Annotated in this window: 166 protein-coding genes, 3 tRNA genes and 1 pseudogene (2 of these 170 only partly in view); 78 read left to right on the top strand and 92 right to left on the bottom strand. The window is 33.5% G+C overall.

From position 1 onward, the window contains the following. The 4 genes from IPK88_10410 to IPK88_10395 all read right to left on the bottom strand — a co-directional run. Nucleotides 1-1,232: the 5' portion of a caspase family protein gene (locus IPK88_10410; GenBank protein ID MBK8243827.1), read on the bottom strand. The gene continues 955 nt to the left of window position 1, outside the view; the window shows 1,232 of its 2,187 coding nt (coding positions 1-1,232); the start codon lies at nt 1,230-1,232; the stop codon falls past the left edge of the window. A gap of 162 nt (nt 1,233-1,394) precedes the next feature. Continuing rightward, a complete protein-coding gene (locus tag IPK88_10405) occupies nt 1,395-4,151 on the bottom strand; it encodes a tetratricopeptide repeat protein (protein ID MBK8243826.1) in 2,757 nt (918 codons plus the stop codon). A 13-nt stretch (nt 4,152-4,164) separates the two neighbouring features. Next, nucleotides 4,165-6,609 carry a tetratricopeptide repeat protein gene (locus tag IPK88_10400; protein ID MBK8243825.1) on the bottom strand — a complete coding sequence of 815 codons (2,445 nt, stop codon included), beginning with the start codon at nt 6,607-6,609 and terminating at the stop codon, nt 4,165-4,167. 581 nt (nt 6,610-7,190) lie between these two features. Then, nucleotides 7,191-7,739 carry an inorganic diphosphatase gene (locus IPK88_10395; protein MBK8243824.1) on the bottom strand — a complete coding sequence of 183 codons (549 nt, stop codon included), beginning with the start codon at nt 7,737-7,739 and terminating at the stop codon, nt 7,191-7,193. A 76-nt stretch (nt 7,740-7,815) separates the two neighbouring features. Between IPK88_10395 and IPK88_10390 the strand changes: the two genes are divergently transcribed. The 13 genes from IPK88_10390 (at nt 7,816) to IPK88_10330 (ending at nt 18,820) form a co-directional block, all read left to right on the top strand. Next, a complete protein-coding gene (locus tag IPK88_10390; GenBank protein ID MBK8243823.1) occupies nt 7,816-9,189 on the top strand; it encodes a DUF4403 family protein in 1,374 nt (457 codons plus the stop codon). A gap of 282 nt (nt 9,190-9,471) precedes the next feature. Beyond that, entirely contained in the window at nt 9,472-10,536 is a 1,065-nt protein-coding gene (locus tag IPK88_10385; GenBank protein MBK8243822.1) for a 3-dehydroquinate synthase, read from the top strand. A gap of 27 nt (nt 10,537-10,563) precedes the next feature. Continuing rightward, nucleotides 10,564-13,209: a transglycosylase domain-containing protein gene (locus IPK88_10380; protein MBK8243821.1), complete on the top strand. Its 2,646-nt coding sequence runs from the start codon at nt 10,564-10,566 to the stop codon at nt 13,207-13,209. Between the two features lie 44 nt (nt 13,210-13,253). After that, nucleotides 13,254-13,613: a hypothetical protein gene (locus IPK88_10375; protein ID MBK8243820.1), complete on the top strand. Its 360-nt coding sequence runs from the start codon at nt 13,254-13,256 to the stop codon at nt 13,611-13,613. A gap of 63 nt (nt 13,614-13,676) precedes the next feature. Next, entirely contained in the window at nt 13,677-14,453 is a 777-nt protein-coding gene (locus IPK88_10370) for a (Fe-S)-binding protein (GenBank protein ID MBK8243819.1), read from the top strand. After that, on the top strand, nt 14,453-14,932 hold the full coding sequence (locus IPK88_10365; GenBank protein MBK8243818.1) for a hypothetical protein: 480 nt from the start codon (nt 14,453-14,455) through the stop codon (nt 14,930-14,932). Before IPK88_10370 ends, IPK88_10365 begins: the two co-directional genes overlap by 1 nt. Nucleotides 14,933-14,946: 14 nt before the next feature. After that, nucleotides 14,947-15,300 carry a hypothetical protein gene (locus IPK88_10360; GenBank protein MBK8243817.1) on the top strand — a complete coding sequence of 118 codons (354 nt, stop codon included), beginning with the start codon at nt 14,947-14,949 and terminating at the stop codon, nt 15,298-15,300. A 19-nt stretch (nt 15,301-15,319) separates the two neighbouring features. Continuing rightward, nucleotides 15,320-15,580, top strand: coding sequence for a hypothetical protein (locus tag IPK88_10355; GenBank protein MBK8243816.1), 261 nt, complete (start codon nt 15,320-15,322; stop codon nt 15,578-15,580). Nucleotides 15,581-15,777: 197 nt separating this feature from the next. Further along, complete coding sequence (locus IPK88_10350; GenBank protein ID MBK8243815.1) at nt 15,778-16,521, top strand: hypothetical protein; 744 nt, start codon at nt 15,778-15,780, stop codon at nt 16,519-16,521. After that, nucleotides 16,518-16,820, top strand: a complete 303-nt coding sequence (locus IPK88_10345) for a hypothetical protein (GenBank protein MBK8243814.1) — start codon at nt 16,518-16,520, stop codon at nt 16,818-16,820. The genes IPK88_10350 and IPK88_10345 overlap by 4 nt, the downstream gene beginning before the upstream one ends. A gap of 219 nt (nt 16,821-17,039) precedes the next feature. Further along, on the top strand, nt 17,040-17,300 hold the full coding sequence (locus IPK88_10340) for a hypothetical protein (GenBank protein MBK8243813.1): 261 nt from the start codon (nt 17,040-17,042) through the stop codon (nt 17,298-17,300). 12 nt (nt 17,301-17,312) lie between these two features. Further along, nucleotides 17,313-18,056 (top strand): hypothetical protein, encoded by a 744-nt coding sequence (locus tag IPK88_10335; protein ID MBK8243812.1) that lies wholly within the window; start codon nt 17,313-17,315, stop codon nt 18,054-18,056. Further along, a complete protein-coding gene (locus IPK88_10330; GenBank protein ID MBK8243811.1) occupies nt 18,053-18,820 on the top strand; it encodes an outer membrane beta-barrel protein in 768 nt (255 codons plus the stop codon). Before IPK88_10335 ends, IPK88_10330 begins: the two co-directional genes overlap by 4 nt. A 65-nt stretch (nt 18,821-18,885) precedes the next feature. Here the strand turns inward: IPK88_10330 and IPK88_10325 are convergent, their stop codons facing one another. After that, entirely contained in the window at nt 18,886-20,757 is a 1,872-nt protein-coding gene (locus tag IPK88_10325) for an Nramp family divalent metal transporter (GenBank protein MBK8243810.1), read from the bottom strand. Between the two features lie 149 nt (nt 20,758-20,906). Between IPK88_10325 and IPK88_10320 the strand changes: the two genes are divergently transcribed. Together IPK88_10320 and IPK88_10315 are read left to right on the top strand one after the other, a co-directional pair. Further along, nucleotides 20,907-21,566 (top strand): metal-dependent transcriptional regulator, encoded by a 660-nt coding sequence (locus IPK88_10320; protein ID MBK8243809.1) that lies wholly within the window; start codon nt 20,907-20,909, stop codon nt 21,564-21,566. 322 nt (nt 21,567-21,888) lie between these two features. Further along, on the top strand, nt 21,889-22,980 hold the full coding sequence (locus IPK88_10315) for a hypothetical protein (GenBank protein MBK8243808.1): 1,092 nt from the start codon (nt 21,889-21,891) through the stop codon (nt 22,978-22,980). A gap of 85 nt (nt 22,981-23,065) precedes the next feature. Here the strand turns inward: IPK88_10315 and IPK88_10310 are convergent, their stop codons facing one another. Genes IPK88_10310 through gcvP form a run of 3 tightly spaced genes read right to left on the bottom strand, consistent with a single transcriptional unit; the run spans nt 23,066 to nt 27,658 of the window. Continuing rightward, a complete protein-coding gene (locus tag IPK88_10310) occupies nt 23,066-24,139 on the bottom strand; it encodes a glycosyltransferase family 9 protein (GenBank protein MBK8243807.1) in 1,074 nt (357 codons plus the stop codon). 2 nt (nt 24,140-24,141) lie between these two features. After that, on the bottom strand, nt 24,142-24,747 hold the full coding sequence (locus IPK88_10305) for a DUF4254 domain-containing protein (GenBank protein MBK8243806.1): 606 nt from the start codon (nt 24,745-24,747) through the stop codon (nt 24,142-24,144). Nucleotides 24,748-24,763: 16 nt separating this feature from the next. Beyond that, entirely contained in the window at nt 24,764-27,658 is a 2,895-nt protein-coding gene (gene gcvP, locus IPK88_10300) for an aminomethyl-transferring glycine dehydrogenase (GenBank protein ID MBK8243805.1), read from the bottom strand. 213 nt (nt 27,659-27,871) lie between these two features. On the opposite strand from gcvP, the gene IPK88_10295 reads away from it, so the two are divergent. The 5 genes from IPK88_10295 to IPK88_10275 are packed head-to-tail and all read left to right on the top strand — an operon-like array spanning nt 27,872 to nt 32,200. Beyond that, a complete protein-coding gene (locus IPK88_10295; GenBank protein MBK8243804.1) occupies nt 27,872-29,134 on the top strand; it encodes a hypothetical protein in 1,263 nt (420 codons plus the stop codon). A 33-nt stretch (nt 29,135-29,167) separates the two neighbouring features. Beyond that, nucleotides 29,168-29,602: a hypothetical protein gene (locus tag IPK88_10290; protein MBK8243803.1), complete on the top strand. Its 435-nt coding sequence runs from the start codon at nt 29,168-29,170 to the stop codon at nt 29,600-29,602. 1 nt (nt 29,603) lies between these two features. Continuing rightward, nucleotides 29,604-30,353, top strand: a complete 750-nt coding sequence (locus IPK88_10285) for a hypothetical protein (GenBank protein MBK8243802.1) — start codon at nt 29,604-29,606, stop codon at nt 30,351-30,353. Between the two features lie 16 nt (nt 30,354-30,369). Further along, nucleotides 30,370-30,909 (top strand): sigma-70 family RNA polymerase sigma factor, encoded by a 540-nt coding sequence (locus tag IPK88_10280; protein MBK8243801.1) that lies wholly within the window; start codon nt 30,370-30,372, stop codon nt 30,907-30,909. Further along, complete coding sequence (locus IPK88_10275) at nt 30,902-32,200, top strand: outer membrane beta-barrel protein (GenBank protein ID MBK8243800.1); 1,299 nt, start codon at nt 30,902-30,904, stop codon at nt 32,198-32,200. The genes IPK88_10280 and IPK88_10275 overlap by 8 nt, the downstream gene beginning before the upstream one ends. A 221-nt stretch (nt 32,201-32,421) precedes the next feature. Here IPK88_10275 and lon read toward each other — a convergent pair whose 3' ends face one another. The 10 genes from lon to IPK88_10225 all read right to left on the bottom strand — a co-directional run bounded on the left by lon (nt 32,422) and on the right by IPK88_10225 (nt 43,921). Next, nucleotides 32,422-34,839 (bottom strand): endopeptidase La, encoded by a 2,418-nt coding sequence (gene lon / locus IPK88_10270; protein ID MBK8243799.1) that lies wholly within the window; start codon nt 34,837-34,839, stop codon nt 32,422-32,424. A gap of 1,441 nt (nt 34,840-36,280) precedes the next feature. Further along, nucleotides 36,281-37,081: a hypothetical protein gene (locus IPK88_10265; GenBank protein MBK8243798.1), complete on the bottom strand. Its 801-nt coding sequence runs from the start codon at nt 37,079-37,081 to the stop codon at nt 36,281-36,283. Nucleotides 37,082-37,202: 121 nt separating this feature from the next. After that, entirely contained in the window at nt 37,203-37,754 is a 552-nt protein-coding gene (locus tag IPK88_10260; protein MBK8243797.1) for a hypothetical protein, read from the bottom strand. A gap of 244 nt (nt 37,755-37,998) precedes the next feature. Next, nucleotides 37,999-38,589 carry a hypothetical protein gene (locus tag IPK88_10255; protein MBK8243796.1) on the bottom strand — a complete coding sequence of 197 codons (591 nt, stop codon included), beginning with the start codon at nt 38,587-38,589 and terminating at the stop codon, nt 37,999-38,001. Nucleotides 38,590-38,620: 31 nt separating this feature from the next. Next, nucleotides 38,621-39,634: a hypothetical protein gene (locus IPK88_10250; GenBank protein MBK8243795.1), complete on the bottom strand. Its 1,014-nt coding sequence runs from the start codon at nt 39,632-39,634 to the stop codon at nt 38,621-38,623. 27 nt (nt 39,635-39,661) lie between these two features. Continuing rightward, nucleotides 39,662-40,150: a hypothetical protein gene (locus tag IPK88_10245; GenBank protein MBK8243794.1), complete on the bottom strand. Its 489-nt coding sequence runs from the start codon at nt 40,148-40,150 to the stop codon at nt 39,662-39,664. A 144-nt stretch (nt 40,151-40,294) separates the two neighbouring features. Further along, nucleotides 40,295-40,660, bottom strand: coding sequence for a hypothetical protein (locus IPK88_10240; protein ID MBK8243793.1), 366 nt, complete (start codon nt 40,658-40,660; stop codon nt 40,295-40,297). Between the two features lie 223 nt (nt 40,661-40,883). Next, a complete protein-coding gene (locus IPK88_10235) occupies nt 40,884-42,080 on the bottom strand; it encodes a hypothetical protein (GenBank protein MBK8243792.1) in 1,197 nt (398 codons plus the stop codon). 77 nt (nt 42,081-42,157) lie between these two features. Then, nucleotides 42,158-43,564, bottom strand: a complete 1,407-nt coding sequence (locus IPK88_10230; GenBank protein MBK8243791.1) for a hypothetical protein — start codon at nt 43,562-43,564, stop codon at nt 42,158-42,160. A gap of 24 nt (nt 43,565-43,588) precedes the next feature. Further along, entirely contained in the window at nt 43,589-43,921 is a 333-nt protein-coding gene (locus tag IPK88_10225) for a hypothetical protein (protein MBK8243790.1), read from the bottom strand. Nucleotides 43,922-44,228: 307 nt separating this feature from the next. Here IPK88_10225 and recQ point away from each other — a divergent pair, with 307 nt between their 5' ends. Continuing rightward, entirely contained in the window at nt 44,229-46,082 is a 1,854-nt protein-coding gene (gene recQ / locus IPK88_10220; protein MBK8243789.1) for a DNA helicase RecQ, read from the top strand. A gap of 20 nt (nt 46,083-46,102) precedes the next feature. Here the strand turns inward: recQ and IPK88_10215 are convergent, their stop codons facing one another. Further along, complete coding sequence (locus tag IPK88_10215; protein ID MBK8243788.1) at nt 46,103-47,638, bottom strand: T9SS type A sorting domain-containing protein; 1,536 nt, start codon at nt 47,636-47,638, stop codon at nt 46,103-46,105. Nucleotides 47,639-47,993: 355 nt separating this feature from the next. Between IPK88_10215 and IPK88_10210 the strand changes: the two genes are divergently transcribed. Together IPK88_10210 and IPK88_10205 are read left to right on the top strand one after the other, a co-directional pair. Then, complete coding sequence (locus tag IPK88_10210) at nt 47,994-48,566, top strand: transposase (protein MBK8243787.1); 573 nt, start codon at nt 47,994-47,996, stop codon at nt 48,564-48,566. Beyond that, the gene (locus IPK88_10205; GenBank protein MBK8243786.1) at nt 48,563-49,426 is read left to right on the top strand and encodes an IS3 family transposase; all 864 of its coding nucleotides are present in this window, start codon (nt 48,563-48,565) and stop codon (nt 49,424-49,426) included. The genes IPK88_10210 and IPK88_10205 overlap by 4 nt, the downstream gene beginning before the upstream one ends. 729 nt (nt 49,427-50,155) lie before the next feature. Here IPK88_10205 and IPK88_10200 read toward each other — a convergent pair. The 6 genes from IPK88_10200 to IPK88_10175 form a co-directional block, all read right to left on the bottom strand. After that, nucleotides 50,156-52,246: a carboxy terminal-processing peptidase gene (locus IPK88_10200; protein MBK8243785.1), complete on the bottom strand. Its 2,091-nt coding sequence runs from the start codon at nt 52,244-52,246 to the stop codon at nt 50,156-50,158. A 790-nt stretch (nt 52,247-53,036) separates the two neighbouring features. Continuing rightward, nucleotides 53,037-54,137, bottom strand: a complete 1,101-nt coding sequence (locus tag IPK88_10195) for a cytochrome C peroxidase (GenBank protein ID MBK8243784.1) — start codon at nt 54,135-54,137, stop codon at nt 53,037-53,039. 5 nt (nt 54,138-54,142) lie between these two features. Further along, entirely contained in the window at nt 54,143-54,886 is a 744-nt protein-coding gene (locus tag IPK88_10190; GenBank protein ID MBK8243783.1) for a hypothetical protein, read from the bottom strand. A gap of 74 nt (nt 54,887-54,960) precedes the next feature. Further along, entirely contained in the window at nt 54,961-55,782 is an 822-nt protein-coding gene (locus IPK88_10185; protein MBK8243782.1) for a 3'-5' exonuclease, read from the bottom strand. Next, entirely contained in the window at nt 55,779-56,210 is a 432-nt protein-coding gene (locus IPK88_10180; GenBank protein MBK8243781.1) for a DoxX family protein, read from the bottom strand. The genes IPK88_10185 and IPK88_10180 overlap by 4 nt, the downstream gene beginning before the upstream one ends. A gap of 79 nt (nt 56,211-56,289) precedes the next feature. Beyond that, complete coding sequence (locus IPK88_10175; GenBank protein MBK8243780.1) at nt 56,290-57,471, bottom strand: ABC transporter permease; 1,182 nt, start codon at nt 57,469-57,471, stop codon at nt 56,290-56,292. Between the two features lie 83 nt (nt 57,472-57,554). Between IPK88_10175 and IPK88_10170 the strand changes: the two genes are divergently transcribed. Continuing rightward, nucleotides 57,555-58,316, top strand: coding sequence for a helix-turn-helix domain-containing protein (locus tag IPK88_10170; GenBank protein ID MBK8243779.1), 762 nt, complete (start codon nt 57,555-57,557; stop codon nt 58,314-58,316). 60 nt (nt 58,317-58,376) lie between these two features. Here the strand turns inward: IPK88_10170 and IPK88_10165 are convergent, their stop codons facing one another. From IPK88_10165 to IPK88_10145, 5 genes are all read right to left on the bottom strand, one after another. Then, complete coding sequence (locus IPK88_10165; GenBank protein MBK8243778.1) at nt 58,377-59,489, bottom strand: PDZ domain-containing protein; 1,113 nt, start codon at nt 59,487-59,489, stop codon at nt 58,377-58,379. A gap of 18 nt (nt 59,490-59,507) precedes the next feature. Beyond that, a complete protein-coding gene (locus tag IPK88_10160; GenBank protein ID MBK8243777.1) occupies nt 59,508-61,034 on the bottom strand; it encodes a M56 family metallopeptidase in 1,527 nt (508 codons plus the stop codon). A gap of 26 nt (nt 61,035-61,060) precedes the next feature. Next, nucleotides 61,061-61,456, bottom strand: a complete 396-nt coding sequence (locus IPK88_10155) for a BlaI/MecI/CopY family transcriptional regulator (protein MBK8243776.1) — start codon at nt 61,454-61,456, stop codon at nt 61,061-61,063. A gap of 84 nt (nt 61,457-61,540) precedes the next feature. Further along, nucleotides 61,541-63,730, bottom strand: a complete 2,190-nt coding sequence (locus IPK88_10150; GenBank protein MBK8243775.1) for a hypothetical protein — start codon at nt 63,728-63,730, stop codon at nt 61,541-61,543. Between the two features lie 69 nt (nt 63,731-63,799). Then, on the bottom strand, nt 63,800-64,390 hold the full coding sequence (locus IPK88_10145) for a DUF3109 family protein (protein MBK8243774.1): 591 nt from the start codon (nt 64,388-64,390) through the stop codon (nt 63,800-63,802). A 615-nt stretch (nt 64,391-65,005) separates the two neighbouring features. Between IPK88_10145 and IPK88_10140 the strand changes: the two genes are divergently transcribed. Further along, the gene (locus tag IPK88_10140; GenBank protein ID MBK8243773.1) at nt 65,006-65,848 is read left to right on the top strand and encodes a universal stress protein; all 843 of its coding nucleotides are present in this window, start codon (nt 65,006-65,008) and stop codon (nt 65,846-65,848) included. A gap of 11 nt (nt 65,849-65,859) precedes the next feature. Then, on the top strand, nt 65,860-66,264 hold the full coding sequence (locus IPK88_10135; protein MBK8243772.1) for a hypothetical protein: 405 nt from the start codon (nt 65,860-65,862) through the stop codon (nt 66,262-66,264). Nucleotides 66,265-66,543: 279 nt separating this feature from the next. On the opposite strand, the gene IPK88_10130 is transcribed toward IPK88_10135, so the two are convergent. The 3 genes from IPK88_10130 to IPK88_10120 all read right to left on the bottom strand — a co-directional run bounded on the left by IPK88_10130 (nt 66,544) and on the right by IPK88_10120 (nt 67,993). Then, nucleotides 66,544-66,984 (bottom strand): Hsp20/alpha crystallin family protein, encoded by a 441-nt coding sequence (locus tag IPK88_10130; GenBank protein MBK8243771.1) that lies wholly within the window; start codon nt 66,982-66,984, stop codon nt 66,544-66,546. A gap of 28 nt (nt 66,985-67,012) precedes the next feature. After that, nucleotides 67,013-67,468 (bottom strand): universal stress protein, encoded by a 456-nt coding sequence (locus IPK88_10125; protein MBK8243770.1) that lies wholly within the window; start codon nt 67,466-67,468, stop codon nt 67,013-67,015. A gap of 117 nt (nt 67,469-67,585) precedes the next feature. Continuing rightward, nucleotides 67,586-67,993 (bottom strand): CBS domain-containing protein, encoded by a 408-nt coding sequence (locus IPK88_10120; GenBank protein MBK8243769.1) that lies wholly within the window; start codon nt 67,991-67,993, stop codon nt 67,586-67,588. A 44-nt stretch (nt 67,994-68,037) separates the two neighbouring features. Here IPK88_10120 and IPK88_10115 point away from each other — a divergent pair, with 44 nt between their 5' ends. Then, a complete protein-coding gene (locus IPK88_10115) occupies nt 68,038-69,366 on the top strand; it encodes a PAS domain-containing sensor histidine kinase (protein MBK8243768.1) in 1,329 nt (442 codons plus the stop codon). Then, the gene (locus tag IPK88_10110; protein MBK8243767.1) at nt 69,356-70,534 is read left to right on the top strand and encodes a response regulator; all 1,179 of its coding nucleotides are present in this window, start codon (nt 69,356-69,358) and stop codon (nt 70,532-70,534) included. The genes IPK88_10115 and IPK88_10110 overlap by 11 nt, the downstream gene beginning before the upstream one ends. A gap of 29 nt (nt 70,535-70,563) precedes the next feature. On the opposite strand, the gene IPK88_10105 is transcribed toward IPK88_10110, so the two are convergent. The 18 genes from IPK88_10105 to recG form a co-directional block, all read right to left on the bottom strand. Further along, nucleotides 70,564-71,493, bottom strand: coding sequence for a transposase (locus IPK88_10105; GenBank protein ID MBK8243766.1), 930 nt, complete (start codon nt 71,491-71,493; stop codon nt 70,564-70,566). Between the two features lie 474 nt (nt 71,494-71,967). Then, the gene (locus tag IPK88_10100) at nt 71,968-72,606 is read right to left on the bottom strand and encodes a CoA pyrophosphatase (protein MBK8243765.1); all 639 of its coding nucleotides are present in this window, start codon (nt 72,604-72,606) and stop codon (nt 71,968-71,970) included. A 20-nt stretch (nt 72,607-72,626) separates the two neighbouring features. Beyond that, nucleotides 72,627-73,415 carry a uroporphyrinogen-III synthase gene (locus tag IPK88_10095; GenBank protein MBK8243764.1) on the bottom strand — a complete coding sequence of 263 codons (789 nt, stop codon included), beginning with the start codon at nt 73,413-73,415 and terminating at the stop codon, nt 72,627-72,629. Between the two features lie 26 nt (nt 73,416-73,441). Next, nucleotides 73,442-74,353, bottom strand: a complete 912-nt coding sequence (locus tag IPK88_10090; GenBank protein ID MBK8243763.1) for a DUF4271 domain-containing protein — start codon at nt 74,351-74,353, stop codon at nt 73,442-73,444. A 57-nt stretch (nt 74,354-74,410) separates the two neighbouring features. Continuing rightward, entirely contained in the window at nt 74,411-75,100 is a 690-nt protein-coding gene (locus IPK88_10085; GenBank protein MBK8243762.1) for a response regulator transcription factor, read from the bottom strand. After that, nucleotides 75,100-76,368: a HAMP domain-containing histidine kinase gene (locus tag IPK88_10080; protein ID MBK8243761.1), complete on the bottom strand. Its 1,269-nt coding sequence runs from the start codon at nt 76,366-76,368 to the stop codon at nt 75,100-75,102. The genes IPK88_10085 and IPK88_10080 overlap by 1 nt, the downstream gene beginning before the upstream one ends. 404 nt (nt 76,369-76,772) lie before the next feature. Then, nucleotides 76,773-77,183: a hypothetical protein gene (locus IPK88_10075; GenBank protein ID MBK8243760.1), complete on the bottom strand. Its 411-nt coding sequence runs from the start codon at nt 77,181-77,183 to the stop codon at nt 76,773-76,775. A 407-nt stretch (nt 77,184-77,590) separates the two neighbouring features. Further along, the gene (locus tag IPK88_10070) at nt 77,591-78,400 is read right to left on the bottom strand and encodes an inositol monophosphatase (GenBank protein MBK8243759.1); all 810 of its coding nucleotides are present in this window, start codon (nt 78,398-78,400) and stop codon (nt 77,591-77,593) included. Nucleotides 78,401-78,469: 69 nt separating this feature from the next. After that, nucleotides 78,470-79,225, bottom strand: coding sequence for a response regulator transcription factor (locus IPK88_10065; GenBank protein ID MBK8243758.1), 756 nt, complete (start codon nt 79,223-79,225; stop codon nt 78,470-78,472). A gap of 69 nt (nt 79,226-79,294) precedes the next feature. Continuing rightward, on the bottom strand, nt 79,295-80,770 hold the full coding sequence (locus IPK88_10060) for a HAMP domain-containing histidine kinase (GenBank protein MBK8243757.1): 1,476 nt from the start codon (nt 80,768-80,770) through the stop codon (nt 79,295-79,297). A 102-nt stretch (nt 80,771-80,872) separates the two neighbouring features. Further along, nucleotides 80,873-81,931 (bottom strand): hypothetical protein, encoded by a 1,059-nt coding sequence (locus IPK88_10055; protein ID MBK8243756.1) that lies wholly within the window; start codon nt 81,929-81,931, stop codon nt 80,873-80,875. Nucleotides 81,932-81,989: 58 nt separating this feature from the next. Continuing rightward, nucleotides 81,990-83,201 carry a glucose-1-phosphate thymidylyltransferase gene (locus IPK88_10050; GenBank protein ID MBK8243755.1) on the bottom strand — a complete coding sequence of 404 codons (1,212 nt, stop codon included), beginning with the start codon at nt 83,199-83,201 and terminating at the stop codon, nt 81,990-81,992. Between the two features lie 50 nt (nt 83,202-83,251). Then, the gene (locus tag IPK88_10045; GenBank protein ID MBK8243754.1) at nt 83,252-83,509 is read right to left on the bottom strand and encodes a type B 50S ribosomal protein L31; all 258 of its coding nucleotides are present in this window, start codon (nt 83,507-83,509) and stop codon (nt 83,252-83,254) included. Nucleotides 83,510-83,595: 86 nt separating this feature from the next. Continuing rightward, nucleotides 83,596-84,558, bottom strand: coding sequence for an AAA family ATPase (locus IPK88_10040; GenBank protein MBK8243753.1), 963 nt, complete (start codon nt 84,556-84,558; stop codon nt 83,596-83,598). Between the two features lie 98 nt (nt 84,559-84,656). After that, complete coding sequence (gene ligA / locus IPK88_10035; protein ID MBK8243752.1) at nt 84,657-86,762, bottom strand: NAD-dependent DNA ligase LigA; 2,106 nt, start codon at nt 86,760-86,762, stop codon at nt 84,657-84,659. A gap of 238 nt (nt 86,763-87,000) precedes the next feature. Further along, on the bottom strand, nt 87,001-87,945 hold the full coding sequence (locus tag IPK88_10030) for a D-2-hydroxyacid dehydrogenase (protein ID MBK8243751.1): 945 nt from the start codon (nt 87,943-87,945) through the stop codon (nt 87,001-87,003). Nucleotides 87,946-88,011: 66 nt separating this feature from the next. Further along, a complete protein-coding gene (locus IPK88_10025; protein ID MBK8243750.1) occupies nt 88,012-88,485 on the bottom strand; it encodes an ankyrin repeat domain-containing protein in 474 nt (157 codons plus the stop codon). Nucleotides 88,486-88,754: 269 nt separating this feature from the next. Further along, on the bottom strand, nt 88,755-90,863 hold the full coding sequence (gene recG / locus IPK88_10020) for an ATP-dependent DNA helicase RecG (protein ID MBK8243749.1): 2,109 nt from the start codon (nt 90,861-90,863) through the stop codon (nt 88,755-88,757). 157 nt (nt 90,864-91,020) lie between these two features. Between recG and rbfA the strand changes: the two genes are divergently transcribed. Further along, the gene (gene rbfA, locus IPK88_10015) at nt 91,021-91,389 is read left to right on the top strand and encodes a 30S ribosome-binding factor RbfA (protein MBK8243748.1); all 369 of its coding nucleotides are present in this window, start codon (nt 91,021-91,023) and stop codon (nt 91,387-91,389) included. A gap of 22 nt (nt 91,390-91,411) precedes the next feature. Here rbfA and IPK88_10010 read toward each other — a convergent pair whose 3' ends face one another. Together IPK88_10010 and IPK88_10005 are read right to left on the bottom strand one after the other, a co-directional pair. Next, complete coding sequence (locus IPK88_10010; protein ID MBK8243747.1) at nt 91,412-92,845, bottom strand: hypothetical protein; 1,434 nt, start codon at nt 92,843-92,845, stop codon at nt 91,412-91,414. After that, nucleotides 92,835-93,389: an RNA polymerase sigma factor gene (locus IPK88_10005; protein MBK8243746.1), complete on the bottom strand. Its 555-nt coding sequence runs from the start codon at nt 93,387-93,389 to the stop codon at nt 92,835-92,837. Before IPK88_10005 ends, IPK88_10010 begins: the two co-directional genes overlap by 11 nt. Before the next feature lie 227 nt (nt 93,390-93,616). On the opposite strand from IPK88_10005, the gene IPK88_10000 reads away from it, so the two are divergent. Then, entirely contained in the window at nt 93,617-93,829 is a 213-nt protein-coding gene (locus IPK88_10000) for a ferrous iron transport protein A (protein ID MBK8243745.1), read from the top strand. A gap of 15 nt (nt 93,830-93,844) precedes the next feature. Further along, nucleotides 93,845-95,941, top strand: coding sequence for a ferrous iron transport protein B (feoB, locus tag IPK88_09995; protein MBK8243744.1), 2,097 nt, complete (start codon nt 93,845-93,847; stop codon nt 95,939-95,941). Nucleotides 95,942-96,017: 76 nt separating this feature from the next. Here the strand turns inward: feoB and IPK88_09990 are convergent, their stop codons facing one another. After that, nucleotides 96,018-96,452: a hypothetical protein gene (locus IPK88_09990; protein MBK8243743.1), complete on the bottom strand. Its 435-nt coding sequence runs from the start codon at nt 96,450-96,452 to the stop codon at nt 96,018-96,020. A 119-nt stretch (nt 96,453-96,571) separates the two neighbouring features. On the opposite strand from IPK88_09990, the gene mnmE reads away from it, so the two are divergent. Continuing rightward, nucleotides 96,572-97,951, top strand: a complete 1,380-nt coding sequence (gene mnmE / locus IPK88_09985; GenBank protein ID MBK8243742.1) for a tRNA uridine-5-carboxymethylaminomethyl(34) synthesis GTPase MnmE — start codon at nt 96,572-96,574, stop codon at nt 97,949-97,951. A gap of 533 nt (nt 97,952-98,484) precedes the next feature. Here mnmE and IPK88_09980 read toward each other — a convergent pair. Next, nucleotides 98,485-99,051, bottom strand: coding sequence for a hypothetical protein (locus tag IPK88_09980; GenBank protein ID MBK8243741.1), 567 nt, complete (start codon nt 99,049-99,051; stop codon nt 98,485-98,487). A gap of 305 nt (nt 99,052-99,356) precedes the next feature. Next, a complete protein-coding gene (locus IPK88_09975) occupies nt 99,357-101,135 on the bottom strand; it encodes a hypothetical protein (protein MBK8243740.1) in 1,779 nt (592 codons plus the stop codon). A 434-nt stretch (nt 101,136-101,569) separates the two neighbouring features. Here IPK88_09975 and IPK88_09970 point away from each other — a divergent pair, with 434 nt between their 5' ends. The 6 genes from IPK88_09970 to IPK88_09945 all read left to right on the top strand — a co-directional run bounded on the left by IPK88_09970 (nt 101,570) and on the right by IPK88_09945 (nt 109,074). Beyond that, entirely contained in the window at nt 101,570-102,946 is a 1,377-nt protein-coding gene (locus IPK88_09970; protein MBK8243739.1) for a T9SS type A sorting domain-containing protein, read from the top strand. A 128-nt stretch (nt 102,947-103,074) separates the two neighbouring features. Beyond that, the gene (locus IPK88_09965) at nt 103,075-103,479 is read left to right on the top strand and encodes a hypothetical protein (GenBank protein ID MBK8243738.1); all 405 of its coding nucleotides are present in this window, start codon (nt 103,075-103,077) and stop codon (nt 103,477-103,479) included. Continuing rightward, entirely contained in the window at nt 103,480-104,754 is a 1,275-nt protein-coding gene (locus IPK88_09960) for a hypothetical protein (protein MBK8243737.1), read from the top strand. Nucleotides 104,755-105,530: 776 nt separating this feature from the next. Further along, entirely contained in the window at nt 105,531-107,321 is a 1,791-nt protein-coding gene (locus IPK88_09955; GenBank protein ID MBK8243736.1) for a right-handed parallel beta-helix repeat-containing protein, read from the top strand. Between the two features lie 29 nt (nt 107,322-107,350). Continuing rightward, nucleotides 107,351-107,968 carry a hypothetical protein gene (locus IPK88_09950; protein ID MBK8243735.1) on the top strand — a complete coding sequence of 206 codons (618 nt, stop codon included), beginning with the start codon at nt 107,351-107,353 and terminating at the stop codon, nt 107,966-107,968. 176 nt (nt 107,969-108,144) lie between these two features. Then, a complete protein-coding gene (locus IPK88_09945; protein MBK8243734.1) occupies nt 108,145-109,074 on the top strand; it encodes a transposase in 930 nt (309 codons plus the stop codon). A 208-nt stretch (nt 109,075-109,282) separates the two neighbouring features. On the opposite strand, the gene IPK88_09940 is transcribed toward IPK88_09945, so the two are convergent. Continuing rightward, entirely contained in the window at nt 109,283-112,009 is a 2,727-nt protein-coding gene (locus IPK88_09940; GenBank protein MBK8243733.1) for a 2-oxoglutarate dehydrogenase E1 component, read from the bottom strand. 902 nt (nt 112,010-112,911) lie between these two features. Between IPK88_09940 and IPK88_09935 the strand changes: the two genes are divergently transcribed. Further along, nucleotides 112,912-116,991, top strand: a complete 4,080-nt coding sequence (locus IPK88_09935; GenBank protein ID MBK8243732.1) for a gliding motility-associated C-terminal domain-containing protein — start codon at nt 112,912-112,914, stop codon at nt 116,989-116,991. Nucleotides 116,992-117,052: 61 nt separating this feature from the next. Further along, nucleotides 117,053-119,890, top strand: a complete 2,838-nt coding sequence (locus IPK88_09930) for a CRTAC1 family protein (GenBank protein ID MBK8243731.1) — start codon at nt 117,053-117,055, stop codon at nt 119,888-119,890. A gap of 116 nt (nt 119,891-120,006) precedes the next feature. Here the strand turns inward: IPK88_09930 and IPK88_09925 are convergent. The 18 genes from IPK88_09925 to pckA all read right to left on the bottom strand — a co-directional run bounded on the left by IPK88_09925 (nt 120,007) and on the right by pckA (nt 161,048). Then, nucleotides 120,007-120,094: transfer RNA gene (locus IPK88_09925), tRNA-Ser, on the bottom strand. Nucleotides 120,095-120,291: 197 nt separating this feature from the next. Continuing rightward, the gene (locus IPK88_09920) at nt 120,292-121,059 is read right to left on the bottom strand and encodes a TatD family hydrolase (protein ID MBK8243730.1); all 768 of its coding nucleotides are present in this window, start codon (nt 121,057-121,059) and stop codon (nt 120,292-120,294) included. Nucleotides 121,060-121,075: 16 nt separating this feature from the next. After that, nucleotides 121,076-121,492 carry a Holliday junction resolvase RuvX gene (ruvX, locus tag IPK88_09915; protein MBK8243729.1) on the bottom strand — a complete coding sequence of 139 codons (417 nt, stop codon included), beginning with the start codon at nt 121,490-121,492 and terminating at the stop codon, nt 121,076-121,078. A gap of 198 nt (nt 121,493-121,690) precedes the next feature. Next, nucleotides 121,691-125,788, bottom strand: coding sequence for a hypothetical protein (locus IPK88_09910; protein MBK8243728.1), 4,098 nt, complete (start codon nt 125,786-125,788; stop codon nt 121,691-121,693). Nucleotides 125,789-126,843: 1,055 nt separating this feature from the next. Then, the gene (locus tag IPK88_09905; GenBank protein ID MBK8243727.1) at nt 126,844-127,581 is read right to left on the bottom strand and encodes a hypothetical protein; all 738 of its coding nucleotides are present in this window, start codon (nt 127,579-127,581) and stop codon (nt 126,844-126,846) included. After that, the gene (locus tag IPK88_09900) at nt 127,568-128,113 is read right to left on the bottom strand and encodes an archaeosortase/exosortase family protein (GenBank protein MBK8243726.1); all 546 of its coding nucleotides are present in this window, start codon (nt 128,111-128,113) and stop codon (nt 127,568-127,570) included. The genes IPK88_09905 and IPK88_09900 overlap by 14 nt, the downstream gene beginning before the upstream one ends. 83 nt (nt 128,114-128,196) lie before the next feature. Beyond that, nucleotides 128,197-129,063, bottom strand: a complete 867-nt coding sequence (locus tag IPK88_09895) for an IPTL-CTERM sorting domain-containing protein (GenBank protein MBK8243725.1) — start codon at nt 129,061-129,063, stop codon at nt 128,197-128,199. A gap of 411 nt (nt 129,064-129,474) precedes the next feature. Beyond that, nucleotides 129,475-133,299 carry a hypothetical protein gene (locus tag IPK88_09890; protein ID MBK8243724.1) on the bottom strand — a complete coding sequence of 1,275 codons (3,825 nt, stop codon included), beginning with the start codon at nt 133,297-133,299 and terminating at the stop codon, nt 129,475-129,477. A gap of 47 nt (nt 133,300-133,346) precedes the next feature. After that, the gene (locus tag IPK88_09885) at nt 133,347-136,478 is read right to left on the bottom strand and encodes a T9SS type A sorting domain-containing protein (protein ID MBK8243723.1); all 3,132 of its coding nucleotides are present in this window, start codon (nt 136,476-136,478) and stop codon (nt 133,347-133,349) included. A gap of 475 nt (nt 136,479-136,953) precedes the next feature. After that, nucleotides 136,954-143,595, bottom strand: coding sequence for a T9SS type A sorting domain-containing protein (locus IPK88_09880; protein MBK8243722.1), 6,642 nt, complete (start codon nt 143,593-143,595; stop codon nt 136,954-136,956). Nucleotides 143,596-143,624: 29 nt separating this feature from the next. Continuing rightward, nucleotides 143,625-144,092 carry a hypothetical protein gene (locus tag IPK88_09875; GenBank protein MBK8243721.1) on the bottom strand — a complete coding sequence of 156 codons (468 nt, stop codon included), beginning with the start codon at nt 144,090-144,092 and terminating at the stop codon, nt 143,625-143,627. Nucleotides 144,093-144,917: 825 nt separating this feature from the next. Then, nucleotides 144,918-148,259, bottom strand: a complete 3,342-nt coding sequence (locus IPK88_09870; protein ID MBK8243720.1) for a VCBS repeat-containing protein — start codon at nt 148,257-148,259, stop codon at nt 144,918-144,920. Between the two features lie 53 nt (nt 148,260-148,312). Beyond that, nucleotides 148,313-148,759 carry a hypothetical protein gene (locus IPK88_09865; GenBank protein ID MBK8243719.1) on the bottom strand — a complete coding sequence of 149 codons (447 nt, stop codon included), beginning with the start codon at nt 148,757-148,759 and terminating at the stop codon, nt 148,313-148,315. Between the two features lie 14 nt (nt 148,760-148,773). Next, nucleotides 148,774-152,094, bottom strand: a complete 3,321-nt coding sequence (locus tag IPK88_09860) for a VCBS repeat-containing protein (GenBank protein ID MBK8243718.1) — start codon at nt 152,092-152,094, stop codon at nt 148,774-148,776. 197 nt (nt 152,095-152,291) lie between these two features. After that, nucleotides 152,292-154,526: a CRTAC1 family protein gene (locus tag IPK88_09855; GenBank protein MBK8243717.1), complete on the bottom strand. Its 2,235-nt coding sequence runs from the start codon at nt 154,524-154,526 to the stop codon at nt 152,292-152,294. A 234-nt stretch (nt 154,527-154,760) separates the two neighbouring features. Continuing rightward, entirely contained in the window at nt 154,761-156,059 is a 1,299-nt protein-coding gene (locus IPK88_09850) for a vanadium-dependent haloperoxidase (GenBank protein MBK8243716.1), read from the bottom strand. Nucleotides 156,060-156,079: 20 nt separating this feature from the next. Continuing rightward, nucleotides 156,080-159,421, bottom strand: coding sequence for a VCBS repeat-containing protein (locus tag IPK88_09845; GenBank protein MBK8243715.1), 3,342 nt, complete (start codon nt 159,419-159,421; stop codon nt 156,080-156,082). Nucleotides 159,422-159,431: 10 nt separating this feature from the next. Next, on the bottom strand, nt 159,432-161,048 hold the full coding sequence (gene pckA, locus IPK88_09840; protein MBK8243714.1) for a phosphoenolpyruvate carboxykinase (ATP): 1,617 nt from the start codon (nt 161,046-161,048) through the stop codon (nt 159,432-159,434). A gap of 621 nt (nt 161,049-161,669) precedes the next feature. On the opposite strand from pckA, the gene IPK88_09835 reads away from it, so the two are divergent. The 6 genes from IPK88_09835 to IPK88_09810 all read left to right on the top strand — a co-directional run bounded on the left by IPK88_09835 (nt 161,670) and on the right by IPK88_09810 (nt 167,413). Then, entirely contained in the window at nt 161,670-162,983 is a 1,314-nt protein-coding gene (locus tag IPK88_09835; GenBank protein MBK8243713.1) for a citrate (Si)-synthase, eukaryotic, read from the top strand. An 11-nt stretch (nt 162,984-162,994) separates the two neighbouring features. Beyond that, nucleotides 162,995-163,387, top strand: coding sequence for a glycine cleavage system protein GcvH (gcvH, locus tag IPK88_09830; GenBank protein ID MBK8243712.1), 393 nt, complete (start codon nt 162,995-162,997; stop codon nt 163,385-163,387). Between the two features lie 43 nt (nt 163,388-163,430). After that, nucleotides 163,431-163,799 (top strand): VanZ family protein, encoded by a 369-nt coding sequence (gene vanZ / locus IPK88_09825; protein ID MBK8243711.1) that lies wholly within the window; start codon nt 163,431-163,433, stop codon nt 163,797-163,799. A gap of 64 nt (nt 163,800-163,863) precedes the next feature. Further along, on the top strand, nt 163,864-164,700 hold the full coding sequence (locus IPK88_09820) for an energy transducer TonB (protein ID MBK8243710.1): 837 nt from the start codon (nt 163,864-163,866) through the stop codon (nt 164,698-164,700). Between the two features lie 115 nt (nt 164,701-164,815). Continuing rightward, nucleotides 164,816-166,612 (top strand): tetratricopeptide repeat protein, encoded by a 1,797-nt coding sequence (locus IPK88_09815; protein MBK8243709.1) that lies wholly within the window; start codon nt 164,816-164,818, stop codon nt 166,610-166,612. Between the two features lie 30 nt (nt 166,613-166,642). Beyond that, complete coding sequence (locus IPK88_09810) at nt 166,643-167,413, top strand: AMP nucleosidase (GenBank protein MBK8243708.1); 771 nt, start codon at nt 166,643-166,645, stop codon at nt 167,411-167,413. A 23-nt stretch (nt 167,414-167,436) separates the two neighbouring features. Here IPK88_09810 and IPK88_09805 read toward each other — a convergent pair whose 3' ends face one another. Continuing rightward, nucleotides 167,437-169,383, bottom strand: a complete 1,947-nt coding sequence (locus IPK88_09805; protein ID MBK8243707.1) for a KUP/HAK/KT family potassium transporter — start codon at nt 169,381-169,383, stop codon at nt 167,437-167,439. Between the two features lie 312 nt (nt 169,384-169,695). Here IPK88_09805 and IPK88_09800 point away from each other — a divergent pair, with 312 nt between their 5' ends. Both IPK88_09800 and IPK88_09795 read left to right on the top strand, forming a co-directional pair. Then, nucleotides 169,696-170,316, top strand: coding sequence for a DUF937 domain-containing protein (locus tag IPK88_09800; GenBank protein MBK8243706.1), 621 nt, complete (start codon nt 169,696-169,698; stop codon nt 170,314-170,316). A gap of 280 nt (nt 170,317-170,596) precedes the next feature. After that, nucleotides 170,597-172,039 carry a cation:proton antiporter gene (locus tag IPK88_09795; GenBank protein ID MBK8243705.1) on the top strand — a complete coding sequence of 481 codons (1,443 nt, stop codon included), beginning with the start codon at nt 170,597-170,599 and terminating at the stop codon, nt 172,037-172,039. Between the two features lie 189 nt (nt 172,040-172,228). Here IPK88_09795 and IPK88_09790 read toward each other — a convergent pair whose 3' ends face one another. Further along, nucleotides 172,229-172,963, bottom strand: a complete 735-nt coding sequence (locus tag IPK88_09790; GenBank protein MBK8243704.1) for a Bax inhibitor-1/YccA family protein — start codon at nt 172,961-172,963, stop codon at nt 172,229-172,231. An 85-nt stretch (nt 172,964-173,048) separates the two neighbouring features. Next, nucleotides 173,049-173,999, bottom strand: a complete 951-nt coding sequence (locus IPK88_09785) for a tyrosine recombinase XerD (GenBank protein MBK8243703.1) — start codon at nt 173,997-173,999, stop codon at nt 173,049-173,051. 97 nt (nt 174,000-174,096) lie between these two features. On the opposite strand from IPK88_09785, the gene kynU reads away from it, so the two are divergent. The 6 genes from kynU (at nt 174,097) to IPK88_09755 (ending at nt 180,047) form a co-directional block, all read left to right on the top strand. Next, nucleotides 174,097-175,380 (top strand): kynureninase, encoded by a 1,284-nt coding sequence (gene kynU / locus IPK88_09780; GenBank protein ID MBK8243702.1) that lies wholly within the window; start codon nt 174,097-174,099, stop codon nt 175,378-175,380. Next, nucleotides 175,370-176,722 carry an FAD-dependent monooxygenase gene (locus IPK88_09775; protein ID MBK8243701.1) on the top strand — a complete coding sequence of 451 codons (1,353 nt, stop codon included), beginning with the start codon at nt 175,370-175,372 and terminating at the stop codon, nt 176,720-176,722. The genes kynU and IPK88_09775 overlap by 11 nt, the downstream gene beginning before the upstream one ends. A gap of 390 nt (nt 176,723-177,112) precedes the next feature. Further along, the gene (locus IPK88_09770; protein ID MBK8243700.1) at nt 177,113-177,931 is read left to right on the top strand and encodes a MotA/TolQ/ExbB proton channel family protein; all 819 of its coding nucleotides are present in this window, start codon (nt 177,113-177,115) and stop codon (nt 177,929-177,931) included. Nucleotides 177,932-177,962: 31 nt separating this feature from the next. After that, nucleotides 177,963-178,565: a biopolymer transporter ExbD gene (locus IPK88_09765; GenBank protein MBK8243699.1), complete on the top strand. Its 603-nt coding sequence runs from the start codon at nt 177,963-177,965 to the stop codon at nt 178,563-178,565. Between the two features lie 42 nt (nt 178,566-178,607). After that, nucleotides 178,608-179,177, top strand: a complete 570-nt coding sequence (locus IPK88_09760; GenBank protein ID MBK8243698.1) for a biopolymer transporter ExbD — start codon at nt 178,608-178,610, stop codon at nt 179,175-179,177. 78 nt (nt 179,178-179,255) lie between these two features. After that, nucleotides 179,256-180,047, top strand: coding sequence for an energy transducer TonB (locus IPK88_09755; GenBank protein ID MBK8243697.1), 792 nt, complete (start codon nt 179,256-179,258; stop codon nt 180,045-180,047). 752 nt (nt 180,048-180,799) lie between these two features. On the opposite strand, the gene IPK88_09750 is transcribed toward IPK88_09755, so the two are convergent. Continuing rightward, entirely contained in the window at nt 180,800-181,117 is a 318-nt protein-coding gene (locus IPK88_09750) for a hypothetical protein (protein MBK8243696.1), read from the bottom strand. Between the two features lie 153 nt (nt 181,118-181,270). Here IPK88_09750 and IPK88_09745 point away from each other — a divergent pair, with 153 nt between their 5' ends. Both IPK88_09745 and murA read left to right on the top strand, forming a co-directional pair. Further along, nucleotides 181,271-183,862, top strand: coding sequence for a DNA gyrase/topoisomerase IV subunit A (locus IPK88_09745; protein ID MBK8243695.1), 2,592 nt, complete (start codon nt 181,271-181,273; stop codon nt 183,860-183,862). Between the two features lie 189 nt (nt 183,863-184,051). After that, nucleotides 184,052-185,365: a UDP-N-acetylglucosamine 1-carboxyvinyltransferase gene (murA, locus tag IPK88_09740; GenBank protein ID MBK8243694.1), complete on the top strand. Its 1,314-nt coding sequence runs from the start codon at nt 184,052-184,054 to the stop codon at nt 185,363-185,365. Here the strand turns inward: murA and IPK88_09735 are convergent, their stop codons facing one another. The 9 genes from IPK88_09735 to IPK88_09695 all read right to left on the bottom strand — a co-directional run bounded on the left by IPK88_09735 (nt 185,366) and on the right by IPK88_09695 (nt 195,152). Further along, a complete protein-coding gene (locus IPK88_09735) occupies nt 185,366-187,060 on the bottom strand; it encodes a hypothetical protein (protein ID MBK8243693.1) in 1,695 nt (564 codons plus the stop codon). Nucleotides 187,061-187,063: 3 nt separating this feature from the next. Further along, complete coding sequence (gene lpxK / locus IPK88_09730) at nt 187,064-188,119, bottom strand: tetraacyldisaccharide 4'-kinase (protein ID MBK8243692.1); 1,056 nt, start codon at nt 188,117-188,119, stop codon at nt 187,064-187,066. Between the two features lie 22 nt (nt 188,120-188,141). Next, nucleotides 188,142-188,822, bottom strand: a complete 681-nt coding sequence (locus tag IPK88_09725; GenBank protein ID MBK8243691.1) for an outer membrane beta-barrel protein — start codon at nt 188,820-188,822, stop codon at nt 188,142-188,144. 245 nt (nt 188,823-189,067) lie between these two features. Next, nucleotides 189,068-190,348: a DUF2851 family protein gene (locus IPK88_09720; protein MBK8243690.1), complete on the bottom strand. Its 1,281-nt coding sequence runs from the start codon at nt 190,346-190,348 to the stop codon at nt 189,068-189,070. Further along, a complete protein-coding gene (locus tag IPK88_09715; protein MBK8243689.1) occupies nt 190,348-190,839 on the bottom strand; it encodes a dihydrofolate reductase in 492 nt (163 codons plus the stop codon). The genes IPK88_09720 and IPK88_09715 overlap by 1 nt, the downstream gene beginning before the upstream one ends. Continuing rightward, nucleotides 190,836-192,683: a penicillin-binding protein 2 gene (locus IPK88_09710; protein ID MBK8243688.1), complete on the bottom strand. Its 1,848-nt coding sequence runs from the start codon at nt 192,681-192,683 to the stop codon at nt 190,836-190,838. The genes IPK88_09715 and IPK88_09710 overlap by 4 nt, the downstream gene beginning before the upstream one ends. 3 nt (nt 192,684-192,686) lie before the next feature. Continuing rightward, entirely contained in the window at nt 192,687-193,208 is a 522-nt protein-coding gene (locus IPK88_09705) for a hypothetical protein (GenBank protein ID MBK8243687.1), read from the bottom strand. Continuing rightward, nucleotides 193,201-194,043 (bottom strand): rod shape-determining protein MreC, encoded by an 843-nt coding sequence (mreC, locus tag IPK88_09700; protein ID MBK8243686.1) that lies wholly within the window; start codon nt 194,041-194,043, stop codon nt 193,201-193,203. The genes IPK88_09705 and mreC overlap by 8 nt, the downstream gene beginning before the upstream one ends. Nucleotides 194,044-194,120: 77 nt before the next feature. Beyond that, complete coding sequence (locus IPK88_09695) at nt 194,121-195,152, bottom strand: rod shape-determining protein (GenBank protein ID MBK8243685.1); 1,032 nt, start codon at nt 195,150-195,152, stop codon at nt 194,121-194,123. A gap of 765 nt (nt 195,153-195,917) precedes the next feature. Between IPK88_09695 and IPK88_09690 the strand changes: the two genes are divergently transcribed. From IPK88_09690 to rnr, 3 genes are all read left to right on the top strand, one after another. After that, nucleotides 195,918-197,153, top strand: a complete 1,236-nt coding sequence (locus tag IPK88_09690; GenBank protein MBK8243684.1) for an HlyC/CorC family transporter — start codon at nt 195,918-195,920, stop codon at nt 197,151-197,153. A gap of 357 nt (nt 197,154-197,510) precedes the next feature. Then, a complete protein-coding gene (ettA, locus tag IPK88_09685) occupies nt 197,511-199,187 on the top strand; it encodes an energy-dependent translational throttle protein EttA (GenBank protein ID MBK8243683.1) in 1,677 nt (558 codons plus the stop codon). A 317-nt stretch (nt 199,188-199,504) separates the two neighbouring features. Continuing rightward, the gene (gene rnr, locus IPK88_09680; GenBank protein MBK8243682.1) at nt 199,505-201,652 is read left to right on the top strand and encodes a ribonuclease R; all 2,148 of its coding nucleotides are present in this window, start codon (nt 199,505-199,507) and stop codon (nt 201,650-201,652) included. Between the two features lie 80 nt (nt 201,653-201,732). On the opposite strand, the gene IPK88_09675 is transcribed toward rnr, so the two are convergent. Next, nucleotides 201,733-203,274 (bottom strand): right-handed parallel beta-helix repeat-containing protein, encoded by a 1,542-nt coding sequence (locus tag IPK88_09675; protein ID MBK8243681.1) that lies wholly within the window; start codon nt 203,272-203,274, stop codon nt 201,733-201,735. Between the two features lie 650 nt (nt 203,275-203,924). On the opposite strand from IPK88_09675, the gene IPK88_09670 reads away from it, so the two are divergent. Next, nucleotides 203,925-203,995 (top strand) — tRNA-Gln (locus IPK88_09670). 64 nt (nt 203,996-204,059) lie between these two features. After that, a complete protein-coding gene (locus IPK88_09665; GenBank protein ID MBK8243680.1) occupies nt 204,060-205,019 on the top strand; it encodes a M28 family peptidase in 960 nt (319 codons plus the stop codon). Here IPK88_09665 and IPK88_09660 read toward each other — a convergent pair. Further along, complete coding sequence (locus IPK88_09660; GenBank protein MBK8243679.1) at nt 205,016-206,983, bottom strand: hypothetical protein; 1,968 nt, start codon at nt 206,981-206,983, stop codon at nt 205,016-205,018. The genes IPK88_09665 and IPK88_09660 overlap by 4 nt on opposite strands. A 308-nt stretch (nt 206,984-207,291) precedes the next feature. Here IPK88_09660 and IPK88_09655 point away from each other — a divergent pair. From IPK88_09655 to IPK88_09620, 8 genes are all read left to right on the top strand, one after another. Next, nucleotides 207,292-207,365, top strand: a tRNA-Ile gene (locus IPK88_09655). Nucleotides 207,366-207,540: 175 nt separating this feature from the next. Further along, nucleotides 207,541-208,905: a tyrosine-type recombinase/integrase gene (locus tag IPK88_09650; protein ID MBK8243678.1), complete on the top strand. Its 1,365-nt coding sequence runs from the start codon at nt 207,541-207,543 to the stop codon at nt 208,903-208,905. A 207-nt stretch (nt 208,906-209,112) separates the two neighbouring features. Further along, a complete protein-coding gene (locus IPK88_09645) occupies nt 209,113-209,949 on the top strand; it encodes a DUF4747 family protein (protein ID MBK8243677.1) in 837 nt (278 codons plus the stop codon). Nucleotides 209,950-210,520: 571 nt separating this feature from the next. Then, the gene (locus IPK88_09640) at nt 210,521-211,423 is read left to right on the top strand and encodes a hypothetical protein (GenBank protein MBK8243676.1); all 903 of its coding nucleotides are present in this window, start codon (nt 210,521-210,523) and stop codon (nt 211,421-211,423) included. Between the two features lie 71 nt (nt 211,424-211,494). Next, nucleotides 211,495-211,785 (top strand): helix-turn-helix domain-containing protein, encoded by a 291-nt coding sequence (locus tag IPK88_09635; protein MBK8243675.1) that lies wholly within the window; start codon nt 211,495-211,497, stop codon nt 211,783-211,785. Between the two features lie 88 nt (nt 211,786-211,873). Continuing rightward, complete coding sequence (locus tag IPK88_09630; protein MBK8243674.1) at nt 211,874-213,223, top strand: hypothetical protein; 1,350 nt, start codon at nt 211,874-211,876, stop codon at nt 213,221-213,223. 761 nt (nt 213,224-213,984) lie between these two features. Continuing rightward, nucleotides 213,985-214,764: a type I restriction enzyme HsdR N-terminal domain-containing protein gene (locus tag IPK88_09625; GenBank protein ID MBK8243673.1), complete on the top strand. Its 780-nt coding sequence runs from the start codon at nt 213,985-213,987 to the stop codon at nt 214,762-214,764. 495 nt (nt 214,765-215,259) lie between these two features. Continuing rightward, nucleotides 215,260-216,024, top strand: a complete 765-nt coding sequence (locus IPK88_09620; GenBank protein ID MBK8243672.1) for a hypothetical protein — start codon at nt 215,260-215,262, stop codon at nt 216,022-216,024. A gap of 285 nt (nt 216,025-216,309) precedes the next feature. Here the strand turns inward: IPK88_09620 and IPK88_09615 are convergent, their stop codons facing one another. Together IPK88_09615 and IPK88_09610 are read right to left on the bottom strand one after the other, a co-directional pair. Beyond that, nucleotides 216,310-218,304: a T9SS type A sorting domain-containing protein gene (locus IPK88_09615; protein MBK8243671.1), complete on the bottom strand. Its 1,995-nt coding sequence runs from the start codon at nt 218,302-218,304 to the stop codon at nt 216,310-216,312. Between the two features lie 981 nt (nt 218,305-219,285). Further along, complete coding sequence (locus tag IPK88_09610) at nt 219,286-219,636, bottom strand: hypothetical protein (GenBank protein MBK8243670.1); 351 nt, start codon at nt 219,634-219,636, stop codon at nt 219,286-219,288. Between the two features lie 133 nt (nt 219,637-219,769). Between IPK88_09610 and IPK88_09605 the strand changes: the two genes are divergently transcribed. From IPK88_09605 to IPK88_09565, 9 genes and pseudogenes are all read left to right on the top strand, one after another. Then, nucleotides 219,770-220,936, top strand: a complete 1,167-nt coding sequence (locus IPK88_09605; GenBank protein MBK8243669.1) for a site-specific integrase — start codon at nt 219,770-219,772, stop codon at nt 220,934-220,936. Nucleotides 220,937-221,510: 574 nt separating this feature from the next. Beyond that, the gene (locus IPK88_09600; protein MBK8243668.1) at nt 221,511-222,122 is read left to right on the top strand and encodes a TetR/AcrR family transcriptional regulator; all 612 of its coding nucleotides are present in this window, start codon (nt 221,511-221,513) and stop codon (nt 222,120-222,122) included. A 1-nt stretch (nt 222,123) separates the two neighbouring features. Further along, on the top strand, nt 222,124-223,485 hold the full coding sequence (locus IPK88_09595; GenBank protein ID MBK8243667.1) for a TolC family protein: 1,362 nt from the start codon (nt 222,124-222,126) through the stop codon (nt 223,483-223,485). Between the two features lie 25 nt (nt 223,486-223,510). Continuing rightward, on the top strand, nt 223,511-224,587 hold the full coding sequence (locus IPK88_09590) for an efflux RND transporter periplasmic adaptor subunit (GenBank protein ID MBK8243666.1): 1,077 nt from the start codon (nt 223,511-223,513) through the stop codon (nt 224,585-224,587). Nucleotides 224,588-224,615: 28 nt separating this feature from the next. Continuing rightward, nucleotides 224,616-227,798, top strand: a pseudogene (locus tag IPK88_09585) (efflux RND transporter permease subunit). Between the two features lie 22 nt (nt 227,799-227,820). Further along, nucleotides 227,821-228,264, top strand: a complete 444-nt coding sequence (locus tag IPK88_09580; protein MBK8243665.1) for a hypothetical protein — start codon at nt 227,821-227,823, stop codon at nt 228,262-228,264. Nucleotides 228,265-228,288: 24 nt separating this feature from the next. Continuing rightward, a complete protein-coding gene (locus tag IPK88_09575; protein ID MBK8243664.1) occupies nt 228,289-228,672 on the top strand; it encodes a DoxX family protein in 384 nt (127 codons plus the stop codon). 555 nt (nt 228,673-229,227) lie between these two features. Then, nucleotides 229,228-230,286, top strand: coding sequence for a DNA methyltransferase (locus tag IPK88_09570; GenBank protein MBK8243663.1), 1,059 nt, complete (start codon nt 229,228-229,230; stop codon nt 230,284-230,286). Then, nucleotides 230,286-230,686: the beginning of a DUF262 domain-containing protein gene (locus IPK88_09565; GenBank protein MBK8243662.1), read on the top strand. It continues 763 nt past the right edge of the window; 401 of the gene's 1,164 nt are visible here — the first part of the coding sequence; it begins with the start codon at nt 230,286-230,288; the stop codon falls past the right edge of the window. The genes IPK88_09570 and IPK88_09565 overlap by 1 nt, the downstream gene beginning before the upstream one ends.

Raw genomic sequence — 230,686 nt, 5'->3', positions numbered from 1 at the left:
TTTGGTGAAAGGCTAACTTCATGCACTTCAGCTTTCATGTATTTATTAATAGTTTGTTGGGCATCATCCTGTAAAGCTGCGGCATAGTTTCTTTTCATGATTCCTCTAAGTGGTGCAAGTTCCGCCACTTGTTCTAACTGAATATAGTACTTTTCCGCACAATCACTTTCAGGATATAAAAACCGCTTTTGAGCTACAGCCTGTTTGAAAGCTTTATACATAACTTGAATAGTTGTATCAGCCTTGGACAAAATTTCTTCTTCAAAACCGCGACTCTCTATAGAAGCAAACACAGCCATATCTAAGCTTTTATTTTTTCTTAAATCAACAAGGACATTTGAATTTACTGTGGCCAAGCGATCCATTTTGTTGCCTAACAAAATGGGTACTTGACTTTGAGGTGCAGCCTCAGCTGTGACATGATCCTCGAGATACCGATCTATTTCCCCAAGAGTTACTTGTCCATCATTATTGCGGTCCGCAAGTCCATACAACCCATCTACCAAGTGATAACTAAAAACACCACGTCCGCCACCCCATTGTGGTCCTTCCAGACTGAATTCATTGGGTTGGCAAGACAGGATCTTCACTTCATTGGCATATTGTTTTGCAAGATTGGAAGTAGTGAGTTGCGCTCCCCCAATCTGGCTTCCTGCTAGTTTTCCTGCATGGCAAGCATCGGTTATGACCACTACTTTTGCCTGATTTTGTATTGAAAGTGTGGATACTACTTCTTGCAAAAAAGACAAGGAATAAGTACCACCACCCATATAAACACGTGATGGAGCATCCCAACAAAGCAAAAAACCTGGCTGAGTTAATTTTTTTCCTTCCACATCGCCATGACCTGAGAAATAAATGATGACCAAATCATCTTTTTTTGCTTTTTCAATAATGGCATCCAAAGCTTCTGCTATACGCCCTGCTGTAGCCTGAGCGTTAGTCAATAATTGGAGATTATCGCCATGAACTGAACCTCCAGCCTTGGATCTAAGAAAGTTTGCAAAAGCTTCTGCGTCCTTATCCGCAAAACGCAAATCAGGAATACCTGGGTCTTGATAGTCGGAGATGCCAACAACGACAGCATAGGTATTACTGACAACTGTCGACTGATCACTGACGACTTTTATCGGAGCTATCCCTTTTTCCGCATTAATGTTAGCATTAGATTGTTGTGCTTCAATTGCAGAAACAAATAGAGCAAATACTAATATTAAAATCTGGTTTTTCATTTATTGCATTTGAGTTTAAAATAGTCAGTTGTTTTTAATCAGGTATTACATAAAAAATTCGTAATTTATTCTCGTAATTCTTTCACCTATTTCGTAATTTTTCTTTCAGTAGTTCGTAATATCTTTTCGTAATTCGTAATTGCATTCCCTGTAATTCACAATTTACATTTTCTCAGGGAAGTTCTTCTTCATCAATGTATTCCATTTTATACCTTTCATCCTTAGAGGAGCTAGGTCTTCATCTTTTTCCAATTGTTCTTTAGTGATCCCATTCTTAATGGCCAATTCAACTTCAGCAAACGCTTCGTCAACCTTCCCTTCCGATATAAAAAAATAAGCTATACCTAACATCATTGCCCCATCCTTAGGACTGAGTTCAATGGCTTTCTGAAAGGATTCCCTAGCCTCTTTTGCGTTATTGGTTTTTAGGTATACGATACCAAGTTGAAGATAAATATCACTTAAATCCGGATTGAAAGATATTGCCTTATTGAATTCTTGTATGGCTTCTGTAAATTGACTTTGTTGTAGGTAGCATTTTCCCAACCCCAAGTGTGAATAAGGATGTGTAAAAGATCGTTCAACTTTAAGCGCTTGTTGGAAATAGTAAATAGCATGTTTATAATCTTTAGCTTCAAGATAAATTCCACCAAGATTGACCCAAGCTGTTCCGTTACTCTTATCAATTTCTATGGTTTTCAAAAAGTAGGTTTTCGCTTCTTCTAACCTATTCATATTAATAAATAATGAGCCTAACACAGAATAAGGAAAAGGGTTGTTAGGATTAATACTTATAGATTTTAGCAAATACTTCTCAGCTTTATTATAATTGTTAAGTTGATAGTAAATGTTTCCCAGTGTAGAGTAAGCCATACTAGAAGTGGAATCAATTTCAAGACACCTTAATGCATAGGCTTCTCCTTCCACAAAACGTCCAGTTTCTGTACAAATACCTGCTAAGTTCAAAAAAGTATTCGCTGAAGGATTACCGAGTTCAATATTCTTTTTTAAGGCACTTTCTGCCTCGACATAGCGTCCTAGTTGGGCATAAACTGCCCCAAGTCCGACATAAGCTATTTTGAAATTGGAGTCAAGTTGGATGGCGTTTTTAAAATATTTTTCTGCTTGTTGAAATTGATTTTGATGAAGATAAATTCTTGCCAACGCATTAGATGCACAAGGAAAGCAAATGTCTTCTCCTGTACTTTCAATGGTTTTAAGAAGCCATTGTTCAGACTGTTTGTCTTGTTTTGTTTTATAATAGAACATGCCTTTTGAATACCAAACAAATATTGAATTAGAATCCAACGCGCCAGCCATATTTAACATTTCTTCTGCTTTGACATTATTGTGATTTACACTTTGATAAAAAACAGATAGATTGCAATAAGGTACGATCCAATTCGGCACTAATTCATTTGCTTTTTTTCTAAAAAACTCTGCCGAATCTACCTCTATAGAATCACAAATTGTGATCATCTCCATAAACACATGAGGCATATCGGGTTGCCATTCTAATGCTTTTAAATAGGCACTTTTTATGACTTTTTTATTTCCCCTTATTTTTCCTTCAAAAAAATACTTACGTGCTTGTAGCGGAGCATACATGTAATGTTTTTCTCCAAGTAATTCTGCCGCACGCTGTAAATATGCTGGATAATTTCTATATTGCTCGGATTCGGTAATATTGGAAAGTACATAGGACGTTAATCCGGTTTTTAACAGTGTGTTCATCACTTGTTGTGCATCATCTTGCAAAGCTGCTGCATAATTTCTTTTCATTGTGGAATGTAATCGCTCTAATTTTGATTCCTGAATCAACTGATTAAACAATGAATCTGCACCGAAGACGATGGTTGAACTATTTTTATCGCCAATTGAATTTGAAAAAAAGATTTTATCTTCCAGAGCTTTTTTAAAAAGTTGATAGCTTAGCTGTACGCTTGAGTCTACATTTGATAAAACATCTTCTTCCATTCCTCGGGAATCTACTGAAGATAAAAAAGTTACTTGACTTGACTTTCCTGATTTTAAAGAAGCTAATATTTTAGAATCTACCTTTGATAAAACATCTACCCTATTGCCTAATATTACAGGTACCTGACTCACCGGCGCGACTTCCTCACTGACATGATCCTCAATATATCGTCCTGCTTCTTGTAAATTTACGATCAGATCATTGTTATGGTCTGCCATTCCGTACAATGCATCAAGGAGGTGATAACTGAATGCACCGCGTCCACCTCCCCACTGCTCTCCTTCAATAGAATATTCATTGGGTTGACAGGATAGAATTTTAATTTCATTGGAATATTGTTTCGCAAGATTGGCACCAGTTATTTGTGATCCCCCTACACTGCTGCCTGCAAGTTTTCCGGATCGGCATGCATCGGTAATTACTACCACTTTCGCTTTATTTTGTGCAGAAAGCGTTGTAATAATATCTTGAAACATCGGAAGGGCTAATGCGCCTCCTGCTAAATAAACTCTCGATGGTGCATCCCAACATAAAAGATAACCTGGCTGTGTAATCGTCTTTTTTTCTACATCTCCATGACCAGAAAAATATATGATAACTTGATCATTCTCTTTCACCACTTCCATCAACCAATCTAACGCAATGGCAAATTGAGCAACAGTCGCTTTTTCATTCAGTAGCACCTTGAGATGATCCGCATCCAATGCTCCCCCAGCTGGCGAGCGCAAGAAGTTCGCAAATGCCTCCGCATCCTTATCCGCAAATCGAAGATCCGGGATGTCCTTATCTTGGTAGTCTGAGATACCAATCACAACCGCATAAGTAATTCGGTCCCCTGACGACTGACCGCTTAGGTTTGTAATTGGCGTGGCACCTTTTATTTGTGCGAATGAATCAAATCCAATGGGTAGTAATAGTATAAATAAAATTATTTTCTTCATTTTTACTTATTGACTATTTGACTTTTTCTGGAAAATATTTTTTCATCATTGCATTCCATCTTTGTGTCTGTTTTCTCAAATTACTCAGGTCTTCATCTTGCTGTATCCAATCGTAATCGTTAAAGCCTGCCTGAAATGCTTGTTCCAAAGCATCGAAAGCCTGATCCGTTTCACCTTTTAGGTTGTGTACACAGGCAAGATTGTATCGCAGATCTATATCTTTTGGATCCGCAACAATACCTTTTTTGAAAGCTTTTTCTGCTTCATCTAATTTGTTGGTACTGAGAAACACAATTCCAAGTCCGGAATATGCTTTACCATAATTCGCATCCAGTTCAATAGCGTTACGAAACATTTGTTCGGATTCAGAATACTTTTTAGTCTCAGTATATAACCTTCCCAATACCTCATATATAAATGGATTTTGCCTGTTGTTGAGAAGTGCTTTTTTCAAATGTTTTTCACTTAGATCAAATCGTCCGGTGATGAGATATAAATCACCAAGATTATAATGTGTAGGTCCATCTTCCGGATCTAATTCAAGTGCTTTCATATAGTATTTTTCAGCTTCTTCAGGTCTTTGTGTTCTCATATAAACCAAGCCCATCCCACTATACGCATGCCCAAAATTCGAATCGAGTTGCAAGGCCTTTTTAAACTGCTCTTCCGCATCTTTTAAACGATTCATATCGGTATACAATACCCCCAACTCATTATGTGCACATGGAAAACAAACATCATTTGCTGTTGCATCAATGGTTTTTAAAAACCATTTCTCAGATTCGGCATATCTTCCATGATTGGCATAAAACCCAGCGATAACATACCATAAATAGACTGAGTTGGAATCTACTTTAATGGCATCATCTAAAACTTTTTCCACCTTCTCTGGATTCCCCATTCTAAATTCATAAAATTCAGATAACAGGATGTATGGCAACACCCATGTAGGTATCAATGCAGATGCTTTTGCAGCATAATAAACGGCAGAATCTTCCTGATTTGCATTGAAAACGGTGATCATATCACACAACACATGCGGTAAGTCAGGTTGCCAACTCAAAGCTTGATGGTAGAAGGATTGGCGTAATTCCGGAGTGGGTTGGATTTTTCCTTCAAAGAAAAATTTACGTGCCATTAAGGTCTTAAACATATAATGTTGTTCGCCTAACAACGCTGCAGCACGTTGCAAATAAATAGGATAATTACGATAGATGGAGCGTGACCTAGATTTGCGAAGTACTTCTTTAGTTAATCCCGTTTTGAGCAAGGTGTTCAAAACCTGTTGTGCATCGTCTTGTAAAGCTGTTGCGTAATTGCGCTTCATAGTAGAATGCAATCGCTCTAGTTTTGGTTCTAAAATTAATTGTTGGTAGTATGCTTCTGCACAAGCGTTTGCAGGTTCCAAAAATACTTTCTCCTTCAATGTACTTTTAAAAAGTGCATAAATTCTTTTTGTGTTCGTATCCACTTTAGCCAAAACATCTTCTTCAATACCTCGAGACTCAATGGCTGATAACATCATGGTCTGATTTACTTTTCCCGATTTAATGGATGATAATACATGCTCATCCACGTTAGTTAATCTTTCATTGCGATTACCAACAGTCATCGGAACCTGACTCACAGGTGCCACTTCATTGGAAACATGATCTTCTAGATATCTTCCTACTTCCTGCAATGTGACAAACTGATCCTTATTGTTATCTGCCATTCCATAAAGCGCATCAAGAAGATGATATGAAAATGCACCTCGTCCTCCGCCCCATTGCTCACCTTCAATACTGTATTCATTGGGTTGACAAGACATGATCTTAATTTCATTGCCAAATTGTTTGGAAAGGTTCGCAGCAGTTGCCTGTGCTCCTCCTACAGAACTTCCAGCAAGTGTACCGGATCGGCAAGCATCTGTAATCACAATAACTTTAGCTTTATTCTGAATTGAAAGCGTAGAAATGACTTCCTGCAACATAGGCAATGCAAAGGCTCCACCAGCCATATAAACCCTCGCGGGTGCATCCCAACACAACAAAAATCCAGGCTGCGTCAAACTCTTTTTCTCTACATCTCCATGCCCTGAAAAATAAATAATAGCTTCATCTCCTTCCTTACATACCTCCCACAACCAATCCAATGTATTTGCAAATTGCGCCATTGTAGCTTGCTGGTTAATTAAAACTTTCATGTGATCTCCATCCAGTTTACCACCAGCACTTGATCTAAGGTAATTTGCAAATGCCTCAGCATCTTTATCTGCGAATCGAAGATCAGGGATTCCAGGATCCTGATAATCAGAGATGCCGACAACGACCGCATAGGTATTTTTTATTTCTAACGGCTTTTCGTTTGCGTTTATCGGTGTTGCCCCTTTTGGAGTATTAGTTTGTGGGTAAGCCTGATGCGCTGTAAGGGCAGCAATAAAATAAATAAATACGAAGACTAAAAACTGGTTTTTCATTGGTTATCCTTAAAGTGAACAATATCTAATAATTTGATAGCTGTTGTGTGATGGGACATATCTACTTCGGGCTTCTTCAAGCAATTAAACAGGTATATTAAGTACACTTTCTACGCAAATTGTTATCACAATATAGAGCATAAAAATATACTTTTTAACTGAAATTTTAATACTACCATACATTGTGGGCCATAGGTCAATATTAACCATCCCCCAAGAATAATTAATGATAAACCAATTCATCTAAATATTAATGGTCCTAATTGGTTAGCGTAGCATAGCGAACAAGGTATATTAAAAAAAAAATGATCCAATACGGTGGTGCAATTAATTACAATGGATCAACGTCTATAAGGCATTTAATTACAAAGGACTTGTGTCTGTTTGAATCAACAGTATAAAAATGATTTTTAATATTACTTTTCTATATATTCAAGAGTCATTTCTGTAGATTCAATTTAATAAGCTTTGCAAGATGATTTGATTTTAATAAAAGGTGCAGCCTATTAACCAATTAATTTCTATTAATAAACAGGTAAATAGAATGAATGAAATTTGTTGGAGAAATTATTTCAATTTAGTTATAGCTCACTTCCATCAAATCCTGAGGTCTGATACCTATCTACAGCTTCATTGATAATCCTTCGGGCATCATCAATTCCCTTAAAGTCATTTACAGTAACTTGCTTATTTTCTAATACGGTATACTGCTGAAAAAAATGTCGCAACTCTGCTTCCAAATATTTGGGTAATTGATCCAAAGTTTTAATTTCATTAACACTAGGATCTGATGCGGCAACAGCAATAATCTTATCATCACCTTTACCACGATCAATCATATGCATTACACCTATGACATAACAACGAACCAAACATAATGGCACAATGTTAATTTGTGACAGCACCAATATATCTAAAGGGTCGCCATCCTCACCCAATGTCTGCGGTATAAATCCATAATTAATAGGATATTCAAATGACGTATGCAATACCCGATCCAATTTGAGTAATCCACTCAATTTATCAATTTCATACTTCGACTTAAGTCCCTTTGAAATTTCAATTAAACCTAATAAATGATGTTGATCCCATTCAGGATCTACACCGTGCCATGGATGCTTGATATACATATTTTAATTTTGAAGCATGTTTAAACAATTTAGTGATATTTACCTTTATACAAAAGAAATTCACAAATAATAATTAATGAAATTAATTGGAATACTAACTGTAATATTAGGGATTTTGTTGTTAACACAATGCAATAAAAAAATGAGTCCAATCGAAATTGAAAACCAACTGAGCACGGAATATACCAGAATACCTATTTCTTATTTAATGATTCCAATATCTATCGGATCCATTGAATTAAATAGGGTTGTCAACGAAATTGTCAAATATTCCATTGGTGAAGGCATAACTCTGGAAGGAGGTTACAAATGCAAAGCCTTTATGTCAAATGATTTAAACCTACAAGCAATCGGCAATGAATTGAAATTGACCTTGCCCATTGATCTCGAAATAAGTCCGACTGGTAATTTTAGCAACATAAAAGCCATAGGTGAACTTGAACTCCAAATCAGCAGTAAATTTGATATTTTCCAAAATCAGTTTCTGAGCAAATCCGAAATAACTAATTATAAATGGAATAAAAAACCTGTGCTAAAAGTGCTGGGGGTACCCATTCCTATTGAGGGGATTGCCAATCAAATTGTAAAAAAATATAAATTAGAATTGCAAAAAAGTATTGACGACTATATCCATTCCAGCGTAGATTTGAATAAAATAAAATCTAAATTATTTACTTATTTCATTGATCCGTTTTATTCCACTGAGGATAATATTATTCATCTATATTCTAGTCCAAGCGAAATTGCATTAGGTCCTTTTAAAATTCAAAATGATTCTTTAATCATTCCGATTCTATTCTATCTTGAAAACGTTATTGCAGAGCAAAGACCCCTTGAATTAGAAAACAACTTAGGCTTTTCAATTCGTCCTTATGTGGAAGATGGATCTAGTTTCACTATACAAAGTAGAGTACCTATGAATTACTTGAGCTTGCTGATCAAAGAAGGAATTGAAAATCAGGAATACGGAAGCGGGATTAGTAAAATTAAAATTAATAAAATTGACCTTAGTGGCCAGGGTGAACAAGTCATTGTAAATCTTAAAACATCTGGAGCTTTTAATGGCCTTTTGGAAATGCGATTTATTCCGCAATATGATCAAGCCACAAAGATGATTTCATTATCTGAATTTACATTGAAAAGCATTGAAGGAAAACGATTTGAAAAAACAATTCTTGCACTTCTAAAAAATATTGCAGAATCAAAAATAAAAAAAATGCTGCAAACTCAACTCAATGATTTACTTCAAGAGAATGTTAGAAGCATTACAGATATGCTCAATCAACATGAGATTATGCCTGGTATGATTATTAATGGTCAATTATTGGATTATTCCATTAATCATTTTCAAATTGCTAACGAACGCATGTTTTTTAATATAAAGTATGCATTAAACGCAGGTTTAAAAATTTATTCAATAGATACCAAAAATATTTTACAAAAAAGATAGACCGGCAAATTAGATAATTTTATAAATAGGTGAATTGAATGAATTCCAAACCAACTAAGATATTCGAATAGGATTTTGGATAAATCAGTTTTCTTTGAAAACCCAAAAAAATACATGGGTATAAAATAATTTGCAAGCAAGTCATCGTATATTTGGTTTTACAGATGGTTAACAACCACAAATACATTAATAATATTTTAAATATATAAACATATTTAAAATTAAATTAATATATCATTTCAATTGTTTGAATTTTTGTTCAAAGAGTTCCTACCTTGCATCATGATCCAAAAAACACAACCGGATAATCCACAACTCTTTTTTCAAAATCCCTGGGATCGCTGGACTTCCTACCTTCAAATGTGCGATTATTCGAAGATTTTTATTATCTCTGATAGCAATACCAATCAACATTGTGTTCCCTATTTTTATCAAAAAACAGGACTTTCCGATTGTCCCCAGTATAGTATCCAGGCCGGTGAATCTTCTAAAAATTTATCAACCTGCGAACATATTTGGGAGTTTTGTCTAAATAACCAAATAGATAGAAACAGTTTAATCATTGCACTGGGTGGGGGAGTCGTATGCGACATTACCGGATTTTGCGCCTCTTCACTACTCAGAGGTATTGATTTTATTTATATCCCTACAAGTTTAATGGCAATGTCGGATGCTGCTCATGGCGGTAAGAATGGGATTAACTTTAAAGGCTTCAAAAACCAAATTGGACTATTTAATGCTCCCAAAGCAGTGTTAATTGATACTACTTTTCTGGAAACATTACCTGATAGGCATCTCAAAAACGGCTATGTTGAAATGATTAAACACGCATTTATTGATAACCCACCATATTGGGAGGAATTATGTGATTATACCTGGCCTCTGGACACCGAAACCCTTAAGTCCTACCTCAAAAAATCAATTCGAACCAAAATGGATATCGTAGACCTAGATTTTTATGAAAAAGGCCCGAGAAAAATGCTTAATTTTGGACATACTTACGGTCATGCCATTGAAAGTATGGCTTTAGCTGATGGTACAGACATTCTTCATGGTGAGGCTATTGCATTGGGAATGTTGTATGAAGCATGGCTTTCTGATCAACTTTTCAATTGGAAATCTCACTGGTTAGCTAAATTTACTACACTTTTAAAACCTTTTTTACCTACTTTTACTGTCCCTTTAGATCGAGTGGATGACCTGATCTATTGGATGAATGGTGACAAAAAAAAATCGAATCATAAAATTGGTTTTAGTTTGTTGGAAGTTCCCGGTAAGGGTCGTGTGGATATAGATGTTAAACCAGAGCTTATCATTAAATCTTTGGAGTATTATAATATTATTTAAACCTTGATTTATATTTTTTAACATAGCATGTGGAATCAATTTTTAGAACGCTGGTCAATATTTAGAAAGGAATTCAAATTAACCAATATTCATTCAGGGGAACAACCATCTGATCGTCCCTGGTTTAATACAGCTATAAATGGAATTTGGAAACTCATAATGGTGGGACTTCTATTGGCTTATCTGTTGTTATTTCTCATTTCATTCGACAACCTTCCGACCTTTGAAGAATTGGAGAATCCGAATTACAGTCAAGCAAGTTTGGTCTTTGCTAATGATAATTCAGTACTTGGAAAATATTATAATGAAAATCGTGAATTCCTCCAATTCGATAGCCTAAATCCACATTTGATTCACTGCTTACTTTCTACAGAAGATTTAAGATTTTACAGTCATTCCGGGATAGATTTTTTAGCATTAATCAGAGTATTCTTCAAAACCGTGTTATTAAATCAAGATGAGTCCGGTGGTGGCAGTACGATTACTCAACAGTTGGCAAAACTCCTATTTGAACGACCTAATCTTAAAGGCAAAAATAAATTGGTCAAATCCGTAATGATGGTCAGAGTTAAAATGAAAGAATGGTTGACCGCAATAAAATTGGAAAAATCCTACACCAAAGAAGAAATCATAGCCATGTATCTCAATAAATTTGATTTTATTTATGAGGCACAAGGTGTTCAAACTGCCGCTAAAACATACTTTGGAAAAGATCAACGCTCCTTGCGATTAGATGAATGTGCAATGCTTATTGGAATGCTCAAAAATCCAACTTTATTCAATCCAAAAAAATTTCCGGATTTAGCTTTAGACCGACGAAATACTGTTCTTGCATTGGTCCAACAAAATGGTCATATTTCAAAAAAAGAATTTGAAGCTTATAAAAAATTACCCCTCGACATTTCTCAATTTAGAAGAGAAAATCATCTCGAAGGTCTTGCACCACATTTCAGAACAGAATTGGGTAAGAAATTAAAAGAAATGTTTGAAGAAGAAAAATTTAAAAAACCGGATGGTTCAAAATTTAATATATATGAAGATGGTTTAAAAATTTATACCACCATAGATCCTATTTATCAAAAACTTGCTGAAGACGCAGGTAAAGAACATATGATGAGTATTCAAAAAGCTTATTTTAATGTCTGGTCTTCGCAAGATCCCTGGACCTATGAAGCTGATGATAATATGAAGCGAATCCGAAAAGATGCTTTGAATAATTTAATTCGGGAAACAGACAGATTTTACCTGGTATGGAATAAATATTTTGGCAAAATCATGTCAAAACTCGAAGATGAAATTGGTCATGTCGATATTAATGATCGAACCATCCAAAGAATCGTAAATGAAATGGAAAAAAAAGGATTCCTAAAAGATGAATTAAAAAAGAAACAAATTAATCAAACTCAATATGATGTTTCAATGAAAATTTATAATAGTAAACAATGGCCTTCCATTGCAAAATTATGGACTTCATTTGAAAAAGAAATGCGTTTGCAAATGACAACACCTATTAAAATGTCTGTTTATGATTACACAACTCAAGGTAGTAAGATCGTAGAAATGTCTCCCCTCGATTCCATTAAATATCATCGCAAACATATGCAAATCGGATCAATGGCAGTCGACCCTCATACTGGTGAAATCAAAGCCTGGCTTGGCGGAACTAATTTTAAATATTTTAAATATGATCACGTGAATTCCAGACGTCAGGTCGGATCTACTTTTAAACCTTTTGTATATGCTACCGCCATTGCAAAAATGGGCATAAGTCCATGTAATGAATTTCAAGACGTGCAATATACCATCCCTGCAGGCGATCCTAATTTTGGATTACCTGAAGCCTGGTCCCCTGCTAATGCCGGAGAAAGTTTTACAGGAAAAATGTTTAATTTATACAATGCCTTAGCTTATTCAAAAAATTCCATTACCGTTAAATTAGTCATCCTTCTTGGTACCGTTGAACCCATTAGGGAATTGCTGAATTCTATGGGAATTGATAGCCTGGCCCGACGCAAAGATGGCGGCCTGGTGATTCCAAGGTTCCCTTCAATAGTCTTAGGTTCAGCTGATCTTTCAGTAATGGATATGACAGGTGCATATACTACATTCTCAAATAATGGAGAATATGTTAAACCTTATTATATTTCAAGAATTGAAGATAAAAATGGTAAAGTTATTTATCGCAACACACCCGTTAAAAACGTAGCACTTCCTGCTAATTATAATTATGTGATGGTCGACCTCTTGCGCAAATCAGGTCAAGTTTATGGACTTAAAACCCCGGTTGGAGGAAAGTCAGGAACAACCAATGATTATGTTGATGGATGGTTCATGGGCATTACACCCAATTTAGTTGTAGGTACTTGGGTAGGTGGTGAAGATCCATGGATTAGATTTCTTTCTTTAACCAATGGACAAGGTAGTGTGATGGCAAAACCTTTCTTCACTAAATTCATTTCAAAACTTGAAGCAACACCAGAATCAGGATTTCAAACCGACGTAGATTTTTACAGACCTCCAGGGGATTTAGGTGTAGAATTGAATTGTGCAACTTTCAAAGCCACTATGGAAAATCAAAACATGGATAATTCTGTATTACCTAAGAACTCAGGCACTGATGAAGATGAAATATTTGAAGAACCAGCCCCAAAAAATGATACAAAACCAAATTAATCATAAAATTATTTATTTAATTAAAGACTAAAGTCAATTCAAAAATGAAACCATACCAAGCTAATCTATTTAATGCAACCTTATTGGTAATTTTGGGATTATGGAGTTACAGTGCTTCAGGCAGAGATACACATACCTTGATCGTTCCAGCTTTAGGTATCCTATTGTCCTTCTTTCATAAACCATTTAAAGCAGAGAATAAAACGGTGGCACACGTTGTAGTTGTACTCACTTTTCTAATATTAATTGTCTTGTTTTTACCATTGCGAAATAGTATTAATGCAGGAAACAATATGGCTATTTTACGTGTCGTTTTAATGATCGTAAGTTGTGCAGCTGCCATGATCGTTTATATTAGAAGTTTTATTGATGCCAGAAAAAATCGATTGTCTGGAGACATGTAAACTTAACCAAGTATTTATATCTCAACATATTTCTAAAGTTATCCAAATTTACAATAGATAAATATGAATCATATACCCATACTAAGCGAAGAAGTTAGCGCAGGTCGTGACATAGACGTTCTTTTTTGGACTGGATGCGCAGGATCTTATGACGCAAGAGCACAAAAAGTATCCAGAGCTTTCGCTGAAATATTATCCAAAGTCGGAATCAAATATGCCATACTGGGCAATGAAGAAAAATGTACCGGAGATCCGGCGCGTAGAGCAGGTAATGAATTTTTGTTTCAAATGTTGGCGCTTCAGAATATCGAAACACTGAATGGATATCAAATTAAAAAAATAGTGTGTACCTGCCCGCATTGTTTTAACACGATCAAAAATGAATATCCTGAACTAGGCGGAACTTATGAAGTAATGCATCATTCACAGTTTTTAGATGAGCTTTTGAAAACAGGTAAAATAAAAATGAATCCATCAGACATGAATTCTGTCACCTATCACGATTCATGTTATTTAGGTAGAATCAATGACGTCTATGAAGCGCCACGTTCTGTGATTGAACAACTTCATTTCGAAATTAAAGAAATGAAACGTTCACGCAAAAATGGTTTGTGCTGTGGTGCTGGTGGTGCACAAATGTTTAAAGAAGATGAACCTGGAAACAAACGTATCAATGAAGAACGAATTGAAGAAGCTTTAGGTTTAGGTGTAAATACTATTGTAGCCAATTGCCCTTTTTGTTTAACCATGCTTCAGGATGGTGTAAAATCAAAAGACAAACAAGATGAAGTTATGGTTTATGATTTATCCGAATTGATATTATCTCAAATGCAAGATTAATGTTAGACCTTATAGCGTATCCCGACACTTCAAAAGTATGGATTTATCCATCCGATCAATGTATTGAAGATACCTTGATTCCGGAAATTTATCAGTCGATTCAACAATTTACAAGACAATGGACCAGCCATCAATCAGCCCTTTTTGCAACTGGAGGTATATTGCATAATTATTTTATAGTATTCGTTGTTGATGATCAATTAAATTCCCCTGGCGGATGCTCCATAGATAAATCTGTTCATTTCCTACAAGATCTGGGCAGAACCTATCATAAAGATTTTTTCAATAGAATGATATTTCATTATTTGAAGGATAATAACATTTTTCAGGTTCATGCCAATGATTTAAAATCACTGTACGCAGATCAAAAAATTAATGACGATACGTTGTTTTTTAATCCCCTGGTAAAAAATAAAAAAGAATTTTTGGAACAATGGTTGGTTCCCTTAAAATCTTCCTGGCAATATCAGTTTTTATAAACGTTCCCAAGGTTATGATTTGGGTATGTCCATTCTTCTTGAGAATATTTACTAATAATTTTGCAACTGCAATTTCAATTTGGCCCTTTATTTTTTTAAAACACAAGTATCAAAAGAATGATGCAATACTTATTAATCATGAAAAAATTCATCTCCAACAACAAGCTGAATTATTAATCATTCCATTTTATATCTGGTATCTTTTAGAATATTTATTTTATCGTTTAAAAGGATACAAAAAACATGCAGCTTATCATTCCATTTCCTTTGAACAGGAAGCTTATGAGCATGAACATGATTTAAATTATTTAGAACATCGGCCTTGGTTTGGTTTTAAAAAATATTTGAATTCAACAAATCAAAAGTAGCATTAAAATTTGCTTCCAATTGAATTTTAGACCCATTTTATCTGGATCTCATGATAATGTTCTTACTGCTTGTGCAAAAATAAAATTTGAAGTTGATATACGAGGTTGTTTTAGAGAAATACAACTAGTTCTAGCACCAAATGTAGTAGGTCCAAATGCCACAGATCCAAGAAAGAAAGTATTTTGTATTACAGCATTATCTAGAACGGAATCTTGCACATTTAATTCAAAACATCTTAAACTATCAATTTTTAGAAGATTGGGAACTGCATTCGAGTAGACGTATAATATCCTGAATGTGCTAATATTGTACTCGCAGAAGAATTTGTATGTTGAGATTTAAAATTAGAAGTTCTTTTTGGAAAGAAATAATGGGCCACTATAAGTGTTAATACTTGGACTTTCGAATTGGAGAATTGTTCTTATTCCAAAATATATATCGAAGTATTTACGTTAGTTTATTAAATATAGGTTAATTTGAGAATCCATTTACTTTTCAATACTATTCTATCTTCATTTCTCATCACAACAACTAATGCTCAGAAAATCCAATTTTCAGTTGAGCTAATAGCTAATCCTGCTTTTACAAAAACAAATATTAAAGACTTTTATGGTCCGTTCAGTTCAACTACTAATACTTTAATTTTTAACAAGTATCCACCAGTAAAGGGAATTCTTGGATATAATAATGGAATCAATTTTGGGTTGAATCTGAAAAATAAATATAGCTTCCAATTGGGATATACCAGATCATTAAAAGGTCAAAGGAATAGCAAGATAAAATCGAACCAAGACGGAACATATCATTTTGGGAAATACAGTGAGTATTCTAATGAATTTTATTTTCAATTATCAAGGATTAATTTTAAAATGCTAAAAATGAAATATTTTGATTTTAATATAGGTTTTATTATTAGTAAACAAATTGAAATAATAGCTGGTCAATATGAACAATACACACCATGGAAAGGCAGGCCTTTATTAGGTTCATACTCAATATCATATTCACAAAAATTAAATATTATAAGGCCTGGTATAATTACAGAAGTGGATTACCAGTTACTTAAGAATAAATTGTTTAAGTTTAAAGTAGGCATTAAATGGAACCACTATTTCAAAGCTTATGATTATCCTTATTTTTCAAATAATCCTGCCCATAAACCAACATGTTATGCCATGAGTATTGGTCCATCATTTAAATTAAATTATCATACCAAATGAAATCTTTATCGGCTGTTTTATTAATAAACTTTGTATGTATTATGAATGACTTGCAAGGGCAAGTTCAGAGAATAGAAAATTGTTTACAATTAGGCTATGCAAAAACTAAATACGAAATAATTAAAGATGGAAGATACACCAGTAATATCATTGACAATAGGATTACCTATTCAATATCTAATCATTTTAATTTGAATGCAGGTTATGGTATAAAATATAATGTCAATAATTTTATAAACATGAGATCCGGATTGTTTTTTGATTACTATCAAAACAAACAATCTAAAATAGTATATTAAGGAAATACAAAAATTTCAATAAATGATTTTGGCTCATTTATGTTGGCAGCCAGATTATCTGGGTCCAATTAAAAAGTTCTTTTTTCAAGTATAAAGCAATTTGAAGTTGATAAAAAATGTTATACAGGGGATATTCCACAAGTTGCTGCACCGAATGTAGTAAGTCCAAATGCAATAGAACCAAAAAATAGAGTATTTTGCATCACAGCATTATCTGGTATGAATCCTTGTACATTTAATTCAAAGCAAATTAAACTTCGTATCTATGCAAGATGGGGAAGTGCATTTGAGTGGACTTATAATGTTCCTGAATGTGATTATATTATACCCGCAGAAGAATTTGTATGTTGGGATCTGAAATTGGAAGGCCTATTTGGAATTAAGTATTGGGCCCCTAGTGGCGAGTATACCTGGGTTCTCGAATTGGATAATTGCTCTACTTCCAAAAGATTTAGCGGCGAATTTATAATAGTATATTAAACATAATTTTATATGAGAATCCAAATATATATCTTTATTATTTTGACTCCATTGCTTAACCCAACAATTATTGCACAGAAAATCCAATTTTCAGTTGAACTAATAGCTAATCCTGCTTTTACAAAAACAAATATTAAGGACTTTTATGGAAACAAATACTCGGTTACGAATGTATTAATTTTTGGAGATGAAGCACCTGAAAAAGGAATTTTTGGTTATAATCATGGTTTATATCTGGGCTGTAATTTTAAAAATAAATATAGTGTTCATGTAGGTTTTACACGCTCATTAAAAGGGCAAAGAAATAGTAAAACAAGATCTTTGAAGGATGGTAAATATCATTATGGGGCTTTCAGTGAATATTCCAATGAATACAATATTCAGTTTTCAAGAATAAATGTCAGATTAGTACAAAATAATTATTTTGATTTTAATTTAGGTTTTATTATAAGTAAACAACTTGAAATTATTGCTGGCAAATATCAGCAATATTCAATATGGAAAGGAAGATCTTTAATTGGTTCCTATGATATATCTTATTCTCAAGAATTAAATATATTAAGGCCTGGTATAATTACAGAAGTGGATTACCAATTACTTAAGAATAAATGGTTTAAGTTTAAAGTAGGCATTAAATGGAACCACTATTTCAAAGCTTATGATTATCCTTATTTTTCAAATAATCCTGCCCATAAACCAAAAGGCTATGCCATGAGTATCGGTCCATCATTTAAATTAAATTATCATACCAAATGAAATCTTTATCAGCTGTTTTATTAATAAACTTTGTATGTATTATGAATGACTTGCAAGGGCAAGTTCAGAGGATAGAAAATTGTTTGCAATTAGGCTATGCAAAAACTAAATACGAAATAATTAAAGATGGAAGATACACCAGAAATATTATTGACAATAGGATTACCTATTCAATATCTAATCATTTTAATTTGAATGCAGGTTATGGTATAAAATATAATGTCAATAATTTTATAAACATGAGATCCGGATTGTTTTTCGATTACTATCAAAACAAACAACAAGCTTATGGAGCAATGTTTACTACAGACATGCGAGACAGTTGTTGGTTAAGAGATTCTTGTACCACTGTTCGGTATAAATTGAATGATGTGCTCATAAAAATTCCATTAGAATTTAATTTGTCCTTTTTTAAAAATGCAGTAAGCCTTGGTATTGGCTTAAATTATCTGTACTATATTACAGGAAGATATCAATATTTGATCAATGAAAGTAAGATAAGGGATTTCGAAGGCAGTGGAATTGGAAGGAATTTTTCTGAATTTTGGGAACGGAGTCAATTTTCTTGGCAGTACAAATTGGGAATCCGATTATTCAAGAAATATGAAATGACAATATATTATGAGAAATTTTTTAATCCACATATAATGGTTGGACCCTTATTGGATGCCAAAGTGGATATGTATGGATTAAAATTCGCTTATTATTTTGAACCACCTTGGAAAAACAAAATGCAAAATAACAAGGAAGAGAGCAAGCTGTAAACTTATCTTCTGAAATTTCTTTCGCAATGTAAATGAGTGCAGAAGATATACTTATAAATATTTTATCACACAATTAAAATTGGAATATTCAGTTTATGCCTTAACGCATCTATAGTAGTTCCAAACAAAATATCCTTAAATCCCTTGTGCCCGTGTGAACCTACGATCAAAAAATCAATCTTTGTTTCAAGCACAATTTTAGCTATTGCACTAGCTGGATTTCCAAAACCAATTTGGTAATCAGCGACATAATTGAGTTCCGCTAAAGCTTGTACATACTGATTCAGATTTTCTTCATCTAACAAGGATTCCTTATCTCTTACATTCAATCCATGATAGCTGGCACCTGCTGTTTCAACGACATGTATAAAGGTAAAATGGGCATCGCGTCCTCCTTGATGTAGTGCACTAGAAATTAACTTTTGATCATTGCCCGAAAAATCAATAGCAATGCCAATGTTTTTGTATTGAATTAAATCCTCATTTAACAACCGAATAGCATGCCCATGTGGTAATAGTTTTTTATCCTGCTTGTCCTTTTTAAAGAAGGGCTGAACGAATATGTAAACCAATAGAGAAAAACAAGCAAGAGTAAGTGGGATCACGAGTAAGTAAATCAATAATTGATGTCCCCCTGCATCAGCAATCCACCCTGATATCGTTTTGATGACCAAATTAATATTTAAAGAAATGATTATAATAGCACTTGCCCAAGCTAGAATTTTTACCCATGGCTTTATCGCAAATCCTTGCATCGTTTTTTTATCTGAATTCAAATGAATCAGTGGAATAATGGCAAATCCCAATTGTAAACTTAATACCACCTGACTCAGTACCAACAGTCCTCCTAATGCATCTTCTCCAAAAAATAATATGGTTGAAAATGCAGGAATGATAGCCAAAAGTCTAGTAATGATTCTTCTGAGCCAGGGTTGAATCCTAAGATTAAGGTGACCTTCCATTACGATCTGACCTGCCAATGTTCCGGTGATTGTAGAACTTTGACCAGCTGCAATTAAAGCTATGGCAAATAATGTCGGTGCCGCTTGACCAAATAACTGGTCTAACAAATGTGATGCATCCTGAATTTCAGCTACTTTAAAATAACCATTCACATAAAATGCAGTTGCAGCTAAAATTAAAATGGAAGCATTTACCAAAAAAGCAATATTTAATGCAATAACCGTATCAAAAAAATTAAATTTTATCGCCTTACGCATACCTTCTGGATTGGCTTCAAATTTTCTGGTCTGGACCAGCGAAGAATGCAAATACAAATTATGTGGCATCACCGTTGCACCAATTATTCCGATCGCGATGTATAGCGCACTGCCATCCAAACTCGAAGGAATAAACCCACCCATGACATCTATAAAACCAGGCTTGACAATAAACATCTCAATTAGAAAAGACAGACCGATAATGAAGACTAATGAAATAATAAATATTTCCATATATCGCATTCCCCGTTTCATCAAAAACAACAACACTATAGTATCAAAAACGGTAATAAGTATTCCCCAAATCAATGGTAATCCAAACAATAAATTCAAGCCAATGGCCATACCTACTATTTCAGCAAGATCACACGCTATAATAGCTATTTCTGCAAGTATCCATAATGGAATATTCGCCCACCGCGGATAAGCATTCTTTGAAGCTTGAGCCAAATCCAAACCCCGCACTATTCCAAGTCTGGCGCTTAAGGATTGTAGCAGCAACGCAATTAGATTTGACATTAATAATACCCAGATGAGCTTATAACCGAATTGGGAACCCCCGGCAATGTCCGTCGCCCAATTTCCGGGATCCATATATCCTACACTAACTAAATAAGCCGGGCCCATAAATGCAAAAAACCTGCGCCATCCCTTGCGTTTGTTGGTCTCAACCGTTGCATTTACCTCACTAAGTGATTTTCCTGAAATGTGATCCATAACTTTTCCTATGATTAAAGACATTTATATAAGTCAAATAAATTATCTGATTTTAAATGACATTATTAGACGCACAAATATAAAATGTTAGATCAATCTAACAAAATAATTTCAATATTGTTTTTATCTTTGTTTCATAATTCATCATTATGTCCTCTCCTACTGAAGAGAATTACCTCAAATCCCTATTCTTACTTGGTAATGATCAAGGTGAAATCAACCTTTCAGATTTAAGTAAATCCTTGCAGGTTAGCACCCCTACAGCCAATAGTATGGTTAAAAAACTGCATGACAAAGGCCTCTTATTGTATGAGAAGTATAAACCTTTGCAACTTACTTCTAAGGGAAAGAAAGAAGCTGCACTCATCATTAGAAAACACCGTTTGACTGAGATGTTTCTCGTCGAAATCATGAATTTTGGTTGGGAAGAAGTTCATGATATCGCAGAACAAATAGAACATATCAATTCTCCAGCATTTTTTGAACGGATGGATGAATTCTTAAACAATCCTACCATAGACCCTCATGGATCTCCAATCCCGGATAAAAATGGAAAAATGATTTGGAAATCTTATGTCAAATTAAGTGAATGTCAGGTAGGAAATAAATTAAAATTAGTTGCTCTCACCCATTCCTCCACAGATTTTCTTAAATTTTTAAATAGCAAGGAACTTTCATTAGGTACCACATTAAAATTACATACCATCGAACCATTCGACCACAGTATAACCGTCAGTTATAAAAATCACCCCACTGAAATATTCAGTTCTATGGTATCAGAACGACTTTTGGTCGAATTGATTAAATAATATCTCTCTGATCGTCGCCGTTTTCATTCCAATGTCGATCGTCGCAGTTTTCAACTGCGATGCCATCAACTCAATCATTTACTCCGACACGATTACAACCTAACCTCGACAGTCACAGTTTTCAACTGCAATGTAATCAACTAAACCATTTACCACTACAGCTTTACATCAAATGTCTTAGTTCCTATAATCCTTCGATTTTGTACTTTTTGAATTGCTATCATATTATAGAAAAAAATATATGTCATTCTACAAATTAGGTAAAATACCCCCTCCTCGGCCTAATACCTTTGCTTCATTGTTAATCAAAAAAATTTTAAAAATGAAAACACTACATTATGTATTAATTACACTTTTAGCAACATTTATTCTAAATCCAAAATTAATGGCCGTTTCACTTCCATCCATTACTGTAGGCGGTGTCGAAGCAAAAGGAATCAGGACAGATCCCTCTAACCTCGCAACCATCTGTATGTATGAACTTAAAAAAATTAACCTTTTTGATGTACAAAGCAGACATGATATTGAATTTGCTTGTACTGAAAAAAACATCGTACTCAATACCTGTCTAAGTAAACAATGTCTTACACAAGTTGGCGTATTAGTTGGACTTGATAAAATCATGTCCGGAAGTGTAGAAATGTTCGGAAACAAAATCTATACTTCTTTCCGAGTACTTGACATTAAATCAAATGTCATCGAGAAAAATTTTAGTATGGAATTCTTACCTGTAGAAGATCAAATTGCTCTGATGGTTGAACTTACCATTAAAAAAATGTATGATCTCCCTTATAATGAATTTCAATTCAAGCAACTGACTACAGAACAAACCATTGAAAACAATCTGAATAATCCACAAATAAAAAAGTTGAATTTAAGCGGTCCCAGATTTGGATTTAGTATGACACTTGGTCCTGATGGAAAATCCATTAGAAGACCAGAAAACCAAGGTGGAATGGCAGCTATACCCATATTATCCCAATTTGGATACCAATTTGAAATTGCTTATATGAACAAAGGAAATATTCAAGGCTTGTTTGAAGTTATACCCAATATTTCAGGTATTGAACATGGTTTGTTTATTCCAAGTGTTACCTTTCTCCATGGTGTTCGATCCAATAAAACCGGTTTTGAATTTTCCATTGGTCCAAGTTTAGTCGTAACCAAACGAAGTCTAGGTTACTATGATGAAAACGGTAAATGGGTACTTGCCAAAAATGATCTTGACAATAATGGCAATGTCTCTAAAGAAATAGATCGACGTGGTGAGTTTGGGATCGAAGGTGGATTATTAATTGCTTTAGGAAAATCTTTCAGAAGTGGCAATGTAAATTTCCCTGTTAACGCTTATGCCATGTTGAAAAAAGATAGTCCACGAATCGGAATATCATTGGGATTCAATTCAAAAAAATAGTAGACCCCTAATAGAATAAAAAACCACTTGTTCATTTCAAGTGGTTTTTTTTATTATTGTTATATTTTATGTTTCGATATATCATTTATTTTTCATTGGATATGGACAATACAGATTTTACTTTTTCCAAAACACTATCAACCGAAATCCATTCCATACAAGCGTGATCTCCTCGCGAACAAGGAATATTTCCATAAACCGAACAAGGACGACAAATTAATTTCGAAGTAGAAATTTCAATAATGACATTCTTATAAGGTACCAATGGACCAAATCCCAAATAGGTATGTGTTGGACCCCATAAAGAAATAACATTTTTACATTGAGTAAGATTTGCCAAGTGCAAATTCGCAGAATCCATAGTGATCATCAAATCCAAATGATTCATAAACTCAATTTGTTCTGCCAAATTAAACAAATCTCCTGCAATATGAATGGATTCTGAATTCAAATTCCGTAGCGTCGATAAAATCTTCATTTCAGAATGCCCTCCACCAAATAAAAATATTTGGATTCGTTGTTGGTATTCTTGAACCAAGCAATCAATTAATTTTTGAATACGTTCAATTGGCCAGGATTTGAGTTGGTGTTGTGAGAAAGGAGCTATACCAATTTTAATAGATGACTCCCAAAAATTTTCGTTAATAGTTTTCTCTATTTGATTTTTTTCAACTTGTGAAGATTTAAAACCAGATTGATTTAAATGCTCTATGTCAACTGGAATATTACATTTTCGAAATACATCTGCATATCGTTCTATGGTATGTTTCAGGGGTAATGTTCTGGACCCTATATTTCCCAATAATTTTTTTTTATCAGTACGCCCCTTATCAATGGTTGCATATGCTACACCCGATAATTGAAACAAAAAACACAATATCCTTGATCTCAAACTTCCATGTAGATCAATTACTAAATCATACTTTTCACTTCTTAATTTAAAAAATAATTTAAACAGACCTACAAACGATTGATATTCTACATCAATATTTTCTTCTCTGATGTTCAGTCGTTCAATGTGCTTAAAAAAAACTTGAAACGATCTTCTCGTTAATATATCTATTTGATACTTTGGATGAGCTTGTAGAACGGCTTTCAATACGGGCATGGTTAATATAACATCACCCATAGCTGAAAATCGTATCGCAAGAATTTTCATATTTATGGCTTCGCGTACAGCTGTGGATTCAACTTTGGATCATTATACATTTTCATCTGTTGATAGGTCTTCATTAATGTTTTTCCTTGTGAAATTTCTTCGATCAGAGCATTTAAACTTTGTACCAAATCTTCTTGCTGCATCATCAATATATCAAGTTTGGTTTTGCATTGATCCACCTGTTCCATTGTTGAATCAATTCGTTCCACTTGTTCGCGCATATGGTATATTTTTAAGCACAATATGGATAAACGATCTATTGCCCATGCTGGTGTTTCAGTATTCATTCGGGCATTTGGTAGCACTTTAACCGAAAGGTATTGATCTACAAACCATTGATCAATACGTTCTACCATATCTGTTCTCCATTGATTAGAGACATCAATTCTACGCTTTGTTTCAATAAATTTATCAGCAGATAATGAAGGTATTCGAATGATATCTTCTAAGTGCCATTGGACCGTGTCAATCCAACATTTTTTATAGAGTTCTTGGTCCTGTATTGAATTAAATTCTGGTAAAACCAATATTGCATCAACATCATCAAACCGATGGTAATCTTCTATAGCTTGATTGAAAATGTTGATACAATGTTCGGCTTTAAACATATAATGATAGGCTCGATTAAAGATCATTAGAATCCGACATATAGGATTCCATAGGCGGACAAGTACAAACCAAATTACGATCTCCAAAAGCATTGTTTACCCTACCTATTGCTGGCCAGAATTTCATTCCATGTTTCAAATATGGCAATGGATAAGCTGCTTTTTGTCTTGAATAAGGTTTTGTCCATTCATCAGCCGTAATTACATTAGCTGTATGAGGCGCATTATGCAATACACTGTTTTCAACAGGATATTCTCCACGAGCCACTTCATCTATTTCTTCATGGATGGAAAGCAAGGCATCGCAAAATCGATCCAGTTCATCCAGATTTTCAGACTCGGTAGGCTCAATCATTATGGTACCTGCAACAGGAAAAGACAATGTCGGTGCATGAAATCCATAATCCATCAATCGCTTAGCTACATCCTCAGCAATGACTCCGGCCGTTTTATAAGGGCGCAAATCAATAATCAATTCATGGGCAACTCGACCGTTTTCGCCGGTATAAAGTACTTTATATTTAGGCGACAGTTTAGCAGCTATATAATTGGCATTCAAAATGGCGTGCTTAGTTGATTTAGTCATACCTTCTGCACCCAACATCCTGATATAAGCATAAGAGATAATCAAAATACTCGCTGAACCATATGGGGCCGCAGAAACAGCAGCAACAGCTGTTTTCGAATCATTAACGGTCAAATAAGGATGGTTTGGTAAGAAAGGTTTAAGTTTATCATTTACACAGATTGGTCCCATACCAGGTCCTCCGCCACCATGTGGAATGGCAAATGTTTTATGCAGATTAAGATGACAAACATCTGCCCCAATAGTTGCAGGACTAGTTAAACCTACTTGAGCATTCATATTGGCACCGTCCATATAAACCAATCCCCCGTGTTCATGTATGATTTGACAAATTTCCTGGATAGTGGTTTCAAAAACACCATGTGTTGATGGATAAGTAACCATTAAACAGGCCAATTGGTCCTTGTATTCATTGGCTTTATCCAGTATATCCTGAACGATGATATTACCATTGTCATCACATGCCGTAACGACAACATGCATTCCTGCTACCACTGCAGACGCAGGATTGGTTCCATGTGCTGATGCTGGTATCAAAGCAATGTTTCGCTTAGGATTCCCATGATGCTCATGGTATGCCTTTATCGTCAATAATCCAGCAAATTCACCCTGTGCACCTGAATTGGGTTGTAATGAGCAAGCCGTAAAACCAGTCACTGAACATAAATAAGCTTCTAATTCATGGATCATTTTTAAATACCCTTTGACTTGTTCCGCCGGTACGAATGGATGTACATTGCTGAAACCCGGCCAACTCACAGGTATTAATTCTGATGCCGCATTCAGCTTCATAGTACATGAGCCTAAAGAAATCATGGAGTGTACTAATGATAAATCTTTATTTTCCAATCGTTTAATATAACGCATCATAGCTGATTCCGTATGATGGGTATTGAATACGGGGTGTGTTAGATATTCTGAAGTACGAATCAAACTGCTAGGAAATCCCAACTTTGTAGGGGGCATAATCATAGCAGATTGTTGTTTATTCGAAGTTTTAGAGAACAAATGAAGAATGCTCGTTAATTCTTCTTCAGTGACCGTTTCATCTAAACTGATTCCAATACAATCTTTTGAATACCAGAAATTAAGTTTTTCTGCCTTTGCTAATTTTTTAACTTCTTGGATTAAATCATGATCCGCCTTTATGGATATCGCGTCGTAGAAATGTTCCGTTTTTAACTTATAATCCATAGATACTAAAGCATTGGCAAGACTACAGGTCATGTCATGTATGCGCCTCGAAATAGCGTAAATTCCTGCAGGTCCGTGATAAACTCCATACATGGATGCCATGATTGCCAATAAGGCTTGAGCGGTACAGATATTTGAAGTGGCTTTTTCTCTGCGAATATGTTGCTCTCTGGTTTGTAAAGCCATTCTAAGGGCTCGATCGCCTTGTTCATCTATTGACACTCCAATGATACGACCTGGAATGATCCTTTTAAATTCATCTCTTGTTGCAAAAAATGCCGCATGAGGACCTCCAAATCCCATTGGAACACCAAATCGCTGACTATTTCCTAGGGCAATGTCCACTCCCAATTCTCCTGGTGATTTGAGTAAACATAAGGCCATTAAATCCGTTGCCATGGCTACCAATACACCTGCTGATTTAGCTTTTTCAATGAATTGGCTATAATCTGATACTTCACCTAATTTATCCGGATACTGAATTAAAGCTCCAAAACAATTAGCTGGTAATTCATCAGTTCTCCAATTTCCAATTTTAAGTACTATTCCTTGTGGCCATGCTCTTGATTTTAAGACATCAATGGTTTGGTCATAGACTTGTTCATCTACAAAAAATAAATTGGGCGATTCTTCTTTATTTCGTTTTTCTTTAGAATGGTAAAACATAAGCATCGCTTCTGCTGCAGCCGTGCCCTCATCCAAAAGGGAAGCATTCGCAATAGGCAGTCCTGTTAGATCTGAGATCATGGTCTGAAAGTTTAATAAAGCCTCAAGTCTGCCTTGAGCTATTTCAGCCTGATAGGGTGTGTATTGTGTATACCAACCCGGATTCTGGAATACATTCCTCAAAATGACATTAGGTGTTATAGAACCGTAATATCCTTGACCCAAAAAGCTTCGATACAGCTCGTTTTCGTCAGCTAATTTTTGTAAATCATTCAAAAAATCAAACTCGGATTGAGCAGGTGGAATGGCCATTTTGTCTTTACGTCGTATCGATGCAGGGACCGTTTGCTCTATCAATTGGTCTAAACTTGCAACCCCTATTGTACGCAACATGATGCCCAAATCGGAGCCCAAACTTCCTATATGTCTATGTTCAAATTGATCAAATCGAGGAAAAATATTCATAATTTTATATTTAGGTCGCAAAAATAACTCAGTATACTGGTAATTCAAAACTTAAAATGAGATCTAAAGTCACATATTATAAACCTCAATAACTATGGTTGGTTTTAGCCCATTAGCTTAAATTATGAATTTTTTAGGAATTTTTATAATCTATACCCAACCATTTATATGAACTGATCAGTCTATACAAGTATTATAAATAAAATATTAATTATGAAACATACAACTCGCCTTCTTTTATCGCTAACATTTTGTGTAACCCTAACATTCAGTTCTTGCTTCAAAGACGATTGCAACCTCAAAAGAACTTACTTTAGATACGATCCGGTCTATATGACGACTTCTGACATCCGTTTGAGTGTAAAATTAAATGCAACTCATGAATTAAATCACCCAGGAAAAATTTATGTTTATGGGTCACTTCTATTGGTCAATGAAATAAAAGTCGGAATTCACATTTTTGATAACACAGATCCAGCGCATCCCATTAAAATAAACTTTATCGAAATTCCCGGAAATGTGGATATGTCCGTTCATAATAATATCCTGTATGCGGACAACTATATAGACTTATTAAGCATTGATATATCAGATCCAACAAATCCTAAAATAATTTGTAGAAATGAAAATGTTTTTTCACCAATATTAGTCGATCCCCTAAATGGTATTTTGGTGGATTATATTCAGAATAAAACAACGGTCGAAATTCCATGCAATTCAGAATATTATGGTAGAGAAATTTATTGGGAAGGAGATGTGATCTTTTCTTCAAGTGACAGTAAAAGGTCAGGTCCTAATAGTAATTCACCTAGCTTCACGGGTATCTCAGGAATTGGCGGTTCATTTGCAAAATTCACAGCTACAGAAAACTTTTTATATACTATAGATTTAAGCCATTTGTATAGCTTTAATGTAGAACAACAATGCCCTGTTTTAAATTCTAAAATTCAAATTGGCTGGAATATTGAAACCATTTTTCCGTATAATAATAATCTATTTATAGGTTCCACTTCAGGTATGTACATCTATACTTTAATAAATCCAGCCACACCAACCCTTGCCGGCAAAATGGAACATTTTAGATCATGTGATCCGGTTATCGTTCAGGATGATATAGCATATGTAACCTTACACGGTGGTACCGCCTGTGGAGGTTATACCAATCAATTAGATGTTGTAGATGTCAAGGACATTTTTAATCCCAAACTTTTAAAAACGTACCCCTTGGAAAATCCATATGGTCTAACCATGTTGAATCAAACATTGTACATCTGTGATAAAAATCTAAAAGCATTTAATGCAAAAAATATTGACGACATTCATTTGATTGAACAAGTCACGCATCTCAACCCTTACGATCTCATTGCACTGGAAAATAGTTCAGTCATTATATTAGTGACCGAAGCTGGAATATTTCAATATGATGCTACTGTACCAGGACATTTAAAACAATTGTCAAGCCTATTAAAACAATAGTTTCAAATGTATCCATTAAAAATATTTGGTTCAATGTTTTTCACAATCATTATATTTTGTGCATGCCAAAAAGAAGCTGATAAAGACAACTCTTTTATTTTTGGTTTCCTTGCCGGAGAATGTAATACAAATTGTTCCACAATTTATAAAATTGAGAATAACAAACTCTATCCGGATCAAGAAAATTATTTTCCATATGATCGTGAAATAAATTTTTCCAAAACACCTTTAAGCATTGAAGAATACAATATCGCTTTTGAGCTCGAAAAAAATTTCCCGGAGTTTCTTCTCAAGAATAGTAAGTCCACGTATGGTTGTCCTGATTGCGTTGATCAAGGAGCCTTTTATTTGCAAATAAATAATGGTAACCAGAATAGAAAGTGGTTTGTAGATCCCTTTGAAATTCCTCATGAAATAAATGATTACTTTGATTTATTGAAAAAATCATTACCTGAATTAATAAAATAATATGAAATACATATTGCTTATACTATGGATGTCTTTAGGTTCACTAATGGCTCAAGAAAGTAAACAAGAACCATTTTTAAGTAAAGTCTATATTAAGGAAGGTTCAATATATGTCGGACAGATTCTTCAATATTCAGATTCGAGTTTAAACATTCTACTTAGAGAAGGAATACTACTTAGTATTCCCATATCCACAATAAAAAAAATCATCCAATTAGAAGACTATCCTAAAATACGACAAGTCGCACCTTATCTATTTAAAGAAAAAGGTTGGTACCAAATTAATTATCTAAGTGCTTTTGGTGGAAGTAATGAATACAATGAAGTTGCTGTGGGTGCTGGATTCAACACACTCTTTGGATATATGTACTCAAGATATTTTGGATTAGGAATAGGCCTAGGCATGAATCATTACGCACAGGATATTCCCATTAATTTTTTTCCGATTTATTCAGAAATAAGATCTTATTTCTATGGAAAACAAACAGCATATTATGGGACTGTGGCTGCAGGCTATGGGTTTGCTTCAACTTCAAATAAGAATAACTTATATGATTTAAATGGAGGTTTAATGTTACATCCTGCCTTAGGGATTCGATTTGGGGGTAAAAAACACTTTAATGTATGTCTGGATGTGGGTTTGCAAATGCAAAAAACAAACTATAAAGTAACTTATCCATGGAGTGAAATAAAAGATCAGTATTTTTACAACTATAAACGATTTATATTTAGAATTGGGATACAAATTTAACCCATAGGTATTATTCATGAATAAACCCATTCGTTCAGAGGAAGATGTCATCAAAGGTTGTATAGCCAATGATCGTATTGCCCAGGAACAATTGTATAAACAACACTTTAGTCCAATGTTTCAAATGGTACACTTTTATTGCTCCAATGAAGAAGATGCTATGGAAATTCTCAATTCTGGATTTCTGAGGGTTTTTCAAAAAATTCAATTATTCAGACATGAAGGTAGTTTAGCAGGTTGGATTCGAACCGTCATCTACCATGTTATGATTTCAGAAATAAAAACAAAACAAAGGACTAAACCAAATATTGAACTTGAACACAACGATGCTGAACATCATGATTTTACTTTAGAAAAACTTTTTAAAGAAGATCTGGATTCACTCATTCATCAATTACCTCCTGCTACTGCCCGGGCATTTTCATTATTTGCTAACGAAGGATATTCGCATCATGAAATCGCAGAAAAACTAAATATAAGTATTGGCACATCCAAATGGCATATTTCGCAGGCGCGCGAATTATTACAACACAAAATTAAAATGAACCATGAATAATCATATCACCGATTTGGAACATGAAGGCTGGACAAAAATGCATGCTTTGCTCGATCAGAAAATGCCTGTTAAAAAATCTAAAAGATTGGTTTGGCTTTGGTTATGGATACCCTTAGTTATTGGTTCAAGCATTACTTACAAATACTTGTCCACTTCAAATGTAATTAACGATAATAAAAACATTGAAACCATTAATAAAAATACAAATCTCAATTCAAAAGCAATCATAGCCTATCATTCAAACGAAAATGCAAAACCATCTGGTCACTCAAATCTCAAGAACCATTCAGGGACGACAGATAATATTTATTCCGAAAAAAATAATTCAAGACAAGCGGGTCAAATATCAAAAACAGGTCTGAACAAAGATCGCCAGAGTGCAAGCCAAAATAATGCTTTGTTAAATTCCTATAATGAAACGCATAACACATTTACCAAATCCTTGACCTATGATAGCATTGTAACTGTGGCCATCCAACCATTAGAAAACAGATCAAATTTTGAATGGCATATTTTACCCATGAAGACTGTTGAATTAACTTCATCGAACAACAATTCTCGCTTTTTACCTTCTGCTAAAATCGCTCTTGATATTTTACCGAGCACAATAAATAAATCAAAACCAAAAATTCAATTCGGAATTCAATTGGGTTTTAATACATACACACAACTACATCAATTAAGCTTCAATTCGGGTCTTTTTATAAACATACCTCTTCATAATAATCATAGCATTGTTGTAAATCCTGGTTTAAATGTCCAAAAAAATAATTTCTTGGTTTTTGACGGAGCACAAAATGAACCATTAAATTATATCATCAATAACTTTGCTCAAAACGAATTGAAAGTTTTTGAAGATGCATTTAAAAATTCAAAACAAACTTCAGATTCTTTTCAAGTGATTTACAAAAAATATCTATTCCAATTCCAAATTCCAATTTATTATTCTTATACCTTCAATCGTCATTGGAAAGGACACATAGGCACTAAATTAAATATTTCATTAAACCAATTATCTTCAAACCAAGGCAATGATTTTATTCAATACAATTCCAAAACAATTCAACATTGGAGAGCCCAACCTATCGATTATTTTCTATTGATAGGTGCTGATTATTACATCAATAATTCTTGGGGAATCGGACTGGATTATGCTTATGGATTTCAAAATACAAAAGCTCAGCAACAGGCCGTTCCCAATACATCTTCGCCAAGTCCTAATTCATCTGCTTTCGGTATTGCATATAAAAAATTGGATCACTTGAACGTCTCCTTGAAGTATCGATTTTAAAATTTCGTTCAGAATTAGAATGGATACATATCTAAATAAAACTATAGGAATTATTCAAATCAATAACCAGTTTGGGTAATCTATTTGCAGACGGATACTATCCGTTAAATATAGAAAATGTTAATTGTCTTTGGTGAAATTTATGGATGATTTTTTTTGCAAAAAATAGGACATAAACAACCCTTATTGTTGTTACTTGATTAGTTACAAATTATCGAATATCAAAAAGCAGAAATACCTAACGCATGATGCAATACTTCCTGCATATCTTTTACATAAATAAATTCCATTCCCTTTAAATGATCAGCTGGAATCTCATCGATGTGATCTTTATTTTCAATACACAGCATAATCGTTTTCAATCCTGCTCTTTTAGCAGCTAAAACTTTTTCCTTAATACCACCGACAGGTAATACTTTTCCGCGCAATGTAATTTCACCGGTCATGGCCAAAAATGGTCTGATGGGTTTCTTCTTAATAGATGAGGCTATTGCACTTAACATAGTAATCCCCGCGGATGGTCCGTCTTTAGGAATGGCACCTTCAGGTACATGTACATGAAGATCATTATTTTCAAAAAAATCAGGATCGATGTCAAGTTCCGCCGTATGAGATTTGATAAAACTCAATGCAGTTGATGCTGACTCTTTCATCACATCACCTAAATTACCAGTTAAAGTTAATTTTCCTTTGCCTTTTGATAATGTAGTTTCTATATATAATATATCTCCACCTACTCGGGTCCATGCTAAACCAATCGCAACACCAGCAGGTAAATTTTCTTGATATTGGTCATTGTTGTATCGCTGTACGCCAAGGATATCTTTGAGATCAGAAGATTTAAAAGAAACGGTTTTGGCTTTTTCCATAGCAACCTTGCGTGCAGCACGACGCATCACCGATGCCAATTGCCGATTCAGTGATCTGACACCTGATTCTCGGGTATAATCTTCTATGATGCGCTCAATAAAGTCCTCACTTAGTTTAACCTGCTTAGACTTTAATCCGTGTTCTTCTAATTGTTGGGGAACTAGATGTTTTATTGCAATATCTTTTTTCTCCTCAGTAGAATAGCCTTGCAATTCAATAATTTCCATTCTATCCAATAAAGCAGGTTGGATGGTGCTCAATGAATTGGCAGTGGCGATAAACAAAACTTTGGATAAGTCATATTCTAATTCCAAATAATTATCATGAAATGTAGAATTTTGTTCCGGATCTAATACTTCCAACAATGCGGATGAAGGATCCCCTCTAAAATCTTTTCCGATTTTATCAATCTCATCTAATATAAATACTGGATTATCAGATTTAACTTTTTTAATAGACTGAACGATTCTTCCAGGCATCGCTCCGATATAAGTCTTGCGATGTCCTCGTATTTCTGACTCATCATGCAATCCACCAAGTGACATTCTGATGAAATTTCGATTCAGCGCTTTGGCAATAGATTTTCCAAGTGATGTTTTACCTACTCCAGGAGGACCTACCAAACAAAGTATGGGTGCTTTCATATCACCTTTGAGCTTGAGTACAGCCAGGTGCTCTATAATTCTATCCTTCACTTTATCAAGACCGTGATGGTCCTTATCAAGGATCTTTTTTATTTTATCCAGATCATATTGATCTTCAGTATATTCTTGCCATGGTAAATCGACCATCAAGTTCAGGTAATTCATTTGAACAGAATATTCTGCAACTTGCGGATTCATTCTAGTCAATTTTCCAAGTTCCTTTTCGAAATGTTCCTTGACTGATGGAATCCATTTTTTCTTTTCGGCTTTTAATTTAAGTTCCTCGACATCTTGTTCCTGTGGATCCTGACCTAACTCTTCCTGAATTGTTTTTAACTGTTGGTTGAGAAAATAATCGCGTTGTTGTTTTTCTAAATTTCCTCTTACTCTGGATTCAATTTGATCTTTGACTTCTAATAATTTTAATTCTCCACTCATATGAACCATGAGTGTTTCAGCTTTATTGAATAATTTATCCGTCTCTAATAATTCTTGTTTTTGATCGATTGGAATATTCAAATTAGATGAAATAAAATTCAATAGAAATCGATCATTATTAATGTTTTTCAACATCAATTGTGCTTCATTTGGAATCTGAGGTGACAATTCAATGATTCTTCTTGATTGCTCCTGAATGGATTTAATCATAGCGTCATATTCCAACTTTCTATCCGGCACAACATAAGATCTCAAAGTAACTTTAGCTTCCAAGAAGGGATCTTCCTTAAGCTGTTCATTGATGGTAAAACGTTTTCTCCCTTGAAGAATGACCGTTTGTGTGCCATCAGGCATGGTTAATAATTTCACGATTCTGGCTATTGTTCCAGTCTCGTACAGATCTTTAAATGTTGGATCTTCCGTTCTGCTATCCCGTTGTGTCAATACCGCAATGAATTTGTTTTTTTCATAAGCCTTGGAAACCGCCTTCATAGATTTATTTCGGCCCACAGTGATTGGAATAATCACTCCAGGAAACAAAATGGTATTCTTAAGAGGCATTACGGGTAGTATGTCTTCGAAGTTTTCATCTTTTGATGGTTCTTCGTCTTCAGCTACCGCTACGAAAGGAATCATTTCCGGATCCTCATTAAGCCCTTCATTAAAATATATTGGATTTATCGTCATTTTTCTGTTATTTATAACTGTTTAAGGAATATGCCTCCTTGACAGCCTTATTAGTTAATTTATAAAAGATTACCTGTAAAGGTCCTTAGTTCAAGACCTGTGCCATCTAATTAATTGAATTCCAATTCTTATGAGGCTATTGTACAATATTTACACTCATTGAATTGATTATAAATATTTTAAACATTATTTAAAATAATATACATGATATAAGTCTTAACAGAATATTTTTCCTCTATGACAAAACGTCTAAACCAACTAGACATATTGCCATGCTTTTCAAAGTTTTAGAATTTACAAATTCATGATAGTTATATTCAAACGATAGTTTCATAAATTGCTTAATGTTATTTTTTAAAAATAGCAATCTCACTTCTCCTACGATCGTCGAAGTCTTTGACTTCGATGCTATTTAGGCTTCAAAAATGGTATTCGTAGCATCGCAATTGAAAACTGCGACGATCGAGTGTTTTTAAATGTTTTTAGAGCTTTAACTCAACAAAATAAATTAATTTAAATATTTCAAAAAAAATGAAATACTTTGTTAGTCTGTCAAATTAAATCAATTTTCAGCTAAGTGTTTCAAAAACAAATTTTGAAAATAATAGTAATGTAACTTTATTTCGTTCAAATCCAGCGAATGTTTTGAGCCTATTTCAATATTTATTTTCATGTTATTAGACAAATTAACTGAAGTAAATCTATATTTTAAAGAACAATTCATTGTATCTTCTAAAATATGTGAATTAATATATTTATTTTGAGTTTTTAATATACCTGTGGAAAATAACAGACGGCAATATATCTCCCGGTTTACCATGTAATTGGGGGAAGAATCAAGAATCAATTGACATAAATCAGAGATCACTCTCTCGCAATCAAACAAATGTGCTTTGAAATAACTATCTCGATCTCCTATTAATGATATTCTTTTAATTGATGAATTAAAAGATGAGGGTGGAAAAAGATCTTCTTGTCCAGTATTTTTAAGACTATCAGTATTAATTAAATTGTGATTAAAATTATCAGGAATTATCAAGATGTATGTTAGAGAATTATTAAATATTTTGAATCTAAATTCCGAATACAAATTAATTAATTTATGTGTAGGGAATGGATAATTTATAACATCTTCCTTTTGTAAAATTTCCATCTTTTGGTTAATAATATCTGCATCAGATATTGATTTGTTACAATTAATGTGAATGAGTAACATATTAAAGTAAATAAACGAAAGTAATCCTTTCATGTAGATAGCGATCTGATTTTTATTCTAATGAATTTAATAAATTGCATAAATTATATCATATTGTTTTTATTTTAACGGAATAGTATTCATAATATTAGGTCCTTTATCGTTTGAATTATAATTTTGACTCAATTTTGACATTTGGTAACAATAGTACATTTTATATAATAAGGTTAAACTCCAAAGTTTTAACTATAAATAAGGTAGATAATTATTAGGTAAATATTTATTAAATAATGTCTGATAGTATTCATAATATTTTGTTTTGTTATAAATTTTTATCGAGTCATTTGTACGAATTTCAATTTCTAATCTTTGATTATTGGACATATTGAACGATTTATAAATAAATACCATAAAATTGTCTATTGTATCATTTAAAACGGATGAACTTATATAAGTATCTCCAATTTTAATCAGGCCAGTTGTAAACAATATTTCTTTGTCACCTTTACGCATGTAATTTCTCCCTGGCAAAAAATCATTCATTTTACATAATTCATCCAAATAGTTCACGCAAGTGGAAAGTTTTGCGTTGTAATAAATATTTTCGCTATTTTGTATTTCAAATTTTGTAATTGATGTATTTAAAGAGTAGGTTGAAAGTTCACCCTCGTATTTATCTACTATTCTTTTACTAATTATGCGATTTTTTAAATTAAAATATTCAGGAATTACCAGATTGATTCTTGATTTTTCATTTCTTAATAAAAAATGATATTCATTAATGGTATCAAATCTAAAATTTATAGCAAAAGGATAATTTTTTCTAAAATACCCCTTCAATATTTCAACTTTTTCAATTCTAATATTATTTACAGGGTTATCTACTGAATTGCAACAAAATAACTGCATAATACAGGACAAAATCACTAAGACATTATAACGTTGTTTGTTTTTAGAAAAAAACTGTATGAGGGCCATTAAAAACCCTAAAAAATACACAACTTTAAAATCAACTTTACCTGTATGAACCTTACCAGTTAATGTCATATGACAAAGTTAGCCTTTTAATTTATTTTAAAACTATTTTTTTAATTTATTTTTGGATGCTATCTAAGCTTCAAAAATAGTTCTAGCGGCATCGCAGTTGAAAACTGCGATGATCGACTGTTTACTTTTCCTTTCTCCTATAAATATTATTTGGTCCATATAAATAGTTCAAATATTCTCTTTCGGTTTTAAACATTGGTCTACAATCGGGAGGCGAAATACCGTATTTAGTAATATTAAAACTATTGATGAAACAATAAAAATCTTGAAGTTTGTTAACTGAAAAAGTTTCACTAGAATGTGTAAACACATAAATTATTAGTTGGAAGTCTTTGAAATATATTGCACCTGAAATTAGTTTTAGAGAATCTTGATTTACATATATATAGCTTAATGTAATGTCTCGATTATTTGAAGTATCAATATAATTAACAACCAATCCATGATTGCCAAATTCTGAATAGGCTGCTTGAGAAGTTAAATCTTTTGAAGGATATTGGGCATTTATATCTTTTATTAAATGAGTGCAATAAAGAAATCTAATTTCAGTATTTATTGAATCGCTGGATTTTGGTATATAAAATTTTGCAAGTGCTGAATCCTCAAACTGAATTATATATAATGGATTTTTTTCATAATACAGTAACCATTCTGCGCCAAATATAGTTTTCAAATCAGTACAAATTGGAATTGAATTAATTAACTCACAATTGTTGATAATTTGAGAATTAGTTATTTTATTTTGCTTATTACAACATATACCTAATAATGCAATTAATACCAATTTAAAACAAGGCATACAATGCAAATTTTTCAAACTCAGGACAAAAGAGGAAACTATATTTTTATTTATTTTTAGCTGGCTCATAATTTAAGCTGCATTGGGGGACATTAATTTACTTTTCCTATGTTTCAAACTAATATATTATTTTAATTTTGTTGAACAATTTTTTGATTTTATTTATTTCAGAATGCTTAAAACTAATGAATATACTTGCAATATAATTGTCTCGGTGCATCCATATTACTGCCCTGGAACGATTAACATTTCTCTGCCATATTTTAATACCTTTAGAGCAATTTGAATTGTCTATATATTTTTCATATTCCAAATTATAGTTTTCGTCACAATAATCATACATTGGATTATAGAATTCATAATTTTCTTCATTTAATTCGGTTAAACTCTCATCCATATTATTTTTGGAACAAACCAAATTTCCCATATAAAATGATAATTTTATTTCAATGAAAAGGTCATTGCAAGAATCTACATGATAATTGCAATATTCTCCCTCAAAATCATCACAGGAACTTATTTTAACACGACAATTTGAAATATAGGGAATACAAAGTTTTGCATCCATTAATCGCACTGGATACTTTATTATTAAACAATCTTCATTACACTGTATTAAAAGTATACATACAAATATGAATAATCCAACAATAAATTTATGACCAACATTCTTTTTTACCATTAATTTCAAAAAGCAAATACCTTTCATTTTAAGCCATATATCTTTTTTTACGTTTACCCTATTTCATAATCATCCTGTATAAAGTCTTTTCATACACCACCCAAATCGATCCATCTGCCGTAGTCAACATCAAGTTATCCGAATATTGCAATGTCAAATAATGCCGATCTCTATCTGTAGTTGAGAAATGTACTTTTTGGTCATTCATCATCAATTCATCCTGCAATATCCTACGTGATTTATAATTTGGATAATCGAATTGTGTTCCGGCAGAAATATATTCCACTTCACGGAGTTTCACTGAATCATCTGTTATTTCAATGGTGTTGTTTTCTGGATTTAAGTTATGCAGATTTAGATCTACATCGAAAGTTTCGAGTCGTTGTTTTAAATCAACTAATAGTTCGTCTTCAATTGAGATTGGGGACCAAGCTGAACGTTTGCCAATAGCTGCTTGTTCAAAAACCAAATATTCTCGACCGGGCGCCCAATACAAGAATTTACATGACTTACTGCTATTTAACAATGCGTCGAATTTTTTCTGGTAATCGGCTTGGTGCTCATCTCGCGTCATTTCAGTTTCCTTCCAAGAGATATATTCCGAATTATGTACTGGAATTTTTTCTATAATATTAAATGTCTTAGGATCCAAAACCAAGAACCAATCTCCAATACGCAACATCAATTCTCCTTTTAACATACCAAAAGTCCCACCATACATCCAATCTGTATGCAACAAATCTTTGTGGAATTTTGTGTTTCCTTTTGCATCCAAACATAGTAATCGATGGTCCATATACTGCGGATCACCGGGCTGTCTTTCTTCCATTTCTTGTTGGCTTTCTTGCTTTGGGGTTCGACTCCCGAGAACCAAAACACTTTCTTTGTCAGGCATGATATAAAATGACCTAATCGAAAAACCATCAGCCAAAGGAATTTCCTTTACAACCAAATTGGGATTATCAGTTGTAGGAAATAAAGGCCATGAATCTACCTTGGAAGTTTTCTTTTTAGTATTACACCCAAATAATATAGAGAATAGCGACATAATAAGTAAGAATATTTGTTTCATAATGGCAGTATTGCGAATACAAGATATTTATTTACTCTTTAATTTTTCAATGGCTTTCAGAATGGCTTCACGATTATGCGCAGAAGTCATCCATCTAGGCAGTCTGGCTCCTATACTCTTAACATTAAATTTCAGTACATTTCGTTCCCTAAGTTTTGCCCCAATATGTGCAGCCAAAAAATCAAGATGTTCCAAATTATATGCCCATAATTGCTCTCCATCAAATTCAGTACACAACCACACAGGCAAGTGAAAAAACGGATCTATGGGCGCTCCAAATATCAGAACATTTCCTCGCTTCTGCTTGTCATCTTTTCGGGGAGAAACCCGTTCCATCAATTTATTGAAACCACAATGTGAACAAACAACTTTAACATCAGTATGTGCGAATTTCAAGGTGTGAAAATCACCACTATGTACCACTGCCTGTCCTTCACACTTTGGACAAACCACAAGAATATCCTTCACAAATTCGTAAATCTGAACACCATAAGTATTCTTAGTTCGCTGTTCCATCCTATTTAATATATATTAAACCAAATCAATTTGACACTAATATTTATGATCAAATCATTTTTAAAATTTCTTAGTCAACACATAAAATCATTAATCAATATTTCAGTTCTCAAAAAAAATGCCACCAAATTATTTTACTATTTTTTAAAATTTAATACTCACAATGATACTTCCCAAGATGAGAAATATAAAAATCAAAATCAGCCCTGCAAGATAACCCATCCCAATTCCAGGACCTTGATTACTATAAGCACTCAATGCTTTCTCAAGAACCAAATGTCCACCGATCAAACCAAAAATCCAAACCCGCAGCAATAGTCCATTTTTCTCTGGAGCCGGTAGCCACCATAGACCAAATACTAACAGTGAAATTACTGGAATCCAAAACCACAAGTATTCAATGATATTGTCAATGTCTTTTGAAGGTGGTGTATTGGCTTTTCCAAGTAAAATAGCACCTATGTAAAGCAGGAGCCAAAAGAGTTCAGGACCAAGTAAGTATCGCATCATACGTTTTGGGTTTTTAGAAACTATTCAGATTTGAGCCCAGTATTGGCGGTCAATTTTTTACGACGGATAAAATCCGTCATAAAAGGTAAATTTAAAATGTTTTTATTGGCATTTTTGCATGATTTTTGCAAAAATGATGACAAAAACTTACGTTCATATTGTGATCTGAAAAGTTGCAAGTTTTTAAAGAAATAGATTGTGCTTTAAATATTTTTTTATCTTATTATTTTACACCTCGGATTTTTTTTGTCTCACTAAAAATTCGCCCAAATAGCTCTTGATGTTTTCCTTCATTAAGTTCTGCATTAAAGGCTAGAGCTATTTTTTTCACTACAGCATCGCTTTCAGTATTTTTATCGTCATAAAGATACTTACTGAAAGTTAGTTTTTGCTCATCTTCTTTAAATCCGATGTCTAATTTTAAATCTCCGGAACCAATGGTATAACTATGTCCTGTATATTCACCGGTCTCATCTTTAATAATATTACTCTTGGTCCAAGCCATTTGCTCAAAAACAAAATTCAAAAAAACAGCTAACATCTCTGGCTTTACTGGATAAAGGGTGTAATAATGATCCTTGGGATCAAATTTGCCGGACCAATAGGGTAATTGTTTAAATGATCTCAATTCCAATCGATCTCCTTCAGGAAATTTTTTCCATTCAAAATAAGTATTAAACCATTCATAATTGATGTCATTTACATTCGTCATTCGTGTGTCTGTATCATCATATTTAACTGCATAGCCACTATCTTTCTCAAAATGATAAACGACAAGTGCGTGTTCCGAGTCTGGCAAATTTTCATCTTGAGTATTCCAACTTTGAAATTCAGCATGAAAAACAATACTTTTTTGATCAGGTGAAAAAGCTAACGCCCCGTGTGGTGAAGGATATGAATAATTTTCTACTGGATTATTGTCTTTGTTCATAGGCCATATTTTGCGGGTCTGAACATCTAGAATTGCATGTTCACTAACCATGAGAAATCGTCCTCCTTCAAGACGATCCAATTCTTCCAATTGAGTTGTCTCACTTTTCATAAAAACCTCAGAATAATCACCTGGTTGACCATTCTTACGATCTAAAAATTGTAGCGATGCGAAATCTGTACTTTGAATAAGTAATGGTTCAACTTTGGGTACTCCGTCTTTAATATAGATCATATAAAGACTTTGGCTGCCCGCAATGAGGGTGGGATCCGGTGCATCTTTTAGCGCATAAACTGCCCACAAAAATGGCAATCCGGTATTGTTTTGCAAACCACTTGAATACGTAATAGGTTTGCCATTAAACAAAACATGATATGCTACATTGGTATTATTCGTCATACGGCCATAGTTCATATTAAAACTTTTGGTTTTTGAAACTTTTGCCTGAATAGTAAATGGACCATATTGGATTTCTTTTGAAAGTTTCACTTCTTCATATTTGTTTTTGGCAAATGAGTAAAGTAAAAAGATTATGATAATACATGCGATTAAAAGTAGAATGATTTTCATTTTTTTTGAATGATTTTGATTGTTTTATCGAGAGCAGAACGAAAATTCGGATCATGAGCTGTGGCATCTTCCCAATTCAATTCGTTTAGTAAATTCCTATCTAATTGGTCTTCATCGCCGCGGTAATTCCAAGCACGAAGTACGTTAACTGATTTTTCAAAATGAATTTTATGGTCACCTTTTAGTTTCTCAATGATAAAATGTTGAACGGTTATATTATCTCGCAATTTGAACAACGAATTAAAAACATAATTACGCCAATAATCAGTAAAACGCTCGTATTCGAGTAATGAAATCAACGCTACTGCGCCAAGTTCAGCATCATATTGGTCAATGAGAATTTTTGTGAGCGCCTGCCTACCTTTTGGATTAGCACTTTTGGTAGCTGTAAAAATCAACTCCCCAACATTTTTAACACCATTCAATTCCAAACCTTTGGCAATATGAATCAATGTAAATTCATTTTCTTCTTCAGAAAGTCTTTTGATGTATTGTTCGATCAATTCTGCCCGCCAAGCAGCTTCTTCACTATAAGTAGCCTTGTAGTCATCACCAAAACCATGAAGATGGATGTAATGAATTTGACCACCATTGTCCATGAAAAGACGTTTTGATTCGGCATTTTTTTCTGGATTAGTAATGTCTTCCAATCTTTTTTGTGTTGATTTACGTCCGAGCAATAGTTCGATTTCTGCTCTGATTTCAGGAGTCAATACAGTGTCTTCTTGATATGGTTTTGTTAAAAAATATTCAAAAGAGAGAAACCATTGATATGCCAAACCATCACGCCAATTGGTAGCTCCAATCTCAATTCCGTAATACCGAACACAGACAAAATCACTTGCCTCGTAATCTCCATTTTGCCAATAATGGTTCGAATCATTCACCTCAGGATATTCGAATAATTCAAAATGTTTATACGATGCCGGGCTTCCTGCTTGTATAAATGCGTTGCGAATAGTGGCGACCAATAGCTTACGCAAGAATAAATCTGGAATGGGCAACAACGGACCATAAAACCAAAAATCACTAAACAATTGGTCAGTTACAGCTCCTAATTGTGGTGTGTAATCCCCGGAAATATCTTTATAATGTAATCCTTTGGAATCAATCGTTAATTCCCATTGATAAGTATGGGTGACTTTTGTAGTATACTGAAATTTTTGCTCAACGATCCTGTCAGGTTTGAATTGTTTCCAAAAATCATAACGCAATAGAGCAGTTTTTGAAAGTTCATTATATAGTACCTCAGCCATTTCAACTACTTTAAACATAGCAGCATTTCGAGGTTCTAATGGCTCACCTGAAAGTGGGTCGGGAATTTCAAGTAATTCTTGAATGGACCACTCTTTCTTTTGATCGCCGATAGTCTGAATGATCTTAATTTCTTTTATTTCTAACATGTTTAGTCCAAAGCTTTTGGAATGCTATTTACCAAATAAAATAAACAACAAAGCTAAACCGCCCCATAAGATAAACATTACAAGCATAGGTAAGCCTGTTATCCATAACAATATATGAGCACCCATCATTTTCCCTATGGACTTTAACCAAAATGCTGTGATGATCAATAAAATCAATGCTATTGGAATCACCCAAATCATGTATTGACTCCATAATGGCATGCCTTCAATCGGACTTATACTTTTCCCATCTATTCCATCAAAATTCTTGTGCATCATCAAACCATTTGAAATGGCGAACAATAGTACACCTGCATTAATGATGACTCCGAGATAAAATATCCAATTCGATTTCATAGGATAAAATACTTATAATAGGAATGTAAATTTAATAGGTATGTTTGAATTGGATCATTTTAAAATTGATGGGGTAAGATAGAAATGAATAGAATGGGATAATAAATGGCGTAGAAATTTTCCTTATTTAGCTTACGATTGTTAAAATGAATATCCCATTTATTCAAGCCGCGATAGCTTACTTTACACAAAACAAATCTTAATACGTAAAACAAATTGGACTAAATGTTGTGTATTTGTTTTTTAGGTTCAAGATTGTATCTTTGTTTGTTGGCTAAAGCCAAGTTACCAACATATCTTTACCGCTATGACACCCACCCTACTCTTAAAAAAACACTTCGGTTTTGATCAATTCCGTCATAATCAGGAAGATATTATTCAGGCAGCTTTAAGTAAAAAAGATTGCTTGGTTATCATGCCAACAGGTGGTGGAAAATCATTGTGTTATCAAATTCCTGCATTGGCTAATCAAGGATTAACCCTAGTCATTTCACCTTTGATTGCACTTATGAAAGATCAGGTAGATGCCTTGAATCAAAATAAAATTCCGGCAGCTTTTATCAATTCAACACAAGAAGTATCTGAACACGAACGGATATTTAATCAACTTAAATCCAATCAACTCAGATTACTCTATTTAGCCCCTGAACGCTTGCTCAATGATGCTGTTATTCTACAATTTTTGAAGTCACTTTCTATTTCTCTGATTGCCATTGATGAAGCGCACTGTATTAGCCAATGGGGTCATGATTTTAGACCAGAATATCTCATGTTAGGTGATTTAAAAGTTCATTTTCCTAATGTCCCCATCATGGCCTTAACTGCTACAGCGGATCGAATTACACAACAAGATATTGTCGCCAAATTAAATTTTGTTAATCACCTTACTTTTGAAAATTCTTTCAATCGTCCGAATATAAAATATACCATAAAGTCGAAAACAAATTATTACACCCAACTCATTAGTTTTTTAAAAAATCATCCGGATGATAGCGGCATTATCTACTGTCTTTCCAGAAACAGCACAGAAGAATTAGCCCAACAATTATCCAAGGATCAATTCCCAACTCAGGCCTATCATGCAGGATTGCCCAGAGACATTCGTGAACAGAGACAAGATGATTTTCTGACAGATCGGGTTAAATTAATCACGGCTACTATTGCATTCGGAATGGGTATCGACAAAAGTAATGTACGCTTTGTCATTCACGTAGACTTACCCAAAAATATAGAAGGATATTACCAAGAGACGGGTCGAGCAGGACGTGATGGATTACCCAGTGAGGCTATACTTTTCTACAGCAAAAGTGATGTATTTAAGTTACAACATTTCGCACGTATAGAAGGCAATCCGGAACAAAGTAAAATCATGCTTCAGAAATTAGATCTGATGTCTCGGTTTTGTGAAATACATGCATGCCGAAGAAAATTTTTGCTTAATTATTTTGATGAGTCCGCTCCTGATGATTGTGGTAATTGTGATTATTGTTTGACTTCATTTACCGAAAAAGATATTACGATTGATGCCCAAAAAGTACTCAGTGCGGTGAGTAGATTAAATGAACGATTTGGTATCAACTATGTGATTGATTTTCTCCGAGGTAGTAAAACGACACGAGAAGAACACAAAGAAATAAAAACCTATGGCATTGGCAAACATCTTTCCAAGGATATTTGGAAACAATACATTGCCGCTTTAAATCAGCAATCCATACTTCAAATGAATGAAGGTGAATATCCGGTTTTACATTTAGGTCCACTTAGCCATAATGTTTTATTTGACCATAAAAAAGTCATCATCAAAATTCGCGAGATTGAAGTTCCACCAAAACCCGTTGTAAAAAAACAATTCCCTCAATCTACTCATGAACAAAATCCTACCTTATTTACGATTTTAAAAAAAGTAAGATTTGAATTAGCCGTTACTGAAAAAGTTCCACCATACATTATATTCTCTGATGCTACATTACAAGAACTCATCACCTACTTGCCATTAACCATGGATGATCTTCTAAAAATTTCCGGATTTGGTGAATTCAAAATCAAAAAATATGGCCCAGCCTTCCTTCAAGCAATAGTTGACTTTTGCAAAGTAAATAAATTATCAAGTCAGATTGATTATAAATCAGCAAAAAGGGTTAAAAAAAATAAATTCGCGTAATATAAATCGTTTGTATCGAATTAAATTTTTATAAATTTACCAAAACCTAAATCAGCTTCATTAGAAATAATCTTATAAACATACATTCCTTGAGTTAAATGCGATACAGGAATTTTAATCATTTGATCTTGATTCGTAAATGAGAATTCCAATACCTCCTTTCCAGATAAATCAAAAACCTGGATATTTAATGATAGTTTAAACAGCTGTGAAATATTGGTAGTTATATACAAATAATCAACAACAGGATTAGGAAATACATTAAACTTGGCATTGGAATTAATATCATAAATACTATCACACGAACTTCCAATTAAAGGCCCCAGCCGATAATTAGGCATGACTGGTAATGACCCACCCATTTCTGCTGGCATCCTCACAGCATGTTGTATTACTTCACAAGCCAATCCTTTACGATCTGGAAAATTAATCCGATGTAGATAGGCATTGTTATTACTGAAAGGGCAGATATATATCATTCCATCAGGAGCAAGACGCATATTAAAAAAAGTAGTCGGAAAATATTTTTCATATAAGAAGCTATCATATTTAGCAACTTGTATCACACTTTGCGCTACATCTTTTGCATGTAAGTCATACTGCCATATCTTAGTAATATTACAGAAATATAAATACCGACCTGATGGTGAGATGGCTATACTAACAGATGGTTGACTATCGAGTTTAGCTACTGGATTAATAATTTGTAAGGGATTAGACAATTCACCATTGCACCGATCGAAGTCCATAATTATAAGGTGATCTACATGATTCACTTGAATATACTTGTCACCCTGTTCACTAAAGCAGTCCCTACCATTCCAATCAAATTTTGCTCCATTAGGGCCAATAAATTGTTTATGATGTAACCGTACTCCTGAAGGATCTAAAAGATAAAAGAAATACTCATTATGTCCTGAAGTCTTTTGAATAAGCCACCAATCCCTACCATTGGCATGTTTACATGCAGACATATTGGCTGTGTTGATTTCACCCTCCAGAAGCATAACGTTCTTCTTTATTGCTTCTCCCATTCCATTATCCCCATTTAGATCAAGTAATGTATAATATAATTTATCACAGCCAGCAGCCACCTCACGTTCTGGATCATCTTTTAGAACACCAAAGGATTTATGAAAATGAAAAAAAAATTCCAGATGATTTGGCCATGGCAAAAAAAGTGCACCATTTTGCATGGGATAAGTTGCTCCAATATATGCATCCCAATATGGTCCAGGATTAATGTGATCGCCACCTTTAACAATATCATGATTTCTATTATATATATGAAATGCATCTGAATAAAATAATAATTCACCTTTTGCATTTGATACAGCAGATGGACAAAATCCAGTATTACAGATTGGATTATCTTTAAGTGGGTAACTAATCTTTAATCCCTTATTAAAATTTATTTGCATCAATCCTACAAAAACAATACTGTCTGTACTATTCCCTCCCCATCCTATTATCCAATTGGCATCATAGAATTGCGCAAATAATGTATGAATTCCTATAAATACATTAATAGCGATTATTCTTGCAATAGTATACATTTTATATTTTATAGATTCAAAATAACAATCCATCTATTTAATAAACCAATTTCTTCAAATATACAAGAATTCTATTCATTTTGTCCTATTTAATTTAATTGAGTATAATTTTTTCAATTATGTATAGACCAATTAAAATTTGATTTTGGATTGGCGATGATTTAATTAGGTTTATTAAAATCTAAGCCCAAAAGAACATTTGTCATATCCAACTGAAAGATATCTTTTCCATTCTCTTTTCCATTTGTCAAGGTATAGGCTTGTCAACTTAATCATTCATTGTGAGATGCTCTTGATCTGCCTGGCTGCATTATAGTGACCCGTCCTAAAAAAACTATACACAAAAAAACTGTTTATGGTACAAAAGGATCAGGAATTTAATGCCCAAACCAGGAAAAAGCAAGGTCGATATGACAAGCGTTTAATCTTAAAGATCGTTAGCGATATTGAATCCGGACACCCACGGAAGGAAATGCAAGACCTATATGGATTAGGAAAAAGATCTATTGATAGATGGATGAAAGATTACGGATCAATTCACTACAAGGACAATATCAAGCGGAAAAGCTATTCGAAGCTCCAAAAACGTACTATTGTAAGCGCCATTGAGCAAGGCAGAATGAGCATCCAAGAAGTTCAAGATGCATATGGGATTAAAAACAGTAAATTAATTAGAGATTGGATTATTCAATTTAAAAATGAAAATGACCAACTTTGTGAGTTAAATGGACAAGTGATGTCTAAAAATCTAACTAAAAATATAGGCTCAAACGAACTAGCTTTGGAAAAGGCTCTAGAAGAAGCTGAGCTTAAAATCAAGGCTCTTAATACACTTATTGATCTTGCAGAAGAACAACTCAACATTGATATTAGAAAAAAGTCTGGTGCCAAGCAGTCCTTAAAACAAAACAAGACAATCCTAAAATAGGGATCGGAAGGCTTTGCAAACTGTTTGGCAAAACTAGACATGCTTTTTATGACCATTTGTGGACTAAGCAAAAAATTAGTATTCGTGATGATATAATTCTTCAAGAAGTTATTTCCATTAGGAAACAACTTCCTAGGCTAGGTACAAGAAAATTATTTCATTTATTAAAACCAACTCTTCAATCTCACAATATAAAAATTGGTAGAGATTATCTATTTGATTTACTTTCAGAATGCAAATTAATGATAAGACAACGAAAAAGAAAAGCCATTACTACGGATTCAAAACACTGGATGAAAAAATACTGCAATCTCATTAAAGACATTACTATAACTAAACCCGAACAAGTTTGGGTAAGTGATATTACCTATATTAGATTAACTAACTATTGGGGCTATCTCAGTTTGATTACAGATGCTTTTTCCAGAAAAATTATTGGTTACTGTTTTCGTAATGATTTACAGGCAGAAGGGTGTGTTGAGGCCTTACGAATGGCATTAAATAATAGAATTTATGACCATCCCATTATTCATCATTCGGATAGAGGTTCTCAATATTGTTCACATCAATATGTCCATTTACTTAATCAACATAATATTAAAATTAGTATGACTGACAATGGAGATCCTTATGAAAATGCATTAGCGGAAAGAGTAAATGGTATTATCAAAACTGAATTTAATCTTCATCAAACTCATTTGGGATTTGATCAAACTTATAATCTTGTTAAACATTCCATTAAAGCCTACAATGAATTAAGGCCTCATGGAAGTTGTGATTATTTGACTCCTGATCAAGCTCATCTGCAATTTGAAACATTACCCAAAAGGTGGAAAAACTATAATAAATACTATTTTTAAACCTTGTATACCTTACTTAGGATTAAAAATTATATTTGCATAGTCATTTTAGGATTTATTTATTAACCTGTATAGCTATTTTAGGACAAGACATAGCTATTTTAGGACAAGACAACAAACGTGGATAAGTCGTGGATAAGCCGTGGATAAGTCGTGGTTAAGCCCTGGAACATGTTTCGTCCATGACGAGTTAAGCTGTGGGAACTTACTTATGAATTTTAGTATATGGATTATCTAACTAATCATTAATAATACACTAACTAAAATAAGCTTTAAACTGATGGAAATAAACTACATCAAGTCATAGTACCTTGAAATATCTTAGATACTACATGAACCACTATCCCGACTGCTTGTAAACCATCCGGAATGACGTAGTATGGAATATCAGCCCAATAGTCAAGATAGGCCAAGGTTTTTATCAAAAAAATGGTTAGTGAGAGGAACTACCCCTAATAAATGACTGGTCGTTTATAACTTTGAAAATAATTTGAAGTTGTTCATTCATCCTTCATTTTGAAATCCTAATAATAAAAATGAAAAATTATAATCAATAATACAGAACTAAATTGTTATCATAAATGAGCCTTAAATAACTCTTTTCTAAAGTATAACCAAACTCAATCATTTCTTTTTAAAAAAAACGAAGGCCGTATATTTTACAACATACGACCTTCTCTTTACTGATTTTGGAATTGATTTGTAATCCAATATTTTATTAAAGGAATATTATTTTTTCTGAACGTCTTTTAAGATTCTAACAGATTCATAGATCTGCAAGTCTTTACGAATGTTTTTTAAGAAATCTTCATTTCTTCCGATTCTGGACGAATCTACATTAATATAAGCCATGTCTTCTTTGATATTACTTGATTTCAAATCAGGTAATTCTCCGGTTCCTATTTTATCGAATTTCTTTGCCTCTTCTTTGCGCTTATCCATAGTAGATTTATAGGTATTGAAGTTTAAGGAATACACCGTCTGGTCACGCATTTCTTTTAGTTTTTTAGCTTGTTCTGTGATCAGTGTAAACGTAGAATCTGACTTGATTCTCTGTTTACTTTTAGCCTTAATTTCTTCAATATTTGAGATAACATAGGTATTCTGATTGACCTCTTTCTTGTCTATAACATCATAAGGCATTGGATGCTCATATTCCTTCTCACCATTATCAATTTCAGAATAAATATCAGGTAGTATAACATCTGGTTCTACACCTTTCAATTGTACTGACCCACCATTGACCCGATAATATTTTTGAATGGTGATTTTCATATCTCCCAATGGTTTAAATTGATCATTACCAGGAATCCGATCGAAATTAATGAATCGTTGTACAGATCCTTTTCCAAATGTTGGTTCACCACCAACGATAACGGCACGTTTGTAATCTTGAAGACAAGCTGCTATTATTTCTGATGCAGATGCACTATTGCTATTGACCAGGACCACTACCGGACCATCAAAATCAACCGAGCTATCATTATCTGAATATGGATTTGTATTTGTCCTATCGCGTACCTGAACCACAGGACCTTGCTCAAAAAACAAACCGGACATTTCTACAACTTCCTGAAGTGAACCTCCCCCATTATATCGAAGATCAAGAATCACACTTGTTGCTCCTTCCGCTTTTAATTTCTTCAATTCTTTAGCGACATCTCTGGAACAGCTGGTGCCATTAGGATTATCAAAGTCAGCATAGAATTTTGGTAATTTAATATATCCTACATTGGATAATACACTATCTACATCTATAAATGCAGAACGTGCGAATCCTTCATCCATGATGACTTCATCTCGTACTATCGTGATTTCTTTAATATTACCGTCTGATTTTTTAACCTTCAGCGTAACTTTAGTTCCTTTTTTTCCACGAATTTGTTTTACCACATCATCGATTACCATCCCTTTAATATCGACCATTTCCATTTTATCTTGTTGTACGCCCATGATGATATCATTAGCTTCCAATTCCTTTTGCTTCCAGGCAGGACCACCAGGGACGATAGAACTCACCTTGGTATATTCTTTTTCAGTTTGAAGGCGTGCTCCAATGCCTTCTAATTTCCCGGACATATTTATATTGAAATCTTCTTTTTGTTTTGGTGTTAAATAGTCAGTATGCGGGTCATATAAATGTATAAGGGTATTTGCAAAAATTTCAAAACGATCTAACCGCTGTAAACTTGCCATTCTCTTATACCATGCATCCATCATTTCTTTCACGTCCTTGCGGGCATCGTACAGAATCGAATCTACAGATCTGGTTTTTTTATCCTTTTCTAAAGTCTTCAGATCGTCATAATACCGACTCAATAATTCATATTTAATGGATTTCCTCCAATAATCTTTTAATTCACTTTCATTCTCAGGCCATTTGCGTTTTTCAGGATCGATCTCAAGGGATTCTTCTTTGTCAAAACTTACTGGTTGATCTATAAATTCCTTATAATAACTTTCTGATCGGGCAGTAGCATCAAGTATCAATGTTAATGATTTTTCAAAAAATTCAATGTTGCCTTCTTTAAAATGATCATCTATTAATTCTCGATAGGGTTCAAGGGTTTTGATATCCTTTTTAGTAAGAAAACGTTTTCCCGGATCCAAATTTTCCATATATTCATCAAATGCTTTTGAAGAAAACTTATCATCAACAATAGGCGGATTGTAATGATAATTCTGAGATTGCTTATAAATCAATTGCAATATGGCAGCTTCTTTTGTAGTAGGTTCGCCTATTTGCTTGCAGTGGCCAGAGAAATACGCAACGAATACAATGAGGGGTATTAACAAAAACCAACTTTTTTTAGAATTCATTTTTTTTTCCATTTTTATTGAATAAGACATATAACATTCATTTAAAGAAATCGATTACACCGAATCTTAACATTTTTGAATTATTTAACCAAAATGCATCGTTTATCTTTATAAACCCTGAATGTTGGTGCAAAAGTATGATTTTATTTTATTGTTACGAAGTATTTCGTAGATTATTTATTCATTGTTGTAAGCTTATGTATTTACATAGATGAAAAAAGGTCTTTAAATACCTCCCAAAAAAAAAGTCCCGCCGTTTAAGGCAGGACTTCTGTTTTTCGTTTTGAAATAGGTTTATCCGAAAAAATTAACTCTTTTTAAAGGAAATAGCCAGTTGAAGGCAACAACTGGCTATTATAATCCCATGAACATATCCAAACTAGCTTAACTTTTATAAATCTCATGAATCTTTAATCAATCTAGATGCTCTGTGAAAATTTGTTAATAGAAGTTGCACAATCTTGGCGCAACTTCCTATTAACAAATTATAATCCCATGAACATATCCGAATTTACGGTCGCTGATACTTTTACCAGCATTTTGATTGTATTTCTTCCCTTTGTCTACAATCACAGTACAATGATCCGACATTATTTTTCCGCCCACAAGTACAAAAAAAGGCTTGTATCATATATAATTTATTTTAATATTACTAAATAATAATATATAAAATACTGTATTTCAATATTATAAAATAATACAATTTAAAAATACCTACTTGAATGTTCCCAAAAAACTATTTTTTAGGTCCATTTATTTTGAAAAAAATTGAAAAAAAGATGAAAAAAAATCAAAAAGGGCTCAAAACATCCGGATTTTGTAAATAAGTAGTGTCAACCAAGGTCTTGATGAAAGCCATCACCTGTTTTCGCTGACGCGTATTTATCCTGAGATTGGCAACATTAGGGTCAATATTGGCAACCCGCTTAACTTGTCCTGTATAATGATCCATGACTTCATCTAAAGTCTTGAATCTTCCATCATGCATATATGGAGCCGATAATTCTATATTAAATAATGTTGGCGCTTTGAATCTGCCATTATCCAATAATATTCCGGTAACCGCACCCCTTCCCTTATCTTTAAAATCTGCTAGATTGTTTACCGTATCCAACCCGTTGTTGAAATAATCATTAGCAGAGAAGGTTGGTGCTGAATGACAATGACCACACTGAGCATCAGGTAATGAAGGATCACTGTTAAAAAACATATCCATACCTTGTTGTTGATCTAAATCAAAAAATATCTCGCCCCTAAGTTGCTTGGCATAAAGACTATTTCCTCCGGTCAATAATATTCGTTCAAATTGGGCTATGGCCTTAGCAGCCAATTCTTGGGTGATTTCTGTTTTAGAGCTAATCCCGAAAGCTTCACGAAACATCCTAGGATAATCAGGATGTCGCTTAAATTTATGAATCACATTTGGCCATTCTTCATGCAATTCAATTGGATTCTTAACCGGTTCTAAAGCCTGAGTTTCAAGTGTCTTTGATCTGCCATCCCAAAATAATCCTTTGGTAAAATAGGCGACGTTCAATAAAGACATCGAACTTCTTGTACCAATCTGACCATTAACCCCTTTACTAAAAGCCTGACCATCAGTAAAGGCTAATCTTGGATTGTGACAACTAGAACATGATAACGTAGAATCTGATGATAAGATAGGATCATAAAACAAATGTCTACCCAACTGAACACCTGCATAGGTCATTGGATTATCTAATATCTTTGGCAATTCTTGTAATCCATATGGAATCTGGACAACATATTCCTTAGGATCATATGTTATTTGGGTCAAATCATCATGATCTAAGGGTTTATCTTCATGGCAATTGTAAAATACAATCCCCATAACCAGCAACAACACTAAATGATAATTCCTAAATAACATATAAACTATAAATGAATACTAGACTGATAGTTATTCATAAACGTAATCATAAACGGCCCCCCATCGTGAAAAATCGGATCCTGAGCAATATTTACAAACTGTGTCGAAGTCCCGAATTGTCTTTGATGATCCATTTCTACAACTATTTGAGTGGTCTCATTTGCTTTAACGGTTATATTTTTTTGGAATTCAAAAGAGCGATAAGCTGAATCAAATCCGGAATGGTAGGCAAAATTGGTGGCATCTGTACCATTAGTCATAACACCTTCAGTTTTTGAAAAAATATAACTCTTCCATCCAGACCAATAATGACTTCCCTCACCCAATGGATGATTTATATCAAATTGTGAAGGGTTTTTTGAATTTAAATTGGATGGCACGCCAATACCAAAACTCAATACACTATATTGATCTACCGGAATATGACTAAATTTAAGTTTATATCCAGCTTCAGATAGCTCAATTGTCGCATGACTTTCTGTTAAAGAAATAAAGGCAATATCAGTAAGAAGGTGTTCATGGCTTGCACTCTTAAGTTTTAATTGGCTGATGAAAAATTCAGATTTTGTAAAATTGATGAGTGATTGATCGAAGTAAGAATAATTTTTACCCATGACCAAAGGTTCATTAACATACCTTCCTTTAAAAACAAACTCAACATCTCCAAAAAACTCATCCTGATGATGCGGCATACTGCATCTCAAAAATGAACCACCAACCACCATAAATAATAATAAAATCAATCTCATATCGACAATTTAATTTAATAAGTTAACGAACTAAATACTTTAAAAGTTCTCCATTAGTATGAATCTTCTAACATCTATTTTTTAGCTAATTTCTGCTCGTAATCTTTGAGTAACTGTTTAACTATTTTCTTTAATTGAAATGAAAATTCTTTCTCCTGGATCCAATGGTAGTAATTCCTATCCTCATAGAGTACTTTGTCAGCCACCTGTCCTATATATTTTCCAAAATTAAATACGATTTCTCCTTTTTCGTTGAATTTCAAACGCTGTGTCGCATCTAGCGTTTTCATATCATTGGTGAAGTCATGCAAGGATTGTACATCATTTTTAATGGCTTGTTCAATGACCGTTCCATCTTCATTCTCAAAGGGTGTAGATTCATACTTTTCTAATTGGCCTTCCAATACTTTAATCGTTGCACGAACATCTTCCAAAGCGTCATGCGCCCCTTCTAATGGTGCTCCACAATAAAATTGATAGGCGGCTTTCAAAGTTCTGGGTTCCATTTTATAGAATATCCGCTGCACATCAATTTGTCGGCGCTTTTCAATTTCCAGATCAAATCCACATCTGGCAAGCTCCTCCATGAGTATCGGAATATCAAATCGATTAGAGTTATAACCAGCCAAATCGGCATCTCCAATAAAATCAAAGATTTTTTGAGCCACTTGTGCAAAAACAGGTTTATTAACTAAATCTGCAGGAGTTATCCCATGTATCCTCATGGCTTCCTCTGAAATGGGTATCCCCGGATTAATTAACATCATCATTTCTTCTACTGGGCCATTCTTCTTGGAATATTTGATCATAGCCAATTGTAGAATTCGATCCCGAATAACGTGTAATCCCGTAGTTTCTACATCAAAAAACACTAAATCCTTTTCTAAATTTATCATTCGTTTGTTTTGGTTTTAAATAATTTGGCATCCATTGAAAGCCCTCCGGGTCCAGCTAAATAGATAGCATAAAATCCTATCAAATACAATATGGCAATTTCTTTTTCTCCCAATGGATCATGTTGATGAACGATAAAAAGTGCTACCAGCATCGTTATCATCAATGGGATAAGCGCAAGACGTGTCATCAATCCTACAATCAACAAAATGGAACAAAAAAATTCTGCAAATACAGTCAAATATAAAGATAGACTTTCCCCAATCCCAATTGGATCAGCAAATTCCACTTGACCAGAAATTATATTTAATAACTTATGATATCCATGCATCATCATCAAAGCACCGAATACGACCCTCAAAAGCATCAATACAAAATCAATTCTAATTCCAAATGTACCCGTGTAAATCCATTTTTTAAATGCTTCCATTTTTCTCCATTTAATTTATTAAAATAATCAAAATCATTTCATTTTTCAAAGCTTTACGAATAAACGCAAGGTGAATATCTCATTCATTAAATTTTGATGTATATCCAGTACCTAAAGTCTGAAAACAATAAACGATCCAAAAAACACATGCTCCGGGAAAAATAACCACCCACCATGCCGAGGGATAGGACCGCGCACTATGCATCATTTGACCTAAACTTATGGATTCAACGGGTAAGCCTAAACCCAAAAAAGATATACTGGCTTCCAATAATACCACACTCCCCATACCTAATGCAATGTATGGCAATAAAGTTTGAAAAGCAGCAGGTAATAAATGCTTGAGCATAATTCTTACATCTGAATAACCCAACGATTTACACACAGAGATATAAGTCATCTCCTTTTCTGACCTTACAATATATCTGGTGTATTTTGCAATACTAAAAGCATAAAATAATCCTATAAACAAACTTAAAAAAAGAAGATTAGGTTTGTTTATCCATTGTAATAAAATTAACATGATCATAAGCAATGGTAAGGATTTAATAAACTCAATACTTTTTACAACATAAAAATCCGGATAAATGATTAAGTCCGGTTTTCGGTTCCATACATTGAAACTAAAACCAATCAAGGCGATCAAAATGAGAATAAATAGAATTCCAATAAATCCATTTAGTATTTTAAAACTTATAAGTAACAGTATCAGATACCAACTTATTCCTAAAATAAGAAGGAAGCCCATAGCACTCCACATGGATAATCTGATTCCGGTTTTTTGATAGTATGCTCCTACTAATCCTAAAGGTAATCCCAGAATTAATGCTATGCAGATACTTAAAAAACTAAGAAACAAAGCTTGCTGTAATCCAACCAAACATGAAGTTAAAACATCTCTTCCCAATTCATAACTGCCCAAAATAAACTTGGCTTCTGAGTTAAAAGTCCCTGGTGGCAACCAAGACAATTCCTGATGAGTCTTATAGGGATCTATATGAAAAATTGGCCAACATGCTAAATCAAAATCAATTTCCTCCCATTTGAATTGATGTTCAAGCAATGCTTCCTGAAGATTTGAACCAATAGGAGCTTCTTTAGACCAAACTAGAAAATAACTTTCACCTTTGAATTTACAATAAAAAGGATGAGACCCAATGATAAAAGATAATAAAAAAGCAATGATCATGAATATAAAAAACGAACAGGTCACCCAAGGATGACGATGCCAAAACTGCATATAAGTTCGTTTCCAATTCATGAATTCAAAATATTATTTTAAATAATACCCAATTATTGATGCCGAATAATTCGACTGACTTAACTTTGCAACCAAATCTTAATATGAATTTTGCTGATAATATTAAATTTTTACGTTTAAAAGCTGGTTTGTCACAACTGCAAATATCGGAAAAATTAGGCATCCCACGCACAACACTGGGGGATTATGAACGAGGACACACAGAACCGAATTTGGACACACTGATTCAAATTGCCAATCTCTATGATATTTCTATTGAACATTTAGTCAAGAAAAAATTAAATGATGATTTGATTCAATCTTATTTAAATCGCGAAGATCAGGATCATACATTGTCAGAACCATTTACTCCCAATGTAGAATTGGTCCCTGTTCTTGCTGAAGCAGGTTACATTGAAAGTCTGCAGGACCCTGAATACATCAAAGAGTTGCCCAGATTTTCGATTCCAAAACTTAAAAAAGGTCCATTTAGAGGATTTGAAATCAGAGGCGACAGCATGCTACCCATTGAGTCCGGTACTATAGTCATTTGTGTATCTATTCCTAAATTTGAAGATATTATTGCAGGGAATACTTATGTATTGATAACCAAAGAAAATGGTATCGTATACAAAAGAATTGTTCCCAATCATAAAACTAAGAAATTAGCGCTTCATTCAGATAATACCATATTTCCAATGGTAGAAATAAGTTATGATGAAGTATTTGAAATATGGCAATACCAAGCTCATATTGCATATCATGATCCCAAATTAAATTATGATCAATGGCAGGATGATAAATTATCAGATATTCAGAAAAGTTTGTTGCAGATAGAAAAGAAATTAAATAAACATACTGATTAAATAAAAAAGCCTCATTATTTAATAATGAAGCTTTTCTTTTTTGTTTTAAAAATATTGGCTTTATTTAACTATAATTTTTTCTGATATAATTTTTTTCCCTTGAGTAATATATAAGATCAATGTACCTTTTGCATCTGTAACCGTTATGTCTTTATTATATGTTCCATCAAAATTTTCAATCTTCTCTTCAAAAAGTTCCTTGCCATTCATGTCTACTAATCTAATGGTTGTAGGTCCCTTTTTACCTTGAAAATTAACTTTCATTTGACCTTGATTCGGATTAGGAGTACTGGATAAATATTCTATGGCAAGTGAAGATTGGTTATCTCGATCCAGGATATCACTGTCATTGGAATCATTTGGATCAGGACTTTGAATCACTTCCAAGTTTTCTAGATCTCTTAATTGATCTAATTGGATTTCTTTAACTATTGTTTCATTACTATTATCGGAATCCTTATTCATATTTGAATTTATGGTATAGCATTTACTTTTAGATTGACAGCATGATTTACTTTTAGAAAATCCCGAATTAGTTGTTCTTTTGCCAAGCTTCACTTTTGTTGATTCTATTTCTCCGTTATGTAAATATTTAATTTTGACGACATCACCTACTTCCTTATCAGAAAGATATTCGATAACATCTGAATAATTCTTCATTTTTTTGCCATCAATTTTTAAAAGGATATCGCCAACTTCTAGATTTGATTGAGCTGCTCCACTTCCTTCGATGATTTCAGATATTGAAGCACCATTATTACCTCCAACTTCATTTAACATTAAACCCAAAACTGCTTTATTTTCAGGTTCATGGTTCAATTGTTCTTCTTCAATCATATGGTATCGCATCGGTTGACCACCAAGCTCTTTGATTTCAATTTCCTTTTCGAGGTCATCAACTTTGACATCTACCTGCTGACTACCATCCTTTTTATTGATAATAACTTTTATTTTTTTATTTCCTTTATCTTCGATACCTTGAGTTAGTAGTATTGAATCAACCATTTTTTGAATAGCAATTTCATCCACTTTTTCATCTCCTTCTGTTACAATTTTCTTAATGATAATTTTACGTTCAGTGCGTTCTGATTTGGATTGGGTATTATTAGTTTGACTAAAAGACAAACTTTGAAATGAAATTAATAAAATGAAAGTCAATAATAAATTTTTCATAAATTTAAATTTTAAGAATTAATTAATTTGAGCATCTTCGATGATATGCAATTTTGGCGTGCTTGATTTCGTACTACCGAAAGGTATATTTTGACTTAATATAACTTTATAATAATATTCTTGATTTTGAAGGAATAGAATATGTTTTAATTGCTTATATCTATTGGCATTGTGGAATTTCTCATTCCATAAACCTACTCCAATAGAATCAATATATTGTTGTACTGACATGGATTGCCAGTCATTAGTATTCCTTGAATCAACGATAAACATGGTATCATAATTATAGGTATAGTTCAATGCAAACTCACCAGTCTGCATAGTATTAACCTGATCCAATTGATCATTAGTAGTCTTAATTTCATCTGTTGGCAATTGATGAATAGTAGTTTGCTGACTATTATGATCTTCCTTAAAATTTGAAATGGACTGTAACCGATCCAAATTTGTTTTACGTATACTAACTAAACTCGTCTTGCCATTAATCTTTAAAGTGTGACGCTCAATGCTAGTTGTCATACCTGGTTGTTTTTGAAGATCCTTGCTGACGAGATGGTCTGTTGTAATGTTTTGAGTAGGATGGATATTAAATAATGTTATTAATCCAATACAAAAAATGATTACATATGAATAATTAATACTGTGCGTATAAGTGTTTGTCTCATGAATATTCAATATCTGCTTAATTCTATGACTCAATTGATGTCTGATCGCACTGAATCCAATCAAAACAAATGGATTTTTTACACTTGATTTAGATTCCAATTTTAAAATCAAGGAAGCATATTCCAATGATCGCTTGATTAATTGTATAGCTCTTGCATCTGCACACAATTCTCTCTGAAATCGAATTCTATGATTAATAAAATAAACTGCAGGGTTGAAGAAAAAAATGATTTCTGCTATATTACAAACTAAATTCATCCAATGATCAAATTGTAAAATATGAGCTAATTCATGTGCTATTATACATTCTGCTTCATCCACATTTAATTGATTAATCCAAGAAGTGGGAATAATGATCATTGGTTTTATAACCCCTGTGACAAATGCTGAACTAACATGATCTGAGTGAGCTAAAAGTACATTCGCATTCAATGAATAAGCCTCTTTAATCCTGGAAAAAGTTTGGATCCATTCCTGTGGAAATTCAAAATCTACTTGTCTTCTGATATTACTCAAATAATTCAATGAAAATACATATTTTACTGATGTAATCAACAATCCTACGATCCATAACCCGTTGACCCATTTCAAAATTACTTGATACTCAGGAATACCTGGTAAACTCAAAATATGTAAATTGATTTTTTGATTTGGGTGATCCAACATCAATCCAAAGGTTATAAATACACAAAACAAAAAACTAAGTAAAGCTAATTTTGAAATTAAATGGATTACTTCTTTATTTCTAAATCTAAGTATTTTTTCTAATAATAAAATAATAAAAACAAGTACAGTTCCTTGCCATATAGAGTGCAATAATGTCCATGCTATGGACTCTTGAACTATTGACACAAACTGTACTTGACCACATTCCATCATTAAAACTTACTTTTAAATCGCTTGATTTATTTTTGATTTTTTGATTCTTCTTCCATTGATTTGATCAATGACTTTAATTCAGATAATTCCTTGTCTGTTGCTTTATAATTTCCAAGTGTTTGAATCACTAATTCCATTGCTGAACCTTCAAAAACTTTGTCAATTATTGCCGAAACTGCGGATCTTTTTACTTGGTTTTCCTTAATATTAGCTTTGTAAATATGTAATTTGCCTTCTGCTTCGCGAGTACACAAATCCTTTTCAGTCATAATCTGCATGAACTTCAAAGTTGTGGTATAGCCTGTTTCTTTCTTCTTATTCAGAATTTCATTGACTTGTTTAACAGTCTGAGGTCCAAATCGCCACAATATCTGTAGTATGTCTAATTCCGCTTCAGTGGGTTTTATTACTATTTTTTGCATAAGGTACGAATTCTTTCGTAAAGCAAATATATAACAATAAACTAATCCCTACGAATTTATTCGTAATTTAAGAAAATTTTAACATTAAAGCTTGATAAACGGGATTTCAAAATGTTTATTTCCATTAGTCCCTTTAATCATATACCATCCTGGTTTCAATTTTTGGACTAATATCCTACCTAAGTTTTGAGAAGTTCGCTCAACTTTTACATTAGATTCAGTACCTATTGGATTGATTAATCTCACTTCATTTAATTCCCATTTAGAATTTGTATTGATGTACAAAAAATCATCCGCTGGTTGAGGGTATATGATTACATGATCAATGTTGATTTCATGATTTGAAGTATTCAATCTGATAATAAACTCTTTTTCGGTTTTACACCCATTAGCATCTTCTACTATTAATGTATAAGTTCCCGCGCTCAGTTTATTAGGGTCCAAATTACCTTTAATTGTATAGGTAAATGGCGCCGTTCCTCCACTTACTTGGGCTCCTAGAAATTTACCCTGGTTAAATCCTGCATTTTCATCCTTAGTCATAATCGAATCTATGGCTAGATCTGGACGAGTTATTTTAATGCTGCTTATAAGCCCAGCCGAAACATTATAAAAACTACCACTGGCATTGTTTTCCAACTTCGTGGCACAAACTCTATATTCATAGGTCGTGTCCTTATTTAAACATTTATCTAAATATTTTAAACCCACAAAATTTCTTGCAATGGTTTGAAAGTTAGATTCACTGGATTTTTTTCTTTGAATCAAATAACCCTCTGAGGCATCAGTAGAAGCACCCCAATTCAATTCAACCAGACCTGCAACTTCCTTAATAGTAAGATTACTTACAGGCAACATAGGATACATGACTAAAGTAGGATCACCCATTAAAGCAGCATGAACCCCACGTTTTCCATTAGGACTATTTATATATAAGGTGTTATTATTTTGACTTAACAAAGAACTAAACCCAATATGTTCTCCCATAGCCATATGTTGCATTTGCCATCCTGGTCTTCCAGCCCAAGCACATGTTAGAATGGTACCACTACCTAAAGCTGAACGCATGAAATTATTAGGACTATCCCAATCTCCAAAATAACTGCCGAATAAAAAAGTAAAAATACCTTGTAGTGAATCTACTGCCATGTTTTGGGTAGTTGAAATCCCACCAGCTCCTTCATACCAACCTCCACCAGCACCATAAGACCATAAATAAGAACCATTTAACAGTGATGTTCTATAGTCTGCAGTTGATGTACTATCTGGTCCAAAAAAAGCCGAACAAGCTCGATAACCACTTTGAGCAAATCCTTCATTTTGAAAATTAAAGTTATCCAAGACAACACCCCTGCGTCTTGCTTTGATTTGACCAGTTCTAAACTTATGGTCTTTCTCAAAATATTGTCTTAATAATTGAATTTCATTTTTTGAAAAAGCAGGCATATTAAAAAAATCAACTCTTCCTACTTCCAATTCAAGATCAGAAGGAATATAAGCCTGATCAAACTTTCCATCTCCAATTGAATTTTTATTTTCTGTTCTTCCGGCATCTGTATTGTCTACAGAATCATCAGTCCATGTTCCATCCAAATCTGCATAATAGGAATCAGCTGGCCATGCACCAATATGATCCGGATGTCCATCGTAGGCATCATTTCCAGCGTATGGAACGATCACATGACCGATAATGAACAAGGTTTTAAGTTTAGGATTTAAAGCTTTTTGATTTAAAATTAAATCCTTCACTTGAGGAACTGTTGCATTTTTATCAACAACTACTTGCATTACATCCCATCCTTCATTGTATAAATCATTTTTTAGCCTATTGATTGAAGTTTTCAGACTATCTTGAATTCGGCTATCAATTAATAAAAGAACAGCATTTTTTGATTCAATTGCTGGACCTTTAATAGCAGCATACAAGTAACCATTTGCAGGGATATCTGATGCAGCCCTAGTAATTCTATATTCGTAAGTTTGACCAATTTGAACGGTCGTATCTAAATAAGATACTTCTGTACCAGCTAATGTAGCTTTAAGAGAACCCCAGGCTTTGGCATCTTTCAATTTTCTATAAATGGTGTATTTTGTTGCTGTGCTTTCCGGTGACCATTTTAAAAGTATGGAGGGTTTTGCTTCGTTAATCTCAACAGAAGCCATAACAGAACCTTTTAATGACCAGTTTTGGGCACTCATTTCGTTGTTCCTTAAAGAAGCCACAACAATAATGACCCATAAACCAAACTTAAAACCTCGTGTAATGAATTGCATACTTATAAATTTAGAGCGCTAAAATAATACAATTAGTTGATAGATGTATCTGTTATCTTAATTGAAGAGTCAGGAATTAGGATTAGCTTTAACATAATCAGCTGCAGAAGATAATTCTTCATAAAAAGCTTCACCGAATTTTCTGATGATAGCTTCCTTTAAAAATTGATACAACGGTAATTGTTTATCTTTTCCTTCCTGGCACGCAGGATTACAAATATCCCATCGGTCATAGTTAACTGCTGTAAATCCTTGTTCCGGTCTTTCAATAACACGAATTGGATATAAATGACAAGATATCGGTTTTTTAAAATCCGTTTTGCCATCCCGAAAGGCTTGTTCAAAAGCACATCCTGCTATTCCATTATCATCAGTAGTCATGAATACACATGGACCATGAGATAATAATTGGGTGCTAAAAGAATCCTGACCTTCATAGTTTTCATACGCACCATGCGTTTCAATCCTATGTATAGATTCCTCAGAAAGATAAGTTTTAACAATAGGTAAAACTTGATCAATGATCTTCAATTCACTCAAATCTAAAGGAGCACCCAAATCACCTTCCCAGCAACATGCGCCCTTACAGGCATCAAGTTTGCATAAAAAATAATGATCCAATATGTCTTCACTAACCAATTTATCTTGTATTGCAATCATATCACAAATGTAAATGAATTCATTTACTCAACTTGTACAATAAATAGAATAAAGCTATTTATTTTATTCAAATAACCATATTATGCTCTCATCAATTTTTTACAAACAACAAGTCACCCCATTAACAATATCCAGTGATAAATAATTAAATCAACTCAACATGATCGATTAATTAATAATACCTATTCATTATACTTACTGTCAAAGAAATAAGTACAATAGTCTCAACTCTGAATATCATTCAAATCTTTCATTCCATTAGATGCAAAAAACAATTCAACTATGGTAGTTCAATTCCATTGAACTTTTGGATGCATTTTTACCAAATCCAGATAATCTCATGATTATTCTGTTATAAATCTAGCTATTTTTATTTGAAAAATAAATTCAAATTAACCTTCTAATTCAACTTAATGGTCAATGCAAATAAAATTGTATATTTTAAGGATACCATAATATCTTAAGGCCTAATCAATGATCTGGAACCATTTAGATCTCCTTCTTGTTTTAATTTTGATATCTGTCATTATGAATCATGATCAATATCATCACTTCCTAAGTAGGCACTTTTTAACTTTGTGTTCTACCTATTATTTCATATAAAAAGGTATGTTAATGAAAAAAATACTTATTCCTACCGACTTTTCGGAAACTTCCAAAAATGCCTTGAAATATGGTGCGGATTTAGCCGTAGCACTTGGTGCCCAAATCGATATTCTTCATGTTTTTCAAATACCCGTATCCGTTTCTGATTCTTACGTATATATCCCCGATCAGGAAGAAATAGATGGAATTACTAAAGCCCATCTTGCAGAGTTAGAACTTATTATTAAAGAAATTCAGCAATATAATCCTCAGGTCAAAAACATCCAAGCCGCTTGCGTTTCCGGAATTCCGTTCGAAGAAATCAAAGAGTATTCCAAAAAACAATCTTATGACTTAATCATCATGGGACTTCAAGGATTAGGATTTGTAGCTCGCCATATTTTGGGAAGTACAACGGCAAAACTATTTACTAAATCAGAAATACCTGTACTTGGTATACACAAACATAATGAATTTAAGGGATTCAAACATATATTATTTAGTTATGATATGATACCATTTGAAAACGATCACGCTTTAAAACCCTTGGTTGATTTGAGCCACTTTTTCCATTCCCATATTCATGTTTTGAATATTACAGATAAAGCAGAGGAATTAACTCAAATGAATGAAATGCTTGAAGCTAAATATTTAAAACCTTCTTTAGTAAATTCGAATACATCGTATCATACGATTACAAATTCTGATTTGATTTCAGGCATTGAAAAGTTTATTAAAACACAAACCCATGAGATTGATTTATTAACTATATTTCCAAGAAAACACAATATATTCTCTCAACTTTTTATTAATAGTGCGAGCAAAGATTTAGCTTTCCATTTTGACCTTCCTTTATTGGTCAATCACGACTAAAATTAAGAATTATGAAATTAATCATCAATGACACGATCTCTATCTTTGAAATTCAAGACCAGTTTTCAAAAAAATATCCCTTTCTAAAAATAGAATTCTTTAGTCAACCCCATGATATTCATGTTGGTTCAAGGAAAGAGAATTTAATTCCAGCGAACCTACAATTAAAAGATTGTCGAAAGAAGCATAACGAAGGAACCATAGAGCTTGAACCTGAAACAACTGTAGCACAACTTGAAAGACAATTTCAGGAAATATTTGGATTATACATTCAGGTATTTCGTAAATCTGGAAATGTATGGATCGAAACAACAGTAACTGATGATTGGACTTTTGCCAAACAAAATGATGAAGCAGAATCATTTTATCAAGAAATGGAAAGCATAAAAAGAAATGATCCCAACCCACCTATATAAGATCAAAAAACAGATACCCATCCCGACACACTCAACATCTAATTCAATAGGGACTTAATGTATATACCCACTCAATAGTGATTTATCGTTATACCCATATTACATCATTATCTAAGATTTGTGAAACTTAAATTATAAAAAAGAAAAAGTCTTAAATGTTGCCTTCATTTAAAACTTCTTCTAAATCAAATTCCAATTTACGCTAGGTTAATATGACTTATTTCCTAAACATTTAACCCCAATGGTGCAATCATAATGACTTGACCAACGGTGTTAAAATTAAGAAATATTGATTTTAACTGAATTTGTCTTAGCACTTTCTTCTAATTTTGGTAGGTTTATTGTTAATATCCCATTTTCATAAGCACCTGTGATGTGCGCCTTGTCAATCATGGAAGGCAATGAAAAACTTCTAGAAAAAGATGAATAATTAAATTCCATTCTTTTCATCTCTTTTGATTCTTCTTCTTTTTTTTCATGCTTACTTTCCAAAGAAATGGTCATTACATTATTGTCGTCGACTTCAATTTTAAAATCACCTTTAGCTTTTCCCGGAACTGCCATCTCCAATGTATAATGTCTAATGGACTCTAGAATATTTACGGGTGGAAATGATAATTCTTTGGAAGAAAATAAATCCTTTTCAAAAAAGTCATCATTCCAAACCGGAAAATTGCTAAAATACGGAAACCTGTTTCTAAATCTGATTAAGTTACTCATAATTAATAAATTTAAATGAATTAAAAAATTATTTTACAATTAATACTGGACAAGCTGCATTTCTAAGTACACCTTCGGCTACACTTCCAAGAAGTACACGTTTTATTCCTTTTCGGCCATGAGAACCCATAACTATAAGATCAGCTTTTGTCTTAGCCTGAGCTGCAAGAATACAAGCCTCAACATCATTGTCCTCTTCTAAGATATATTCAACTTCCAACGTCGGGTGATCTTGTTGCAATTTTAATTTAAGTTCATTTAATTTAGCATTCTCTTCATCTTTAATCTGTTGTAATAAATCAAGTGCCAATAAATTATTATTAAGTACCGGACTTCCCCCTTCAAATAAAAATGGATTAACAATTACATTCACTAAAGCCAATCTCTGTCCACTAGACAGCGTGAGCCTTACAGCATAGTCCAAAGCTTTATCAGCAAAATTGGAAAAATCATAGGGACACAATATTACATTAAACGGTTTCATTTGTATTTATTTTAAACGAAGTTAACACATATTACTTAACACTCCAATGACGCTCATCATTAGGAAACATGATATTGATCAAAAACATTTAAGAGTTATACATTTCAATGATCTGCTTTATAACTGTCTCAAAATATCAAATGGTGTTACCAATCCCATTAATTCCCCATCCTTCACAACAGGAAGACAATGAAAATAATTTTTCAAAAAAACATCGATAGCTACCTCAATCCGATCATCTGGCTCAAGTTTACCAAGTCTGGTTACCATAATTTGCTTAACTTTTGTAAACTCAAGCTTCTGATCCACTTGAATTTCTATGTTTGAAGAATCAGATAGAGAGTTCGCATATAACAAAAAATCAGACTTACTAACCAATCCGACCAAATCCCTAAAATGGACCACAGGAATGTGATGTATTGCGTTGTTTTGAAATATATTTTTAACTTCCATAAGGCTATCCTCAGGAGTTAAGGTGACTAAATTTTTAGTCATAATAGTACTAATAGGTTCTTTTACATTCATATTAATAATTTTTGTAAAATTGAATAATAATTAACGGTTATTTAATGATCTTTGTCATCTATTTAATTGATTGTACTCAAAATCAATACATGCCTTATCAATCTAAACAAACGGATCACGATAAAAGTTTTTTTAAATCTATCTTGGACACTGCCATTGATGGAATTATCATTATTGATACAAATGGATTAATAGTACTTGCGAATGAAAGTGCTTGTAATCTCTTTGGATATGATGAGATTGATTTAATACATCAAAAAATCAATATGTTGATGCCTGAACATGATAAAAGGGTACACGATCATTATCTTTTAAATCATGTAGGACCTCACCCAAAAAAAATAATGGGCAAAGGTCGTGAAATTAATGGACTGACTAAACAAGGACTAACTATTCCACTGAGAATAGCCGTTAGTAAGTTTATTATTCATGAAGAAACATTCTTTACCGGAGTCATTCATGATCTGACAGAACAAAAACAAATTGAAGAAAAATTACAAGTACTCAATAAATCACTTGAAAATCTAGTAAACTCCAGAACAAAACAGCTGCAAGACAGTATCAACCAATTAAGTAATGCGAATAACATTCTTGAAATTGAAATTGGCCAACGGAAAATAGTTGAAAATAAACTTAAAGAAAATGAGATTAATTTAATTAATGCATTGGAAAAAGAACGAGACATCAATCAATTAAAATCAAGATTTGTTTCTATCGCATCGCACGAATTCAGAACACCACTTGCCAATATTTTAAGTTCAATAAATCTAATAGATAAATATGAAGATTTAGAAACTTTAGAGAAAAGAAAAAAACATATCGGCAAAATCAAAAACAATATTCACTATCTCAATGGAATCTTAAACGAATTCTTAAATTTAACTCGAATTGAAGAAGGCCGATATGAGATAAAACTAGAATATTTTTCTTTGTCTGAATTGTTACAAGATATTATTGATGATTTTGAATTTATTAAAAAAAACAATCAAATATTAAATTTGAATTTCGACAAATTATTGAAATTTAATATGAATTCTGATAAAACCTGTATACGACACATTCTCAATAATCTTATTACGAATGCTATAAAGTACTCATCAGAAGGTGCTATAATTGATATTAATTTAGATGAAGAAAAAGATCATTACATTATAGATGTTGTAGACCATGGTATTGGAATTCCCGAAAAAGAACAAAAATTTATTTATGATATTTTCTATAGAGGTTCCAATGTACTTAATATTCAAGGAACCGGTCTCGGTTTAAATATTGTTAAAAAATATCTTGAAGCCATTCATGGAAATTTATCATTCCATTCTAAAGAAAATATAGGTACAAGCTTTCATGTTAAAATACCAATAAATGCAAAATAAATCAAAAATTCTACTCATTGAAGACAATGCAGAAATGAGAGAAAATCTAACTGAGATTCTCGAATTAGCAGAATATGATGTCAAATCAGCTGAAGATGGACTAATTGGTATTCAATATGCCCGCCAATTTCGGCCAGACATCATTCTTTGTGATATTATGATGCCTAATCTAGATGGTTTTGGCGTGCTAAAAATCATTCAACAGGACGAATCCCTAAAACATTTACCTTTTATTTTTCTAACTGCTAAATCTGAAAAAGAAGATTTTCGAAAAGGCATGAATCTTGGTGCAGAAGATTATTTGGTTAAGCCGTTTGAAGATTCTGATTTATTGCAAATCGTAGAAAATAAATTAAAAAAATATAAAGAACTAGATGCTTCTCGAACTTCAAAACAAATATTGAATACTTTATCTATTAAAGAATTTGAAAAACACCCTAAAATCGCTAACTTAATTCAAGAATCTCAAACCAAAAGTTACGGAAAAAAAACAAGGTTATGGAATGATAGTGATCGTGTTAACCATATATACTTCATTCAATCTGGCATTATCAAAGAGGCACTAGAAACCATTGGAGGAAAAGAATTGGTACTTGAACTCTATCAATCTTCAGGATTTGTTGGGATGCATTATTTATTTCAAAACAATCATAATGGATATGCCGAAGTGATCGAACCCGTTGTCATAAAAATGATATCTAAAAAAACACTTGAAGACATAATACTTAAAGATAATTTATTAATGTCTTTTCAGCAATTTACTTTTTCATTAACCAAAGAATTTACATTTAGATTAGCAATCAATTCTTATGGTAATGTCAGAGAAAAAATAGCTTATCACATTGTAGAACTTTCTAAACAATTTAACCCGCCTATCATTAACATTGGGCGAGAAGACCTTGCTTCATATTGTGGTGTTGCCAAAGAAACATTAATTAGAACCTTGACCGAATTTAAAGATGAGAAATTAATTCACTTGGATTCAGATGGCATTAAAATTGGTAATGTCGTCAAATATAGTTGGTGGTTTTTTCTATGTGATTTATTAAATTTCCGCCATCAACTTGAAGAGGAATTAGGCTCTGCTGAGGAGCAACCTACTAGCAATAAAGTTGATGCATATACTGTAATATTAAGTGGTTCGAATATGGACCACTTAATATATTAATACAGGTTTGCCTTATGGCTTAAAAAAACCTAATTTCGTGATGCATTTTTAAAATGTAAGTACCATTTAATAAATGATTTCCGGTTACTTTTGGACAATCCTCTATGTATACTTAATGTGTCTTTTAAATGTCCGAAAAACGATTCAATGGAGTTCGTATTATTTGGTATTTGCGCATTGTTTAAATAATGAAACATATTAGGTATTGCTCTTCGAATCATAATTGCTGTTCTTCTTAAGTCCTTGTGTCGATACCATTTTCTTCCAGTATCTGGACTTATTTGTTGTTCATTTATGAATATTTTGTTTTGGTCAAACCAATTATTGAATAGGTTGATCCAATAAATTCGATCGTTATTATTCTTTACTAAATGAAGCGTGCTTACTATTCTTTTAAGCTCAATACTACACTCAATTACAGGTTTTCGTCTAAGCCAAATGTTTGTCTCTCTTTGAATATGCACCAAGCACCTTTGAATGATTATATCTGGACAAGCTTTATGTATTGCCTTAATAATTGCAGGATGGCCATCACATGTAATTGATTTTATTTGGATTCCCAACAATAATACATTTTCAATATCCTCTTTGATTTCAGAATAAGATTCTTTAGTGGTGAATCGGTAAAATTGGCAATATTTAATATCAAAATCATAATACAAAACCAAACACAGCTCTCCCTTAAAATATGTGCCATCAATCACTAAATGAGCATTATCATGAGCTTTTATTTGAAAAGCAGGAGCATTTGATAAATAGCTCTTAAACTTGCGTTCAAGTGTTGATTTACTGTATCCACTATCATCAAGAAGATATCGATATGTTAACCTTTCTAGTACCCATTTTCGAAACCAAACTAATTCATTATTTGACTTTACAGGGCTATTAGAACCAGTTGATAAAACACCACAATTCTTACATTTATATCTCTGCTTTCCAGCCTGTTTTCCCCATTTAATAGTGTCTAAAAATCCACATGCCCAACATCTTTTTTTTTGAGTTTTTCATATACAAAAAGAGTTAATTGAAACCACTTTCAATTAACTCTTTATAATTTATTGATTTTCAATATACTTATGAAGGTTTTACCAACTATTTTTGAGTATTATACCTTAAAATTTTACAACTCGAAAAATTAAGATCTATTTATCATTGAGTCAAAGATAGATTATAAGAACAATGATCTATTACATCTGATTTTTTTTCATTCTATTTATCTCCACAACCATGACATTTATTATTTTATTATACAAAAAAAGTATTTAAATAAAAATAAATGATGCTAACATTATCATGTTTAACAAAATATATTTATTATTATTTAATACTACTAAATGCTGCAGGGTTAGAAAAATGATGCTATATTTTCCACCTAGGTTAGGACCTAAAATGCAACTTATCGTATGATTACTGTAATATAAAATTACTAAAAATTATTTTCTGGAAATAACTTGTTCCAGTACTTCATTGAATTCTTCCAAAATCATGGCTGTTGCACCCCAAATCCAATGTTCATTCAAGTTAAATCCTGGAACTTTAAGATCTGTTGCATAACTTGTGTTGATCACTTGATGCGCACGTAAATTTCCAATAGATAATTGAGCCAAGGAGCATTTAATAATATCAAACACTTCAGATACTTGCGGTACAAACGTACCATGCCCCTCGAACCATCCTATAAAAGGATGAACTAAATTATTACTAACTGGAATAAATAAAGGAGATAATGCTCCAACTATTTTGATTTGATCGGCTGGTATTCCAATTTCTTCCTGAGTTTCACGCAATGCCGTAAAAAGTAGATTATAATCAGATACCTCTTGCCGTCCACCAGGTAAGCTAACCTGGCCCTTATGTGGATCTCGGACACTGATTGGGTTTCTTTTTATCAGTGGAAAATACAGATTATCAGAGTCCCCCATAATCAAAATCATAACTGCAGCATTCTTAGTTTCTTGAGTCGGCAATTCATCAAACCTTCCGGGAAAAGGAGCCATACGAATATGAGCTTTTCTGCCAGGCAAGCCATTCGTCAATTGAGTGGCTAACTGATCAATAAATGGAATTTCCATTTGAATGAGATGGGTATATATTACTTATTGGCTTTCTTCAAATACATTTCTAGAGCCATTGTCATAGAAGGCGTTTCAACCGTTGGTGCCTGAATATCTATTAATAATTGTGCATCTGAAACTGCTTTTGCAGTAGTATTTCCAAAAGCTGCAATTCGCGTATTCCCTTGCTCAAAATCTGGAAAATTGTCAAATAATGATTTAATATCCAGCTGGCTAAAAAATACCAAAATATCATACTTAATATCCTTCAAATCGGATAAATCCGCACTTACGGTTCGATACATTATGGCTTCTTGAAATTTCACCTTAGTAGATTTAAGGAATTCAGCTACATCGTGATTCCCTGTATCTGAACAAGGAACTAAGAAGGTCCCTACATCTTTGTGCTTATTAAAGTAATTGGCAAGGTCAGATATCGACTTGGTCCCATGAAACACCTTTCTTTTTCTGAAGATAATAAATTTTTGAAGGTAGTTGGCTATTGTCTCAGTAGTACAAAAGTATTTGGTCATTTCTGAGACCTTACCCCTCATTTCTTCTGTTAACCTAAAAAAATGATCTATGGCGTTTTTACTTGTAAAAACTACACAAGGGAATTCATCGGGCCGAATCCTCTGCTTACGGAATTCCTTTTCAGTAAGACCATCCACTTGGATAAATGACCTCCAATCAACTTGAATATTGTACTTCGTCTCAATCTCAAAATATGGAGATCGCTCAGGTTTTGGTTGAGAAATTAAAATTGACTTAACTTTTCTCAACCGAGAGTCTTTAATTAGCGCAATGCTAGTCGTTTTTGTCGGCATTAACTGCGGCTTTTTTGATATTGCACTTAGCTTAAACGCTCGAGAAAAGTCCAGAGCAATATAAACGGTGCTATTTCGAAGGTGCAAAGATACAATAAAAAATGAAAAATTGATTCTCTCCAAAGATTTGAACTAATTAATATTTCTTTAAGTTGGCGGAAAACGTACGCTACGACTAAGAAAATGCCCAAAGTATATATTATTTTTTTAGCCCATTCGTGGTCCGTAAATGCAATTAAAAAGTCAGCAGGTATTAAAATAATGCTCATCAAACAGCCAAATGCGATAATACTAAACAAATAGCGGTCTATTTCCCGATCTATTTTGAAAACAAATCCAAATATTTTTAAACTGATATGGCGAATTAAATAAATGATACTGGTACACATAGATAAATATAATAAATTTATAATATGTATTGGTTTGTAAAAATTGACCAGGGTTAGATAAACAAACAAGCTGAGACCTATGAAATACAGACCGTATAATAGTGGAAAGATAATTCGATTCTCCTCCTTACTTTCTCTATATAAAAGTGATAAGTGATTTAAGTTAAAACTACTCTTGTAGAGTTTAAGTATTATGGCCCGGTTCAAATTTAAGGCTATGGCTAGTAAAAAAGTCAAAAGTAGCATTAGCCAAAATAATGCACTCTTGATTTCTAACATACTGGTAGGATGACCAGACCACTCCTTTGTTTTTTGTTTTAGTAAGTCGGCTGCTAGGGATTCTGACTGTATTCCTATTGTTTGGACTGCTGGTTTCAATTCAAAAGGATTGACAATTACCCTCTTAAAAGTATCGGTTGGGCTTGCATTTACTTTTGATGTATCCACTTTTGTCCTTCTTATTTCAAAAGGGTTTTGAGCTTGTATTTCAGAACAATACAAAGCAAATAATACAAAAGTCGAAAAAAATTGATATTTTAATTTATTCACACGCGATGGTTGCGATACAAAGTAAATAAACACATATAAAGCTATCCCAGCCCTTGACTAGGGACACATAAATTTAAATCCTATTCCATGAATGTTATCTATCTTTATAGCAGGATCATCCCCTAAATATTTTCTCAATCTAGATATAAATACATCCAAACTTCTACCCATAAAATAATCATCTTCGCCCCATAAACTTTCAAGAATTACAGATCTTTTAATGACTCTGTTTTTGTTTTTAAGCAAAAAATCCAATAATTCACTTTCTCTCTGTGTTAGAATTCTTACATTGGTTTCATTAACTAATTGATATTCCAATGGCAGATAAGTGTAAATACCTACCTTTAATTCAACCTCTAAACTTGGGGATTCAAATACTCGGCTCCGCCTTAAAAATATTTCAATTTTAAGTATCAACTCTTCTATACTAAACGGCTTGGTCAAATAATCATCCCCTCCGAGTTTTAATCCATGTATACGGTCTTCTTTTAAAGACTTTGCAGTTAAAAACAAAATGGGGATTTGTTGATCTTTTTTTCTAACATTTTCCGCTAATGTAAATCCATCCATCTCAGGAAGCATGACATCAAATATACAAAGATCAAATTTTTCATTTTTAAATGCTTCATAGGCTAAGGCCCCATTAACACAGTGAACCACTTCGTAACCTTGAAGTTCCAAGTGATCCTTAGTAATAAAACTTAATGTTTCATCATCTTCTGCATATAAAAGTCTAGCTCGTTTCATTATACTGTTTTTACTTGAATAAATATACTTGTTCCTTTACCATAAACACTCTGCAAATTTACATCAAAACCATGTGCATCGCAGATTCTTTTGACATAATACAAGCCAATCCCAAATCCTTTTACATTATGAACATCGCCTGTAGAAACCCGAAAGAATTTCTGAAATATTTTTGAAATGTCCTCCTCCTGTATCCCAATACCTTTGTCCCTTACTTCCAAAATTAGCTTATCTTTTAGATTATGTGTAAAAATACCAATTTCTGGATCGTTTTTACTATATTTTATGGCATTATCTATCAGGTTAGAGATGATATTCATAAAATGAAACCGATCTGCCATACAATTATGGGATTTGGCTTCTAATGATAAGGTCAAACTGCCTCCGGAATCATCCAGTCTGATTGCATATTGACTACTTACTTGTCGAATGATCTCGTGTAGATCAATGGGCTCTTTCTTAATATTGAATGAAGAAGATTCCATTTTTGCAATTTGTAGCACCTTCTCAACTTGATCATTAAGTCTTTGATTCTGGTCTCTGATAATTTGAGCATATTGAAATAGACGTTTATCTTCTTCAACTGTCGGATGGTGCAAAAGCACATCAGCAGATATTTTTATAGACGATATCGGTGTTTTAAATTCGTGAGTCATATTATTCACAAAATCGCGCATTAATTCTGAATATCGCTTTTGCCTTAAAGTCATAAACATAGCCATAGTAAAAATACCACAGGCTAATAACAACAAAGTTGAGGATATAATTAATGATTTCATTTCAACAAACATATAGGATGCCTTACTTGGAAATCGAACTATAAAATAAGAGTTCTCCTCCGTTTTTTTAGATTTGGCTTTCCTGTTTGATTTGCTTTTAACTTTAGTGGTATCTTTTAATATTTCATTGTATACCAGTTCATTTGTGCCGCAATCATAAATTCCATACTCAAAAGGTATGACCAATTCTTGTTTCGCAAATTCATTCTTTAGTGTAAGGAGGAGACTAGATTGATCTATATGTGCATTTACATTAACTTTATAGAAATTGGAAGCTTCACGGATTAAAAGTCCTTTTTCAGGTAATGTGCCCTTGTCATAATTAGCTATGATTTTGGCCGTATTTCTTAATGCAATACTCACGGATTGGTGAAATTCTGATTCCTCTTTATTGTAATTTTTAAATAAATAATAGGCTTGCATAACAAAAATACCGATGATTGTTAATGCTCCAAGTATTACTATAAATCGAATTTGAATCGAAGACATATTCAATGATAAAGAACACAATATTACTCAATTTTTGTAAATTCCTTTACTTAATCTTTCCATTCACTTAGCCATCATTCAACTTGCTGTCCCCATTATTTTGACAAAAAACAAGATGGTTTTAGAACACTAAACAGTACATTAATTATAATTTTAGAGGCGTTTTAAAGATCGTATCTACCGTATCAATTAAAAAAAATTAAATAGTATAAAAGCTCATTTTTAATCCAAAAAATTGAATTGATTTATCTAAATTCTCACGCAAAAAATGTGAACATTTATTAAGCCCAAATATAGCTTTAAAATTATAACTATTGTAATAATTACAGCAACCCAATATGTAAAAACTAAGCCTTTGAAATTAGAATTATTAAATATATAAATGGATTGCTATCAAAAAAAGATTATTTTATTTCAACACATCGACTTAAAACGATATCCATTAATTTTCCCGTACATATTCCTTTCATTTGAACAATTTCACCAGCAGTAAAAGACAATCGTTTATGCGTAGTTTTTGTATCTAATTCACAGATTATTCCACTCATACCTCCACCATCAAGAGTTACACTAGTTACTCCCGCATCATTTGTTTCTGTTGCAGATACTGTTCCAGAAATTTCAACAATTTGATTCAAATACTTTTTTGTAGCTAATTCCTCATTATCATCAAACTCCTTAACTAATTCTACTGCAGAGAGCCTGGCGAAAGAATTACTTAATGAGATATCCTTAAATGGTTTATTCCATAAAAACCAAATCACGCTAAATACTATGATCAGTAATAGAAATACGATAACACCTAATTTTTTCATGATATAATTTTTTATTATTAACAAGTAAAGGTTCCGACTTTACAATAAAAGATATAATATATTTTAAACATTTATTAAACTAGACGGATAACAATTTATTACAGACAAATATCCAACAATTGTTGTAAAATACAAATCATTTATTCAGTATATTCCAAAACAAGCCGTCACTTTGCAACTAACATGGCTATATCGTTAATAACATTTACAATAAGATCTCAAATTTATAATTGTTATACTCCATATCAGTCACATAACTTCTATTCAATTGGGTATAAAGTCAGGTAATCAAAAATATGACTTAAAAAAGAATACTAATGACAAAATCCTAATCAACACATGCACTTTTACTACATCATAAATCATTGTGGTCCACAAGTATTCCAAACGACTTATTTTCAAAAATCTCAGTTTAAATCGACCTGTTTGATTAAATTCATTATTTGAGGATATAATTGCGGATTTGTAGCTAATATGTGAGTAGAAAAAACCGGATACCCAGAACCTTTAAAATCACTAACTTGACCACCTGCCTCCCTAACTATCAAAATTCCTGCTGCAACATCCCAGGCATTGATTTGTGTTTCGTAATATCCATCAAATCTTCCACATGCAGTAAATGCTAAGTCAATGGCGGCAGAACCCAATCTCCTGACTCCCCGCGCTTCTTTTAATATTAATAATAGTAAATCGGCAATGGCTTCCATTTTCTTTCGGGCATATGGAAATCCTGTAGCTATAATAGCTTGATTTAAATGAGCCACCTGACTTACATGAATCGAATGACCATTTTGATAAGCACCTCCTCCTGCCCATGCATAATAAGATACATCACTCATAATGTCATAAACAACACCCACGAGTAATTCCTCTTCACACATTAAAGCAATACTCACAGAAAATATGGGTATGCCTTTCAAAAAATTAGTAGTACCATCTAAGGGATCAATAATCCATGTATACCTTGCATTGGAATTGACATCACCAGTTGTTGTATGCTCTTCAGTAATAAAATTGGATTCAGGGATTACATTCCTTAAAAATGCTACAATCATTTTTTCAGCATTCAGGTCAACATAGGATACAAGACTATGCAACTCCTTTTCCTGTATATCGTCATCTTTAACTTGCCCAATAGCATCCCTAATAAATGCTCCAGCTTGTTTAGCGCTGATTACAACTTGTGCACAAATTTGTTCTAATTGCTGCTTATTCATGCACAATAATAATTCCTTTTGGGGAATATCAATTCTACAAATTTAAATTCAACAGTTTAAGGTGAAGATTTATAGCTCTGAACCCTGTTCACCATGAATAACCATCCTGAAGCCATTCCCGTGGATATTGGTTATTTCAATGGTTTCGTCATTTGCTAAATACTTGCGAAGCTTAGTAACAAAGACATCCATACTTCGTGCAGTAAAATAATTATCCTCACCCCATATTTTGGATAAAGCTTCTGACCTCAGTAAAATATCATTCCTGTGTTCACAAAATAGTTTAAGTAACAAAGACTCTTTTGGGCTTAATTTGACTTTTTCATGAATTTCATCTCCATCTTTTAGGTATAAAACTCTCAACGGAACGTTGAAATAATATTTTCCAATGGTAAATTCCTTAACTTCATCACTTTGGACCTCCTTAATTCGGTTGGATCTTTTTAATATAGCTTGAACTCTATAAAGCAATTCCTCAGAATTGAACGGCTTGGTTACGTAATCGTCAGCCCCAATTCTAAAACCTTCAACGATATCTTCCTTGAGTGTCTTGGCTGTTAAAAAGATAATAGGCACATCGGCATTTTTGGAACGAATGTCTTTAGCTAATGCGAATCCATCTTTACGAGGCATCATTACATCAAGTATACACAAATCATACTCTTTTCTACGAAAATGCTCAAAACCATCTATCCCGTCTACTGCCAAATCGACATTATAACCATGCATTTCTAAATAGGACCTCAATACGTCTCCAAAATTACGGTCATCCTCTACCAGGAGTATTTTGGAATTATTCTTCAAATCTGGACTTGTAGCTAACATTGGCGTATAATTATTATATGATAACGTTAGAAAAAGCAATTTATAGATGCTTTGTTCATAAAAAATGATCTAAATGGGCAAATTAATGATAAAAGTGCTTCCCTTACCTATTTCACTGGAAACCTCAATGCTCCCATCATGAGCTTGGACCATCGCTTTAACATAGCTTAACCCGAGTCCAAATCCTTTTACATTATGAAGATTTCCAGTGGGAACGCGATAAAATTTCTCAAATATCATCTTCTGATCTTCACGCTTCATTCCTATCCCTTTATCTGATACTGTAATTTCTATTCCCCTGGGGACATTTCTTGTAGAAATAATAATTTCTGGATGACTTTCCGAGTACTTGTTGGCATTATCCAACAAATTATAAATAATGTTGGTCATATGCGTTTGATCAGCTTTCAATATAAAATGGGTGGCTTTTAATTCCTGCAGAATATGACCTTCTCGTTGTTGGACCTGCAGATTGATATTCTTGACAGCTTGTTCAATAATCTCATGAATATTGATTTGTTTGAAATTCAACTGGAAATCATGTTTATCCAATAATGCCATTTGTAACACCTTCTCAACTTGACTTAGCATCCTTCTGTTTTCCTGCTTTATAATATCTGTAAATCTTCTAATTTTATCAGGTTCATGAATCACCATTGGACTTAGAATCGAATCAGAGGCTAATGAAATGGTTGCAATGGGAGTTTTAAACTCATGCGTCATATTATTGACGAAATCATTTTTAATTTCAGACAATTTTTTCTGTCTAAAAACCACATAAATAACATAAGAAAAACAAGCCAAAATAATTACTGTAAATAGCAATGACAATAATAAAATGGGCAATACAGATCTCCACAAAAAACTTTTCTTACTCGGAAAAAAAACCTTTAAAACACCAGGAGATCCATTTGAATTAGGAAAAACAGCAACCTGATAACTGGATTCTATCAGATACTTCGTAAAATCAAAATTTGGATTCGACACTTTTGGATTCTCGCCGAAATTAACAACGTAATTATCATTTAGAATTACAAAACTCTTCGCAGTGTTATCATAAATCCCAAAGGAATATTCTAAGTCTATTAATAAATCTTTGAATTCTTGTTTAATTAAAGCAGCTAACTTCTGAGGACTAATTCGCTGTTCTAAACTAGCTGGATGCATCCTCATTTGACGATCGATGTACTCCAGGAATTGAATTTCTTTGTCTCTTGAATGTCCTATGGTCAACAGCGAACTGGTATCCCAAACAACGGTTTTTTTATTGTTCATAATCCGTGTGGCATACTCAATTATTTTCTTTTGATTAGCAGATGAATTGCCCATCTCTTGAAAAAATCGGTTGATTTCGTTGATTTCCCAATTCTCATTTTCATTTTCAAGTCGATCACTAACGCGTTTTAGGGCAGCAATAATCGTATCATCAAATTGCTTTTCTTTCAATTTTAAAGACCAATTGATCCAATAAAATTGCAATATGACAGTACCCATCAATGCGACACCCATGATCCCGGTAGTGATCCAAATAGCCTTTTTATTCATTATCCAATGATCTGAAGTTTAAACATTTTAATCACCCTTATAGCCTTTTTTTCTCCAAATTTAACCTTCATTTAACCTTCTGAATTTTCGATAGTGATCCATTTAATGATTAGAAATTGCATACCATTTTTTAAGAATTTGTTCTGCTTGTTTATGCTGTGGTGAATAATCCTTTTCTATATATCCTTCGTGCCCTTCATCATTTGGAAACCATTTCCAAACAAATCCACCAGCCCAAAATCTTTGATCCCATAAACTCTGAAATAAAGCCTCATAACAATTTGCTTGTGCTTGTTGGTTGATCGGCAATTGATCTACCTTCTTTTCCAATTCCCATGTTTTGCCCCCGCATCCAGGAACCGTCAAATATCCAAATTCGGTAAATAGAATCGGTTTATTTAATGATTTGGAAAACGTATCCATTTCCAAAATGTATTTTGTCCATGCTGATTTTAATTCTACCGGTGAAGGTTCGTGAGTTTCAACTAATGGGAAGTAGGCACTGATGCCAATAAAATCTAATTCATTCCAAAAAGGAACCTGATGATAATTATCCCAATTTGCTGAATAGGTCAATAGTCCTTGATATTTTGTTCTTATCTTTTGAATTAACTGCTTCCAGAAAATAGGCCTCTTAGCAGTAGCCTGATTCCATTCAGTCCCAATGCAAAAAAGATCTACATTGTAATCCCTCGCAATGTCCACCATAGACATGATATACTTTTCATAGTCGAGCTCCCATTTAATCCAATCAGATTCTAATTCAAAATTCAAACTCCCGGTCCAACCATTATGCATATAAACCTGAGGCTTTAGCATTATTTTTAGATTGGATTTCTGTGCTAATTCAATACTTTTAATGATGCCGTCTTTAGTTTCTCCCCACCATTGCCAAGAATTGGCACCGTATCTTACTTCAGGAATTCCCAATGGGCTATAAGCATAAGGAATTAATGCCACCCAATTCGCATGGACCATTTTTATATCTTGAGTGGGATTGATAGGGAAAGGTTTAGGTGGAGCTACTAAGGTGACCCCACAAATTTTATAGTTAGTCTTACCTATTTGGTTTTGAATACCATTTTGAGAAAAAATCTTGAACATTAAAAATAAAACCGCAAAACTCCCAAATGCAATATAAAGACTTGAAATTTTATTCATTTTCGAATCAATCAGCCATAAAATTAAGTGAATTTATTCAAAAAATCAGGTAAAACTCCTATTCCCAACTCCTAAATGGTGCCGTGATTTGGAATATGTGTTGATAAATTGAAATATCCAGATCACTTAGTATGGCGTTGCGACGAGAAAACACTGCCTTGGCGGTGTCTAAAAATTTATTAAAAGGAAAGGTTTCAAATCCACTTGCCCCACCCCAGGCAAAATCAGGAATAAATTGTCGTGGAAACGATGATCCAAATACATTGGCACCGAATCCAACAACTGTACCCGTATTAAACATAGTATTTATTCCACATTTAACATGATCACCTAATATCAACCCACAAAAAATAGTCCCTGTCTTTCTAAATCCCTCCTTACTGTAATCCCATAATTTGACTTCTTGATAAGTGTTTTTCAAATTAGAATTATTGGTATCAGCTCCTATATTACACCATTCACCAACCACTGCATTCCCAAGAAAACCATCGTGCGCTTTATTTGAATTTCCTAAAATAACACTATTGTTCACTTCTCCACCAACTTTGGAATGAGGACCAATGGTAGTTGCACCATAAATTTTGGCCCCCATTTTTATTGTGGAACCTTCACATAATGCAAAAGGTCCACGTATCATACTGCCTTCCATGATTTCAGCATTTTTGGCAATATAAACAGGACCTGTTTCTGAATTAATCATACAACCTCGGACTTTGGCTCCCGCCTCAATAAATACTTGAGTTCCAAATATTCTATTACTTGGATCAATAGGCTCTGAAATGCGATCTTTTGTTAATAACTGATAATCCTTAATCAATTCTTCTTCATTCCATTGAAAAACCTCCCAAGTATTGCTTAGGTTTTTAATTATGCTATTTTTGTAAACCAAAATCTGGTTTGAGTAAGTGGTCAGGTCTAAATGTTGGTTTAAGTTTTTGGAATGAATTAAATCCACCATTGTTTTTAGATTCAAAAACGCTCCAAGAAACTTTCCTTCGGTATTTACAAGGCATTGCCCAAGGTCTAAATTGAGGATAGATTCAACTAATGGTAAATCTGGAATTAATGATCCATCAATTAAGTAATTCTGGTTAGAACAATTACTAGGGTATTTGTGACTAAGATATGGTTGCGTCAAATGCGATCCAGTACAATTTAACATACGCTTCCACTTTTCGAAAAGGGTCATAATACCCAATCTTAATTCACCTACAGGCCTGGTCTGAGTTAAAGGCCATAAGGGTCTAGTGTCCAATGGATCAATTAATATAAAAGTTGTCTGTTCCAAAATAAAAAAGCCCCAATTTAGGGGCTATATGTTTAACTCTTTGCGAATTTTCCAAACTTTTTATTGAACTTATCAATTCTTCCAGCAGTATCGATAAATTTCATTTTACCGGTGAAGAACGGATGAGACTTATTTGAAATCTCAAGGCGTACTAAGGGATATTCATTGCCATCTTCCCATTGGATAGTCTCCTTTGATGCAGTACATGACTTGGTCAAAAAAGCTTCATTGCAAGAAAAATCCTTGAATACAACGAAACGGTAATTTGCTGGATGAATATCTTTTTTCATTTCAATGCTTTTAAAATTGGAGTGCAAAGATAATATTTTTCTATACTAAATAGCTAAAATATTGATTTTTTATTGAAAATTTTGCTTTACATCAGTGTTTTAATCAGTTTATCGACGTTTAATCCATCGGCTTCTGCTTTGTAATTTACTACAATCCGATGTCTTAAAACCAAACCAGCAATAGCCTGAACATCTTCAATATCAGGTGAATACTTACCCCTTAATGCTCCATAGCATTTTGCTCCTAACACTAGGTTCTGTGAAGCACGAGGTCCAGCACCCCAGCTGACATATTGATTAACTTCTTTTGTTGCTCTTTCTGTATTTGGTCTGGTTCTAGATACAAGGCCAACAGCATACTCCAGGACATTATCAGCTACTGGTATTTTTCGAATGACCTTCTGGAAAGTAAGAATTTGTTCAGCATTAAGGATATTTCTCAATACGACATCTTGATGCGTTGTGGTTTGTCTAACTACATCCAATTCTTCCGAGTAACTCGGGTAATCTAAAGGGATATTAAACATAAATCGATCCAGTTGGGCTTCAGGCAATGGATAGGTACCCTCCTGCTCAATAGGATTCTGAGTGGCTAGAACAAAAAATGGACTAGGTAATATATGGCGTTGGCCTCCCACTGTTACAATACGTTCCTGCATGGCTTCAAGCAAGGCAGCTTGGGTCTTGGGAGGGGTCCTGTTAATCTCATCAGCCAATACAATATTGGCAAATAATGGACCTCTGTTAAATTTAAAATGTCGGTCCTCATCAAGGATTTCCGTCCCTGTGATATCTGAAGGCATCAGATCCGGAGTGAATTGAATACGCTTAAAACTTAAATCCAAAACCTGAGCCAGGGTGTTAATAAGTAATGTCTTAGCCAATCCCGGCACTCCAACCAACAAACTATGGCCATTACTGAATAATGAAATAATTGCCGCTCTTACAACATCATTTTGACCTACTATGACTTTTGCTACTTCAGCACTAAGATCTTTATAGGATTGGGCTAATGCATCGACTGCTTCAACATCAGATTTATATTGCATGAATATCTTAAATTTAATATGATCGCAAAATTATAAAATAAGCTAGTATAACGAGGATATACCTTAAATAGTTGTAGATTTTTTACTAGAAATCCAATTCAAAGACCAATTCTGTCTATAAATTCTTCCTCGGTTAGAATTTCAACAGTTCCGATTTTTTGAGCTTTAGCTAATTTGGATCCAGCGTCTGCTCCAACTACTAATATATTCAATTGGTTGCTAACTGCGGAAATCAGTCTGGCACCGGCCTTTTCTGCCAAGTCTTGTGCCTCTTTGCGACCCATCTTGCTTAAAGTACCTGTGAATAATATACTCTTACCTGAGAATACACCATCCTCATTTAATTTTTTCGGTGCGTCCTCATCCGTTTGATTCATATTAACACCAAGAGATTCCATGCGTTTCAGAATGGCAATATGTTCAGGATTTGAAAAATAATCGATAACATTTTGTCCAACTACAGGCCCAACATCTTTGATTTCTTTAAAGCGCTCAAGAGACCATTCTGACAAATCGAATACATTTTTTAAATGCTCAGCTATGAGCTTGCTTATTTTTTTTCCAAGATGATGTATACATAAACTATGTAGCAAACGGTGAATTGGATTTCGCTTAGCTTTCTCAATGGCTTTTCTTAAGTTGTCGGCAGACTTCGTTCCAAGGCCTTCTAATTTTGAAATAGTGGAATAATCCAATTCATAAATATCTGCCATAGTACGAATCATACCTAATTCATAAAAGCGTTCTACTAAAGATGCCCCCATACCATCAATATCCATTGCGTCTTTACCCACATGGTGAATCAATTTTTGAACTAATTGTGCTGGACAATGCTCATTAGTACATCGCCAAGCTGACTCCGTTTCTTCACGTATTAAAGTTGTATTACAAGATGGACATGTTTTTGGAAAAACGATCGCTTGGGCTCCTACTTCCCTGTATTCCGGCAATGATTTAACTATATAAGGGATTACATCTCCTGCACGTTCCACAAGTACGGTATCTCCATAAAAAATATCTCTGGACCGGATAAAATCTTCATTGTGTAATGAAACAGAAGATACAATAACTCCAGCCAATGGTACTGGTTCTATTTTTGCAACCGGCGTAATGGATCCAATTTTTCCTACCTGGAATTCTACCGTTATTAATTTTGAAGTAGCTTGTTTGGCTTGAAATTTATAGGCGACTGCCCATCTTGGGTGATGAGATGTAAATCCACATTGTTCTTGTAATGCAAGACTATTTAATTTAACAACCATACCATCTAATTCAAAATGGTAAGAATCTCTCTTGGTCGACCATGATTCAATGAATGAATGTACTTCTCGTATGTTTTTACAAATTTTCTTTTCAATCGTAGCTGTCTTAAAACCCAAATCATGCAACATACTGATTAATTCATCCTGCGTTTTATATTGGGATAAAATCATCTCACCTTGTTCATTTTCAGCATGTGCAAATTGAAAAATAAACATATCTAATTGTCTGGTTGCCGTTTCGGCAGGGTCTTTAACTCTGAGGACTCCAGTAGCTGCATTTCTTGGATTAGCAAGTAATGGAAGTCCATCTAATTCTCGTTGTTGATTTAATTTTTGAAAAATATCTTTTCTAATTAAAGCTTCTCCTCGCAATTCAACTTTTTTAATTCCTAGTCTTGAAAAAGGCGCAATTAATGGCAATGATTTTATGGTTCTGGCATTAGCAGTCATTTCCTCTCCTTTCTCGCCATCGCCCCGGGTAGCAGCCCTAACCAAGTGATCATTTTCATAAATAACGGCCAGGCTTCCACCATCAAATTTTGGTTCCACCATATATTCCAAATCTTGATCTGGATTCAATTCACAAAGTTTTTTAATCCGTTGATCAAAATCTACTAAATCTTCCAAATTATAGGTATTATCCAAGGATAACATGGGTGCTAAATGAAACACGGGTTCAGATTTACTAGCTAGATCAGGAGATACTCTTTGTGTTGGAGAATCAGAGGTCAACCATGCAGGATGTTCCTCTTCTGTCTGAACCAATAACTTATACAAATGATCATATTCAGCATCTGCAATTAAAGGATTATCATTGATATAATAATTCCATTCATGATATCGAATAACATCCCGAAGATTGGCTACCTCTTCTTGATTTGTCAGCCGATTCATGTGAATAAATTTTCTTGTTAATTCTATAAGTCTTGGATCATTATTCATATCAAAATGGGCTTCTTTATATTGTAAAGGTAGAATTACATTTTGAAAAATTATAGATGATTTGAATCAATTAGCTAAGGAACAATCATTTTCTAATTTTATATTAATACATAATTCCAACTTATATCAAAATAGTATGAACCAATTTGAGGTCATTTTTCCAACCTTGGTAATTCGAAATTAATTATCGCAATTTATAATTGAAAATCGTAATTCGTAATTGATTTTTCGTAATTGATTATTTTCCTTTTAATGTAATAATTTTTTCAACCAATTCTACTGCAATTCGTTCCTGCGCTTCTTGAGTGGATGCACCAATATGTGGACTTACTGATATTTTAGGATTGGATAAAATCAAAGGATTAATATTGGGTTCGTCATTAAATACATCCAGTCCTGCGCCGGCAATTTTTCCAGAATGGATGGCCGATAACAGTTGATCCTCATCTATATTTTCTCCTCTTGAAGTATTGATGATATAGGCCCCTTTTTTTACACATTCGAAAGCTTCCTTATCTAATATTGGTTTTCCAATGAAGGGAGAATGTAAACTTACATAATCAGCATCACTTAATCCATGTTCTAAGCTAACTAATGGTAATTCAAGAATAATATTTTGTTGACCTAAATGAATACTAAGTTGTGCTTCTTTAAGAAAAGGATCATGAACAATTACATTCATATTCATAGCAATTGCCATCTTAGCTAATTCCTTTCCTATCCGTCCAAAACCCACAATAAATAATGTTTTGCCAGCTACTTCAGTACACGAAGCCATTGATTTTTTTAAAATTCCAAATTGCTCTGAACCTTTGAGTTCACGATTTGAAAGTTGGAGCCTTCGCGTTAAAGTTAATACATGAGCCATGGCCAATTCTGCAACCGACCGGGAGGATGCAGCCGGCGTATTAATAACCTGAATTCCCTTTCTTATAGCATATTCTACATCAATATTGTCTAAACCCACTCCTCCCCGAGCTATAAACATTAATCCGGGACAAGCGTCGATGAGGTCTTTCCTTACTTTGGTAGCGCTTCTGACTATAATCCCATCATAATTACATATCTTATGAATTAATTCATCCTGGGGTATTTTTTGTGTATCAACTTCGAATCCTGCATCTATTAGTGCTGAAATCCCACTAGATTCCATTCCATCATTTACTAAAATCTTCCAACTCATGGCGTAAAAATAAAAAAGGGAATCCAATTATATTGGATTCCCCTATGAGATAATATTATTTAAAAATTACTTTTTAGCTTTTTTTGCTTTAGCATTGTCGGTAATAACCTTCATTGCATTTTCTAAAATCAATGCAACATCCGTATGTCCTGCATTAACTGCAATGTCTCTTGCCGTTCTGCCTTCTTTGTTTTCATTTAATACATTGCCACCAGAATTCAATAATAAATTAACACATTCTTTATTACCACCTTTAGCAGCAAACATTAATGCATCTTGACCATTTACTAATTTCTTAACATCTGCACCGCTTTTGATTAATAAACTCACCATGTCTGCATCAGCGCGAACAGCTGCAAAAGCAAGTGGAGTTATAGTCATACCTTCTGATACAAAAGGTGCATTCAGATCCTGTCCACTTTTGACTAATTGCTTTACAGTATGTGCATCATTAGCTACTATAGCTGATTGAAATCCATTTTGGCTATAAACTGTACAAACAACAGCCATTAATATAACAGAAAGTATCGATTTTAACATGATTTGATTAATTTTAAAAATTTAGAAAAAGATGCCATTCATCTAATAGACACCACAATAATACCAAATGCTGCCCTATTCATCAAGTTTTTTTTACTATTTTTTTGAGCAATTGCAAACTTGAAACACATTTAATAAAATATCAATATATAATTTTATAAAAATCAACTATTAAAGATTTAAATTTTGACGATAAGAATAATTCAAATTACAAAAACATATTATATTTATTTATAATGTATTTAATGTTTGAGCTTAATAAACTACGATTAACTGATTCTATCCCACTTTTGACCTTTGTCATGTGCATTTAGATTCATTCGCAAGGTAAGATTAACCGGATGATTAAGATGTGGGTCCTTTTGTAATATAGCTTCGGCCAAATTTCTTGCTGCAATCAGAATCTTATTGTCGGCCACAATATCAGCAACTTTTAATTCCACCAATCCGCTTTGTTGGGTTCCTGTCAAATTTCCCGGACCACGAATTTCTAAATCGGCTTCAGCTATTTTAAATCCATCATTGGTAGAACACATGATTTCCATTCTTGCTTTAGAATCTTTACCTATTTTATCAGCAGTCATCAGAATACAATAGGATTGATCAGATCCACGACCGACCCGCCCTCTTAATTGGTGCAATTGGGATAAGCCGAATCGTTCTGCATTTTCGACGACCATAATGGAAGCATTTGGAACATTCACCCCGACTTCAATGACTGTAGTCGCTACCATAATGTGAGCCCTGCCTGAAATAAACCTTTGCATTTCCATGTTTTTGTCATCAGGCTTAAGTCTTCCATGTACTACGCTTATTTGATATTCAGGTGGCTTAAAAAAAGGCAGGAGTTTCTCATATCCCATCTGCAAATTCTCAATATCTAAGGCCTCGGATTCTTCAATTAAAGGATAAACTATATACACCTGGCGACCTAATGCAATCTGTTCTTTCATAAATCGATGCATATCGCTCCTTCTAAAATCCTTAATGTGTATGGTTTGGATTTCCTTTCTGTTCGGTGGTAATTCATCGATGATCGAAACATCTAAATCCCCGTATAACGTCATCGCTAAAGTTCGTGGGATGGGTGTTGCAGTCATGACTAATACATGAGGCCATTTCCCTTTCGCCTTTGACCATAATTTTGAACGCTGTTCTACACCAAACCGATGTTGTTCATCAATTACAACCATTCCAAGATTTTGAAATTGCACGGCATCCTCTATCAAAGCATGCGTTCCTATCGCAATATGAATGGTTCCATTAGACAGACCTAAAAGGGTTTGTTTTTTTTCTTTACCCTTTACATTGGAAGTCAACAAACAAACTTGAATGGGTAAACCTGACACCATTTCGGAAACCGATGCAAAATGTTGTTTGGCCAAAACTTCTGTTGGCGCCATCATGCAAGCCTGGTATCCATTACCTAATGCTATCAATATAATCATTAATGCTACAATGGTCTTTCCACTACCAACATCTCCTTGGAGTAATCGATTCATTTGTCGCCCACTGATCAAATCATTATTAATTTCATGAATAACTCTTAGTTGTGCTCCGGTTAGAGCAAACGGTAGATGATTTTTATAAAAGGTATCATAAAGATCCCCTTTGCTTAACATCTTGAATCCTAATTGGCCTTGCTGTCTGAGAATTTTAGTTTGAATTATTTTCAATTGAATGAAAAAAAACTCTTCAAATTTGAGTCGATTTTGAGCTTGCTCCATAAGCTCCATCTTCTTTGGAAAATGTATCCATTGCAAACAATCTGCCCGATTAGGTAGTTGATACTTCTTAATGACATATTCAGGTAAATTTTCATTCAGTTGCATCCAATTAATCGATTGAAACAATCCTTTAATTAATTTGCGAATACCTTTACTATCCAGACCTTTTGAACTCAATACCTCTCCACTGGAATAAACGGGCTCAAATTGCTGAAGACTTTTCGGATCAATATCTATAATTCGATCGAATTCAGGATGTGATATATTAAGGCCATAACCAGTATCTTGAACTTTACCAAAAAATATATATTCAATACCCACTTCAAGTTTTGGTTGTATCCACTTTTGCCCTTGAAACCAAACCAATTCAATAGTTCCGGTATGATCTTTTACTACAGCAATCAAAGGTTTGAATCGACCTGACCCGCGTTCTAAGACTTGAACTACTTTAGCTTTGATCTGAACTTGCCCATCTTCCTGATTTATATCTTTAATCTGATAAAATTTTGTTCTGTCTACGTATCTGAAAGGATAGTGAAATAATAAATCTTGAACTATATGTATATTTAAATGCTTACGCAAGAGTGCACCTCGTTGAGGACCAACACCTTTTAAATATTCAATCGGACTATCTAAATTTAGAAATGCCATAAAATTAAAGGCTGCAAATTACTATTTTAGAGCACCATTTTCATTAATTTGTATCATTCACCAAGTAAAACCGTAACTTTGTACCCTATTTGTTACGTTCTTTTACAAAGAATAAAACAATATAGTTTGTATTGGCATCTGATTAAAATTTTAGACTATGGAATCTATTCGACAAAAACAAATTGCTGAAGTCATAAGAAGACAATTTAGTGCTGTCTTGACTGCTGAAGGAAAATATATTTATGGGTCCGTTTTGGTTACCATCACTGAAGTTAAAATGAGTCCTGATTTAAATCTTGCTAAAATGTATTTAAGTATTTTCAATACAGAAAGTAAGCAAGAGGTGATTCAAATGATGGAAGAACATTATTCAAGACTAAAACAAAGCTTGCATCAAAGAATAAAAAAACAAATGCGTGTGATGCCTGAACTTAGATTCTATTTAGATGATACGCTTGATGAAGTTTATAAACTTGATGCCCTATTTAAAAAACTCCATGAAGAAAAACAATTTGGGGAAGAATAAAATGAGAATGGTGATATCTATATTATCGTATTCTAAATGCTGCACCTAAAGTAAATACACCTTGAAGATAACGATCATAATTGGGTCCAAATCCAAAACTATTTAACATGCGCTTACATTGAACATCAGCAAAGATCTTAGTATTATAAGAAGTTGAATAGCTGATTCTCGAACCCAATATGATATTGGCATAACTTCCTTTATTGAAGTTCTTTTCAGCAATCAACGAAGGCTTTGGAATATTTCCAAGACTACTTCCGCCTGATCTTGGCAGCTTTATGTCTTCAATAGTAAATTCATTTTTAACCGCAAATGAAAGTGACATTCCAAAACTTGAACTGATGTCCAATTTAGTTTGTTCTAACCAATTTAAATGAATAAGTAATGGAATATCAATCAGATGAAATTCAGCTTTTGAAAAAGTTCTTTTGATTAAATCAAAACTTGAATTTTTATATGTTTCTTCTATGTTTGGATGAGATAATAATTTAACATAAGAAATTCCTGTTTCTAATTGCCATCTGTAATAATCGGACATCATGGATATGCCTAACTCGTATCCTATTCTGTTTTGTTGGTGTGCAGGAAGGTTAATCAAATCATCTTGTGGTGTATTAATATGATTAATAATTCCTGATGTATGAATATTAATCCAAGTTCTAGACAAGGGTCTTTTATGGGCTATTATATTGGGTTCAACAATGCTTAATAACCGAGGATTCAATTGTAGTGGTACTAAATTTAATTGTATACTTTGATCTGAAGATGAATTAGCTTCAATTTCTCCGTCCTTAGTACCTAATTCCTGGGCATTTACAGTGTTTGAATGATCGTTGGCAGGTATAATAATGGTAGGTTGTTCTGATAGTGTATTACTTAATTTTACATCACCGGTTAGAACTTGTGTTGATATTGCTTTAGATACATCATTACTATTAAATATTTTAGGTTTATTTGAATAAACTTTATTTTTTTTATGAAATCCAAACGCATTTTTTGAAATATTCTTATTGCTTTGGAGCATACTTCTCGAATAAAATTGGGAAACTGCCTGATCAGTTTGTTTGAGTTCTTGATTAGTGGAATTAATTTCTTTTTCGGCTAAAACTTGATTTGAGTTATTCCTGTGCTGATGTTCCATAATTTCAGGAACAACAATTCTATTCACCGTCCATATCAACAATAATAATATGACACATTCTATTAAACGGGCAGATAATATTTGGATGCGTTTTTGTCTGCGCATTTTACGTTTATAATCAAAAGCTTCCCATGATGCATCCTTTACATTAAATTCAGCATTGACCAGTTTATCTTTTAAAATTTGGTCAAAGTTGGTATCCTCTAATGTCGCATTTAATTTTGATTTCATTCTATTCCAATCAGGTGATTGGTTAGATGGATTATAATCTCTCAATTTATCTTTTAGTATTTGATCAAATTCTCTATTCTCCATTTCCTTCTTTTAAAATTTCTTTTAATTTTTGTCTCGCTTTAACTAAATTTGATCTAGACGTACTTTCGGTAATTCCTAACATTTCTGAAACTTCTTTGTGTGAATATCCATCCACAACATATAAATTCAATACTGACCTGTATGTAGGTGACAGTTTCTGCATGGCTCCCATAACTTCTTCCAATGTCATGGTATCAATAGGGTTGGAAGAATAAACTGTAAGGGTTTTGGCATCATCAATATCACTGGTTATTCTTCGGTGCTCTTTTCTATAATAATCTATTGCAGTATTCACCATTATTCTTCTAATCCAGGCTGAAAATTGGGTTCCAATCTCATAGGAATGAATATTTAAAAACACTTTTAGAAATCCATCATGCAATATATCTAGGGCGTCATCTTGTGAATTGGCATATCTGAGACACACCCCTAGCATTTTTGTATAGTGTTCTTCATAAACCCTTTGTTGAGCCCATGTTTCTTTTCTGATACATGCTTCGACCAGTTCAGATTCAGTGTTCAATATGGTAATGCTTAATTCCAATGTTGTAAACTTATAAGATGATAACGCCAGAACAATTCAAAACGCTGCTCGAGCATCCTAAAGTTAAGGGTTTTTAATTTTAATGCCCATTATTTATTTATTTCTATATTACATTACGATAATACATATGTATTAAGGATTAATTATAAACATAATATAAAATATTTATGATAATTCGTGAGTTTTTTAGGAAGACCCTAATCATTCCTTACCTTTACGTTCATTATATGCATAATCCAATATTAACTTCTGCAAAGACCATTCTGTCCATTACAGATGAATTACTCGCAACACGTTTGTTAACTTTAGGCATATTCCCAGGTAAAAAAATTAATTTAATTCGCAGATCACCTTTTGGAGGATCTTGTTACGTACAGGTGGATCAAACACTTTATGCCCTTAGGGCTGAAGAATGGAAGGCAATCATTACTGATGAATAAATTTAAGTCCTTACCATGAGCACAATGAAAAAAATTGGAATTGTAGGTAACCCTAATAGTGGAAAATCTTCCATTTTCAACATCCTGACTGGACTGAATCAAAAAGTAGGTAATTTTCCGGGAGTTACTGTTGACAGTAAGGAGGGATTGTTAGAACTCTTAGATGGAACAACAGTTAATCTGATAGATTTTCCAGGTGCATATAGCATTTTTTCAAATTCTTCGGATGAGTTTGTTATGACCAAATCTTTGGTTAATCCAAATGATCCTCATTATCCAGATGCAATACTCTATGTGGCAGATATCCGTAATCTGGATAAACAATTATTGCTCCTAACTCATATATTAGATTTGGAATTTCCTGTGATTGTTTGTTTGAGTAATATTGATCAGGTCAATCAAACTAAAGTGAATGAATGGGTAATACTATTAGAACAGAAACTTAAATGCCCTGTAATACCTGTAAGTGCAAGAGCTAATATCAATATCGATATTCTTCGAACCAAGTTACAAGGTCTATTTCAGTTTGCACATATACATTCAAGAAGAGATCCTATCTATGAATTTGATCAAAGCTTATTGAAAGATACGGAATCATTAGATTCCAAGATTTCTTTTAGAAATAACTATCAAAAATACCTTTGGTTGCACGTCGGAAAAGAGATTACCGGTGATCATGAAAACAGGATGTATCTGGACAAACAGACTTCAATTCGAATGCAAATTCATGAGACGATGGCACGTTATCAGGTAATCGAATCCTGGGAACGATTTATTTCCGATCAACACCATTCCAATACCAGTTTAATTAAGTCAAAAAAAATAGATCGGGTTCTCACAAATCCATTTTTTGGATTGGCCATATTTCTGGTGCTCATGTTTTTTATTTTCCAGGTTATTTATTCCTGGGCTGTCATTCCAATGGAAGCAATAGAATCGGGTTTTGCTTTTTTATCCAATACCATACAAAGCCTTTTGCCAAATCATTGGATATCACAATTGATTACTTCAGGGATACTTCCAGGACTATCTGGTGTATTGGTCTTCATACCACAAATAGCCATGTTGTTTTTAATGCTTACCCTTTTGGAAGAAGCCGGATATATGGCCCGCGTCGTGTATCTTTTAGATCATTTACTCAGAAAATTTGGGCTTAATGGCCGGTCTATAGTTGGTCTAGTCGCCGGTGGGGCTTGTGCAATACCAGCAATTATGTCTACCAGAAACATCAGCAATAGAAAAGAACGTTTGATCACCATGTTCGTTATTCCACTAATACCTTGTTCGGCCAGGATACCAGTATATACTGCACTCATTGGCTTTGTAGTACCCTATACTATGGTGTTTGGTATTTTTAATAGTCAGGGGATAGCTTTTTTAGGACTTTATCTATTAGGCATCTTTGTAGCATTAATTACTGCTGCTGTTATACATTATTTTTTGCCGGAAAAGGAAAGGAGTTTTTTAGCTTTACAATTACCCGAATACCAAATTCCTCAAATGCGACAAGTCTTGTTGGTTGTTTTTGAAAAAGTAAAAACATTTATTATACAAGCTGGAAAAGTCATCCTAATCATAAGTATGATACTTTGGTTTTTGTCTAGTTTTTCATGGCCGGGTGAATTAAAAAAAGCTGAAGAATTGGCACGTGTTGAATCCTTAGAAAAAAACTTAACTGAAAAAGAAACTGCTAATCTTCAGGATGCAAAACGATTAGAATATTCCTTTGCTGGTAAAATGGGAAAACTGTTTGAACCATTAATCAGACCTTTAGGATTTGATTGGAAAATAGGAATAGCATTGATCACTTCATTTGCAGCCAGAGAAGTATTTGTAGGAACAATGAGTACGATTTATAGTCTGGGCGGTGAATCAGATGAAGCTAATTTGCACAAAAAATTGGCTTCAGAAAAAAGATCGGATGGCAGTATTTTCTTTGATCGAAAAACTGCATTATCACTGATTATTTTTTACGCTTTCTCCCTTCAATGCATGAGCACTTTAGCAGTAATGAAACGAGAAACGAAGGGATGGAAACTACCTATAATTCAGTTTCTCTATATGGGAATTCTAGCTTACTTCTGTAGCCTGATGATCTATCAATATGGGTAAATAAGGATCTAAAAATCCTTGATTGATGGGGAACACTTGACAAACTGGAAAAGCCTATAAAACTGTTTATTCAATTTTACTTTGGTGTATCCGGAGCCACATCAGCATTTTCAACCTGGTATACCAAATATTCTGTATCGCCTCTAAAAAACAAAGCCTTATATTTTTGATGGTAGAACAAAGTAACTTTTCTGCCACTTTCTGAAGCCTTCTCCACATCATAAGCTACCCTGGAGTTGGTGACAGAAAAATACCACACATTGTCTGCTGGCTTCCCTGTATTAGCTGTTCCGCTAAAAAAACCATAATTCAACTCACCTTCAAATGTTTTAAACACATAACCTCTTTTACTAATTTTAGTAACAAATCCGGTTCGAGTTCCTTCACTATAGTTAGCAAAAATCAAAAACAGAAAATAAGAAATAAAGACTAAAATGGTAAGCAGGATAAGTCTTTTTATCCATTTCCAGGTTACGCGACCTGCATCTTTTAACGATTCAACTGTTGACATGTATAGGATTTAGAATTTATAAAACACCTACAAAGCTAATACACAATTAGTGGACTATCTTTACGCAGTGTAAAGAACAACAAAATAATGTCCGGATTAATTTCAATTTAGCCCCCTTTATGTTAAATCATCACCAAGATACCATAGTTGCCATTGCTACTCCCGCAGGGATTGGCGCGATAGGCATGATACGCATTTCAGGTTCAAAGGCTATTGATCTTGTCCAATCATGTTTCAAAGGAAAAAACCTTAAAGCACAAAAACCTAATACCATACATTTTGGACAAATCCTGGATCTGGACCAGCACATTATCGATGAAGTTCTCATCAGCTTGTTTCATGCTCCAAGGTCGTATACTAAAGAGAATCTGATTGAAATAAGCTGTCATGGTTCACCCTACATACTTCAAAAAATCTGTGAAATACTGATCCATAATGGGGGCAGACCTGCAGAGCCGGGAGAGTTTACGCTCAGGGCCTTTCTTAATGGCCAGTTGGATCTTAGTCAGGCGGAAGCAGTAGCAGACTTGATCCAAGCCCAAAACAAATCATCACACGATCTTGCCATGCAGCAGATGCGCGGAGGATATTCTAATATTCTACAAAATCTTAGAGCAAGACTCATTGAATTTGCTTCTTTAGTGGAACTCGAACTGGATTTCGCTGAAGAGGATGTAGAATTCGCCAAACGTGATGACTTAAGCCGATTTATAATTCAAATGATAGATGTTATCCAATCTATGATCCAATCATTTGAAGTAGGAAACGTCATCAAAAATGGAATCCAAACTGTTATAGCAGGCAGACCTAATGCCGGCAAGTCTACTTTATTAAATAAACTTCTGAATGAGGATCGCGCTATTGTGAGTTCAGTCCCTGGTACCACTCGAGATACTATTGAAGAAGCATTAATTCTGGAGGGAATAGAATTCAAACTTATTGATACTGCCGGAATTCGCGAAGCACAAGATGAGATTGAAAAAATGGGAATACTAAAAACCTATGAAAAAATTCATTCAGCCACCTTGCTCTTGTACATCTTTGATATTCAAAACATGAGTTATCAAGAAGTATTGGATGATTTAAAAAACATAAGCTTGAACTCAGATTCCATCATACTCATAGGCAATAAAACGGATGGACCGAATGCATTATCGAATCAATCAAAATTTGAAACATTGGATTCCTGCATTTTTATTTCTGCTGCAACGAATATTAATCTGGATAAACTCAAACAACAAATGGTTCATCGGGCCCTACATGGTGCCCCAATAAATTTCAGTAATCCGATAGTATCTAACATTCGACACATAGAAGCACTAAACCTAACCAAACGTTCATTACAACAAGTTATTTCTAATCTACAATCCGGCATATCCAATGAACTTACTGCCCAAGATATCCGCACAGCTTTATATCATTTAGGAACGATAACGGGCCAAATATCAAGTGAGGATCTACTCGATTCTATCTTTAGGAATTTTTGCATTGGCAAATAGGGTCCTCTAGGCCATTGAATTGATAAAAATTAAACCATTTGAACCACTATTATAGTTAAAGTTATGAATAAGATAATCAGTTTAAAATATCTCGACGGATATAAATTGCAACTTCACTAGAATGATGATGCATCAAAGATTATAGATTTTAAAGATTTAATTGGAAAAGGAATTAGTTCAGATTTATTAAATATTGAATACTTTAAACTTGTTATTTTTGAAAATGGTGGTGGAATAGAATGGACCACTGGATTTGAGTTCTGACGGAATTATTTATAAGAATATGTTTCAGAACCTGAAACAGTTCCCTAGGACAGAATCTTGTTCATTACAATTTTGGAATAATTAATACCTACTTTAACTTTATTTAAAGAATTCTGCATATGGTAAAGAAATAAAAAGTTGGTCAGACAATGAATTAGATAAATGTTTTATTGACAAAGATTATTGGTATATTAATAAAATGTTCGTCAAGTAGAAATTTATCTTGTCCACTCCTGATCATCGGAAAACTTGTTGCAAACAAGGGTAAATTACTTAATTTCAAATTCAGGATTTAAACCAGGATAATTTTTAGATTCAAATATTTTAATATACATTTTTTTTGGTTTTTTTACAAGCGGTCCTACAACAATATCATCAATATTACTACTCCTGTTAATCGATAAAATTCTATGCCCATCAAATTTATCAGTTTCTCCAATAATCTCATTTAAAGAGTCTGTAAAAATCCATCTACACATATATTTTCCATATAAAAATCTCGTACCATGAAAATTATCAATTTGCAACAATTCCGTTTTAGAAAAGTCTTCAGATTCAATCAAATCAGCTAACAAATTATTGTCAATTTTAGATTTCACAAAGTAGGCATCTTCCTTTTTAAAAGGAATCATTGCAGCAGCATTCCATAATGTACCATTAATATGGTAAGTACAACAATATTTTAAATCCTCCCTTTGTCTATTGTTTAAATCATTAAAAGTTAATATTTCTGCTTCTTTAATAATGTTAACAACATTGATATTTGGTTTTTCATTATTTCTACAACAATTAAATAATAATAATAAAATAATGGTTTTAAAATAAAAATAATTCATTTTACAATATTTTTAAATTATTTAATATAAGTTATAAACTTGTTCTTCTATTCTAATACACTAAAATTATTAGAATAAAGTATAATTTATTCTAGAATATTGAAACAAAAATGATAGTATTCATTCATAATTAATCAGAACACGTTCAAATACCATTTCCCCTTTGCGTGAATATCAACTCCACATATAATTTGTAATAAACGATTTAAATAAAATGATTTTTGCAAAAGTTGAATATTTCAATCATGGAAAATAACCTTACAAATCATTTAATAAAAAAATTTGCTCAATTTAATTCAATTTGCTCAATTATAAAATTTAAAAACTTCAAATGCTCCATTCGAAAATTTACTCCTAACTAAAATATATCCTTTAGGTATTTGAGATCTATATAATTTAACTTGATTTGCATTTGGCTCTAAGGCGAGTACTTTTTTACCAGATAAATCAAAGCATTGAATTTGATCAATATTATATTGATCATGTCTGAGTATTATAATTTGATCGCTTTGAAAGACCTTTAAGCTTTCAATTAAACTGCTCTCTGTTCCTGTCGACTTAAAATAATAGATCTTGATAGCAGAACAATATTTGCTGTCAGTAATGGTAACACTATAAAGTCCATCTTTATTGAGCACAACTGATTGGGTAGAATCTCCTGTACTCCATTTATAATTGTAAGGTGCAAGTCCACCATTAACATTTAGATTCAGCTCAATTCTTTGACTGTCTTGAATTATGGTTTCACCAATTGAGATTGAATCTAAAAAAATTAAAGACACATCAATAATACTGTCACATCCATTTCTAGATCCATTCGCAATTCGAGATTGGCCAGATGGGTTATTTTTATCATAAAGTTTACCTAATATAAATCTATTTTCACCATAACAGACTGTGTCGTTAAATGCTCCAATATCTAATGGATAAAACGAAATATTTACATTTAATATACTATCACATCCATCAATTGTTTTCAATGTGTCGACACCAATATTATGTCCATAGTAATAGGGCTTATTATTAATTAAAATTGTATCTGTTTGACATAATGTATTTCTAAAATTAAAAATAATAGAATAACAACAAATATTTTTAGAATACTTGACATTATTTCCCCACCTAAATAAACTTAGATCTTTTTTAATGGCATACGATATACCTGAAGTAGATGAAATTTCCTTCCAGTCATTGTCAACTCCTACTTGTAGTGGAATGATTGAACTTTGTAAGCTATCACTATCATATTTAATCCATTTTAATCTTCCCCAAGCCCATAAACTACCATCTTTCTGAACGGCTAAGGAATAGTTAAATCCTATGTCGACTTTTAAATAGTTATTTTCTAAACCCACTTTAGTTGGAACGGTACTTACAAAATAATATGGAGCATTGCCTAATTGTCCAAATGGATTGTTACCCCAAGTCCAAAGACTTCCATCTGATTTTAATGCAGCAACATGTTCTTCTGCATTAGTGATATATGTCCAATCATTATCGAGTCCTATTCTATTGGGACTTGAAATCAATGTATCTTTTTCATATCCTATTCCCAGTAGTCCGTAAATATTGTGCCCCCAAGACCAAAGGCTACCATCATTTTTAATACCATAATTAGTCCATATTCCAGATTGGCCTACATTAGAACAACTAACAAATTTCCAATTGCTTTCTGTACCAAATCTTTTTGGTGCCAAAATGTTATTGAATTCATTGAATAAGCCAGCTCCCCAACCCCAATACCATAAACTACCATCAGATTTAATGCCATGAATATTATGAGCACCTGAGGAAATAAAATTCCATTTATCATTTCCCACTCTTGTTGGCACCCCATATGCAACTGTATTACTACCTAATCCTAATCTACCTGCATAATTGCTTCCCCATGCCCAAAGACTACCATCGTCTTTTATGGCAAATGAAAGATCAATGGATGCAACAACAATTTTCCAATTCAGATCTTTTCCAATTTGAATAGGCAGAGATTGGTATTGGAAGGATCCGTCTCCTATTTGTCCATAACTATTGTCACCCCAAGCCCATAAACTACCATCTATGCCAATTCCAAGTGTATGATTCACTCCCCTTGAAATTGAAATAAATTTACATTGGCTTGACAAATAGGATTGACTTAAAATAAAAGTACAAATAATTACAAAAATACAATTAGTGGTTTTTTTCATTGTTTTTACTGCTATTGAAGGATTTCTAATAATTGACTTTTTCTAAATTTGGGTAAACTATTAAATCAAATTCATTGTAAGTCAAATTTAACTCTTTATATTTAAATCTGGCCTAGAAGTCCATAAAATAATTGATGATTCTTAAAACAACCCATTAAAATGGTTCATTTATTAAATCCAAGTCCTTCCCAAAATAGAAAAATTAATAGACAAAATTTACTTTCGGCCGGCATTTAATAAACTTTTAAAACATTATAAAAAAATCATCGATACCACATTAATACAGATATGAAATATTACGTAACTTGGCAAAAGTTATAACAAATCACTTTATGAAATACATACTAATTCTTATTATTTTGACTACTTCCGGCTTTGTTAAAGCTCAATGTTGGTCTGATTTATCTGTAGGCAGGACTCACGTTTTGGCTTTAAAATCAGATGGAAGCATTTGGACATGGGGAGAAAACAGATATGGACAACTTGGTATTGGAAACACTGCTGATCAAAATAAACCAGTTCAGGTTGGTTTAGACAAAGACTGGAAAAGTATTGAAGCTGGTTCAGACAATTGTTTTGCAATCAAAAATGATGGTTCATTATGGGCTTGGGGATATAATTCGGCTGGTGAATTAGGTATAGAATCAATGAGTACTTATAAGAACAAGCCTATACAAGTGGGCTTGGATAAAGATTGGGAATTTGTTTCTTCAGGTTCAGGTTCAACCTTCGGAATCAAGAAAGATGGAACACTTTGGGGATGGGGAGCAATATTTTTTGCTACTTCTAACCAATTAAAACCAATTCAATTTGAATCTGAAAATAATTGGAAATCTGTTTCAAATTGCTCAGAACACATTTTGTTTCTTAAAAAGAACGGAACATTATGGTCAATTGGGAAGAATTATTATGGACAATTAGGCATTGGCATTTATTCCAGTGGAGTTTATACCTTAAGTCAAATTGGATTTAATGATGATTGGGAGTTTGTCCATTCAAGTCCCGGAGTTTCCTTTGGTTTGGTTGCTGGTGGTGCACTTTGGATTTGGGGAAGACTTAACGATAATCAAAACAGACAATGGAATATGCCTGTTGACCCATATGCAAATAAACACTATTGGAATAATATTACTGCAAACACTTTTAATTTTTTTGGCGTGAAAAATGATGGCACCCTTTGGGGTTGTGGCGACAATTACTACGGTCAACTAGCCAACGGTTCCAACAAAGATATTTATTATGACCCAACACAAATTGGCTCTGAAAACAACTGGAAAAAAGTTGCAGTAGGCACTTATGGAAATAGCTTTGCGATTAAAAAGGACGGAACTCTATGGGCTTGTGGACTAAATGACTTAGGACAATTAGGTATTGGATCAAATACAAATGTTTTAACTTTTACAGAAGTTTCTTGCCAATCGAGTACTGCCAATAAAAATATCAACTCAATCGATTCGGAAATTTCAATTTATCCGAATCCTGTAAATAACATACTTACTATTGACCTAAGACAAAGTGATGCAAAACTTACAGATGTTTCAATATGTGATCTGAATGGGAAAAGTATTTATACTGAGTCTATAATACAACAAGTGAATACAAAAAAACAACAATTGCCTATTGATTTATCCTCTTTAAATAGTGGTCTATATTTTATTAAGGTTAATTCAAATAAAGAAATTAAAATTAAGAAAATAATTAAGAATTAGATAAAACTAATGCTTTTTAACAACTTGATAACTTTATTGGAAATAAACGCACCTTACAATAAAAGGTGCATAAAGCCAATTAATAGCTTCTAAGTATACGGACACCCTAAAATTGGCAGAGAAATAATATGGAATTAAAATACAAGAACGAAATATCTCAATTTGACAACTGCGACTTGGCTTTGTTTCAAGCAATAGAAATGGAATCTTTTCGTTGGACATTTGAAGACATCGACGATGTAAGAAATTTTGAACCAATTTATATCAATGACACAAAGAGAAAAAGAGAAAATTGTTTAGGTTATGCTTTGTCATTTTTTACGACACAAAAGGCTAGTTTAAAAAGACATAAAGAATTGACATTAGACAAACCAAAACTTTATAAAAAGTTGGGAACTCATATAGCTTCAGGGCAATTAAGCACAACTGACGGAATTGCAAGTAATCCAGACGAAATAAAGCACTTTGACTTTTTTACTTATGAAAATGTTGTGTTAAACCAGAAATTTACAATTTTAGAAAGCATAGCATAAATGGAAAATTTATTAGGTATTAAAACAGACAAGTCGCATTTAGAACTTATCCAAGAGATAGGAACGTTGCTATTTGCTGAATTTCCAACAACAATGCTTTACTTCGATAATAATAATGATTTAATAATCAAAGAATGGGCTGACTGTTCAGATGATGGCAAATTAGACAGATACTTTTTTTATAAGACAGACATATTAAATGTTGCCAGATTTATAGACAATAAAATAACTCACTTGGATTTAATAAGAAATTCACTAGATGGATTAGTTTACTTTCAAGACCATCTGGATAAAGAAATTTCTGATTTTACAATATTGTCTGTTAACAAAATTCCAAGTTCATATTTACCATCATCAAGTTTTAAATTAAAGAAAACAGACATTGTTGACTATTCAACAATTAATGAAAAACTCAAGTTAAATGAAATTGACACCAACATTGATATTCAAGAAACTGTAAAGGAGTTTGCCAAATATAAGAAAAGTGAAATCTATAACCTTCATATTATAAAAGGAGATGGAGTTGGCTTTGGAACAATAAAAACTGAAACATTAGGCAAAACTCTTGTTAAGTTTGAGAAACTTTATGAAAATGTTGCATTGGATGTTTTAAATGGCATTGACAGAGGCGTTATTGATTTAAAAAGCAAACCGAATAAAGATAAATTTATTTATGCAACATCTGAAGTTGTTGGAAGTTTAGCAGCCTCATATAGCTTACTTTTAAGACCTTACCAAACAGATGTATATTTATTTGATGAACTTTCAAGTAGTGAAAAAATTGCTAACGAAACTTTTGCTTTATTAAATAACAGTACAGAAACAAACAATTTAAAAAATGAATATATTCGACATAGTGAATACACAATTTCGGCATATAAAGGGTTATTAAAGGAAATATATTCATTAGAGTTAGATATAGATATTTCTTGGATTTCAGACAAGAAAGATACAAAATATAATCAGCTAATAAATTACATACTAGCTAATAAAATAATAAACGATATCGAGACATTAAACACAATTAGTGAGGACAAAATAACAAAAAAAGGAAAATTTAGAGCAATAAACTGCGACACAGGACACTTTACTTTTATAAGCAACAATGAGGAACAATTTACAGGTTACTTTGACAAACTAATACGAGAGGGTTCAGAACGAATAGTTTTTACTAAAGTTTATGAAATCTCTATACAAAGAAAAATAACTAAAGAAGCTAGTAAAGACGAACCACAAATAAAAGACACAATAATTGGATTTTATGAATACCAATAACCAACCATCTAACAGCACTTTTGCAGTAGGCTGGGTTTTTCTTGTCTTAAAAAGTTTAATAGTTAATTAATTAATCCTGCTATTCTTTTGTATTAAGATTGATGCTTTTTGGTGATTATAATTGTGCTAAATAAAACTATAAAAATAATTTTAACTGAGTACTTTGTACCCTATTTGTACCTAATGCTAAAACAAAAATTACAAACAATTAACTTTCAGCACATTAGACACAATGGTTACTTTCTGTATCGGAAAGTAATAAACAAAAATAACTAAATCTAGACTTTTTTAGTCTAAGGTCGCAATATGCGTCCCTTAAAAAATTTAAAATCAAATTGCATTTGATATAAAAAGGTAATAGTAAATCAGAAATTTGCAAAAGCTAATATTCCCTATATCATAAATAGTATGCAATAACCTATGACGAAGGTGCAAAACTAGTTTGATCTTATTTACAACTTATCCCAAAAAAATATAAGTGTTCTTCCTCTTTTTAATTGCACCTTCAAGGGTATATAGTCACAAAGCATTCCATTTACATATCAAAATAATTTTATTCTAATATATAAATAACTAATAATTAATACTATACATTTTGTGTTTACATTAATAGTCAGGCATAACGATAAGAGTCCAAAATAAAGTAAAGCTGTATCTTTACAATTCTCTTATAATTGTCAAGCTATAGCTTTACTTTGTAAATGTTTAACTATTTGCAATACCAGCAAAATGTCAGAACAGTATGTTGTTAGGAAAATAAAATCAATCACACATCTATGATAAAATCTTTTCAAATATTGCTTTTCATTTTAGGTATAGGGCTTATAAGCACAGAACATGCATTTAGTACTAATTATTACTTCTCACAAAGCCTTGGCAGCGACTCCTATAGTGGCAGAATAGCTAATCCAAATACTGGCATGACCGACGGACCTAAAAAAAGTATGTCAGCATTAAATACTTTACTCAATTCTGTGGTTAAAGCCGGAGACAGCATATTTTTGAGAAGAGGCGATATCTGGTCTGGACCAACAGGTATAGAAACACAAAATACACACGGAACAATAAGTCAATATATTTTGATTGGAGCTTATGGTATAGGACCTAAACCGATCATCGACAAAACTCAAGCAGGCCAGGTTATATTATGTAGAGGATCGGCAACTTTTGAATCTTCCTATTTGATATTCCAAAACCTTTCGCTTACTTCATCTATTTCAAATGGTACCCGTCCGGATGGTGTTTATATTAATGAAAGTTTTTATAATCTTAAACCTCATCACATTATTCTTGACAGTCTATACATAACCAATTGTCAATCTGGGATGATACTCTACCAGCATGATATTGTAGTTAAAAATTGCACTTTATTCAATAATGGAAATATGAATCAAGGCCACGGCATTTTTGCTTCAGCTAATGACATCCTTTTTCAAAACAACTTATTGGACAGTAATGGTTGCGGCAGCTATTTCGTGCATACCATGTATATAAGCAATTCTAACAATGTACACTTTGAAGGCAATGAAATTAAACGTGCTGATGATGGACTCAAATTACGAGGCTCTAGCAATTTAATCATCAAAAACAATGTAATCCATGATATGCATATTCATACGATACACGTAGGAGGTGATAATATGAACGGCACTAAAAATATTATAATAGATGGTAATTATATTTATAATTCACCTCAAGGCGTAACCATAAATTCTGAATCAGGTACTCAAACTTTATTGAGTGAAAATATTGTAATCAAAAATAATATTTTTCCTTCACATGTATACATTTCCAATAATGGTCCAGTAAAAGATATTCATATTTACAATAATCTTATTTACAATGCAGAACTACAGAATGCATTACTCTTGCTCAATCCTATCAATCCCATTAATATACAAATTAAAAATAATATTTTTTATAAAACAAACGCTAATCCAAATTTTTCATTAATTCATATTGCTTCTTCTACCGGACTTAGTGGAATAACTTTCGATCATAATCTATATTATACATCAACTCAAAATGGTACTCATTTTCGTATTGGTAATAATAATTATAATTCACTTTCAACATTCAAAAATGCATTTCCATTGCAAGAATTACATGGTCAGACAGGTGATCCTAATTTTGTCAATGCTCCTATAGATTTCAAACTAACATCGTCAAGCAAACTTGCTATTGATAAAGGAGCTGATGTAAAAGGTTTTGTTGATTTTGATATTGACGGTTTGACAAGACCCAATGATGGAGATGGAATAAATGGTACTGCCTGGGACATTGGTCCCTATGAATATTGTTGTCCAGTTGTAGGATTTAAACGAACAGAACCCGACCGTGATTTATCCATTTTTCCAAATCCAGCTAATAAAAACATTACCATTTACCACTCTAATGAAATACCAAATAAAATCGTACTTACAGATCTTTCAGGAAAAGTAATTCAAATAGATTATCCTACGGAGGTAAAATCTATTATAAATATTCAACAATTTAGTTTTGGTATCTATTTTGGGCAAGTAGTTTATTCTAATAGATCGGAAAAATTTAAATTCATCAAAGAATAAAAAAATTGTGGAACTGAAAACGTATAACTATGCATGAATTAATTATCGGAACGATTATCATCAGTCTAATGCATGCTATAATTCCGAGTCATTGGTTGCCCATATTGACCATATCTAAAACTCATCATTGGTCGAATTTTGAAACGATTCGTGTAACTTTTTTATTGGGACTTGCACATGTACTTAGCACCATATTAATTGGCGCAGTGTTAGGTATAATGGCATATGGCTTACAAGTGCAAGTTCCAGCATTTACTTCCAAACTAGGACCTATTATCTTAATCATCCTAGGCATATACTTTATATACAGACACCATACGCATCATCATTTTCATGTAGATGATGAATTAATCGAAGGGCCTATAAAAAAAAGACAATTGATTCTTTCTCTAATGATGTTTATGATACTTTCTCCGTGTAGTGAAATTCTGGCCTTCTTTTTCAAAGCCGGAAGTGAATCCATCCAACTATTTATTTTGATAGCCTTAATTTATTCTTCAATCACCATCCTAGGAATGTTGCTGTGGATCAATATGGCATTACATGGCTTAAAAAAAATAAACTGGCACCCAATAGAACATTATGCAGGACTCATAACCGGAATTACTATATTGATTACAGGCCTCATTAGTTTTTTTACCAATTAAATACTAAAGATCTTTTATAAAAAGGTATAATACTCAAAAATAGTTGGTAAAACCTTCATAAGTATATTGAAAATCAATAAATTATAAAGAGTTAATTGAAAGTGGTTTCAATTAACTCTTTTTGTATATGAAAAACTCAAAAAAAAAGATGTTGGGCATGTGGATTTTTAGACACTATTAAATGGGGAAAACAGGCTGGAAAGCAGAGATATAAATGTAAGAATTGTGGTGTTTTATCAACTGGTTCTAATAGCCCTGTAAAGTCAAATAATGAATTAGTTTGGTTTCGAAAATGGGTACTAGAAAGGTTAACATATCGATATCTTCTTGATGATAGTGGATACAGTAAATCAACACTTGAACGCAAGTTTAAGAGCTATTTATCAAATGCTCCTGCTTTTCAAATAAAAGCTCATGATAATGCTCATTTAGTGATTGATGGCACATATTTTAAGGGAGAGCTGTGTTTGGTTTTGTATTATGATTTTGATATTAAATATTGCCAATTTTACCGATTCACCACTAAAGAATCTTATTCTGAAATCAAAGAGGATATTGAAAATGTATTATTGTTGGGAATCCAAATAAAATCAATTACATGTGATGGCCATCCTGCAATTATTAAGGCAATACATAAAGCTTGTCCAGATATAATCATTCAAAGGTGCTTGGTGCATATTCAAAGAGAGACAAACATTTGGCTTAGACGAAAACCTGTAATTGAGTGTAGTATTGAGCTTAAAAGAATAGTAAGCACGCTTCATTTAGTAAAGAATAATAACGATCGAATTTATTGGATCAACCTATTCAATAATTGGTTTGACCAAAACAAAATATTCATAAATGAACAACAAATAAGTCCAGATACTGGAAGAAAATGGTATCGACACAAGGACTTAAGAAGAACAGCAATTATGATTCGAAGAGCAATACCTAATATGTTTCATTATTTAAACAATGCGCAAATACCAAATAATACGAACTCCATTGAATCGTTTTTCGGACATTTAAAAGACACATTAAGTATACATAGAGGATTGTCCAAAAGTAACCGGAAATCATTTATTAAATGGTACTTACATTTTAAAAATGCATCACGAAATTAGGTTTTTTTAAGCCATAAGGCAAACCTGTATTAATATATTAAGTGGTCCATATTCGAACCACTTAATATTACAGTATATGCATCAACTTTATTGCTAGTAGGTTGCTCCTCAGCAGAGCCTAATTCCTCTTCAAGTTGATGGCGGAAATTTAATAAATCACATAGAAAAAACCACCAACTATATTTGACGACATTACCTATAATTTCATTCATGAAAATGCCTGATCTAAAATTTCCTTAAGTTGTGCATCATGCACTTTCTTGTGTCCTACTGCGGAAGATGCACTTTCTGGTCTTCCTATTATTTGCAATGAACCAAAATTCCAATGTTTCTGAACATGAGATGCCGCTCCCATATTAAGTGGTTCTTCTTGTACCCAAGCAAATGTAGCATTAGTATAATTTTTTGTTATTTCTAATAACTGTTCACCACAAAAAGGGTATAACTGTTCGATTCGGACAATTGCTGTCTTTTCTTGTTTTAATAAATCGCGTTTGGCTATTAATTCGTAATAAATCTGTCCACTACAGACTATTACTTTGGAAATAGATTTTTTGTCTTGTATATCATCATCAATGATTTCCTGAAATCGAGATCCTGTTGACATTTCTTCAAACGATGAAATACATTTAGGATGTCTTAACAAAGACTTTGGTGACATAACCACAAGTGGTTTTCGAAAATTCCATGTCAATTGTCGACGTAATAAATGAAAGTAATTTGCCGGTGTTGATACATTAGCTACTATGATATTGAATTCAGCACTTGCTTGTAAAAACCGTTCCAATCTCCCGGAGGAGTGTTCAGGCCCCTGCCCATCATAACCGTGTGGTAACAACATAACCAGGCCACTCATCCGATTCCACTTCAACTCAGCAGTAGCAATGAATTGGTCTACAATAACCTGAGCACCATTTACAAAGTCTCCGAATTGAGCCTCCCATAAGATCAATTGATTGGGTGTAGCCAATGAATATCCATACTCAAATCCCAAAACTGCAAATTCAGATAAGAGTGAATTATAAATAAATATTTTCCCTTGGTCTTGATTGATTTTTGATAAACGATTGTATTCCTCATTATTTTCTTCATCAAACAAAACCGCATGTCTATGTGAGAAGGTTCCACGTTTTACATCTTGGCCACTTAATCTAACATTTCTTCCTTCATTCAAAATACTCGCATATGCCAAAAGTTCTGCCATGGACCAATCTACTTTAGAACCATCAAACAATGTTTGCCAAGCTGCCATCAAACGATTGATTTTTGGTAAAACATTAAATGGTTTTGGAAGTACTAAAAGTTTACTTACTAATTCTTTTATCGTATCCATTGAAATTCCTGTGGTAGGACTTCTTATGAAATCCTTTTTATCAACTTTCTTTTGAAGTGCTCGCCAGGCTAACTCAGGTTCCTGAAATAAATAAGGCAAGGTCTTTTGTTTAACCAGATCCAGCCTTTCTTGTAGATGATTCCAAAAAACCTTCTCCATTTCATCTGCTAAACTTTTTTCTAAATCTCCCCTCTTAGTTAACACTTCTAAATACAATTCACGAACATTAGGATGTGACTGAATAATTTCATACATCTCTGGCTGTGTAAATTTTGGATCATCTCCTTCATTATGACCATGACGTCGATAACAAACCATATCAATAAAAACATCACTATTAAATTCTTGACGGTATGCAATCGCTAATTCGCTCGCGTAAATAACTGCTTCAGGATCATCACCATTAACGTGAAAAACAGGTGCTTGCACCAAACTTGCCATACTTGTACAATAGGTAGCAGATCTTGCATCTTCAAAATCTGTAGTAAATCCAATCTGATTGTTGATCACAAAATGTATCGTACCACCTGTATAAAATCCTTCTAGTTGGGACATTTGCAAAGTCTCATAACCAACACCTTGTCCTGCAATAGCAGCATCACCATGTATTATAATAGGTAATATTTTATCATAATCTGATTGATACAATAGATCTGCTTTGGCTCTAGACAATCCCTCAACTACAGGATTCACCGCTTCAAGATGAGATGGATTCGGAGCTAATTTGAGTTGAACTTTTTTGCCACTAACTGTTTCTGTTTGTGAAGAAAATCCCAGATGATACTTTACATCACCGGAGCCGAAACTTAGATCTGGAATTGCCAATCCTTCAAACTCATTAAATAATTGTTCGTAGGTTTTTTTCATGATATTGGCCAGTACATTCAATCGCCCTCTGTGAGCCATTCCAATGACCACTTCTTCAACCCCAAGATCAACACCACTATTTATTATAGCATCCAATCCTGGAATTAAACTTTCACCACCTTCAAGTGAAAATCTTTTTTGTCCTACATACTTGGTGTGCAAGAATTTTTCAAATATAACAGCATCATTTAATTTTTCAAGTATTCGTTTTTTTTGATCAATACTTAATCCAAAATCTTGATCATTATTCCGTGATTCAATTCTATTTCTTAACCAATTTCTACGGTGACGATCTTCAATATACGCATACTCAAAACCAATTGGACCACAATAGACAGTCTGAAGTCTGGTAATAATATCTTTCACTAAAGCTTGATTCAAACCAAGTTCACTCCCAGCTTGTGACTGATAATTTAAATCATCAGCATGCAAATCATAATCACTTATTTGAAGAAAGGGTTTACGATCTTTCCGCTTCCTAATTGGATTGGTATTGGATAACAAGTGACCTCTGCTTCTATAGCCGTGAATCAGTGACATTACCGCAAATTCTTTTTCCAGAATAGCAGAATTATCGCTTTGGGAAGAAAGTGGTTTATCACTTTGTGCAAAATCATAACCTGCAAAAAATTGCTGCCATTGTTCATCAATGGATTCTGGGTTCTTTTGAAATTCCAGATAAAGTTGCTCAATATAAGCTGGACTGGCATTGGCCAAAAAGGAAAGATCTTTCATAATTCTATATTAAGCAAAATTCAAAATCATATACCAAAAGAAGAATGGCAATTCTAATATAAATCCTCTTAACAATTTACCATGAACTTTAGTTTGGCCTATTGCTTGGATAATTTATGGGTCACATTCATTTTCTGGGGAGCAAGGTGTTTTAGGAATATTATTTCCTAATCTAAAAAGCAAAAACCTTGTTACAATATATTTTGTAAACATAAATTGCGTAGTCGAAGATTATCTTAACCTTATTTAATAATTAAACTTAATGCTCACTGCAGGATTGATGCTGGAAAGAGGGGTACTTTGCATTAACGTCAATTTTAACCTCAACTTCCAGATTGTCTTAGTTGGTACCAAACCTACCCTAAAGGGTGACATACTTGTGGTATACTTGTGGTATACTTGTGCCTAAGGTCATGGAAGAGTATGATTCAACTATTTGTTCAATAAGACTACATCAGAATAAATACCTAGAAATATCATTAAAAATACGTTTTATCTGTTATCCATTCTCCCTAATTTGTGCTGCAAATAATGCCAGTTTTGCCAAATTAAATAAATGTTTTCTGCTATTTAACGATAAATCAAGAAATATTATTGCCAGCGACTTCTAATGTGTTTTCAATGGCAAGAATAAAGCTATTTCAGCCCCATTGCAATCATTGTCAAGCAATTCCTTTCAATTTTCTTTGTACAATGGATTTTATCCGTCGCAATAAATTGATAATTAATACCGGGCTTATACTTGAATAGTTACGATTTATTTAACAAAATTTTAATAATTTATTTAATTCTAATTAATAATTGTAAATTTGGTGCATCGGATTGAGGTTAAAGGGTGACCATAATAATTGTGATTCTGATTTTAATCCACTTTTAATTTCTTACAAACAAAGCAAAACCAAATGGAAAAAAGATTTGACATTCAGACAATATTAATTTGTCTAATTTGTATTGCATTAAATTACAATTGCTTAGCACAAGGTTGTGATCTTAAAGTCAATGCAGGACCGGACCGATTTACTTGTGATCCTTCTGAAGTATTACAATTAAATGGGAATGTTAACTCTAACTATCCCACGAATTTTGAATGGGTCCCAGCTACAGGATTAAGCGATCCTTATAGCTTAAATCCGACAGTAACCATGCCTCCTGGCAAGTATAAATACAAACTCAAGGCAGAAACCATGAGTAACGAACTGATATTTAATGGAGATTTCGAAGCAGGACCTGTTGGATATACCACGGATTTTAATTTGATTTCCCCACATGGAACTTGGATGCCCAGAGATTATGGTGTTGGTGACAGTCCAACGCTTTTTGATGGTTCTTTAGCTAATTGCACCGGGAATGGAAATTTTTTCATTGGAAAAGCATATGGAACATCCGGAGCTCAATTGTGGTGTCAAACCATTGCCACAAAACCAGGTGAGGTCTTTCTATTTAAATTTAAGGCCCAAAAATATAATAAAGTTGGTACTGCCCTTTATCTCAAAGCTGAGGCAAATGGAAAAGTACTGGGAGAATCTGTTTATATTCCTGTTTGCCGATGGGCAGAATTTTCAACATGTTTTGTTGCGACTAGTAATTCAACAACAATATGTATTACAGATTCCAGAGGTTCCACTAGTGCATTTGGCTTAGACGATATTTCACTCATTGAAAAATGCAAGGATGAGGATGAGGTTGAAGTTGAATTTGTTGATCTTAGAGCTAAACTAAAGGCTTTTCCAGTGCCAACATGTTCTTCACAAGAATATACCATTACAGCACTTGAATCTGTTACTCCCAAAAGTCCAAATCTTAAGTACATATGGACCAAATCTAATGGAGGAAATATCATCACCAATTATGGTAGTGTAATTAAAGCTAAAGGCTCTGGTACATACCATGTTAAAATAATTTATACTTCTAATTTAGGAATGTGCGAAGATGAAACTGATATTACCATCGATATTCCTGATCAATTAGATGGAACGCTTGAAGTAATTGGAAAAGCGAATTGCGATAAAGATACGTTTCTATTATCAGGGCTTGTAACAAGTGGAACAGGTACCTATACCTATAGCTGGAGTCCAGCCTCAAATATTATTTCTGGCCAAGGCACACCTTTTGCAAAAGCTATTAATCCAGGAAAATACAGTCTGAAGATAGTAGATGTCAATACTAATTGTGACTTTATCGCTACTGTAAAAGTAGATGCTGATAATAGTCTACCTCAAGGAATTATTACTGGCGATACTATAATAGATTGCACTAAACCATTTGTAACATTAAACTCTACACCAAACGATACAAGTATTTATGAATGGATGTGGATTACTTCAGATCAAAAAACTCTTAAAAACATATCAACTATTGATATCAATAAATCTGGAGAAGTTAAATTAGTAATAACTGATAAAAAATCAAGATGTCAGGATACAGCCTATTGGCTAATTAATGAAAATACAGATTTTCCAAAAATTGATCTCGGCAATGATCTCAGTCTTGATTGCAAAAATACTGAATTCGATGTACTGCCTAAGCAAGACTTTCAACAGGGTTTATTTATTTATGAATGGAAATTGCCAAGTGGAAAAATAGAATTGGATTCAGGATTGTATGACAAAAAAATTTACCAATCAGGTAAAGTTTATTTGAAAGTAAAAAACCTTGATAATAATTGTGAAACTCTGGATTCCATTAATGTATCCGACCTAAGATCAAATCCAACAGTTGCATTATCTAATCCGGGTCCTATAGATTGCAGGTCTCTTAGTGTAAAAATAAATGCTACCACTAAATCACTTAATGAAAAAATATCCTGGTCTACTAAAAATGGCAACATCGTAGGTGGCACCTCATCCCATTCAATTGTCGTGAATAAAGGAGGCAAATTTTATATTGAAGTAGAAGACACCATTGGGCATTGTATCATTACTGATAGCATCTCAGTTATTGAAGATCTTAATACTCCAGTTGTTAAAATAAATGCAGATACCATATTTAATTGTAAAGACGTTCAGAAAACTATTGATGCCTCGGGGTCATCTGATTATGACAACTTAAAATTCATTTGGTCAGGTAATGGTGTGATCGATGCTGGTCTTGGTACTAATAAAATAATTGTTAGTTCTGCCGGAACCTATAAATTAACCATTATTGATACCACTAATGGATGTATGGATACGAAACAAGTAACTATAAATCCTGACCTAAATATTCCGGTAGCTGTAATTAGTAAACCCGCAGTTTTAAATTGTAAAGTAACTTCTGTACAATTGAATTCAACTGCAAGTTCAACCAGTGGCAACACATTAAAATATAGCTGGACCTCTGCACAAAACCATCCAATAGGAAATTCAAACACACCAACACCTGATATCACAAAACCGGGTACTTATATCTTAACAGTAGAAGATATCATTAATGGATGTTCTACTTTCCAATCCATAGATGTTGGCATTGATACCCTTACTCCAATAGTAGATTTAGGTAACGATCAATTGTGGAATTGCTCGACAAAAGATATTTTACTTAATATTCAAAACAACACTCAAGGATTAAACTATTCCTACAATTGGTCGACAAGTAATGGTTTGATTCTTGGATCAACGAATCAAAAAAACATAACAGCCGGCTCACATGGAACTTATAGATTAACGGTCATTGATCAAAATAATTTCTGTTCAAGTTTCAAAGAAATTAATATAAAAGATGACAGAGTCCTACCAGTAGCCGTAGGAACCACAAGTGATATTCTTACTTGCATTAAGAAAAATGCACTACTTGAAGCCACCGGCTCTAGTTCAGGAACTAACATGCAATACATATGGAAAAATGCCAATGGACAGGTTATTGGAAATACAGATAAAATTACTGTTTCAACCATCGGGAAATACACTCTAGAAGTTATGGATATGACCAATAACTGTAATAATTCAACTATTGTTGAAGTGTTTGAAAATGTCCAAGTTCCTTCTATCGACGCTGGACAAGCTCAATTGCTTACATGCAAATTATTAGAACTGGATTTAAACGGAAATATCAATACACCAAATAACAATTATTCTATACAATGGAGTACTTTGAATGGCTTGATTGTAAGTGGATCAAAAACCTTATCCCCTAAAGTTAATCAGGAAGGGGATTATACATTAACTGTAACTGATCTGAATAATGGTTGTATCTCAAGTGATGTAGTAAGTGTAAGTAAAGATAAAAATGTTCCGAGTGATATTGATTTCGAAGTCAATAATCCAAAATGTGTAAACTATCCTGGACAGCTTTCAAAAATTAAAGTTAGTGGCGGCAAGCCCAATTATTCTTACTATCTCGATGGCAATCAAATTGATATTAACGCAGATATCAATGTACAGGTTGGGAACCATCAACTAAAAGTAATAGATGACAATGGCTGCGAAATCACCGATGCATTAACCGTTATTGCTCCGGTTCCTTTAGTTGTTGATCTTAAACCAGAGGTCGTGTTGTTTCAAGGAGATCCATTTGTTTTAACACCTCAATATTCCATCCCTATTGATTCAATTGACACTTACGATTGGAATCCATCAGAACAATTAGATTGTAATAACTGTCCATATCCTAAGATTACAGATAATCAAAAAGATCAGCAATACAGTGTTACCATTACTGATAAAAATGGATGTACTGCGACTGCAACTATTCGAATTAAGGTTGAAGAAAGAGGTATTTGGGTACCCAATGTATTTAGTCCAGGTGGTGATGGTGTGAATGACTCATTCTATCCTATAGTTAAGACAGATTCTTATAAATGGATTAGGTATATGCGCATTTTTGATCGTTGGGGAGAAATGATATGGACCAATGAACATTTTGAACCCAACACGCCCGTAAATGGATGGAACGGAACTTTTCGTGGTGACAAAATAAATCCAGGTGTCTACGTCTGGATTTTGGAAGTAGAATGGAAAAATGGTGTTGTTCAAAAATTATTTGGCGATGTAACTTTGCTTAAGTAATTTTTCTTCACTTAATAATTTATTTAATAAAGAAAAAATATTTTCTTTATCGCTTGATGTAATGAGTAAAAAAAACATTGATATGCCAGGATTACGATTGATATTTTTGGGTCTATCATTGTTTTTTATTAGTAAATATTCAATACTTGCTCAAATTAATTTTGTACCTCTTGAACTTGGGAGATCTTGGAATAGTGGTTCATCATTAGCGAGTGTGGATATAAATGGAGACCTTTTACCGGATTTGGTTTCAATTCATCAGGGTGTCGAACTTTGGATTGGACTTAACACAGGAGATTTAAGATTTCTTTGGCAAAAACTGGATGATGATATTGATGGTATAGTTTGGACTATAAATATTGCTGATATTGACAATAACGGTTTTAACGATATTATTGTTGCTGGAGAGCAATTTGGAATTTTGTTGTTTAGTCAGAATATAAATGGTTTTACGAAAAGCGTAATTGATAAAACGCCTTTTTTTTCTCAGGCTTCTACACTATATGACTTAGACAAAAATGGATATTTGGATCTGACCATCTGTGACGAATTAGCTAAAACCAGATTATACCTTAATCCATTTCCAGCACCATTCAAACGTGATACTACATTTATTAATTTCAAAATTAAAGAAAAAGATAGTGAAGCGGGAAATTATGGATGTATTTGGTCAGACATTGATGATGACAATGATCCAGATTTATATATTTCCAGATGCAGGCCCGATGTAAAGGATTCAACAGATCGCAGAAGAAGAAATCTATTCTATCATAATGTCAATGGCACTTTTATTGAAGAAGCAGATTTAAGAAATATTGGGAGTTTGGACCAAAGTTGGACTAGTGATATTGCAGATTTGGATGGTGATGGATTATTAGATTTAGTTGTTCTAAATCATTATTCTCCAAGCATCATTTATCGTCAAACTCCGGACCACCATTTTATTAATGCCACCAAAACTTCAGGTTTTAATTATCAAGGTATAGGAATACAAATATCATTACAAGATTTTGATAATGATATGGACATTGATATTTTAATTGCCGGAGATAAAACTGAACTTTGGTTGAATGATGGCACAATGAATTTTAGTGTTTCTAAGGGAAGTTTTTTTAATAATATAATCAGTACATTTAGCATTGCCGACTTTAACCAAGACGGCGCTTTGGATTTAAATGCTTCATTTGCTGATTTAATTAATTCACCGAATATCATCAGAGATAGAATCTTCCTTGGCAGTAAAAACAAAAATAATTTTATAGGATTTACATTACAAGGAAAACAATCCAATCGAAATGGAATTGGATGCAAAATCAATCTATTTGTAAATGGAATTAAACAATTTAGAGAGTTGCGGTGTGGAGAATCTTTTGGCATTCAAAACACACACCAGTTGCATTTTGGTTTAGGAATGAATAATATTGTGGATAGTATGATTGTGGAATGGCCGAATGGAACAATAAATAGATATTATCAATTGAATCCAAATCAATATTATGTTATTTACGAGTCAGGGTGTTTAAATAACACTATCCCTATATATCCAAGTGGACATCAAATCCTATGCGATACTGCAAACGTTAAACTAGCAGTCCAATCTAATTTAAAAAACATTGAATGGAATACCGGTGAACAATCCGATACCATCAGAGTAAACAATCCTGGAATTTATTTCTATAAGGCAATAGATCAAAAATCTTGTCCGATAATTTCCAATAGTATTTATGTAGAATACAATCCAATAGAACATCCCAAACTGAATGTGTCTGACCATATTATTTTATGCCATGATGATCAATTGGAATTGAGTGTTCCAGGTTATACAGATATACTTTGGCAAGACATGATTAAAACTCCGGTAATAAGCATTACACAAGCAGGTGCCTATTTTGCACTAGTTAAAGGACAATGTGCATCTTATTTAACAGATACTTTGACCGTTCAAAAAGTTAATGAAGTACGAGCCCCACTTGTAAGGGACACCACCATCAACACAAAAAAAATAATTCAATTGGAATCGAATCTTGAAAATACAAAATGGTTTTCTAATTTTTCTGATACAATTCCACTCTATAAAGGAAAAAAATTTCAAACTCCATTGATAGAAAAAAATACTCAATACTGGATTGAAAGTTACGTCAAGCAAAATTATCCGACATTCAATGCCGGACTATACGAACCCGAATATCAATTTATTCCTTATCATGCACAAACATTAAATGGTGGACTTTTTTTTAAAGTAAATGAAGATTGTACACTTGATTCCGTAACTCTTTACACAGATCGTGAAGGTATCAGAAGAATAGTATTAAAAGATGATTTAGGTAAATCAATTGATTCGATTGATGTAGAATTGAATGAAGAAAAAAATAGAATAGCCCTTAACTTCAGACTTCAAAAAAATCAACGCAACTATTTTTTAACCACAAGTACCCAATGGAATAAACAACGTTTTCTAAATAATACACCTTGGCTGTTCAGATCCAATATCAATCTATTCTATCCAATCCAACTCAATGGAATTTGTACAATTATATCTTCAGCTTCAGGGGAATCTGAGTATCATTATTTTTATGATTGGAAACTAACACGTGATCCAAAGGAATGTACCAGTGATCGCATACCAGTACAAATCAATTTGAACACCATATCAACTTCAGAAATTTCTAACAAAGTTGATAATTACCTGTCTTTTCAAAATCGAAATATCTTTATAAAAAACAAAGAGGACATTGTATATTTTAGTATTTATGATATCAGAGGTGCCGAATGTATAAAAGTAATAAACCCAACGCTAAATAAATATTCATGTGAACATCTCTGTTCCGGTTTCTATTTCATTCAATATCAACTGAAAGGAGACCAACATTTAAAAACAGCAAGGTTAATAGTCGATTGAGATTTTCTTAAATAAGTTATTTTCCATTAGAATTTGATCCATTATTTAATATCAATATTATCACATTTTAGTGTTTTCCATGGAATGTCAATTATAATTATGTTGTTGATTTTCAGCGGAGAGAGAGGGATTCGAACCCTCGGTACCCTTTTGGAGTACACACACTTTCCAGGCGTGCTCCTTAAACCACTCGGACATCTCTCCTAAATTAGAATGCTATGGAACAATTGATCCATCTTCATTTCTAGCGCAAAAGTATAACTTTCGGATCAATTGAGCTTTAAATAATCCCAAAATATGACTTTAGTTATAAATCAATATCTGGAAGATTACCTCTAAATACCTTGCGTGTAAGTATAAATTAGAATTTTTTAGATGTGAATGGGTTGAAATATAAGGTATTACAACTTAAAAACTTCCTTAGCATTCTTAGTAGTGATTAGGGAAACTTCGCGAATATCCAAACTTAAGATTTCTGCGATTCGTGATCCGATAATCGGAATATATGCTGATTCATTTCGTTTTCCGCGATGCGGAACTGGTGTCAAATATGGAGCATCTGTTTCCAAAACAATTCGATTTAATCCAAATTGATTCAATATATCCGGAAGATTGCTCTTTTTATAGGTTGTTACACCTCCTAACCCAAGATACATTCCCAAATCACTTACCCTACGAGCCTCTTCAACACTTCCACCAAAACAATGAAATACACCCTTAATACGCCCATCTTGTAATGCCTCAATGATTTGTAAAGCTTCAGCAGTGGCTTCTCGAGTATGAATACTCAAGGGAAGATTTAATTCTTTAGCCCAATTAATTTGAGTAATGAAGGCTTGTTTTTGGATTTCAAAATTGGTTTTGTCCCAATATAAATCTAATCCAACTTCTCCTACACCAACATAAGTATTTGAATACAGTTTTTGCCCAATGATATCTAAATCGTGTTTGTAATTTTCATTAACAGAACAAGGATGTAAGCCCATCATACCTCTTGCTATTTCAGGATAGTCACGGCACATTGCATCAACTTCTGGAATCGTACTTACATCAATATTGGGAAGTAAAACATTGACCAAACCATTTTCTGTTGCTCTTTGAATGACTTGATCCAGATCAAGTTTAAACTCTTCTAAATATAGATGGGTGTGAGTATCAATCCAATTCATAGTTGTAAAAATAAAATTAATAAATATGATGTCCCAAATATTCCTGGAGTATTATCACAGCGCTGATCTTGTCAACCAATCGTTTATCCCTGCGTTGTTTTTTTTTAATACCCATACTAAATATAGTTTCCTTGGCTTTGGAAGAACTAAACGCTTCATCATGAAAATCAAAAGAAATAGCTGGCAATAATTTTTTCAATTTTTCTTGAAAAATTCTAATGACCGGTGTCAAGGAAGTATCATTTCCATCGGCATGAGTTGGTAAACCAAAAATTATTTTTTCAACTGGTTCTCCAGAACAATATTTTAGAATGTAGGATTCAAGCAAAGGGGTATCAATAGTATCTAATGCTGTTGCAATTAGTTGCAATGGATCAGTCACTGCGATGCCACAACGTTTCATTCCATAATCGATAGCAAGAATTCTAGCCATTAGTATTTAAAATTGGAGGTTCAAAATTAATCATTAAGTGCGATTTCAATATGGGACATTCGCAATGCAACAATTAATTTCAAAGTTCCCACTATTCCTAAACAAAATCGATTAAAAAAAAAGACCCCCTTAGGTCATTACCTAAGAGGGGTCCCATCCCAAAAACAGTAAACTCTTTAGAACAAAACGAATTTAGCCTTATTGGATCACAACCATTCTCCGCGTAGAGGTATATCCTACTGCATCCAACTGATAGTAGAGGACGCCGGTAACACCAAGCTGAGCGTGATTAATCTGAATACTATTATAACCTTTAGCTGCATTGATCTCTGTGCGATACAATACTTTGCTGGTAAGATCATAAATCGTCAATGATGCAGGAGCTGCTTTTGGCATCTCGAAGCCTATCACTGTCAGATTAGAGAATGGGTTTGGTTGGTTTTGGTACAAAACAATACCGTTTTGATCGGCTATGCCGCGGTTTGATCTGATACCGAGTCTGATATCCATTTCTTCAAGTTGAGATGTGTATGCTTCAGCTGAAGTAATAGATGAATTGATTTGTAGCGTAGTTGAGACTTGACCTTTCGAAAGAGCCTTGAATTTAAGCGTAAATAGATTTTCATTGGCATTGATTGAAATAGCCGTAGTACTATTCCAACTTAATGTTATGAAGCCTTCATCTATTTTACTTATTCCTATATTTTCTTTATTCATTGAATTAACACCTCCTATGATATCCAAGAATTGAACTTTTGCAGGATCAAACTGTACTGTGAATTGGTATCCACTAATTATTGTATTTGCATTAGCTAATAGTGGAATCGATACTTCTTCATTAGCATTGAATGATTTTTCATCCGCAATCATTGTAAAGACTTCTTTTGTTCTTGTCGAAGTATTACTTAAATTACTTGCTTTAACAGAATTATTAACGTCTCCAATTTTAATACCCTTGAAGTCAATTAACATATTTTGATTGAATGGATTGATCACATATGTTTTAGGATAATTTGATTCCAAAACATCTTTATCTGATATTCCAACAAACTTATACGTTTGATCAACAAATGACCATGATGTATTCTTAGCAAACTTATTCGTAACACCGAGAATTAATTTTCTTAGTTCTACGATATCCGCACTTGTAATTGTTTTGCTATCATTAACATCAGCTGCTATGATCTTATATGGATCCTTAAGAATCTCTGTACCTAAAATATGCTTTTGAATTTTAACTATATCAGCAGTTGATACACCATTCAAAAAGTCGTTATTCTTAGATGGTACTATTGTATATGAATTATTGTTATAAGGCATATCAATAAATGCATATCGACCATTGTCCTTAGTTATTATTAATGGTTTGTTACTACCTTCTAATTTAACTTCTACTTCATTGATGGTTTGATTATCATTGGTTGACAATAACCCAGATACTGTTCCTGTAAATGTTCCTTTCTTGATACAAGCATTATTATTATCTTGTATTTCGACGTAGGTACGGCAGAATGCTTGTTGTCCTGTAGTTGCATCAGTTACCCATAATTCAACATCTTGTTGACCAATATCTTTACATCCATAGCAAATCGATTTTATGCTTGTGTCTTTTGAAAAACTCAATACAACACGATTTCCACATGGATGGTAACTTCCTTTATCAACATCACTTGCCCAAACACAAATCATTGCTGTATCTACTTTTCCATCACGGTCTGTATCCATTGGCATTAGATCGATGGCTACTCCATTCAAGCAATATGGTGTTGGTTGTTTGCAATTGATAATATTGAATTTGCGTTCTTTTGCAACTTTATTACCACACTTATCTTCTACTACATATTTGATGGTATGTTTTCCAAGTTTGTATCTTCCAGATGCATTTATTACATTTCCTACACCACTTTTTACAATATCATAAATTCCATTATTATCTAAGTCAATTAAATATTCCCAAGCTAGCTCACTTCCAGGAGTGCAATCATCACTTAAATCAACTGTTAATACTGCAGGTCCGTTTAGACAACTATCCAAAGTACAGAATGTAGTATCTGTGAAACTTCCAGTAATAGTCGGAGGTACTAAATTATTTATTTTAATAATTTGCTCGTGCGTATTTACTTGATATTCGTATTGTCTTGTTTGAGAATTGTACACAAATTGACACCAGTCAATAGCTTTCCATTTTCTTAATATTTTGTAACAAGCATTGGAACCGTTTACAAAATGGAATACATGATCTTCCCAGCTATATCCTAACAAATCACATTTATCTTCACCGTGTCCTGTTGGTCTTCCCATCAAGTCCGGAGTCAATGTATTTGGATCTAAACACATGGTTAAAGTTGTATCACGTGGCCACCAAATTGAATCGCGAAGATTGAATGGATGAAAATTAAAGAATGTTAGTACTTGTTTGCACGTATCTTTTCCATTGCGATCACTTACTTCCCAATATCTTATTATTTGTCCAACGTTGCATTGAGTACGATTGTCTTCATACCATTTTCTAATAGTAAGACTGCAATTATCGTGTGCGAAACCATCGTGAAGATTGATTACTGAATCTCTTGTCCAGTCATAACCTTTATAACGTATAGTACGTTTGTTGAATAATAATGTTGAATCTGAATTAATTTCACCAAATACATTCAAGTTATTAACGTCAACATGAAAATCGCATGCAATTGTTAAATTAACCGGAGCAGTACAAACAGGTTTTAATTTATCTTGTACTTCTACTTCAACCATACAATCATTGTAATTTCCAGATTTGTCTTTTGCACGGAATACAACCATGATTTTCTTAGGTTGATTCAAAGTGCCTATATCATCACAACAGAATTCAACGTATGGTCTAAATACATCATCAATATTATCGTTGTCGCACGGTCCATCTACCATTCTTCGAACTAAAAATGAATCGATATGACAATCATCATAACTACCATCATCAAAAGTCTTAGCATATACGTGAGCTATTCCATCTATTGATAATGAAACAACGGTCTCACGATCACAAATAACGACTGGAGATGTTTTATCTAATACCGAAACTATTAATTCGCAGCTATCTACATTATAACAATTGTCATAAGCACGATACCAAATAACGTTTTCACCAACTGGCAATACCACTGTTCCACCATTTTGGTTTTTCAATATACCACCTGGATAAACAACATCTACTCTCACTGCACTCTTGCAACTGTCAAAGACCACGGCAGGAGGTAAATTTACAGTAGCTTGACATTTATATCCGCCGTCTGTAGTTACATTAAAGTTGTAAGGACAATGAATATATGGAGCCTCACGGTCTACTATTTCTAAGATTTGTATACAAATTCTTGCGCGTTCTGTGTTACAATACCATTCTCTAATGGTCCACATACGCATGTATTTTTGTACACATCCGATGCGACCTAAATCGATATCATCATAAGTAACATTGATATTACAATAGATATCTCTAACTGGCCATAAATCAATGGTATCCAATATTAATGGATTACGATTTATAGTGTCATAATATCTTGGAACTCCAGTATAACTCGGATGGGGATGGCCTTTACTATCAAGTGGAATTCTATTATATGTAAGATCTTTACAACTAATTGCATTGGAATTACCCAATGATCTATCTATTGGACATAATATTCTAGTTGTATCAAATCGCTTTAATAAAGTAGTATCATTACAAACCGCAGATGTATTTCCATATGCATCTCTTGCTATGAATTTACGCACGATTTGTTTTATGTAATTAGGATTACAATTCAATGGAGTTATAATTTCATCCAATAGAATTAAAGTATCCCAAGAACATGCATCGTAATGATATGGTGTAAATGTAGATGCAAGAAAACAAGGAATGGTATCTCTTGCACATTCAATCACTGGAGGAAGCTTATCTTCAATTTTAAGATCACCCCAACATTTGTTTCCGGAAACCAAATCTTTGATTTCTACTTGTAATACTTTGTTGATGTAATCGCCAGTAACTATAGGCGATGTAGGAATTTTTTTCTTGTATTGTAATACGGTTACTTCGTATTGTGCACCAGGACATAAAGTCATCGTGTCGTTCAATATCATAGCTGCCGTAATTACAGCTCTGCATGATTGATCTAGCGAAACTTGTGTTAATCCATTACATGCCAATGAACACTGCGCCATCAATGTCCCTTGGACAGAAGCGAGTGTTAAAAACAATAATGATAAAATGAAATTCTTCCGACTAAGCCAGTTTGGTTTGTTAGTTTTACTTTCGGGAGATGTAAAAATCGTTTTCTCCATGAGATCCTCTATTTAATGATTAAAAAAATTTTATACATTTATATCACAGCAATAGACCAATAGTCTATTCCAAATGAAATAGTTACGTGTTAAAATTTCTGTATGGAAAATAGATGAAATGACAATTAAGTCATAAACATGTAAATCCCAGACAAGGATCTAAAATCATTCGTTGGTAAAAAAACAATGTAGGTTGTGCAAAATACGATTTTGCGCTAGAGGTAGGATTTACTAAAATTGTTGGGTTGGGAAGTAATATACCACAAAGATATATAACATATTTGGATTTACTACTATTTGTATATATATATTTTTTTAATACATTACAGATAACAGATAATCGTAATACATGGCAAAGATAAATATTAAATATTTACATTATATATACCACAATATATGTATATATTATATTTAATTTATATAATATATATATATTATTGATTATCAATGTTATTAATGAAATACATGATCCATTTTTTACGAATATATCCACATTTTATATATATAAATGTGTTACAGTATATAATAATCTGTCTGTAATAGGCTTGTATACTTCTAAAGGTTCATATTTCATAAATCCTTCTTTGAAATTAATTTAATTGAACCCATTATATCACACCTCTTTCCAAGAAAATGGCAGTTCCTTACTTCATTCAATTCATGAATTAGCACCAAATCCATAACGAACAATAACATCACTTCCTCTACATAAATTTGTTATTGAATGTCTTAGTTAATGTAATATTATGAAAGACCATTAATCCCTTCAGTTCAAATTGTATATAATTACATTAAAATACTTGACGACATCTATAAGGTTTATAATCAATTCGAAAATATAAAATAGTTATATCTTATTATCTTCCTATTGATCAATATGTGAAAACAAATATTTAATATAAATAATATAATTGAAGCTTCATAAGCCTATTTGAAAATGAATTAGAAACATCAATGAGATGAAAATTATATTTCCGATGTATTCCAATTTACAATAGATTGTAAACATATGATTACTTAGTAATAAATCAATAATATTTAACAAAAGGCATGAACTAAGCGTGATGTAATGCTTTTTTAGGTGGATTGCTATTCCAGATTAAACGTTCATTGATTAATGGTGTCAAGATCAACACACCCATAACCCAAACTACGAAACTACTAATATAAATAAATTCTATACCTTGTAGTCCGGCTATAAAATGAATACCATTTTTTAAAAAATCACCCAAGATTAAAGGTTCTAAAACTGGTGCATTCAATAATTCAAGCAATAGAATACAATAACACCGAAGCAAGCCGATAATTAATATGGTGAAGCTCGTACCAGCAAGTAACTTGAGTCGCCGTTTCACAGAACCGGGAAAACACACACTTAAACTAAAAACCAGAATAATTGGCATCCATACTATATCCCAAATACTCAACCGAGATTTATAATTTTGAATGACTAATTTAGAGTTAGGGTCGTTGTTTCTATTTTCAAGTTGTTTGTAGAAATGTTCTGTATTAACAAATATGGTTTGGGTATCAAACTCCCCAAAATGACTTAATGGCGGGCATGGTAAAACGGCTCTATCAATGACAAATGAGCGTTTCGTATTATTTGCAGTATGAAAAAAAACTTTTGTCTTTGGCAAAATATCAGAATAAATAGAATTTAACAGATGATTCATTTGAAGAACAAAATGTTCCTTCAGTGGGGTAATTCTAATTATTAATAAAAGTAAAAAATATAAAACGAGGGATTTACCAAAAAATAGTAAAATCGTTTTATTACTATTTGGATGCATAGGCATATTTATTTAACCAAATGAGGAACATACTGGCGCCAAGAAAAATAAAAATGATTTGCCAAAATTCTATATGCAAAAATTCAAATAATTCAGGTCTATAAATATTACAAAAAACAAGGCTAAGAATACGAATGATATTCGCAAACATCAATACAGCTAATCCAATCCAAATGCCTTGCATTTTATTTTTCATAGAACTGTTCGGAAGCATAATTACACTAGCTGTATAGATAATCATAACAGCAATCGCATCACAACCTTTAGCTATACTAATGGAACTAACTCCAGTGGTCAATTGGTTGTCATCAATTACTGTTGGAAATCCAAAAAAGTTCAGGATTTGCGCACTGATGAAACTAAATAATTTAGCTACTGGAAATTGAATATACTGATTATAAATTTGTGTTGTTGAAAACAAATAATAAACTAAAATAAAAAGTCCCACACCAATATAATATGCAAGCATTTTATTTTTAGTGAACACTTCTTGCACTCCTTCTAATGTTATTGAACTCTTATTTTGTCCCATTTACTGTTTCGGATAAGATCATTATTTTCAAAAAAAAGGGCGAAACAAATTAACATTTCGCCCCTCCAAAATCATTGGTATAGTTAGTCGTTATTTTTAGGTAACATCGCTAGATGAATAATATAAGCAGCAATACATGCAGAAATGATTCCTCCTGGAATATCCGCATAGGTTATTTGATAATCATATCCCAAAACTGCAATACATAATCCAATGGTCAATAAAACAATGGTAATAAATAAAGCTGGTATATAAGTTTTTAAAGCAAACGGAAATCTTGAATGATTGGATCCGCTTACATCCATAGTAAAGCCTCCTGCCACAGCCAAACTACGCTTGCGTATACTTACTCCTGCAAAAGCTAATAGTAATAAGCATAATATGATTAGACCCCATTCACTCATAGTCGGAATCATTGCCATACAGCTAATTCCAAACTCACCTATAGCAAACCCACCTGCAGCAGGTGGATAGGTAACTGTGATACTTTTTAAAAGGCATTGAGAACCCGTGGTATAAAAGCCAATGAATTTAGCTCCTGAATTTCCATTTACACTAAGTGGTCCAGTGGTAGTGCCGTCATTTGCAACAGCGTTTACAATAAATGTAGAAAAATTATTTGATTCAGTATAAAAATAAAATGCTCTGGTGGCGGGTGGCAAAGTAATTGTTGTTGAAGTTCCACCATGATAATATACATCGCTTGCGTAACCATGGCTCCAAGTGGCCCATGACCCAGGGACGCTAAGATGATTTAATGGAGTAGAAAAATTTAAGGCACCAAAACAACGAGTAGGAGATTCTAAACTTGACACTGGTGCACCTATTGGATTCGCATCAGCTGCAAAAGGAAACATGATGTGATTTTTGAAAATTTGTGGTGGGGCACCTGTCCCTGGTCCAGCGTCAAAAAAGATACCTGCAAAGGAAATTTGAAGACTACTTATCATAGTAAATACTATGAAAAAAGATTTAAATAGCCTCTGTGAAATAAAATTGGAGATCATCTGGTAAATTTTATAGTTAACAATAAAAAGGATTTACACTAGCTTCTTAAATTCTATATTTCACTCTGACAAAATGTTTTGTCTTACTGGTTGGTCCAATTTATGGGACAAATATAAAAAGACTTTTTTATATATTATAATAAATTCTATATAATTTAAATATATATATATCGAAATGGGAGTTAGTGCTGTAAGAACTTCTTTATAATTTATGCACTATAATTAATTTATTTAATTACATCTTATTATATATTAAATAAAATATATATATAATTTATTATCTCTCCATAAGAGCACTAAAAAAAAAAGGGGCTTTCGCCCCTTTCATGTTTATTATTTTATATTATACATTATTTAATGTATAATTATCAACTTCCCATGCTTCTTAATGTTCCCAAATTGAGCCTTGAAAAAATAACTTCCTTCTGTTGGAAATCGACTTCGATCAAACTCCCAATTATTATATCCCTTTTCAACAGATCGCCACTCTGAAATAACCGATTTACCATCTTGGGTGAACACCTCTATTAAAGCATCCATCCCCATATTAGATTCAAATTCAAATCTGCAACGATCTTTAAATGGATTAGGCTTTACAAACCAATCTGAAATTTCCAAACTCGTAGAACTTGTATTGGGTAAAATTCTAATCGCTAGTGGAGACGCAAGGCTGTTGGTCAAATAGATTTCATTGTTCTTATATTGTGTATCGTGTAACAGGTCCTTAAGGTTTGAATTTTTAACATTTTGCCAAACTATTCTAAACATCCGATCACCTTGGTTCACTCGCTTTGGAAAATTCAGATTAAAAGATATCCTCAGTTGCCCATCTTCAACAATATAATTGGATTCATCCATTCTAATACCACCCGCATCTGTTAAAAACTCATCGATATGATCAATCAAAGCCAATTCTGAATCAAATGTGATATTCATTTGAAATCCTTCTATAGTCAAATCCTGATTTATTTTAAACTCTGAATGACTCCTTATTGCTTCAGGCAATTCCTGATCTTCTACAGTTAATTCATAATATTTCAATCGAGCGCCAACTTGTTCATTAGCTACTCCCGTCGCACTTGTCACATCACCAATCTTTATAGCTTTGAAATTAATTTGTGTTGCTTCTGTTATTTTTGGGTTGGTGAATTGTTCTGCAAATGATTCTGATAATGGATTGTTTAAATCTTTAAATACATAGGAATCATGCACAAATCGCCAGGAATTGTTATTTGGAACTTGATTTACCTTACCCAATATTAATTTTCGCAACCATACAACATCTCCTGAAGTTACAAATCCATCATTATTAATATCAGCGGCAATCCATTGTTCCGGTTTCGAAAAGGATTGAATACCCAAAATTTGTTTTTGTATATAAAGTATGTCTTGAGTTGTCACACCTTCCAACCATTTGTCATTGTGATATTTTGGTCGAAGTGTTAGTTTTGAATTAATAGGTACTTTGTTAAATTCATAATTTCCCTTATCGTTGGACATTACACTATCTCTCAATTCTACAGCTTCAATTTCAACTTGAGCCATAGGTGATTGATTGACTGACTTAATTAAACCAGAAACAACTACAGTGTTCTGGAGCAATGTTCCACAGTGTGTGGTTGGATCAAATAACCGAACCATTCCAACACAGCTTGCAGTATTGCTTGATGAATCCTTTATAAACACATTGAAATTATAAATAGAATCACGTTTCAGTTTGAATTGTGCACATGTCAAAAATCGACATGTATCGTTTGGATTAGCAAAATCAAATGAAATTCTCAATTTATCATTTGGTGTACAGTTATCCGTATACGATGCTAATAATTCCCGAGCAGTTATCTTCACCGAATCACTAGTTCCAAAATTCTTACTTACAAATGGACGTACACAAGTAGCTTGTGGAGAAACTGGATCATCCATGGTCACTTTAGTTACACCAGTTGTAATATTGCCACAAATATCGGTAACGGTGAATACAATGTTTGTTACACCCAACGGAAATCTTCCACTAGCATTTGCGCCACCTGCATTGTACGAATTCACAAATGAGATTATCGTATTGCAACTGGTAACGCTAGCCGCCAACAATGTAACAAAAGGGTTACATTCAAACTGAGTAGAAGAAACAACGGTATCTCTCGGCACACGCAAACGTGGTGCTGCAAAATCACTTACATTAATAATTTGTGTATCTCTTGCAGATCCATTATTACATAATGAACGGGCTAACCATAACCTCAATATTCTCCTACAAGAATCAGGAGGTCTGGATAATAAACTATCTCTAAACGTATAGGCAATCGTTCCACAACTGTCCTTAGGATTCGTTGGTCTCAAGCGCAAAGAATCAGGATGATTAGATGTACAAGCTCTTATCATCGTATCTCTTGCCCATATGATATCGTTTGCATTAAACGTGTAATTATTAACTACAGTAATTTGTTGTCTGCAACTGCTATCAATTAATCCTGAACTATACTTAACAAAAAATTTCCTGTAAATAATTCCTCTTTTGCAACTATCAAGCTTCCCGGAATCAGAATGCGTTATGATGACACCTGCTGATCCCATACACACCTCCTTCACATTAAATTTACCGGTTACATTTAAGTCTGTATAATCGCGTGTACAACTAATCGTAATATTATTTGGACACAATAATGCAACAGTGTTTTTGTCCTGAACATCCATTTCAATCATACAAAAATTCATATTGCCATGAATATCCTGAACTTTCACGACCAACATGACACGTTTACCAATATCAGAACAACAAAATGTAACTTCATCTCTAAAGACAGTATCCTGTGGTCTACCACATGCATTATTCATTCTTCTTATTAAAACAGTATCTATTTCACAGTTATCGATGATAAAACCAATTTTTTCAAAATAGGCTGCTGTGAGTACTACTTGGCCTATCGCATCTAATGATAATGCCAACTTAGGTGGGCAAATAATGGTGGGCGCTATTTGATCAATTACGGTAACATAACTTATACAAGTATCTGAATTTCCACATGGATCTATGGCAATGTATTGAAAAGTATGATTCCCAACATCAAGGGTTACCATATTCCCCGGATGAGCAAGAATAGAACTATCTATTCTTACCAGATAATAAATTAATTCTGAAGGACTGCAATTATCTGTAGCCTGAACTATTGGAATTAAATAATTGGTATTACAAGCCGTATATGATGTAAATAAACTGGTATCTCTTGGACAAGTAATATTAGGTCGGGTTGTATCGGCAATGGTTACAATTTGATTTTGCATTCTGCTTATTCTTGTACACCAATCTATCACGGTCCAATGTCTGGTAATTTTTATCATTCCACCACATACAGGTATAGTATCCTCTTGATGCGTTACAAACAATTCACAAAAAGGATCTAATGGAAAACCATGGTATGTAGGAACCCCAGCATCATTGATATCAGCACTTGGACAATACAAAGTATCATTGAGTGGAAATACAACACTATCAATTGGTGTTCTTTGAAAATATATATCATTTGAACATGTGGACTTGTTTCCATAATTATCTGTTGCAGTCCATATGATATGTGATACTGAAATAAAACTCGGGTCACAACTCAATTTTTCAAACCTTAAGTCATAAACAATATCAACATTTGCGTCACAGTTATCAATGGCCGATGCAAATTGGTTATAGTCTAATGCAAATGGATCTTCATTGCATGACACGGTATCTTTTCTACATAAGATTATAGGTTTTAATTTGTCTTCGACAACCAGAAGACTCCAACAACTCATTCCGGTTGTGGTATCCAAAACAGTTGCTGTCCTATTCTTTCCAATGTCAGCACAGGTGACATAATTTAATCCCGTTTCATTGACATACACTTTGAATTGAGCATAACTAGGTAGAATGTCAGAGATGAGCATTTTAGCAGTTATAGTAGCTCGACCAGCTTGATCCAAAGACACCTGGATTGAACCTCTACATGCAAGTGCAACGGTCGATGCATTCCATTCATTGAACTGACACACTTCAATTCTGTCATGCGAAGGCCAATCCTCTGGGATAGCCTTCACATGGTCGCAGAATATTAATGCAATAATCAAAGTAAATATGGATAGCCAAGCATTATTGGATCTATCAATATTCCATTTTGGGATGGGATTGATTATAAATTTTGTGTATTTCATTTAATTTACTTTTGAGTTTTGAACAATAAATTTCTTTATTGATAGATTTAATTAGGGATGATTATTTTTATTGTGCGGTTGTATTTTTCAGACTTAAGATTTAAAAAGTACACTCCTGGTATTTTGAAATTTGTTTTTGGAATTTTAAGTTTATGTACTCCTGAATTTAAGCTATATTTATCTGTCAATATATCATGTCCGGTTAAATCACGTATTGCTAAATTAACATTAGATTCTTGATTACATCTCAAAGTTAAATGATAATCTTCGAGACAAGGATTTGGTCCCGCTTCTAATAATTCCATTATACTGGATACGTAATTTTCAGGTTTTGAATCTAATTGTATCTGAATACTTGAAGTTATTTGACGATCATCGATCCATTCAGAATAAAATTCCTGATCCAAAAATATGGACTTATCACAAAAGTAAGTTGGTGTATGTAGTGGTATGTCAAATAATATATCACCTGGATATACACAAATTGGATCGGTTACATTAAATGAAATGGTAACAACATTGCTTTTTGTAATATGGTAATAATCCGTTGTCCAAATATTTTTTATAAATGGCGCATCAATTTCTTCCAACACGTTGCAATGTTGATCTAAATTAAATCTAAGTTGTAATGATTGCAGATTGGATTTTACTTTTGATCTAATAACTATATGATTGTTTTCTATTGTATAAATAAGATTTACAGTTTGTTCCGATTGTATGATATTGTGTTTAGTTAATGATTGGTTTATATCTCCTAATTTAATTGCAACAAAATCTATCTTATGATCTGATTCCAATTGATCAATAATAATATTTCTATGCTGGCGATATTCATCAAAGGGATCCAAAGGATTTGTAAATTGATATGCCTTATGAATAAAAAGATATGAATTATTCTCAGGCAATTCATTGATTTTACCAAGAATTAAATTTCTTAAAATGATAATATCGCGAGCAGAAATTTTACCATTCTGATCTACGTCAGCAGCAATCAAATCATATGAATTCGTTATGGTTTTAATCCCAAGAATATGTTGTTGGATTTTAGTAATATCTGCTGTGGTAACTCCAGAAAGATAGTTGATATTACATGATGGATTTAGCAATATTGATATACTAGATTTCAAATTTTTGAATACATATTCACCTTTTTCGTTGGTTGGTGAAATTTCTTTATGTAATGGATCAACCATTGCTACACTTACATCTTCAATTTCAATTCCCGCATAGGTTTTAATAAACCCATTGACTGTAAAATTCTGAAAATTGTTTGGACACAAATGATCGATATCATCTACTACAATATAAGTTGTTGCTATACTATAATTTCCACATTCATCCCAAACATAAATGTTGACAAAATTCTGCCCGATTTCATCACATGTAAATATTTTTATGGTATCATTAATATTGGTAGAATATGAAAACTTCAATTTATCGGAAGACGTGCAATTATCAGAACTAAAGTTATTAAGTAAACGAGCATTAACCATTACCATGATACCTGCTGACATTTGGGTTAGTGATGTACTCAAACCATATATGACTTCTGCTTTAGGTAATTTACCATCTTTAATGGTTAAATTGACTTTTAGAATTCCAGTATTATGGCATGAATCCGTAGCCTCCAAATACAATAAATGTGAGCCCATAGGCATCATTCCACTTGCATTTTTTCCAGTACCTGATCTGTCTATAGTCCCATTTGAAAAAAAATCGATTCTATATTGAAATGAAATTCCCGATTGTGTGCCGCAATCTGTAGCTGTAATATTTGGTAACCCAATGAAAGATTCGCCACAATTATCCGCAAGAGATTTAATTATGGTGTCACGCAATCCTTGAATTACGGGTGATATGGTATCCATTATCTTAATCTCTTGAGTATAACTGTAATACCCATTTGAAGGAATATTCGGATTTGGTTTTAATGCCGCATTATATTTACAATAATTTATAACTTCCCAATGTCTCAGTAGTTTTAAACAAACTCCACCTCTATTGAAATCAAATTTTTCATCTGTTTTTCGTACTAAAACCTGATCACACTCATCCTCAAATATTTGTGGTGATCCCCCGTTTATTGCATTCAAATTAACTCTACATGCAAACACTGTTGTATGGGCGGGCCATTTAAGTTGCGCTGTGTCAGTACCATCAAAATGGCTATTACCTAATACAGTTATCGTTTGTGTACATGTATTAGAAAGTCCTGCTGAATCAGTGGCTGTATATGATCTTGAAACCGTTCCTGAGCCGCAAGCGTTAGTGTTCCAATTAATCGTTGAATCTAATTGTATTGTATAACAATTATCAAAAACCAACGGCTTTTGCTTTCTAAAAATACTATCGATATCAACACCACAACTTACAGTAGAATTTAATGGGCACGTTAAAGTTGGGCCCAATTTATCTGCTGCATTAACTAACACCATACAATCTCTAAAATGACCTAGATATAATGAATCACCTACTGGCCCATCACCAGGAAATACATCATACACTCGTAATATAACCCTTATTGGTCCAGATCTGATATCTCTACAACAAAAAAGTACTTCATCATCAAATTTATAGTTTGGATTTTTCTGAAGTGTGCAAGTATATCCATTTGGACTACTCATACGTTTTGCTTTAAAATAAACATGATTGCAATCATCAGTAGATCCAGCATCTAAAATTTTCGCTGGCAAAATCCCTTCTCCAATATTGTTTAAATTTATTGTTTGCTCAGAAGCGCAAACTACGTTAGGTGGTGTTGCATCAAATATGGTTATTTTCATAGTATCTGATCCAACCATATAACAATTATCTGTCAATGTGTAAATCACATAATAAACACCGGTATAAAAATGAATGGGTCCACCATTAGTGTTTAAAGTTCCAAAAACCGTCTTGGTTTGTGCTGCTATTAACGGAATACAAGCTGGTGATATGTTAAATGCAGCTGGTGGTAGATTAATTATGGTATCGCACTTTCCAACATTCTTTATTGATATGGTCATATCTGCAGGTGCCATAACTGTTACTGCTAGAGAATTTGAATTAGAACGTGCACAAGAACCATCCTGAACTTGAAACATAGATATGACTATGATCCACAGACTCAGGACAGTCCTAAGGGAAGAAAAATATAGTATGGACTTGGGAATCCAGGCTAAAGAGTTTACAGTGCACATAAGGCTTTATTTTGCTAAATTCATAAAATCAATATCTTACTTTATGATCTCATCATAAAGACTTAACCCATCATCCAATTTGCTTTAATGAAAGCTCAAAAGACGATGCTAAGTATTATTATTTTATGTTTTAAGGAAGGGACTTGGTTCTAAACTCCAGATTAGAGCACATTAGATTCACCAATCATATTGCAAATATATGTAATATGTAAATGATTATTAAATAATATTTTATAAAAATAATTAGATTTAATTTTCTTATATATATCTATTTTTATAATACTATTGATCTTCAATACATTAATTTTAAAGGCTTCAATGTGTTTAATTTGAAAAAAAATACTAAAATGAAAAAGCCCCCCTTCAATTGCTTGAAGAGAGGCCATCCCAAAAACCGATTTTATTTGTGACGTGCAGCAATTTCTTACTGCACGTCTTTTTTATCGTCTATGTTTTGAATAGATCACTTAATCGATTACTCGATTACGACCATTCTCTTTGTTGCTGTATGATCAGCTGCATCTAATTGATAGTACAATACGCCTGATACGCTTAACTCACTCTTCGTGATCTTATAGCTATTCAAGCCTTTTTGTCCTTTCAATTCGTATACTCTTACTACTTTTCCTGTTACATCATACACTGTTAATTTAACTGCTGATGCTTCTGGTAAGCGGTAGCTGATTACGCTTTCTTTGCTGAACGGATTTGGTTCGTTTTGATACAATTCGAACACACCTGTTTCTACAATTCCTTTATCGGTGCGTACGCCTAATTTAACTTCTTTAACTTGATCTAAGTTGTCATAAGCTTCTGCTCTTGTTACATCACTTGTGATGCTGATCATCTTACTGATATTGCCGCTTCTTGTTGCTTTAAACACGATGCTGTACAATACTTCGTTTGATTTATAGCTTTCTCCCACGTTTGAGTTCCAGCTTGTTGTGATCACTCCACTTCTGATCGTTCCGATATTGTTTTCATTTACATTCAACACGCCTCTTTCTACTCCTTCGTATACCAAACTTTCGTTGTCATACTTCATTGTAAATTGATAACCTGCGATGCTTGCAAAGTCACTTGATTTAACATTCATCTTATACGTCTGTCCAGCTACTACTGTACCTTCTTCGATTTCTAAGTTCAATGTTCCTGTCGTACGGATTGATGTTCCTACTAAGCCTGCTTTCGCATTACCGTTCACATCTCCCATCTTGATTGCCATGAAGTTCTCTTTGTACTCCACTTTGTCATTTACACTTACTGTACTTGATCTTGGTGCATTCCATGGTTTGCTTGGATCTGCAAATACATATGAATTCGGTACAAATGTCCATGATGCTACTTTCGTAAATGTTGGTTGTACGCCTAAGATTAATTTTCTCATTTCTGAGATATCTGATGCTGTTATACTTCCACTTGCGTTTACGTCTGCTGCTATCAACTTGTATGGGCTCGTTATTGGTATTTGACCCAATATGTGTTTTTGGATCTTAACGATATCCGCTGTACTTACTCCGTTCAAGTGATCATCGTTGCGACTTGGTTTAACTGTATATACTATTGGGAATTTCAAATCTCCAAATGTATAAGGGCTTCCTGTCACTTCTTTCATCGCTGAATTCGCTGTCTCTAACTGCATTGTTACTGGTTTAGCTTCTTCACTTCCTTCTGTTTTAAGACTTCCCGTGATCTTACCAAATGATCCTGTATTTAAGCAGCTATCTAAGTTATCTTGTACAATTACTATTGTCTTGCAATAGTCTCTGTTTCCTTCTTCGTCTTGTACCCACATTTCAACTTCGATTCTTAACTCATCGTTTTGTCCAGCTGCTACGAAATCATCGCAACATACTCGGATACTTGGTTTGTTTTCATCTCCGTCAAAATAGAATTTCAAGCTGTCTTTTGGTGTACAGTTGTCATAACTTCCATGATCTAAATCCTTAGCCCATATATCCACACACTTAGATGATGGCATTGGTACTGTGATCACTCCTGTTAAGCAATATGGTGTTGGTGCTTTACAATCTTTGATTTCAAATAATGTTTCGCATACTCCTATATTTCCGCAACCATCCTCTACATTCCATCTGATTTTGTGGATACCAATTGGGTATGTTCCACTTGCATTGAATGGATTGTGATTGTCATCAGCGAATGGATTGTGGCTATACTCTACTGTATCGCCTGCATTGTATTGACGTTGGGTCAATGTTCCTACTCGGAAGTCATAGCCTCCGTGTACTCCCTTGCCATCATTGTATGCATCAATCTTGTATTCCCAGAACAACCAATCTATTGGTGTACAGTTATCTGTTGCTGTTGCTGTTAAGCTGATATGACCTACACATACTTTTAATGTCGGATCTATCACTGCTGGCTCACATGGTCCAACTTCACATGTAACTACTGGTTTGTCTTGATCTCTTACTTTGATCACTTGTAATGCTTCCCATCTTCCGAAATCTGGATCGATGAATGGATCATATTGACACCAGTCAATCACTACCCATTTACGTAATACTTTGAAGCATGCATCTGGTTCTATTGTGAAGATCTCATCAAATTTTTCAATAGAGATTAATGCACAATTGTCATCTGCGTTATTCACCACTACTGGTTTACCCAATTGTGGATTCTCTGGGCTGATGTCTGCTCCACAACCATCGATTACGATTGGATTTTGGTTACATACACCATTTGGCCATTGGATATCTGAATATCTTGGATCATTACAGTTTAGTGGATCAATATAGAATGGATCACAATCTACCACCCAAATGGTTTGAATTGCATTCACTCGGCTATTGTTTGGTCCTGTTGCTGTGATGATACGTTGGATTTGTCCTTGTCCACACTCTCTTAAGTCATTTACTACAATCGTTGGGTTCGTTCCGCATGCACTTAATGCATAACCGTCAAAGCCCCATACTAATTCATACTTGCGATCCCAGTGTGCTGTATCAAACAATTGGTTGTAATAGATACATGCTTGATTTGGTGCAGGTACCGGTACTTGATTTGTTTGTACATAGCCTGGATAGCCTGTGTATTGATTTCTTTCGCAGAATTTGTGACATACGATATCAGATGTTTTTACTTTTTCTCTATCTGATAAGCTCGTTACCACTCTACCGAATTGACGGTCGCTTGGATCATTTGCTTTTGTGATATCGAACCAGTACCAGCAGCTTACTACCATATTTGGTGGTGCTACTACTGTAGGTACACTCTTATCTTGTACTTCTACTTCTACCATACAATCGCTGAATCTTCCGAATAATGCACTGTTTGGATTGGTCATGTTGATTGGTGCTATCGGGCCTGCGCCTGGATTCACATCAAATACTCTAAACACTACCATGATCTTTTGTCCTACATCTGCACAACAGAATCTTGTAACATCATCAAAATATACTTGATTTCCTGCCAATACTGTGTTGTCATCTCCATTTAAGCCTGCACATGCTACTACGTTATTTGAATTACTTCCACTGTTGGTTCCCAACAATTCAGCCATTCTGATAACTTTGAACCAGATGTGTGGTTGGCAGTTGTCAAATGATCCTTCGTCAAATGATTCTGCAAATATTGAAGCATAATTTGTTCCAGGATTTTGATTTCCATTCAAGCTCACTACTGTAGCTGTTCTACATACTGCTTGTGGTGGCGTTCTGTCGATTACATTTAATTTAACTACTTTCTTAGTTATATTTCCACAACAGTCTGTTGCAATGATATAACCATTTTGTAATCCTTCTGGCATATTTACTACTACATATCCTGATACTTCATTTCCTAATACAGTTCCGTTTTCAACTTCTACTGTATAGTGTAATTCATTTGAACAGTTGTCCACGATCCAGGCTGGTGGTACGTCCCATCTTCCTGTACATGTCCATGTTTCCATGTTAACTCTTGTACTATCTGGATATAAAATATTCGGTCCTTCAGCGTCTACTACCTTGATAATTTGGTTGTGACCTCCTACTAAACTTGTACACCAATCTAATACTGTCCATTGACGTAATACTTTATAACATCCTATCGGACCTGCATCACAACCAGGTGTTGCTAAATCAAATATGATATCTTTGTATGTTACTGCTAAATTGATACAATCTGTTCCTCCTGGTTTTCCAGTTCCATGCCACATAATTCTTGTGTCAGGACCCCAACATAATGGATTGGTTTGTGACCACTGTCTGTGTGCTGGATAGTATACCGGATCAGGATTTGGATGTCCAAAATTTGGACTGTTTGGATTGTCGATACAGTTCCATCCCAATACTCTTGGTATTCTTCTGTTTGGATAGATGTTTGGTTGGTTAGGGTTTGCATACCAATAGGCTGAATCTAACAAGTATCCATCTACGCATTCAGGGAAGTCTGCCATGTGTGGACCTACATTCTTATTGCGATCTATTTTCTCATCACATAATAACATTGGTTCTTCGATATTGTCAAAGTTCAATGGAACGCTTACAATATTTAAATCTCCTAACGCTACTGTTATTGTTTGTGTACATACTGATCTGTTTCCACTAGCATCTACTGCTGTAAATGTACGTAAGATCAATTTTGAATATCTAGCTGCACAACCTCCTTGTGTTGCATTATCTCTATATGTTACACTTGCTCCTCCGCAATTCTCAAGTACTGTTGGTTGACCTGTGAATGATGGGGTCAATGGTGATTGACATGGAACGCATGTATCTCTTGGACATGTCATTACCGGTGGTAATTTATCCTCTACTGTAGCATGTCCCCAACATGAATTTCCTGTTTGTGGGTCACGTACTGTGATTCTCAATTCTCTTCCGATTTCATTTCCGTTAATCTGTACTCCCGGTTTTGTTAAGTTACGATCGATCAATCCTCCGTTTCCAGTTGTTGTCCATAATCTTACTTCAACGATATAGTCATCATAACATCCGTAAGGTCCTCCTTCTAATACCATATCAGCATTGATGGTAGCCTCACAGTTTTGATCCAATGAAATTTGTACTTCATCATTACATACTAATGCTAATGTTTGGTTTGCCCATTCGTTAACACATACCTGGAAGTTACATACTGTAACGTTTCCTGCAGCGTCTGTTGCTCTATAGCATAAATTAGTACATCCTATTGGGAAGTAACATCCAGGACCAAATGGTCTTCCGCATGTTTGACTTACAGGTACCATTCCTGCCATTCCACCATCTACAAATGCATAGAAGACATCTCCAGGGAAACCAAATGGTACGCATATCGTTCCAAAGTTCGCTCCTGCAGCGTTTACTGAGATACCTCCTATTCCACCTGCTGGTGTATTGTGTATTGGATTGATCACTAACTGACCGTCTCCATAATTTCCTGTAGCACATGTTCCAAATCCAGGTAAGTTCATACTGTATCCAGTATTTTGTGCTCCTAAGATCGCAATACCTCGGATTTCTCCAGGGCCTAAGGTTATTGGGCTGCTGTTTAATCCTCTTCTGAATGTTTGTGTTCCATCGCATGCTGTCGCTGTATCAAATACATTCGCCGGCTTACCGATCCATAATGTATCTTTTGTTAATCCAGCTGTTCCTGCTGTCCATGCTGATGTTCTTACTGAGTCTGCTGCTCCTGTAGTCTTAACTAAAGTCCAGTTCGCTCTTGGATTGGTATTTGGGCAAGATTGAGCGGTAGGTATAGTTCCTGCTCCAACTCTCCAACTCACAGGGGTATTTTTCATATATACTTCAAATACACCTGCTTGTGTTCCTGCTCCATTATCTGTAAATGTTGACACGAAACCACTGATGATCATTGGTTTTGTTGTATTGTTCTTTAAGTCGAAGAAATATCCACCTGAATCACCGCATGCGTTAATACCGCAGAAGCTTTGTGAATATTGGTTACATCCTCCTGAAAATCCCAATGCTCCAAATATTAATGTAGAAGGACAGTTATCTATTGCCATAAATGCTGGAGCATCCCAGAATGCACCGCATTCTCCAGGACCAGCATTAAGATTTACTCTGTTTCCTTTAGGGCATGCCGGTACAAATGTTGGTGGTTCCAAATCTGCTATATTAATAGCTTGGTATGAAGTATCAAATGATCCACATCCTGTAGATGATCTCCATAAGATATGTTTTAATCCTGATGATGTAAATTGTATTCCTGCTGGTGGACATGGTAAAAATCCTGCTTGGTTTATACAACTTAAAGTCGCAGCAGTTGGTGGGCCTGTTAATATTGCATAACTAACTTGTACTGCTGGTACATTTGTTGTTACATTATATCCTGCATAAAACGGTGCTGCTGTTGATGGCGCAACACTTCCAGGTGCAGTACATGAAGCAAATGCTCCAGCCGCAACACATGGTATTGGTGCTGCTGCACATGAACCTGGCGCTAATGGCAATGTAGTTACTCCTGTAAAATTAGGTAACGTAGCTTGTGGTTCGAACGTCAATGCCCAGCTGGTCATTTGACCAGTCTCGCCACTCCATCCGTTTTGGAATACTAAGGACCATTGTCCTCCTATTCCCGTTCCTGCTGGAACCACATCGTTCAAACTGCAATAGCTGTTGATTGGTGGAGTAGCATTACATGATTGTCCACATGCTGATGTTCCTCCAGTTCCTACTGCAGGTGATAGTTGTTTATAGATACCTGGTGTTGGTGTAGCCGGATACACTACATTCGATGTATCACAGATATTGATACCGTTGAAAGTACCGCCTGCTGATGATAAACCTACCGTTTGCATCAAGGTTACATAATTGTTTAGTGGATTACGCATGTGTAATCCAAAATCACAACCCCAAGAGTTAATGACAAAATTTAAATTAACATTCGTTAATTTATAAGTCGTATTACATAATGCAGGTAAAAGCATAGAAAACTGCGTTGCTTGGCCAGTTGCTATGGTTAAACCATTACATGTAACTATACCTCCAGCTGGTGGCAATATACAACCTCCACTGGATTGGTTTATATTCGGAGCTATATTGTCTCCGCATATATTCTGCGATGATGCAGAGTTAAAAGTGATTGCTTGTGCATACACTCCAGTCGTATATACGACTGCAAGCATCACTGCGAACACCATTTTTAATTTGTTTACTGTTTTTTTCATGAGATATTGAGTTTGAGATTTAGCTATTCCTATTGTTTAATTACGTCGATGATATTAAAAAATTCAACATTCCATGCACTCAAACTAACACCCTGGGGTACTATTTCATTTAATGCATTTGGATTTGAACTCACTCGACCAAAATTTGCTGCTGCATAAGCCAAGTATGCTACATCGTTCATCGTATTGCCTCGCTCCATATTCACTGCCATATACATATATATATTATGTGCTGACAACAAATTAGAAATTCTTGGATCACTCTTATTTGTTCCTCCAACTTGTGCAATTTGATCTGCTAGTATTTGTACCTGTTGATCAATGATTGCTCTAACTTCTTGTTTAGATTTCAACAATGGAATGGAAGATGGCCCTAATTGGGCTGATAGGTTTTGGAATTGACTTAACGAAAAGAACATGACTAATGCTATTGTCATGAACCTGGTCCGGCCATCTCCTAGAAAAAGTAAAAAACGCTTAAAATTCGTCCTTTTCATAAGATTTGAGTTTTGGTTATAAATAAAATAAAAATTAATTCAGTCTTTTCCATCACATTAAATCAAACAGATTCAAATAATTAAACCTCTTAAATTTTATGGATGTATGAAACACAATAAATAATATGGTATGAAACGACTCATATATGTAAGAATTACATATATAATATATTATTGGTCATTAATAAAAATGACCAAAATCCCTAAGTTTAGTTCTGATTAGTGAACTAACTTATTGATTTTAAATAAATTAGACTTATTTTCTGGAGGATTGCTTCGTCCGCTAGGTAGTAAGTCATGAGTTTGGTTTTATACACAAGCACACACTTATGGGCACTTGACGAGGGCAAAAGTACAAATTGTCACATTGTTTAATATAACCAAAAGAGGGTAATATTCCTATTACGAAGAAGGGTTATATCTATTAATTACATAGTTTCGTCAATTCATTACCCAAATTCGTCAAGCAAAAGGACCATCAGAGAAAAGTCATCAGTCGTCAGAAAACAAAATCGGGTCATCGCGTAATCAGGTGATCGGGTAATCAGGTGATCGGGTAATCAGGTGATCGGTCCTCAGGGCAGAAAAGGTAATCGGATGATTGAGTAATAGGTGATCGGGTAATCAGGTGATCGATCCTCAGGGCAGATAAAGTAATCGGATGATTGAGTAATAGGTGATCGGGTAATCAGGAGATCAGTGAAATACTTGTCAGTCGTCAGTTAATCAGGTAGGAATAGTAATCGGGTGATCGGCTGATCAATAAACGGTGACTCGTCCTGAAAAAAGTTTACACATTTTTCAAGTGATTTGTAATCGGACCAACTATTTACTTGAATTTCTGAAAAAATAGACCGGATTATTATTTGTAGAGACAAGTATATTTGGGACCCCATAAACGGTTACCCATTTTAAATCCTTTACATTATAGGGCATAAAAATTCCAGATTCTTTTACAGACAATGGGGTAAATTCCATATTCCCTTTCCCGAGCATCAACAAGCCAACAGATGCATCACCACGGGTGGTTTCAATTTCTGCATCGTATAAATTTCCAGCAATGATGATATCTTTCTGACCATCTTTATTGACATCTGTAATCAGTATTCCATGAATAGGGCTAAATTGGGCTAGTTTAGGCATAGGCATAATGGTAAACTTTCCTTTATTATTATTCAATATCAAGCTCCTGAATTCTTTAGCCTGATAATGTGCACCACTGTCCAATCCACTTCCAAGTATATCCTGGAGATTTGCATTAGCAAACTCTTTGTAGGTAGGAAATTTTTTAACAAGGAACGGCATTTGTTCGGATGAACATTGTCTTCCTCTAACAGGGACCAAATCACCTCCATTATATTTTGCTAATACAATATCAAAAGTTCCATTTCCATCATAATCATCGCAATATACCTGAAAAGGTTTCTCAGGGCTCGCATGAAATTTATAATTTTCACCCAAATTACCGCATACCAAATCCATGTCCCCATCATTATCCAAGTCTTCAGCAATGACTTTATTCCACCATCCTTCAGTGTTTGTCAGACCATACTTTTCTAAACTTTCTTTGGTCCATATTCCAGCGCTATTTTTAAAAACGGTTATTGGCATCCATTCGCCAACTAAAACCAATTCTAAAACTTTGTCCGCATCCAAATCAACCCATACAGCGGATGTCACCATACCAATATTCCTCAATTCTTTAGCTTTGTCGTCGGTAATGTCAATAAACTTACCGTGACCATCGTTTTCGAGTAAATAAGATTTAGGAGGAAACGGATATTTATCAGGAATCGTTCTACCTCCTCTGAATAAATCTATATCACCATCTCCATCTATGTCCGCAGCAATTATACAAGAACCTGAGGATCTAATAACCGGTAAATTTGATAAGTCTTTCGAAAAATTCCCCAATCCATCATTCACGTATAATCGATCTTGATATATAGGATTGGTTTCAACAATTTCTGTACCTCCAGAAACTACATATAAATCCTGATCTCCATCGCCATCAGCGTCAAAGAATACGGAACCCATATCTTCATATAAATTATCCTTGATAAAAATAGGGTTGGTTTTTAAATGAAAAGTACCGGAATCATTTTGCATGTAAAGAGCACCTGCTTGTTGGTGAGCACCTCCGACATAAAAATCTTCCAAACCATCTTTATTTACATCAGCAACTGCAAGGAATGGACCCAATGCACTCATTTTCTGCGGTAATAATTGTTGATTCTTATAATCATCAAATTCATTTTCAATATGATAAAAAGGCGGATGAATATGCGGTGCTGAATATTCAACAAAGAATGGAATTAGCTTCTTTTCCTGAACTTTGAGATCAGTAGATTTACTAAAGTCAACCGTTAAAACTTGATTTGCTTTTGGGGAAATAATTTTAGTTTCTTTTAAAGTATTCCATAAAATAACAACACTATCAATCTGTGTATTAGATCCTAAACCAAAATGAACAATGGGTTCTGAAGAAGATAGGTATCCTCTTGTTGTTCTCAATTCAACATATTGTTTTTGGTCCCCGGAATATAAGGTCACTTTCGCACCAATGCCATAGGTATTTCCATGGGGTCCATTCAGCTTCAGTCTCAAATAATTCGATTGTTGGTCCAAATTATTTTTATAAATGAATGCTGGATCATTAATGTTGTTTATGACTAAATCTAAATCTCCATCATTATCAAGATCTGCAACTGCTGCACCATTAGAAAAACTAGGTTCTTCAATTCCCCAATTTTTCATCATTTTTTTGAAACTTAAATCCTTATTGTTTTGGAATATATAATTCACTAGCTTAACAGAAGGCAACTTTCCCAGAGCTTGTTGAATGGAGTCAAGTATATTATTTCTTGATTTTAAAAATTTATCAATTTGGATATTCTGATCACGGTCATATACATCACGTAAATAACCATTCGTTACATAAATATCTTTCCATCCATCATTGTCAAAATCCGAAATTAGAGGTGCCCACGACCAATCTGTTTTATCAACACCCGCCATTTGTGCAATGTCACTAAAAAATCCATTACCCTGATTATATTGTAATACATTATGCATGTATTGATCATGAAATCCATCACTTTTTAATGACCTAAAATAAGCCGGTTGCATTAACGGCATTGTTGTTTTGCTGCGCTTATAATCATCAGGTCTCATTTCAACTGAATATATCTCTTCATTGCCGTCATTATCAATATCTCCGAAATCTGTTCCCATGGCATAATAAGGCACATGTTTCGTTACATCTTTAATCATTTCCTGAAATTTTCCGGGTCCAGAATTAACGTAGAAATAATCATTTTCAACAAAATCATTGGATACATAAATATCACACATTCCATCATTATTGACATCACCAGTTGTCACAGACAATCCATAACTATAATTCGGTAAAATTCCGGTTTCAAAACTCACATCATTAAAACTGTTATTTCCATTGTTACGGTACAGACGTGTAGTAGTAGCTAAATCAATACTATCCCGTTTCTTAACTTTTATTATTTCTTCAGCGCTAACAGACCAATGATCCGGTCGGTTCGTGACAATTAAATCCAAATCATTATCATTATCATAGTCGAAAAAACTAGAGGCAATAGAATATCCTTCATCAGCAATACCATATGATACAGCTTGTTCTGTAAATGTATTATTTTTATTATTAATAAAAAGCAAATTGCGATTGCTTCCATTAACATTTTTATACCCACCTCTACAAACATACAAATCCATGTAGCCATCATTATTTATATCAACTGTAGAAACACTGTTATGCCAGCCTCCAAATTGATCAATCCCTGCTGAGCTTGAAATATCTTCAAACTTAAAATTTCCTTTATTTATATATAATTTATCAGGTACCTGATTCCCTGTAAAATAAATATCTTGTAAACCATCATTGTTCACATCAATAATCCCTACACCTGCTCCATTGTAAATATAATTGAAGGTAAATAAATTTTCTTCCGTTGTCTCTCTGATGGAATTATCAAAATGTACTCCAGTTACCGTGGAATCCTGCAACGTAAAAAGTTTTCCGGTAAACGAATCCGACTTTTTAGTATTACAAGATATAATTGATAAACAAAAAATGATTACTCCTATGAATAAAAAATCTAGTTTAATTGAATTCAATGTTATTGGTGATTGCATTCTAATATTTTTTTAAAAAAAAGTAATCCGTTAGAATATTATAAATTTAAAATTTATTTATTTTTCAAACTATCTAAGCGTTTAAAAGAATCCAATTTCGCAAAATATTTTAATGAGGCCGCTTTAATGGTTGCAAATTCACGCGGTGATCCTGGTCTGATTACACCTAACATAACTTTACCATTTTCATTGGCATACATGTCCATTAAATTCTTAGTTTGGTATGTTACTTTGGAAATTTCCTCTTTACTTAATAATTTGCCATCTTTATCTTTTATTGGAAAATCAAATGTAAACCTTGGATTAGAACCTAAGATCATCATTTGTTCAAAATCCAACCTATGTAAATTGGGATCAATAAAAGATGGAATTTTGTACTCTGTACTATCCTCTACAACTGTTGTAGGGTCAGAAACCCCAGCATCTGATGCATTATTTTGCAACTTACAGCTGCTTATCAAAAAAGAAATTAAAATAAATAAAAATATATATTTCTTCATCACGTATTGACCCATTAATTTTGTAAAAAAAGTTGAGTTATCCAATTGTTATTTGCAACCAAAATCATTGGTTTACCTACAAAGGTTTTATTAATCGCTAAAATATTTTTGACATCACCAGGCATATTAATTCCTGATTGAGTAGGAGAAACATCAACAAAACTTCCATCTTTATTTCCTTTAAGCAAAATGCCAATTCCAGCATCTGCCCTACCTGTCTCAATTTCTGAAGTAAATAAATTACCAGCTAGAATCAGGTCAGGAATTTTATCATTATCAAAATCCTGCCATATAATACCATTAACCGTTGAAATTTGTGCTCTGTTGGGTAATTTTTTAGATTCAAAATGACCATTGCCTTGATTTATTAAGATAACACTTTCAAAACTATTGGTTTCATAATGCAAGGCATCTTTTAATAAATCTCCGTAGACTTGCTCCAAAGTAGAAGAACCATATTCATCATACGTTTTAAATTTTTCAGATATCAATGGAAGCTGCTCACTTGAACATTGCTTTCCACGTACGGGAAATAAATTTCCATCCTTTTTATATTGACCCAGAACTATATCTGATTTACCATTTTTATCAAAATCACCCGCATAAACTTGGAAGGGATTCATTAAGGACGTTTTATATTTATAATTGGTTCCTAAATTACCTACAACAAAATCCATATCCCCATCATTGTCAAAATCATTCATTGCAATTCTATTCCACCAGCCTGCGGTTTTATCTAATTGATATTCCTTTGTTTGATTAACTAATTTACCTTTTTGATTGATCATTATAGTAATCGGCATCCATTCACCAACAATAACCATATCCACATTTCCATCTTTGTTTAGATCCGTCCACGCAGCATCAGTTACCATTCCTATATTGGATATGTCACTACTCCATAGATCACTAGCATCTATGAATTTGCTACCATCATTTTTGAGCAAATAAGATTTACCAGGAAATGGATATTTACCGGTAGCCAACCTCCCGCCAACAAATAAATCCAAGTCACCATCTTTATCAAAATCAACTGCCTTAACACAAGAACCACTACCAACTATCTTTGGTAATTTATTTGCTTTTACAAAATTACCATTACCATCATTTTCATACAATCTATCCTGATACATGCTGAGGTCATCAAATTCATTTCCACCACTAACAACATATAAATCAAGATCCCCATCCTGATCAGCATCAAAAAATAGGGCTCCTACATCTTCATATTTACTATCTTCATCAAAAACTTTATTATTTGATTTTAAATAAGTTCCGGTTTGATTTTGAATATATAATGCACCAGCCTGACCTGCAGCACCACCTACATAATAATCATCTGCACCATCAGCATTAACATCAGCAACTGCAATGGACGGACCAAATTGTGACATTTTGTGAGGTAATAAAATTTGCCTTTTATGATAATCATCGTAATCATTCTCTTTATGTGTAAATTCATGCGCTACCGATCTTGTGACCTCAGTAAATAGTTGGGTCTTGTTCTCTTTAAGTTTATTTATCGTCTTGCTATTTTTATATGAAATGGTTAATTCCTGATCCGCTTTGACATCTTTAATTACTTGGGTTTTACCATCTATCCAGTCAATAGTTACCTGATCAATTTTTGTATCATTTCCTAAACCAAAATATAACTTATCATCAACACTTGATTGGTATCCTCTGGTCGTTAATAGTTCTGCATACTGAGTTTTTGATTCAGATTTAACACTCACTTTGGCGTTCAACTTTAATGCGTAATTATCAGCAACTATGTTGATTTTTAAAAAATGGTTATTCGATTTCTGTAAAGCGTTGTTTTTATATACCAATGCCTTATCTTCAATATTATTAACTACCAAATCAGGATCCCCATCATTATCTAAATCTCCATAAGCTGCACCCGAAGAAAATCCTTTATAATTTAAATTAAAATCTTTTGATTTATCTGTAAAGCTCAAATCTCCATTATTTAAATAAAAATAATTTTCAATTTTTGTAGATTTTAGTTCTTGATTTTTTGATTTTAGAAAATCTTCTACATCCCTTTGAGTCGCTCCATTCTTTTGCATTTCTTTTATCTTATGAGAAGTGATTTTAATAAAATCCTTATCTAAGAAATCTTTATAATACCCATTTGAAATGTACAAATCTTTATGACCATCCATATCAAAATCCTGAAGCAGGCATGACCAACTCCAATCTGTATGATGTAAATTGCTCATTTGACCAATTTCAGAAAAAGAACCATTGCCATTATTAAGCTGAAGCATGTTTCTCATATAGGCATAATGATACCCATATTTTACATATCTCCAGAATCGATCGATATCCATACTAGCCATACTAACTTTCTCTCTGTAATTATCTTCTGATAGCATATCTAGCACAAAAAGGTCAGTAAATCCATCATTATTAATATCCGCGGCATCACAACCCATACTACTTAAACTGGTATGTTTAAATTGATTGTAAATACCATTGGTAAAAGTTCCGTTTTGATTATTAATTAAAAAAATATCGGGTTGTTCGTGATCCACAGCAACATAAATATCAGGCCAACCATCCATATTTAAATCAGACGTTACACAGGACAGGGTCCAACAATAAGACAAAACACCTGATTTAGTGGTTACATCTTCGAAATGCAGATTTCCCTTGTTTTCATATAAATGATTGGATTCTTTTAGATTTGGATTTCGAAAATTCTGGTGCTGTTCCATTTCGTTGAGCATTCTTTTTTCCGGATGATTTCCAACAAACAAATCCAAATCTCCATCTTTATCGAAATCTAAAAAATTAGCTACCATTGAATATCCATTATCATTTAAGCCCATTTCTTTAGACTTTTCTGTAAAAGTGTTATTTCCATTATTGATATAGAACTTATTCTCTCTTTTTTCAGGGTTAGCGTCGAAAAAGAAAGACCGGCAGATGTAAATATCCAAAAAACCATCATTATTTATATCTGCCATTGCAGCTCCTGTACTCCATCCAGGAGCAGAAGCAATACCTGACTTCTCTGTGATATCTTCAAATTTAAAATCACCTTTATTGAGATACAACTTATCTGAGACTTGATTGCCTGTAAGTAAAATATCTGACAAACCATCGTTATTTATATCACCCAACGCAACGCCTCCCCCGTTAAAAACATTGATAAACTGCAAAGGACTCGGCAAGACAGTCAGGTCTAACTGATTGGCAAAATGCACTCCCGTTTGTTCTGCGGGCATGAGTTCAAAAGCCGGCAATAAACTATCATTAGTTCTATTTTGATTACCATGACATGAAAGGAGTAGCAATAAACTTAACAACCATATCGGTTTGTTCATAAAATTTCGCTTTGGTGCAAAAATACTAAGGTAATAAATTAAAACCTATAATTTAGTAAAAAATAACATATACTATTATAACTTAAAGTATTATAAATCAGCGATTAGGATTATTAAGCGACAAATTATTACCTACTTTTAACATATGTTTAAGGAAAATGATAACATAGCAATACTATGCGGAAAAATTTTATTTCTTAATTCAACTTACAATGTGTTACACTCAAATTCCATTTAAATGGTTTTAGTTCAATTGGTTTTGGTTCTGTTGGGTCTTCATATAAAATATACCCTCGATCCATATATAAACCAGTATATATTTTTTTTAACTTTGAGGTTGGCCAATATATTTCAATTGATTCTATAAGCTTAGCATCTTTACCCAAACCTATATCAGCTAGATATGGATTAGAACCAAAACTTCCTCCTGAATCCATTTGGCGGTGAATGATTCTTTTGCCTTTGTTAGTAATAATGGTCACTTTAATTCGACTATGAGCACCAAAATAATTGGTTTGATGACCTCTTAATCTGATTTTAATGGAATGGGATCCAAATCCCGGATTATTAAAAAAGGCATTAAAAAAACGATCACCTTCATACGCTCCACCCATGACAGCATAAATATCCTGATCCCCATCCTGATCAAAATCTGCGAATGATATGCCATGCCCTTTCTGAAGATGTGCAAATCCACCGACATAACTAACATCCTCCAATCTTTCCCCATTCATGTTGATAAACATCCGATTAGGAATAATGGCTTCATAACTTGGCTCTCCTGTTCCAAAATAAAAATCTTCGAAACCGTCATTATTTACATCACCTTTATTCAAAGCCATAATAAATAGTGAGGTATTTAACCCTGCCTCTCTGGCAATATCTTTAAAAGTTACATCACCGTTATTTATGTATAAACCACATAATTCATTCAAAAATGGCTTTCCTCTATAATCATTAACTATATCTTCCGGAAAATGATTGTATCGATTGATATTAAATGAACCTGCGAAAATATCGAGATTCCCATCGTTGTTAAAATCCAACATGCAAGTTGAAAAACTTGCTTGTGGATTGGCCGTGCGAGATATTTGCGATACATCTTCAAATTGTATTTTTTTTTCTGTACTTCTATTTAGCAGGAGAATATTATTTCCTCCCATCCGAGTCAAATATACATCAGTCCATCCATCATTATTAATATCTCCAGCAGTAATACCCTTGCAAAAAAACACAAGTTGTTCAACCCCGGACCCTTTTAACACGTTTATAAATTTACCTTTTGTATCATTTAAATATAATTCATTTGGATGAGGGTTTTTGGTGGATTCATTCCCTATAAACAAATCCAAAAATCCATCATTATTAAAATCGCAAAAGACTCCAGCTTGTGTGGGATGAAAACTTAAAACACCAGCTTCAATGGTAACATCAGTAAAAGTACCATCCCCATTATTCCGAAACAAAGAATTGGGGAGATTAAGATTGATTAACCATGCTCCTCTAAGCACCATAAAATCCATCCAACCATCATTGTTATAATCTCCCTGAATTACATTCAAACCACCAATAATACCTTTCAATTGAGCCTTCTCCGAAAGATCTGTAAATTGTCCATTACCATCATTATGTAAATACCTGATGCTTTCATGCAATCCCCAACCTGTAGCTATAATATCTAGGTAACCATCTTGGTCAAAATCTTCCACTGCTACACCACCTGATGTTTCATTTATGGCAGTATTATTATTCATAGCAATATCCTGAAATTTTGGAAAATCCATTTTATTTTGGAATTTTGTAGGGGGTATTAAAAACTCTTTTGGTACACTTTCAGGATAAGTGCCCAAAGTCATAGCTGCTATATTTAACAACCACACAGATATTAAATCATTCGGATTATCTTGCAATAATTCTTTAAGATATTTTGTTCCAATCTCGGAACCATTTTTTAATTGGTGTATACCAGAGCCTTTAATAGGAATCAAGCAAGATTGATCACTGTGATGTTGTAAACAATTCTCTTGCTCTCCTAAACGCAAGTTTGCAATTGCTAGTAATTTGAGCATATGCTCTTTGTATTCAGGCTTCATCTTACCTGTGCTTTTTAAAAATTGATACAACTGATCTAGTTCCGCAATAGATTTTTCAGTTTCACCGGCGAGTAACAATTCATCAGCATATTTTAATCGAAGGTTAAAATCTGTAGGTGTTTTCTGCACACGATCATAAAAATATTTGGCATTCGCTGAATTATCAAAAGTACCATTAGGAGGAACAACACTCTTAACAACACTATCTAATATGTGCTTCATTCTTTCATTACCAGTCAATGAATCGAATGATATATTATGATTAGACTCCGTTTTACAGCAAACAAAATAGAACATCAAAAAAATAATAGCGTACTTCAAAATTAGATTTTTATTCATGAATTAGGAAATAGTTAAATTAAGTTTGTAAACCAGGTACGACATTTTAAATAATTGGATTGTATAAATTGATGACGAAAATATTTTTACTATATAGAATAAAATAAATGAAATATTACAATTGAATTAACGTTTTACTTTAGATATAGAGCATTGTTTTTTTTTCAAATTATTGATAAACATTCATCACTACTTTAATCTTTTATTACAAATTCAATAAACCGATAATTTGAATTACTTAGATAATAATTCAAGTTTGTCAACAGTATGTTTTCCTATACTACGTCCTTGCTTGAGTCCTTCAGACAATCCAAATAAATAATGTATCCCACCATAAAATCTACTGATTGACGCTTGTTCTGCGGCTTCAGTCAATGAATTAAAAGCCCTTGCTTCAATCCCAAATTGAACTTCAGTAGAATCCGTAAATGATGCATCACCAAAATAATGAATGAGCACAGTAGATGAAGCACCGGAAATTACACTATGTCCACTGGTATATTCCGGAAAAGGAGGAGTCTGAATAAATGGGGTCCATTTCAAATCTATATTTCGGTTAATATAAGTTATAGGTCGAACCAGTTGCTCCGTGAATTTTGCATTCCAACAACTGATGATACCATCAAAAATTGCAATACCAATACTGGCATATACTTTCGACGAATTATAAAAATTAAGTTTTCCTTCCAAACATCTTTCTTTAGCAATATTCAACCAATGTCCAGCAGGACTTAACCTATGTGTAAAATATGTATTATGCCCAGAAGTAAAATATTCATTCGGATTACAATCCCAAAATTTAGCTATAGAATGATGTTCTTCATCTTGTTTTATACCTTCCTGATAAACCTTAAAAGCTTCATTATAAAATTCAGATTGTTTATTAGTACTAAAAACCGGAGGTCTTGGTGGATAAAACTGTCGTAATGAATCCAACAAAATAAATCGCAAGGAATTCCAGTTAGGTTCTAAGGCTTTGTCAAAATTAGGAGGTGTGATTATCCAAGTACTATCCGTTTGAGGCATCGTATATTGAGAAGCAGATTTGACGTATGCATAATTATCTTTTTTGATCCAATCAATCATCTTTGTACCTACAACATCTCCAAAATCAAGAGACTTTTTTTGAACTTTTGTTGGATAATGAGATATTTTTATTTTAAGTTCTGTCATCATTGAATCTACCATAAATTCACTAAAAACTAGTTTTTTAGCAACAACACAATAAGCTTGTAATGCCGCAATGGAATAATTTACATGTGTGGTGTCCATAGTTAATACTTTATTCCAAGAAGTATCTAATTGATTCATGATTGACTTACCCTGAGCATTCAACATGACTTCATAACATACCAGATTGGGATAAACAAATACACGACTGGCAACCGGAGGTGAATAGATATCCTCCATTGAAATTTCAAGCATCTTATTTGTAAAATGATGCAAAAAACTCGCATCCAGATTCCCTTGATCTTGTTTACAATTTGAAAAAATGAAAATGAATCCCAATAATAATACCCATTGATTTCGCATATGACAATTCATTATTTAAGCTAATTATTTAAAGAAAATAATTTTACATAACCATTATTTTCAACCACTACAAATCCTTGCTTTTTACCAAGGTTAATTTTTTTAATGGTTCTGACATTACCCGGAACATAAAATCCAGACTGCGCTATATTCAATGAAGTAAATGCCTTATTTCCATCATTTAATAGTACATTACCTATGGATGCATCATATATTCCAACATCTATGTCTGTATCATAAAAATTGCCGCAAGAAATGATATCCATTTTTGCATCATGATTTAAATCATATATACAAGATCCTTTAACCATAGATTTTTGACTTTCTTGTGGCAATATTTGAATCGAAAAAGAGTTCGAATTGTTCCATAAAATAATGGATGACATCATATTTGATTTCAGATGATATGATTTGTCTAAAATTTCTTTTGAAAAAATATCTGATATTTTTGCTCTTCCATAAATGGCATAACGAAGAAATTTTTTCCTTAATGATGTCATTTGTTCCAACATTCTATCTCTGGAAACAACTGGATAACTCTCTCCCATAATATAGGAACACAAAATTGCATCCATGGTCTTGCTACCATCAAAATCTGCAGCGTATACTTCAACAGGTTCCTGTTCAGATGCTTTGAATTTTGAATTCAAGCCCAAATTACCAACTACCAAATCTTCATCACCATCTCCATCTAAATCACCTGCGGATATACTTTGCCACCAACCTTGAGAACGATCCAGACCAAATTCTTTTGTTTGGTTGGTTAATTGCTTTCCATCATTGATTAAAATAGTAATGGGCATCCACTCACCGCAAATGATCAAATCGTTTTTTCCATCTTTGTTAACGTCCATTGAAATGGCATCTTTAACAATTCCAAAGGATGAGGATATGGTTTTGAACCATTCCTTAGTTTCATCCATTAATTGCCCCTTCCTATTTATAAATATTTTGGATTGATCAGCATAAGGATATCGCCCTGGTGATGCCCCGCCACCAACAAATAAATCCATTTGTTGGTCGCCATTGATATCTATGCTCAATACATTACTACCATTCTCAAATTCTTCGGGAACAATTCCAATTCCTTTTTGAAAGGTACCTTTGCCATTATTAATATATATTCGATCTTGATAATTTTTAGAACCAATATCCCATTGATATCCTCCACTCACCACATATAAGTCCAAATCTTTATCCGCATCAATATCGATAAATTCAGCATCAACATCTTCGTAGATACTATCCACTAAAAATGCACTTTGTTTGGATATCACAAATGATCCATTTTTTTGTATAAACAATTGGCCTTCCTGACCCGATGCCCCGCCCAAATAAATATCTTCATAACCATCTCCATTTACATCTCCTACAGCCATTGCAGGTCCTTCTGAAGAATTCTCCAAATGAAGTATAGGTTCTCTTTTAAAATCTATGTAATAATTTTCCCTATGTTTAAAATTTAGAGTACTTTCTTTAGTTACATTTGTCAAAATTGGTTTTATATTATTTACAGTAGGTTTGATTACCACACCTACCGCCGCATCTATTAGATTCAAAGTATTCATATTAATTTGATCATAACGCTTTAGGCTACGATCCGGCCAACGCACTTCAAGATGATCAATAACTGTTTCTGATCCGAGACCAAAATGCACCATTGGTTCCACTGAAGACATAAATCCACGGATTGGATTAATAAATCTGTGTTGCTTAGTTCCGTTACCAAGTACAAGAGTAACAATAGCTCCGATGGCCTGGGTATTTAACCCAGGACCTTTTAATTTAAGTTTTACAAAATTGTTTTTTGATTTTTGATTAGAAGTGTTTTCTAATAGAAAAGCTTCGTCATTAATATTATTAGTTACAATATCTAAATCACCATCATTATCAAGATCCGCATAAGAAGCTCCATTAGAATACGATTCTGGTCCTGAATTCCAATCATCATTCTTTTTTGTAAAACTCAAATTTCCATTATTTTGATAAAAGTAATTTCGAATTTTCTGTTGAGGACATATTTTTTTCCATTCTGTAAATGAAACACCCCCATTAATTTTGGAGGTTTTTTTCAATGAATCAAAAGTAAATTTTTTATAATCCATATCGGTTACATATCTTCTGTATCCGTTTGTAATATATAAATCTTCAAAACCATCATTATCAAAATCTCCAGCTATGGGTGCCCAACTCCAATCTGTATATTCCAAGTTTAACATGGTGGCAATTTCACTAAATGTATTATTCTGATTATTTAACTGAACACAATTCTTTGAAATTTGTGCTTGTAATCCATAAGTTACCATTTTGTGAAACCGATCATAATTCTGTTCATCCATTAAAGTTTTTTGTCTGAGATTATCCTCTGGTTTCATATCCAAAGTCATCATGTCAAAATATCCATCATTATTAATATCCAACATTTCTGAACCCATTGAAGAATGTGATTGATGCGAAAAATAATCTTTAAAGGATTTTTTAAAAGTATTATTTTTATTATTGATAAATAACACATCTGGTTGGAGATAATCATTGCATATATACATGTCCGGATAACCATCTTGATTAAAATCATTGATGATGGCGCTTAATCCATAGGCTACATTTCCTATTCCCGCCTTTTCACTTATATCCACATAATGATTATTACCCGTATTCAAAAAAAGTCTGTTGCTAATGTCAACCCGATTGGTGTCCTCAGGAATATAGCGATTACCTTTCTCATCCTGATAAATATTAATATTATTAATATCTTTCCAGTTAATTGGATGATTAACCATTAACACGTCCAAATCATTATCCAAGTCCATGTCAAAGAAATAGGTTTGTGTTGTATAACTTGGATCATCCAATCCAAATTCTGTGGAGCGTTCTGTAAAAGATAAATTCCCATTATTAATGTACAATACATTTTTGCGGAAAGGAACATCAAATAATCCACTTTTACAAACGTATAAATCCAGTCTTCCATCACCGTTGATATCAATCATAGAGACACCCGTTTTCATACCATCACCACCATTAACATTTGCCTGGGCTGTAATATCTTTGAATTTAAAGTTTCCTAAATTGAGATACAATTTATTGTAATCCAAATTGGATCCAAAATAAATATCTGGCAAGCCATCATCATTAATATCTCCAATAGCCACTCTTGCTCCATTATAAAAATATTCATAATTGAACATATTTATAATGTCATTATCTTCAATTGAATTGATGAATTTAATATTCGTATCAGAAGAATCTCTTAAAACAAAGAGTGCGTTTGAATTTACTTTATTGGCTGTTTTTTGAGTTGTATTTTTACATGAAAACAAGTAAAAAAACAGGGTAAAATAAAAGAGCACTTTTAATTTCATGAATAAAATTTTAGGGTTGGTTTTGAACTTTTTTAGGCCCGGCATCAATAATTTCCTGAGAAGCTTTGGATTGATATTTTTCAAAATTGGCATTGAATAATTTCGCAAGTTCAAAGGCCTTTTGATCATAAAGGTTTGAATCACTCCATGTATTACGAGGATTCAAGACTTCATCGGGTACACCAGGACACATTGTTGGAAATTGTAAACCAAAAACATCATGTGTCGCATATTTTACATCATTCAATTGACCAGATAAAACTGCACTTATCATGGCTCTTGTATAATTCAATTTGATTCGACTTCCTACACCATATGCACCTGCTGTCCACCCGGTATTGATTAACCAAATCTGAGGATTGAATTGATTGATTTTCTTGCCCAGCATTTCGGCATAAAATGTAGGATGTAAAGGTAAAAACGGAGCACCAAAACAAGCCGAAAAAGTAGCCTTAGGTTCTGTTACCCCCGCTTCTGTTCCGGCAACTTTAGCCGTATAACCTGAAATAAAATGGTACATTGCCTGTGCTACATTTAATTTGGAAATAGGAGGTAAAATTCCGTATGCATCACAAGTTAAAAAAAATATATTTTTTGGATGGCCACCTTTAGCAGGTTGTACACAATTATCAATGTGATAAATAGGATATGAAACTCTTGTATTCTCAGTAATAGCACTATTGCAATAATCAGGGATATTCGTGTTTTCCTTAAACATGATATTTTCGAGTATTGCACCAGGCTTTATGGCTTTATAAATATCTGGTTCTTTTTCTTCGGTCAAGTCTATACACTTAGCATAACATCCACCTTCAAAATTAAAAACTCCAGAGTCACTCCAACCATGCTCATCATCGCCAATTAAGCGGCGCTCTGGATCTGCGGATAAAGTTGTCTTTCCGGTACCGGACAATCCAAAAAATATACTTGTGTCCCCTTCCTTACCTATGTTTGCAGAACAATGCATGGATAATACACCCTTTTCATAAGGAAGCACAAAATTAAGGATGGTAAAAATCGATTTTTTTATTTCTCCCGTATATGCTGATCCCCCGATAAGGATTCTTTTAGTTTTGAAGTCAATGATACTAAAATTATGTTGCCTGGTCCCATCAACCATTGGATCCGCCTTAAAACCTGGGGCGCAGTAAATACACCAATCAGGGTTAAAATGATCCAATTGATCTCCGCTAGGTCTGATAAACATATTTGATGCAAACTGGGCGCTCCAAGGATATTCTGCAAATACTCTAACACTGATCTGATAATCCAAGCTATCACAAGCAAAATCATCTTGTATAAATAATTCTTTGGATGATAAATATTGCGATACTTTTTGAAATAAAGCTTCAAATTTATCTTGTGAAAAAGGTTTATTGAATTTATTCCAATCAACCGCATCATGTGTTATTTCATTATCCACAGTAAATTTATCATCCGGTGACCTACCCGTAAATTCTCCCGTTTTAATAACTAATGCCCCAGTATCACTTAATGTTGCAAGCCTTCGATCCAAACTTTGGTTTATAAGTTCTTGAGGTGATAAATTGGCATATATGTAATTTGTATTAGAAATTCCAAAAGCAGATAAAGGCCTAGATTGTGAAAGTTTACCAATAATTTTCATAATTTAAGAGAATAATGGATTAATAAATTCACCATAAATATCAAAAAAAGCAGCAAAAATGATTCAATATTATGCTTGTAAGCATGGCTTTACCCTTAAAATTGATTCGTGAAATTCAATTTTAAAAAACCTAAGTCAAACTTTAACCAACCTGTATAGCCCCAAATAACATTGAATCTATAACTGCTATAGACTTGATTTGAATAAATGGATAGGCAAAGGTAAGGTCATTTTTGAACTGGTTTCTAAAAATCACTTATTTTTACGATTTAAGGCTATCCTATACCAAAATTCTATCTAAAGTCTAAGTTGCGTCTAATTAATTAAGGCAATCAATTCAATTCCCCTTAACTTTTATCTAAATGCTAAGCGTTGATTTTGACATAGTTAAGTACTTTTTAGTTATTTTTTAAGGTTTTTTGGTTTGTTTTCTTCCACATTTCAAGAAAAATGAGAATTTTTCAAAATAAATTTAAGCTTTTTTAGTCTTTTTGGCAATTGCTTTGTTAGTAAGCTTGTAATATAACGTCTTGTTAATGATTTAATAAATTAACAAAATATTCCAAAACATAATAGTTTTGCGGGCGTTTTTAAATTTTAGATTTTTATTTAATTAGTCCCATGGACAAGCTAAAAGAGTTATTCAAAGCAAAAGTTTTATCAGCTTCTGATGAAATTAAGGGCATTATCAAGGATCATGGTTCTCAAATTATTGATCATGTCCAAATCGACCAAATTTATGGTGGAATGAGAGGCATTCAAAGCATGATTTGGGAAACTTCCTCACTTGATGCCCAGGTTGGAATTCGCTTTAGGGGTTTATCTATCCCTATGCTAAGAGAGCAATTACCTAAACTTGATGGAGCAACCGAACCACAACCTGAAGGTTTATTCTGGCTCATGATGACCGGAGAAGTGCCAACAGATGAAGAAGTTCAGTGGTTAACAGAGGAGTGGCAGCGACGAAGTGTTGTTCCGGATTATGTGATTATTGTCATCAATAGCCTGACTCCGCTAACCCATCCAATGACCCAATTAAGTATTGCAATCCTTGCTATGCAATCTGAAAGTGTTTTTGCCAAAAGTTACGAAGATGGCATGAAAAAATCAGATTATTGGGAGGCGATGTATGAGGATAGTATGAACTTAATTGCGCGACTCCCAATTGTGGCAGCCTACATTTATAGGAAAACATTCCATAATGGGAATATCATATTACCAGATAGAACTTTAGACTGGAGTGGAAATTTTGCTCATATGTTGGGTAATGATTCACCAGCATTTAAAGACCTCATGAGATTGTATTTGACCATTCATGCTGATCATGAAGGAGGCAATGCTTCAGCGCATACGGTGCATTTAGTAGGCTCTACTTTGAGCGATCCATATTATTCGCTTGCTGCAGGTATGACTGCTTTAGCCGGACCATTACATGGACTCGCCAATCAAGAAGTCATGGATTGGATTTATGACATGATCAAGGAATTAGGTACCAATGTTCCTTCCAAAGAACAAATCGCAGATTATGTTAAAAAAACATTAGCCAAAGGAATTGTAGTACCTGGTTATGGTCATGCTGTGCTTAGAGCTCCAGATCCTAGATTTATTGCTCAGAAAGAATTTGCAACCAAACATTGTCCTAATGATCCTATGGTGAATATTGTGTGGAATGTTTTTGAAGTAGTACCTCCAATTCTTGGAACCATCGGTAAAATTAAAAACCCTTGGCCCAATGTAGATGCTCATTCTGGAGCATTGTTGGAACATTTTGGGATAAAAGAACATAATTTTTATACTGTTTTATTCGGAATTTCACGAACTTTGGGTGTTCTTGCACAACTTTGTTGGGATAGGGCATTAAATTTACCTCTTGAACGACCCAAATCATTAACTACAGAAGAAATTAAGCTTTTTATAAAAAATTCAACAAACTAACCCAAATCTTTATGGAATTTCCAACTAACCTTCGTTATACAAGTGAACATGAATGGCTACTCATTGAAGGAGATACTGCCACTATAGGAATTACTGATTTTGCCCAATCCGAATTGGGTGATATTGTATATGTCGAAGTAGACACTGTAGGTCTAGACTTAAATAAAGAAGATGTATTTGGAACCGTAGAAGCGGTTAAAACCACTTCAGATTTATTTATGCCAGTTGCCGGAACTATCATCGAGTTCAATCCGGCATTAGATGAAAAAGGTACCAACGATCCAACTTTAATTAATACAGACCCTTTTGGAAAAGGCTGGATTGTAAAAATAAAAATATCGGATCCGTCCCAAGTTGACAGCTTGATGAATGCTGATGAATATAAAAACCTAATCGGCAAATAAGACGTCCAGATTGAATATACAATCTAGAATCAATCGGTCAATTTTGATCGCCTGGTCTATAGTATTTTGTATATTGATATTGTCTTTATTACCTGGAAACAGGATGCCTAAGTTGAATTATTTAGATCTATTATCCATAGACAAACTGGGTCATGCCCTATTTTATGGATCGGCTTGCTTTTTCTTTTTTAAGGGCACAAAAAGTACAACTAAAATGAACACATTTATCATTTTTGGTGGCCTTTTTATGCTAGGCTTTTGCCTTGAAATCCTTCAAGCTTTTTTAGCTTCAGGTAGAACATTTGATTATTTAGACCAACTAGCAAATACCATCGGAATTACTTTGGGTCTCATGTTTTTTTTAAAATTCAATAGGCCCTCAAATACTAATGATTCAACCAACATAAATTAATCTTTTGTTGCAATATTATAGTCATGATACGTTATATAAACAATAATTCAGGCAAAGATTTAAAATGTTATTCTTAAAAAGTGACACTAAACTAATGGATGATATCGTCTTTGAAGGTCGAAATAAATCCTATGGTGCATATTTTTTAAGACGACGATATGATAAATCGATGATTAATGGCATTTTACTAGGTGTCATCATCTTCGTTTTTTTGATTTTTTTACCCATAATTCTGGATTGGCTAAAATCCAGGTCATCCCCTGTCGAAGACCCCTTCATCATGACCGAAGTTGTCTTACCCTTACCTTCAAATATACAAACAACGATTCCATTATCAACAGCAACTGCAAAAACACAAGAGAAGCAAGCCAATCCTGTGGTTAATAAATCGACCATTCCAAAAGTGAAAAAAGATGAAGAAACTATTGAAACACCTATTATAAAAACCATCATCACTCCTTTAGATACTGCAAATAAAAATAATGATAATCAGGTAGCAAAAGGTCCGTCAAATGAAAATGGACTTGAAGAGATCGTCACATTTATACATCAAATGCCTATGTTTCCTGGTTGTGATGATGAAAGTATACCTTACCTTCAAAGAAAGAAATGTGCTGAATTTAAATTACATGAATTCTTGAAAAACAATTTACGTTATCCAAATCTTGCTGTTCAAAAAGGAACCCAAGGTACTGTATTTGCTCAATTTGTAGTTGAAAAAGACGGCACAATTAGCAATATAAAAATTTTGCAAGACATAGGTGATGGATGTGGATATGAAGCAAGGCGTGTCATTGAACTTATGAATACCATGACCCAAAGATGGACTCCCGGTATCCAAAGCAATCATCCTGTAAGAGTTCAATATACCTTGCCTATTGTTTTTCAGGGTAGGCAATAGGAATTCAATAACAAAATAACACATTAAGCGTTATTTCAAAATAAGCTTTGGTGGAATAATAAAGGTTTTTAATAATTAATATAAATTTTAGATTTAACTTTATGTTTTTAAAATGATGAGAAGTTTCCTATTGTTTTATATATTTTGTTGGTCGTTCAACTTAGTTGCTCAAGATCCTCGATTGGCTCAACAATATTTTGTTGATGGTGAATATGAAAAAGCTGCCGTATTATTTCAAAGTTTATATCAAAAAAATCCATCGCAGGAATCTTTCTTTACTTATTATTTGAATTGTTTAACAGCCTTAGGAAGACAAGAAGAAAGTGAAAGTCTAATTAAAAAAGAAATTGCAAATCGACCTAAAGAAGCCAGTTTATATATTTTATACGGAAATCAATTCATTAAAAAAAATGAACTTGACAAAGCAGAAAAACAATTCAAACTTGCCATTGACAAATTGCAACCCGATGTAATCATGATTCACAAAGTTGCCAATGCATTTATTGATTTATCAAAATTTGATTTAGCCATAGACACCTATGAGAAAGGTGAAAAAATAATGAAGGGCCAAACCCATTTTACTTATAATTTGGCCGATCTCTATAGACGTAAAGGTGAATTAGATAAAATGCTCAACTATTATTTGGCCGGACTGGATGATGGAAGTGTAAATCTTTTGAGCCTACAAAATATACTTAATGCCTATTTACCTAAAGACAAACATAAAGATTTTCAGAGTCTGCTTTACGAAAAATTGAGTTCTAACCCAGACCAAGTTGCATATATTGAATTACTACTTTGGACTTTTATCCAATCTAAAGATTATTTAAATGCATTAAGACAAGCTAAAGCTTTAGATAAAAGACTCAATGAAAATGGAAATCGCGTATTCAATATTGGAAGCATTGCTGCCAATGATACGGATTATAAAACAGCCATTGATGCATTCACGTATGTGAGAGATAAAGGACCAATAGGTTCTTCCTATCTTGAAGCTTATCGACAGGTATTAATTTGTCGAAGAAAACAAATTGTCGAAAAAAATAATTACAATCAACAAGACCTCATTGCCCTCGAAACAGATTATGAAAATTTCAAAAAAGAATATTCTGGTAGTCGATTATCTGCACCTATCATAATCGAATATGCAGAATTGGAGAGTAGATATTTGAATCAATTAAATAAAGGAATTGCATTACTAGAAGAACTGATAAAAAACCCTGCCTTAGAGCCACATATTAAAGCTCAGGCAAAATTAGATTTAGCAGATTATTATTTAATACAAGGAGAACGCTGGGAAGCTACTTTGCTGTATTCACAAGTAGATAAAGATTTTCAAGAAGATCAATTGGGTGAATTAGCGCGATTTAAAAATGCACGCCTTTCCTATTTCGCTGGAGATTTTCAATGGGCTCAGGAGCAGTTTGATATACTTAAGCAAGCAACTTCTAAACTGATTAGCAATGATGCTATTGATATGTCCGTATTTATTTTGGATAATATCAATCAAGATACACTTGGAGAAGCTTTAACAGTCTATTCCCAAGCTGAATTAAATGTCTTACAAAATAAATACACAGAAGCACTCATACTATTAGATACTATTTTGTCCCAATTTCCAAAAAATAGTTTGTTAGATGACGTTCTGTTTCTACAAGCAAAAATTTTTGACCGCCAGAAAAGAACAGAGGACGCCATCAAAAAATATGAATTAATACTTCAAAATCATAAAGAAGAAATTCGAGCTGATAATGCTTTATTTGAAATGGCCAGAATTTATGAATATCAATTGGACCAAAAAGAAAAAGCGAAGGAACTTTATGAAAAACTATTTATAGATTTTAGCGGAAGCACTTTAGCTGTTGAGGCAAGAAAAAGATATCGCATATTACGCGGTGACCAAATCCAATAGCTTGAATACTTTTGATTAAGTTCATGTTACATGCAAACAAAACAAGAAATCGTAGAGAATTGGTTACCCAGATATACAGGTCTATCTTTAGATCAATTTGGGGATTATATCATACTGGTGAATTTCAGTCATTATGTTGAACTCTTTTCACAGTGGCATCAGGTCCCAATATTAGGCCAACATAGACCGATGCAGCATGCTACGGCAAATCGTATAACCATTATCAATTTTGGAATGGGAAGTCCAAACGCAGCAACGATAATAGATCTGCTTACAGCGATTATGCCGAAAGCTGTTTTGTTTTTGGGTAAATGCGGTGGCCTTAAATCAAAGAATGATGTAGGTGATTTAATATTACCCATTGCAGCAATAAGGGGAGAAGGAACATCCAATGATTATTTACCTCCGGAAGTCCCTGCATTACCCGCATTTGCTTTACAAAAAGCCATTTCAACATCAATTCGGGAACATGAATTGGACTATTGGACCGGAACTGTATACACCACCAATAGACGAGTATGGGAACATCGGATAGAATTCAAAAAATACCTTAGTGAAATAAGAGCTTCTGCAATTGATATGGAGACAGCAACAATATTTATTGCAGCTTTTAAAAATAAAATTCCAGCCGGAGCTTTACTTTTGGTTTCTGATATGCCAATGGCACCAGAAGGTGTAAAAACTGAAGCTAATGACAAAATCGTTACTGAAAAATTTGCAAACAATCATTTAAAAATTGGCATTGATTCGCTCCAAAAGCTTATTTCAAATGCACAAACTGTTAAACATCTAAGGTTTTAATTCCGTTGCATTTAATGATCTTTTTAGTGTTCCCTTTTCAGATCCATTTCAGTCTTTGGACCAACTAAAATAGGTACTAATTCTTCTTCAACATTAGACATTTCCAATCCAAAATCTTCATTCGCTGGAAGACTAAATCTTTTAATCATTCGATAGGCGCGCACCACCCAACGTTCAAAAGTACTTAATTCTGTATCTGCAGAGACACGAGTCATTAATAATATAAATTTGAAATCCGCCGGCATGTGATGTTTTTTCAAAGAAGGATATGGACTTTCAGTACTTACCTCACCTGATGCAACCAGTTGATCTACAATTTCATGAAACATGGTATTCACTCGATGTTCTACCTTGAATCCGAATTTTAAATGGATAAAAAAAATCTCTTTGGGTAAAATGGTATCCACATGAAAACTTTTTCCATAAGGTTCATCTGTGATATCCACATGAACAAACCAATATACATCAGCCCGTTTCGGACGCTTCCTCAAAATAGAATACATTATATTGGAATCGATTAATCGCCTGTCATTAGCTAAGGCCATATAAACTAAATGACTTGCCTCCTTAGGTATCGTCTGATCATCTTGCAAATCTTTGAGAACATTAATGTAATCCTTTAATTCTACGAATTTGGTGTGTTTATCCCTAATCTTCTGAGCTCGGTAGAGCACAAAAACCATCAAACTTCCTATAATAGCAATCAAAAAAGAAAACCACCCGCCATGTGGAAATTTTTCTAAATTAGAAATAAAGAATGTAAACTCAATGATAAATAATGATACTGTTAAAACCAAAGGCCAAAAAAAACTGTGAAGTTTAACCCGATAATAAAAACCTAATAAAAGGGTGGTCATCATCATATTTACAATAATGGCAAGCCCATATGCTGCCTCCATATTAGTAGCATTTTCAAAAATCAAAACAACTACAATACATCCAACCATTAAAAACCAGTTAATTCCTGGAATATATATTTGTCCTCTTAGGGTCGATGGAAAATTAACTTTCATTCTAAACCATAACCTGAGTTTCATGGCTTCATTGACTAAAGTAAATACCCCTGAGATTAAGGCCTGGCTAGCTATAATCGTAGAAAAAGCGGCAATACATATTCCAATGGGAAGAAACCAATCAGGCATTAAAGAATAAAATACACTTGTTCCGGTAGGCAATGCACTACCAAGTTTATTTGAAATCAACCATGCGGATTGCCCAAAATAACTTAGGACTAAAGCCACTAATACAAATGACCAGCTTACACGTACATTCTTTTTTCCACAATGTCCTAGATCTGAATATAAGGCTTCACCTCCTGTGGTGCATAGAAATACTGCACCTAAAATCCAAAACCCTTGAGGATAATTGACTAAAAGATTAAAACCATATTGTGGATTTATAGCTTTGAATATTTCAGGATGTTCTAAAATTTGTAGAAATCCTAAGGTCCCTATCATCCCAAACCAAACTAACATGACTGGGCCAAAAGTTTTTCCAACTATTTCTGTACCGACTTGCTGAAAAACAAATAATCCAATGAGTATTGCAATAACTATGGGCATAGTTTCGATGCTTGGATATAATATTTTCAAGCCCTCTATAGCGGAAGAAATTGATATAGCAGGAGTGATAAATCCGTCGGCAATCAATGTTGCACATCCTATAATTGCGGGATATATTAAAAATGAAGATTTGTATCTACGAACTAATGCATAAAGAGAGAAAATACCTCCTTCCCCCTTGTTGTCTGCGTTTAATGCCAAAATAACATACTTGAAGGTGGTAATTATTAATAAAGTCCAAAAAACACAAGACACACCTCCTAAAACTAACTCTTCTGAAATTACTTTTGTGCCAATAATAGCATTAATTACATATAGAGGAGAAGTACCTATATCACCAAAAATGATTCCTAAGGTAATTAAAAGACCTGCTAAACTTAACTTTTGATTGTGGCTCTGATGACTCATATACTTTGAAAAACTTTTACCATTGTTATTTTAGAACCTCCAAAGGTAATTATCACTAACTTAATGGTTTAATTTATTGGATACTAATTTTTTGAACGGATTAATAAATATACGTTTAGAAATACCACATTAGGCAGCTTTAAGATAAAACAAGACTATTCTGATTAAACAATATCTTTAATTCTGCCTGATTAAACAATATCTTTAATTCTGCCTGATTAAACAATATGTTCAAATTTTAGATGATTTGGAACTAATTCCCTTGTCCTAATGTTCTCTCTTTTTTTAACCACATAAATACAGCTTTTTACAATGAATTTAAACGAACTTTTTCAAAGTCAACTATCAGGAGGACTTTTGAATCAACTTGGAAATATTGCAGGTATTGAAAATCCTCAGCAAACAGAAACTGCTGCTCATGCTATTTTTTCTACCTTAATGGGAGCTATTGGTACCAATGCTTCCACACCTGACGGAGCCAATGCATTAAATAACGCATTGGAAAAGGATCATGATGGAAGTATATTAGACAATCTTTCGGGGTTCTTATCAGGTCAAAACGAAGCGCCAAATAGCAATATGCTAAATGGAGCTGGTATACTAGGCCATATACTGGGTTTTAAACAAGGAAATCTTGTTAATGCATTATCACAAAACACCAACCTTGATAGTGGAAAAATTCTAAAAATGATGATTACTCTGGCACCGGTTATTCTTGGTTTATTAGGAAAAGCAAAACAACAAACTGGAGCTGATGCTGGCGGCCTCACCAATATCATTGGATCTGTATTAGGTGGACAGACTGGTGGAAGTCCATTAATGGGTATTCTAACTAGTGTTCTAGACAAAAATAATGATGGAAATATGCTTGATGATATACTAGGAGGTGGCATTGGCGGTATGCTTGGAGGCCTTTTTGGAGGAAATAAATAAAATTAACTCGTTTTTGTAAATAATATAAAAATTAGAATGGGACCTTTGCGGTCCCTTTTTTATTTTCTAGATTAAGTTGTAAATTAATTAGTTTTCATACAATTTCCTTGATTCATTAAATCACATTAAAGCTGATTAAATTAGCTTCTATAGTTATATATTGATCAAATGCAGTAGGAAAGTACAACAAATTATTATATTTGACAATCAATCTATTGAACTCTTGTTTTAGATCTCATAGAAAAGGATAATTTAAAATATACGCCAAAAGAATATTTAAATGAAAAAGAGTTTATTGCTCTACCCAATAATTGTAGGGGCCCTTGTTTGTTTTATTGGATTAACCTTACACATTGGAAAAGATTGGCATACCAATCCCAAATCGAACCCTTCAAATCAGTCCTCAGATCAAGCCCTATTCAATCAGCAACATATCAATGACTTAAGTCCATACCAGATCATTGCAGATCAATTACTTAGTCAATTAAATAGTCCTTTTGTAATTCTGTTATTACAAATTTTAGCCATTCTGATCATATCAAAATTATTTGGATTCATTATCAAAAAGTTGGGCCAACCATCTGTGATCGGAGAAATGATTGCCGGAATATTTCTGGGTCCTTCATTAATTGGTTATTATTTTCCTGATATCTTTAATTTTCTTTTTCCTAAAAATTCATTCTCCAATCTTCAATTTTTAAGCCAGGTCGGATTGGTGTTTTTTATGTTTATCATCGGTATGGAATTAGATTTTGATCATCTAAAAAGTAAAGCAAAAAATGCTTTATTAATCAGTCATGTCAGTATTTTTTTTCCATTTCTTTTGGGTATTTGTATGTCATTTATTCTATTCAAAGAATTTGCACCTATGGATGTAAACTTTACTTCGTTTGCTCTATTTATGGGTATTTCAATAAGTATTACTGCTTTCCCAATTCTTGCAAGAATTTTACATGAACGCAAACTAACAAAAACTCCGCTTGGAGATTTAGCCATCACATGCGCTGCCATCGATGATGTGACTGCATGGTGTATCCTTGCTGCTGTTATTGCTATTGTGAGATCAAGTGGATTAGAAAGCGCCTTGTTTACATTTACCGTTTCCATATTATTTTTTATGATTATGTTTTATCTAATACGGCCCTGGATAAAAAAAATAAATAGTCGTGAAAATTTTGATCATAATCATAACAAATATTCAATCATCCTTGTGTTTATTATTTTAATACTATCAGCAAGTTTCACCGAAATAATAGGTATACACGCATTCTTTGGTGCTTTTGTTGCTGGTACAATCATGCCTCATCATTTAAATATTAAAACACTTCATTTAGAAAAATTAGAAGATGTTTCTACACTGGTCCTCTTACCGATTTTTTTTGCTTTCACAGGTTTACGAACCCAAATCAATTTGTTAAATGATGGTCATTTATGGATCACTTGTGGTTGGATTATATTAGTTGCCGTCATGGGTAAATTTGGGGGCAGTACATTAATTTCTAAAATAACCGGTCACCCATGGAAAGTTGCACTTTCTATAGGGGCACTTATGAATACACGTGGACTAATGGAACTAATTGTATTAAATATAGGATATGATTTAGGTATACTATCTCCTACGCTCTTTACCATTATGGTTATCATGGCACTGTTTACTACGATGATGACGGGTCCTCTATTAAATTTAATTAATTATTTATTTGCAAAGAAAAGTTTATTGTAGTTTGTTTTTTATTTACAACTCTAAACCTTTCAAGATCAAAAAATAATTTACTATTTGGTTTTTTTTTAAAAAAATCTTATTTATAACTTTGATATTTAAAGTTATTTCAAATATTTTATCGCAATTACCAAGGCGTGTGATTGCAAATATTTTGTCCTTACATCATGAAGGCAAGTAAATACTTTTTTCTTAATCCTTACTACCGAACTTAGATAATAGTCTCAACAATTCCAGATATAACCATACTAATGTAATGATCAATCCCATAGCCGCAAACCATTCCATATAGGATGGTAATCCTGCTTGTTCCCCTTTCTCAAAAAAATCAAAATCCAAAAGGAGATTTAATGAAGCGATCACTATGACTACAAGACTAAAACCAATACCAAGCATACCCGTACTATGTATCATAGGAATTTGAATGTTAAAAAAACTTAAAACCATTGAAACCAAATAAGTCAAAGCTATTGCCCCTGTTCCAATCATTATAACGGATCGTAATTTATTGGTGACTTTTATGAGACCTGATTTATATAAAAATAACATTAGAAAAAGTATGGCTATAGTGAGCGTTGTTGCCTGAAATACGATTCCGTTAAATGCAGAAGCATAAACTAATGATATCGTTCCAACAAATAAACCTTCAATTGCTGCATATATAGGTGCTATAATACCAGACCATTCTTTTTTGAAACTTGCCATAAGCACTAAAACAAATCCGATAATAGCTGCCGGCCATAAAAACATAGTGCTTGGAAACATCCATGATACAATTGCAGTCGCTAATAATATCAATCCCAAAATAATGGATTTGTTAACAGCTCCAGAACTGGTCATCGTAACACCTGACACACCTTGGACCTGTTCCAATAAAGAATCTTTTAAAATTGGATTTGAACTGGTATTAAAAAGTTTTAAGGCCATAAATATTTTTTTATTTCATGCAAATCTAATTCAATTCATTACAATTTGCAATCTTTTGAATTAAATTTATGATACTTAAAAAATCCTAATTCATTGAAACGCTACCATATGTAGCATGATCGACCTGTTCTTGCTTTCGATTTGCAGGATGAAAATTAAGTATGGTCTCTCTTAAATAATCATTATCAAGATGGGTATAAATTTCTGTGGTATTGATCGATTCATGACCAAGCATTTCTTGAACTGCTCTTAGGTTTGCGCCACCTTCAACTAAATGAGTAGCAAATGAATGTCTAAAAGTGTGAGGGCTGACAATTTTCTGAATCCCAGCTTTGGCAACACATTCTTTGACTGTCGTAAAAACACTGATTCTAGAAAGTTTTTTTCCAAATCGATTTAAGAATAAATAATCCTCATGTCCTTTAGCTATGGGAAGTCGATTCCGAAATCCGATTTTGTAAAAGTGAATTTGTTGTAAAGCCTGCTCTCCAATTGGCACCAATCGTTCCTTATTTCCCTTACCAATGACTTTCACGATTCCCAATTCTGGATATACATGACTCATTAATAATTCAGTTAATTCACTTACTCTCAATCCACATGCATATAGGGTTTCAATGATAGCCCGATCTCTGTGACCTTTGGAATCAGATAAATCAATATGTTGTAAGATTAATTCTATTTCTTCAATACCCAATACATCAGGAATATATTGTCCTAACTTAGGTCCTTCTAATAATTCTGTTGGATCATAAGTTATTACATCTTCAAGTAATAGAAATTTGTAAAAGGCTTTAATACCGCTAATCATTCTAGCCTGGGATCGTTCATCAAACTGAAACTCAAATAACCATTGGATATAGGATTCTAAATCTTCTAAACTTAACTCAAGGGGTCCTTTACCATCTAGCTTTAATTCAGCAAAAGAGGCTAATTTATTGGCATCTCTGCAATATGCTTGAATAGAATGGTCCGACATGGATCGCTCCAATTTTAAGTAGTGTTTAAATCCTTTGATTAATGATTGCCAATCCATACTGCAAATATACAATTAAAATATAATATATTATTAAAAATATTAATATGTAAAATGCCCTTAAAAAGGAATATATTTCGATTAAATTTGCAGGATGATGGATGCAAAAATATTAACCGAAAGTTATGCCATTAGCCTGGATCAAGCTGATGAACTCAAACATTTCAGATCGAAATTTCATATTCCTAAAACAAAAGAAGACAATGATTACAGGTACTTCTGTGGCAATTCCTTAGGCCTACAACCTATACAAGCCAGACAATTTATTAACAATGAAATGGATGATTGGGCAAGGTATGGTGTATTGGGTCATGAATTGGCCAAACATCCATGGGTTAAATATCACGAATTTTTGACCGAATATATGGCAGAAATCGTAGGGGCAAAACCCCTTGAAGTGGTGATCATGAACACACTTAGTGTAAACTTACATTTAATGATGGTCTCGTTTTATCGCCCCACTCCAAAACGCCACAAGATTCTCATAGAATACAGCGCATTTCCATCCGATCGATATGCAGTGGAATCTCAAATTAAATTTCATGGATTCGATCCTGCTTCGAGCTTAATTATTTTAACACCAGATCAGGAAGGTTCATCCTATATCTCTAAAGATAATATCAGGCAAACGATTGAGAAACATGGTGACACCATTGCATTGATACTTATTGGATCCGTAAATTATTATTCAGGACAAAGTTATCCTATCCCATACATTACTGAATTAGGACATAAACACGGCGCTTTAGTAGGGTTTGATCTGGCTCATGGTGCTGGAAATCTCCATTTACAATTGCACGATGACGGACCGGATTTTGCAGTGTGGTGTAGTTATAAATATTTAAATTCAGGACCAGGAGGATTAGCAGGGTGTTTTGTTCATGAACGGCATTCGAATAGCTTTGATATTCCAAGATTTGCAGGATGGTGGGGCCATGATAAAGTAAATCGTTTTAAAATGTCTCCTGAACTGAGGTTAATGCCTGGGGCAGAAGGTTGGCAACTCAGTAACCCACCCATACTTCCGATGGCCAGTCTATTGGCATCACTGGAAATATTTCATGAAGCCGGCATAGAAAGTTTACACCGGAAATCTCAACAAATGTCTCACTATTTAATTCAATTATTAAATACACTGGACCAAAAATGGTTTCGAATCATAAGCCCACTAGATCCAATTGAGCGAGGTTGCCAGGTTTCTATCCAATTGAAACATCCGGACAAAAGCATTTATCATCAACTCGATCAAAAAGGTATCATTGCAGATTGGCGTGAACCAGATGTTATTCGTGTTGCTGCAGTGCCTTTATATAATACATACGCTGATATCTTTTATTTGTATTCAAGTTTAAAAACCATTTTAGAAAACTATGAAAGCTAATCAAATTACAATAGCAGGAGCCGGATTGGTAGGAAGTTTATTGGGGTTACGCCTTGCGCAAAGAGGTTATGAGGTTCATCTATACGAATCACGTTCTGATATGCGCAAAGAGGCTATTTCAGCCGGAAGATCGATTAATCTTGCACTATCTGATCGCGGAATTACAGGATTAACGCTTGTCGGACTTGAGGAAGAAATTATGGCACATGCCATCCAAATGCACGGCCGAATGATTCATACCATTCAGAATGAATTACTGTTCCAGCCTTACAGCGAAAGACCAAATGAATGTATCAATTCGATTTCACGAAGGACTTTGAATGTCATGTTAATGGATGCTTTTGAAAAAATAAATCCCTCAAAGATTTATTTTAATCACAAACTGATTCATTGGGATCATGTGTCCGGGGATGCCACATTCCAAAGCGAGGATGGACATCAAATCATTGAAAACAATACTACCTTATTAGCCACAGACGGAGCCAATTCCGAAGCGCGAAAACGATTGATGCAATTAAGTACTCAGATACGATTTAATTATAGTCAGACCTTTCAGAATTATGGTTACAAAGAATTAACTATACCCCCAGGTATCAATGCTGCCTTCCAACTTGAAAAAAACGCCTTACACATTTGGCCACGTGGTCATTTTATGATGATCGCACTTCCTAATCCGGATGCTACTTTTACGGCAACTTTATTTTTACCCTATGAAGGTCCTGATAGTCTTCAGCAATTAAATACCAAATCCGATATTCAACAATACTTTGAAACTCACTTCAACGATGCAATACCTCTAATTCCGGAATTAAAAACCGAATTCTTTCACAATCCGACGGGTCATTTAAATTCTGTAAAATGTTCACCCTGGTATTATGAAGACAAACTGTTACTGGTAGGTGATGCGGCTCATGCCATTATTCCATTCTATGGTCAAGGCATGAATTGCGGCTTTGAAGATGTGGTTGTCCTTGATCAATTATTAGATCAACAATTAAGTGGTGAAGCATTATTTTCATCCTTTACCAAACTCCGTAAAAAAAGTACAGATGCTATTTCCGATTTAGCTGAAGATAATTTTGTTGAAATGAGAGATAAAGTTGGAGATCCTGTTTTTCAACAAAAGCGAAAAGTGGAACAAGCTTTAGAAAAAATGTTTCCACAATATTACTCTAAATATGCATTAGTTACTTTCAGGCCCGATGTGAGTTATTATGATGCTATGGTTAAAGGTAGAAAGCAAGATGATCTTTTGATGAAAATTTGTTCAGAAGGAGCTGAGATTTCAGCGGAGCAATTACCAGGTATCTATAAGCAACTTAATGAATTGGACTCAAAGTAACTATTACTTAAGCAATCATACAAAAATCAAAATATTATTTTGTTTAAGGTTTAATTCATATCCTTGAACAAGACCGAGCTTATGGTGGGATGATTCGCAAATAATTACAATTTATTTTATGCTAAATTAACATATTGTATAATTATTTTATACATAATCAACATAATTACAATGTATAATGAATAATATCTATGTTTCATGTAAAATTTTACATTTTATTCATTTTGAAGACGCTATTTTTCAACTAAATCGTTTTAATATTACGTCTGATTCGGAAAACAGAGGTTTTTTGAGTCTGTCTATGAATATTAGTTTTTATTCTATAAATTAGACATTTTTAAAATTAAATTTTGTAAATATTAATCTTTTAAAACGGTTAACTAAAATTTTATGAGCAATCAAAACGTAAATGCAGCTTCTAGTGGAAAGTTTAGTTCTTTATTCGCTTCCATTCTTATTCCTGTGGCTTTAGTTATAGGATACTTGATTTTCACCTTTGTATTGGGGAATCCAGGCAATTTTGAAGGTAATGATCCAACCAAACACCCACACCCGGGAAATTTATTAGGAATGATGTATAAAGGTGGTATTCTCGTGCCAATACTTATGGCCAACTTTATTATTGTTATTTGTGTCATCATTGAGCGTTTCATTACGTTGAATGTAGCTAGTGGCAAAGGGTCTATACCAAACTTCGTAAGAAAAGTAAAAGGACTGTTGGACAGCAATAATGTAGATGCTGCAATTACTGAATGTGATAAACAAAAGGGTTCAGTAGCTAATGTTATTCGCGAAGGATTACATAAGTATAAAGAAATGGGATCCAAGTCAGGATTAGATAAAGAACAAAAAGTACTTGCTATCCAAAAAGAAATAGAAGAAGCTACTTCATTAGAATTACCAATGTTGGAAAAAAACCTGGTTATATTGGCAACCATATCATCAGTGGCAACACTCTTAGGTCTATTGGGAACAGTATTCGGTATGATTCGTGCATTCTCGGCTATAGCAACTGCAGGAGCTCCGGATGCAGTAGCATTATCGAATGGTATTTCTGAAGCCTTAATTAATACTGCATTAGGTATTTCTTCTTCTGCAGTTTCAATTATAGCTTATAATTATTTTACTACTAAAATTGATGGTCTTACATATGGCATAGATGAAGCAGGATTTAGTATTGCACAAAACTTTGCAGCTAAACACGCTTAATTTATTTCATTGATCATCTAATCTATTAGATATGCCAAAGGTTAAAATACCTCGTAAAAGTACCGCAATAGACATGACTGCCATGTGTGATGTGGCTTTCTTATTGTTAACTTTTTTTATCCTAACCACTAAATTTCGGGCTGCTGAAGTTGTTCAGATCGATATACCTTCATCAACTGCCCGAATCCCGATTCCGGATAAGGATATCATGATGTTCAATATCGCTCCTGATGGGAGAATATTCTTTGGTCTGGATGATCAAATCACTCGATTGAAGTTATTGGATCGATTGGCAACTCAATATCAGTTGACCTTTACTCCAAAACAAAAAGATGCCTTCCGTACCTTGGAACTTTGGGGAATGGATATTAGAGCCTTACCTGCCTTTTTGGACAAAGAACCTAATGAACGAGCCAGTATACAACAGCCTGGACTAAAAATTGATACTACAGGTGGTGCTCAAATTGAAGATTTAATCTTGTTTTCAAGACAAGAAAATAATTTGTTGCGAATTGCCATTAAAGGTGATAAAACAACGGAATACAAATCATTTGATAAATTGATTGAAGCTTTACAAAACCGAAAAGTAAATAAGTTCAACATCATTACTTCGGCTCGTGCGGCAAAAGAATAATTTTAGGACCTATTCAATTAAATTATAAATAAAAAGTAAATCATGGCTGAAATGAATGTCCCCCAGGGGGGAGGTAAAAAGGGTCACAAAAAAGCTAGATCGAAGAAAATGTCTACCCGTGTGGATCTTACTGCTATGGTGGACTTGGGGTTCTTATTGATAACCTTCTTTATGTTGGCTACTACGTTTAACAAGCCAAAAACCATGGAAATCAATAAGCCTGCAAAAGATGATGATAAAAAAGTTGAAGAACCACCCATTAAAATGTCAAAAACCGTCAGCTTTATGTTGGGGAATAATGATAAAGTTTATTGGTATGTGTCTCCGGACGAAATTGATGCAACAACACAATTAGCTTTAGATAGCGTGGATTATAGCCCAACAGGGATTAGAAAAATCATTCAACTACGTCAAAATCAAGTCCAACAGCAATGGGGCAATAAAGAGGATTTATTCATCATGATTAAACCACTACCAAGTAGCAAATTAAAAAACACCGTGGATATCCTTGATGAAATGACCATTAACGGTGTAACTAGATATGCCATATTGCCAGTGACAGATCCTATTGATTCATTAGTCGCTTTAACTATCGGACAATCCAGAAAATAAAATGAGAACATTAAGAGTTTTATTCTATAATCAAAAAATCAATGAACCATGGCAAATAATGATGTGATAAAATACGGCATGGATGATATTGTATTCGAGAACCGCAATAAATCCTACGGTGCTTTTTTATTGAGAAGGCTCTATGATAAAAACATGTCTAAGGCCATGTTATTGGGTAGTTTATTTTTTGTGATTATGGTGTGCATGCCTATGATCATTCGTGTCGTCAAAGGAATGCTTCCGGATAAGAAAGATGAATTCGAATTAAAAGAAGTCACTTTGGCTGAGCCACCACCTATCGATCCTAAACAACCACCTCCACCGCCACCTCCAAAAGTAGATCCACCACCGATTAAAGATCAAATTAAATTTGTTCCTCCTAAGGTGAAAAAAGATGAAGAGGTTAAAGAAGAAGAACCACCTCCACCAACTGTTGAGGAGATTAAGGATAAAGATATAGCTACTGAAACTAAAAAAGGTGAAGAAGGCGGCGTCGATGCTTCATTAGTAGAACCACCTCCACCAGTAGTAGAAGAAGAAAAAAAAGAACCTGAAGTTTTTAATTTCGTTGAGCAGATGCCAGAATTTCCGGATGGTCCTGCGGCTATGATGAAATATATCCAATCGAATATGAAGTATCCTGCTATTGCCAGGGAGAATGATATTCAAGGTACCGTCGTAGTACAATTCGTAGTGGCTAAGGATGGCGATATCACTAAAGTCAATGTAGTTCGTGGTATAGGAGGAGGATGTGACGAGGAAGCTGTCCGAGTTGTAAAATCTATGCCTAATTGGAAATCAGGAAAACACAATGGTAAAGCAGTACCTGTAAACTTTACATTGCCTATTAAATTTAAGTTGGAAGGCTAAAATGTTTTCCATCAGGAAGATCTTTTTAATCTTATTAAGTCTTGCTTACTTAAGCTTGGGCTGCTTTCTATTAATCAAAAAAGTACTCAACGAATGGCCTTATGATCTTGCTTTGGGCATATTATTCCTTATATATGGATCTTGGCGATTGTATCGTGCCTTTTATCTAGACGTTTAATGGGCAAATCGATTCCTAATTAATTAAAGTGAGTCGTTTGACTTGTTTAGTTGTCAAAAAAAAAACCACCAGTACTGCTACTGATGGTTCTTTCTAATCCCTGTGGGAAAATCAATCCCGATTTTACAAAACGAAGCCAACTAAAACCAAATATCTCATTTATATAAAAGGTAAACGTCTTAGAATAAGTAAATGATTCACCAGATTTGTTAAAAAAAGCCTAAGGTTTTTTTTGATTTAATCTATCAAAAAACATGTATTTCACAGCAATTCAATATAATAAACTATAAATAAACCAATACTAAAATTATAATTTTAAAATTGGTCTAATTAAGTATAATTTCCAAATTATATTTTGAAATGAAATGTCAATGAACAGAGTTTATAGTATAATATTGATCTTCCTCAATTCCCAATTTCAATATATTCAAACCTTAAAGTGTAATATCATGAGAACGATACACAGATGATTGCAATACTTTTAGTAAACTATTATTGGTAAATGCTATAACTTATTATAAAAAAAGTCATGCAATTCAGCATTGCATGACTTAATAAAACCCATTTTACGTAATTATCTGAATTCCCGATCATGTCGTTCTCTATAAATAGAACGATCATTGCGATGTTTTAATCTTTTAAGTTCTTTACGTTCTCGTTTTGAAATTTTTCCATCACAAGCAGCCATCCGCTTAGCAATCCTAAATTCTCGTTGCTGATGGTGTAATCCTCTACATTCATTGGGTGTGAGATCGCCATGTCTATAACCATCTCTAATTCGCTCATGTTGTTGTTTTTGAGGTCTGCGCTCTCTGTGGAAAGCATCTTGTGCGCTTACATACGTTAATGAAACGACTAAAAGCATCAATACATTTAAAATCCTGTTTTTCATATTTTATATTTTTATTTGTTGATTGGACTGCAGGCATTTAAAAAAGATTAAGCTCCATTTTCTATTTAAGCCTTTTTTAACATTGGATATTATATATAATTAATTTATAATATGTTAAATTAAATGGGTAATTTTGCCCACAATATTAGAATTATGGACGAAAACTCAAACCCTATAGAATTTAAAGACAAGGATGAACATATCATCACTGTCGATGGAATGTATGAAGACTATTTTTTAGATTATGCATCTTATGTCATATTGGAACGTGCTGTTCCAGCTATTGAAGATGGACTAAAGCCCGTGCAGAGAAGGATTTTACACAGTATGTACGAAAAAGAGGATGGCAGGTATCATAAAGTGGCCAACCTGATTGGACACACAATGCAATTCCATCCACATGGCGATGCAGCCATTGGAGAAGCTATGGTTAATCTGGGTCAAAAAGAACTCATGATAGATTGCCAGGGAAACTGGGGCGATTACCGAACAGGTGACTCTGCAGCAGCTCCGAGATATATAGAAGCTCGGTTAACGAAGTTCGCCTTAGATGTTGCCTTCAACCCTCAAACTACGGAATGGCAATTATCTTACGATGGACGCAATAAAGAACCTGAGGCCCTTCCTATGAAATTTCCGTTGCTTCTGGCCCAGGGTGTAGAAGGTATTGCAGTAGGTCTCTCTACAAAAATTCTTCCCCACAATTTTATTGAACTCATAAAGGCCTCTATTCAATTGCTTAAAGGTAAAAAAATTGAAATTTATCCAGACTTTGAAACGGGAGGATCCATAAATGTATCAGAATACCAACAAGGTCATCGCGGTGGCAAAGTAAAAATCCGGGCTAAAATAGAAGTGGAAGATAAAAAATGGTTGGTTATCCGCGAACTACCTTTTTCAGTTACCACAACGACACTCATTGATTCTATCGTCAAGGCAGCTGAAAAAGGAAAAATTAAAATTAAACAGGTATCTGATAATACAGCTAAAGACGTTGAGATTAGGATAGAATTACAGCCCGGAGTTTCACCGGAAGTTAGTATTGATGCATTGTATGCTTTTACCAGTTGTGAGGTATCTATATCTCCAAATGCGTGCGTCATTGTAAAGGACAAACCCCTATTTCTTAATGTACAAGAAATATTACGAATTTCAACTGAACACACTAGAGATTTATTACAACAAGAACTTCAAATAAAAAAAGACGAACTTCTTGAAAAATGGCATCTAACTTCACTTGAAAAAATATTTATCGAACAAAGAATCTATCGCGACATAGAAGAATGTACCAATTGGGAACAAGTGGTGAGCGCTATCGATTCCGGTTTAAAAAAATACATTATCACGCCTTCTATGAACATAAAAGGTGCTGATAAAAGAGCTCGATTAAATCGTGAAATAACATTAGAAGACATCACGCATCTAACTGAAATTCGGATTAAACGGATTTCAAAATATAATAAATTTCAAACGGATGAACAATTAAAAAATCTAGAATCTGATATCAAACAAGTTCAACATGATTTAGATCATATCATTGAATTTGCAATTGCATATTTCGAACGCCTGCTAACAAAATATGGAAAAGGACGCGAACGAAAAACGCGCATTCTGGAATTCGAATCCATACAGGCCACCCAGGTGGTTGCTAATAATTCGAAATTGTATGTAAACAGAGTAGATGGATTTATTGGTAATGGTTTGAAGAAAGATGAATTTGTAAAAGAATGTTCCGACATTGATGACATCATCGTTTTTAGAAATGATTCCAAATTTGTGGTGAGCAGAATTGCTGAAAAAACATTTGTAGGCAAGGATATTATTCATGTAGATGTCTGGAAAAAAAATGATGAACGTACTACTTATAATGTAGTTTACCTAGATGGTGAAACCGGGCGTGCTATGGCTAAACGATTCAATGTAACGGCCATTACCAGAGATAAAGAATATGAATTATCCAAAGGCCATCCCAAATCCAAGGTACTTTATTTTTCAGTCAATCCAGATGGTGAAGCTGAAAAAATTACCATACAATTGACTACAGGATGTTCCGCTAAAATCAAACAATTTGATTTTGATTTTGCATCCATAGAAATCAAAGGAAGAAGTTCACTAGGTAATATTATTACTAAATATCCCGTTCGCAAAATTACATTAAAAGAAAAAGGGCTTTCGACTCTGGGATCCCAATCCATATGGTATGATGAAAACACAGGACGTCTTAATACCGAAGAACGCGGTAAATTAATAGGTGGATTGAACAAAGGAGATCAAATCCTCAGCTGTTATAAAAACGGTACTTACGAAATCACAGAATACGATCTGAACAACCGATATGCTTATGAAGATTTGATCTTAATCGAAAAGTTCAATCCCAACACCATACTTTCTGTCATTTACTTTGAAGGTGATAAAAAATGGGCTATGGCTAAACGTTTCAAGATCGAAACGACTTCCTTCGGAACCAAATTCAATTTTATATCTGAACATAAGGACTCCAAATTATATTTTGTTTCCACTCATGCCAATCCAGAAGTGTTATTCTCATACAAACGTAAAAATGAACGCTTTGATGAAATATTAACCTTACGTGAATTTGTGGATGTAAAAGGTTGGAAAGCCATTGGCAATAAAATAGAAGATGTACCACTAATTAAAGTTGTAGATCAATCTAAAACCATGGTAAGTAAACCTACAGAGTCTAAAAAAACCTATAAACCGGGAGAAACTTTAGATTTTGATTAGAAAAAAATATTGAATTTTATAATAAAAAACAGCTGTTTATAGCATTGAATTTATAAATGGATTTGTTGTTATGAATTCATTAGATTAAAAAATGAATCCATTTAAATTTTTGATCCATTCAAAAACTTCAATGAATTGTTTTTAACATTTTTTAAATTTGATAAACGAATAAAAAATTAAAAATTATAGATGAATCAATCAGATCGTTTTATCGTTACAGGAGGCAACCAATTAAAAGGCGAATTAACACCTCAAGGTGCAAAAAATGAGGCCTTACAAATATTATGTGCTACGCTACTAACAGAAGAGGAAGTACACATTCATAATTTACCAGATATTCTTGATATCAGGCATTTGATTGAATTGCTTCAGGGCCTTGGTATTAAAGTAACAAAACATTCAAGTCACAGTTATACTTTTTGTGCGAAGGATGTCGATTTGGATTATTTTGGAACTCGCGAATTTCAATCCAATGCGAGAAAAATAAGGGGCTCAGTTATGTTATTAGCTCCACTGTTAGCCAGATATAAAAAAGCTGTACTTCCAAAACCAGGAGGCGATAAAATAGGTCGCAGACGATTAGATACTCATTTTCTTGGACTACAAAAATTGGGTGCCTCCTTTGATTATGATGATGACACCAATCAATTTAATATTCAAGCTGATAAATTGACCGGAGCATATATCCTCATGGATGAAATTTCTGTTACCGGAACAGCAAATGTGGTAATGGCCGCAGTCTTGGCTAAGGGAACTACACAATTGTACAATGCAGCATGTGAACCCTACCTTCAACAATTGTGTAATATGCTCAATCGTATGGGTGCGAAAATATCAGGGATAGGATCAAATTTACTTCTCATAGAAGGTGTAGAAAAACTTTCGGGAACTACACATACCCTACTTCCTGATATGATTGAGATTGGAAGTTTTATCAGTTTAGCAGCCATGACACAATCTGATCTTCGAATTAAGAATGCCCGTGTCGATCAGCTGGGAATTATTCCTTTTGTTTTTGAGCGTATGGGTGTGAAATTGATATTTGAACAAGATGATATTATTGTTCCTGCACAAGAAGAATATGAAATTCAAAGTTTCATGGATGGATCTATCATGACCATATATGATGCTCCATGGCCAGGGTTTACGCCTGATTTAATGAGTGTTATTTTAGTATTAGCTATACAGGCTAAAGGCAATGTTCTTATTCATCAGAAAATGTTTGAATCCCGATTATTTTTTGTCGATAAGTTAATAGATATGGGTGCACAAATTATACTTTGTGATCCACATCGCGCAGCAGTTAATGGATTAAATCGCAAATATCCATTACGCGGTATCGAAATGACTTCTCCAGATATTCGTGCGGGAGTTGCTTTACTCATTGCCGCGCTTTCAGCGACCGGTACAAGTATTATTAACTCCATTCACCAAATCGATCGTGGCTATGAACGTATTGATGAACGGTTAAATGCCATCGGAGCAAGAATAGAGCGTCAGTAATTAAAAATCCATTCGTTTACGATCTAAATTCATTCTTACGCCACCCTGGAACCAATAAGTTAATGAAGGTTCTTTATTCAGTTTAGTATTGCGTATACCGCCATCTATATCCAACCATATGTTATGCCATAATGCGTAAGAAATATTCAACTCTAAATGCGTTAAAAATCGCATTTCTCCTTGGCCAATTACATTATTAAAATCAGCATTATGGCTAATATTTGGTTTTAAAATATTACCTCCAAAATTATTTTCTAAGGTATCTAATCCTTTTGTAGAAATAAAATTCCTGGATTGCAAAAACCATCTTTTTCCAAGTCGGTAATCCAATTTGATCACCCATTCTTTAAAATTAGAACCCAGTGGATGAGCCAGTGCCTGGTGATTGTGAGCATAATTAGCCGTACTATCTCTAAATGAATAAGTATATGGTCTGACCAGATTTAATTCTGTTAAAAGATTTAAATTTTTAATGGATGCTACATTTACATATTTAAAACCTAATTGTATACCATATTTATTTGCCCACCAACCTTGATTATCTATGATCACTTGCTTTAATACGAATTCATCTAAAATGATTTGTCCGTACAATCGAATAGATTTAAAAAGATCTAAATTAGAATGTAAGCCTATCATAACATTATCCGGACTCCCTACTGCTTGTTCGACAGATCTATATAAAATAATGGGGTTCAGATATTGAAATTCAAAATTCTTTTTTCTTGAAAATACGATGGATTCAAATAAACCTACATTCCACTTTTTGGTCACATTGTAACTCAAATAATGTGCAGCTAAATATTTCTTACTTAGCAGTCGATCCGCATCATCAAAATATTTGCTCTCCGAAGTCAATTCACTAAAACAATTTAAATAATTGACCCGACCAATAGTTGTAAGCAACTTAAGATAAAAGTGTGGTGCAGAAAAATCAGATAAAAATAAGCTGCGTTCACCTGAACCAATAAATTGGCGACCATGACCAAAACTGATATCTATATGTTTAGATGCTTTAAAATGAATATCAGCCTCTGCAATTAAATAATCGTATCCATGTTGGATTCCAAATAATTTACTTTTATATGGTTTAAGAAATCCAGCACCGGGCAGGGTTCTTTGTTCCTCAACATAATCATTGACATAAGATAAAAAGGTGGATTGAGATTCAATAAGTTCAGTTGTAAAAAAGACCTTATTATCAATACCTCCCTGAATTCGAATTCCTCTGCGATTCATCAATAAAGGATCCGCTCGATCTTTTTCAAATCCCCATTTCAAATCTAATAATGGGTTGATATTAAAATATCCAGACTTTCCATGGTAGGCTATAAAATAGGCTGGTACAGGATAAATATATTTGAGCAATGATGTTCTTTTATTGTTATAATTTATATCGTTAGGATTTGAATCCGAGTGATAAACAATATAATTTGCATTTTCTTTAATTAAATACCTAATGCCAATCTGATTTGAGCCCAAAGGCGATCTTTTTGTTGAATCATTGAGTATGTCTTTAAGGAGTACGTCCTGATACATTGGTCTGATACTTGTGTGATGTTTCCATAAATATCCATTCGATATTTCTTCACTCGAAAGTATGGAATGGTAGTATTCATTTAAATGTATAAGATTATCTTGTGCAATAATCCAATGACTACAAATAAATAAACCCAAAAGCCATAACTTCTTCATGCATTATACTTTAAAGGCCAATAAATTGTTTTTGATCCATGAATCAAAGCGAATCTTATTAAAACATTCAATTTCTATTGGCATAGCATAAATAACTATTTGATGTTTTTCAAATAAACTGGAATGGAGCATTAATCTGGTGGCGTCTTTCTCAGTAGTCAATATCATTTTATTAGAATGTGAAATGGCCAAATACTTTTGAATAATTACATTTAATTCCACTTCATCAAAGTAATGATGATCCTCATAAATAAATTCTGTTAATGCACCCACCTGCGGTCTAATAAAATCGGTTAAATAATCAGATTGAGCAATGGCGCTAATCAGAAAAATATGCAATGAAGGATTGAGCAAATACACTTGCTCCCGGTTAAAAATATTGTATGGCTGCAAATATTTTATACCGGTAAAAAAAAGTTGCTGGCGTTCTTGCAAACGTAATTTTTTTCTCCAAATGAATTCTTCGTCCGGAGTTGGACTATGAGGACATTTGGTCACAATGACTATATCTGCACGACGAGCTCCATAGCGCCATTCTCTAAGTCGTCCACCCGGTAAAAGATAATCTTCAGAATAAGGGTGTGCGTATTCTGTTAATAAAATACTTAATGAAGGAGTAACTTCTAAATGCTGAAAAGCATCATCCAACAAAATGACTTTTATTTCAGGATGTTGACTCAATAATTTAGGTATTCCAGTAGATCTATTTTTATTTACAGCGAAAGGAACATGCGGAAATTTTCTTTTAATCTGCACAGGTTCATCACCAACATCTTCTACAGTATGTGAAAGGTTAAGCAGTATATGTCCCACTGTTTTTCTTTTATATCCTCTGCTTAACACACCTACTGGCATATAAGCTTCAAGCAATCTAATGAGATACTCAATATGGGGAGACTTCCCAGTGCCACCAACAGATAAATTTCCAATACTAATGACCGGAATATTAAATTTAATGGATTTTAATAAACCGGATTGAAAAAGACTTTGATAAAAACTAACACCTATACCGTATAGGAATGAAAAAGGGGCTAAGAAAAATGCAGTAACTTTATTCAATTAAAAAATAATATTAATAGGTTTAATGACCAAAAGAATAATTTAAACTCAATTGAGGCAATCCAAAACTTAAATTAGCTGCATTATTGCGATCTCCTGGTTTTTTAGATTTAGCCTCAATATCAGTCATAGAAATATCCATTCTAAAAATTCCAATTAAGGTTAGATGACCTAAATTCAATTGCAATCCAGGACCAACAACTAAATCCAAATTATGTTTAGCATAATAATTTTCTACATCTTCACTTGTTGCTTTAAAAAAATAAAAAACTCGCTCTCTTGAAGAAGTAGCAGATGTTAAAATACTTGACTGGAATCCAACTTGAGCAGTGAAGGAAATTAATTTTTCCTGATTGGAATTCCATTTTAATAAAAGTGGAATTTTGATATATTTAAGCGAAGTATTATAATCCGCAATTTGAATTCCAGCGGTGCTGTACTCCTGACCTTGTCCGGAAAACAAAATACCAGATTGAACTCCCCATGCAGAAGAAATTTGGTAACCAAAATTAATACCAAAAGCAGACTTAAAAGTAGTTTGAAAATCCAACAAACCGCCTTCATCTCGATCATTCTTATTTAAGATATGTACATTATTAACCGCATAATTCACTCCAACAAAAACACCTTTACGTTGACCATTGACTAAAGTTGAAATCAATATTAAGTTCCAAATCAAAAATAAATTAATGTAGATTTTCATAATTATCGCTTTTAAGGTTAAACTAGACCGTATGCAAATATATGAAGAATTTATTTAATACCAAAGTGAAAAACAAAATAGCTCAACGGCCAAAGATAATTTTGTTATCATCGAACATTACTCTTAAACATATTGTAATTAAGTACTAGTGCAACACCTGGCAATATAAATCATAATGATAAAATAGGATAGAAAATTTACAATAACACTATTGATAATCATTGGAAGGAATTATTATGTAAAATCTACTTTATAGTAGTAGGGTTTGACATTATGTAATGACCTATTTGGCACTCGAGGCATTTTGTCTGTTCGCAATAATGCTTAGATAACTGCAACATGGCCTGACTTTGAGCAGCGCTAACAGCCTTTAAACCCATTAATTTCCAATCATTAGTATATTTGTTTTTCTCTGCGCCAACTTGGTCTAACCACGATAATGCTTTGGTGCATAAATCATTTGATAAAACGGTTTGCCCATAAACATATAGCAACGGACAGATAACATTAATGATCAAAATATCTTTAGTTTGTTTTCCTAAACGATGTCCATTACTTGAGGGAGATATTTTATCAAATAAATAATGTTCCTGCCAATACGTTGAAGGCGTTGTATCTAAAAATTCACGTACCTGATTTAAAGATTTAAACTCCAAAATCATTGCGAAAGGCCTTTGGATTGAACTGAAAAAACGAGCTATCTGGGCTAATCGCAAACTGGGAAAATGAGCAGGACGCAATCTCAAGAAAAGCCAGCTATTCGAGTTCATTTTCTTGAGTTTATATTTGGTAACTAAATGATTGAATTGATTATAAATCTGAGTTACATAATCTGATTGGTGAATATCCGGAATCATACCGGCTGTTCCAAATAATGCTGCCTCCAATTCCAATTCATTCAGTTTATAGACTAAATTCCAAGGCACCAATTGATTGAGTCTTGACATGGCTTCCGTATTTACCGGAGTGACTAAATACTGACAAAAATAATTATAAAACACAGCTTCCCAATCCTGTTCATTTGTAGCTAAAAGATCTTTGATTCGATTTGTTTTAGATTCCAATCGTTCCACCACCAATTTATCCAATTGACTTATTTTAACATGATTCGGTACTTGATTAAAAAATAAATGGCAAGGAATATGAAACTGACTATCCTTCAATAGATGATACCGCTCCAAATCTGTATTTAATACATAATGCTTCATTTCTAAAGTCAATAATGGTTGATCATTTACTAATATATCTACATCATGATTCCAGACTATATGTAAAATAATATTTTTGTAATTTGGATCATCTGAATGTTGATGTTTATTCCAATCAGATGAGTTAACATGAATTTCAATATTTCCAACCCAAATGACATCATCAATATTTAATTGAGCAAATAAAAAATCAGGACCTTGATCCGTATTATAATGACCTGGTTTAAGAACTTCAATTTGGGAACCATTTGTTGCTGATAAAACCTGACTCGTCAATCTTTTGGTTCGCCAAATATATTGCAAAAAATCTTCCTTCATCATTTGCGATTATACCATTGAAATTTATGTTGATATGGATTTTTGTCACTTGCCAAATGGTTTTCTTCATAGACTAATTTCCATTCATTGAGATCTATTTTTGGAAAATATACATCACCCCTTCCGTTATAATCTACTAATGTAACATACAATTGATCACATAAATACATGGACTGATTGTATATTTCTCCACCACCAATTATGAATAATTCTGTTTCTTGATTTGATTTTGCGATTGAAATTCCTTCTTCTATGGAGTGAGCGATTAGACAATTGGAAATAATAAAATAGGGATCACGAGTTATTACAATATTCGTTCTATTGGGCAAAGGCATGCCTATGCTCTCATAGCATTTTCTCCCCATTAGAATATGGTGTCCCGTTGTTGTCTTTTTAAAAAATTTCAGATCAGAAGATAGGTGCCATGGAATTTGATTATTCAATCCAATAATACCTTCAGCATTCATTGCAACTATTGCAGATATGATCATGACTTTTGTTTATGTATTAAATCTTTTTTCAACATTTTCTCTTCAAGGTCCTTGCGTTTCACGGTATCCTGCAAGTATTTCTCAATCATTAAAGAGGCTATGGGAGCAGCAATAAGTCCACCCCAACCTGCATTTTCGACATAGACAGCCAAAGCAATTTTTGGATTCACTTTAGGAGCGAAAGCAAAAAAAACAGAGTGATCATCGCCATGAGGATTCTGAGAAGTTCCGGTCTTTCCACAAATCTGAATTTCAGGATTGAAGGCCAATGTTGCAGTACCTGAATTAACTGCTAATTCCATTCCATCAATAACGGGTTCAAAATATTTTTTATCAATGGGGACTTCATTTTTAATTCTGAATTTCTCAGGAATTTCTACTTGTTCTGTATTAAATTTTCGAATCAAATGCGGTGTATAAAAATATCCCCGATTCGCAATGATTGCTGCTAAATTCGCCATTTGAATTGTTGTCAACTGCAATTCACCCTGACCAATTCCAACGGAAATAATATAAGTAGATCTCCACTGATCTGTCTTATATAATCTGGAATAATAATCTGAGGTAGGAATAAATCCACCTTTCTCTGTTGCCACATCTGAATAGAGGGGTTTACCTAAACCAAATTTATCTAAGTATCGATCTAAAATATCCAATCCACTTTTTGCTTTATTGAATCCATGAATTTCAATTAAATCCCTAAACGTTTCAATAAAATAAGAATTACATGAATGTTGGAGCGCGACTTTTATATTGTAAGGTTTAGGGTGATTATGGCACCCATATCGGACTGTTTTATAAAAATATGCACCATTACATTCATGAGAAGTGTTTTCATTCATGGTACCTTCTTGCATGGCAATCAGGGCTAAGATTGGTTTGAATATGGAACCAGGAGGATAAATTGCTGATGCCGATCTATCGAAAAGGGGTTTTAACGAGTCTCGCAATAAAATGGCGTAATCCCTACCTCTATTTCTATTAAAGGATAATAAATTCGGATCATAATTAGGAGAAGAAACCAACGCAAGAATTTCCCCAGTATTTGGCTCAATGGCAACGATACTTCCAACTTTATTTTTCATTAATTTTTCACCATACTTCTGAAGTTCGAGATCTATACCAATCATCATATCCAAACCTGAACGAGCATCTTTATCCAATCTTCCATTATCATACGGTCCAACCTCGCGACCCAAATTATCCTTTAAAATAAATTTCACACCCTTTTCACCGCGTATATAATCTTCATAACGTTTTTCCAATCCTGAAGCACCTATGTAATCACCTAATTTGTACGCACCTTCCGAATTAGAAATTTGCTGTGGTGTAGTTTCACTGATGTATCCAAGATAATGTGCTCCATTGGATTCTGGATATTCACGCACGGAGCGCAATACCGGAAAAAATCCAGAAAATCTAAACAAATTCTCTTGAAATGCCAGGAATGTTCTTGAATCAATATTTTTTAGAAAAACAAATGGAATAGATTTCGAATATTTGCCCATATGCCAATCTTTATTAAGATTCTCTATGAAGATCTCTTTTGTTATCCCCAATAATGAACAAAAGTGTGCAGTATCAATATTCTTATTGATATTTTTATAAGTAACATATAAATCATAGGCCGGATAATTAATAACCAATAGTTTTCCATTTCGGTCATAAAACAATCCTCTAGCCGGAAAAATAATATTTTGATTAAGTGTTGTGACATTTGCTTTATTAGCATAAAATGGATCTAACAATTGAAATTTGGCTAGTGTTCCAATAAGCATGACCGCCATTAGAATCACTACGACTCTGATGATATTAAACCTAATTTTTTTATCATCTTGACTCATTCACTAATTTTTTGAATTAATCAAAATTTGCATAATAAAAATAATAAAAATGGACACAACAAAACTCAATAGTGTCTTTATTAAAATTTCACCAAAATATACAAATGTAAATACTTCTAAAATAAAGTAACAAAAAATGTACACACCTATTAACAAGGATGCATATTGCAAAAACCAAAAGATTCCAAGATTGTAAGAATTTGGATTTTGGTCTACAGAGTAACCGGATTTGGGTTCTAAATACTTTAAAACGATGGGTCTAACTGAAGCCATCCATAGGCATGCCGATGCATGAACACCTATAGTCCCATAAAATAAATCTACAAAAATTCCAGAACAGAACGATATGACTAAAATAAAAAACTGCGGTAATGCAATCGGCAATAACAAAACTGCAACAGGATACACAATAATGGTGACATATTGAATTTGTGATTCCGAAAGGTTGATACCTTTAAGAATAAGCACTTGAAATGCCAATAACAAAATAAATCGAATAATGTGTACAACCCAAATACTATTCATATTTTTCTGATTGACTTTCTAAAAATTCTTTTTCTCCCTTCAATTTATTACCAATGATATATACCCGATCAATAGATGACAATGGTTGACTTAATTTAACATTAATCGTATACGTAAAAGATCCTGCTTCTACTTTATAGGCATCCACAAATCCGATCAACAAATTTTCAGGAAAAATGATACTATATCCGCTAGTAACTATAGAATCTCCTAGTTTGACATCAGCATATTTCTGGATATCTGCCAAGTTTAAAACCGATGGATCTCTACTTGTCCAAATCAATGAACCGAAAAAACCACATCTGCTTAAACGAGAACTAATTCTTGAGTTACTGTGAAGTACGGACATGACCAGAGAAAAATGAGCTGAGGTATCAATTATTATTCCCACTATACCTTTATTGGTAACTACACCCATGCCCGGAGAAATTCCTGCTGCACCACCTTTATCTAAAGTTATGGTGTTATTTCTTTTACTGATTGAATTATTAATTACTCTTGCCGGGACTACATTATAAGAAGAATAAAACAAATTGGATTGGCTAGAATCTATAGTCAAACTATCCTTCGAATATACCGGAATTCTATTAAACGACTTGGTTAATAAAATGGCATTTTCAGCTGCTAGACTATCAGATAATTCTTTAAGATGAATGTATGTTTTAAAATTATTATATCTGTCTAATATATTAGAAGCTATTAATTGTTTAGAATAGAAATATATTTTACTTTGATTCTGATTGTATTTTACAATCCAATAAAAACATAACAACTGCAATAGAATAAACAACAGCACAGATCCATTTTTAATTAATATGCGAAGTGCATTAAGCATAGGATCAAACTAACAATTTAGGATTTAGAGATGAGTTCAACTTTAAAAGCAACTCTATTCATAGAGTTCAGGGTTTATTACAAGCTTTTTCGATCAATTAAAAAAGAAAAACGATCTGTGTTTTTTAATGCGATCCCTGTACCTCGAACTACCGCTCTAAGTGGATCATCTGCAACCAGCACGGGCAACTTAGTCTTAATAGATAATCGCTTATCTAATCCTTTAAGTAAAGCTCCTCCTCCTGTTAAATACAAGCCTGTCCTATAAATATCAGCTGATAACTCCGGTGGTGTAATTTCAAGCGCTTTTAAGACGGCTTCTTCGATTTTCATAATGGATTTATCTAATGCTTCAGCTGTTTCTTCATACCGTATGATAATCTGTCGAGGAATTCCTGTCATAAGATCACGGCCATTAACTGCGTAAGGTTCCGGAGGATTGGTTAAATTTTTGGTTGCGGCACCAACATTCAACTTAATTTTTTCGGCAGTTCTTTCGCCAATCAACATATTATGTTCTCTTCTGATATAATCGATAATATCCTCAGTGAATTCATCTCCGGCGACACGAATGGATTGATCACACACAATTCCTGATAATGCGATAACTGCGATTTCAGTAGTTCCGCCTCCGATATCAATAACCATATTCCCGATAGGCTCTTCGACATCCAATCCAATACCTAAAGCGGCTGCCATGGGTTCATGGATCAAATAGGTCTCCTTAGAATCAACGTGATCGGCTGAATCGAAAACAGCTCTTTTCTCAACTTCGGTAATTCCTGAAGGAATACAAATCACCATTCTAAGATGGGTAAAAAACCGTCGTTTGTTCCCAATCATATTAATCATCCCTTGAATCATGCTTTCGGCCGCTTGAAAATCAGCGATAACACCGTCTTTCAACGGTCTGATGGTATCAATATTTTTGTGTGTTTTTTCATGCATTTGCATGGCTTTGTTACCCACGGCGATAATTTCACCCGTTTTCTTATTGATAGCTACGATAGAAGGTTCATCCACGACAACTTTGTCATCTTGCATTATTAACGTATTAGCTGTGCCTAAGTCAACAGCCAATTCCTGCATAAAAAGGTTAAAAAGTTTCATTATTTTTACTGAAATTCAAGTGTTTAAAAACAAAAACCAATCCAAAAGGATCATTTTGAACGAAATTCAAGGGAAGAGACACAAAAATACATTATTAAATTGAATTAATGAGTAAGGTTGGACTTATAAAGTAATTATAGAATCACAGCTCTTTAACTGAAAATTCGGGAAAACAACTTACTTTTTGAAATGATATAAATAATTTACAGAATATATAAGTAATTAATAATCTGTTATATTAACTTCAATTTTAAGTACTTCACTGGTACATTTGGCCCTGCCGTAATACACCATTCGAAACATATAATCCATCTTCAATTTAAAACTAATTCTTAATGCTGAATAGCTCAAATTGAATCTAATTTGGCAGTGATGGTATTGATATTAACATTCTCATTCATCAAAAAAAATTATAGATCTAAAATTGATCATAAAACACAAACTTATGACTAATAAAATAGAACATCTGTAACCCTAAGCCTCTAAAAGTGGTTGAAAAGAGCTAAAATCTGAAATTTTTCAGAACTCATATGAGCTCCAGTCTTATAGAATATATGGGACTTATCAGAAACTATTCCATCGATCATTCTAAATAAGATAGGGTCACCTTTGGATTGCGCTCCCAAATAAAATTTGTGATTACTCCCAAGGGTCGTCATTAATTGCCCTTCCTTTAGGCAAAACGTTTGTTAATCAGTACATTAAATTTAATCGAATTGAATGATAACAGCTAAGATCGATTTATATTTGTCCTAAATTTCGTTTATGCTGATTTTTTGGATTTTATTTTTTCTATTGTTATCGGCTTTTTTCTCAGGTACTGAAACTGCATTTTTTACTGCCAATAAATTGAATATTGAAATAAAGAAAAGCCGGGGATCCAATTCAGCACATATCATTCACCATTTTTTTGAACGACCAGATGATTTTATTGCTGTCAATCAAGTCGGAAATAATATTGCTTTAGTGACCCTATCTTATCTGCTTGCTAATTTTTTTGGTCCGTACTTAGATTTTTTTTCTATAGAAGATGGAACTAAAGTGGTTCTAAGTACGATATTAGTTACTATTACTATTTTAATTATTGGTGAATTTTTACCCAAGGTATTATTCAGATTGTATGCCAATGAATTGATATTAATAATGGCTTACCCGATATTATTTTTTAATAAAATATTATATGTTCCTGCCAAGACATTTTCCATCATTTCACATTTTTTAATTCGTAAATTTATTAGTAGTGCTCCGGATAAAGTTCGATATCGATTTTCCAATTTGGATTTAGAGCATTACATCGATGGTTCTATGAAATTATCAAATGATGAAATTGACGCTGATATTTTTAAAAATACACTCAATCTTAAACAGGTTAGAGCTAAAGAATGTATGATTCCACGAAATGAAATCGTGCATATCGATGTGAACGACACCAGAGAAGATTTAGTTCGATTATTCGCAGATTCCAATTTATCCAGAATTATTGTTACAGAAGAAGATATAGATAATGTCCTGGGATACATTCATCATCAACAAATGTTTAAGGACAACAAAAACATTAGAGAAATGATTATGGAAATGCCTTATGTTCCGGAAACGCTTAATGTATATGATCTGATGGTGCGTATGAATAAATTGCGTTTATCTATAGCATGTGTGGTTGATGAATTTGGTGGTACTTCTGGCATCATTACTTTCGAAGATATATTAGAAGAAATATTTGGTGAAATAGATGATGAACACGACAAGGAAGATTTCATTGAGCAAGAAATTTCAAAAAATGAATACTTGTTTTCCGGACGTTTAGAAATCAATTATTTAAATAATACGTACCACTTGAATTTGCCGGAAGGAGAATATCATACTTTATCAGGTTACTTAGTAACTGCTGCTGGCATTATTCCGGCACAGGGTATTGAACTTTTTTTAGACGGTTATCAATTTATCTTTGAATTGGTCAGTGATACTAAAATCGAAACAGTACGGGTTATTAGATTGGTCTAATTTATTTTCAAAAAAATCAGGATCTTTAGAAATTTTTTTAGCTCATTTAAATATCCATGATCACTGGGATTAGCTAAAATATTTATCTTTTATTCATATTCATGTCATTCCATAAAGGCATTGTGCAATTGATTTGTACAACATATCAACCGATTCATTTTTGTGCACTCATTGAAATAAAGATAGGAGATATTTTAACCATGTTAGGATTATTCCAAGTCGACAGTAAAGCATTAATGCTACTGTTCAGGTAGATTAATAGCGCAAATTAAACAAGAAATCACATCTGATTACGGATCATAATTATTACCACCAATGATGAATTTTATCATTACATTTGTGATCTAAAAAAATAATATGGCAGACCACAAAATTATATTTTCGATGACTGGTGTGAGTAAAATTATTGCCCCGTCCAAAACCATACTTAAAGATATCTATCTCTCTTTTTTCTACGGCGCAAAAATTGGAGTCCTCGGTCTAAATGGCTCCGGAAAATCTACTTTACTTAAACTCATCGCCGGAGTTGATAAAAATTATAATGGAAAAATTGAATTTGATGGCAATTTCAAAATCGGTTATCTGGAACAAGAGCCTATACTTGATGAAACAAAAACAGTTAAAGAAATAGTACAGCAAGGTGTTCAGAAATTGGTAGATCTTCTTAAAGAATATGAAGACATCAATTTAAAATTTAGCGAACCCATGTCAGATGATGAGATGAATCAATTAATCGAACGACAAGGTGAAGTTGGAGAACAATTAGAACATTTAGGTGCCTGGGAATTAGATAACAAATTGGAAGTAGCTATGGATGCGCTCAGATGTCCTGAAGGTGATACCCTAGTCAAAGTTTTATCAGGAGGTGAACGCAGAAGAGTTGCACTTGCCCGATTACTATTAAGCAATCCTGATATTTTATTATTGGATGAACCTACCAACCACCTTGATGCAGAATCTGTACTTTGGTTGGAACAATTCCTCAAATCTTTTCCCGGAACGGTAATAGCTGTTACCCATGATCGATATTTTCTGGATAATGTGGCAGGGTGGATACTTGAACTAGATCGAGGTGAAGGAATACCTTGGCAAGGCAACTATTCATCATGGCTGGAACAAAAATCAAATCGTTTAGCCAACGAAGAAAAGCAAGAAAGCAAAAAGAAAAAAATGCTAGATCGCGAATTGGAATGGGTTAGAACCAATCCCAAGGGTCGTCAAGCCAAGAGTAAAGCTCGGTTGAGTGCATATGATCGATTAGCGGGAGAAGAAGCCAAGGAGAAAGAAACCAAATTGGAATTATTCATACCACCAGGTGATCGGCTGGGTGACGTCGTTATCAATATGGAGCACGTCAATAAATCATTTGGAAATAGAATACTATTTGAAAATTTTAATCTTCAAATTCCAAAGAATGCTATCGTAGGTATAATTGGTCCAAATGGTGTGGGTAAATCTACATTATTTAGAATGATCATGGGTCTGGAAAAACCGGATAGTGGTAAAATCACCATAGGTGAAACTGTGAAAATAGCTTATGTAGATCAAAGTCACAAAGACTTGTTACCTGAAAAAACAATCTTCGAAGTTATATCAGGTGGTAATGATCTTTTACAAGTCGGAACCTATACTTTTAATTCCAGAGCATATATCAGTAAATTTAATTTCTCCGGCCAGGATCAAAGCAAGAAGGTTGGTGTACTATCTGGTGGTGAACGAAACAGAGTACATTTAGCCATGACACTTAAGGAAGGTGGCAATGTCTTATTACTGGATGAACCAACCAATGATATTGACATTAACACACTTCGCGCATTAGAAGAGGCCATTGAAAATTTTGCCGGATGCGTTTTGGTTATATCGCATGATAGATGGTTTATTGACCGATTGGCAACACACATTTTAGCTTTTGAAGATGATGCAAATGTTGTATTTTATGAAGGAAATTTTGCAGATTATGAAGAAAGCAAAAAACAACGATTGGGAAATGTAGCGCCACATCGTCCGCGATTTAAGAATGTATTGAGAGGGTAAAAAGTATTTGAACCTATTTTATAATATTCAAATACTTAGAAATTATTCATTCATCACAATTGCAAATTATTAAAAGAACATTTTGTTCGATATAATTTTTTATTTAGTTAATTTCATAATCCATTCGCACTAATCTTATTATTGCCCTATCCAAGGCAACATCAATCGAATTTCCTTAATTGTTTCATAAATTTTGATGGCATACCAACAAGCTACCCTTTTGCTTTCGTTTTAATTGTAATTGGACTTAATATATTCTAAACCTAAGTCTCATAATAAAATAACTTTTAGACTCAAAACTGCGTTAGTATAACAATATGAAAAAGAAAAGAAAGCACGAAAGTCCATCTGAACCGATTAAAGACCAATTCATACTGCGTTTTTTTGAAGAAAACTCCGGTAAAGCGGTTGGAATTAATGCCATACTCAGGCGCTTAAATTTAAAGAAACAAAGTGCACTGGAAGCAGCATTAGAACGGCTGGAAGAGAAAAAGTTAATCCGTAAATTTTCAGCAGGAAAATGGATACTCAATGGTACTGACGCTACATCAATTGTTTCCAATGAACATTTATATCAGGGTGTTGTGGATGTAGCACGAGCAGGCTTTGGATATGTGCTATGCAAAGGTTTAACAAGAGATATTTTTGTAAGCCAAAAGAATTTAGGTAGTGCTCAGGACGGAGATTTTGTGCAAGTCAAATTAGCCCGAATGTATTTGGGTAAACCCGAAGGCATCGTTGTCAAAGTATTGCAGCGTTCTAAGAGTCAATTTGTCGGTCTGTACAGAGCTTTTAAAAATGAGTCTGTCGTGATTATTACTTTAGGTAATCAGTCTATTGAAATTCCATTATATCGTGAAGATATCAAGAATTTAGAAGATTATGATCGGCTGGTTATAGAAATCACTAAGTGGAAAGAAAAACCTAATGACCGTATGTCCTGCAAGGTTATTAAGAACCTTGGGAAAAATAAGACTATTGACATGGAGATGGAAACCATCATAGCTAAAGCAGGATTTTCTTTAGCTTTTCCAGCTTCTGTTGTTCAGGAAAGTGAATCGATCCAAAACAGTGTTTCAGATTTAGATCAGCGTAGGGATTTTAGAGATATTACTACTTTTACTATAGATCCAATTGATGCAAAAGATTTTGATGATGCCATTTCTTATCAAATCAATGACAAGGGTCAATTGGAAATTGGGGTGCATATTGCTGATGTCAGTTATTATGTAAAACCAGATAGTGCTTTGGATAAAGAAGCTTTGAAAAGAGGAAACTCTGTGTATTTGGTGGATCGTGTATTACCCATGCTACCGGAACGCCTTTCCAATGAATTGTGCTCATTAAGACCGAATGAAGATAAATTAACCTTCTCCGTTGTGTTTACTTTTGACGAACAATTTGAAATCGTTCATCATTGGATCGGAAGAACTATGATTCATTCTAATCGAAGATTCTCTTATGAAGAAGTTCAAGAAATATTAGATCGAAAAGAAGGTGACTTTGCTCAAGAATTAATCAAGGTAAATCAAATCGCAAACCACATACGCAAATTAAGACTACAACATGGCGCAATAGATTTTGAATCCGAAGAAGTCCGATTTAAGTTAAATTCAATGGGGATGCCCGAATCGTTAATATTGAAACAACGATTAGAAGCTCACATGTTGATTGAAGAATTTATGTTGCTCGCCAACAAATATGTTGCTCAGTTTATGGCGATGAAAAATAAAGCTTTACCGGTTCCATTTGTGTATCGGATCCATGATGTACCAGATATGGATAAACTTGAGGAGTTCATGCTGTTCGTCAGAGAAATGGGTGTAAAAATTAATTTGACCACTCCCAAATTAATTTCCAAATCACTGAATCATTTGGCACAATTAATTCGGGAGAATGATGATTTAAAAATACTTCAACCTCTCGCTATTCGCACCATGGCAAAAGCAGCTTATAGTCCTGAGAATATTGGTCATTATGGATTGGCTTTTGAATATTATACCCATTTTACCTCACCCATAAGAAGATATGCTGATTTAATGGTTCATCGCATATTGTTTGAAAACCTGACCCATGAAAAACGGTTTAGACTAGATGCTGTTGAATCTCAATGCATGTATATTTCTGCACAAGAACGCAAAGCCATGGAGGCAGAACGTGAATCGACCAAATACTTTCAAGTCTTGTACATGAATGACCAAATCGGAAAAGAATTTGTGGGACGTATAACTGGTATGAATGATCGTGGATTCTATGTAGAATTAATAGATTCAAAATGTGAAGCTGTACTATCTTTTACGAGTGTTCCTGATAATATTATCGTTAATCGGAATAGATTATCTGCAGCATCATCGGTGTCTGACAAGGTATGGAAAGTTGGTGAACGAATTCATGTAAAAATTATTTCTGCTAATCTTGATGATCGGGAATTGGGTGTTGAATTTGCAGGAGAAATTATTGAGTAGGTTGTACAATAAATTACAACTTACTTATTTAATTTAATGGTGATTGAAAGGTTTTCAAATTAAGTAATGATAAACGCGTGTTAATTCATGACATGTATCTTACTAAATAGATGTTCTTTCTCTGAAAAAGAAATAAAATAATAGATGCCGCTGGGATATGGGCTTACATCAAATTCAAGTCCCAGCATACTTTCTTCCTGCTGTATCATTTCTTTAATCAGTTTACCTCTGCAATCATACATTCTGCAGGAGAATATTCTTCCTCTTGTGTTATTAACTATGTATTGTGCAGATTTAATGGAATAGGAAGATTGCCAAAACAATTTGATGGTTTTTTCATCTACTTTTACCGGAGTCGCATTCTTTGGTTTTAATTTAGGACCTGCATATTCTATGGCGCCAAGATCTACCGATGGACCCAATTTTCTTACGTTACCATAAAAATCATAGGCCGGCAGTTTTTCATTGATACCTGCATTAATGGCCGGGCTTTTTGGTCGCAATGAAAAATCCATAATATTTTCAAAAGCATTTGCTCTTTGAAATAATGGATCAGCTTGAATATCCACGGTACCCGGTGATAAAGTATTAAAATCCCAATACAAATTATTTTTAAACTGCACATTTTCCGGATTGTCCAATCTGCTTCCGGGCTTTAAATGATTGGCATAAAAAATATTATTATAAACAGAAACATTCTTGGCACTCTGCACAACAATTTCTCCACATTTTACAGCATCATTTCGGTTGTTCTTGAATGTTGTATTATTGATGATATCTACATTATTGGTTTCATAAATTTCTAGACCTACTCCTCCGTTTTTATAAATAATGTTATTGGAAATAAGCCATGCATTCTGGTAATCCAAATTTCCAGCAACCGTTGTATTGTTTCTGTTTTTACGAATCGAAATTCCACTTGCAGCTGCATTGGCTTCACAATTTTTTGTATTGGGATCCAATCGGGCCATTACGCGCTGATTAAAAATAATATTAGCATTTAAAATATTATGGTAGCCTTTATTATCATCGAAAGGCAACAAATATTGAATCTTAATGGCGCTGTTATTAAACTGACTAAATTCTCCATTATGATTGATTTGATTATAACTTATATTCAAGTAATCTGAATGATTGATTAATATACCACTTCCGGGACAATGGTGTATTACATTATTTTTTATATTTATATGGTGACACATTTTATTTTTTTCGGTAATCCTATTGATAAAAATTCCATTACCATTACTAATGAAGTCATTGGATTCATTTAGAAAATTATGATTTTTTTCAAATAATGAATCCATGGTAATTTCAAAACCTTCAATGGAAATGTATGCTACTGATTTAAGTTCAATAGCAGCTTCACCGGTGATATAAAGGACAGGCTTAACATCGCTAAAATTCTTAAATACGATCCATTTGTTTTCAAGACCGGATCTTTGGATGGTTAAGGCAACTTTAGTTTTAGGACTTGAATACATACCTGGCAAAACATATACTGTGTCACCCGGCATGGCCAGATCGGCAGCTCTTTGTAATGACCTCAATGCATGAGCTATGGAATTGCCCAATTGTGTATCATTACCTTCCGGAGACACGTAAATGCCGTTAGCGAACATTGAACAAGAAATACAGACAAACATCCAAATTGAAAGGTATCGAAAATTATACATGCTGTTAGGATAAGGTTATATACAAGACTATATTATTAGAGAAATCGCTGCAAACATAGATAAAAAAAGACTCTTCCTTGCGGAGAGAGCCTTTTTTGTGGGGGGAGTTAACTCGATTTTATTCTTTTATCCAAGCTATATTGTTGGCTTGTTGATTTCAACTTTGATATAACAAAGATAGATTGACCCTGGAACTTAAAACTCAGTGAAAACCATGATATTTAAAAATTCAGTGTATTCATGGATATTTTAAATATATACAATCTAAGCTTAATCCGTGGGTTAGCGGGATTTACCACTGTGTTTTTTTACATGGAATGGTGTACTATTATATTTCAGAAACGGGTCAATACGATGATTTCAGAGCCTACAAACTTCCTTTCGATATGAAGGGCCGGACCATGATTGGGATGATCCACTATAATTAACATCATACCAGAACATGATTTGATTTAAGATTAGAAACCTGTTTTCTGTGGTATGACATCATGATTACTGGTACAAAATGCTATAAAAGCACTTATTCGATCATTTTTTTAACAATTTCTTGTTAGATTATAGGAAAGGGTGTAATTTTGCACTCCGTTTGGAAAAACTGACCCATGGTGTAATGGTAACACAGCAGATTTTGATTCTGCCTTTTAAGGTTCGAATCCTTATGGGTCAACAAAGAAGGCTGGTTCATTCCAGCCTTTTTTATTTGTTCGATTTCCTTTTCTAATACATCTGCCATGAATCTAAAGCTTTTCAAATGCTTATTCATATTAAGCCTGATTGCAGCTGCCTGCAAAAATAATAAAACATTAAACGTACCCCATTTCGATAAAGACAAGGCTTATTCATTTGTCAGGAAACAAACACAATTCGGTCCACGTATACCCAATTCTGCAGCCCATGAGGCTTGCAAAGAATGGATGGTCAATTTATTCAAGTCTCAGGGAGCGGTGGTAATAGAACAAACCTTTGAAACGAATGCCTATGACAAACAGAAACTCCATGGAACCAATATTATAGCCAGTTATCATCCGGAAGCAAAACATCGAATCATGATAGCTTCTCATTGGGATAGCAGACCTATGTGTGATCAGGATCCTGATACCAGTTACATTAGACAAGCCGTTTTAGGAGCTGATGACGGAGCAAGTGGGGTTGGAATTATTCTAGAACTATCCAGGCTCCTACAACAAAATGAACTCAAAGATCTAGGTGTCGATTTTATATTATTCGATTGTGAAGATTATGGAGATGCTCAGGGAGCAGTGGAGACCTGGTGTCTCGGTAGTCAGTATTGGTCACGAAATAAGCACTCTGCTCATTATAAAGCTGATTATGGCATCCTTCTAGATATGGTTGGTGCAGCGAATCCTACCTATTATCAGGAAGAATATTCGCTTCAATTTGCGCCAAAAGTCATAGATAAGATTTGGAAGTTAGCACACGATGAAGGATATGGACAAAACTTCATTGCTAAAAAACGTCAGGGACTAGTGGACGATCATTTATTCGTAAATATGATAGCAAAAATTCCGATGATCGATATTATTAATTGTCCTCCGGGGAGTCAAACCGGATTTGTAAATCATTGGCATACTCACAAAGACGACATGAATGCGATAGACCCTCTTAGTCTGGAATTGTTAGGAAAAATATTAATAAAACTAATTTATCTGGAAGATCAAGGATCGATTTAATCGATGACTACAACCTTACGAATGATATTCAATTGTTGTTGAACAGATTTAATATTCAAGAAATATATTCCAGGCTTACAACTGAGTGTAGTACTTATGGTATGTTCGTTGTTGTCGAATATCCATTGACAAGGAACAATATGAGAAGCAGGGGATATTAATTCCAACTGAAGTCCTATTTCATTGAATGTTTTAGGAAGCTCTATGGTCAATTGACCTTGCGAAGAAACAGGATTAGGAGCTATTTTAAATGCTTTATGGTCAGCCTCATTTCCAACTGAGCTAACATTTAAATAATAGGAAAAAATCTTCTGACAGTGATTATCATCCGTTACGGTAACGACATAGGTGCCCGATGAAAGTTGATCTATTTTCGGGGTGGTTAGATCTTTATAATTCCATTTGTAAGTGTAAGGAGGAGATCCATTAGTAACATTTAATTCTATAGAACCCAGCTGATGACTTGATCCGGAATTAACGATAGCATTATCCTGCATGTTGCGAATATCTAAATGCATATACACTGTGGAATCACATGCTATTGCATTATTAAAAACTTGTTTAAAAACTCCCGAATTAAAATACAATTGATTGTTCCATTCGTATGGTGTTCCATCGCAAGTACTCACATAGAAATGTGAGGTAGAAGTAGCATTGAATTGAATATCTACATAAATGATGGAATCACAGCCTCCAACACTATAATCAGATAAAACCAATTTATCTTTAGGATGATTTTTATCAAATCGCACGCCGAATAAATCAATGTGTTCATTCTCGCACATGATCAAATGATAGTTTGCTAATTGTGGAGCACAAGTCAATGTATCACTGTGTACATATAGCGATAAATTCGGAACTTCGTCATTGCGAATTTCTACCGTATAAATTCCGCCATGGACTTTTTTGTTGAACGATTGGATGTATCTCGAACGCTCTTTAGAAACTACAATCACATCATTTAAAAACCACAAATGCTTATTACCTAATATGGTTTTATCGAATGGAATTTCCATCAAATGACTTTCTCCAGGATTGAGTTCTTTGTGCAACCCCAGAACAATATCAAGTTGAGGTGAATAAATTAGCTTTCCGGTAGCATTGATCTTATTGTCTTTTACTTTAATGACATCCTCGAATGTCAAGTGATTATTTGATATGTTCAAATAATTATAATAAACGTTACTAAAGCTTGGAATTTCATCAAATAGATTATCATTCAGATAAATGACATTGAGTAAGGATAGCTGGTTTAATCCTTCCGGAACCTTACCTTCAAAATGATTTTCCTGAATCGATAATTGGGTCAGATTACTCAATTTAGTGATTGATGCGGGCAATGAACCAGAAAATTGATTTTGTCCCAATCTCAGAATTTCAAGATTGGTTAAGTCACCAATGGATTCCGACAAAATCCCTTTCAGCAGATTATGACGCAAAGAAATTTCTTTGAGATTTTTTAGGGTAAATAATTCAGGAATCAATTCACCTTCCAATTTATTCTCAGATAAACTCAGAACTTCGAGTTGGCTCAGGTATTTAAGGTCCGCATCTAAATTTCCTGTAAGTTGGTTATAGGAAAGATTGAGACTCTTAAGCTTTTTTAACTGATACAACGATTTAGGAATCGTTCCTGTAATGTTGCATTGACTGAGATTCAAATCTGCCAATTCAGTAAACCGCGAAAAGTCGTTAGGAATTTGGTCTTGGTCAAAATGTATATCGGTATCTGCGAGATTCAAAAATTGGATATGGCAACCATCTGAACTGAGTTGGATTCTAAGTGGATCTATGAGTTCCAGACGATTAGAAAAATTCCAGTGGTCTATGGTTCCTTTGGATGCTAAATCAAGATAAATTTTTATGAGGGTGGTGGAATCTTCAGACCTGGAATCGATACAGGTCTGTGAATAGCTAAAATTACTAAAGAATGCCAATAACAGGCATGCGACTCCTTTTTTCATTCTCTGGTTAAAATCCCCAAATGGGTGAATATTAATCAATTGGTGCCCAAAAGTAAAACAATAAATTGGAATTTAAATAATATATTATGCATAAATTGTCACATATCTATTTTTTAATATATATAATTATAACATAATAAATATATTAAACATATATTTTTATTTATAATTTATAATGAAATGGATCCAACTCATGCATGTTTTAGTCCAAACACCAGAAAATTAATCCTTAATAAAGGTCTATTATCATTTTGGATTGCGAATTCTATGTTTTACCTTTGCGGCGTGATTGGAAAAAATTCCATCATGGTCCCATAGCTCAGCCGGTTAGAGCATCTGACTCATAATCAGAGGGTCCCTGGTTCGAGCCCAGGTGGGACCACAAAACCATAAATCCCTTTATTCTTCCGAATAAGGGGATTTTTATTTTTATACTGATTTTCAATAGTTTAGTTCATTAACTTTACAATCATATATAAGGATAACATAAATAAAGTAAAGAAAAAGCATACCCCGAACAATACCCTGACTTATATTTGTCTATTATTATTTAGCCAATGCTTGTAACAAAACATCGATTTTATTTAAAGGAAACGAATCCTAATAAACGTTCTCCACTATACTACAGGTGCTATATAAATGGACATCAATACAAACGAGGGTTTGGATACAGTGTATATCCTGGACTTTGGGACAAAAAAAATCAAAGGCCAATCGATGATAAGAAAGTAATAAGTGACTACCAAAAACAAGATCCCTATACTAAAACTAATATATCAAATATTAATGCACGAATATCTAATATCGAACAAACGGTCACTGGATATATTGAGACCTGTAGATTATTGCAAAACCCAATTAACAGGCTAGATCTTGACAAACTATTAAATGAACGAGTATTCCAGTCAAATCAAACATTAGACAACAAACCAAAAAAGGTACCAAAAAAAACGAATTCTGACAAACTGGATCTAACTTTAATTAGGGATTATTCTAAGGTTTTCATTCAGGATATAACATCAAGGCGGCGTCAAATTGGAGCTGGGGAACAGGCTACAAAATACTATTCACAATCAACAATAAAAGGATATCAAACTTTTTTCAATAACTTTATAGCCTTTGAAATAGGTCAGGGTGTTCGTTACAATTGGTCCCAAATCGACCACCATTTATACACGCTATTTGTCGAGTTTTGCAACTCCCAAGATTTTAGTCCCAACTATACAGGCAAAATGATAAAAATATGGAAAGTTATTGCAGTAGCTGCCTTTGATGATAGAATACATTCCAATTTATATTATAAAGACAAAAAGTTTAAGATCCTAAGAGAAAAGGTTCCAAAAATTTATCTAACAGAATCAGAAGTTACAATACTTGAAAATTTAGATCTTTCTGGAAATCCTGGACTAGAAAAAGCAAGGGATCTTTTTTTGATACAATGCTATACAACCTTAAGATTCGGCGACGCAATTCGACTCGATTTGGGCCATATTCAATCAAATAATGGTAGCAATATGATTCACATAGTAAGCGAAAAAACAAAAACCAAATTAATTATACCAGTAAAAACAAAACTCTTAACATTGCTTTCAAAACATGATGGAAGGGCACCGCAATTGACTGATCAAGTTGTAAATAGATATATTAAGGATATCGCTAAATTAGCTGGTTTAGACTATCCAATTGAATTTAAAGAGACCAGAGGAGGTATAAGCAATTCAATTAGGAAACCAAAATGTGAGTTAATATGTACCCATACTGGTAGACGTACAGCGGCCACAAATATGTATTTGTCAAATATCAAACCCATTGCAATAATGGCAATGACAGGCCATAAAACCGAAGAAATATTCTTAAGATATATCTGTGTCGATAATGAAGAAAAGGCCAGTGATGCAGCGAAAAACAAGTTTTTTGAATAACTAGTTAAGGCATTGATATACGAATTTACACTAAGAGATGTAAAATTATATCCCTCTAGCCACATATGCACTCAGAATTTCTTTTCAATTTATACATTTAATTTATATATGTATATAATTGAATTACAATATATTAAAAGTCTTATTATATTAATTTGGTTGAAATTTTACAATTTGAGTAAATTTATACAATCAAATATATTCAGAATGGAAACTTTTTATTTTGGCAGGTTAAATCTAATGAAAGGACTTTATAGCAAAGAAAAGAATATCACAGATTTACTTAATCATGGATTCATATTAAAGAAGCTAAATATAAATTATGGGATTTTTAATGTAGAGCTAATAAAACATGATGAATTAGGAAATATTATTACAGGAAAACTTGTTAAATATCAAGATAATAAAAAAGAAAACGTTATTGTAAAGGACTCTATTATTAGCCAATTGAACGTACCTGGTGTAATACTGGGTAATTGTGAGTTTTATTTGTTAGAAAAAACACATTTGATTGCTTACAATCCATATGGAAGGATAATTAGTTCTGAATCTTTCTGCAAAAATTTTACAGAAATAATTCTTTTAGGTAATGACTCAATGCTAATAGATTCTCAAATACATCCAGTCGTTGAGGAATTTAAATTTTTGGAGTTTTTAAGAAGTATGAAAGTATTAAAAAAATTTACAGTTTCACTAGTTCCTTCCAATCCAAATAACCGTGATTTATGGAAGGCAATGGACGAAAGGCTTAGGAATATGAATGTGTCAAAATATAAAGAAACCTTGGAAGCGGATAAAAATGAGGGGTTAAAAATTGACAAGTTAACGGAAAGTAAAATCCATATGGCCGAGGATGGGTATGGTAAGGCAACAGGCGAGGGTGTTTCTAAGGACGGTACGGACATAACAATAAGTACCAATGAAAAAGAGAGTATAATTAAAAAGAAAATTGAGCAAGTTGCAACACCTGATGAAAAAATTAGCTCATTAAAGTTAGTATTTGATAAAATTAATGAAAGGTTTACAAAAGAAAACACTAAATGAAATTTATTAGAAAATATTTATTTTCCTTTGACTTTGTTATAGCTTTAATTCTGTCCTTCATAGTATTTTACAAACTAAACAAAGAGGTTAGCTACGACCTGTCAAAAGACTTACTAAGTGTTGGAATAAATATCTTAACTTTAATATTTTCAATATTCTTCGCGGCACTTGCTTTTATGATAAGCTCATCGGATGATGAATTTGTTGCATTTCTAGAAGAAGAAAATATGTTTACAACTCTTGTAAACTCTTTTAAGTGGACGTTGTGGTCGTTATTTATCGCATTGGCGTATTGTATTATTCTGTATATATCAATTACTTATGAACATGATCTTTATCCGAATTGTATGGTAAATAGGTATTTTATATTGCTTTATTGTTTTACATTTTTCTATGCCTTAATTGCCACATTATTATCTACTAGTGACGCAATTAATTATGCCCAAAGAAGGATAAAATTCGTTGTGGCAAAAAAAACAAAGAACGACGCTTAATTGTCTGATATTCAACAACTTATTCTTAATCTCAAAATCAGGTGTAAATTTGTATATCATTGCACTAATTAATATTTATGAAACCATTTGTAATTACAGGAACAAAAGGAATATTTTTTTTAAAACGTCAAGATGGGACAATAGTAGATATTTCAGGATTTTTTGACACGATAGATAATGACTCTGGAGTAAAAGGATTAAAAGAAAAAGTAAAAATTTGGATGGATCAAGAATTAACACAAATACAAAAAGATGAGAGTTACAAGGAATTTAGCGTTGATCATAAAATCCTAATTTTAACACATATAAAAAGTGATTATAGATATTCAAAGGATAAAGAACTAGTTAATAAAGAAATTGATAGACTTTTAATAGTTCAGGAAGAAGAAATAAGATCACACATATACAATGAATGTCATCAAAAGGCAATAGTTTCAAAGGAAATAGCAAATGAATATCTTGATGAATGGATTTCAGATACAAGAAGAACAAAATTTCATGCGCAAATAAAGTTAAATGCACCTGATTTTGAGATTAAACATCTTGATAAACGTCTTGAATTACTAAATGAAATGAAAATATGGGTAAATGATTCACCGTATTTCGATGAATTAGCGCCTGATAATAGCAAACTAGATTCAGTCATTGAACATTCTGATATTAGTGAAATTATAGAGCCTTTTCAAATTGATCCATCATTGAACAGAAAAATGATCATGTTAGACAAATTAGGAATCGTAGAATTATTAGATAAATATATTAAGAAAAATTCATTGAATCCAACTAAAAAAAAATTAGCGTTATTAATATGTCAAGTTATTGGCAGCGATAAATTATCTACAATAGAACGATTTTTAACAATAATTTTTAATCCCGATTCACCTGATAAAAACAATCCAAAGACCTCTAAAAGTAAAAATCTCGATAAAGAAGTATCTAAATTACTTGAGACTATTCTTAATCAAAACAATAAGATTTAATAGCAGGGGAAAAAAAAGGGAATCCCCTTTAGTCATTACCTTAACCTTTGTCATAAACTTTAAATAAGTATATGTCACAAGTTATCGTATTAACAGAGGACCAACTTCAAAAATATTTTGATGATATGGTTCAAAAGGTTGAGTTCATAATCAAGAATTCCCAAAAAATTGAGGTAGCAACTAAGGAATGGCTAACAGCCAAAGAGGTTTGTACTTTATTAAAAATTAGCCTAACCACTTTACACGACTGGTCCAGTAAATCAATAATTAAAAAACATCGCATTGGCGGTCGTATCACATTTAGACATGATGAAATTATTGAATCTATCCAACGTATGGAGGCTAAAAGGAAGCACATATGATTTGTTTAGATTTATATTGTTCGAAGACTACCAATAAGATAAAGGCCTTTCTTCAAGGGCATTTAATGGAACACTTCAAAGTTGCTCAATGACAGATTATAGCACACTTGACATAAGTTATCTGGATAGGGACCACTTAATTAAATTATTACCCTTTTCAGCGCCTGCTAAGGTTGATGCCGAAACTGGAAATGTTGAAGTAATTGAACCTATTGAAGGAACAGTTAAACCAGTATTAACAGCTAAATATAAAAATCTAGTTTTTGAGATTTATCGAAATGGATTCATATGTGTTAAAGGATCACTCCATGTCTTTTTTAATAATGGAAAGCATAATCATAATGACTTTACCATTGATAACTTCATTTGGGTTTTAAACGACTTACAACAACGTTTTGGAATTATACCAGAAAAGACAACTATCCGACATTTGGAATCTGGATTGAATGAGGAAAAACTACCATTTCCAGTTCCTAAAATAATTCAAAATCTAATGTTTCAAAGTGGCAAAGGAAAGGAACCTTTGATTTTTAAGTATGAAAAACAAAAAACAAAAAGTGAATTTAAAACTACTGAAAGAGACGAATACACACTAAAGATCTACGATAAATCATTACACTATGGATTAGAGTCCAACATATTGAGGTTTGAATACAAGGCCCATGTTGGTAGCTCATTAAAATCAATTGGCATTCATTATCTGTCAGACTTACTAAATCCAGATATTCGAGTCAAGTTAGGACGACGGTTAATTTCATTATGGGACGAAGTAGTATTAAATGACTGGACCATTAGAACAGATGAATTATCATCCAAGCATCAAATTAAATTAAAAGACTGGAAAAATGCAAATTATTGGATTGACTTGCATAAAGAAACTAGAGATAAAAACAGAAATAAGTTTTCCAAGGAATTAGCTGAATATCGAAAAATAGTGCAAGATCATAGCGACAATGTTCATCAAGTCATAAAAGAGGCATTAATAGAAAAGTGGTGCAAGATCGTAACGGTAACCCAAACGACCCAAATAAGTCAAAAAGTGCAAGATCATAGTAATATAATAAATGATCTTGCACCTATTCCAGAACCAAAGAAATTGGAGGTTAAAAGAAGGTTATGCAGGGTTACAAGACTTGACATTAGTAATCAAATAAAAGGCAGCGTTTATTTGAGAGAATCAACGATTCAAAGAATTTATGAAAATGACTCAAAATTGTTCAAAGTCTTATTGGAGTATTTTGGTCCAAAATGGAAAAAAATCAATTCAATAATGGATGTATATGAAACGATCGCTAAAAATATTAGAGACATTTATACTAATCGAGAGGCAAAAGCACGGAAACAAATTCAAAAGTATAATTACGCAATAGAAAGATACAAAAATAGCCTATTCCCATTTGAAGACGAAAATCAAATAGATATCCAAAAAACAGCCTAAAAACAGAATAAAAACAGAATAGAAACGGCATAGAAACGGCATAGCATGAAAATACTGGTTAATGGTTTTAGCATTGAATTAGCATTGATTGAGATTATTTATCAATGCATTTCGAGTGATTTTTCGAGTGATTTATGATAAATAGACCAAGGTCAAAAACAAGCGTAAAACAGGCGCAAAACGAAATAATAACGAAATAATCACGAAATAATCACGCAATAGCACGGTGGTCGTACGGTGGTCGAATAATTAATCAATGTACTTTGGTCTTAAGGTTAATTTAGTGACGCACGGCAAACGCACGGTATAAAAACGAAGTTAAAACCAAGTAAACAAGAATAGAATAAGAATAAGTCTGGATTTATGACGGAGTAATGACGAAGTAATGACGAAGTAATGACGTAATAAATTTGACTTTTTTACTGGTGGTGGTGGTCTTTGCATTGAATAAGCATTGAACTCTAAAGAAGTACTAAATGGCATATAAATGGCGTAGAAACGGCGTTGAAACGGTGTAGCGATAATTTTATTTGTAAATATTTGCAAAGAATTTTTAGAGAAACGGAGGTGAAACGGAGGTGAGTGTAAAAAGAGAAACGAAAGAAAAACGAAAGAAAAACCAAGGAGAAACGGAAAAGATACAGAAAAGGAACAAAAAAGGACCAGGCAAAGGAGCGAATTTAATAAGTCAAAAGTCAGGCAATAATATTACCCTTTTCAAAACGGTATAGTATTTGTTTGGTAATCCCTAAATCTGTAATATGGCTACCATTCCGCTAAAAGCACAACAAAGAGTAATTGAAGGTCTAAAGAAATTCATCCCATTGGTTAAGACCTTAAAGGCTAAAGATATAAATGAATCAGATACAGTAGTGGTAGTAACTGATATTCTTTGTGATGTTTTTGGTTTTGAAAAATATGGAGAAATTACCTCAGAATATGCCATTAAAAAGACTTTCTGTGATCTAGCGATTAAAATTGATGGGGAAATAGTTTTCCTTATTGAAGTTAAAGCAATTGGCATTGGTCTCAAATCTGATCATATTAAACAAGCAGTTGATTATGGAGCTAATCAAGGGGTAGATTGGGTAATTCTAACAAATTCATCCAGTTGGAAAATATTCAAGATTGTATTTGCTAAACCTGTGGTCCATGAATTAGTATGTGAATTTGAACTAGAAAACATTTCGGTCAAAAAAGAGGCAGACCTAGAATTAATTCACTTAGTATGTAAGGAAAGTATATTGAAAACCGCCCTTGAAGACTTTCATTCAAAAAAGCAATTTTTAAGTAAACACTTTTTAGGAAATCTACTGATTTCAGATGGCATCATTGAGATTCTAAGAAAGACCATTCGGAAAATGAATCCAGATATTAAAATTGATGTTGAATCCGTTAAAAAGGTCTTAACAGAGGAAGTAATCAAAAGGGAACTTTTTGAAGGAGAAAAGGCTAATGATGCCAATAAACGAATTAATAAATTTTTAAGATCGCAGTTAAATCAAGTTAAAAAGGGTCCTGAAGTTAATAAAAGCGAATAATTAAAATGTACACATGTAAAATACTGAATATCAATAATATAATAAAATTTATAATAATATCAGAATTACAATTATCGTTAAACTGGGACTCTATGTCAATCAAATCATTAGTCTAAATTATTTATAATTACATATTTGACTGATATACAAGTATTTATATAATTAATTATTAAAATTAAATAAAATATTATAAATAATTCTTTGTTTTCAACTATTTCATTACTTTTACCCCTAATTCAGGTCAAGATATATTTAAATAAATAGAATTTATATAAATATTATTAACTCGGATCGAAATATAAATTGCCTAATTAATGCCTTTTTATATAAAGATTTTGATTTATTGATTATTATTATTGTTTATTTAACATATCAAATTCAACAAAATGTTTAAGTACTTCGTTACTTTAATATTGTTTAACTCATAGTAAAAAAACTTTCATATGGACAGCGATGTAAATTAATTCGGCCCCTTTTTATTCAAGCTATAAATCAATGTTAAAACCTTTTCTAGCGCTTTGCAAAAACCTCGTTGGTAATTTTTTAGTAGTATTTGCAAGTATTTGCTCAATTTTGGGCATAGTTCTATACTTCTTTACAAATCTGTATTCTTCAATTTTAGCGCTACTTGTATTTATTTTTTTTCTGCTCGCCTTGTTTATTAAAATATTTTATTCAATTGAAAAATATTTCATCAATAAAAGTAATGTTGGATATAGGAATCTAGCAACATTCTCTAAATACAGTACAAAAGATGGCAACATTGTAACCTATGAAGTCCATAAATCGATAGTTTGTAAAAAAATGCTAATAGACAATCATGAACATCGATTCCAATGGACAGGATCATCTAAACCAATTGTAAGTAGTGACAATATGATTGTGGGAGAACTTCTTAAAACTGAAGACGGTGCATTTGACAAAGCTATTTTAGAGTTTAAGAAACCTTTGATGTATAATGATGTCTCTATTATTCATGTTAAATTGCAAATGGATGACAGTGATCACAGATCAAAACATTGTGTTACTCACAAAATAGTTGCTCCGATTCAATTAATAAATTTCAAGGTTGAACTATTTCATCTTGATGTAACGCAATTAATAAAACAAGCAAAACTATCAAGGAAAAAATTTAATACACAAGTAGACAGTGAATTTGTTTTTATTAAAAGTATACCTTTTGACAATCTATCTCATTCCTATGAGCATTATGAATATGATCCTACAGTGGGATATATATATAAGTTTGAATGGGAATAAACAATTAATAGTAATAATTCAATTTTCGTACCCAAATTTGTCCCCAAAATATAATTAAAGTATATTTAATTGATTTTCAATACATAATTAAGTCCAGGTGGGACCACAAAAACATAGATCCCTTTATTCTTCCGAATAAGGGGATTTTTTATTTACAAGATATTCAGCTGAGCATTTACCATTTTAATCTAAATGCATAGTGAAGAACATTCAAATATAGATTGATGTATGAGTTCATTCAAGCTATGTCTTTCTTGATTTCAAAAAAGTAAATAGGATCAATTACTACTTAGTAACTATAATTTTACCGTTGTGATCTGTTGCATACCGATTCGTAATTTTATAAAAATAAGAACCTGGATAAAAATCATGCGTTGGAATGTATACACTATTAGAAAAAGTTGAATTCCTAACTTCCCTACCCATGGCATTGTAAAATGTGATTTGACTTGGTTCTTCAGAATTGGATTGAACAAATACACCTTCATTCGTCGGATTGGGGTAAATCAAATATTGAATATCAGAAGACAATGCATGTTGTACATTAAGATTCAATTTCCATGAGGATTCTTGGTCGTCATAATATTCATTCAGAAAAGATGGATCCAGACTCAATAATTCATCTAATCTTATGGATTCACTCGCTCTCAATCTCAATACAAATAAGGGTTCATTAGGATTCCATTCCAATTTCGTTCCTGTACTCCAACTTATTTTTAAATTCTGATTGTTCAGATTCCAAAACTCAGGTTCCAGTTGGCTAGATACCATTTCCATACTTAACAAACTAGATTTAGCCTTTAATAAAAACTGTAAACCATACATGGATTGCGCAGCATTAAAATAAACAGGGATGTCAATATCCTTATTGGCTTGCACAATGGTATTCGTCATATTCAAACTGCAATCTAGAGTATTGGATCGCAATTCAAGTAATTCAGAAGCGAAATTATTCTTATAACTCAAATCAATATCACCCATTTTTACAGCAATGACATCAGCATTTTGTCTAGGATAATTGACTATTGTTACACCGGTGAATAATAAAGACTGAATGGTTTGATTGCTCTTATAAAACGTTTTCCAATCGTTCTTTAAAAAATACCATGAATCGACAAAATTAAAATTTCCGATGACGCCTAAAACCAGTTTTCTCAATTCCGAAATATCCGATGCGGTAACATTGAAATTATTATTGACATCAGCGGCTAAATAACGTAAACTATCCAATCGATTCAAACCAAGTATATGTTTTTGGATCAATAAAATATCTTTAGTGGATACTGAATTTAATGGATCTGACTTTTTGGTAAAATTATAATTCACCAAGCCCGTTGTTTTTTCTTTTACAGTAAAAGCATAATGCAATCCACCGTTTTGTGAAAAACAAAATTTTTTAACATTAGTAGGATTACTAAAAGAAACTGAATCCGGTATAACTCGATAATCATTAGCCGTTCTAATTCTACCACCGATATCAGCTGTTGTGGATATGGGATCCAATCCGAAAGTCAGCAATTGGTTGCACTTAAATTGATCCGACACAATTACCGTATAGACTCCGGCCACGAGATTGGTAAGCGTATTTGAAGAAGCTCCATTATTCCATTGGTATGAATAGGGTCCAAATTCACCTTTAGGCGTAATACTAATTAAGCCCTCATTGTCGCATATATTAGTTACAATTTGACTATTGTGTAGAAAACTATTTTGATAAGCCCGCAATGTGATAAACGATGTCAAACTGATCAAAGTGCCTGAACACAAATCATCAATTTTCCATAGACGTCTAATGCGCATAGGAATCGTACAACCATTGGAAATTTTTGTATCAATAAACGTAATTTTTACTTCAGCTAAATTCAAACCATGGCCTAACAAGGCTTCTGATAATGAAATATTTTTGGGATAATCAATCATGGTATCTGCAGGAATATAAATTTGTGAAGTCGTCAAATGTTTCAGATAAATCAACTGAGTGCATCTGGATTGTTCACCGGCAGCATTACGAATCGTAAAAATTCTTGTAACAATATCATTATGATTTTGACATGTTCCTTTATTGAAAATCTCAATATACGTTATGGTAACAGCTCCACCATCGTTTGCTAATATTACTGGTGATCCGGTCACTGAAGTATCATAGGCTTCACCTTCTGTTAGATTGAATTGAGGTGGACAATCCACGATTAAATTCTGTGGACTTTGGGCTAATATTCGTCCCATGACAAGCCACATCAGTAACAAAAAAACAAGATTGGGGTATTTAAAATTCTTCATTGCTGTGTCTTTTAAAAAAATAAAATTAGTTCATTTATACCAACAAAAAAAGCAGGACCCCTATCTATCCTTAAAAAATAACACTTAAGTTAAATGCTTAATACATAAATTCTAGTAGATGGCGCTCTAATGTGCTCAAAAAAAATATATTTGAAAAATAAATATTATTGGATATACCTCGAAATCTCCTCCAATCAGACTCCAAAGGTTTAATCAGAGAACACCCACCCTACTCCCCGATTGCAATTATTTTTATGGTGTTTTTTGCAATTTTAAATTCAAATAAGATATACACAATGGATTCATACTTAAGCTGAAATCATTAATGCTCATCATCCAAAAAAAATATAACAGAAACGTGCTGCTGAAATTATTAGCAGATAAAACTCAAACTTTGGTAATTCAAAATATTTTGAAATCATCATTTATGCGAAAGATGAGCTGTAAATAATTGATGATAAATCTTTATTGGCTTCTCTCATTTCTCTTATGAAATATTGATCCTTAATTTCATCCATGAAAACTTTTTAGACATGAAAAGGCGGATTGAATTAAGACCAATTTGGAAGCTGCGCGGTAAGTTCTTCTGATAAAAATCTAAAATAATACTTGGATGAATCTTGAATGAGCCGAGGATAATTCGTGGATCATTCGTGAACGAGTCGTGAAGACCATTAATACTATTTTATAATCATTTTACCTGAACTCAGGTCTTGAAATGATTTATACATTAAATCATCGTTTGAATATTTAACCGAATGTGGTTTCTTAGTTCAAAGTGTTAGTTCAAAGCGTTGGATTCGTTTTCTACTATAAAATAAGATAGAAAAAAATTTAAAATACCTAAATAGAAAATAGATTAAAATAAAAAGTTCCTCATCTTAAATTAATGGATCCACTACCCTGAAAACTATTATTGAAAAACAAATCTGGATCCTTGGCATAAAGTCAATATATTACATTGACGTTAATACTGCCTAATCAGATGGTTTTTCTAACGATCAATATTTTCTGATCTGAGAAATCCATCCATGCGAAATCATAGACCAGCCAATAGGTCTTGCCTTCCTTATTCATGTAATGTCCAGTATGATATTCAAATCGAAATTTTGCTCTGATTAAAACTAATTTATCTAATTGGACTTGTTTAGCTGATCCAATAATTGTCATCAGGATTTCACGATTGCGGTGGAGATATGAATCGATGAGTGCTGTTTCCTTGATGGTTAATTTTCGGAGTTTATTATTGTATTCATTTTTGCAGGTAACTGAACAAAACTTTTTGTCGGTTCGGCCTATAATTTCTTTGGAGCATTGCAAACATTTATTCATAAGATTCGAATTAATCGTTTATATCAGATATGAAACGATTCAGTTCATTTATTATTATAAACAGCTGAAATTTAACACTTAATAACACCCTTTCATTTAATAATTTCCAATAAGTTTGTAAAAAAAAAACAATATGACCTCATTCACCCAACAGAATTCAACATTAATCATTTCACCTGCGACCGTAAATGGCCAACAGTATATTGCAGTAAGTCCTATAAAATCTACGCAAGAACAAGATTTAATCAGACAGTTACCAGAGAGATACTGGAACCCAAAACACAAATGTTGGTATTTTCCAAAAAACAAAGCCTATTGGACCCATTTCAAACAATTATTTGCCCAATATACCTTGCAAATAAATCAAGGCAAACCCATCCAGATCGATCATCCAAAATATAGCAAATCATCTTCCGGCAATAAAGAATATTCCAAACAAGAAAAGCCTGAACTTAATGAAGAACAACAAATAGCCTTAGTTTCGCTAGAAGCCCAATTGAGGATCAGGCGGTATAGTAGCGAAACCATTAAAACATATTGTTCATCATTCAAAGCATTCTTGAATTATTACAAAGGGACTCCTACAGATCAGTTAAATGAAGGAGATATTAAAGTTTACCTTCTGCATCTTATAAATCAAAACAACATATCAATAAGCCTTCAGAACACAATAATCAATAGCATAAAATTCTATTATGAAAAAGTATTATTACGGGAACGCTTTTTTATTAAAGATCTAAGACCAAAGAGATCATCAACCTTACCGGATATCCTTTCAGAAAGTGAAGTAGAAAGACTGCTTAATTGTACGTCTAACATTAAACACAAGGCCATACTTTCCTTAATTTATGCAGCGGGATTAAGACTAAGCGAGGTTGTCAATTTGCGAAAAGCTGACCTGCTCATGGATCAAAGGAAGATACATGTGAAAGCCGGAAAAGGCAAAAAAGACAGGATGACCCTATTATCTGAAAAAATTATCCTCAGAATAATGGAATATAACGATATTTACAAACCTAAGTATTGGGTATTCGAAGGTCAGGATGGTGGGAAATATAGTCCCAGGAGCGTTCAACTCATATTTAGAAAAGCAGTGGATCTTTCAAAAGTGAATCCCTATGCGACGGTTCATACCCTTCGCCATAGTTTTGCTACACACTTATTGGAGCGGGGGACTGATCTTAGGGTAATACAACATTTATTAGGTCATGGATCGGTAAAAACCACAGAAATCTATACCCACATTACTGACGTTAGCAAAGCAAAAATAATTAGTCCGATTGATCATTTAAATATTTGAAAATGAATAATTTAACCACCTATACATGTAAGAGATATTCACGAAACTCATTAGTTGTATTTCGTGAAGCGAAATGTTAGTGGCAACCCTAATAAACGACCGTTCTCCGTAAACAATGACGCAGTAACTTGACGAGCAGACAGACAGAACAGCGGTCAATTTCGGCAAAGCCGTTTGGCTATCCCTTCTGCAAAAGCAAAAGAGGTGCATTCTCTTTTATTTTTATTTTGGTATGCACCACATTTGCTTTTGCCCAAACACACAAAAACGGTGCTTCGTAGACAATTTAGTACATTTTGACACAGTGGCAATCCTAAAAAAGACAATTCTCCGCAGACATTCCCGTAGCAGCTTGACATGGGAGACAAACAAGAAAAACAAAAGCCCACACTTCGCATTTTTGAAAATTTCTTTTGTCCACAAAGTTTGGCACATTTGCCTTTGCCATCAATCACACAAACCAACCTCAGGGATAAAATCAAAAAACTAATTTTCCACACCAGTAAAAAAAATCTTAGGAAACTTTGTAAAATACAAAAGTTTTCTTAGTTTTGCACCCTGATATTAATAAATAATGGATTACGGAGACAGAATTCTGAATACAGCAAGTGAGCTTTTTTTTAAGTATGGTCTAAAGAATGTGACAATGGACGACATTGCCCATGAACTCGGTATGTCTAAAAAGACACTCTACCAGGAATACACAAACAAAAAAGATATAGTGGAGACCATTACAGAAAAATTCCTGACAAACCATGAGAAAGAATATGAGTTACTCGTTACAGAGGCAAAAGATGCGGTTGAAGAACTCTTAAAGCTCATGGAGAATTTAAACTACATTTTTGAACGGCTGAATTCACGAATAATCTATGATATGCAGCGGCATTTCCCGGAGGCCTGGCAAAAATTTAAAGAACACAAATATCAATTTATGCTAAGGAAAATTATAGACAATTTGAATAGAGGCGTTCAAGAAAATTTATACAGGAAAGATATTCAAGTTGAGATAATTGGCCGAATGCGCCTGGAGCAGATACAGATTGCATTAGATCCAATGATTTTCCCACCTGAAAAATTTTCAATCAAAGAAATTCACCGGCAGTTGTTGCTACAGTATTTGCATGGCATAACAACCATGAAAGGGCATAAGTTGATTAATAAATGTTTGAATGTAAATGAAGATTAATATGATAAAGAAGGTAATAACCATCTCAGTACAGCTCGTCTTAACTTGTTTTTGTGTGGTAGAAGCTTATGGCCAAAGTGATTTTCAAAACCTAAACCTCCAAAAGCTTATTCAAAGGGCGTTAGAAACAAATCATAATGCTAAAAAAGCAGACCTCGATGTTGAGAATAGCAATTATAAAATTAAGGAAATCCGTTCTGCCACTATGCCACAAATTAGTGGAACTTCTGCTTTAAATTACAATCCGCTTTTACAGCAAAGTGCTTTACCTGGTGATTTTTTTGGACAACCTGGAACAACCATATTAGTAGCTTTAGGACAAAAGTGGAACGCAAGTGCAGGAATAAATGTTAACCAAATAATATTTAATCAGGCCGTTTTTTCAGGTCTTAAAGCAGCGTCAACAACTCGTGAATTTTATAAACTTAATGCTGATTTGACAGACGAAAATATTATTGAACAGGTAACTTCTGCTTATTACGGAGTAATGGTTCAGCGTCAGCAATTAGTAGTATTGGATACCACAATAAAAAATACAGAGAAACTGCTTACTATTCTGCAAACAAATTATCAAAATGGTTTAGTGAAGAAACTTGATGTTGATAGAATTTCTGTTACATTTTCTAATCTGAAAACCAGGAAGCAACAGGTAGTGAATTCCATAAATTTATTGGAGAACCAACTTAAGTTTCTGGTTGGAATCCCACTTGAGCAATCTGTAACATTTGCAGAAATTGATATTACTGCAATCAATCCTCAATTCGTTCAAGATTCCATTTCTGATTTTTCTAACCGGCTTGAAATAAGTATGCTGGAAACTCAATCCAGACTTTTAAACTACCAGTTAAAATCCTATCAGGCGGAATACTATCCAACTTTGTCACTCGCGGGAAATTATAGTTATCAGGGATTAAGCAATGACTTTCCAATTGGTGCTGAAACCGGCAAAGCAAATTGGTTTGACGTAGCTACAATTGGGCTGAGTTTAAGAGTTCCAGTTTTTAATGGCTTTGCAACTAATTCACGAATCCAGCAATCTAAAATTGCCATTAAAAAAATGGAAGAGGACATCGCGCTTGCTAAAGAATCTATGAATCTTGCTTACAAAAATGCTATCACCCAAATGTCCAATAATTTACTGAACCTAAGCGCTCAAAAGCAGAACATGGAATTGGCTGAGGATGTATACAACAGTACAGCTCAAAATTACAATACCGGGTTAACTTCTTTAACCGATCTTTTATCTGCCGAAAATTCACTTACTGAAGCTCAAAACAATTACCTGACAGAATTACTTAAATACAAACTTGCCGAACTCCAAGTTATGAAATCAAGGGGGCAGCTAAAATCATTAGTCAAATAAGCAAAAAATAAAAAACAAAACGAAAATGGCAAAGAGAACAAAAAATATTCTTTTAATAGTTATTGGAATAGGAACAATATCATTGGTTGCTTTTATTCTTAACCGGAATAAGCAAAAAAACCAGGAAAAAATGGCTATTGTTAATGATGTAAATACAGAAATAATGGTAAGGGTTGATGCAGTTCAAAAGAAACATTTTGATCTTGTTTACGAGTCAAATGGTAAGTTTGCTGCAATTAATCAGGTGGATTTTTCTTCTGAAACTTCCGGCCGGGTTTTACAAATCCTGGTAAAAGAGGGCGATCATGTTTCCTCAGGACAGGAACTTGCCATTATAAAGGCGGATGCATTGGGGCTTGATTTGGAAAATGCACAAGCAGGCTATGAAAGTGCATTAAAGGAAAAAGAAAGATTTGAAAGTGCTTTTAAAACAGGAGGCGTTACCCAGCAACAGCTAGATCAGGTTAAACTTGCCTTAAAAAATGCAGAAAGCAGACTTGAGCAAGTTAAATTGAGGTATAGCGATACCAGGATAAAGTCAACCATTAATGGATTTGTAAATAAACGTTATGTAGAACAAGGTGCTTTTGTAGCGCCTGGAAGTCCTCTGTTTGAAATTGTTGATGTATCAAAGCTAAAATTAGAAATTGCGGTAAATGAAAGTCAGATTGCAAGAATAAAGTTAGGAGACAAAGTAACTGTAAAAGCAAGTGCTATACCCGATCAGGAATTTGAAGGCACTGTCAGATTTATAGCGGTAAAGGCTAATAATTCTCTGAATTTCCCGGTTGAAATAGAGATCAATAATGATTCTAAAAAAAGCCTGAAAGCAGGTATGTTTGGCACGGCCCTCTTCAAAACAAACGCTTCTGAAGAGCCTCTGATAGTTGTTCCAAGAACCGCTTTCGCAGGAAGTGTCAATTCAAAGGAAGTTTATGTTGTTAATAGTAATGGAAAGGCGATTTTGAGAAAAGTGACACCCGGTAGAATTGAAGGGGATTTAGTTGAGATTTTAGACGGTTTAAAACAAGGGGAGCTTGTTGTTACAAGGGGTCAGATAAATTTACATGATGACGAGGTTAAAGTTTCGGTTATACAATAAGCGTGGTGTTTATAAAAAGTAAATAAAGATGAAAATAACAGAAATTTCTATAAAAAGACCTACAGTAGTATTGGTTCTTTATATAATACTAACATTAGGCGGATTGTTGAGTTATACATTTTTAAATTATGAATTGCTGCCGAAATTCAGTCCGCCTGTATTAATGGTTACTACTATTTATCCTGGCGCCTCACCGAGCGAAGTAGAGACCTCAGTAACAAAGGAAATAGAAACTGCCGTTGCTTCAATGGAAAATGTTAAAAAGCTCGAGGCAAAGTCGTTTGAAAGCATTTCAATTGTAACCATTTCTTTTTATGATGATGCTGATATTGACTATGCGCTTAATGATGCTCAAAGAAAAATAAACGCTGTATTAAAAAACCTCCCGGATGATGTCGATCCTCCTTCACTGGCAAAGTTATCTCTGGATGATTTGCCTATCATGACTCTTGCAGCGTCTTCTAAACTTACCGATCCTAAGTTCTTTGATGTCATAGAAAACAGGATAACCCCTGCTTTATCACGCGTTGATGGGGTTGCAAGGATAGACATCATTGGAGGACGAGAGCGTGAAATCCAGGTTAATATTGATCCTCAAAAACTTGAGGGATACGGAATTTCTTTGATGCAGATTCAAAGCGCCATTTTAACTTCCAACCTTGATTTTCCTACTGGCAGTGTTAAAACCTCTGAACAAGATATCCTCATCCGTTTGTCCGGTAAATTTAAAAATCTGGAAGAGCTTCGCAACCTTGTGGTTTTTGATGATCCAAAAAACTTTATACAGATAAGGTTAAAAGATGTAGCTGATATTCAGGATGGTGAAAAAGATATAGAAAAAATTGCAAGGGTTGACCAGAAAAGCACATTGGCTCTGTCGGTTATGAAACAAACAGATGCCAATGCGGTTGATGTCAGCAAAAAAATAAAATCCGCCATTGAAAAAATGATGGCCAATGAATATAGAAATATTGATCTCAATGTTCAGGTAGTAAACGATAAATCTGACTATACACTGGAGTCAGCCAATGCAGTTATTTTTGATTTGATTATTGCAATAATTTTAGTGGCTATAGTGATGCTTTTTTTCCTGCATAGCATTAGAAATTCCCTGATAGTAATGATATCCATACCGGCATCTTTAATTGCCACTTTTATTGGAATGTACTTAATGGGGTATTCATTAAATCTGATGTCCCTTCTTGGGCTATCATTAGTGGTGGGTATTCTTGTTGACGATGCTATTGTGGTGCTTGAGAATATATACAGGCACATGGAAATGGGAAAAAACAGGGTTCGAGCGGCTTTTGATGGTACAAAGGAAATAGGATTTACCGTAATCTCTATTACCCTGGTAATTGTGGTGGTGTTTATCCCCATCGCATTAAGTTCAGGAATTGCAGCCAAGATACTCAAAGAGTTTTGTGTGACGGTTTCCATGGCAACTCTTCTATCATTGGTAGCTTCCTTTACCTTGGTTCCCTGGTTGTCTTCTCGGTTCGGAAAACTGGAGCGTGTCAGCACCAAAACGATCTTTGGAAGACTTATACATTCCTTTGAAAGAGGCTTAAATAATTTCACGGAATGGATAAGTAACCTTTTGAAATGGAGTTTGTCTCATAAAAAAATAACTCTTTCGGTTGTTACAGTTCTATTCTTTAGTTCATTTTTGTTAATCGGTAAAGGTTTTATAGGAACCGAGTTTTTTGCTTCGGGCGACAGGGGCGAATTTATTGTACAAGTTGAGCTTCCTAAGTATTCATCCATCGAGCAGACAAACTTATATACACAAAAAGCAGAAGAGTTTCTGAGGAAAAAACCGGGAGTTACAAGAGTAATAACAACTGTTGGGACATCAAGCGAAGGATTTTCCGGCTCCCTTTCTCCTGCTTATGTTTCTGAGATAAATGTTCAGTTAATTCCGAAGGAAATGCGTGAAGAGGCTTCTATTTATGCTGTCAAAGTAAAGAAAGAGCTTTCAAATATCCTGGTTGGGGCAAAAATCAAAACTACTCCAATCAGTCTAATGGGCACCGCAGAGAGCCCCCGATTGCTTTGGTTGTCTTTGGATCTGATCTGGACAGCGTGATGAATTACGCCAATACCGCAATGGACGAATTAAAAAAATAAAAGGCGCTACCGAAGTAAAGCTTTCCGTTGAAGCAGGTAATCCTGAAGTAAAGGTGGAAGTTGACAGAGATAAAATGTCAAGCTTAGGATTGAACATGGCATCGATTGGTTCAACTATGAGAACAGCATTTAGTGGAAACACCGATGCTAAATTTAGAACCGGTGAGTACGAATACGATATAAATATCCGGTATGGTAGCTTTAACAGGCAAAATATAGAGGATGTGAAGAACCTCATATTTACGAATAATCGTGGAGAAAAATTCTGTTGAGCCAGTTCGCTAATGTTAAGGAAGGATCAGGGCCGAGCAGGCTAGAAAGAAGAGATAAAAGTACATCTGTAACAATTGAAGCACAATCAGTTGGACGTCCGAGTGGAGACGTTGGCACCGAGTGGGGGAATGCTATTAATCAATTAAAAAGACCTGATGGCGTCAATTTTCTATGGAGTGGGAATATTGAAATGCAGCAAGATGGTTTTGGGACACTGGGAATTGCTTTAATTGCTGCAATTCTTTTAGTGTATTTAATTCTTGTAGCCCTTTATGATAATTTTGTTTACCCACTTGTCGTGCTTTTCTCCATACCTCTTGCTATTATCGGTGCTTTGCTTGCCTTAGCGCTTACCAACAATACGCTTAATTTATTTACAATATTAGGACTTATTATGCTGATAGGATTGGTTGCAAAAAATGCCATTATATTGGTTGACTTCACCAATCAAAGAAAAAAAGAAGGAGCAAACACTTTTCAGGCCATAATGGAAGCAAACAGGGCTCGTTTACGGCCTATCTTAATGACGACCTTAGCAATGGTATTTGGAATGCTGCCCATTGCAATGGCAGGCGGTGCCGGTGCTGAATGGAAAAACGGCTTGGCATGGGTAATTATTGGCGGATTAATTAGTTCCCTGTTTTTAACTTTAATTATTGTTCCTGTCATGTACGATATTTTTGATAAGATCATAGCAAGATTTAATAAGGGTAAAACAAAACCGCCCATAGAAAAACTGCTGATTGAGCGTTTAAATGGTCATTCGGAGCTGCTTTCCAAGGATTCAATCATAGTAGAATCTAGCTAAAGACTAACAACTTGAATTAATTATGACAATGAGTATAAATCAAAATCCTGCACTTAACAAATTATTCGCTTCGGACAGCGGTTTGCCCAATCAACAACAGGAAGGATACATTCCCGGTGTTTGTAACATTGGCAAAAAGGAAATTAAGCGCAGAAAACAAGCAGCAATATTCGGTTTTGTGCTTTGTATAGTGTGCATAACGCTTATACAATGGCTTGAAGCTGACCGAATTTGGAAACTGCTGCTATTTATCCCTGCGGCTTCGCTTGGCATTAGTTTTCAGCAATGGTATTTTAAGTTTTGTGTGGCATTCGGAATAAAGGGCGTATTTAATTTCGGAAACATCGGCAAAACATTTACTGTGGAACAAAAAGAATATTTCAGAAAAGACCGAATAAAGGCATGGCAGATGATTATATCAGGAGTATTGTTTGGCATAGCAGCGGCTTTACTTTATTTTCTATAAATTAATCAATAAAACCAAAAAACTATGGAAACTCAATCAATGTCAAAAACAAGAAAAATCATCAACTGGATATTTGTAGGACTAATGTCCGCCTTGTTCATTATGAGTGCAACCATGAAACTAATGGCAGGTGCAGACGCAGAAATTGCTGTAAACTTTGTTAAGTGGGGACTGGAAGGCAAATTGATGTTAATAGGAATGGGCGAACTCATTGCAGCAATTTTATTTCTGATTCCCCGAACATCATCATTGGGAGTTCTGTTGCTCTCTGCTCATTTGGGAGGTGCAATTGCCACACACATGGAACATGGAGAAATGTTTATTCCCCAAGCAATAATGCTGTTATTGGTATGGGTTGCTAATTATTTGCGTAATCCGGAAATGCTGTCAAGTTTCTTTAAAAAATAAATTATGGAACGCAAAGATTTTTTAAAACTATTAGCGTTAGAAGTCGGTATTTGGCGGGACAAGTCCTCAAAATAAACAGGTATACAAACTGAAATTTACCAAAAGACCTGCTTAACATTTAGCAAACGACCTTTGTTACATCGGACAAGTGGCTTGTTACTTCGGGGACAAGCCACTTTACTTTAGACAAATCCTTTGTTATTTATGAAAAACGCATAAACAACTTAGAGAAATCATTTGTTAACTTGGAGACAAGCGATGTTATTCAGGGAAAACACCTTGTTCATTTAGACAAATCAGATGTAAAACAGGAAACTCTCTACTGCCAAATGGAGACAACCTACTGCACAGCGGACAGACCCTGCTACTAACGCCACCCTATTGTCAAGCACATTTGCTTTTGCCTCATTTTATTTTTTATTGAAGGCAAAATCAAAAGAGCTTGCCAATCCCACCGCACCCACAACAGACCAACCCGTAATGACACGACACGACAAAGAAAAAGAAGAGCAGCCACTAACAGGCGTTTGGCTCAATGGCGGGTGACGTGGTTAATTGAACATTCTACCTCGCATCAACTTTTGTGGTGTATTGACAGTTTTGTGCTCCGAAATCCGCCACTGCGCCAAGCGCCAAAACGTTACCCCCAGTGATGACCCTGAATGGAGCAACTTCACTAAATTTTTTGCTCAAAATTTTGAAAGGTATGGAATAAAAAAACTAATAAGTACTAGTTATGCACCTGATAGCAAACTATATAAAACCAATTATCAACCTACACTTTTTGAAACAACAAATCCACAATTTGACAAAAAGAAAACAATAAAAAACGGAAAAATATTTACACTTACTCACGACAAAAGTGGAGATGGGAAAATTGATGTAAACGACCTTGAATGGACTTACCTTAAAGGCGATGGTGATTTTAATAGCGATGAAATTAAAAAATTACGAGACGAAGCCGACATAATAATTACAAATCCGCCATTTTCTTTGTTTCGCAACTTTTTATCTTGGATAGTCGAGGCAGAAAAGCAATTTTTAATTATTGGTAACATAAATGTTGTTACATATAAAGAAGTTTTTCCTTTAATTAAAGAAAACAAATTATGGTTAGGTACAGGAATGGGAAGATGGATTTCTGGGTTTATTGTTCCTGAAACCTATGAATTGTATGGAACAGAAGCAAGAATTGATGAATTAGGAAATCGAATAGTTGCTACAAATAGTTGTCTTTGGCTTACAAATTTAGACCACGGCAGAAGACATCAACCGTTGCCCTTAATGACAATGGAAGATAATATAAAGTTTAGTAAACATAAAGAAGTAAAAGGAAATGAATATCCAAAATATGAAAATTATGATGGCATAAATGTACCTTTTACAGATGCTTTACCTAGTAACTATGATGGCATAATGGGTGTTCCAATAAGCTTTTTAGATAAATATTCACCAGAACAATTTGAAATTATAGATTGTTGCGAACCTTGTATTGATTTAGAAATTTTAAAACAAAATCCAGCTTTCAAAGAATATAAATCAAGACAGGTAATGTATAATGGAAAATTATGTCAAAAAACTTATCATAGAATTTTAATAAGACACAAGAAATAATGGAAACAGCATTAAGAACAGATATAACAATAAAAGACATTTGCGATGGGTTCATTTACAACGAACTTGAAGGCAAAGGTCTGTTTGGACTTTCGGGAACTTTAACCATTCAACCTGAATACCAACGTAACTATATTTATGCAGACGGAAAAAGAGACGTTGCAGTAATAAATTCAATCTTAAAAGGTTATCCATTAGGTTTAATTTATTTCAACAGAGTAGATAAAAACAGCCTTGAAGTTTTAGACGGACAACAGCGAATTACAAGTTTTGGAAGATTTGTAACTAACAAATTTGCAATAAAAGACGAAAACGGAATGGAGCAATATTTTAGTGGTATTGCAGAAGACAAACAAAAGAAAATTTTAGAAGCTAAACTTTTAATTTATGAATGTGAGGG

The sequence above is a fragment of the Candidatus Defluviibacterium haderslevense genome (assembly GCA_016712225.1).
GTDB lineage: Bacteria > Bacteroidota > Bacteroidia > Chitinophagales > Saprospiraceae > Vicinibacter > Vicinibacter haderslevensis.
The sequence above is the reverse complement of the archived record's forward strand: the minus strand, read 5'-3'. Positions and strand labels throughout refer to the sequence as shown.

Excerpts from the sequence above, each read along its gene's own strand:
- IPK88_10405 (MBK8243826.1), bottom strand. The coding sequence starts at position 4,151 with ATGAAGAAAATAATTTTATTTATACTATTACTACCCATTGGATTTGAT.
- IPK88_10400 (MBK8243825.1), bottom strand. The coding sequence starts at position 6,609 with ATGAAAAACCAGTTTTTAGTCTTCGTATTTATTTATTTTATTGCTGCC.
- IPK88_10395 (MBK8243824.1), bottom strand. The coding sequence starts at position 7,739 with ATGTATATCAAGCATCCATGGCACGGTGTAGATCCTGAATGGGATCAA.
- IPK88_10390 (MBK8243823.1), top strand. The coding sequence starts at position 7,816 with ATGAAATTAATTGGAATACTAACTGTAATATTAGGGATTTTGTTGTTA.
- IPK88_10385 (MBK8243822.1), top strand. The coding sequence starts at position 9,472 with ATGATCCAAAAAACACAACCGGATAATCCACAACTCTTTTTTCAAAAT.
- IPK88_10380 (MBK8243821.1), top strand. The coding sequence starts at position 10,564 with ATGTGGAATCAATTTTTAGAACGCTGGTCAATATTTAGAAAGGAATTC.
- IPK88_10375 (MBK8243820.1), top strand. The coding sequence starts at position 13,254 with ATGAAACCATACCAAGCTAATCTATTTAATGCAACCTTATTGGTAATT.
- IPK88_10370 (MBK8243819.1), top strand. The coding sequence starts at position 13,677 with ATGAATCATATACCCATACTAAGCGAAGAAGTTAGCGCAGGTCGTGAC.
- IPK88_10365 (MBK8243818.1), top strand. The coding sequence starts at position 14,453 with ATGTTAGACCTTATAGCGTATCCCGACACTTCAAAAGTATGGATTTAT.
- IPK88_10360 (MBK8243817.1), top strand. The coding sequence starts at position 14,947 with ATGATTTGGGTATGTCCATTCTTCTTGAGAATATTTACTAATAATTTT.
- IPK88_10345 (MBK8243814.1), top strand. The coding sequence starts at position 16,518 with ATGAAATCTTTATCGGCTGTTTTATTAATAAACTTTGTATGTATTATG.
- IPK88_10340 (MBK8243813.1), top strand. The coding sequence starts at position 17,040 with ATGAATCCTTGTACATTTAATTCAAAGCAAATTAAACTTCGTATCTAT.
- IPK88_10335 (MBK8243812.1), top strand. The coding sequence starts at position 17,313 with ATGAGAATCCAAATATATATCTTTATTATTTTGACTCCATTGCTTAAC.
- IPK88_10330 (MBK8243811.1), top strand. The coding sequence starts at position 18,053 with ATGAAATCTTTATCAGCTGTTTTATTAATAAACTTTGTATGTATTATG.
- IPK88_10325 (MBK8243810.1), bottom strand. The coding sequence starts at position 20,757 with ATGGATCACATTTCAGGAAAATCACTTAGTGAGGTAAATGCAACGGTT.
- IPK88_10320 (MBK8243809.1), top strand. The coding sequence starts at position 20,907 with ATGTCCTCTCCTACTGAAGAGAATTACCTCAAATCCCTATTCTTACTT.
- IPK88_10315 (MBK8243808.1), top strand. The coding sequence starts at position 21,889 with ATGAAAACACTACATTATGTATTAATTACACTTTTAGCAACATTTATT.
- IPK88_10310 (MBK8243807.1), bottom strand. The coding sequence starts at position 24,139 with ATGAAAATTCTTGCGATACGATTTTCAGCTATGGGTGATGTTATATTA.
- IPK88_10305 (MBK8243806.1), bottom strand. The coding sequence starts at position 24,747 with ATGTTTAAAGCCGAACATTGTATCAACATTTTCAATCAAGCTATAGAA.
- gcvP (MBK8243805.1), bottom strand. The coding sequence starts at position 27,658 with ATGAATATTTTTCCTCGATTTGATCAATTTGAACATAGACATATAGGA.
- IPK88_10295 (MBK8243804.1), top strand. The coding sequence starts at position 27,872 with ATGAAACATACAACTCGCCTTCTTTTATCGCTAACATTTTGTGTAACC.
- IPK88_10290 (MBK8243803.1), top strand. The coding sequence starts at position 29,168 with ATGTTTTTCACAATCATTATATTTTGTGCATGCCAAAAAGAAGCTGAT.
- IPK88_10285 (MBK8243802.1), top strand. The coding sequence starts at position 29,604 with ATGAAATACATATTGCTTATACTATGGATGTCTTTAGGTTCACTAATG.
- IPK88_10280 (MBK8243801.1), top strand. The coding sequence starts at position 30,370 with ATGAATAAACCCATTCGTTCAGAGGAAGATGTCATCAAAGGTTGTATA.
- IPK88_10275 (MBK8243800.1), top strand. The coding sequence starts at position 30,902 with ATGAATAATCATATCACCGATTTGGAACATGAAGGCTGGACAAAAATG.
- lon (MBK8243799.1), bottom strand. The coding sequence starts at position 34,839 with ATGACGATAAATCCAATATATTTTAATGAAGGGCTTAATGAGGATCCG.
- IPK88_10265 (MBK8243798.1), bottom strand. The coding sequence starts at position 37,081 with ATGACATTAACTGGTAAGGTTCATACAGGTAAAGTTGATTTTAAAGTT.
- IPK88_10255 (MBK8243796.1), bottom strand. The coding sequence starts at position 38,589 with ATGAAAGGTATTTGCTTTTTGAAATTAATGGTAAAAAAGAATGTTGGT.
- IPK88_10250 (MBK8243795.1), bottom strand. The coding sequence starts at position 39,634 with ATGAAACAAATATTCTTACTTATTATGTCGCTATTCTCTATATTATTT.
- IPK88_10245 (MBK8243794.1), bottom strand. The coding sequence starts at position 40,150 with ATGGAACAGCGAACTAAGAATACTTATGGTGTTCAGATTTACGAATTT.
- IPK88_10240 (MBK8243793.1), bottom strand. The coding sequence starts at position 40,660 with ATGATGCGATACTTACTTGGTCCTGAACTCTTTTGGCTCCTGCTTTAC.
- IPK88_10230 (MBK8243791.1), bottom strand. The coding sequence starts at position 43,564 with ATGTTAGAAATAAAAGAAATTAAGATCATTCAGACTATCGGCGATCAA.
- IPK88_10225 (MBK8243790.1), bottom strand. The coding sequence starts at position 43,921 with ATGAAATCGAATTGGATATTTTATCTCGGAGTCATCATTAATGCAGGT.
- recQ (MBK8243789.1), top strand. The coding sequence starts at position 44,229 with ATGACACCCACCCTACTCTTAAAAAAACACTTCGGTTTTGATCAATTC.
- IPK88_10215 (MBK8243788.1), bottom strand. The coding sequence starts at position 47,638 with ATGTATACTATTGCAAGAATAATCGCTATTAATGTATTTATAGGAATT.
- IPK88_10210 (MBK8243787.1), top strand. The coding sequence starts at position 47,994 with ATGGTACAAAAGGATCAGGAATTTAATGCCCAAACCAGGAAAAAGCAA.
- IPK88_10200 (MBK8243785.1), bottom strand. The coding sequence starts at position 52,246 with ATGAATTCTAAAAAAAGTTGGTTTTTGTTAATACCCCTCATTGTATTC.
- IPK88_10195 (MBK8243784.1), bottom strand. The coding sequence starts at position 54,137 with ATGTTATTTAGGAATTATCATTTAGTGTTGTTGCTGGTTATGGGGATT.
- IPK88_10190 (MBK8243783.1), bottom strand. The coding sequence starts at position 54,886 with ATGAGATTGATTTTATTATTATTTATGGTGGTTGGTGGTTCATTTTTG.
- IPK88_10185 (MBK8243782.1), bottom strand. The coding sequence starts at position 55,782 with ATGATAAATTTAGAAAAGGATTTAGTGTTTTTTGATGTAGAAACTACG.
- IPK88_10180 (MBK8243781.1), bottom strand. The coding sequence starts at position 56,210 with ATGGAAGCATTTAAAAAATGGATTTACACGGGTACATTTGGAATTAGA.
- IPK88_10175 (MBK8243780.1), bottom strand. The coding sequence starts at position 57,471 with ATGAATTGGAAACGAACTTATATGCAGTTTTGGCATCGTCATCCTTGG.
- IPK88_10170 (MBK8243779.1), top strand. The coding sequence starts at position 57,555 with ATGAATTTTGCTGATAATATTAAATTTTTACGTTTAAAAGCTGGTTTG.
- IPK88_10165 (MBK8243778.1), bottom strand. The coding sequence starts at position 59,489 with ATGAAAAATTTATTATTGACTTTCATTTTATTAATTTCATTTCAAAGT.
- IPK88_10160 (MBK8243777.1), bottom strand. The coding sequence starts at position 61,034 with ATGATGGAATGTGGTCAAGTACAGTTTGTGTCAATAGTTCAAGAGTCC.
- IPK88_10155 (MBK8243776.1), bottom strand. The coding sequence starts at position 61,456 with ATGCAAAAAATAGTAATAAAACCCACTGAAGCGGAATTAGACATACTA.
- IPK88_10150 (MBK8243775.1), bottom strand. The coding sequence starts at position 63,730 with ATGCAATTCATTACACGAGGTTTTAAGTTTGGTTTATGGGTCATTATT.
- IPK88_10145 (MBK8243774.1), bottom strand. The coding sequence starts at position 64,390 with ATGATTGCAATACAAGATAAATTGGTTAGTGAAGACATATTGGATCAT.
- IPK88_10140 (MBK8243773.1), top strand. The coding sequence starts at position 65,006 with ATGAAAAAAATACTTATTCCTACCGACTTTTCGGAAACTTCCAAAAAT.
- IPK88_10135 (MBK8243772.1), top strand. The coding sequence starts at position 65,860 with ATGAAATTAATCATCAATGACACGATCTCTATCTTTGAAATTCAAGAC.
- IPK88_10130 (MBK8243771.1), bottom strand. The coding sequence starts at position 66,984 with ATGAGTAACTTAATCAGATTTAGAAACAGGTTTCCGTATTTTAGCAAT.
- IPK88_10125 (MBK8243770.1), bottom strand. The coding sequence starts at position 67,468 with ATGAAACCGTTTAATGTAATATTGTGTCCCTATGATTTTTCCAATTTT.
- IPK88_10120 (MBK8243769.1), bottom strand. The coding sequence starts at position 67,993 with ATGAATGTAAAAGAACCTATTAGTACTATTATGACTAAAAATTTAGTC.
- IPK88_10115 (MBK8243768.1), top strand. The coding sequence starts at position 68,038 with ATGATCTTTGTCATCTATTTAATTGATTGTACTCAAAATCAATACATG.
- IPK88_10110 (MBK8243767.1), top strand. The coding sequence starts at position 69,356 with ATGCAAAATAAATCAAAAATTCTACTCATTGAAGACAATGCAGAAATG.
- IPK88_10100 (MBK8243765.1), bottom strand. The coding sequence starts at position 72,606 with ATGGAAATTCCATTTATTGATCAGTTAGCCACTCAATTGACGAATGGC.
- IPK88_10095 (MBK8243764.1), bottom strand. The coding sequence starts at position 73,415 with ATGCCGACAAAAACGACTAGCATTGCGCTAATTAAAGACTCTCGGTTG.
- IPK88_10085 (MBK8243762.1), bottom strand. The coding sequence starts at position 75,100 with ATGAAACGAGCTAGACTTTTATATGCAGAAGATGATGAAACATTAAGT.
- IPK88_10080 (MBK8243761.1), bottom strand. The coding sequence starts at position 76,368 with ATGTCTTCGATTCAAATTCGATTTATAGTAATACTTGGAGCATTAACA.
- IPK88_10075 (MBK8243760.1), bottom strand. The coding sequence starts at position 77,183 with ATGAAAAAATTAGGTGTTATCGTATTTCTATTACTGATCATAGTATTT.
- IPK88_10070 (MBK8243759.1), bottom strand. The coding sequence starts at position 78,400 with ATGAATAAGCAGCAATTAGAACAAATTTGTGCACAAGTTGTAATCAGC.
- IPK88_10065 (MBK8243758.1), bottom strand. The coding sequence starts at position 79,225 with ATGTTAGCTACAAGTCCAGATTTGAAGAATAATTCCAAAATACTCCTG.
- IPK88_10060 (MBK8243757.1), bottom strand. The coding sequence starts at position 80,770 with ATGAATAAAAAGGCTATTTGGATCACTACCGGGATCATGGGTGTCGCA.
- IPK88_10055 (MBK8243756.1), bottom strand. The coding sequence starts at position 81,931 with ATGAATAAAATTTCAAGTCTTTATATTGCATTTGGGAGTTTTGCGGTT.
- IPK88_10045 (MBK8243754.1), bottom strand. The coding sequence starts at position 83,509 with ATGAAAAAAGATATTCATCCAGCAAATTACCGTTTCGTTGTATTCAAG.
- IPK88_10040 (MBK8243753.1), bottom strand. The coding sequence starts at position 84,558 with ATGCAATATAAATCTGATGTTGAAGCAGTCGATGCATTAGCCCAATCC.
- ligA (MBK8243752.1), bottom strand. The coding sequence starts at position 86,762 with ATGAATAATGATCCAAGACTTATAGAATTAACAAGAAAATTTATTCAC.
- IPK88_10030 (MBK8243751.1), bottom strand. The coding sequence starts at position 87,945 with ATGAGTTGGAAGATTTTAGTAAATGATGGAATGGAATCTAGTGGGATT.
- IPK88_10025 (MBK8243750.1), bottom strand. The coding sequence starts at position 88,485 with ATGTTAAAATCGATACTTTCTGTTATATTAATGGCTGTTGTTTGTACA.
- recG (MBK8243749.1), bottom strand. The coding sequence starts at position 90,863 with ATGGCATTTCTAAATTTAGATAGTCCGATTGAATATTTAAAAGGTGTT.
- rbfA (MBK8243748.1), top strand. The coding sequence starts at position 91,021 with ATGGAATCTATTCGACAAAAACAAATTGCTGAAGTCATAAGAAGACAA.
- IPK88_10010 (MBK8243747.1), bottom strand. The coding sequence starts at position 92,845 with ATGGAGAATAGAGAATTTGATCAAATACTAAAAGATAAATTGAGAGAT.
- IPK88_10000 (MBK8243745.1), top strand. The coding sequence starts at position 93,617 with ATGCATAATCCAATATTAACTTCTGCAAAGACCATTCTGTCCATTACA.
- feoB (MBK8243744.1), top strand. The coding sequence starts at position 93,845 with ATGAGCACAATGAAAAAAATTGGAATTGTAGGTAACCCTAATAGTGGA.
- IPK88_09990 (MBK8243743.1), bottom strand. The coding sequence starts at position 96,452 with ATGTCAACAGTTGAATCGTTAAAAGATGCAGGTCGCGTAACCTGGAAA.
- mnmE (MBK8243742.1), top strand. The coding sequence starts at position 96,572 with ATGTTAAATCATCACCAAGATACCATAGTTGCCATTGCTACTCCCGCA.
- IPK88_09980 (MBK8243741.1), bottom strand. The coding sequence starts at position 99,051 with ATGAATTATTTTTATTTTAAAACCATTATTTTATTATTATTATTTAAT.
- IPK88_09970 (MBK8243739.1), top strand. The coding sequence starts at position 101,570 with ATGAAATACATACTAATTCTTATTATTTTGACTACTTCCGGCTTTGTT.
- IPK88_09965 (MBK8243738.1), top strand. The coding sequence starts at position 103,075 with ATGGAATTAAAATACAAGAACGAAATATCTCAATTTGACAACTGCGAC.
- IPK88_09960 (MBK8243737.1), top strand. The coding sequence starts at position 103,480 with ATGGAAAATTTATTAGGTATTAAAACAGACAAGTCGCATTTAGAACTT.
- IPK88_09955 (MBK8243736.1), top strand. The coding sequence starts at position 105,531 with ATGATAAAATCTTTTCAAATATTGCTTTTCATTTTAGGTATAGGGCTT.
- IPK88_09950 (MBK8243735.1), top strand. The coding sequence starts at position 107,351 with ATGCATGAATTAATTATCGGAACGATTATCATCAGTCTAATGCATGCT.
- IPK88_09940 (MBK8243733.1), bottom strand. The coding sequence starts at position 112,009 with ATGAAAGATCTTTCCTTTTTGGCCAATGCCAGTCCAGCTTATATTGAG.
- IPK88_09935 (MBK8243732.1), top strand. The coding sequence starts at position 112,912 with ATGGAAAAAAGATTTGACATTCAGACAATATTAATTTGTCTAATTTGT.
- IPK88_09930 (MBK8243731.1), top strand. The coding sequence starts at position 117,053 with ATGAGTAAAAAAAACATTGATATGCCAGGATTACGATTGATATTTTTG.
- IPK88_09920 (MBK8243730.1), bottom strand. The coding sequence starts at position 121,059 with ATGAATTGGATTGATACTCACACCCATCTATATTTAGAAGAGTTTAAA.
- ruvX (MBK8243729.1), bottom strand. The coding sequence starts at position 121,492 with ATGGCTAGAATTCTTGCTATCGATTATGGAATGAAACGTTGTGGCATC.
- IPK88_09910 (MBK8243728.1), bottom strand. The coding sequence starts at position 125,788 with ATGGAGAAAACGATTTTTACATCTCCCGAAAGTAAAACTAACAAACCA.
- IPK88_09905 (MBK8243727.1), bottom strand. The coding sequence starts at position 127,581 with ATGCATCCAAATAGTAATAAAACGATTTTACTATTTTTTGGTAAATCC.
- IPK88_09900 (MBK8243726.1), bottom strand. The coding sequence starts at position 128,113 with ATGGGACAAAATAAGAGTTCAATAACATTAGAAGGAGTGCAAGAAGTG.
- IPK88_09895 (MBK8243725.1), bottom strand. The coding sequence starts at position 129,063 with ATGATAAGTAGTCTTCAAATTTCCTTTGCAGGTATCTTTTTTGACGCT.
- IPK88_09890 (MBK8243724.1), bottom strand. The coding sequence starts at position 133,299 with ATGAAATACACAAAATTTATAATCAATCCCATCCCAAAATGGAATATT.
- IPK88_09885 (MBK8243723.1), bottom strand. The coding sequence starts at position 136,478 with ATGTGCACTGTAAACTCTTTAGCCTGGATTCCCAAGTCCATACTATAT.
- IPK88_09880 (MBK8243722.1), bottom strand. The coding sequence starts at position 143,595 with ATGAAAAAAACAGTAAACAAATTAAAAATGGTGTTCGCAGTGATGCTT.
- IPK88_09875 (MBK8243721.1), bottom strand. The coding sequence starts at position 144,092 with ATGAAAAGGACGAATTTTAAGCGTTTTTTACTTTTTCTAGGAGATGGC.
- IPK88_09870 (MBK8243720.1), bottom strand. The coding sequence starts at position 148,259 with ATGCAATCACCAATAACATTGAATTCAATTAAACTAGATTTTTTATTC.
- IPK88_09865 (MBK8243719.1), bottom strand. The coding sequence starts at position 148,759 with ATGAAGAAATATATATTTTTATTTATTTTAATTTCTTTTTTGATAAGC.
- IPK88_09860 (MBK8243718.1), bottom strand. The coding sequence starts at position 152,094 with ATGAACAAACCGATATGGTTGTTAAGTTTATTGCTACTCCTTTCATGT.
- IPK88_09855 (MBK8243717.1), bottom strand. The coding sequence starts at position 154,526 with ATGAATAAAAATCTAATTTTGAAGTACGCTATTATTTTTTTGATGTTC.
- IPK88_09850 (MBK8243716.1), bottom strand. The coding sequence starts at position 156,059 with ATGCGAAATCAATGGGTATTATTATTGGGATTCATTTTCATTTTTTCA.
- IPK88_09845 (MBK8243715.1), bottom strand. The coding sequence starts at position 159,421 with ATGAAATTAAAAGTGCTCTTTTATTTTACCCTGTTTTTTTACTTGTTT.
- pckA (MBK8243714.1), bottom strand. The coding sequence starts at position 161,048 with ATGAAAATTATTGGTAAACTTTCACAATCTAGGCCTTTATCTGCTTTT.
- IPK88_09835 (MBK8243713.1), top strand. The coding sequence starts at position 161,670 with ATGGACAAGCTAAAAGAGTTATTCAAAGCAAAAGTTTTATCAGCTTCT.
- gcvH (MBK8243712.1), top strand. The coding sequence starts at position 162,995 with ATGGAATTTCCAACTAACCTTCGTTATACAAGTGAACATGAATGGCTA.
- IPK88_09820 (MBK8243710.1), top strand. The coding sequence starts at position 163,864 with ATGTTATTCTTAAAAAGTGACACTAAACTAATGGATGATATCGTCTTT.
- IPK88_09815 (MBK8243709.1), top strand. The coding sequence starts at position 164,816 with ATGAGAAGTTTCCTATTGTTTTATATATTTTGTTGGTCGTTCAACTTA.
- IPK88_09810 (MBK8243708.1), top strand. The coding sequence starts at position 166,643 with ATGCAAACAAAACAAGAAATCGTAGAGAATTGGTTACCCAGATATACA.
- IPK88_09805 (MBK8243707.1), bottom strand. The coding sequence starts at position 169,383 with ATGAGTCATCAGAGCCACAATCAAAAGTTAAGTTTAGCAGGTCTTTTA.
- IPK88_09800 (MBK8243706.1), top strand. The coding sequence starts at position 169,696 with ATGAATTTAAACGAACTTTTTCAAAGTCAACTATCAGGAGGACTTTTG.
- IPK88_09795 (MBK8243705.1), top strand. The coding sequence starts at position 170,597 with ATGAAAAAGAGTTTATTGCTCTACCCAATAATTGTAGGGGCCCTTGTT.
- IPK88_09790 (MBK8243704.1), bottom strand. The coding sequence starts at position 172,963 with ATGGCCTTAAAACTTTTTAATACCAGTTCAAATCCAATTTTAAAAGAT.
- IPK88_09785 (MBK8243703.1), bottom strand. The coding sequence starts at position 173,999 with ATGGATTGGCAATCATTAATCAAAGGATTTAAACACTACTTAAAATTG.
- kynU (MBK8243702.1), top strand. The coding sequence starts at position 174,097 with ATGGATGCAAAAATATTAACCGAAAGTTATGCCATTAGCCTGGATCAA.
- IPK88_09775 (MBK8243701.1), top strand. The coding sequence starts at position 175,370 with ATGAAAGCTAATCAAATTACAATAGCAGGAGCCGGATTGGTAGGAAGT.
- IPK88_09770 (MBK8243700.1), top strand. The coding sequence starts at position 177,113 with ATGAGCAATCAAAACGTAAATGCAGCTTCTAGTGGAAAGTTTAGTTCT.
- IPK88_09765 (MBK8243699.1), top strand. The coding sequence starts at position 177,963 with ATGCCAAAGGTTAAAATACCTCGTAAAAGTACCGCAATAGACATGACT.
- IPK88_09760 (MBK8243698.1), top strand. The coding sequence starts at position 178,608 with ATGGCTGAAATGAATGTCCCCCAGGGGGGAGGTAAAAAGGGTCACAAA.
- IPK88_09755 (MBK8243697.1), top strand. The coding sequence starts at position 179,256 with ATGGATGATATTGTATTCGAGAACCGCAATAAATCCTACGGTGCTTTT.
- IPK88_09750 (MBK8243696.1), bottom strand. The coding sequence starts at position 181,117 with ATGAAAAACAGGATTTTAAATGTATTGATGCTTTTAGTCGTTTCATTA.
- IPK88_09745 (MBK8243695.1), top strand. The coding sequence starts at position 181,271 with ATGGACGAAAACTCAAACCCTATAGAATTTAAAGACAAGGATGAACAT.
- murA (MBK8243694.1), top strand. The coding sequence starts at position 184,052 with ATGAATCAATCAGATCGTTTTATCGTTACAGGAGGCAACCAATTAAAA.
- IPK88_09735 (MBK8243693.1), bottom strand. The coding sequence starts at position 187,060 with ATGAAGAAGTTATGGCTTTTGGGTTTATTTATTTGTAGTCATTGGATT.
- IPK88_09725 (MBK8243691.1), bottom strand. The coding sequence starts at position 188,822 with ATGAAAATCTACATTAATTTATTTTTGATTTGGAACTTAATATTGATT.
- IPK88_09720 (MBK8243690.1), bottom strand. The coding sequence starts at position 190,348 with ATGAAGGAAGATTTTTTGCAATATATTTGGCGAACCAAAAGATTGACG.
- IPK88_09715 (MBK8243689.1), bottom strand. The coding sequence starts at position 190,839 with ATGATCATATCTGCAATAGTTGCAATGAATGCTGAAGGTATTATTGGA.
- IPK88_09710 (MBK8243688.1), bottom strand. The coding sequence starts at position 192,683 with ATGAGTCAAGATGATAAAAAAATTAGGTTTAATATCATCAGAGTCGTA.
- IPK88_09705 (MBK8243687.1), bottom strand. The coding sequence starts at position 193,208 with ATGAATAGTATTTGGGTTGTACACATTATTCGATTTATTTTGTTATTG.
- mreC (MBK8243686.1), bottom strand. The coding sequence starts at position 194,043 with ATGCTTAATGCACTTCGCATATTAATTAAAAATGGATCTGTGCTGTTG.
- IPK88_09695 (MBK8243685.1), bottom strand. The coding sequence starts at position 195,152 with ATGAAACTTTTTAACCTTTTTATGCAGGAATTGGCTGTTGACTTAGGC.
- IPK88_09690 (MBK8243684.1), top strand. The coding sequence starts at position 195,918 with ATGCTGATTTTTTGGATTTTATTTTTTCTATTGTTATCGGCTTTTTTC.
- ettA (MBK8243683.1), top strand. The coding sequence starts at position 197,511 with ATGGCAGACCACAAAATTATATTTTCGATGACTGGTGTGAGTAAAATT.
- rnr (MBK8243682.1), top strand. The coding sequence starts at position 199,505 with ATGAAAAAGAAAAGAAAGCACGAAAGTCCATCTGAACCGATTAAAGAC.
- IPK88_09675 (MBK8243681.1), bottom strand. The coding sequence starts at position 203,274 with ATGTTCGCTAACGGCATTTACGTGTCTCCGGAAGGTAATGATACACAA.
- IPK88_09665 (MBK8243680.1), top strand. The coding sequence starts at position 204,060 with ATGAATCTAAAGCTTTTCAAATGCTTATTCATATTAAGCCTGATTGCA.
- IPK88_09660 (MBK8243679.1), bottom strand. The coding sequence starts at position 206,983 with ATGAAAAAAGGAGTCGCATGCCTGTTATTGGCATTCTTTAGTAATTTT.
- IPK88_09650 (MBK8243678.1), top strand. The coding sequence starts at position 207,541 with ATGCTTGTAACAAAACATCGATTTTATTTAAAGGAAACGAATCCTAAT.
- IPK88_09645 (MBK8243677.1), top strand. The coding sequence starts at position 209,113 with ATGGAAACTTTTTATTTTGGCAGGTTAAATCTAATGAAAGGACTTTAT.
- IPK88_09640 (MBK8243676.1), top strand. The coding sequence starts at position 210,521 with ATGAAACCATTTGTAATTACAGGAACAAAAGGAATATTTTTTTTAAAA.
- IPK88_09635 (MBK8243675.1), top strand. The coding sequence starts at position 211,495 with ATGTCACAAGTTATCGTATTAACAGAGGACCAACTTCAAAAATATTTT.
- IPK88_09630 (MBK8243674.1), top strand. The coding sequence starts at position 211,874 with ATGACAGATTATAGCACACTTGACATAAGTTATCTGGATAGGGACCAC.
- IPK88_09625 (MBK8243673.1), top strand. The coding sequence starts at position 213,985 with ATGGCTACCATTCCGCTAAAAGCACAACAAAGAGTAATTGAAGGTCTA.
- IPK88_09620 (MBK8243672.1), top strand. The coding sequence starts at position 215,260 with ATGTTAAAACCTTTTCTAGCGCTTTGCAAAAACCTCGTTGGTAATTTT.
- IPK88_09615 (MBK8243671.1), bottom strand. The coding sequence starts at position 218,304 with ATGAAGAATTTTAAATACCCCAATCTTGTTTTTTTGTTACTGATGTGG.
- IPK88_09610 (MBK8243670.1), bottom strand. The coding sequence starts at position 219,636 with ATGAATAAATGTTTGCAATGCTCCAAAGAAATTATAGGCCGAACCGAC.
- IPK88_09605 (MBK8243669.1), top strand. The coding sequence starts at position 219,770 with ATGACCTCATTCACCCAACAGAATTCAACATTAATCATTTCACCTGCG.
- IPK88_09600 (MBK8243668.1), top strand. The coding sequence starts at position 221,511 with ATGGATTACGGAGACAGAATTCTGAATACAGCAAGTGAGCTTTTTTTT.
- IPK88_09595 (MBK8243667.1), top strand. The coding sequence starts at position 222,124 with ATGATAAAGAAGGTAATAACCATCTCAGTACAGCTCGTCTTAACTTGT.
- IPK88_09590 (MBK8243666.1), top strand. The coding sequence starts at position 223,511 with ATGGCAAAGAGAACAAAAAATATTCTTTTAATAGTTATTGGAATAGGA.
- IPK88_09580 (MBK8243665.1), top strand. The coding sequence starts at position 227,821 with ATGACAATGAGTATAAATCAAAATCCTGCACTTAACAAATTATTCGCT.
- IPK88_09575 (MBK8243664.1), top strand. The coding sequence starts at position 228,289 with ATGGAAACTCAATCAATGTCAAAAACAAGAAAAATCATCAACTGGATA.